Here is a 191,872-nt window from a genome sequence, read left to right on the forward strand (position 1 = left end):
CCTATATAGAAAGCGGGATTGCCAATCAGGCTGATTTGGATGCAGTGAAAGTTACACAGTTAAATATTAAACAGCAGAAGGCGGAACTGACTTCCTCCCGAAACGCATATTTACAAATGTTGTCTTCTATGACGGATACCGACATGTCTGCCGGGCTTGTACGTCCTGATGAATTACCTGTATCGACTGAAATCAATCGGCCGGAACTATTTTTGTTTAATGCGCAGCAGTCTTTATACGAACAGAAAAAAAATGCGATCTCTGCGCGTAATATGCCTAAATTCAGTGCTTTTTTTCAAGGCTTATATGGAAATCCGGGTTTGAACATGTTAAAGAATGATTTTGCATTTAATTATGTAGCCGGAATACGTATGTCTTGGAACTTCGGTTCTTTCTATACAAAGAAAAATGATATCCGCCTTATTGAAACTGATAAGCAAAATATAAGTATCCAGAAAGAGACTTTCTTATACAATACTAAGTTGCAAATATTACAGGAAACCAATGAAATAAAAAAATTGAGAATCTTGATGACAGACGATAGTGAAATTATTTTGTTAAGAAAAAATATTGTCAAAGCGTCCGAAGCCAAAGTAGAAAACGGAACATTAAGTGTCAGTGAGTTGCTTCGTGATATTAATTCGGAAAGTCAGGCTGTACAAAATAAGATACTGCATGAAATTCAGTTGCTCAAGGCTATTTACCAGTTAAAAAATACGACAAACAATTAATTACCTTTAGATATATGAATACTCGCAATTTATTAATAGGTTTTGCAGCGATGTCTTTATTCGTCGCTTGTAAGGGGAACGATAACCAATTCGATGCCACCGGAACTTTTGAAGCTACAGAAGTTATCGTTTCGTCCGAAGCTACCGGACGTATTTTAAGATTGGATATAACCGAAGGAGATATTTTGAAAGCCGGAGTCCCTGTGGGAAATATAGATTCGATGCAGCTCTATTTGAAAAAACTGCAATTACAGACAAACAGTAAGGCCGTAGAAAGCAGAAAGCAAAATATAGCTAAACAGATAGCGGCAACTAAAGAACAGATAGCAGTACAAAAAAGAGAACAAAAACGTTTTGAAAAATTATTGTCCAGCAATGCTGCTAATCGGAAACAACTGGACGATATAGAATCACAAATAGCAATATTGGAAAAACAGCTTGCTGCCCAGATATCCAGCCTTGAAAGTAACAATGCCAGTGTCAGCGGTGAAAGTTCGGCTTTGGATATACAGGTAGCACAAATCGAAGATAATCTGACCAAATGCTATATAAACAGTCCCATTTCGGGAACCGTGTTGACTAAATATGCTGAAGCCGGAGAATTTACCACCAATGGTAAACCATTGTTCAAAGTTGCTGATATGGAGAATATGATTTTACGTGCCTATATTACTGCCGACCAGTTAACCAAATTAAAGCAAGGACAGCAAGTTGCTGTTTTTTCCGATTTCGGAGATAAAGCCAAGAGAGAATATAAAGGATATGTCAATTGGATATCCGATAAAGCGGAATTTACTCCAAAAACCATTCAAACCAGAAATGAGCGTGCCAATCAGGTATATGCTGTTAAAATATTTGTAAAAAATGACGGTTATCTCAAAATCGGCATGTATGGAGAATTGAAATTTTAATTATATGGCTGTTGTTCAGGTAAATCATATTACAAAAAGTTATGGCTCTCAGCGAGCTCTTAGTGATATTTCCTTTGACGTTGGAAAAGGGGAATTGTTCGGTATAATTGGTCCGGATGGAGCTGGAAAAACTACGTTATTCCGAATACTTGCTACTTTGTTGATTGCTGATGAGGGAACGGCCAGTATAGGAGGTTTAGACATTTTGAAAGATTATAAAGAGATACGGAGACGAATAGGATATATGCCGGGACGTTTTTCTTTATATCAGGACATGACCGTAGAAGAAAATCTTAATTTTTTTGCTACGGTTTTCGGGACGACAATACGGGAAAACTATTATCTTATAGAAGATATATATAAGCAAATTGAACCTTTTAAGAATCGTATGGCCGGAAAATTATCGGGGGGTATGAAACAGAAACTGGCACTCAGTTGCGCACTAATACATAAGCCGGAGGTATTGTTTCTGGATGAACCGACAACAGGGGTGGATCCTGTATCCAGAAAAGAATTTTGGGAGATGCTCCGGCGTCTGAAAAAACAAGGTATTTCTATTGTAGTTTCTACTCCGTATATGGATGAAGCTTCGTTGTGTGACCGTATAGCTCTGATACAGGATGGAAAATTTATGGGTATCGACACTCCATCCGGTATGATAGAATCTTATACCGAGTCGTTATGGGCTGTGAGTGCAGACCGTATGTCTTCATTGCTTCATGATTTGAGAAAGGAGGCAAATATAAAAAGTTGTTTTGCTTTCGGACAAGTCCATCATATAACCGTAACGTCCGGTTTTTCACCGGATACATTGGAAGATATTTTAAAAAAAGAAGGATATAGATCCGTTAAAATATCACCCATAAAAGCTACGGTTGAGGATTGTTATATGCAACTCGCCAAAAAAGAATGATATGAAAGAACAAATAGTAATACATGCTGATAAACTCACAAAACGATTCGGAGATTTTATAGCCGTGAATGAAATAAGTTTTGAAGTGCACAAGGGCGAAATATTCGGTTTTCTGGGAGCAAATGGTGCGGGAAAAACTACGGCTATGAGAATGCTTTGCGGGCTGTCCCGGCCTACATCAGGAATCGGATTTGTAGCTGGATATGATATCGGTAAAGAACAGGAATGCGTAAAAAAGAATATCGGGTACATGAGCCAGAAATTTTCATTGTATGAAGATTTGAAAGTATGGGAGAATATCCGGCTTTTTGGGGGGATATATGGAATACCGGAAAAAGAAATTTCTATTAAGACACACGAGTTATTGCATCACTTGGGAATGGAAAATGAACGTAATAATCTGGTGCGCAGTCTGCCTTTAGGATGGAAACAAAAACTGGCTTTTTCCGTAGCTATTCTGCATGAACCCAAAATCGTTTTTTTAGATGAACCTACAGGCGGGGTAGATCCAGCCACCCGCCGCCAGTTCTGGGAAATGTTATATGATGCGACCGATCGGGGAATTACAGTATTTGTGACGACTCATTATATGGACGAAGCTGAATATTGTAACCGGGTATCCATCATGGTAGACGGAAGAATAGAGGCACTGGCGAGTCCGGAAGAACTCAAGAGACAATTCGGAACTGATACGATGGAGGACGTTTTCCATCAGTTAGCCCGTAAAGCAACAAGAGGAGAATAAATCATGAAACAATTTTTATCTTTCGTCCGTAAGGAGTTCTATCATATACTTCGTGATAAACGTACCGTGCTTATATTGTTAGGTATGCCGATTGTTCAGATAATTTTATTCGGATTTGCCATAAGTACCGAAGTAAAAAATGCTAGGATAGCCGTATTGGATTCGTCCAAAGACCTGATGACTTCGCAAATAGTTCAAAAGCTTGGTGCAAGTGAGTACTTTACGATTGTGGATGATTTTCACAGCCCGGAGCAGATAGAACCTGCTTTTCAAAAAGGTGAGATAGATATGGTGGTCGTATTTGAAGATCATTTTATCAAAAATCTGCAACGGACAGGGAGAGCCGATATACAATTGATTACTGATGCATCCGATCCTAATACGGCTACAATGGTGGCTAACTATGCAACGAATATTATCGCTATGTACCAACAGGAGCAGATGATGTTTTCAGGTTCCTCCATACAGATTGTACCACAGTTGAAATTACTATATAACCCAGGCATGAAAGGTGCGTATAATTTTGTCCCTGGTGTTATGGGGCTTATACTAATGCTCATATGTGCCATGATGACATCCATTGCCATCGTACGTGAAAAAGAACGGGGTACTATGGAAATACTATTAGTTTCTCCTTTAAAGCCTATATTTATTATATTGGCTAAGGCTGTTCCTTATTTTACATTGTCTTGTGTGAACTTGTGTACGATACTTCTACTTTCGGTATATGTTTTGGGGGTTCCGGTTGCCGGAAGTATTTTCTGGCTTGCTGTATTATCGCTTATTTTTATTTTAGTATCTCTTTCTTTAGGGTTGCTTATATCGACAATAGTAAAAACACAGGTAGCAGCAATGCTGGCCTCCGGTATGGTTTTGATGATGCCGGTTATGCTGCTGTCGGGTATGATGTTTCCTATAGAGAGTATGCCCTGGCCGCTACAATGGCTGTCCAATATTATTCCTGCCCGTTGGTATATAGTATCGGTAAAGAAAATTATGATAGAAGGATTGGATATCTCATTCGCATACAATGAATTGTTTATATTAAGCGCAATGGCGGTATTATTAATGGCGGTAAGTCTCAGGAAATTTAAAAATAGATTGGAATAATATGATAATCAAATATTTGATAGAAAAAGAATTCAAACAATTTACGAGAAATGTATTTCTTCCTAAATTGGTATTCATCATGCCTTGTGTTATGCTCTTGATCCTTCCTTGGGCTGTAAGTATGGAAGTAAAAAATATCAATCTTGCAATAGTCGATAAGAGCAATAACCAATGGTCTCATCGGTTGGCGGAAAAAATTTCAGCGTCAGAATATTTTATATTAAAATCGGTAAATGATTCTTATGACAATGCATTAAATCAAATCGAAGAAGGAACGGTGGATGTCATACTTGAAATATTACCCGATTTCGAACCTGTTCTGATTAAAGAAGGAGCAGTCCCCATGCAGATATCGGTAAATGCGGTGAATGGAACAAAAGGTTCTTTGGGCGGTTCTTATCTTGTCAACATCATAACGGATTTTGGCAATGAGATTAAGAATGAAATAAAGGCCGACGTATCCAATCCTCTTATCCATGTAATTACACAAAATAAGTTTAATGCGGAATTGAATTATAAGGATTATATGGTTCCGGCCTTAATGGTTATGTTGTTGACTATGCTTTGTGGCTTCTTGCCGGCTCTTAATATTGTGAGTGAGAAAGAAATAGGAACTATAGAGCAGATCAATGTTACACCTGTTACCAAAGCCGTTTTTATTTTGTCAAAACTCATTCCATACTGGATCATCGGTTTTATTGTTCTTACCATAGGAATGATTATTGCCTGGCTTATCTACGGTCTTATACCATTAGGAAATCTGCTGACTATATATGCCGGAGCAATCGTATATGTATTGGTCGTTTCCGGTTTTGGTTTGGTAATATCCAATTATTCCGGAACCATGCAACAAGCTATGTTTGTCATGTTCTTTTTTGTTATGATTCTTTTACTTATGAGCGGTCTTTTTACACCTATAACCAGTATGCCTCACTGGGCGCAGGTGATTACAATATTTAATCCTTTGAAATATTTTATTCAAATTATGCGTTGGGTGTATTTGAAGGGAAGCGGCTTTACCGATCTCATTACACAATTCGGTGCATTATTTTCATTTGCTTTATTTTTTAACGGATGGGCTGTTCTTAGTTATAAGAAAAGTGCCTGATATAATAAAAAGAGACAAAGGTGTGAATATTACACATACCTTTGTCTCTTTTTATATGTAAATATCATACGGGGATAACTCCGATACCGGGTCTGTCGGGTATTTTTACTTGCCCATTTACAATCTTTATACCGTCAAACCGGTCGTTAGAAATAAGCAGGTTTCCGTCCAGATCGGCCCAATCCATTAATGGCGATAATTGTGCGGCGGCTGTAACGGCACATGAAGTTTCGGTCATACAACCTACCATCAACTTCATGTTCAATGCACGTGCCAGAGTTACCATTTTATAAGCTTCATGCATTCCGGTACTTTTCATTAATTTTATATTTATGCCGTCATATACACCGTAAGCTCTTTGTACGTCGGGCAGACGTTGTAAAAATTCATCAGCGATAATAGGCAAAGGGCTACGTTCTTTTATCCAGGCCGTTTCGTCTATTTTTTCTTTTGGCATAGGCTGTTCTACAAACAGACAATTCCGTTCACTCAACCACTGGATCATCTCCAACGCTTTTTCTTTATTATCCCAGCCCTGATTCGCATCCACGCATATGGGGCGATCGGTGACAGAGCGGATTATGTTGACCAGTTCTTTATCATTGTCCAATCCCATCTTTATTTTTATAACATTATAAGGAGAGGCTTCTTCTATTTTCTGCCGTACGATTTCTGCTGTATCTATCCCTATAGTAAATGATGTATCCGGTGCTTTTTCAGGAGTGAGACCCCAAATCTTATACCATGGTTGTTGCATGATTTTGCCCAAGAGGTCATGCAGGGCTATATCTATAGAGGCCTTTGCCGCCCTGTTGTCCGGTGCTGCCGAATCTACATAATCCAGTATTTCTTCCAACCTGAAAGGGTCGGTAAATTGGCTTAAATCCAGGCTACTAAGGAATTTACAGACAGACACTTGTGTTTCGCCCAGATAGGGAGGCATGGACGATTCTCCATAGCCTATAATTCCGTCATATTCGAGTTGAACCAATACATCGGGGGTATGTGTCCGGGAATTCTTTGCCAGATTGAAAGCATGACGTAATTTAAGATCGTAAGGTTCAAAGCTTAGATTCAATTTTCCTGATGATCTTTTTTTCTTTTCCGTACTACAGGCTGTCAGTAGTGTTCCTGATGTTCCGGCTGCTAATATCCCTATACCTGTTGCTTTTAAAAAATTTCTCCGATCCATAATATATTCTTGTTGATGATACAATCATTCTGTTATTTCCGGTCAAAATACCAGTCATGATCTTTTACCTGAATGATTCCCGGTGTATTTAATGCCGTTTTTATTCGCGTTGTGCTTAGAAAAGGTGTAGTAAGGTAGTTTTGAGCAGACGGGTCTACACTATTGATTTTTACATAACCAGAAGAATGGATATATTCTCCGTTACGAAGATACATCGCTACATGAGTTACCCGTCCGTTTTCATTGCCAAAAAAAAGTAAATCACCTAATTGACATTCTTTCCATTTTTCCGGAATATTTTTATTTCCGGCGAGCGCTTGTTGAGATGCATCCCGGGACAGAATAACACCGTTTGCGAAATAATTCGTTTTTACGAATCCCGAACAGTCTACTCCTTTGACAGATGTGCCTCCCCATAGATATGTGACGCCCATCATGGAACGGGCTGTTTTTTCAATTTTATTCATATCTAACGGCTGTGACGCCCATTTGTCAAACTCTTTTGTTTCGCTCCGGTTTATATATCCCTGCCGACCGTCAGGCAATGTCACATATAATTTGTCTCTTGTACTTTTAGGGGTTTGGGATATTTCCAAGATGCATCCCAGAACGATATCCGAGACGGGAGCGGAATTGTATTTGTCTGTTTGCTCCCAAATATGTCCGTGATATCCGGTATAGATATAACGTTCTGATTTTCTCCAGGCTGCCATTTCATCTTGTGTTTTTAAAGAAAGAGAAGATGCAGGAATCCAGCTGATATAAGAGTCTGGAGTTTGTATGCGATACCATCCTCCTTTTTTTTCCAATATTTTTACCGGGGTTCCCATAATGGCCTGAGTGACCATCTCTGAAGCATGAGCAGGTTTTTCCCTTAAATGTGCGCAACAAAGGGTGACAATGCCCCAATTTTTATCACCTAAGCGGTTATCCGGTAATATTTTAATATAACTGCTATAGGGGATATTTTCTTCATTTAGTTTATTTTCCAGAGCGCGCACTGCTTGCGGATTATCAGATTTTCCTTTGAGTATATAATGATCATCTGATACTTTTTCTCCGGATATTTCAAAAACAGCTATCCGTTTATCCGGTGCATATTCTTTTTTTATTTCGTTTATGCTGTTTTCTAAATTTTGGGCCATACTTGTAAAAGAAAAACTTATGAGAGTAAAAAGTAACAATCTGTATAACTTAATGTTTGACATAATTATTTATTTGTTTTATTATATTTTATATCTAAGTGGTAATTCCATAATGGATAAAATAGATTTCCGTTTTTCCATTCTACTTCTCCTGTCTGAAAATCTACTGTTTCACTCCTCAGATGCCGTTTAGGAGGATATAACTCTTTTCCATAGTCACTATTTATCGCGAGGCGGTATGTGTCGATCCCCGTTTTATAGAAATTCCTGATTAAATAATCTTCAGAATCTTGGTTGCCGAATGACATATCTACCGGAACCCAGCCTATTCCTTCAAAATATATTTCTCCCCAATCGTGTAGATTTACCCGGTTGGGATGAAGCATCCAGCCGCTCTGCCATCTGGCAGGGATGCCCTGACTTCTTAACATTGTGATGTATAACAATGTAACCTGTCCGCAATCGCCGTGTTTCATATTTATAACATATTCCGGAATATTGGGAATAGTACTGTATTCCAAAGCTCCCGCCCAGGAAAAATTTTGATCTATCCAGTCATAGATTAATGCAGCCTTCCGAATGGGATTCTTTTCTTGACCGACAATCTCTTTCGCCATTTTGGAAATTCTTTCACTGAATAAAATATGAGGATTACGCTGGCTGGTGTAGGTTCTATATAAGTAACTATTTGTATTATATGGTTTTAAATCGTTCTGCATTTTTTTTGGAAAAAAATATTGAGAATGGGCCATATAGCTGAAATTAATACTGAAAACCGTCGCTGAGTCCTTTATTGCCGTTTTTTCCATATATACTGATCTATGTGGACTATTTGCCGGAGATATCAGATGCTTTTCCGGAATACTTTTCCATAATTTAATTTGGGTTTGCCGTTCTATTTCCTGGGGAAAAGGCAACCAGCAACGAATAGTTTCTCCGTGCGGAACCACATTGGGTTTTACGGTGAGAGTAAAAGTAATATCCATTTCGACAGAATCGGACAAGAGGCCGGACTGGAGAGTTGATTTAATAATATGATCCGTATGTTTTAACCGGAAATCACGGCTATAGGTATCTATATAGGTTTCATCTTGTCTCAGACTATCCAACTCCGGTGCAAGTCGGATTAAATTACTTATAGCTTTGCGAAAATACATTTTTTTTCCATCGATTACACGTGTTTCCAGCCATTTATCTTTTTCCCAGTGAGCTATAAGAGTACTGTCTGCATTTGGTATCTTTTGGAATATCTGTTGTATTCCGTCTGTTTGAGATATGCTAAAATCCCGGCGTATACGTTGAATGATTTGGGACAGGGAATCTATCTGCCATCTGTTTTTTTCCGGATATACTGTTTGAATGGAATCTATATATGCTTGTGCTTTATTTAATTCTCCATTCTGTATCAATGAGTCTGCCCGGTCTTGCCATGATGTTATATTTTTTTGTTTTTGACATCCGGAAAAAAGAATTGAAATTCCCGATAAAAATAGTAGTAAAAAATATCTCATGTATATGAATTTTAAACAAAAATACATTTTTTGTTCGTTAATTCCATACAATTAATAACTTTTTATACAGATAATATTAAATCTATAAACATATTTGTGGTAATTCCCAGAAAAAAGTTTTAGGATGATAATAGAGTAAATAATCCCGAATGATCCGTATCGTATCTTTTTCTATGATTTCATCCGATACAGGAAATTGATTATATATTACGGCATATATTTCCAGGTTTCTTTTCGCTAATGCTTCCAAAGAGAGTATGGTATGATTTATACTGCCCAGCCGTCCGGACGTAACTAATATTACCGGATATTTTTCTTCTGAAATAAAATCAATAGTCAGTTTTTCCCGGGTGATAGGAACCATTAATCCTCCGGCTCCTTCCAGCAATACGCAGTCATATTTTTGTATAAGTTTTTCAGTAGATAGTTTGATCTTTTCCAGATTTATTTTTTCATTATCAATTTCGGCTGCCAGATGCGGAGAGGCCGGATAAGAAAATACGATGGGGTAGGTAAGTCCTTCGATATCTTCTTGAGTAGGAGTTATTCCCATAATTTTACGGTGTAGAACGATGTCTTCGGAATAACCTTTATTGCCGGTTTGAATAAATTTTTGGGTGATAGTCCTGATACCCTCTTTGTTCATTTTCCTTGCCAGCCATCCGGTAGCATAGCTTTTGCCTATATTCGTGTCGATACCGGAAATAAAATAAACCTGTTTCATGATATATTTACTTTTTTCGTCCTGTAATATAGATAGGATGGTATGTAAGCGATACCCCTTTTTTCGTTGTGTATAATTCCCGATAGTCGTATTCAAACCGGGACAATTTGCTCTTATTCCAATGTTCTTGCATAATACCGTTTACTCCTGTCGATTTTAAATGTCGCAGAACATCACGAGGGGATGGAAATACCAATGATATAATCTCTTCTGTAATTTCTACAGAATCAAAATAGCGAGAAAATAGAGAATTCAGATATTCCACATTTTCATATTTTAATCCACAGTTTGTTATTGTTTTTATTTCTTGCAGATTATTAATTCCGAAAGTGCTAAAAGCGATTACACCGCCCGATGCCAGATTTTTTTCTATCTTTCGCAAAAAGGTTTCCAGATCAGTAAACCATTGTATGGCAGAAGATGAAGCTATCAGATCATAAGTTTCAGAGAATACTATTTTTTCAGCATCCCCAGGTATAAATACGAACTTGTTCTGGATGTCGGAAATATAAGGTTCCATCTCTATGCAAAGATCATTTATCATAAAGAAGTCCGGAGAATATTTTTTAGCCAGTTTGCGGGTCAGGAATCCTGTTCCGCAGCCTATTTCCAATATGCGATTTTTTTCGGAAATAGGATAGGGATGTATCAGCTTATTTAAACTATCTGCAATATGCATTTGCACTTTAGCGCCTTTATTGTATGATTCCGCCGTTTTTCCAAAACGGTTAGCTATCAGTTTTTTATCAATGCGATCACTGTATATTTTTCGGAATAAATCGATAAAATGTGCATCATTGGTTTTTATGACATGAGGATGAGTACTCCATGCTCTCTTCTGATTTTCTGCCGGAAATATCATATCACGGGTTCCGATGATTATTTCATCCCATTGATATTCCGGAGGATTAATTTCTTTGACCTGATTTCCAATATTCTCCAGCTCTTTTTTTAGATCATCCAGTTTTCTGTCAGGCAAATGATTTTGAAAAGATTCCAAGACTTCCTTTTGTCCGCACATTCTTCTGTAGAATTTGTGTAAAGTTTGTTCATTGAGAGAATCAAGGGTACCCTGGAATATGGCAGGGGGGATGCCATATTCATCGTCAATAGCCGGGATGGTTCCGTTTATAGCCGTACTTTTTATTATGGGAAGTGCCGTATTTGAAAGAATAACCGAAGAAGCCCATACGCCGAAAGACCATGCATAAACACATATTGTTTGATAGGGCCGGAAAAGGGATTCGTCAAAATCCAGACAGGTATAATCATAGCAGATACAACAATCACATCCTATAGAATTCAGTTCACGGAACGGTTTTTCGTCCATGCCCCAACCGGCAAATATTAGAATTAAATTGGGGCTATCGCAATGTGACACAAAATAATATTTCATATTTTGCAAGTATTTAGATTTATAACTAACCTTTCTATTTGTTCTTCGGTACACGCTGCGTGAAGTGATATGCGCAGTCTTGAAGTTCCTTCCGGTACGGTAGGAGGCCTTACCGGCAATAAATAGAAACCGTGACGTTGTAAATAAAGAGATGCATTGACAGCGCTGTCTGCCGTACCGGTTATAAACGGTATAATATGACTTTTGCTATTACTCTTTAACTTGTCTGTCTTTTCTCTCAACAAACGGCTAATATGTGAGAGGTAAATTCTTTTATCGTTCATATAGACCATTTTGTTAAGAACAAACGATGTCCACTGCAGATTTACCGGTGGCAAAGCAGTCGTAAAAATAAGAGGTCTCATCGTGTTTACCAGGTATGATTTAATTTCCTTGGAACAGATGAGATATGCACCTATAGAAGCTAAGGCTTTTCCGAATGTTCCTACCAGAAAATCTATATCATGCAGATGATCGTATTGTTCACTACAGCCCAAACCTCGTTCACCTCTTACGCCGAATGCATGAGCCTCGTCAACATATAAAAAAACATTTCCATATTGTTTTTTCAATTCTACCAAGCGATTCAGGTCGCATTCGTCCCCGTCCATACTGAAAATACTTTCTGTCACAATAAAAATATGTTCATAGTTACGGTGGTTTTCAGATAATAGTCGTTCCAATTGTTCATAGTTATTATGACGAAAACGAATACACCGGGCTCTGGATAGTCCTATACCGTCCACTATACTGGCATGTACGAGTTTATCTGCCAGAATAAGAGAATGATGATCTGCAACCGCAGGTAATATTCCGCTATTAGCATGATAACCGCTATTGAATACCAATGCGGCTTCCGAATCGAATAATCTTGCCAGTTGTTTTTCCAGATAATCATACTCGCCAGAGTTCCCGGTAAGAAGACGGGATGAGGATGAAGTAAAACTGAACTTTCCGGGTGACACATGCGATAAAAATTCTTCTTTTAACGCTGTATCTCCGGCTAACCCCAGATAATCATTGGAAGACAAGTTCAACATATGTTTACCATCTTTAATAATCTCATATCCGCATTCTTTTACTGTGGGTAAAATGCGCAGATTACCTTTTTCTGTAATGGAAGATAATTGTTTTGAAAAATAAGAATTCGTCATGACTGTAATTTTACTACTTCAAGTAAAGCGGATGTCAATTGGCTTAGTTCCTCCGGTTCAATAATGAAAGGTGGCATAATATACACTAATTTGCCGAATGGTCTTACCCAGACGTTCCGTTCGACGAATTGTTTTTGAATATCAGCCATGTTTACAGCTATTTTCATCTCGATAACACCAATAGAACCGAGAACACGTACATCTGCCACCTGAGGCAATTCACGGGCCGGGGCTAATTCCCTTTTCATTTGCATTTCTATATCGTGTACTTTCTTCTCCCAATCCGATGATAAAAGCAACGATACGGATGCTTTAGCTATCGCACATGCCAGAGGATTACCCATAAAAGTAGGGCCATGCATGAATACACCAGGATCGCCGCTCGAGATAGTATGTGCTATTTTTTCTGTCGTGAGTGTTGCTGCCAAAGTCAGGTATCCTCCTGTAAGTGCTTTTCCGATGCACATGATATCAGGAGTGACACCGGCATGTTCCCAGGCAAATAATTTTCCGGTACGTCCGAAACCGGTCGCTATTTCATCGAAGATCAGCAATACTCCGTATTTTTCACATAAACGTTTTGCTTCTTTCAGATATTGAGGATGATAAAACCACATGCCTCCGGCTCCCTGAACAATGGGTTCCAGTATAAATGCAGCGAAATGCCCTGCATATTTTTCGAATGCAGTTTCCAGTGGTTGAATGTCCGTTTCGTCCCATTCGGAATCAAACCGGCTGGAGGGTGACGGTATAAAATATCGTTTTGGCAAAGCTTCTCCGAAAAGGGAATGCATGCCTGTGACCGGATCGCAAACGGACATAGCATTCCAGGTATCTCCATGATAGCCGGAACGAATAGTGATAAAATTACATTTTTCTTTTTCTCCTTTAGCGTGCCAAAATTGTATCGCCATTTTAAGAGCGACTTCTACCGAGACAGAACCAGAGTCGCAATAAAAAATATGCTGCATGGAAGATGGAACTATTTTCAGCAATAATTCTCCGAGTTCTATGGCTGGGCGATGAGTTAAACCGCCGAACATAATATGAGACATATCTTCCAGTTGGTTCCGGGCTGCGTTATTCAGTACAGGATGGTTGTATCCGTGGATGGCGGCCCACCAAGAAGACATACCGTCTATGAGCCTGTGTCCGTCTTCAAGTTCTATATATACACCTTCTGCCCTCCGGACAGGATAGGTTGGCAATGGATCTATCGTAGATGTGTACGGATGCCATAAGTGTTCCGAATCAAAATTTTCCATTAAGTTATATTTTGCAATAAAAAACCGGCAACACATAAATAGTATGTATTTCCGGTTCGAAATTTGTTATAAACAGATTCAGTTGAAGTATGGAAAACCGATGTGCAATTACTGTTCCATGCTTCTTTCAAAATTACTTCGGAATGAAGTATTATTTTATAGAAAAAATCTTCTGGCCGCTTTTCTTTTTCTTCATTATCTATATATGAAATCTTTTCGGTTGTAAGAGAGGAGGTTTGTTTTTTCAAGGAAATATCAGTGATCCGATAATCCAGCGTACCTATATTTACACACTTTCCCATACTGCAAAAAGCAGCGAATTTATGCCGGCTCCAACGCCGGAAATGTAAAATGACCTGCGATAAGTGTATGTGTGTATTCATAAATAAACGCTTGTGCGAACAAATGTACAAATAATATTTCTATTTACGAATGAATAAAGGTTTTCTTAAAACTTTATCAACCAATTGGCAGTTTCTTGTTATATTTGAACACCGAAAGGTTAAAATGGACAATTCATTTATCCTGAATATAATCTTTTACTCTAAATAAGATGAATAAGATTCTTAAATATAGCATAGTATCTATTTTTAATATGCTTTTAATTTCTTGCAATACAGGCGTTGAAAGTACAAAGAGAATTACTGTTAAAGATGTAATAAAAGAAATCCCGAAAAGTAAAGAAGAAGTCTTTGCAGAAGATTATTTCAGAACGGAAGGTTGTGAAAAATGGCTTCCGGGAAAATTGTTTATATATATTGATGACAAGTTATCGGTCGTATTACATCCTGAAACACCGGAACCATCTGATTCAATGTCTTTAAAAGGTAAAATATTTACATATATTGGCGGCACAGAGGAGACTGTATTCGGTGATAAATATTACTATAATCTTATTTTCGAATGCGATAGAAAGAAATATCGATTTGAAACGGGAAAAACAAAAGAGGAAATAAGTGAAATGAACTATGTTCCCGTCATACCGCCGTTGATCGCTATAGATCAAATCAATATAGTAAAACAATTGTTGGAAAACCGGATTTTATATATTAAAACTCCCATTTGGTATAATGATAATGGAGAAATGATATCCGGAAGAAAGTTGATTCCGGTAAAAATTACGGATGCCGTACCCGGCAATACCGTTTTTCCTGTCAGGATTAATTTTATAGATGAGCAGGGAAATGCCGGAAGTGTGTATATGACTTTGCAAACTTCTTCCCGTACACAATATGTTACGTTTGACAAACTTTTCAGTTTCGATAATCCACGTGTGGCTTATAAAAATATAACGGATCAGGTGTGGGATAATATAACACGTGGAAAAGTAGCCAACGGAATGACGAAGGAGGAGTGTCAGCTATCATTGGGTGTGCCTTCGGAAATAAGAAGGATACCGACATATAGCGGACTTAAAGAGCAATGGAGTTATGGTACAGGTACTTATCTATTCTTTTCCGATGGAGTACTGATTGATTACAGATTATAAATTAAACAATAAATAGAGATATGTTTATTCAGGAAAATTTTTCTATACAAGAGCTTCATACGTTCCATATACCAGTAAAAACGCGCTGGTTCGCTGAATATGAATCCATTGAAGAACTTAAAGTTTTACTTCAAATGGATATTGTCAAAAATAATTTGTTTTTTCATATTGGAGGCGGAAGTAATTTGTTGTTTACAAAAGATTATCCTGGAGTGATAATACACTCGAAAATTCGTTTTATAGAGACTGTTGGAGAGACTTCGGATGAAATTTTTATAGAAGTCGGTTCCGGAATTGTTTGGGACGATTTTGTGGCATGGTGTGTCGATCATGGATATGGAGGTGCCGAGAACCTTTCATATATTCCTGGAGAAGTAGGAGCTAGTGCCATTCAAAATATAGGGGCCTATGGAGCCGAAGTAAAAGATATTATTGAACGGGTGGAAACTGTAGATATTAAAACAGGAAAATCCCGTATTTTTACAATTTCGGAATGTAAATATGGTTATCGTAGTAGTATTTTTAAACAATCTCTAAAAGGAAAATATATTGTAACGTCGGTGGTTTTCAGATTGAATAAGAAACCGGTATTGAATTTGGACTACGGGAATATAAGGGAAGCATTCGAAAATATGCCGGAAAAGAATTTAAGAAGTCTGAGAGAGGCTATTATTTCTATCCGCAAAAAGAAATTACCAGAACCTGATGAATTGGGGAGTGCCGGCAGTTTTTTTATGAATCCGGTTATCTCGTTAGATAAATATGTGGCATTAAAACAAACTTATCCGGATATGCCTTATTATCCGATGGGAAGTGATCGGGTTAAAATACCGGCTGCCTGGCTTATTGACCGCTGCGGATGGAAAGGGAAAACAGTGGGAGGAGCTGCTGTTTATGACAAGCAATGTCTTGTTATCGTAAATAAGAACGAAGCGACTTCCGAAGATGTAATAAAACTGTCTCAAATGATACAAGAATCTGTCTCCGATAAATACGGGATAAGCATACAACCTGAAGTGAATTTTATTTGAATAATAAGAGCAAGAATTATGCGCATTGAATTTTTAGGAACAGGAACATCTACAGGTATACCGGAAGTCGGTTGCAAATGTGAGGTTTGCACATCCGTAAATCCCCATGATAACAGGCTAAGGACGTCGGCGTTAATATCGGTGAGCGGGAAAAATATCCTCATAGATTGCGGTCCTGATTTCAGACAACAAATGCTGAGATCCTCTTTTGAAACTATCGATGCTTTATTGGTTACCCATAGTCATTATGATCATACCGGAGGATTGGATGACCTAAGACCCTTTTGTAAAAACCAGGCGTTTCCTATATACCTTGAATCCTCTGTCGCCCGTGATATCCGGGCTCGTATACCTTATTGTTTTACAGATCAGAAATATCCGGGTATTCCCGATTTGCAGTTGCATGAAATTAAGAATGAGCCTTTTGAAATAGCGGGAATAGAGATAATTCCTATTCGTGCCATGCACTATAAACTGCCTATACTTGGGTATAAAATAGGAAAAATGGCTTATATTACCGATTCTCTTTATCTTCCCGAAGATGAATACAAAAAACTTGTAGATATTGATGTACTTATAGTTAATGCGCTTCGTAAAACCCCTCACATATCTCATCAAACACTGGGGGATGCGTTAAAACTGATAAAAAGAGTTGCTCCAAAACATGCATATCTTATACATATGAGTCATCATATGGGGCTGGAGGAAAAAGTTAAACAAGAATTACCAGCGGGAGTAAGCTTTGCTTATGACGGCCTTCTTGTTGATTGTTGAAAAGATTTTTTGCAAAGAACCAAATCGGTGAACAAACTGTTTTAAAATCGTACGACAAAACTTAACAAGTATGGCTAACGTTATTAAAACAGCAGTGGAAGCGGGTTCTAAAGAAGCAGACCCACGATTTTATATCAAAATTACGTCAGACGGACCCTATCTGGTTTATGGTAACCCTCCTATTGATCAGGAGATTATTGTCCCCAATGATGAAGGAAGTTCCTGGGTATACCGTAGAGGAAAACATTTTGAAAGTTCAGGAGAGCCGACAGCTTTATGCCGTTGCGGTAATTCACGAAATAAACCTTTTTGTGATGGAGCTCACCATCATACTGACTGGGATCCTACCGAAACAAACTCAAAACGTCCTTTACTTGAAGATGCAGAAGAGTTTGAAGGGCCTACTATGGTGCTTACCGATAATGAAGAATATTGTGCCTTTGCCCGTTTTTGCGATGCATATGGTCGTATTTGGAATCTTGTTCAAATGGCTGAAGACCAGGAAACAAGAGACCTTGTTATTCACGAAGCAAATCATTGCCCGGCGGGTCGTCTTATAGCCTGGGATAAAAAAACAGGAAAACCGTATGAACCGGCTTTTGATCCGGCTATCGGAATTATTGAAGATCCCGAAATTAAAGTTAGCGGTCCCATATGGGTAAAAGGGGGTATTCGTATAGAAAGTGCAGATGGAACCAGTTATGAAATTCGTAATAGAGTTACGTTGTGCCGTTGTGGACAATCGTCTAATAAACCCTTTTGTGACGGGACACATGCTTCTATGAAATTTAAAGATGATACTCCTTTAGAAAAAACAGATGTCGAATGGTAAAATAAGGGGATGTATGTTAAGTACATCCCTTTCTTTTGGTTATTAAGTTGTTTTTTATTCCATCATCATTTTTTTAATTTTCCCGTTTTAAAGGACGACCATTATGCGCATTAGCTTTATTGATAGATAATTATTTGATTTTTCAGTGAATATTATTTATAGTCTCCTGTAATTTGAGAAATTCACTTTCGAAGTTAGGAGTAAATATACCTTTTCCGATATTGTTTTCAATTTCTTCGATTGACCAGAATTTTCCGGTTTCTAATTCTTCCGTATCCGGGACAACAGGACCGCTATATATTGTACGGAAAGAATATATCATCTCACGTTCGATTGAAGATTCGAAAATATAAGTGAAGTTTTTAACGGGAACGAATTCCGTTATGCCCAGTTCTTCTCTGGTTTCGCGTTTTAAAGCATCTTCTACGGTTTCACCGTAATCAATATGTCCTCCTACAGCTGTATCCCATTTACCGGGTTGTATGTCTTTATGTGTCGAACGTTTTTGTAAGTATAGTTTTCCTTGTGAATTAAATACATGAAGATGGACTACAGGATGCAATTTTTTACTGCCGTTATGACATTCTTTTCGTGAAGCCTTACCGATGATTTTTCCTTCTTCATTTACCAGAGGAAAATATTCTTCAATAAAATTATCCTTCTGCATTGTTATGATTATAAGTTTTAAGATGGCTGAGAAGTTCTTTCTGAGAAAGATTTTCAATATTGCCGTCGAAATTAATCCGGAAAGTACATCCGTTTTTCCATTCACTGCATCCGAAAGCACTTTTCCCTTTCAGAATATAGCCGTTTCCGCAAACCGGGCAAGGGATATTTGCCGTATCAGATATTTTATCCTGCTTATTTGTTTTTTCTTTTTTCCTGCTTTTGCTTGTTGAAGGAATTTTTTCGGTGTTTTTTTCTTTTTTTATTTTTTCTGTTTCTGGATTTTGAAACGGAATGCTACGGTATGTATTGTCGCTAAGTACATTATGCACTATTTGAGATACCATTTGTTTCAATTCAGTAAGAAAATCTGTAGCGGCGTATTCGTTGCGTTCTATTTTACGTAATTTATTTTCCCAGATTCCTGTTAATTCTGCCGATTTTAATAACTCTTCATGAATAGTTTGTATTAGCTCTATACCTGTTGAAGTCGCTATAAGATTCTTTCGCTCTTTTCGTATGTAATGTCGTTTAAACAATGTTTCAATAATCGCGGCACGCGTAGAAGGACGGCCTATGCCATTCTCTTTTAATGCATCTCTCAATTCATCATCTTCTACTAATTTTCCTGCTGTTTCCATGGCTCTTAATAGAGTTGCTTCGGTATATAATTTAGGCGGTTGAGTCCATTTTTCAGTCAATGCAGGTTCATGAGGTCCGCTTTCTCCTTTTACAAATGCAGGTAATGTACGTTCTTCGTTTTCTTCTTTATTGTTGGAAATATCTTCCTTATCAAACACTACGCGCCATCCTGAATATAATATCTGTTTACCAGTGACTTTAAATTCAACGGAGTTAACCTGTCCCAGTACGGTTGTATTGGCAACCTGACAATCCGGATAAAAAGCGGCAATAAATCGTCTGGCTACCAGATCATATATCTTTGCTTCCTCTTGGGTCAAATTTCCTGCCCGTACGTTAGTCGGGATAATAGCATGGTGATCCGTTACTTTCGAATTATCAAACACCTTTTTACTTTTTGGTATTTTGGTATTTTTTAATGGAGATGTAAGGATTGTATAGTCTTGTAATGCTTCCAGTATGCCGGGAACTTTTGGATAGATGTCATCACTAAGGAAAGTAGTATCTACACGTGGGTATGTGGTTACTTTCTTTTCATATAATGATTGAATAAGCTTGAGCGTATCTTCAGCCGAAAAACCGAATTTTTTATTACATTCTACTTGCAAACTGGTTAAGTCGAATAATCGCGGAGGATATTCTTTTCCCTGTTTAGTGGAAATGTCGGTGACTTCGAAAGGAAAACCTTCAACTTCTTTTAAAAAATTTTCTCCTTCTTCCACGCTCGAGAATCGTCCTTTTGTTACAGAAAAAGTAGTATCTCTATATACGGTTTTCAATTCCCAATAAGGTTGCGGAACGAAATTTTCTATTTCTAACTGCCGGTTTACAATAAGAGCCAGTGTCGGCGTTTGTACCCGTCCGATGGACAGTACCTGACGGTTTTGTCCGTATTTTAATGTATATAGACGCGTTGCGTTCATTCCCAGAAGCCAGTCTCCGATGGCACGTGAAAGTCCGGCGTAATACAAAGAATTAAACTCTTCTTGGTTTTTTAGCCGTTGGAATCCTTCCCGTATGGACTCTTCGGTCAAAGACGATATCCATAAACGATATACCGGGCATTGGCAGGCGGCTTTTTGCATAACCCAGCGTTGGATAAGCTCACCCTCTTGTCCGGCGTCCCCGCAATTTATAATAGCTTCTGCCTGAGACATAAGGGTTTCTATGATTTTAAATTGCTTCTCTATGCCTGGATCAGTTATAAGTTTTATGCCGAAACGGGACGGTATCATGGGGAGGGAGCGTAATGTCCACTGTTTCCATTGAGGCGTATATTCATGAGGTTCTTTAAGAGTACAAAGATGTCCGAATGTCCAGGTTACCTGATATCCGTTTCCTTCGAAGTATCCGTCTTTTTTGGTACGGGCTCCTACAATCTCGGCAATTTCTTTAGCTACGCTGGGCTTTTCGGCAATGCAAACTTTCATTTGTTTTCTCTTTTCACTTATCGGATGGCAAATTTAAGATTAAATTTTTATTCATCATGGATAAAAAAGAAAACTTAATATCATAAGTCTCCATCTATCAAAGGATAGTTTCGGTTTATTTTCTTCAATTTGTCGAGAATAAATTTGTTATGAATATATTGGTTGTAGTTTTTGAACTCATTAGGCGATAATTTTCTGCCTATGAATTTGAGTCGAGGAATGAAAATTCTAGAATTCAATAGTTGGAATGTTATATCTCCGGTATCTCCCCATTTGTTGTAGATTTTTGATTTATAAGAAGTACTTTTGGCTTCTTTCATAGCAATTTGAATATCTTTGTATTTCAGGTTAAATTGATCCATGCGCGTGCTCATATCAGTAATGAAAGGCTTGTCTTGTCCGAATATAGCTAAGATAAGTTTTTTCTCATCTGGTGAAGGGGTAATTCCTTGCTTCTGCATAGCCTCTATAAATTCTCCCGGGTTCCAGCTGGGAATCGATACTAAAGGTTCGCTTTTTTCCAATAAAGAGATAAACAACTTATAATCTTCAGAAGATAATGAGTATATATTATCCAGTGGCATAAGATTCAGGAAAAGATAAAAATCTTGGTCTATTTTCTTATGGCGATTTTGTTGATATTCTGCATATTGCAATAATTTTCTTCCGTATCGGTACAGGATATTTAAGCGTGCCAATTGGTTCATATGCGACGAAATATGGTTCTTGTCTGTCAGCCGGGATAATATTTCGGTTCTGTGTTTCAGCCATTCGTCCTGTTTATATTTGTATGCTTCCGGCTCTAATGTTTGTAGGTCTTTTATCCATGAATTATCTTCGATACCATATAACTGCCTGATTAATTTGAGCTCCTGATTATATTTACCCATATTGCCACCGTATCGGGTGAGTGTATCGGATAAATCGGTTTCTTCCACATAGCGGTAGGGAGTAGTAAGAACATCCATAGATGTTTCTATTTTCAGAAAACCACCCGGTTCTATATAAAAATGAAGATATCCTTTTTGGAAAAATATAGTTTGTTGTATGGGGTAATCCAAAAGAAGTCCGACTGTGAAATTTCCTAAGGAATCTATTATTACCGGAATGTCACGGACTGTATTCGTTATGATATTGTCTTGATGGATAACACCGTTCCCGAATTCCAGACGTGGGTGATAACCTTTTATATACCCTTGAATAAATGCACTGTCTTTTTTGAAAGATGATACGGGTTTATGCTGTTTATTTCTGCTTATATGGCTTGTCTTTTGTCGAGCTTGGAGAGGTATTGGAGTGTTGTCGAGCTTTATACCTATAATCTTAAATGGTACTTCCTTTTTCATTTCCGCCAGATCGACATTCGTAACAGAGGACGGAATAGGAGGGTAGTCTATTTCAACGGAGATTACTCCTGAGTCCGGAAACTGAAAACTCCGTCCGAAATATATACCGTCTATGTCGGTGGGTATCCATATTTTTTTTTTCTGAGGCTCTGTTAGTATGAGGGAATCGATCTGTAAAATAGCATTGGGCCGATGATGTAAAGTTATATGGAAGCGACAGAGATCGTTTCTGCTGTCAATGCTATCAATTTGTATGATCGGAGTATTTCTGGCTTTGAATGCCGGTGTCCTGATAATTTCGGCATTTATTGTGAACAGTATGCATATAGCTGCGCTTAAAGATATAAACGATTTCATAACAGATGTGTGTGTTAACTTGAATAATAACACGTTGGAACAATCTTGGTTCAGTATTATTAAAACAAATTTTGTGTATAAAAAAAGTACTGATTTTTATCAGTACTTTTTTCATGAAACCGGAAAGGATTATTATAATCCTTTTCTTTTAGCTTCATCCCAGAATAAATCCATTTCTGCCAATGTCATATCTTTCAGATTACGTCCTTTCTGTAACGTTTCCTGCTCAAGATAATTGAATCTGCGAATAAATTTTTGATTGGTCCTCTCTAATGCGTTTTCCGGATTTATTTTATATAAACGGGCTGCGTTTATTAAACTGAAAAACAGGTCGCCGAATTCTCCTTCCATTTTATCAGCATCCATTTTATCTATTTCAGTTTTTAATTCGGAGAATTCTTCATGTACTTTATCCCACACTTGGTTACGTTCTTCCCAATCAAAGCCGACATTCCGTGCCTTGTCTTGTATCCGGTAAGCTTTCACGAGTGCCGGAAGAGCAGACGGCACACCTTCCAATACGGTTTTATTTCCTCCTTTTTCTTTTAACTTTAATTGTTCCCAGTTTTGTTCGACCTGTCCGGAACCGGAAACTTCGGCGTTGCCGAATACATGAGGATGCCGATAAATAAGTTTGTCGCACAGAGTATTGCATACGTCTGCAATATCGAATGTTTCTTTTTCCTCGCCTATTTTTGCATAAAAGATGATATGTAGCAGAACGTCACCCAGTTCTTTTTTTATAGCTTCATTATCATTTTTCATGATTGCATCGCATAATTCGAATGTTTCTTCTATCGTATTTGTTCGCAAACTTTCATTGGTCTGCTTTTTGTCCCATGGACATTTAACCCTCAGTTCGTCCAGAATATCCAGCAGACGTCCGAAAGCTTCCATTTTTTCTTCTTTGGAATGTGACATTATTTTCCTTGTTTATATTTTTCCAATCCTTGTTCCAGGAATTTTACAAATTTGCTGACACTTTCATCATAGGTGTATGGAGTTACGAGAGGCTTGCCTTTATTATTCAAAATAATATAATAAGGCTGTGCATTTGCTCCGAATTTGCTTCGTTGTAAATAACTCCATTTTTCACCCAGAGTTTCCAGTATAAGTTTTTTCCCGTTTTCGGTAACTGTTTCAGGTTTTGCCAACCGGCTCCTGTCGTCCACCATCAGCGTAATGAGCACGAAATCATTATCCAGTAGTTGTTTGACTTGCGGAGCTGTCCAGACCGATGCTTCCATTTTACGGCAATTGACACAGCCGTATCCGGAAAAATCCACTAAAACCGGTTTCTTCATTTTGCTTGCATATGCCATTCCTTCATCATAATTGTTGAAGCTGGCATGCACTTCTCCTTCATACAGGTTGAAATCTTGTGTATATAATGGTGGTGTAAATGCACTGATGGATTTTAGAGGTGCTCCCCATAATCCCGGTATCATATAGATGGCAAATGACAATGAGATTAAAGCCATTAAAAAGCGGGGTACGCTTACATTCTTAGTTTCTGAATCGTGAGGGAAGCGGATCTTCCCTAATAAATAAAGTCCCAAAAGAATGAAAATGACGATCCAAAGGGCAAGGAATGTTTCTCTGTCCAGTATATGCCATCCATAAGCCAAGTCGGCAACGGATAAGAATTTTAGAGATAAAGCAAGTTCAAGAAAGCCCAGGACGACCTTAACTGAATTGAGCCATCCTCCCGATTTAGGCATTTGCTTCATCCAAGAAGGGAATATGGCAAATAAAGTAAATGGTATAGAGAGAGCAAAAGCGAAACCAAACATGCCGATGGCAGGACCAGCTTTGGCTCCGATAGTAGCTGCTTGTACCAGCAGAGTTCCTATAATAGGCCCTGTGCAAGAGAATGAAACAAGCGCCAGTGTGAAAGCCATAAAAAACATACTGAACAGTCCGGTAGCTGTTTCTGCTTTTCTGTCGAATTTGTTAGTCCAAGAGGATGGCAGAGTTAATTCGAAAGCTCCGAAGAAGGAGATAGCGAATAATAATAGTAATCCGAAAAATAATATGTTGAATATTGCATTGGTCGAAAGACTGTTTAATGCATTAGCCCCGAATAAAAGGGTAATGATCATTCCTAAAGCCAAATAAATGACAATAATGGAGACTCCATAAATAACAGCATCTGCAATTGATTTGCGTCTGTTTTGTCCTTTTTTCAGGAAAAAGCTTACGGTCAGTGGTATCATAGGCCATACACAAGGGGTAAGCAGGGCTAATAAACCACCTAAAAATCCGCTGATAAAAATGAACCACAGCGAACTGGATTCCGTACCGAGTTGAATATCTCCCAACTCTTTTAACTCCTGAATAACCGGTTCCCATAGATCATTACCGTCTCCGGACTTTTTCAGAGGAATTACAGGAATAATCGCATTGGAATCCTCTTCTTTCGATACGTTGTCGTCCGAAATATTTAATCCGACCTCGAACGGGAATTTTGTAGGAGGAAGGCATGTTGCATCATTGCAGGCCTGATATCTTACATATCCGCTTATTTTATATTTTTCAGGATTCTGTATTTTGATTTGTTGAACAAAAGATGGTGAGCCGGAATACCATCTGAGTTTCATGTCGAACAATTTACTGAATTCTTCATATGCCTTTTGCATGGGGGTTATGCTGCCTTCGAGAACCGCACCTTCAAGAGTATCGAAATTGAAGAGTGTGGAAATGGGTCCACCTTCCGGTATATCCATGGCATATAAATGCCATCCGCCATCCAATTGAGCTGTAAAGACTAATTCTTTAATTGTTTTATCCTGCGTATTTCGGAGCGTAGCATTCCATTTAATAGGTTCAATAATCTGGCTATGACCCGTTAATGCGAAAAAGGATAAGAGTAACGCAAATAACAATTTTAGTTTCATCATCGTTTTTATTTTATATACGCAAAGATATATGTAAAAACAAAAGGGTGAAAATACTTTTAAGTGATTTATATTTATAAAATGGCAATAAAAAATAAATTGTGTAGATGAACGTAGATCATAGAGATGATTATCGATTAAAATTTGTACTTTTGCATAATAAATATTTCTTAGATGATTAATAAGATTATTCCTGAAGATAAAATTCAGAAGACTAAAAAACTGATAGAAAGAAGTGAGAATATAGTTATAACGTGTCATGTTTCTCCCGACGGAGATGCAATAGGAGCATCATTAGGATTATATCACTTTTTGGATTCTCAGGATAAGAATGTAAATATCGTAACTCCTGATTTGCTTCCTTCCAATCTGTTGTTTTTAAAAGGGAGCCGGGATGTAGTCGTTTATACGAGATATCAGGAATTTGCTGAAGAATTAATTGGAAATGCCGATCTGATTTTCTGTCTGGACTATAATACATTGAGCCGGATCGACAGGGTGGCTAAATCTGTTTCCATTTCGTCTGCAAAAAAAATAATGATAGACCATCATTTGGATCCGGAAAATTTTTGTGATATAATTATTTCGCATCCTGAAGTTGCATCTACCAGTGAGCTCGTATTCCGGCTAATTTGCAGGATGGGGATGTTCGAAGAGTTGAATCAATGTGCATCAGAGGCTATATATACAGGAATGATGACCGATACGGGTAATTTTACTTATAATTCCAATAAGCCTGAAATTTATTTTATTATTGCCGAACTTATAAAAAAAGGGATAAATAAGGACCGGATTTATAATAAGGTCTATAATACCAACAGTGTTGATAAATTAAAATTGAACGGTTATGCGATAAGCCAGAAAATGGAAATATTCCCTGAATACAAAGCTGCAGTTATCACTCTTACCCAGGAAGATTTAAAGCATTATGACTATCAGAAAGGAGATAGTGAAGGTTTGGTAAACGTACCGTTAAGTATCGAGGGCGTGATATTTTCAACTTTCTTTAGAGAAGACAAGGATTTCATAAAAGTTTCGATGCGCTCGCAAGGAAAGTTTCCTGTCAATAAAATCGCGTCCGATTATTTTAACGGAGGTGGCCATCTGAATGCAGCAGGTGGTGAATTTTACGGTACAATGGACGAGGCTTTGTGCCGTTTTAAAGAAATATTACCGGTGTATGCTCATTATCTGAATGATTAAATAATTTTATAATTGTAATTTTCTTGACTTTAAGTGAAAATATCTACTTTTGAAGTGAAATAAACAGACAGAAACAAAGATTATATGAAGATGAAAAAAATATTTGTGGGAGCCATTTCTCTTATTGTATTAATACTTTCTTCCATTTCATGCAGCGATGGTAAATCTTATGCTGAATTACGCAAGGAAGAAAAGGATGCGGTAAATGCGTTCTTTGCAGATAAGACCGTTATAAAAAAATTACCGGCTGACTCTGTTTTACAGGGAGCTTCGGGAAATACACCGGCTCCATATTATCAGTTAGATGAAGACGGAGAAGTTTATATGCAAGTAGTTGATACTACCGAGGGATATGCTATGGCGAAATATAAAGATGAAGTATATTTCCGGTTTGAAAGAACTGATTTGAAAGCTTGGGCTGCAGGAGAAAATCCTATATCTGAAGGTAATTTCAATGATCCGTTGTCTCCTTCGTACTTTTCGTTTGGAAACTTTTCATCCAATTCGTCGCTCAAGTGGGGCACAGGATTGCAATTACCTTTATATTTTGTAAAGAAAGGTTCTGTAGTGAATCTGGTGATCAAGTCTAAAGCCGGGCTGACAGATGAAGTATCGGCTGTTAATCCATTCTTGTATAAAGTTCGTTATAATTAATAAACCTCATTATTATTATGTCTTTAATTAAATCTATTTCGGGTATCAGGGGAACCATCGGAGGCAGAGCCGGAGAAGGATTGAACCCATTGGATATTGTGAAATTCACAGCTGCTTATGCTACTTTTATCCGTAAAACTACACTGGTAAATACAAATAAAATTGTAGTAGGCCGGGATGCTCGTATTTCGGGAGAAATGGTTGAAAAAATTGTTATCGGAACCCTTATGGGAATGGGATTTGATGTGGTGAATATCGGTTTGGCAACGACCCCGACAACAGAAATAGCCGTAACCCTGGAAAAGGCCTGTGGCGGTATTATACTGACGGCCAGTCATAATCCTAAACAATGGAATGCTTTGAAATTGCTGAATGAAAAAGGCGAATTCCTAAATGCTGCAGAAGGTCAGGAAGTCCTGTCAATCGCAGCATCTGAAGATTTTGTTTTTGCAGGAGTGGATGATCTGGGCAAAATGACTGAAAACTTTACATATACTCAAAGACATATTGATAGCGTTCTGGCTCTTGATCTGGTAGATACAGATGCAATTAGGAAGGCTGATTTTACAGTGGCGATAGATTGTGTCAATTCTGTGGGAGGTATTGCTATTCCGGCTTTATTAGAAGCTTTAGGAGTAAAGAATGTGATAAAACTTAATTGCGAACCTAACGGACATTTTCCTCATAATCCGGAACCTCTTCCTGAGAATCTTACAGAGATCGCCGATACGATGAAATCCGGTAAAGCAGATGTAGGATTCGTTGTAGATCCTGATGTAGACCGCTTGGCTATTATTTGTGAAAATGGGGATATGTTTGTAGAAGAATACACGTTGGTTGCTGTTGCCGATTATGTATTGAAACATACTCCGGGAAATACAGTCTCAAATTTGAGTTCGTCTCGGGCGTTGCGCGATGTGACACGCTCTTATGGTCAGCAATATAATGCTTCAGCCGTAGGAGAAGTGAATGTCGTTACAAAAATGAAAGAAACAAATGCGGTGATCGGTGGTGAAGGAAATGGGGGAGTGATCTATCCTGCCAGTCATTATGGCCGTGATGCTTTGGTGGGTATAGCTTTGTTTTTGACTCATCTGGCAAAAGAAGGAAAAAAGGTTAGCGAATTACGTGCTACTTATCCTTCTTACAGTATTGCCAAGCAAAAGATAGAACTTACACCGGAGATCGATGTTGACGCTTTGCTTATTGCTGTAAAAGATAAATATTCTCAATATGAAATAACCGATATAGATGGGGTAAAAATAGATTTTCCTGATAGATGGGTACATTTACGTAAATCAAATACCGAGCCTATTATCCGTGTGTATTCCGAAGCTTCTACGCGCGCATTAGCTGAGGAAACCGCTGCCGGAGTCATGGATGTTATCCGTAAAATGGTTAAGAAATAAAATTTATTCTATCGTTGTATTATAAAATAAACGCCGGAAAAAAGTTTCCGGCGTTTATTTTTAATGACTAAATATATTCACTATATTTTTTTAATAAGTTCCATTCCTTTCAGTATTGCTTTTTCATTCATAGGAATCAATTTATGATGGCGTTCGGGAAGTGATTTTTTTAATCCCAACAGGACATTTTCAAGAGTAACCATTGGTTTTACTTTCAATAATCCACCCAGTACAATCATATTAAATGCTTTGCTGTTATTCAATTCTACAGCAGCATCCATTGCGTTAATACAATAAATATCAATGTCCTTTCTTTTAGGCAATGTATGTATACCGTAGCTGTCATAAATAAGTATGCCGCCCGGTTTTATTTTATCTTCAAATTTGTCCAGGGACGGCTGGTTCAATATAATAGCTACGTCGTAAGCATTCAGTACCGGAGAACTTATTTTTTCATCGCTTAGAATAACAGTTACATTTGCGGTTCCTCCCCGTTGTTCGGGGCCGTATGAAGGCATCCATGAAACTTCTTTATCTTCCATTAATCCGGAATATGCCAATATTTTGCCCATGGAAAGGACACCCTGGCCACCGAATCCTGCTATAATTATTTCTTCTTTCATCGTGACTCGTGTTTTAATTATTCGTTTTTAAGATCTCCGAGAGGATATTTTTCAAACATATGTTCTACCATCCATTCGTTAGATTTTGCCGGACTTAATTTCCATCCGGAATTACAGGTAGATACAACTTCCACCAGAGAACTGCCTTTACGGGCCATTGAATTTTCAAAAGCCTGACGTATGGCTTTTTTTGCTTTTCGCACTGCAGCGGCAGTATGCACGCTCTGACGCGTAACATAACATGTGCCATCCAATTGTGCAACGAGGTTCGATATTTTCAGGGGATAACCATTCAGTTCGGTTGTACGTCCATAAGGGGTAGTTGCCGTTACCATACCTTCAAGAGTAGTAGGGGCCATTTGACCTCCGGTCATACCGTATATAGCGTTATTAATGAATATAATGACAATATTTTCTCCTCTGTTGCAAGCATGTATGGTTTCCGCCGTACCTATAGCGGCCAGATCACCGTCTCCCTGGTAAGTGAATACCATTTTTGACGGATTCAGTCTTTTAACTGCCGTAGCAATGGCGGGAGCTCTTCCGTGCGCAGCTTCAATCCAGTCGATATCCAGATAATTATAAGCGAATACGGCACATCCTACAGGGGCTATACCTATTGCTTCTTCTTCCATTCCCATCTCCTCGATCACTTCGGCAATAAGTTTATGTACTACACTATGACTACATCCGGGACAATAGTGCATGGGATTCTCGTTCATTAATCTGGGCTTCTCATAAACCAGATTTTCCGGTTTGATTATTTCTTTTAAATCCATGTCTTAAATTTTTGAATTGGATTGTCATCCGGTCTTACATTAATTTTTCTTTGATAGCTGTTAATACCTCGTCAGGTGTTGGGACTATACCGCCTAAACGACCGAAATGTTCCACTCTAACACGTCCGTTTACAGCTAACTTTACATCTTCGACCATTTGTCCTGCATTCAATTCTACCGAAATTATTCCCTTAACGTGATCGGCATGTTTTGCAATTTCTTTAGATGGGAACGGCCATAAAGTAATAGGGCGCAGAAGACCTATTTTGATACCATCTTCCTGAGCAAGTTCTATGGTCTTTTGACAGATACGTGCCATGGAACCGAATGCTACAATCAGATAATCGGCTCCTTCGCAGTTGATTTCTTCATATCGTACTTCATTTTCAGATATTCGTTTATATGTTTCCTGAAAACGAAGATTATTTATTTCCATTGCAGCAGGATCCAGTTCCAGGGATGTAATAACATTTCTTTTACGATCTTTGGTTTTTCCTAAAGTAGCCCATGGCATTTGCTGGCGTATCTCTGCTTCTGTTCTTCTGGGACGATAGGGAGGAAGTACTACTTTTTCCATCATTTGTCCTATTATGCCGTCTGCCAATATGATAGCAGGATTTCTGTATTTAAATGCCAGATCAAACCCTAAACCTACAAAATCAGCCATTTCCTGAACCGAGGCGGGAGCCAAAGTTATTAAACGGTAATCTCCGTGGCCTCCTCCTTTTACTGTCTGGAAGTAATCGGCCTGGCTCGGTTGTATTGTTCCCAGGCCCGGCCCCCCTCTCATAACATTAACGATAAGACAGGGCAATTCCGACCCGGCAAGATAAGATACGCCCTCTTGTTTTAAACTAACACCGGGACTTGAAGATGATGTCATTACTGCTTTACCGCAGCTGGCACCTCCATATACCATATTAATAGCGGCAACTTCACTCTCGGCCTGTAATACTACCATACCAGTAGATTCCCAAGGCATTAATTCCATTAATGTCTCCATGATTTCCGATTGTGGAGTGATGGGGTAACCGAAATATCCATCGGTACCGTAGCGTATAGCTGCATGAGCTATAGCTTCGTTTCCTTTCATTAATTTAACATCTTCTCTCATATCTTGTCGTTCTGATTTTTTCAAAATTCTTTGTTTTGCTATCATTATAGCTTTACTTTATATACGGTTATACAGCCATCCGGGCAGACTAATCCGCAACTGGCACATCCGATACACGCATCCGGATTTTTCATGTAAGCATAATGGTAACCTTTATTGTTTACTTCTTTGTGATGAAGGGCGAGTACTTCTGCGGGGCAAGCTACTACACAAAGTTCACAGCCTTTGCAACGTTCGTTGTTAACTACTATTGCACCTTTAATCTTTGCCATGTCAAATTGTTCTTTTTATTAATACTGCAAATTTAATTTTTTATTTTAAACTGTGAAGTTAAAAAAACTATTTTGTTACAATTTGTAAGATGATAACTAATTATCGTATAATCAGTTGATTACAAAAAAATAAATAGCAAAAACATCTGTTTTTGCTATTTTGATAAATATGTATATAATTGATATGTAGTGGATTAATTATTATATGCAAATTAACATACTTACAATTTATCATCCTATCTTTATACCTGAAAATCCCATAAATGCCATAGCTAATAATCCGGCCGTAATTAATGCTATGGGTATTCCCGCCATGGCTTTAGGTATTTTTGTCATGCTTAACTGTTCCCGTATTCCGGCAAATAATACGAGAGCCAGAGTAAAACCTAAAGCTGTGGAAATGGCAAAGACGACCGATTCCATTAAATTAAAATTTTTTTGAATAACAAGAATTGCAACCCCCAGTATTGTACAATTTGTCGTGATTAGAGGTAAAAACACTCCTAAAGCCTGATATAGGGCCGGAGATACTTTTTTCATGATAATTTCCAGCATTTGTACCAAAGCGGCAATGACCAGTATGAAAATTATCGTTTGTACAAATGTCAGCCCGAATGGAGTAAGTAGATACGTTTGTATCAGATAAGTGACTATTGTAGAAATCGTCATTACAAATGTTACTGCGGCTCCCATTCCCAACGCGGAATCTATTTTTTTAGAGACTCCCAGGAACGGGCATATTCCTAAAAACTGGGTCAATACAATATTATTGACGAAAATTGCTGTTATGAATATGGATATATATGTTAGCATGACTATTTGGTTTTTAATTTATTAATTATAGCGATAAGGAAACCTAATGCGATAAAGGCTCCCGGTGCCAGTATAAAAATTAAAGATCCGTAATTGTCCGGAAATATGGATATATTGAAAACAGCCCCAGTGCCTAAGAATTCTCTTACGGCCCCAAGTAATGTCAGTGCTCCGGTAAATCCTAATCCTATCCCTAAACCATCGAAAAATGAGTCTGCCGGGGAGTTTTTAGCGGCGAAAGCTTCTGCACGTCCCAATAAGATACAGTTTACTACAATCAAAGGAATAAAGAGTCCCAGACTTTCATACAAAGCAGGGACATAGGCTTTCATACATAGTTCCAGGATACTTACAAAAGCTGCGATAATGGCGACGAAAGCAGGAATTCTTACCTTGTCCGGTATGATATCTTTGACAGAAGATATTACTACGTTCGAACAAATGAGCACGAACATGGTAGATAATCCCATTCCCATTCCGTTTACGGCAGAAGTGGTCGTTCCCAGGGTAGGACACATTCCTAATAACAGTACGAAAGTGGGATTTTCTTTTATGATACCGTTGAGTATTATTTTAATTTTGCTCATGAACCTGCTCCTTTCTTTTGGGTTGAGTATTTGCCGTTGCAGATATAATGCCATCCGTTTTTCCCATATAAGCGTCGTAAGCTTTTTGTACAGCACTTAAAAAAGCTCTGGAGCTTATGGTCGCTGCTGTGATCGCATCTATGTCTCCTCCGTCTTTTTTTACAGATATTTTCGTGGTTGACGGATTCTTTCCTATAATATTTTGGTCCCCTTTTTCTTGGCGGAACCATTGCTCCATTTTAGAGCCCAGACCAGGCGTTTCCGCATGTGACAATACCCGGTAGTTATAAATACTTCCGTCTTTTTTTAATCCGACCATTATAGTAACGGTTCCTCCATATCCGTTGGGTGAATTGCTCTGTAAGGCGGCACCAACTTCCTTATTACCCATTTTGGCCGGAAAAACGGTGATTATGCTTCCGTCATTTAGTGTAATGTCATATTTTTCGGTTACAGGGGAATTATCAAATTCGGGAACTACTTCGGTGATCGCTTTTTCCTGTCGTAATTTCTGCGCGTTTTCTATCGGAGCCTTTGTCAATTTATATACAGTACCTAATGCTCCTCCTACGACGATTCCTATTCCGGTAAGAACGGCTATCATATTAAATAATGTGGATTCAAGTTTAGCCATGTTTTACAACCTCCCCGTATCTTTTAGGTTTTATGTAATTGTTTATTAGAGGGGTGAATGCATTCATAATAAGAATAGCAAACGACATACCTTCGGGATAAGCTCCCCATCTCCGTATCACCATTGTAATGACTCCAATCAAAACAGCATAAACAACCATACCTGTTTTACTCATAGGAGAAGTAACATAATCTGTTGCCATAAATATAGCTCCCAGAAGTAATCCTCCCGATAAAATTTGTAAAACAGGATCTATTGCCAATAAAACAGAAAATATAAATACGGTCATTATAATAATTACAGGTATATACCAGGTGATTATTTTTTTCCAGAGTAAGAACAGAAAGCCTAATAATAAGGCGACCGCTCCGGTTTCACCCAGGCTTCCTCCCATATTTCCCGATAAAAATTCTTTATAATAATTTATGGAATTGACAGGCAAAGGCTGTTTGAAATAATCTATCCACCATAATGAGGCTACAATAAGCAGACATACAGAGGCTATTGTTATTTCTCGTTTTCCAAAATTATTCTTTACCCATAACAAAGCTATTGTAATGCATGCGGCGATGAATAGAGCCATCCATATACTGAGGCTTCCCGTTTGTTCAGCTTGCACCTGTACGATATCCGTATGCTTAAGAAATGAAAGGGGCGTTGCTTCGGTGGTTGCATCCAGGTATTTGAACCTGTTTGTGCCGGGAGCTGGCCAGGTTGTCATTTGCGCCGGGAAAGAGATCAGAAGGAAAACGCGTCCTACTAAAGCCGGATTAAAAATATTATTGCCCAGTCCTCCGAATGGCATTTTACCTATTCCAATGGCAGCTAATGCTCCTATGATAATAATCCAGACCGGTAGATTGGATGGCAGGTTGAATGCAAGTAAAACTCCTGTGAGAATTGCAGAACCATCAGTTATAGAGGGAGAGACTTTTAATAGATATTTTTGGATAAGAAATTCGAAAGTAAGGCAGGCTGCTACCGATGTAGCCGTAACTATAAGAGCTCCTATGCCGAAGTAGTACAATGAGACTGCGAAGGCGGGTATAAGAGCAAACAGAACTCCATACATGCATTTTGATACCGAATTACCACTATGTATGTGAGGAGAAGGTGATATGGTTATTTTCTCATTCATATGACAGATTATTTTTTCGTTCGGTTTCTGATAATAGTGCTAACTTTACATTTCCCTATACGTATATAGTCCAGCAACGGACGGTGGGAAGGGCATGAAAAGCTACAGCAACCGCATTCTATACAATCGGTAATATGTTCCGATTCTGCTTTATCCCAAAGATCGGATTCGGAGCATGTCATAAGCAAATACGGGGATAATCCCATAGGACAGGCCATTACGCATTTGCCACAACGAATGCATGGCGACATCTTTTGCCTTTGTGATTCCAGAGACGGCATGATTAGAATTCCGGATGTTCCTTTCGTTGTGGGTATATCTACAGAAACGGCTGCTTTTCCCATCATAGGTCCGCCCAGTATTATTTTTCCGCTATCGTCGGGTAATCCTCCGGCGGCATCTATCAGCTTCGAAACAGGAGTTCCAATCCTGAATGATATATTTGCCGGAGTCTTCACAGATTTTCCCGTTACAGTAGCTATTCTTTCAAACAAGGGCTTATTTTTTTGAACCGCTTCGTATACGGCAAAAACACTAGCGACATTCTGTACAACTGTTCCGGTGGATATGGGTAATGCTCCACTGGCAACTTGTTTTCCTGTAATAGCTTCGATCAGCTGTTTTTCAGACCCCTGGGGATATCGGACTTTCAAAGGGCATATTTCTATTCCGGGATATTCTTTAGAGAGCTCCGAGAGTAATTTAATAGCATCGGGTTTGTTATTTTCGATTCCTATTGCGGCTTTTTGCACTCTTATGGCTTTCATTAAGATAGATACTCCTACAAGTATTTCTTGTGGCTTGGCCAGCATTAAAGCATGATCGTTGGTTAAATACGGTTCACATTCTACAGCATTGATAATGAGTATATAAGGATTCATTCCAGGAGGAGGTGTTAATTTGACCTGTGTGGGAAATGTTGCGCCTCCCATACCGACAATACCGTTTTCACCTATGCGGGTTATGATTTCTTCTGGTGAAAGTTTACATTCCTTAATTAAAGTTTCACTCCGGTCAATCTTATCTTCCCAGATATCATCTTCCACATCAACAATAACGGCTTGCTTTTTAAATCCTGAACCGTCGGATATTTCTTGTATGGCCGATATAGTACCTGATACGGATGAGTGAATATTTGCCGACACGAAACCGTTTGCTTTGGCTATAAGAGTTCCTACTTTTACTTTATCGCCTTTATTTACTATACATTGCGCAGGAGCACCTATATGTTGAGATAATAAAATTACTGCTTGTTTAGGTACTCCTAAGGAAATTATCGGTTTTCCGGCTGTTAGTTTTGATTCTGGCGGATGAATTCCACCTATCCGAAAATGTTTTAACATATAATTTAAGAATTATCATTACTCGGTTTCGACCGGTCTTTTTTCAATATTCTTTTTTTCAGGAAAATGCACGGTTTGTATAGCTCCCGTAGGACAAACTTCTTCACATTTTCTACATAACTTGCACAGATCATCGTTAATGTAAGCCAGGTTATTTTCAACGGATATGGCATTAAAGTTACATACTTTCATACATTTTCCACATCCGATGCAGGCGGCTATACATGCTTTCCGTGCTGTTCCTCCTTTGTCTTGACTGATACAATTCACATATACGCGACGTGATTTCGGTCCTTTCTTTCTCAATTCTATAATGTCTCTGGGGCAACTTCGGACACAAGCTCCACAAGCTCCGCATATTTCTTCATCGATTTCCGGCAAACCCGTTGTCTTGTTCATGGTTATGGCTCCGAAATCACAAGCTTTCACACAATCTCCCTCTCCCAAGCAACCGAAACGGCATCCGGTATCTCCCGTATATAATGACGCTTTCACCGCACAACTGGACGCACCATCATAGATATTGATAACGGGACGATTGGAACAAGTCCCGTTACAGCGGACGACAGCTATTTTAGGATTCGACAAGATAGCCTCTTTACCCAATATTCCGGCAATTTTTATCATAATGTCTTTCCCGCCGACAGGACAGGAGAGACCTTCCAGGGAACCTGCCTGAGCACAACGTTCTGCAAAGTTGCGACAACCGGCACTGCCGCATCCGCCACAATTGGCTCCCGGAAGTACTCCTTCAACTTCGTCGATACGGGGATCTTCGGCTACTTTAAACTTTTGTGCTACAAAATATAGAATGACTGCGCTGACAGCTCCGATGGCTCCTAATGAAACGATAGTGACGATAATCAGATTCATATTGCAGATATACCTTTAAAATTATGATATTAGGAACGTTTTTTCAATGTAAAAACAAATTGTTTTTTCAGTTTATCTTTTATGAGGTAAAGTACTCCATAATAAAGTAGTAATGCTATTAAAGAAAACATTCCCGAAACAAGCTCGTTATGTGAAATATAATATGATACGGATAGAACAATGATAAGGCATAGAAACGGATAAAGTATTGCTATATTCAATGCTTTATAGGCCATGGAAAGTTCTCCTTCTATCCATACGGTGTCGCCTATATTTAGGTTTTCTGTAACGGGTATATTTATGATTTTTTCTTTCTTTTCCGAGACAGAACAATAATTAGCCGCATGACAACCGGAACAAGCGGAAGCTTGTATGATACTTATTCTTGCAATGTTCTGTGATACACTTTTTACAATTCCTTGATGTTCTATCTTACACTTCATGACCGACTCGAAGTAACAAATCATTTACAAAGGTAGCGAATAATATTATATATTGTAATATATTTTCTTTTTAAATTATTGCATAGTGACAGATAGTTAAGCATGGAAATGTCCTACCGGAAATATTTATCCATCAGTTTGGAAAAATCATTGCTTCGTTTGATTTCTTCCAGCCAAAGATTCATACTATCGAGCAATACAGGACTGTCTTTTCTTAAAGCCCAGGATTGGAATTGAGTAAAACTTATGTCGGTCTGATAGTCTATTTGCGGATATTCTCTGCTCATGGCGGCAGCTATGCTTTCATCACATACCGCAAAATCTATTTCTCCTGTAGCAATCATCATAATAAGTTGTTCCGAGCCATAGGTATGTTCTTCTTGTATATATATCGTATCTCCTATTTCGTGAGCCAGATTGTTAATTCTCAATCTGGCGGGAGAGTTGCTTACGATGTACAGAGTTTTTTTTGCCAGATCAAGTTGGTTTCTTATAGGTGTTTTTCCGTTATTATATTCTTTTTTACGTTGAACAAGCACCTGCTTGTTCAGCAGTAGAGGTTCTGTAAAAGAATATTTTTCTCTGTTTTCTGTAGTTATAGGCAACTGCCGGGCTACGATATCATATGTGTTGTGTTCAAGTCCGTTCAGGCTTTTGCTTAAACTTACTTCCGGATATATTTCCACTTCCCAACCGCTCCTTTTGCTTATGAGCTTTGCCAGTTCATAATCGAATCCGATGACCGTATCGTCTGATATATAATAGGTGAGAGGAGTAAAGTCGGTTACGACACGAAGTATTTTTTCAATATTTATTTCTTTATAATCACGCTGTATCGGATTGCTTAGGGAACAATTCTTTAAGCTGATCATCAATAAAATAACCGATATTAGTAATATAAAATAAATTAATATACGTTTGCTGACCATCATATTGACTCATTTTAATTGGCAAAATCAATAGATAATCCCAATTGGAATATACTTGGGTTAAGAGGGTAGTGAGGCATAGAGAAGTAATTATTGCCTCCGAATATTCCTTTATTGGCGTGAGAAAACAAAACGTAAAAACGGGTTTTCTGGAGTTTCATGTTCACATAAGCATTCATAAACGGATAATTCCCCACTTCAATTTCATCTTGGTTGTGGAAAACCAGAGTGGCCGGTTGAAATGTTTCGCTTTTGTATTTAGTATAATACCTGCAATCGACCCCCAACTGTACATGTAAAACTTTAGCTATGCGAAATAGCAAATACATATTGCTATAGACACTTAATTCCGGCAATGGAATAACGGAACTTTTGGATGATTTCTGATAAGTTATTTCATTATCCAGATTGAAAATACCGAATTTAAAGTCCTGCTTGAGTGTCGCATTGAATACTTGTATGATAGATGATTCCTGACGGGGTAGGGCATCCTTGTCGAAATAGACATAGTTTTGCAGGTTCTCTACTCCGATATTCAGGTGGGTACGCCAGCGTTCTATGTGAAATTCGCCGCCAACGCGAAACCGGCGTATTTTCCCGAAATCATTATCCCAAATGAAATGATTGGATGTATAGTGTTTATAGAAATAAGGAACTTCGGTATTTCTGAAAAATCCGTAAGCCCGGATTTGTACCGTATCTTTGAAAAGAGGGAAACGGCTGCGAATATTTCCGGTTATATCTATATCACCGATTGCAGAGCCTAATAAACCGAACTTAGCGTTTACATTATATGTCAATATCTTACCCTGGCGTTTGGATATTTCTCCTCCCAACCATAATAAGTTGTCGGTATGATGGGGGGGATTCGAGAATTCGGGCAGAGGATCGCATCCGTCGGGAACCACACCCGGAGTTAAAGTGTCACCTATTTGTGTAAATCTTCTTATTTCGTAAGTAGCATATGCGGCCAAACCCATTTTTGCCCATTTGTTAAATCCTTCTAATAGCGAAATTCCAAATGTATTTCTCAAAGACCACCATGAATTTATTTCGTTTGTACCTTGATTGGACAAATATGTATTGGCAAAATATGTCGTATCGTTCGTTATTGAATTGTTAACGAAACGGTGTTTGTTTTCATTATATTCTATTGTATGGATAAAACTGGTGACAGGAATAAATGTTTCGATAATGCTGGTATCTTTTTTAGTCTCTTTATAATATCCAAGATTATAACGTTGTGTGGCATAATATTCTTGTCCACGTATCCGGCTGTATGCATCGGTCAAATTTACCGGTATTGTTTTAGTGTCGATTTTTGTTTGTCCTCCCTGTAATTCTTCAGGGCGTAATATATAGTCGTCGTTAGTGATTCCCCCGTTTACCTGATTGACAAAATTGTATACATTAACGAACGCTTGTAGCTGGTATTTATCGCTTATATAACTGCCGAACAAACGATAAGAAAAATCTTTGCTTGCCTGTTGCTGGTAATGTCCTCGGGAAAGGATATAATCTACTCCTCCTCCGAACTCCAATTGTTTGGTTGCATTTCCTGAAAAGACAGCTTTAAGGTGGTCTATGGCATTTTTCTTGGAGCCTCCGCTCCCATAAGAAAGCAATGTCATAGGTATACGGCTGTTATAAAATGTCCAATTGGATGCCGTATTTATCCATTGAGAGTATGGATCTTTGAAAAAAAATTCCGAAGTAACAGGGCGTTCAAAGAATATTTTAGATTGGCCGGCTCCTCCGAGATTTCCAGTCGTACTATATGCTACCGACCGGGCATTGGGAATATCGGTCTGGTAATAATTGAGCATTAATGTATCCATGGGAGCCGGAACAATATTGCCCAGCGGTTGTGTAATATGCCATGCATAAGGTCCGGGGACACTTTTCTCCTTCTCTGCCTTTAATATCAGAAAAGAACAGATGGTCCATATGATAATAACGACTTTTTTCATGCGACTGCAAAGATATAACTAAATAACCGAAATGAAAGGATGATGGATTCCTTTATTCTTGGTTAAAATCTATTTTATCTTTTTAGTAAAAAGATATATCCGGTTATTTGATTACTATTTCGCAATTATCCAGGCTGCATATTACAGCCAGGGATTCTACATGTATGTTTTTTTTCCTGAGTAATTCGCTTCCTTTCTGAAATTCTTTTTCAATGATGAATCCCATTCCGCTAAGATGTGCACCGGCCTGATGTATAAGTTCTATCATTCCCAGGGCGGCATTACCGTTGGCGAGAAAATCGTCGATGCAGAGAATATAATCCTGAGGCGTGAGATAATCGCTGCTTATGGATATAGGATATTCCCGGTCTTTTGTAAAAGAATGTACGGTAGTGGTAAGCGCATTTATCATAGTTTTAGGCTCTTTTTTCTTTGCGAATACAACCGGAAGTTTCATAATATAACCGACCATAATAGCCGGGGCTATTCCACTTGCTTCAATAGTCATTATTTTATTGATCCGCTCGTGAGAGAATCTTTTGGCAAATTCTTTGGCAATGGCTTCCATCAGTAACGGATCCATTTGGTGGTTTATAAAACTGTCTACTTTTAAAATTCCTCCTTCAAAACATTTGCCGTCTTCCAGGATACGACGTTTTAATAACTCCATAATAATTAGTTGTGCTGGTATAAATATCGTTTAATGCTGCGTTTAGGGGTTTTCTCAAATTCTTCAAAATATACTTTTACCCGGCTTATCTGACTGTACGCCGGAAGTTCTTTATTCAGAGCCTGCCGGTTTTCATCCATCAGCTTTTCTATTTGTTCGGTAGAAATACCTGATTTACAAGCGTTCTCAATATCAGGATATATCAATGCCACCAGTTTACCGTCTTTTTCAACGATCAGAGATTCGTTTACATAGGGCATATTATTAAGTTTATCCTCAATCTCTTCAGGATAGATGTTTTGCCCGGATGGTCCCAGTATCATGTTTTTATTCCTGCCTTTCAGGTGTATAAATCCTTTGGAATCAACCGTACAAAGATCCCCGGTATTCATCCAACCGTCCCGGAATATTGCTTTTGTAGCTTCGTCATTTCGATAGTATCCAGTCATCGTATTGTCTCCTTTTACCCATAATTCTCCTACTATGTTCTCCGGATCGGGTGAATCTACTTTCATTTCCATGCGTTCTACGATTCGCCCGCATGCACCCGGGGGATTTTCGGTCCAAGGAGCGTACGAAATTAGCGGACCACATTCTGTCATACCGTATCCTATTGTAAAAGGAAATTCGATTTTTTTCAAAAAGGCTTCCACTTCTTTGTTTAATCCGGCGCCGCCGATTATCATTTCCTGAAGATTGCCACCGAAAGTCTCGAACAATTTATTTTTTATTTTCAACAATAGTTGCGTATCAATAATGGGGACTTTAAGCAGTACGCGCATAAGCGGTTTTTCCAACAAAGGAAATACTTTCGATTTTATTATCTTTTCAATAATAAGCGGTACTGTGATAATTAACTTAGGTTTAACTTCGGAAAATGCATCCATAATGATTTTAGGAGACGGTACACGTGTAAGAAAATGGAGGTGACATCCTTTCACAAATGGGTGTATGGTTTCGATTACCATTCCATACATATGTGCCATCGGCAACATACAAACAATATTATCTCCCGCTTGAAGAAAATCGAGGTTTTCTATGCAAAACTTGACATTGGACCAAAGACTGCGGTAGGAGAGCATAACACCCTTGGAAAAACCTGTAGAGCCCGATGTATAATTAATAATGGCTAGTTGGTCTGGTTTGTCTTTGTAATAAGATACATTGTCCGGCGTAAAACGGCTGGGATATTTTTTTCCGAATAATTCATTCAATCGGTTCCTTGTCTCTATAAGTTTTTTATTCTTCGACGCGAGGACTGAAAAATCATTGATCAATATAATTCCGTTCAAATTTTTCATGTGAACTTCGTTCAGGTTTTCCCAAACAGCGTCACCAACGAAAAGAAATTTTGCATCCGAATGATTGACGATATGGTGTATGTTGTCTGCTTTAAATTCATGCAGTATAGGAACCGGAACAGCTCCGTATGTGAGTGTTGCAAAGAAAGCTACAGCCCAGTGGGACGAGTTCTTTCCGCAAATCGCAATCTTATCTCCCGTTTTAATACCTGCACTTTCGAGCAAAAGATGGATTTTTTCTATCTTTCGGGCAACGTCTTTAAATTGATATGAAACTCCATTAAAATCGGACAAAGCAACTCTTTCCCAATTTTTTTTAATGGATTCTTCTATATATGCGTTCAGACTGTTAGACATAACTATATATTCTTGATTGTTACTAATAAGAATAACAAAGTTAGATATATTTTGATAAAAAACAATCTGTTTTTATTTTACGATGAGTTTCACCGGTTACTTAGTTTCCCGTGATTTTTTTAATAAGACAATTGACTATCCTGATTGCGTTTTAATGTAAATAAGAAATTCAGTCCGCCATTAGCGCCGTTTTTTACCATTATTTCACCTTTATGAAAAAGAACGGCATTTTTTACGATAGCCAAGCCTAATCCTGTTCCTCCTAATTTACGTGAGCGCCCTTTATCCACTCTATAAAAACGTTCGAATAAACGATTTAAATGTTCCTGGGAAACACCTGTTCCGGTATCGGAAAATGACAGGTAGTAATATTCATCGTCCTTATAATAGCACTCCACTAAGACCTGGCTGCCATCGCCGGCATATGAAATAGCGTTATCGGTCAGATTACGAAATATAGAATATAGCAAAGAATAATTACCGCATATATTTGTTTCTTCAGGAATGCGTGATATAGCAGTCATATGATGTTCGGCCAATTGTGTTGCCGATTCATTGAATATATCGTCGACCAGTTTATCAAGAGATACTACTGCACAGTCGAACAGATCATTAGATTCATCCAGACGGTTAAGCATAGAAATGTCTCTCAACAACCCGGCCAAACGTATTGTCTGAGCATAACATCTTTGCATAAATAAGGATCGTTTTTCTTCTGATAAAAAAGGATTGGATAATATTGTTTCCATATATCCTTGAATGCTGCTTACCGGTGTTTTTAATTCGTGGGCGATATTTTGTGTAAGTTGTTTTTTTAATTGTGTTTCTTTTTCTTGGAAAGTAATGTCATTTATAGCTATTTCAAACGTATGGTCTTGGAAAATAATACATTCGACCTGGAAGGTCTTTCCATTTTTGGTGAGGAATATAGAGTCTGCAATAAACTCTTCGCCAATATGGCGGGCATTGCGGCGTTTGTTAACAAATTCATGTATTTTGTAAAACTCTTTTTCTTCGAAAAAACTTTCTACATTTTTTATGGTAGTATCTGTAATGAGATTGAGATATTGTACAAATAAATTATTAGCCACTATTACTTTTTTGTCTGCAGAAAATATGGCCAGTCCTTCTTTGGAGAATTGTAAATGTTTAAATAGTTTTTCTTTTTCTATGGACAGTTCTTCTTTTGTAGTACGTAGATTATTGTATATGCGTATAAGATTGCGAGTCACGTCCCCTATATCGCTTTTGTCTGGCTGTATTCCCGTATCCAACTGGAAACCTTGTTCTGCCTGTTTAGAAAAATGTTTTAAAATGGAAACGGAATTGCCTAATTTATGACAAAAGTAAAATAGGATTAGAATCGTTATAACAGATGATATAATCAGAAAATAGAAAAATCCGATGTCTACGTTTAATATCGAATCAATATGTATGTCAAAAGGTAGAGAACTCCTTATTATTAAATAGTTATCGTATGATTTTGCAGAATAAAAGAATGATTGATTTAATGAACTTGACCGGCGAAGAGCGTATCCCGAACCTTTTTCTATAGCTTGTATAATTTCAGGACGAGATAAATGTGATTCTTTATTAGATAATTCGCTTTCATGATTATCCATTAGAATTTCTCCCGTTTTAGCGGATAAAATGGTAACTCTTAATTTTTTATCCGTGATGTAATGAACAATAGAATCGAGGCTTTTTTGGGAAAAAGTTATTGTATCGTTGTATATTCTTTTATGAATTAAATCATTATATTCTTGTAATGTCGAGTTCAATAATTCTTTTCTATGTTCTTTCTCCATACTGTATTGAAATATGAGTATGGCCGTTACAAATAGTAAAAAGAGAGCTGCTATCGTTATGAACAACTCTCTGTGAAAAGGCATTTTTTTAAATATATTCATTCTTTATTGAAAAACGATTCAAACTGTTTCGAAACAATAGCCATATCCTAAACGGGTGACAATATATTTTCCATAATCACCTATTTTTTTCCTTAATCTTGTAATATTTACATCAATCGTCCTGTCCAGCACATATACTTCGTCACTCCATACTTTTGATAAAATTTCTTCTCTTGAGAAAACTTGTCCAGGGTAAGAAAGCAATAATTTTAATATCTCGAACTCTTTTTTGGTAAGTGATATTTCTTCTTGTGATATGAATGCTTTTTTCTTTATCGGATCGAGAGTAAGTTTATCAAAAGATAAAATAGCCGGTTCGTTGTCCGGTTCGGAAACCGAACGACGTAATACGGCTTTTACTCTTGCCATAACTTCCCGAATAGAAAAAGGTTTGGATATATAATCGTCTGCTCCTATATTAAATCCAGTAAGTCTGTCATTCTCCGTATCCTTAGCAGTGAGGAATATTATAGGGATTTTGGCCGTTTTTTCATTCTTGCGCAAAATATTAGCAAATTTAAAGCCGCTCATTTCTCCCATCATAACATCAAGTATGATCAGTTTATATTCGCTCAATGTCATTTTTAACGCTTCTTCTGCCGAATTTGCCGAATCTACCTCATATCCTTCTGTTTCGAGATTGAATTTGAGTATTTCACATAAATCTTCTTCATCGTCAACTACGAGAATCTTGTAAATTGTCATGGTTTTGAGTTTTTGAATTAGTTTATGCAAAGATTTTAAAAAGTTATTTCACTTATATTACAAACTACTTTTATTTACATGTCTTGTTTAGGAATACTTATTTAAGCAGTTCTTGTAATAATAAAGGATCATTAGTGGTAATATAATCAACCTTTTTATCTATCAGTTCGAGCATTTGGTCTTTTTTATTTACTGTCCATACATTAATAGTCAATCCGCATGCTTTGGCTTCATCATACCAATGTGGATGTTTCTTCATGCATAAATAAGAAAAATCTATTCCTGTATATCCTTTCTGTTTTAATTCTGCAGGAGAATAATTACAAGATAAATAAGCTACTTTAGCATTTGGGGCAAGTCGTATAAGTTCATCGCCTGTAATAATACTGAATGTGATATATTCTACCTTATCTTCTATGCCTAAATTTTTTACCATATCGACTGTTTTCCTGGCAATCAGCTTTTGTTTTTCCAAACCGGTTTGCTCTTTCAATTCTATAATCAGTTTTGTTTTATCCTGATTTTTTCCTGCACTTAAATAATCTATCAGTAAAGGAATATTTTCACCGTTTTTCAATTTTGACTTACATATTTGTTCAGCGGTGCAATCTTCTACTTTAAGTCCGTCCAAAGTAGTAGGATTATGATTAACAATTAAAACACTGTCTTTTGTCAGCCATACGTCCAATTCCGAACCGTAAACACCGATTTCAACAGCTTTTTTTAAAGAAGTTATAGAATTCTCCGCACTACCTTCACAGTCCCAATACCCTCTATGAGCGATAACATGTGTTTTTGACTGAGCTGAAATACCTGCAACCGAAAGGGTAGTGAATAATAACAAAGGAAAGATTTTTTTCATATAGGTGTGTTTTTAATGTTACTTCAAATATATGGATTTTGTTCCAAAAAGACAATAGATAAATAAAAAAGAAGCGAGTCTCTCGACTAACTTCTTTTTTAAAATTGAATGTTGTTTTTTTACAAATATGCTCAACCTTATGGTATGAACAATTAATCAATTAAAATTTGATTCTACTCTGAAAAGATTGCGACTTAATAAAAGCCTTAACAAACAAAAAAAAGATCTTTTATGTTTGAATAGTACAAAGAAATAAGCCTGAAACAGTATTTACAAATTAATGGTATATTTGACCTTGCTATGGGATGAAATGTAAATATATGGGGTAAATTATTCTATTAAGGGGTGAAATAATTTACAATATAAAATACTTTTGCGCGTTTTTTGATCTAAAAAGAGTATCTTTGACATTTATAAACGCCGCGACATATGAATTTTTGGAATAAACGGGTACCTGGATATAATTATGAAAAAAAGAATCTGATAAAGTTGGTTCTTTTTACAGCTTTGTTTGCTATAATATTCATTAATATATATAAACCGTTCAGTTCTCCTACGTGGTATCGTGTAACCAATTTTATGTTTCTTGTATTTTCTACATTAATTGTACTGACGGGAGTACTGGTTGTTGTCGTCAGTCGTATTGTAATGTATTATTATGCAAAGAAAAAACCGATAACATATGGCGATTATATCTTGTGGGTGTTCTTTGAGATTATATTTATGTCGCTTTTTTATACTGGTTATGCTCTTTCTGTCAATAAGGAAAGAGATGTATTGCAGACTTTGCAGGAGTCCACGATAAATACAGCATTGGTTTTGTTATTACCTTATTCTATTCTTATGCTATATTTTTCCTGGCAGGAAAAGGAGAAACAATTAGAATTAATAGACAAGGTTTCTGCTGAAAAAGGAGAATCGAAAGTAATCGCTTTTTATGATGAAAAAAGGGAGCTCAGACTATCGGTGAAGCGTAGTAATTTGCTGTATCTCGAATCTGCGGATAACTATGTTTGCATCTGGTATCTTAATAAAGATACGATAACCCGGTATATGTTAAGAAGTACATTGAAAGCTGTTGAAGAAGAATTGGCTTCGGATTATATATTGCGATGCCACAGGTCGTATATGGTTAATTTCGATCATGTAAAAGTTCTTAGAAAAGGGAAGGATGGTGTTTTCCTTGAATTAGGAATACCCAATGTTCCAGATATTCCTATTTCTAAAACATATAGCGAGACAGTTACACAAAAATTTATTCAGTTTACCGCATAATCTTATTTCATGTAATACAATTTATTATTAATTCCCGTAAATATTATGAGAAGTTTTTATTTGTACCAGACTTCCCTCGGAAAAATTTGGATAGCAGCGGATGAAAATGCGATATACCGTATTTCTTTTTTTGAAATATGGGATGCTGTAGAGAAAGAAACACCGGCTATACGGGAAGCTTATAACCAAATCTGCGACTATCTTCATGGAGAAAGAAAAACTTTTGATTTGTTGTTAGATCCGCAAGGTACCCCGTTTCAGAAAAGCGTATGGGACGAACTGATGAAAATACCTTATGGAGAGGTTCGTAGTTATAAGCAAATAGCAGAAGCTGTCGGTAATTCTAAAGCATGCCGGGCAGTTGGTATGGCGAATAACAAAAATCCTTTGTTAATTGTTGTTCCTTGTCATCGGGTAATAGGGAGTAACGGGGCACTGGTCGGATATGGAGGCGGATTAAATAATAAAAATTATTTGCTTAAATTAGAAAAAGAACATTCTTAAAAAATATTTTGGGATATTTAGAAGCAAAAAGTCCGGTTTATTATAAAACCGGACTTTTTAGCTATTGCATTGAGCATTTTAATTCTTTAGGTCTTGTCATAGTTTCTTTGTATATATTGCCAAAACGGTCGGTGACCTTAATTTCCAAAGTAGAGGTCGGGCTCGAAGCTGTAACCATGAAAAGATGTGCTGTGTTATTGCTCACAAAATCGGCTGTAGGATCGGCATTTGCATTCAGCCTTTTAGCTTCATAGGAAATTATATGCAAAGGGTCTTTTTTAACAACTCGTGTCACTTTTAGCGGATTACCGTTTTCGGTAACTTCTATATTCCAGTTCATGTCATGTCCCCATATGTTTAATAACACCTGATTTTTTTCATTTTTAATAGCATACTCTCCGGAATATGTCTTCATCTTGGCTTCTGTAGAATTGGGTGCATATTTTTCAGCCGTTACATAACACTCATTTAGATCATAACTTCTAAACTGTTTGTTTTTATTCTCTCCAATGCCTTTATAATACCACTGTATATTATTATTTTCTATCTCAAAAACACCATATCCTCCGGGAGAACCATCTTTACAGATATGATTTCCGGCATATCCGTTCTTGCCGGTCCACCACCATGTTGCGCATACGGCTGCAATATTATGCTCTGTAATAGATTCGGATGCTTCAATTATATAATTAACATGTGTATGTCCTGTCAAAATGTGAACATTTGAGAACTCTTTTAATATTGACAATAATTCGTTTCCACTCGACATCGTAACGTTTGCAACAGGTTTACCTGTGGCAGTAAGCGATGTAGGTATGGCATGAACCTGTACATGCATAGCTACAAAAATAGGAGTTGATTTGTCAGCGATAGTATTCAAATCTTTTTGTAACCAAGACAATTGATCTGCAGAAAGTTTACGGTTATATTTTCTATCACCTATAATTCCTTCGCTGCCGCCTTTATTAATATATTCTACATCGTCCATAACGATATAATGAGCTTTTCCCAAATTGAAAGAATAATAGGTAGGACCTATAATATCTTTAAATTTTTGTTCAGCATCCCAGTCCCCAACCCCATAAGGATTATTATCGTGATTTCCCATTGCATTAAAGATGGGAATATCTATATCTTTGATCAAACTCAGATAATCATTTAATTGGAAGTTATTGGAATACCAGTACAGATCCCACGTCATATCCCCTAAAGTGAGGCCGTAAACTTTAGTTCCGCTATTTCGATATGTATCGATGGTCGTTTTAATATCGGTTTTAAACCCATTAGTGAACTGTGTAATATCGTTATTTCGTTTTGCCAGATGCATATCTGCCAAAGCTAACACTACATGTTTATTGTTATCGATTTGATTCAAAGAAAAATTTATTTGTTCTGTCTGATTACCTCCTTTGAGACGCTCATAAAATAACGGCATATTTCTTCCTTCGGTGGAAACTTCATAATTTCCTGGAACAGAAATGAAGACAAAACCATTCTTTTTGGCGGAGGGTAAATAATATATACCGTTTTTATCGGTTTTAACCACTTCTATACCATCTGAAACTACAACATCGGGCACACCAGTATTATTGCAATATACGACACCTTTAATCGTCATACCTTCCACATCCGGCAGATTCATATTTAGTTTAATAGTAATTGCAGATATACCCAGAAATAATGATTCCGTTCCTCTCTGTAATATAAATTTATATTCTCCCGAGACCATATCTTTAGGAATGGTAAATGAAGCTGCAAATGCTGTAATGTCAAATAGTGGAGCTTTATATTCGGTATTTTCATCTGATGTTAGCTGTAACCGTATAATATCGCCATCCATAAACCCACGTCCTCTTAATGATATATTTTCATTCGCAAATGTCTCTATAAGTGACGGAATATTTATATTCGTAATATCGGGAATATTTGTATTGGGAGTTATGGTGAGGTTTGTTGTACCTAAAAACAAAAACCTGTCACCTCTTAATAATATGATATTATAACTTCCGGATTGGATGCTTTCAGGCAATGTAAAGGTTATGTATCTATTAGTAATTTCAGTTGCATTAATTACGAATGATATTTTACTGTCTGTAGCCGATTTTAGTTCTATAATATCCCCTGTAGAAAAACCTTCTCCTCCGATGGTTATACTACTTTCTGCCAAAATCGTTAATTCCGAAGGAATATTCAAATTCTTGATTTTCAATTCGGAGTCTTCTTTATGTTCTTCATTACAACCGGAAAACATAAATATCCCGGACAGAAATACGAAGAAGAATATAAAATAAAAGAAAGGAGGTGTAAAGGAGATTGATTTAAAATTTCGTTTTGTTTTCATTTTATAAGTATCAGATTTAATTTATTTACAAAGCGAAAATAATAAAAATATATATAAACTAAAACAAATCATTATTTTTTATATAAAAATGATATTGAAAATAGGTTGTTTTTTTATGAAAATGTATTTTTATTTTGAATAGAATGATATGACAAGAAAGTAGGAAATGTTTATTAATATTCTTTATGAATTTATCAGGACAGTTATGCCGGTTCCATCATATTAACTATCCTTGCTTTTCAATGAGATATTTCCAAAATCTTACAGGTAGGTTTTGACGATGCAATTTAGGGTTTCTACGTTCTTTTATTGTAGTGGATTTAAAATAAGCCTTCCATAGCTCCTGAAATAATTTTTCATCATGAGCCATAAGCGCAGTATCCATTTTGCCTGAAGGTAAAACAGGCTTTCCTGTTTCAAAACGGATTTCTGTAACCGCCGACATATCATAATAAAATCCGTAATCTCGTTTCATATCATAGATAATCCATTTTTGACCGGCAAAACGCTCTTTAAAATGTTGTATAGCTATAGGCAATATATTATATAATGGTTCAATTGCAGCAAAATAAGTACAATCAGACGTCTTTTGAAAACGGAGAAACTGAATGACTCTATGTCGTTCCTGGCTTACTTTTTTACTGATATTTGATGCTAATAGAACATCCGGATCTCCAAAGTTTAGCTCTATGGATTTTGAAGCATTGATAGCTTTGCATATATATTTAAATATCAATAAATCGGTATCAGGCAACTCCGATAACCAGTTAGCTGTAATAACAGCTAACCCCGCTTTGGATAATTTCTTTTCCATGCTTTTTAATACACGTTCCGATTTGGATACATCGGTTTCAACACAAATACAACGTTCGTAAAAAATAGGCAACGGTTCTCCGGACCGAAGTAATAAATCGGGAATAACCTTTAAGGAATAAGACTCAAAAATAGCGGTGAGTAATCCTTCAAACGTTTTATCATATGTAAAAATGATCATTTTTCAGTCTCCAAATAAAAAGCTTAATTGCCTGTTATCCCTTTTAGTTTCGTTGGTTTTCGTCAATAATCGTTTGACGTTTTCAGGGTGTATTTCTTGGATGTTCCGTACAGGCAGGTCATGGCATGTAATAAAATATTGGGCTTTTTTCATAACACCTCCCATTTTCTTTAATTGTGTAAAGTTTATACGTCCGTATCTTCTCGAAAATAATATCATTTTTGCCGTTTTAACTCCTATGCCGGGAACCCGGAGCAGCATTTCATAGTCTGCCCGGTTTATGTCTACCGGAAATTTTTCCGGATGACGTAATGCCCAGGATAATTTAGGATCAATTTCAAGATCCAGTTCCGGATAAGTGTCATTAACGATTTCATCAACTCTAAATTGATAGAATCGCAATAACCAGTCTGCCTGATATAATCTGTTTTCTCTGACTAAAGGTGGTTGCTTTAGGGCGGGTAGGCGATTATCATATTCATTTACCGGTACAAATCCCGAATAATAGACTCTTTTCATGGTAGGCCGATCATATAGCATCGCAGAAAGGTTAAGGATATCTTTGTCGCTGTCGGGTGTAGCACCTACAATCATTTGAGTACTTTGTCCGGCAGGAGCAAAACGGGGAGCTTTCCGATATTTTTTCCGTTCCTCATTGCTTTCCAGTACTCCGGTTTGAATATAACGCATGGGAGTAAATATGCTTTGAAAATCTTTTTCAGGAGCTAATGCTTGTAAACTTTTTTCATTAGGAATTTCGATATTTACGCTTAGTCTGTCGGCATACAGACCTGCTTCCTGCACGAGCTCCCGGCTAGCCCCCGGAATGCTTTTTAAGTGGATGTAACCATTATATTTATGTATAAGTCTTAAGTCTTTGACCACTTTTACCAGTCTTTCCATCGTATAGTCGGGATTTCTCACTACTCCTGAGCTAAGGAACAAGCCTTCGATATAGTTACGCCGATAAAACTCAATAGTTAAGTTTACCAATTCAGAAACCGAAAAAGTGGCTCTACGTATATCATTGCTGCGACGATTTATGCAATAGGCACAATCATATTGGCAATAATTGGTCAGCATTATTTTTAATAATGAAATACAACGGCCGTCTTCCGAAAAACTATGACAAATTCCCCAACCGGCAGTATTTCCTATGCCGCCTGATTTATGAGCTCTCGATATGCCGCTAGATGCACAAGATACGTCGTATTTAGCCGATTCGGCCAGAATTTTAAGTTTTTCTATAATTGTATCATTCATAATTTGCAAAGTAAAACAATACCCTCAAGAAAACGTATTAAAAAGAATAATTTAATATCAAAAAATGACTGTTATCTGAAAAACGGTAGAATAATGGATGAATTTAAAATTTTATTCAAAAAATTATTTGATGTAATATGGTTAATAACAAGTTCTTGTAAAAAACATGATGATTATATAATAAGAAATATCCGAAATAATTTGTAAAATAAAAAAAAGACCTTACCTTTGCACTGCTTTTGAAACAAAAAGTAAGATCACAACATCTGGAGAGATGGCAGAGTGGTCGATTGCGGCGGTCTTGAAAACCGTTGAACTGCGAGGTTCCGGGGGTTCGAATCCCTCTCTCTCCGCTGAACGTGCTGGACAGAAATGGTCAGCAAACGGACAAAAAGCTATAAATCAATGATTTGTGGCTTTTTTATTGCCCGAAAGTCCTGCTTCCAAGACTTCAAAAGTACGGGAAAAGACAAAGTGTCGTTACTAAATCGTTACTTATTCCCCTCCGGACAGAAACGGTAACGATTTGTCCACAAATAACTTGATAATGTTAAGTACCTTAAAATGAATCCCCAAAAATGCAGTTCTTAATGAAATGTGCTTTTACCTTATAGCCTGAATGGTCGTAAAAGCTAAGAGCTTAATGTTTGCCATATGGTTCAAATTCAAAGGATGACAGTGTATTCGTGAATTCAGTTTAGGCTTGCACTGTCTATAATGATATACTTATGATTTCGATCTATACCTTGTAATAAAAAGATTGTTACGTATTAAATATATTTGCTTCTGTTTTTAATTTATTTTATATTTGTAAAGTGACGAATATTGTAAATTGTCAATCCATGAAGAACCATTTGGTAAGAATTTTAATCACAGCCTGGTTTGCTTTTTTCTTTGTGCAGACTAGTATATCAAAAGAAGTCGATGCCAACGAAGTAAAGACAGCCATACTGGAAACGCTTCAAGATTCGTCTCTTAACAGGCAACAGAGAATGGAATTGTATATTGATCTGTATGATGTATCTGACAATATGCACAGTAAGCATATGTATATAAATGAAGCGTTGAAGTTAGCTATTCAATTAAATAAGCAAGATTATATTTTTGAGATCCTCGATATTTTTTGTCGTGATTATAAATTTATTCCGGATTCTTTGAGTTATTATCAGGAAATAGGGGAAAAATATCTGCAAGGTCCTTATAAGAAATTTTGTATGGCTTGGCTTAAAGCCTTTCCTTCTGTCTGCAAAATGGACGAGGCTGAAAAACCGGATGAAGCGAATGAGGAAATATCCCGATATAAACATCATAAGAAGAACCTTTCGGATAAATCGCAAGAAGTACTTTGGGAAATGATTCTATGCTCGGCAATGGAATGTATCAATTATTTTTCGCCTTCTGTTTCAAATGCAAAAGAGCGAATTGCTCATTTGAAAAATATTCATCAGTTAGTTGCCAGATTACCTTTTGAAGTCAGATATAAATTTGAATGGTACTATTTGACTCGTATTGAGTTTATTTTTCGTGCCGAAGGAAAGCCTGAGGATATTAGGGAGGCCGTAGCCACCTTGGAAGAATTGGAACAGCTTTATGATCAACAATTTGAGTTGCCTTTTTACAAAAAACGTAACTATATTGGAACTCGAAGTCGTGAAGCGCTGCGCATGGGTGTTTATAGTGAATTATTTTACTTTGCCGATTATATAGGACGGAAAAGGGTAGATGAAATCTATTCTCGGATGAAAGAATTCTATAAGGAAAAGGATCCGGAGAAGAATGAAGACATGTTATTGTTAGCCACTTTTCGCTATAATCTTTATACCAAGCAATATGAGCTTGCCATGCATAACATCAATGAACTATTGGTACGTACGGACACGGCCGATACGAACGGCAGAACGGAATTACTGGCAAAGAAAATCAATTTGGTCACTCAATGGAAACAACATTATAAGGATGGATTCGAGGCTTTTTGGGAATATACCAACTTGATGGAAGAAAATCATATAGAAGAGACCAACAGGCAATTAGCTGAAATGCGATCTTTGTATGATGTAGATAAACTGAAGATAGAAAGAGCTGAACTCCAGACACGCTATCATCGCATAGCTCTTATTGTAGCATTAGTATTATTGTTTATCTTTTTTGTCTGGATAATCTATCAGTACAGATTGATGAAGCGGCTGGAAGCTACTAAACAGGCACTGATTCTCTCCAATAAAAAGGTAGCAGAAGAGAGTGAAAGAGCCAAGGTCAGTGACCGAATGAAGACGGAGTTTCTTCAGTCTATGTGTCATGAAATACGTACCCCGCTCAATGCCATCTGCGGTTTTAGCAGTTTATTGCTAAACGATGATTTGACAGAAGAAGATAAAAAAGATTTTCCTGGTATTATTGAAAAAAATTCAGTCCAGTTGACTGCGTTGTTTGAAAACATCTTGCAAGTTTCGGACTTGAGTAGTTCATTAGAACTTTTTCCTGTAGAACGGACAGATATCTTTTCTCTTTGTGTTACTTTATTAGATACATTCAGGACGAGGGCCGACAATTCCAAGGTTAAATATATATTTGAGAATAAATTAAGCAATTGTTTAGTGAAAACAAACAGCTATTACCTTCAACGCGTTTTAATGCATTTATTAAATAATTCCGAAAAATTCACAACAACGGGACATATTTCCATGTGCCTGGAACAAGTTGATGCTAAGATACGAATTTCTGTGAGCGATACAGGTATAGGTATTCCTGCAGATAAGGCCGAATATATATTCGATCGTTTTACTAAACTGGATGAATTTACATCAGGAACCGGATTAGGTCTTTATTCCTGCCGTCTCATTATGAATAGGCTGGGAGGTTCTATTTTTTTGGATATTTCTTATAAGAAAGGCGCGCGTTTTTGCGTTGATCTTCCGTTAGGACAGGAATATTTGAGCAATTAAAGCCGAGTCTCAAAATCGGAATGCATTTATTTTTTATCCTATTTTTTTTGAGAAATATAATTTCATAATTCGGGGCAGAGTCATATTTTATAGTGAACATTCTGTGGTATTTAGTAGTTGATTATTATAAATGGTATCAATAAAAACGAAAGAATTATGAAGGCAAACAGCTTTAAGATTAAAGAAATCAAAATCAAGTCTTCTAAACCATCGTCGGTGAAGATAGTAAGTGATAAGGAGGTGGCGGCTGAAGTTGTTCGTCTTAATCCCGACAAAAACAGTATGGATGATAACAGAGGGTGAAACTCTTTAGTTGTAATAAAAAAATCCGGTATTAATTCATGAATACCGGATTTTTTTATTTTTCTGCCCATGATAGAATGGTAGGACTTTGTATATGAACTCCAAACTCTTTCGCTTTTTTTAAAATATTGCGTGCCAGTTCCGGTTTATTACTATCGGAAGCGTAACGAAAGTAAGCTTCTGCTGCTCTTACATGGGCTGCGTCAGGTAATGGAAATTCTCTTAATTTAGGTAATCCGAATTCGGAATCATCAAGCTCTTTTCTTTCTTCGGTAGAAAGCCGATCCGATACCCATTCTTTTGTTCTTGCCATAATTTATCTTCTATTTTATTTCTATTATTATAAACAATAACACTTTTATAATGATTCGGCTAATTAGTTTTTTTAACCTATCTCCGTCTGTAAAAGAAAACCGGGATTTGTTGATAGTATAAATCAACATAGGGCAATTATGAGAAATTCGACGGTTCGTTCTGTATCTGACCCGATAAGCGTATGGGTACCATTCCTGATCATGCTATTTATGTATTTTGTTATAGGAGTATTTACTGTTATTAATCAGCAATTTCAGATTCCGCTGAAAGCATCGATGTTACCCGAAAACAGTAATATAAGTAATGCATTGGTTACTTTACTTAATTTTTCATGGTTTCTGGCCTATCCGTTTTCCGACCTGTTCGCTACCCGCTGGCTGGAAAATAGCGGATATCGAAAAACTACGGTATATGCTCTTTTTATATTGGTTGCCGGGTTATTGGTATATGAGGCAGCCGTATGGATGCATACTACACATCCTATGCATATAACTTTTTGGGGTAATTCCATTTCAGTAGGTTTTTTCATTTTTTTAGCCGGTTCATTCGTTGTAGGTACTTCAGCTGCTATACTTCAGGTTGTATTGAATTTGTACCTCACAGTTGTTAGAGTGGGGGGAACAACACCTTTACAGCGTCAAATGATAGGAGGTACGGTTAATTCGGTTGGGATGGCTATTGCTCCTCTGTTGGTTAGTTATATAATTTTTCAACGCACATCATTATTGCAGGTTTCTTCTTCTGAATTTACAATGCCTGTTATGTGGATGACTGCTATTATGGCTCTTATTGCTGTGGTAGTAGGTTATGTAACCATGCCAAATTTACCGGATAGTTTGGGTAAAAAAGATACTGAATTAAAAGAAAAAAGCATCTGGTCTTTCCGAAATTTTAAATGGGGATTCTGGGGACTTTTCATATATGTGGGTATCGAAGTTTCTGTAGGAGCAAACATTAATATGTATGCTATCGAATTGGGCGGGAGCTACATTTCGCAGGCAACACATATGGCTGCATTGTACTGGGGATTATTACTTGCCGGTAGGTTAACAGGGTCTTTTTTAAAAAATATATCTTCGCAGTTACAATTGGTCACTGCTTCTATCGGTGCTATTATCTTTCTGGCATTAGCTATCATTTTTGCTAATCCCTGGATACTTACCGGGGTTGGTTTCTTTCATTCAATTATGTGGCCGGCCATTTTTACTTTGGCTATTAATAATTTAGGCAAATATGTGGCGAAAGCATCCGGTCTATTGACAATGGCTGTAATAGGAGGGGGAGTTATACCGTTTCTGCAAGGAATTTTGGCCGATATTTTTGGAGGAGTCTGGAGGTTTACCTGGATTCTCGTAATTGCAGGTGAATTTTATATTTTATTTTACGGAAAAAGCGGATATAAAAGTACTGAAAAACCGTAAATTTTGAGAGATAAAATAACCGGTCATATATTACATATGGCCGGCTTATCACATAAAAACTATAAAACTTCTTTTATATGCCAGAAATTCGATTGGATCGTGTCCAAAACTTCTTTACTTTTTCCGTTCATGATCAATTTAAACATTGATTGGGCAAATCCGGTCATTTGGTCTATTTCTACTTTCGGAGGCATTGCCAATGCATTCGGATCGGTCATTATATTTACTAATACGGGACCATTTTCACACAAAGCGAGGGATAATCCGGGCAATACGTTGTCAGGATGACCGATTGTCATTCCTTTCATTCCCATTGCTTTGGCAATTTGTTCGAAATCAGGATTATACATATCCGTTTGCCAATCGGGAAGTCCGGCTACTTCCATCTCCAACTTAACCATTCCCAGTGCCCGGTTATTAAATACAATGATTTTTATAGGGAGTTTATATTGTACTATAGTTGCCAGATCTCCTAACAGCATAGATAAACCGCCGTCTCCGCATAATGCAATGACTTGACGATCAGGGTATGAGAATGCAGCTCCTAAAGCTTGTGGCATCGCATTAGCCATGGAACCGTGATTAAATGAACCGAGCATTTTTCTTTTTCCCGTTGCTTCCAGATAACGTGCTCCCCACACACAAGTCATTCCGGTATCTACTGTGAAAATAGCGTCATGAACCGCTAATTTATTGATCACTGACATTACATACTCCGGGTGTATTTTATTTTCTTCGCCTTTGATGTTTACATAAGCAGCCAGATGGTCTTTAACTCGTTTATAACCTTCAAGTTGCCTTTTCAGGAATGTATCATCTTCTTTTGTTTGTATATGAGGAAGTAAAGTTGTTAATGTAGACTTCACATCTCCGCATATTCCCATATCCACTTTTGCCCTTCTGCCTATCCTGTTGGCTTTTATATCTACCTGTACGATAATATTATTGTCGGGCATGAAGGATGCATATGGAAAATCAGTACCCAATAAAAGCAGAATCTCGGCTTCATGCATACTTCTATATCCCGACGGCATTCCTAATAATCCGGTCATGCCTACTTCGTGCGGATTATCATATTGTATTTCCATTTTGCTTTTAAACGAATATGCTACAGGTGCTTTTAATTTCTGAGACAACTCTACTATTTCATCATGAGCATCTTTGCTACCGATGCCACAAAAAATCGTGACACGCTTTGCCTTGTTCAACATATCCGATAACTTTTCCACCCAAACATTTGCCGGTGTTGTTTCTGAAAAAGAATCGTATATGGCTTTGGAAGTATCGCCTGCTACGGCATCTTTTATAGTGAGATCTCCCGGCACTCCTATAACCGATACACCTTTCCTGACAATAGCGGTCTGCATGCCTGCCTGCAACATTCTCGGGAGTTGCTCGGGTGTTGTAGCCATTTGATTATAGTAACTGCAATCATCGAATAATTTAATGATATCGGTTTCCTGAAAATACCGAGTTCCGAATTCATGAGAGGGAATGGCAGACGCTATGGCAATGACCGGTGCGCCGGAGCGGTGTGCATCATATAAACCGTTGATAAGATGAACGTGGCCGGGACCACTGCTTCCGGCACAGCATGCCAGTTCTCCCGAGAGTTGTGCTTCTGCTCCGGCTGCGAATGCACCTACTTCTTCATGACGTACGTGTATCCATTTTATTTTACCTGATTTTCTTACTGCATCGTTTACCTCATTCAGGCTGTCGCCTGTCACGGCGTAGATTCTTTTAACACCGGCTTTAGCCAGCATTTCGACCAATTGTTCCGCTACTTTTTTTGCCATATATGTCTCTGCTTTATATGTTTTGAAATAATAACAGAGTGGACAAAAAAATAGTTTTGATAAATGTAAAAGAAATCTATAAAATTATAACTGTTCGTATAAAGGTATCTCTTTCAGAAAAGAATAACTCATAGCGTTCTTGTCTATATGGCAACAAAAATGGGTGATGCCATTAGACACGATCAGGTATTTTACTTGTAAAACCATATTATACCGTACTATTTGATCAAATGTATGCTGCGAAATAGATATATGAGGCGCCTTATATTCAATAATGACAAGAGGTTTTGCCTGATTATCATAAACAACAGTATCACATCTCCTCTTACGTCCGTTTTGCAACAGGGAGATTTCGTTACCCATAAGGCCTGCCGGGAATTTTTTGTCCTTGATAAGATAATGAACGAAGTGCTGACGAACCCACTCTTCCGGGGTAAGTAATATATAACGATGCCTTAATTCGTCGAAGATAAGTAGTTTACCGTTTCTTTTGCATATTCTGAACGGATAATCCGGTAAATTAAGTTTTGTCATCGATTCGAAAATTTGCTCTTGTATGAATATTTCTGTAATTTTACTCCAAAATTACGAAAATATGAAGACAAAACAAGACATCGTAGAGAATTGGTTACCTCGCTATACCCAACGCCCGGTGAAAGATTTTACGAAACATATATTATTAACGAACTTCTCTAAGTATGTCGAGATTTTCGCCAAACACTTTAATGTTCCTATTCTTGGGGAAAACAGCAATATGCCTAACGCTTCTGCCGAAGGGGTTACTATAATTAATTTCGGAATGGGAAGTGCAAATGCTGCGACAATCATGGATCTTTTAAGCGCAATTTCTCCTAAAGCAGTTTTGTTCCTGGGAAAATGCGGTGGAATAAAAAAAGTAAATAATCTGGGTGATTATATACTTCCTATCGCTGCTATCCGTGGAGAAGGAGCCTCCAACGATTATTTCCCGCCCGAAGTTCCGGCCCTTCCCGCTTTCAGCCTGCAGCGTGCCGTTTCTACTACGGTGCGAAATCATAGTAAAGACTACTGGACCGGTACAGTATATACGACAAACAGACGTGTGTGGGAATATGACGAGCAATTCAAAGATTATTTGCGTAAAATACGTTGTATGGCAGTAGATATGGAAACAGCTACCTTATTTTCGGTGGGATTTGCCAATCAAATACCAGTGGGAGCATTATTATTGGTTTCGGACCAACCTATGATATCGACGGGGGTTAAAACAGAGGAAAGTGATCGTAAAGTCACACAGAATTTTGTAGATGAACATGTCATGATCGGATTCGAGTCATTGAAAATGCTTATAGACAAACGTACCACAGTAAAACATCTGAGATTCGAAGAAGAATAATCTAATGGCTCAAAGAGAATCTAATCAACATATTTCTATTCTTGCTGATATCAGGAAAAAGAATTTCAGACCTGTTTATTTCCTAATGGGAGATGAGTCGTATTATATCGATTTGATATGTGATGAAATAATTAATTGCGCATTAGACGATTCTGAACGCGATTTTAACCAGACCATTCTTTACGGTGCAGATGTGGACGATATAAGTCTCGTAATAAACGCAGCCAAACGTTATCCCATGATGGCGGCCAGGCAACTGGTTATAGTCAAAGAAGCTCAGAATATAAGAAATCTGGACGATTTAGTATTTTATATACAAAAACCGTTAATGAGTACGGTTTTAGTGGTCTGTTATAAAAACACCTCATATAAAGGTAAAAAGTTACGGGCAGAAATAACCAAACAAGGAATACTGTTTGAGTCGAAAAAAATATATGATAATCAATTGCCTGCATTTATAAGTACTTATGTACTTTCAAAAAAGTATACTATAGATACTAAAGCGGTTTCTATGTTAGCCGATTTTGTGGGTACCGACCTGAGCAGGGTAACAGGTGAATTGGACAAGCTGATTATCGGTATGCCAGAAGAACAGAATCGTATTACTCCGGAAATGATAGAACGAAATGTCGGTATCAGTAAGGATTTCAATAATTTCGAATTGCTAGATGCTATTATTAATCGTAATGTTTTTAAGGCTAATCAGATTATTAATTATTTCGAACGAAATCCAAAAAATAATCCTATGATAGTGACCGTAAGTGTATTGTTTAATTTTTTCTCGAATTTGATGCTGACTTATTTTGCTTCCGATAAATCAGATAGCGGTCTTATGCGGGAATTGAATTTGAAAAATATTTATCAGGTTCGTAATTATATAACGGCAATGCGGAATTACAATGCTTTCAAATGTATCGATATTATTGCATACATACGTGAATATGATGCACGTTCAAAGGGAATAGGGGCGACGTCGTCAACCAATGATGCCTCTTTACTCAAAGAACTGATATATAAAATTATGCATTAAATTATTTAAGATGGAACATATAGCCCAAAGTAACAGATATTGTTTGATTGGGAGAAGACGCAAAGACATCTTTTTTACGATTACCATAAAAATCGGCTAAGCCAAAATAATAACGACCTTCCAGTAATATACTATTTTTCCTTACCCTGAATTCTATACCGGCCCCTCCGCTTATACCATAATCCACTCGGTTCTTGATAGGCATCGTGTATATTTCGTTCACTTTGTTTTTTCTGGTAAAATCCGGCAGATTATGGATATCGAAATTCGTGCTATAACTATCTGAAATCATAAATCCTATTTGAGGCCCTAAATTAAAGAAACCTCTCACGTGCCGGTTCCCAAAGAATATATGGGTCATAAAAGGTAACTCGACATAATTTAAAGTATGAGTATAAGAATAGGGATCCTCTTCGAAATTTTCCTTCCAACCACGTTGCACAAAATTTAACTCTACCAGAAAACCAAAATATTTTTCTTCTATATACCGAAAAGATACCCCTCCTTCATATCCTAACAGCATGTTTTGTTTTACTGAGGGCTGAAATGAAACCCTTGAAAAAGATGTACCGAATTTAGCACCGATTTCAAGTTCCGGTTTATAATGACGTTGAGCCTGTGAATGGAATACGGCTGTAAACGTAAAAAGGAATAACAATATGATTATATTTTTTTTCATCAGGCAATCAAAGCATTAATTCTTTATCTTTACGATATTATAGGCAGGTGTAAAGTTCACGAAATAAAATGATTTGTTAATAAATCCACTCCAGTTATTTATCCTTTCAAATTGAAAATCGGTTTGTAATGCTTTCGAATGCATATTATGGGTCTTATTTCCAAAATTATGTCCGTATTTTCTTAATGCTTCAAGAAAATATAACCCTGTGTCAAATCCTAAAACTGCATATAAAGGATAGGCATTAACCATATTTTGATTATACCAGTAATGATATTTCGAATTAAAATCTTTGTAATCATTATCCGTTACATTGGCATAAAAACGAGAAAATATAAACGTATTCAATTTATGGTAATTATTTAATTGCTCATTAGTATATGTAATCCATTCCGGATATCCGAATAAAGAAATATCCATATCGCTATGGTCATTGGAGAAAGTTACAAGAGGAGCCATTATTTTGGATAACATTGTTCTGCTACCGGAAGTCGGCACAAAGATTACGTTGCTGCATTGGTTTAGCATATCATCCAGAGCATTCACCTTTAATTCCGAGTCGAAGTTTAATTCTTTGTAAGTGATTTTTTCTTTATTAAGGTCGTCTTTTAATATTTTAGAAAATTCTTTTGACGAGGAACCTTCTTCTTTGCTATTTAAAAATACGATTTCTTTATTTCTGAATTTTTTGATAAAGCGATTCGATGCTTCTGCATAAAGATATGAATGAGGAATATTTGTCTGGAATATTTTAGCATTATGTGTAACTTCATTGCTTTTCAACGAAAAAGAATTTACGACATTAATATTATGTTTCAGGGCATAATCAGCAATTATTTCTATCTGGGAATCTTGTTCCGGTGCGATAATCATATCAATCGCTGACATTTCTTTTTTATTTAGGATAGAACGTACGGTTGCATCGGAGCCTTCAGAATCGTAAACATATAGATTTACCGACGTCCCCTTCCTTTTCAAACTATCTACAGCCATTAATAAGCCTTGATAATAATCTATGTACAAATTAGATTTACTGTCAGGTTTATTATTAAGCATAAATGGTAAAATAACAGCAACATTTACAGCTTCTTTTTTGTCACATTTATATAATCGATTGTATATTCTATCTATTTCGTCATTTGTCAATGCCTTTTCCGGCACGATGTATTGCACCGTTTTCGGAATATTGATGATCTGGTCTTTCTTGATACTTTTCAAACCGGGATTACAGGCAATAATATCATCCACCGAAATATTAAAATGCCTGGCTATGCTGTATAATGTCTCATTTTTTTGTACTTTATAAGCAGTATATTCTGTCTTTGTAGCTTTTTCGACAGCTTTTTTGATACCCGGAATGATACGTAATACCGTACCTATATTAAAATGGGACGGGGATATACCCGGATTGTTCAATAGAATAGATTCTATTTCAGTATTATATTTTTTTGAAACGGAATATAACGTTTCTCCGGATTCGATAGTATGGAAAATAAATTGTTCGTTAGTATCTGCCTTCGGTTTGTCTTGCGAAGATACAGGTTCAGGCACTTTACCTGTCTGATAGCTTTGAGGTATTTTTAATATGGCTCCTTCTCTTATTCCTTGTTCCGTACCCGGATTGGCATCAGTAATATCTTTTATGGGAATTTGATACATAAGCGCGATGGCATATAAGGTCTCTCCCCGTTTTACAGTGTGATTGAAAAACTTATTGCCGGAATTTACTTCAAAAACTCGTTCTTGATTATTTTTTTCTTGCTGATTAGTTGAAACTTCGTTTCGGGATGTATTTTCAGTAGAATCGTCTATGGGGATTAATATAGTCTGGCTTTGTTTTAAACCGTTTTTAGCTTCAGGATTATATTTAATAATATCGCTTTGCGAAGTTCCGAATTTCCGGAATAGGGCATAAAAACCTTCTGACTTATCTACTGTATAAATATAAAACTCTTTACCGTCCACGTTCTTACGAGGAAGTTTATCTGTTTGACAAAAACCAGATAAAGAAAAGATAGTTATCGCAATAAGGGACAGATATAACCGTACTTTCATAGAATTATGATAATTATATAATTACTCTGATATACATTAAGATTACAAAGGTATAATTTTTTTCGGTTCTCATGTAGGAATGAACTTTTGTAATAATTAAATTTATAATTTTTCATTATGTTTTTTTTGAGATTAATGATTCTTATTTGCCTCTCAAAATCATTATCTTTGTGTTTTATTCAGCCGCAATAAAAAATATGGCATTTCGTTTTAATGGTAAAGATTATCCTCTAATATTAAATAAATTTACATCCAAATGAGAAAATTGATTTTCATCTCTTTTTTGACATTTTTCATTCAGTCCTCAAGGGGAGGTGAAATAATTATACAAGGAGGCATCAAACCCGCATATAAATATACGCCAGAAAGTTCTACCGGTTTGGAAGGGGTGTATGTTATATATGGCACAAATGGAGTATCAATACAATATACTGCCGACACAAACTCTGAAATTACGTGGTATAAATTCGATTACAGGGGAGCGGCTTACGGAACCATTGTGCCAGAAGCTGTTCAGAATGGAAATATATCGATCCTACAGCCTATAGATGCCAATTGCGGATATATGATTGAACAAAACGGTCGTTCTGATTTTTTGTGGATAGTTGATTATTTGTCTTATCCTTTAGAAATGAACAGTCTTTCATTCTCTCCCGAAAAAGGGCAGTGCGATGTTACGCAATTGATTATTGACGGAAAAGGGAATAAAATTACATACTATAGCATAAATGGCGTACCTAAAGAACTGCACAGGGATCTGACATTGACTTATAATACATTGGAATGGAATAATGAAAACACCCAATATGTCAATAAAGAAGTTAGTGAAAACCTGAATTCATTCATGAATAATATTTCGGTGACAGCTCCATTGTGCAATACTGTTTTTTCGTTGAACGGAGATCAAATGCTTAAATATTGGGGTATGCAGCAAACTGTGACATCTCCTGAATATGTTACTGCAGCTGTGGGTGTAACAGCATACGCCAAGCAGGAAACCCGGGACGATAATACGAATGAATGGAACCGCGTACCAGCAGATGGTACATACGGTGGATCCGCTCCGGTGGATATAGATTTTTATGCATATTTTACGGATGCAGTGAGGCATATCGAATGGCAATTTTCCCGTTATCAGGATTTTTCTATTATAGAATACCGTTATAATGATGAAGTATTACATTATACTTTTCGTGACCAAGGCACTATCTATGTTAGGTTGGCCGGAAGCAGTGATGAAGCGGAATGTGAATCTTACAGCGAAACCTTTACAATAAGTATAGGAGAATCAAGACTGGAAGAACCCAATATATTCAGCCCCGGTTCGTCACCGGGTATAAATGATGAATGGAAAGTAGCGTATCAATCGATTACGTCTTTCAAATGTTGGATATTCAATAAGTGGGGAGTTCAGGTATTTTATTTTGATGATCCGTCAAAAGGGTGGGATGGAAAATACAAAGGAAAATATGTGGATCCTGGTGTATATTATTATGTAATTGAAGCGAAAGGAGCCGATGGAGTTTCATACAAGCATAAGGGTGATATAAATATCCTTCGTTCAAAAAATTGATCAAATGAAAATAAAAGCAATATATATAGTCTCAGGTTGTATCTTATTCATTGGAAGTATTTTATTTACTTCTTTCCGTTCTGCTCCCGGAGTAGTTCAGCCCTATCGGGAAACTCCCTCTTTTTCAGTCCCGGAATTCCCTTCACATATTTCTTTTGCCGGTGAAGATGTGGATCTTGAACGTTTTGATATGTATGAACGCTATGACAGAGAACTTACCTCTTTGTGTTACGGACATACGAATACGTTATTAATATTAAAACGAGCCAATCGTTATTTTCCCATCATAGAGCCTATCTTGAAAAAACAAGGAATACCTGAAGATTTTTTATACTTGGTAGCAGTAGAGAGTTTGTTAAATATACGAGCTCTTTCCCCTGTAAAAGCGGCAGGATTATGGCAGCTCATGAGCAAAACCGGACAACAATATGGTCTTGAGGTGAATGATTATGTAGACGAACGCTATAATATAGAAATGGCCACTATTGCCGCATGTAAATATCTGAAAGATGCATATAACAAGTACGGAAGCTGGCTTACGGTCGCCGCCTCTTATAATGCAGGCATGGGCCGCATTTCTTCGGAATTGTCAAAACAAATGGTAGATCATACTTTCGATTTGTGGCTCAATGAAGAAACTTCCCGTTATGTATTTCGTATTTTAGGTATAAAAGAAATATTGTCCCGGCCAGCTGAATATGGCTTCACTTTAAGAAAAAAGCAATTATATCAACCGATTCGTACCCGAAAATTAGAGATAGATACAGCTATCACCGATCTGGCTCAGTTTGCAAAAGAGCAAGGTATTACATATTCTCAGCTAAAAGAGTTTAATTTATGGTTAAGAGGAAGAGAGCTTCCAAATAAAACCGGCAAAAAATATATTATTCAGATTCCGATCGAACAAGACATGTATTATAATGGCAGACGTGAGTACGTTGTTTATCGAAAAAATTGGATTACTGAACAATAACGGATTTTCAATCAGGTATATAAAATGAATAAAGAAGATATAATCTCTGTTTATGGCGCACGTGTGCACAACTTAAAAAATATTGATGTAACAATTCCACGGAATAGTGTAACAGTTATTACCGGATTAAGTGGAAGCGGGAAATCTTCGTTGGCTTTTGATACGATTTTTGCGGAAGGACAACGCCGTTATATCGAGACTTTTTCCGCCTATGCCCGTAACATGTTGGGTAACCTTGAGAGGCCCGATGTGGACAAAATTACGGGATTAAGCCCAGTGATATCTATTGAACAAAAAACCACGAATAAAAATCCGCGTTCTACAGTAGGAACCACTACCGAGATTTTTGATTTTTTACGTTTGTTATTTGCCCGGGCGGGAGAAGCTTATTCCTATCTTTCCGGCGAGAAGATGATTAAATACACCGAAGAACAGATTCTGTCACTTATTATTGAAAGATACAACGGCAAAAAGACATATATCCTGGCACCCCTGGTAAGAAATCGAAAAGGACATTATAAAGAGCTATTTGAACAGATACGTAAAAAAGGCTATTTAACAGTCCGTGTCGACGGAGAGCTAAAGGAGATTACCCATGGTATGAAACTGGACCGTTATAAAAACCATAGCGTAGAACTTGTTGTTGATAAACTTATCATTTCCGAGAAAGACGAACGCCGGTTGAAGGATAGTGTAAAAACGGCTATGAAACAAGGAGACGGGCTCATTATGATATTGGATGCCGACAGTAACGAGTTGAGACATTATAGCCGTCAGTTGATGGACCCGAAAACGGGGCTCTCGTATAGCGAACCGGCTCCTCATAATTTTTCTTTTAATTCACCCCAAGGAGCTTGTCCGGGGTGTAAAGGACTGGGATATGTAAACGTAATCGATAGGGTGAAAATCATTCCCGATTCTGATTTATCCATACATGCAGGGGGAATAGTTCCATTAGGAAAATATAAAAATACACTTATTTTCTGGCAGATTCAGGCAATTCTGGAAAAATACGGCGTCACGATTAAAACTCCTATAAAAGAAGTTCCCGAAGAGGCGTTAGAGGATATATTGAACGGTACGGACGAACGGCTGAATATTAAAAATGATTCTTTAGGTACTTCCAATTATTTCCTCACTTTCGACGGTTTAGTAAAATACATTGAAATTCAGCAACAAAGCGATGCATCTTCTCAGGCGCAGAAGTGGGCCGGACAATTCGTCAAAACAATAACTTGTCCTCAATGCAGAGGTGCCAGACTGAATAAAGAAGCTTTGCATTACCGCATTGATGAAAAGAATATAGCGCAATTAGCCGAAATGGATATTTCAGAACTATATGAATGGGTTAACCAGGTCGAGAAACGGCTAAACAAACAACAATCGCAAATAGCTGTTGAAATCTTGAAAGAGATTAGAGGACGTCTGCATTTTCTGGTAGATGTAGGCTTGGAATATTTAAATCTGAACAGGGCTTCGGCCACTTTGTCAGGAGGAGAAAGCCAAAGAATACGTCTGGCTACTCAAATAGGGTCCCAATTAGTCAATGTTCTATATATACTCGATGAGCCCAGTATAGGATTACACCAGCGGGATAATACGCGCCTCATAGATTCCCTGAAACAATTGAGAGATACAGGAAATTCCATTATAGTGGTTGAACATGATAAGGAAATGATGCTAAAATCCGATTATGTCATCGATATGGGACCTCGTGCCGGCCGCTTAGGGGGCAATGTCGTCTTTTCCGGAACACCAGAAGAAATGTTGAAAACCAATACACTTACCGCCGCTTATTTGAATGGCCGGGCCAAAATTGAAATTCCGGCTGTAAGACGCTCTGGAAACGGTAAGAGAATTTTATTGAAAGGAGCAAAAGGAAATAATCTTAAGAATGTAACAGCTGAATTTCCGTTAGGTAAATTCATATGTGTGACAGGAGTTTCCGGCAGTGGAAAATCAAGCCTTATTAATGGAACCTTACAACCCATTATCAGCCGGCAATTTTATCGTTCTCTGAAAGAACCATTACCTTATGACGATATTGAAGGGCTGGAAAATATTGATAAGATCGTAACGGTTGACCAGTCGCCTTTGGGACGTACTCCTCGTTCGAACCCGGCTACATATACAGGTGTATTTTCTGATATAAGAAATGTGTTCGTAGAATTGCCTGAAGCGAAGATTAGAGGATATAAGCCGGGACGTTTTTCTTTTAATGTGGCAGGAGGCAGGTGTGAAGTGTGTGGCGGGAATGGGTATAAAACGATTGAAATGAATTTTTTACCCGATGTACTGGTCCCTTGTGAAGAATGCCATGGCAAAAGATATAACAGGGAGACTTTGGAAGTCCGTTTCAAAGGAAAGTCTATAGCAGATGTCCTTGATATGACTATTAACCAAGCTGTAGAGTTCTTCGAATCAATACCCGCTATAATCTCTAAAATTAAAGTATTGCAGGATGTAGGCTTGGGATATATAAAGTTAGGACAACCCTCCACAACTTTATCGGGGGGAGAAAGTCAACGGGTAAAATTAGCAACCGAACTGGCAAAAAAAGATACAGGAAAAACATTATATATATTAGATGAACCTACGACTGGTTTACATTTTGAAGATATACGCGTTTTATTGAATGTTCTTAACAAATTGGTGGATAAAGGAAACACAGTACTTGTGATCGAACATAATATGGACGTCATCAAATCTGCCGACTATATTATTGATATGGGACCGGAAGGAGGACGTCATGGAGGAAATCTATTGGCTACAGGAACTCCTGAAGAAATCTGTAAATCGGATACTTTTACTACTAAATATTTAAAAGAAGAACTTAATTTATAAACAGAATTATAGTTCTATTTATTTTGTATGGTTTGTAAATACTTGTTCTAAGCATTTACGAACCATTTATTTTATTGTAGATCAATAACATTCTTGAAAAGAACATCAATATTTAAAGTAAAATCCAGCGAATAGGATTCACAAACCGGAGATATGTTCACAAATATGAGTAAGAAAAACGGTATAAGATAAAAATTTTAGGGACCTGACTTTATGTAAATAAAAAATCATATTAATTAATTATTTAATTTACGAAATTATGATTTATTTATTATTGTAAATTACATAAACAAGCAAATATAATTCACAAAAGTAAATCAATAATCAAATTTACAAAACAAATATTATAAATAGGGTAGAGCTATAGAAAATGTAAACAATGCCAATTTCTACCTATAAATATTTATTATATCTATTATATAAATACATCAATTTATTTAAAACCAGATATTTATAACTTAATTATAAAGCTTTAATTGAACTACAAAACGGAATATATCCGTAAACAACGTCAAATCAAAGTATTTACATTTAATATATTAAATATATTATTATATATCAATGAATTAATATAAATATAAGAAGTGTTTCTTTAATCGATATTCGTCTTGTTAATTTTGTGAATTTACATTTTGCATGTATGAAATTACATTTGTAAATGATAAAATACTTTCTTGTTATTTGATTTTGCAAACAATATTGTTTACATTTGTACTTTGATTTAATTTGCTTATGTAAACTATTAAATCTGTATACAATTGATATGATAAACAGACTAAAAGAATTTATGACTGTAGAAGGTATAACTTCTACTCAATTAGCGGATAACATAGGCGTTAAAAGGCCAAATTTCTCTCAAATACTTACTGGACGCAGCAAAAAAATAAGTACCGAGATAGTTGCCAAATTGCATAAAGTATACCCGGAACTTTCTATGAACTGGCTTATTTCTGGAGAAGGAGAAATGTATATTCAACGACAACAAAAAAATGAAAAAGGAATAATATCTTTATTTGATGAGATTTCAATAAATCGGCCGGATGTACACAAAGAGCATCAATATGGCGAAGAAATGGTAGATAAGAGCGCGATTGAACCTAACAAAAATACTGAAAATGAAAACACTATACCTAATTTAGCCGTGGTTTCAAAAGAAAAAGAAATAAGTAAGAAAGTTGTGAAAATTATGGTTTTTTATTCCGACAATACTTTTGAAACATTTTCACCGGATATTATCTCCCGCTAAAATAAATTTATTTATTCCATGAACTGTTTTATCTTTGCAAAAGCAAATTTATTATTTCATGAAAAAATATATCCTAGATTTTAGGCTGACCGAGAATGTATCTCTACATTCCAATTACTCATTAATGAAATTTATTCCCGTTAAAGGAATATTACCAAATATGTTGCCGGGACAATTTGCGGAAGTCAGAATAGATTGTTCCGCTTCGACTTTTTTACGCAGGCCTATTTCCATTAATTATATTGATACAGAAAAAAAGGAATTATGGCTGCTTGTGCGCAATGCAGGAAAAGGAACACATAATCTTATATCGTCTAAACCCGGGAATATAATTAATATGATTCTTCCTTTAGGAAACAGCTTTTCATTGCCTGAAAAAAAAGAAAAAATATTACTTATTGGCGGAGGTGTAGGGGTTGCTCCTATGCTTTTTTGGGGGAATTACTTAAAAGAACATGGTTATACTCCTAATTTTTTAATCGGTGCGCGTACAGAAAAGGATTTATTAGAACTCGATTTGTTTAAAAAGACGGGAGCCACATATATAACAACAGAAGATGGTTCTAAAGGGGAAAAAGGATTTGTAACCCACCACTCCATATTAAGCAAAACAAAATTTGACCGGATATATTGTTGTGGCCCACAGCCAATGATGATATCTATTGCCAAATATTCAAAATCGAATGGAATAGAATGTGAAGTTTCATTGGAAAATATGATGGCATGTGGTGTCGGAGCGTGCTTGTGTTGTGTTGAAGATACAACAGATGGTCATTTATGTGTGTGCAAAGAAGGTCCGATTTTTAATATCAAAAAGTTGAAATGGGAAATTTAAAAGTAAATATAGGAAATCTGGCTCTGAAAAATCCTGTCATGACGGCCTCTGGCTGTTTTGGTTATGGCGAAGAATTTTCCGATTTTGTAGATCTCGAGAAAATAGGCGGGATCATAGTGAAAGGCACTACTTTACGCCATCGTGAAGGTAATCCTTACCCACGTATGGCTGAAACCCCGTCAGGAATGCTTAATGCTGTGGGATTACAAAATAAGGGAGTAGAATACTTTGCTACGGAAATATATCCGAGAATATGTAAAATAGGGACAGAAATTCTGGTGAATGTTTCGGGTTCTACAATAGAAGATTATGTAAAAGCTACAGAACGCATAGCAGCTTTGGAAGAGATACATGCCATTGAATTAAATATTTCTTGTCCCAATGTCAAACAGGGAGGAATGGCTTTCGGTGTTTCCTGTGCCGGGGCTTCGGAGGTTGTAAAAGCAGTACGAAAAGCGTATCCCAAAACCTTGATAGTTAAATTATCACCCAATGTGACCGATATAACCGAAATAGCCCGTGCCGTGGAAGCAGAAGGAGCTGATGCGGTATCGCTCATCAATACAGTATTGGGAATGGCTGTTGATGCAGAAAAAAGACGCCCCAGGTTGTCTACTGTAACGGGAGGTCTATCGGGCGCTTGTGTAAAACCTATTGCCTTACGTATGGTTTGGCAAACATATCATGCAGTAAAAATACCTGTTATAGGCCTTGGCGGAATCATGAATGCAACTGATGCTATTGAATTTATTTTAGCGGGTGCGACAGCCATTCAAATAGGAACTGCCAATTTTATAGATCCTCAGATCACCATGAAAGTTGTTGATGGTATAAATGAATATTTAAAGAGACATAATATAGAATCAATAAAAGATTTAACCGGTTCTTTACAGATTATATAACAATAGAAAAATAAGAAAGGCGGAGAAATTCCGCCTTTCTTATAATCAAAAGTTGAGTTTATAACATTTCTACCGAACGTTTGATAAATTTGCTGAGAGCTTCTCCTTTAAGCATATTGTTGGATAAAAGAGCTAAGTCTATCAATTGGCTGACCAATGGTATTTTATTTGCAAATTTAGTCAGAAGTTCTTCTTCCTGTTTTTTCAGCCCATCGGCTTTTTCTTCTGCGGATTTCAAGGCTTCTTTATCAGCGATAGCAATTTCTTCATCTTTTTTATCTTTTTGAGTCTCCCGCAGTTTTTCGATTTCTTCATTTACAGCCAATAGTTCTTCTTTTATAGGCTTCAACTCCTTTTCACAAGAAGCTTCGGTTTCTTCAATTACTTTTTTAGAGAGCGGATGGTCTGTATTTATTATCAGGTTATAACTATCCGGCATTTCTCCATAAAAACTCATTCCCGGCTGCATGGCCGACATATCTTTCATACGTCTCATAAACTCGTTCTGTGTAATCATAACGGGCTGTGCCAAGGTTCCGGCAGGCTCGAACATAACCAGAAAATCACTCTTTTCTAAAGACGGTATTTGCGACTTGAATACCACTGTCATCATTTCCCGTTGATCAGGAGTTAAAGAAGGTTGTGATTTATCTTCTTTTCGTACAAGATTTTCCACTACATCACTATCTACACGTACGAACCGGCTCTTTGTCAGTTTCTGCTCCAGCATTCCAATGAAATGAGTGTCCAGCTGTCCATCCATCAGCAATACATCATACCCTTTGGCTTTCGCCATTTCTATATAATTGTACTGTGCTGTACGATCGGTTGCATAAATATAAATAAGAGTTCCGTCTTTATCAGTTTGATTCCCTTCAATCAGTTTTTTATATTCTTCGAGAGTATAATATTTATTATCCGTATCTTTGAATAAGGCAAACTTTTCGGCTTTCTCATAGAATTTTTCATCCGATAGCATACCGTATTCAATGAACAGTTTGATATCGTCCCATTTTTCTTCAAATTCTTTGCGGTTGGTGTTGAATATTTCCTGAAGACGGTCGGCTACTTTCTTCGTGATATATGTCGATATTTTTTTAACATTCGAGTCACTTTGCAAATAAGACCTGGAAACATTCAAAGGAATATCAGGAGAGTCTATAACACCCTGTAAAAGCATTAGAAAATCTGGGACAATACCCTCCACCGAATCTGTTACAAATACCTGATTAGAATATAATTGTATTTTATACCGATTGATGTCGATGTTGTTTTTAATCTTGGGAAAATATAAAATTCCGGTTAACTTAAACGGATAATCTACATTCAAATGAATCCAGAATAAAGGTTCGTCGATACCAGGATATAAATCAGCATAAAACTTTTTATAATCTTCATCAGTCAGTTCCGTTGGTTTTTTCGTCCATGCCGGCTCCATATCATTTATGATAAGATCTTTATCTGTATCTACATATTTTCCGTCTTTCCATTCCTGTTCTTTGCCGAATATAACCGGAACAGGCAGGAAACGGCAATATTTTTTCAGAAGAGTACTTATCCGTTCCTTTTCCAGAAATTCCTTGTTTTCATCATCAATATATAAAATAATATCCGTGCCCCGGTCTTTTTTATCTATTTCCGTCATTTCATATGCAGGAGAACCGTCACAGGTCCACATAACTGCTTGCGCACCCTCTTTATAAGACAGTGTACGGATCTCTACTTTTTTTGATACCATAAATGAAGAATAGAATCCTAAACCAAAATGTCCTATAATAGCATTAGCGTCGTTTTTATATTTGTTTAAAAATTCTTCGGCACCGGAAAAGGCTATCTGATTGATATATTTATCAATCTCTTCTGCTGTCATACCTATACCTCTGTCCGAGATAGTGAGAGTACCGTTTTCTTTGTCAATAGACACAGTGACATTCATCTGGCCTAACTCTCCCTTAAATTCTCCGAAAGAAGATAATGTTTTCAGTTTTTGAGTAGCATCAACGGCATTGGATACTAATTCACGAAGGAATATTTCATGATCGCTATACAAGAATTTCTTGATAATGGGGAAAATATTATCTGTCGTAACCCCGATAGTACCTTTTTGCATAATCTCTTATATTTTTAAATTATTAAATTGTCTTTTTACTTATTCACCGAAAGAAAAACAAAAAAAATGCCAGACCCGAAAGGTCTGACATTTTGACTTATCTTACAGTAACCTTGTCACTATTCGGTAACCGGAGGCAGTATCGACGTCACTATCTTACCGTTTTCCTTCTCATAATCCACAAGAATGGTATCACCTTCCTGTACAGCAGCTCTGATAATCATTTCGGCTAGTTCGTCTTCCAGATATTTTTGGATAGCTCTTTTCAAAGGACGCGCCCCGAATTGTATATCATAACCTTTAGATGCAATAAACGACTTAGCTTCATCGGTAATCGTAAGCTTATACCCCAGAGTTTCCACCCTCTGATAAAAACCGCTTAATTCGAGATCTATAATTTTAAATATCGCATCTTTATTCAATTGATCGAACATGACTATGTCATCTACACGATTCAGAAATTCAGGAGAGAAAGCACGATTTAGTGCCTTCTGTATAACACCCCGTGAGAAATCTTTTTCGCTGGTGGTATTAGTGGAGAATCCTACTCCCTGACCAAAATCCTTTAATTGGCGGGTACCGATATTAGAGGTCATAATTAAAATTGTATTTTTAAAATCGATCCTTCGTCCTAAGCTATCGGTCAAACGTCCTTCATCCATTACCTGAAGCAATAAATTGAATACATCCGGATGTGCCTTTTCTATTTCATCCAATAATACGACAGAATATGGGCGACGTCTTACTTTCTCCGTAAGTTGTCCGCCTTCTTCATATCCAACATAACCCGGAGGTGCTCCGACCAGACGAGATACCGTGAATTTTTCCATATATTCACTCATATCCACACGAATTAAAGCATCTTTTGAATCAAAAAGAAATTCAGCCAATTTTTTAGCTAAATGGGTTTTGCCCACTCCCGTTGGGCCTAAGAACATAAAGGTTCCTATCGGTTTATCAGGATTCTTCAATCCTACACGATTACGCTGAATAGCTTTTACTATTTTATCGACAGCTTCGTCCTGACCGATAATATTCTTTTTCAGTTCATTGCCCATAAGAAGAAGCTTTTTCCCTTCCGCCTGAGCTATCCTTTGTACCGGGACGCCTGTCATCATCGCAACAACTTCCGCAACTTTTTCTTCATCCACAATCTCTCTATGTTCCTGTAATTGTTCTTCCCAGCGATTTTTAGCGGCATTCAACGCACTCTGGTACTCTTTTTCTTTATCACGGAAGCTGGCTGCCAACTCAAAGTTCTGAGACTTCACCGCTTTAATTTTGTCTTCCCGGGTAGTTTCTATTTTAGCCTCCAGTTCCTCTATTTCTTTCGGTACTATAATATTTGATACATGTACGCGTGAACCCGCTTCATCAAGAGCATCAATTGCCTTGTCCGGGAAATTTCGGTCGCTTATATAGCGGTCGGTTAGTTTTACACAAGCTTCCAATGCTTCGGGCGTGTATATAACATTATGATGATCTTCGTATCTTTCCTTTATATTATACAATATCTGCAAAGTTTCTTCAGGAGATGTGGGATCTACCATCACTTTCTGGAAACGTCTTTCAAGTGCTCCGTCTTTTTCAATATTCTTCCTGTATTCATCCAGTGTGGTCGCACCGATACATTGTATCTCTCCTCGTGCCAATGCCGGTTTTAGCATATTGGCTGCATCTAAGGTACCGGTAGCTCCTCCGGCTCCGACAATCGTATGAATTTCATCGATGAATAGAATAATATTCGGGTTTTTCGATAATTCGTTAAGTATAGCTTTAATACGCTCTTCAAACTGTCCCCTGTATTTTGTTCCTGCAACAATCGAAGCCATATCCAGTGATACGACTCTTTTATCGAAAAGTACCCGGGATACTTTCCTTTGAATGATTCTCAGGGCCAGTCCTTCTACTATTGCAGATTTTCCGACTCCCGGTTCTCCGATAAGTACCGGGTTATTCTTTTTGCGCCGGCTAAGTACTTGTGCAAGTCTTTCGATTTCAACCTCTCTGCCCACAACCGGATCTAACCGATTTTCTTCGGCTGCTTTAGTCATATCTGTTCCGAAATTATCCAATACCGGAGTATCATTACCAGTCTTAGCCGTTGTAGCTTGCGCTGCCGATTTCTGCTCTTGTTTATAGCTTTGCTCATCGTCCATTTCTTCATCGTCATCGTCAGTGAATTCAGCGCCCATGCGGGGACGGCCATCTTCCGATTCAAAAAAATCTTCTTTTAAGAACGAATTTACATTTTCATATGTAATATCGTTCATAAGCAGTGTTTTTGCCGCATCCGTATTGGCATCTTTCAAAATTGCCAGCAACAAGTGTTCTGTATCAGTTTCTTTGCTTTTCATCAGACGCGCCTCAAGCATACTCATTTTGAGAACTTTGTCGGTACTTTTACTAATGATAAGTTCCTCTCCCAGTTCCAAATGGTCATTTGAGTTCTTCAATCCCGATTCAATTAATGATTTTATGTCGTTAAGTTTAGCTCCTAATCCGCGAAGAACATTCGTCGCCTTATTTGCTCCGTCTCTTATAATACCCAAAAGCAAATGTTCGGGGCCTATATAAGAGTTTTGCAAACGTTCTGCCTCTTCGCGGCTGAAACTAAGTACATTTTTTACATGTTGAGAGAAATTTCTTTCCATATAATCTTTTTCCTTATTAATTTAAAAACAAATATACGATATTTTTATTGTCGTATTGCCATTTACAATATTATTAAATATTCAGTACAAATATTGTGCCGATTATTTCTAAAATCGCATCTTTTTTCTTTTGACTAAATAACAACTGTGAACAAAAAATGGTTATCTTTGTACGCCACTTAATTTAAAAGTGGAAGTTTTGGCAAGGATAAACAGGAATTTCTCCTGTTTTTAATTTGTCCGAAAACTAATTGAAAAAATAATTAGAAACAGAATAGTAATTTAATGTGTAACCAATCTTTTTTTTAATGGTTGATCAAGATAAAATTATAAAAATAAACATTGAAAACGAAATGAAATCATCGTATATCGATTATTCGATGTCGGTGATTGTTGCTCGTGCTTTACCGGATGTAAGAGATGGATTTAAACCGGTGCATCGTCGTGTTTTATTTGGAATGGAAAAGTTGGGTAATACGTATGACAAACCCACAAAGAAATCGGCTAGAATAGTCGGAGAGGTATTAGGTAAATATCACCCTCATGGAGATTCTTCCGTATATTTAGCCATGGTACGTATGGCACAAGAATGGTCTTTACGTTATCCTTTAGTAGATGGCCAGGGTAATTTCGGTTCGATCGACGGCGATGGTCCGGCTGCAATGCGTTACACTGAAGCCCGCCTTTCTAAAATAGCAGAAGAAATGCTGCGCGACATTGACAAGAATACGGTCGATTTTGTTCCCAATTTTGACAATACACTTAAAGAACCTACTGTATTACCCACCCGTATTCCCAATTTATTGATTAACGGGGCATCCGGTATAGCTGTAGGTATGGCAACCAATATGCCACCTCACAATCTGACAGAAGTCATAGACGGTACGATCGCTTTAATTGACAATAGGGAGATAGAAATATCGGAATTGATGCATTTCATTAAAGCGCCGGATTTTCCTACCGGAGGATATATCTATGGCTATAATGGCGTAAAGGATGCTTATGAAACAGGCCGTGGACGTGTGGTAATGCGTGCGAAAGCCGAAATTGAAAGCGATGAAAATAAAGATACTATTATCGTTACAGAAATACCTTATGGAGTCAATAAGGCTGAAATGATAAAAAATATTGCCGAGCTTGTAGAAGAAAAACGCCTGGATGGTATATCCAATATCAATGATGAATCGGATAAAGATGGCATGCGCATTGTTATTGACGTTAAACGGGATGCAAACGCAAACGTTGTACTCAATAAACTATACAAACTGACCGCATTGCAAACTTCGTTCAGTGTGAACAATATAGCACTAATCAATGGACGTCCTCAAATATTAAATTTAAAGCAAATTTTAGAAGCATTTGTCGACCATCGTCATGAAGTTGTCATTAGGCGCACCCAATATGAACTGGAACAGGCACAAAAGAGAGCTCATATACTGGAAGGCCTTATCATTGCCAGTGATAATATGGACGAAGTTATACAAATTATTCGTTCATCAAAGAATCCGGAAGAAGCTCGTACACGTTTGATCGAACGGTTCGGGCTAAGTGAGGAACAGTCTCAGGCTATTGTCGAGATGCGTTTGCGTCAATTAACTGGACTGGAACAAAATAAATTACATGCAGAATTTAAAGAACTCATGGAGATGATTAAACGTTATAATGAAATCCTTTCCGATGAAAATGTTTGCATGCAAGTAGTAAAAGACGAATTAATAGAAATACGGGATAAATACGGAGACAACCGTAAGAGCGAAATTATATATGCTTCGGAAGAATTCAATGCAGAAGATTTCTATTCAGATGATGAAATGATTATTACAATATCACATCTGGGATATATTAAAAGAACTCCGCTTACTGAATTCAGGGCTCAGAACAGAGGTGGCGTAGGAGCAAAAGGTAGTGATACCAGAGACGAGGATTTTATTGAATATATATATCCTGCTTCTATGCATAATTACATGTTGTTCTTTACCCAAAAAGGACGTTGCTTCTGGCTAAAAGTTTATGAGATACCTGAAGGAACTAAGAATTCGAAAGGTCGTGCTATACAAAACATGTTGAATATAGACTCCGATGATAAAGTAAATGCGTTCATACGTGTAAAACAGTTACAAGAACCTGAGTATAATAATTCCCATTATCTTATGTTCTGTACCAAAAACGGCGTGATCAAGAAAACTAAGCTGGAAGCTTATTCGCGTCCGAGGCAGAATGGAGTGAATGCAATTACAATTCGGGAAGATGATCAGGTTATTCAGGTACGTCTCACTAATGGAGACAGCCAGATTATTATGGCTAACAAACACGGACGTGCAATTCGTTTCCACGAAAGCACCGTAAGAGAAATGGGCCGTAATGCAACAGGTGTAAGAGGAATGACACTGGATGGCAAAGACGATGAAGTCATAGGAATGATTTGCATGAAAGATCTTGATAAAGAAACTATTATGGTCGTTTCAGAACAAGGATATGGAAAGCGTTCCGAGATAGAAGACTATCGAATAACCAATCGTGGCGGTAAAGGTGTAAAAACCTTGAATATCACCGATAAAACAGGTAATCTGGTCGCCATAAAAAATGTTACGGATGAAAATGACCTGGTAATTATTAACAAATCAGGCATAACTCTTCGTATGAAAGTCGCAGATGTAAGAGTTATGGGACGCGCCACTCAAGGGGTGAAACTTATCAATCTTGAAAAAAGAAATGATGAAATAGCATCGGTGTGTAAAGTTTTGTCGGAAAGTGTAAGTGAAGATATGCAAAACGACGAAATAACGGAAGTAGCAGAATAATTTATTAAATTTTTAAATAGACAGACGATGAGAAAAACATTATTATCAGCCGTATTATTACTCTCATGTGTATGTATGTACGGACAAAAAAAATCTGTAAATGCCGCTTTCTCTCAGGCAAAAATGGATACCCCGGACTTTACCGAGGCCAGAAGATTAATCAACGAAGCTCTTGTTAACGAAGAAACCAAAGACGATGCAAAAACGTGGTATGTAGCCGGTTTCATCGAAAACAAATTTTTCGAACTTGAGATGAATAAAAAAATAATAGGGAAGGAGGCTAATGAAGCAGAAATGTATCAGGCACTTGAAAAAAGTACGGATCTTTTTAATAAAGCATTAGCTTTGGACACATTGCCTAATGAAAAAGGTAAAGTGAAACCCCGTTATCTGAAAGATATTCGTAATAATTTCAAAAATAACCTGGATAATTATGCGAATGCCGGTATCTATTATTTCAATGGAAAAGATTTCAAGAAAGCCTATGATATATGGACTGATTATGTGAATATCACAAAAATGCCTATCATGGACAAGCAAGAAATGCCGGCAGATTCTATAGTAGGACAAATACGATATAACGCAGCTATTGCTGCTCTCCAGTCCGGAGATCATCAATTAGCGATAAAAGCCCTCAGCGACGCCCGTAACGGTGGTTATAATGAAAATGACGTATATAAGTTCCTCGTGTATGAATACGAACAAACAAAAGATACGGTAAACTTAATCAACACATTGAAAGAAGGCGACCAACGTTTCAAAAATGAAATGGTAGAAGTTACAGACGAACAAGGTAATGTTTCCATGCAAAAAGAGAATACATATATATTGAAGCTTATAAACCTATATATTTACCGTTCTCAGTTTGACGATGCTATAAAAGCTCTTGATGTTGTGATAGCAGAAAATCCTACAAATGCAGACTATTGGAATGTAAAAGGTAGTTTATATGAAGCTCAGAAGAATATGGATCAGGCTGTAGAATGTTTTCTAAAAGCTATCGAAATCAGTCCTAATATGCCTGAAGCTTTAGGTAACTTAGGCCGTATATACTTTAATCAGGCGATACAGCGTAATAATGAAATCAGCGAATTATCTGATAATGCACAATATACAAAAGCAAAAGATGAAGAAGTTCTTCCATTATTCAAAAAAGCATTACCTTATTATGAAAAAGCTCACAGTTTGAAGCCTAACGAAGATGAATATATGGTGGCACTACGTGGTATCTATTATAATCTCGGAGATGCAGAAAACCTTAAAAAGATAGAAGCCCAAATGGGATATTAAATTATTCTGTTAAAAATAAAAAAGAGCGGTACAGATAGTATCGTTCTTTTTTTATGCCGTAAAAATAAAAGATATAAATTATTTTTCATAGATATATGAACGGAGAGAGTGTTTTTTATATAGTCTCACATTCTACTTAACATAATATTAATTATAGGACAAAAAAATAAAGCAAAAAAGTAAGAATATTAAGGCCAGAAAAAAGATATTCGTTTTGAATAATTATCTTTGTTTAGATAATACGATAATATTAAATATGTACTATTCCAATTCATTTTTTAGATTTATAAAAGAAAATAAGAATGAGGATATTCAAAAGCTCCGTTTGAAAAAATGGAAGTGCAATGACTTTGATATATCATTTGCTATCGATCAAATTGAGATTCGGAAAAAAATAAAATCAAAATTGCCTACTTGGGCGGATGAATCGGAATTAATATTCCCCGGAACATTGAGTTTTGAACAATCATCATCAGAATTAACCGCCAGATATAAACAACTGTTTGTTTCGAAAGAAGATACAGTATGTGACCTTACCGGAGGTCTGGGTATAGATTCATATTATTTCGCCCTTAAAGCCAGATATGTAACATATTTGGAAAGAAATGAGGATTATTGTTCTATTGCAGAGTATAATTTCAAAAAACTATCTGTCGACAATATACAGGTAATTCATAGTGATTGCCGCGATTATCTGAAAAATACATCAGGGCAATTTGATGTTATATATATTGACCCGGCACGTAGAGGCAAGGAAAATAAGCGGCTGTATGCATTACAGGATTGTGAACCCGATATATTGGATATGATGTTTCTTTTACGGACAAAAGGAAAGAAAATAGTAATAAAAGCATCTCCTATGGTTGATATTACTCAGGTGCTTCGTTCTTTAAATTGCCCTGTTGAAACTCACGTATTATCTGTAAAAAATGAATGCAAGGAATTGATATTTTTTATTAATGGAATGAATGAGGGACTTTCGAAGATAACGTGTGCAGATATTAATGGAATAAATGAAACGGTGTTATATAACTTTTCTCCAGAAACAGAAAGGAGACTACCTACTCTATCATATTCTCAAAAAATACAAGCTTATTTGTATGAACCAAACAGTTCCATTATGAAAGCTGGAGCCTATAAATCTATTTCTATAGATTATAATATAGAAAAAATACATCCTAATAGTCATCTGTATACGTCTAATGCGTATGTAAAGAATTTTCCGGGAAGGCAATTCGAGGTTATTGAAACGGCCGATTTTACCGGACATGTATGTAAATATCTAAGACATAAATATCCCAAAGCCAATATATCTACACGAAATTTCTTTTTAAGTCCCGACGAATTGAAAAAAAAATTAAATATTAAAGACGGAGGAGACATTTATATTTTTGCCACCACCAGAATAGATAACAAAAAGATTCTGATTATTTGCAAAAAAGCTCAATAATCAGTGCTTCATGACACGATCCATTTGGCGTTTATCCTCCCGTTCTTTTATGGATTCTCGTTTGTCATACATCTTTTTACCTTTAGCAACGGCAATAATAACTTTAGCAAGCCCTTTATCATTGATAAAAACACGTGTCGGAATTATCGAAAATCCATTATCTTTTATATTTCGTTCTATTTTTTGTAATTCCTTCTTGGTAAGTAATAATTTTCTGTCTCTCCGGGCCTGATGATTATTATATGTACCGTAAAAATATTCTGATATATACATATTTTTAACCCAAAGCTCTCCATTATTTATGAAACAAAATGTATCCGTCAGTCCGGCTTTACCTAAACGTATTGACTTTATTTCTGTTCCTGTCAGTACAATACCGGCTGTAAGAGTATCTAAAATTTCGTAATCGAACGAGGCTCGCTTATTTTTTATATTTATTTGAGGTAATTTCATATATAATTTATTTGTTCAATCCCGGTAATATCATGTACAAAACCATCTGTACTACCATCGGTGATAATAATACTATTATGGAAAATATAATGTAGGAGAAGCCTTTTTCAGCTTTTATGCCAATAAAAGTACCTCCTTTCCAGGCTACATAAATAACATAAAGAGGAGCTAGCTCCAGAAACGAGATTCCAGGTAATATATTCATGAATATAGTAACTACCATAGGAATAGATAACAAATATCCGGTATATTTTTGCGCTCTTTTTATATTATTTTCTATTCCGTAAAATCTGGAAGCACATTCATTTATCAAATAAGCTGCTATGAAGAATCCTATAAAATATTTGACGAATATGATAGTAAAACCCTGCAAAACCTGTTGCAACGTATAGCTGTCGGTTACTAATCTGATGAAAACCGATGCAGATGTAATACCCATTACGGGATATAAAAATCTGTTCAGGAATAAATTATAATCTATGTTTCGTTCATTTATATTATTCCACGCTTTTTCCGGTGTACAAATAAGCTGTAATATGATCTTTATGTTGTTCATCGTGATAATGTCTTTTAAGTTACAAAAATAGTAATAATCCTTCAATATTTCAGACGTATTATTCTAATTTCATAATATAAAAGAAAATGCTTGTATTGTCGGCTCTTTTATAATAATTTTGTAAGATAATTTAGTTCAAGAATAAAAGAATGCCAATAATATCAAAACGCGGAATAATAATGCCCGCCTCCCCTATCCGGAAATTAGTGCCATTGGCAAATAAAGCCAAAGAAAAGGGGACCAGGGTTTATCATCTAAATATAGGACAACCAGATCTGCCCACCCCCGAAAAAGGCCTGGAGGCAATTCGTAATATTGACAGGAAAGTTCTTGAATATAGTCCCAGTGAAGGTATATCCAGCCTTAGAAAAAAACTGGTTGAGTATTATAAAAAATTCAGTATTCATGTTACTGAAGATGATATAATCATCACCACAGGAGGATCGGAAGCTGTATTATTCTCTTTCATGGCCTGTTTGGATCCAGGAGATGAAATAATTGTTCCCGAACCAGCATACGCCAATTATATGGCTTTTGCCATATCTGCCGGAGCCGTGATTAAAACATTGCCGTCTTCCATAGAAGAAGGCTTTGCTCTTCCCTCGATCGAAAAATTCGAAGCTTTAATTACATCCCGTACAAAAGGAATACTTATTTGTAACCCTAATAATCCCACAGGCTATCTGTATACTCAAAAAGAGATGAATCAGATACGAGATTTAGTTAAGAGATATGATTTGTTCCTTTTTTCCGACGAAGTTTACAGAGAATTCTGTTATACAGGAGCCCCTTACATTTCGGCTTTTCATCTCGAAGGAATCGAAGAACAAGTGGTATTGATCGATTCTGTTTCAAAACGGTATAGCGAGTGCGGGATACGTATAGGGGCTCTCATTACTAAGCATAAAGAGCTGAAAAAAAATGTAATGAAATTTTGCCAAGCTCGTTTAAGCCCACCTCTCATAGGGCAACTTATTGCCGAAGCATCTATTGATGCTCCGGATAAATATATGCTCGACACATATAACGAATACGTCGAAAGAAGAAAATTCCTTATTGATGGTTTGAATCGCATTCCAGGTTGTTATTCACCTATACCCATGGGGGCTTTTTACACTGTAGCAAGGCTTCCTGTAGATGATGCCGACAAATTCTGCGAATGGTGTTTGTCAGAATTCGAATACGAAGGTCAGACTATCTTCATGGCACCTGCATCCGGTTTTTACACTACTCCGGGCTTAGGTAAAGATGAAGTTCGCTTGGCTTATGTACTTAAAAAAGAAGATCTGGCGAACGCATTGATTGTTCTGAGAAAAGCATTGGAAAGCTACCCGGGCCGAACTATATGAATTGGGAATTATACATAGCCAAACGCATACATTTCAGCAAAGAAGATAAGAAAAAAGTGTCTCCTCCGGCTATTCGCATAGCTATAGCCGGAGTAGCGATAGGTCTTGCCGTTATGATTCTCGCTGTAGCGATAGTTATAGGTTTTAAAAAAGAAATAAGGAGTAAGGTCATAGGTTTTTCATCCCATATACAAATTACAGCTTTTGATAATAATTTGTCATATGAGACAAGTCCGGTACAATATAATGATAGTTTAAAAGATGTTCTTTATACATATAATGAAATAGAATATGTAGAACCTTATGCTACAAAGCCAGGTATACTTAAAACAGATACGGATTTCTTCGGCATAGCTTTGAAAGGAATAAACAAGGATTACGACTTGACTTTTTTTCGTAATAACCTGATATCTGGTAAAATACCGAATATAGGTCAGGATTCTGTTATTTCAAAAGAAATTCTTGTTTCTAAAATAATAGCCGATAAAATGGGGCTTGCAGTCGGAGATGAAATATTATGTTATTTCATTCAGGATAATGTAAGAGCCCGTAAAATGGTTGTTTCCGGGATATATCAGACTAATTTTACAGAATACGACAAATTATTTATTCTGGGAGACGTACGGCAAATACAACAACTCAATCAATGGACAGAAGACCAGTTCAGTGGTATCGAAATAAGGATAAAAGATTTTTCTAAACTGGATGATATCGCTTATGATTTGTATTCCGATCTTATTATAAAGCCTGATGATTACGGAGAACATTATTATGTAAAATCGGTAAAAGCAATGAATCCTCAATTATTCAGTTGGTTAGATCTGTTGGATATGAATGTATGGATAATACTTATACTCATGTCATTGGTAGCAGGTTTCACAATGATTTCCGGTTTACTTATTATCATTCTGGAACGTACCAATATGATAGGAATATTAAAAGCCTTGGGTGCTGATAATTTTTCCATCCGCAAAATATTTCTTTATGTCTCTGTATTCTTAATAGGGAAAGGATTAATATGGGGAAATATAATAGGCCTCACTCTCTGTTTTATACAATCTTACTTTAAAATCGTAAAACTAGATCCTGAAGCCTATTATATACCTGCAGTACCGATCGAACTAAATGTTTTATATATTTTGTTGCTGAATATTGCCTGTATATTTATTTCTTTGTTGATGCTTGTTGGGCCTTCGTATTTGGTATCTCTGATAAGACCTGCCAAATCAATTAAATACGAGTAATTATATCTTAAAGTTGACTCCTCCCATAAATATGGCACCAGGCATGGGAAATCCTTCGTTTATACTATAAATATGTCCTGTCAGATTTTCTCCTTTGGCAAATACGGTCATTCTAATATTATGCTTTAACTTCCATTGATAGGCCAATCTAGCATTCAGTAACGTAAAATCAACCTCTCTTGGATTTTCTCCAACCGTATACATATCGAAAATAGATTGCACATTCACAGTCGCACTAAATCCTCTCAAGTTGAAAATCACCGCAGCAAATAACTTATGTTTAGGAGCAGCTTGTAATATTTTATTAGAATGCAAATAACTGTAATTCATATCTACATTCCACATAGAAGAAATATTATAAGCAGCCTCTATTTCGTATCCTTTATTCACGAAAGAACCTGTATTTCTATTTTGAGGCCTGCCATCCTCTCTTACTGTTTCAATCATATTTTTGCCGTCAATCCAGAATAATGTAAGAGCTGTGTACAGTTTTCTATCTAAAAAAAATTGACCGGCTGAAATTTCATAATTATACATGTATTCAGGATTTAAGTCAGGATTAGCAGGTTTAAACATATAGAGCTCGCGCAAATTAGGGCTTCGGTAGCCTTTGGAAAACGATGCTTTTAATGTATTTCCTTCTACAGGGTGGTATATGATACCGGCCTGTGGTATCCATTCTCCTCCAAACTGATCGTTATATTCATATCTGACACCTGCATTCAAATATAATTTGTCCCATAGTTTCTGTTGCATAATAACATATCCGGCAATTTCGTCAATCGATTTATTTACTAACGTAGCCTTATTCCCATTTATGCTGTCATTCCACGCTTTTCCTCCCCAGTTTTTGTAATCTATTCCTGCTGTCAAATCATTTCCGGTCCAGAGGTTGAAATTCTGATACAATAATATTCCGGCATTATGATCATCGGAATAAAACAGGTAACTCTGAGGTCTACCTCCATTGGCGGCATATCCGTCATTTATCTTATGATGCCCCCAGTTGTAAAAGGCTCTTAACGCACCGCTTGCTGTCGCTCCTGTATTCTCCATGGAAAAAGACGCCGTCCCCCTTTTCATATCAGCCCAGTTATCGATAAGCGGATTAAAATCTGCTCCGGGATTATACCCTTTGGATTGTGTTAATGCAACATAAGCCGACGTTTTCAAGAATTTATTAATTTCATATTGAAGGTTGAAGAACTCATTCGTGAGATGAAACCGGGAGTTTTTTCTGTGGCCGTCTGTCCTGTCATGATTAACGGTTATAAAGGCTTTAAACTTTCCTTGTTTTATTCCGGAATTTATCATATATTTTTGTGTGCCATAAGATCCGGCCATCATATTAGCTTCGGCAGATACACCTTCCTTATCCTGATTACGTGTTATTATATTGATGACCCCTCCCATAGCATTCGAACCATATAATAAAGAAGCCGGGCCTCTTACTACTTCAACTCGTTCTACTTCGCCAGAAACATATGTATCGGGTAATGCATGCCCGAAAACTCCGGCCCATTGAGGTTGCCCGTCAAAAAGAGTAAGAACTTTATTTCCCTGACCTACTCCACGTATATTTACCATACCTGCAGATCCGGTAGATATTCCGAATCCTGTTATTCCCCGCTGGGTAACAAACAATCCGGGTACTCGTTGGGATAAAATAGGTAATAATGCCGATTCGCTGCTCTCATCAATCACTTTACGGTCAATAACCGAGATGGTTAGAGGAGTATTATTTTTATCTTCCTTATATTTTGTTGCTGTAACTGTTACTTCATCAATTTGTAGCGTATCCCTTACTCCTGCTTTACTTGTGATGTTAAATATATTTACCGAAAAGATAAATAATAAAATAATAAACCTTTTTTGCATGGTGTTTAGCTTTGATATTCAGTATTTTACAAGAATAATTATAAAAAATAACTTTTTCTTATATATAAAAACAAAATGAATTCTATAAAGTTCAAATAATGTTTACAAGATAAAACTATTTTTATTCGATTTCCAGGTCTGAAGCTTCTTTAGGTAAAAATATCCTTAGCAACAGATAACCTACAAGTCCGGAAACAAGAGAACCTAATATAATACCGACTTTTGCATCATTTAGCAAAGTAAGTCCACCCTCTCCCATATTCTGAAAAGATAAATTAGCAATAAACATCGATACAGTAAAACCTATACCTCCTAAAAAAGAAACACCGGCTATTTGTTTCCAATTCGTTCGTTCGGGCATAGGCACTATTTTTGTTTTTACCGCTAAATATGAAAAAGAAAATATACCAAGAAATTTACCAGCAAAAAGACCCAATAATACTGCCAGGCTAATACCCTGAAATACCGAAGAAAATTCTATTCCAGAGAGAGATATCCCTGCATTGGCAAATGCAAATAGCGGAATAATCATATGATTTACAACCGGATGTAATGTATCTTCCAAATCCTGCAAAGGACTTATCACTTTATCTGAAGCAGATTCAATACATTTAAGCCAGTTCATTTGTTGTTTTGACAAAATCCGGGTGTCTTCTTCATTTTCCTGTACAGGAAAATTCTTCATCGTATTACGAATAGTCTGTATAAATTTAGGCGTATCCAGTACGGGTTTAGCAGGTACGCAGAATGCGACCAAAACCCCTGCAATTGTAGGATGTATGCCTGAATTCAGAAACAGAAACCATATAGCAGCGCCAAAAGTAATGTAAAACATTTTACTGTTCACATGTTTATATGCTCCAAAAAGTATGATCAGAAACAGCCCGGCCGCATAAAATAAATAAGTAAGCTCTATATGACTGGAATAAAATATGGCTATAACCAGTATACCTCCGATATCATCGACAACGGCCAGTGTCGTCAGGAATATTTTTAGAGCAATGGGAACTCTGCTTCCAAGCAGAGCAAGTACTCCTAACGAAAACGCAATATCTGTAGCCATAGGAATAGCACTTCCATGTAAATAATTACTGTCATGGCCTATAATCATAAACAATCCCACCGGAATGATCATTCCTCCGATAGCCGCTAATATGGGAAGTAAAGCCTGACGAATGGAAGATAATTCTCCGACTAGTACTTCACGTTTAATTTCGAGACCTATTGAAAAAAAGAATACAGCCATGAGAGCATCATTAATGAATTGCATAACACTCATAGACTGGGCTCCATGGCTAAAGAGGTTAAATGGCCCTATTTGCAATGCTACCGGTTGGTTCCACCATGAGAAATAATAAGTACTAAGCGGAGAATTAGCTACGACAAGAGCCAAGATAGTCGTGATAAAAAGAAGATTACCTCCACTCGTGTAATTCTTTATGGACTTGCGTATCGCAAATAAAGTGTCATTTCCCATAATTATAACCTAATTTAAATTACTAACAAAAAACAGGCCCTTCGGTTTTTTGTTCATTCAAAAAATTGAAAGGTCTGTGTTTTTCTTACGGATAAAATTATTTATGTTAATCGAGTTTTAAAACTGCAAGGAATGCTTTTTGAGGCACTTCTACAGAACCGATCTGTTTCATGCGTTTTTTCCCTTTTTTTTGTTTTTCCAATAATTTTCGTTTACGGCTAATGTCTCCTCCGTAACATTTTGCTGTAACGTCTTTACGGACTGCTTTAACTGTTTCCCGTGCAATTATTTTCGCACCTATAGCAGCTTGAATGGCTATATCAAACTGTTGTCGAGGTATCAATTCTTTTAATTTTTCACACATACGCCGTCCAAAGCTTACCGAATTATCCACATGGGTTAAAGTAGAAAGCGCATCTACTGATTCTCCATTCAGCAAGATATCTAATTTTACCAGTTTCGAAACTCTGAAATCATGTATATGATAGTCAAATGAAGCATACCCTTTCGAAATACTTTTCAGTTTGTCATAAAAATCTATAACGATTTCTCCTAACGGTATATCGTAAGTAAGCTCCACTCTATTCCCGGAAATATATTCCTGCTTAATAAGCTCTCCCCTTTTGCCTAAACAAAGAGACATAATCGGGCCTATATAATCCGCAGCAGTTATGATGGATGCTCTTATATACGGCTCTTCAATATAATCGATCAGGGTCGGGTCTGGCAATCCGGAAGGGTTATGCACTTCTGTCATATTTCCTTTCTTGTCATATACCTTATATGATACGTTGGGAACTGTTGTGATAACATCCATATCGAATTCACGGTCCAGACGTTCTTGTACAATCTCCATATGTAAAAGCCCCAAAAAGCCACATCGGAAACCAAATCCTAAAGCAACCGAAGATTCCGGCTGAAATGTCAGAGAAGCATCATTTAACTGTAATTTTTCCAAAGAAGTTCTCAAATTCTCAAAATCTTCACTCTCGATCGGATATACACCGGCAAAGACCATTGGTTTAACTTCTTCAAAGCCTTCAATGGCACGGGCACAAGGACGGTCTGTATGGGTAATAGTATCTCCGACTTTAACTTCTTTAGAAGTCTTGATGCCCGACATGATATATCCCACATCTCCGGTCTTTAATTCTTTACGCTCAACCATATCGAGCTTTAACACCCCTATTTCATCTGCGACATATTCTTTACCTGTTGCAACGAATTTTACCCGGTCACCTTTTCGTATAATGCCATTACAAACTTTAAAATAAGCGATTATACCACGAAACGAATTAAATACCGAATCGAAAATGAGACATTGCAACGGAGCATCTGGATCTCCTGCCGGAGGAGCAATCCTCTCAATGATCGCTTTAAGAATATCTTCTATTCCTATACCAGTCTTACCACTTGCTCTGATTATATCATCTCTTTTACAACCAAGCAGGTCTACTATCTGGTCTTCCACTTCATCGGGCATCGCACTTTCAAGATCTACTTTATTGATAACCGGAATTATTTCCAGATCATTCTCAATAGCCATATAGAGATTCGAAATTGTTTGCGCCTGAATTCCTTGCGTGGCATCAACTATAAGTAACGCACCTTCACAAGCAGCGATAGAACGGGATACTTCATAAGAAAAATCGACATGCCCCGGAGTATCAATCAAATTAAGTATATACTTTTCATTATTATATATATATTCCATCTGGATAGCATGACTTTTTATAGTAATGCCCCTTTCCCTTTCCAGATCCATATTATCCAAAACCTGATTTTGTAAATCCTTCGGCGCGATGGTTTTAGTATATTCCAGTAAACGGTCAGCCAATGTACTTTTGCCGTGGTCTATATGTGCAATGATACAAAAATTTCGAATATTCTTCATGAATGTTTCAATATATAACTATTGGAATCTAAAAAATGCGTACAAATATACAATTATTTTTTCTTTATATGAAATTTGCATATTTCACTCCTGTATACAAAAAAACCGCTTCTTAAAAGAAGCGGTTTTCAAAAATCATGTCATTTAATTATTTTTTGAAATAGCGATTATAAAGCCCTTCGAAAGCTTTACCATGACGAGCTTCATCTTTTGCCATTTCATGAACAGTATCATGAATTGCATCATAATTCAATTCTTTAGCACGTTTTGCAATACGCAATTTATCTGCACATGCTCCACATTCAGCTTCCATACGGGCTTTCAGATTCTTCTCGGTATTCCATACTACTTCGCCCAACAATTCAGCAAACTTGGCAGCATGTTCTGCTTCTTCCCATGCATAACGTTTATAGGCCTCTGCGATCTCGGGATATCCTTCACGATCGGCCTGACGGCTCATAGCCAAATACATGCCAACCTCTGTACATTCTCCCATAAAATGAGCTTTCAAGCCTTCCATAACTTCTGCATCTTCTACAATGCCATCGCCAATATGATGTTCAGCAACAAAATTCAAAGTAGCATTTTCTTCTACTTCTTTAAATTTAGAACGTGGTTGTTTACATTGAGGACAAAATTCTGGAGCTTCATCACCTTCGTGTACATATCCACATACTGTACAAATAAACTTTTTCATAATCATAAATCTTTAAATAGGTTATACTTTGTGTTTGTCTAATAGTTTACGGCAATCGTCACAATATCCTTTACAATATACTTCCATTTCATCGACCTGTAATCCCTGTATCTGAAACATTTTTTCTATTTCACCCAATTTTATATCTTTTATACAACCGCAATTCCTACATCTGAAATGTGCATGTTCTGTGATATCTCCGTCATACCGGGTATTTTTTTCGTCAATTGTCAGCATTTTAGCCGCTTTTCGCTGAGTTAAAAGATTAAGCGTATTATACACGGTTGTTTTCGACAAAGTAGGCATATCAGGATATAAATCATTATAAATCATATCAACGGTCGGATGCGTGGAATGAGACATCAGATACCCCATAATTGCCATGCGTTGTACCGAGGGCCTTATGTTATGAAATATTAACCTCTCTTGAATTTCCTGTTGATTCATAATTTGTAATGATTACAATATTAATTTGGATACAAAAATAATATTTAGTTTAATAAGACGAACCTTATTAGCATAAATTAACCAAAGATTTTTATTCAGACAAATCGTCCGAAAAATAAGATTTAGGAATGGAACGGCAATTATATCGAGAAGCCATGATCTCCCCATAAGCTCCAGCTGAACGGATGGCTATCAAATCACCTCGTTTTGTTTCCGGTAATTCAATATCTTTTCCAAAACAATCGGAAGATTCACAGATGGGGCCCACAACATCATATATTCTTCCTTTTAAACTCGAAGTTAGATTTTCTATTTTATGGTAAGCCTGATACAGAGCCGGTCTTATTAAATCGGTCATTCCTGCATCCAATATGACAAATGACTTATTTACTCCTTCTTTCACATACAAAACTTTGCTGAAAAGTGTTCCACATTGGCCCACAATTGATCTTCCTAATTCAAAATGCAGAGATTGCTGCTCTTGTAACTCCAAATACTTATTGAAAATTCCGAAATAACGTGTAAAATCGGGAATAGGTTGTCGTTCCGGATTATCATAATTGATTCCAAGTCCTCCCCCAACATTAATAAAATTCAATTTTATTCTTTTTCTTAATAAAGATTGCTGTATATCATTTATTCTTTTACATAACTCTATGTAAGGTTCGGCGTTGAGTATTTGAGATCCGATATGAAAATGAAGTCCTTCCAGACGCACATTCGGCAACCTTTCCGATAATTCGATCATCTTATCAAGAAGTGACAAATCTATCCCGAATTTATTTTCGTTCAGTCCGGTCGTGATATAATGGTGAGTATGGGCATCGATATCCGGATTAACCCGGATAGCGATTCTGGCTGTTTTATTTTTTTCGCCAGCTAAATCGTTTATTACCGAAAGTTCTTCTGCAGACTCTATATTGAAACAAAAAATATCTTTTTCAAGTCCTAAATTTATTTCCCAATCGGCCTTTCCTACACCGGCAAAAACAATTTTATCGGCAGGAAAACCAGATTTCAACGCCGCCTCTATCTCTCCTCCGCTTACGCAGTCGGCGCCCAATCCGCATTTATTAATATATGATAATATATGTGGATTAGCATTTGCTTTTACTGCATAATGAACATGGTAATTGCCATATTCACGTATTTGTTTATTAATCTCAGATAATGTTTGTCCCAAAAGCTCCATATCATAATAATAATATGGTGTCGGTAATTCTCTCAGCCTATCAACCGGAAAAAGATTTTTCATAAAAAATATGCATTATAAAAAAGAGCTATACAATTGATAGTTGAATAGCTCTTTTCTAATTATTTATTTTCAAAAAGATACTTACTCAGCGATTGTAATGCCATTTTTTTATCCTTGGATCTTACCAGGAACGATATGTTATAATTACTGCCGCCATACGATATCATACGGACGGGAACATCTTTCATCGCTTTCATGGCCTCCGATTCAAAACCTACATTACTCCATTCCAAATCACCAACAACACAGATAATAACCATGTCCTCGTCTACCGTAACAGTACCGAATTTTCTTAAGTCATCGAGTATTTCTTGTAAATGTTTCGTATTGTCTATCGTTACTGAAACTCCAACTTCGGACGTAGTTACCATATCAATAGAGGTCTGGTAACTTTCGAATATTTCGAATACCTTTCTTAAAAAACCATATGCCAGTAACATACGGCCCGATTTTATTTTTATTGCCGTGATATTGTCTTTTGCAGCGACAGCTTTGATTTTACGTGGAACAGACTGGTTGAATATAACAGTTCCCGGAGCTTCCGGCTTCATCGTATTCAGCAAACGAACGGGAATATTATTCAGCTTGGCCGGCAGAATGCAGGTAGGATGCAATATTTTAGCACCAAAATATGCCAGTTCAGCAGCTTCTTCAAAATGCAACTGACGTACAGGAGCTGTGTTTTCAACATAACGGGGATCATTATTATGCATGCCGTCTATATCTGTCCAGATTTGTATTTCCTCTGCACGTATGGCCGCTCCCACTAATGAAGCAGAATAATCGCTCCCTCCGCGTTGCAGATTATCGACCTCATTATAAGCATTCCGGCAAATATATCCCTGAGTTATATATATATCGGCATTTTTATTTTTATCTAATAGCTCCTGCAGGTTTTTCTTTATATATGCGGTATCGGGCTCCGAATTTTTATCGGTCTTCATATAATCCAAAGCAGGTAACATGACCGAATTTACTCCGTTTTCCAGCAAATAATAGTTCATCATGGCGGTAGAAATCAATTCTCCCTGAGCTAAAACCACCTTTTCTTCAAACAGAGTGAATAAATCTTTAGTAAAAGTACGGATATAATCGAAATGAGCCCGTACATCTTTTAAAGTTTTCTGTTTATATTCTTCTGTTGCATACAATTCGTCAATAACCTGCATATATTTTTTCTCCAGATTATTAATAGTTTCGTTTGCACCATCGGAATTTTTCTTGTAAAGATAATCCGAGATCTCTACAAGAGTATTGGTCGTGCCGGACATTGCAGACAAAACTACAATTTTAGGAGTACCGTCACAAATCAATTTGGCTACATCTTTTATCCGCCGGGCAGATCCAACGGACGTTCCACCAAACTTTAAAACTTTCATTTGCTATAAATTATAATTTAAACCTTTATTCCAATAAAATGTATTTGCAAAAATACCATTTTTTGTCGGATATCAAATAATAGATTTACCGTTAAATATTATCTAATTCTATTAAATGTTTATCCTCGCATTTGAATGTACGTCCCGGAAACTCTTCAACCATATGCAGATTATGGGTAGTCATAATAACCGCCGTACCCGTTTCACATATTTTGTGAAGAAGCGACACGATTTGTCGTCCTGTTTGAGGGTCAAGATTACCGGTCGGTTCGTCAGCCAGAATTATTTGAGGGGAATTGAGCAATGCTCGGGCGATTACTATACGCTGTTGTTCTCCTCCTGATAATTCATGTGGCATCTTATAAGACTTCTTTTGCATACCAACCTGTTCCAGCACCTGTTTTATACGGTCGTCCATCTGTAGCTTGTCTTTCCAGCCTGTCGCCCGTAGCACGAATGCAAGATTTTCATATGCCGATCTGTCGGTCAACAACTGGAAATCCTGAAACACAATACCTATCTTACGACGTAAAAACGGAATTTCTTTTTGTTTTATATTTTTGATGTCATAATCCAGTACCTGAGCTTCACCCTCCAATAAAGGTATATCGGCATACATCGTTTTAAGCAAACTGCTTTTTCCGCTACCAACCCGGCCAATAAAATAAACAAATTCACCCGTGTACAAGTCAAAATTCACATTTTTGAGAACTACTAATTCCTTCCGGCATATAATAGCATTCTCATAATGAATAAGTAATTGTTTTTCCATATAACGGTTATTTATGTCTTTTTCTGAGTTCACGCGCAAGATCTTCTATTCCGTAGCCCTTGGAAGTAAGTAAAACGATAAGATGATATATTAAATCTGAAGCTTCGTAAATCAGTCTGTCCCCAGTGCCGTTTGTAGCTTCAATAACAGTCTCTACAGCTTCTTCTCCCACTTTTTGTGCCATTCGGTTAATCCCTTTATTGAATAATGATGTAGTATAAGAACCTTCCGGCATTTCTTCATAGCGTTTTGTTATAAAATCCTGAAGATATTTCAGAAACATGATATCTGCTTCATTCTTTTCTTCAAAGCAAGTGTCACTTCCTGTATGGCATACAGGTCCGGTAGGTTTAACTTTAATAAGTAACGTATCTCTGTCACAATCGGATTTGATTGATTCTACTAATAGGAAATTACCGCTTCGTTCTCCTTTCGTCCACAACCGTTTTTTTGTACGGCTGAAAAAAGTTACTTTTCCTGTTTCTTGAGTCGTTGCCAAAGCTTCTTCATTCATAAAACCCAGCATCAACACTTTTCCGGTGACACTATCTTGGATAATAGCGGGGACGAGACCTCCCATCTTATTATAATCTAACTCCATGAATCTTTAATTTTATATTCTTACCGCAATATGTTCTTTTTGTAAATACCTTTTCAATTCGGAAATATTCATTTCTCCAAAATGAAATATACCGGCAGCCAGTGCCGCATCTGCTTTTCCAATCAGAAATGCATCTTTAAAATGTTCGGCTTTTCCTGCCCCCCCCGATGCAATTACCGGTATGGATAACTTTTCGTGCAATATGTTTAATGCGTCCAGCGCATATCCGGTCTTTACCCCATCATGAGTCATACTAGTGAATAAGACCTCTCCTGCACCTCTTTCCTGAGCTTCATAAGCCCACAAATACAACTCTTTGTCTACAGGAATTCTTCCGCCATTCATGTAACATTTCCATATTCCGTCTTCAAAGTTAGCATCTATTGCGACAACACAAACCTGAGAACCGAAATTTTTTGCAATTTCTTCGATTAATCCGGGATTTTTCAATGCAGAAGAATTTACAGATACTTTATCGGCACCAGCACGAAGCAGTCTGTCTACATCTGACAATTCATGAATACCGCCACCGACAGTAAAAGGTATATTAATATGAGCAGCTATCTTTTTAACAAGTTCTACGAATGTTTTACGACCTTCATGCGATGCCGTTATATCCAGATAGACCAACTCATCAGCACCTTGCTCACTATAGGCTTGTCCCAGAATAACAGGATCGCCGGCCTCTCTGAAATTAACAAAATTGACGCCTTTTACAGCTTTACCGTCTTTTATGTCCAAACAAGGGATAATTCGCTTAGCTAACATATCGGTCCATTATAATATATTCCAAATCTTTCAGTTTTATATGACCTTCGTATAAAGCTTTTCCAAAGATAACAGCCGGAATGCCATTTTCTTCCAAAGTTTTTATATCCTGAATGGAAGATATTCCTCCACTGGCGATTAAATAAATATCAGGAACTTTTTCAATCATTTCGTTATACAACGAGAGAGCCGGCCCCTTAAGCATTCCGTCTCGTCCTATATCTGTAGTTATAACCTTGTTTATACCCTTTTTACGATATTCATCAACGTATGGTATTAATTCGATTCCGGTATCTTCTTTCCAACCACTGACAGAAACTTTCCTATCTTTTACATCAGCCCCTAATATTATACGCTCAACTCCGTATTTATCAATCCAACTAGTAAATACCTCTGGCGATTTAACAGCTATGCTTCCTCCTGTTATCATCTGAGCACCAGATTCAAAAGCGATCCGAACATCCGAATCCGATTTTAAACCTCCACCGAAATCAACAATCAATGAAGTATGCCCTGCTATTTTTTCCAGTACGGCATAATTAACTATATGATCGGATTTTGCTCCATCCAGATCGACCAAATGTAACCTTTTTATTCCGTGAGCTTCAAAAGCCTTTGCTACCTCCAACGGATTTTCGTTGTAAGTCGTCTGTCTGGAATAATCACCTTGCGACAGACGTACGCATTTACCTTCGATAATATCAACTGCCGGTATCAACTCTATCATAACGATTATAACGATAAAAAATATTTCATAATATCCTCTCCGGTTCTTCCGCTTTTTTCTATATGAAACTGAGCCGCATAGAAATTATCTTTTTTCAACGCAGCACTGAACGGATGGATATATTCCGTCACTCCTGCCGTATATTTGCACACAGGAACATAGTAACTATGTACATAATAAACGAATTGGTTATTTATACACTGAGGGAACATTTGCTCGTTAATATCTGATATGGTATTCCATCCCATATGAGGAATCTTTTGTTCCGGATTGTCTGAAATAAACTTTCTCACCGGTACATCAAAAATACCCAGACAATCTACATTTCCTTCTTCCGAATGTTTACACATCAACTGCATTCCTATGCAAATACCCAATACGGGTTGTTTAAGATCCCTGATTAATTCGTCGAGCCGATGTTCTTTCAAATACCTCATTGTAGATGCGGCCTCTCCTACTCCCGGAAATATAACTTTATCAGCAGATTTAATGATTTCTTTGTCATCTGTCACAACAGGTTCTATTCCTGCTCGCTTCAAAGAGCATTCTACAGAGTATATATTTCCGGCATTATATTTAATAAGAACAACTCTCATATATAATTATTTTAATATCTCATTTATGAGTTCTGTCATTTGAGCAAACTCCTGCGGATCATAAAGCCGTGTAAGCATTATGATTTTCCCATCCTTATCTATAATAACATTGCGTGTTATTCCTGCATCTTTATCGGCATATAATCCGAAAATATCTGCATTCGGATCCAGTCCTATAGGATAAGTAACTCCTGTAGTTTTTATAAATTTAAGAACGGTTTCTGCCGGTTCGTCCCGGTCGATTCCCAGTAAAGCGAAATTTGGATTATCTTTATGCTTTTGCCATATTTCAGTTTCAATGTGAGGCATTTCTTCCCTGCAAACTCCACACCAGCTGGCCGTAAACTGTAGCATAACCAGCTTCCCTCTCAGTTGGGATAATTTTACCGTATCTCCTGTCGTTGAGAGTACCATTGAAAAATCCGGGGCAGTATCACCGACCTGCACTATGTACCCCCGTGATTCTTCATTTGCTGTAGAAATAACCTGAACAGAATCGGATTCGATAATATCTTTTTCTGATTTTTTATTACCTGAGCATGCTGCAAATACTCCCGCTATCAATAATATAAATATACCTTTTTTCATCTTATTAATCAATTAAATACAACGGTTTTATTTTTGTATGTCAATACTTTTCTTTCAATATGTTTTTCTACAGCTCTTGACAAAACGATCTTTTCAAGGTCTTGTCCTTTATGTATAAGGTTTTCCACTGTATCTTTATGTGATATCCGCACAATATCCTGTTCTATAATAGGACCAGCATCTAAATCCGTTGTTACATAGTGGCTGGTAGCCCCTATTAGCTTCACACCTCTTTCAAAAGCTGCATGATAAGGCTTTGCTCCTATAAATGCAGGCAAAAAAGAATGATGTATATTAATTATTTTATTCGGGTAATGCCGGATAAAGTCGGGAGATACTACTTGCATATATCTAGCCAAAACAATGAAATCAATACCATATTTTTTTAGTAAACATAATTCTTTTGCTTCTTGTTCTGCTTTTGTGTCTTTTGTAATAGAAAAGATTTCATAAGGAATTCCAAAACGACGGGCTACAGATTCAAGATTCGGGTGATTACTAATAATAACAGGAATTTCCACATTCCACTCACCTGCTGTATACCGGGCCAATATATCATACAAGCAATGAGACATTTTAGAAACAAATATAGCCATTTTCGGCCTATAATCAGAAAAATATAATCTGAAATACATATCGTATTTCTGCGCATATAAAGTATTAAAATAATCTTCTATTTTTTCCTGAGGAATATTAAAACGAGTCAAATCCCATTCTACCCGCATGAAAAAAATACCATTTGCTCTGTCGACGTGCTGATCTAAATAAACAATATTACCTCCGTTTACATTAATAAAATCGGTAACGACAGCAATAATTCCCGGCTGGTCAGGGCAATGCATCAATAAAACAGCATGTATGCTATGATTAGTTTCCAGTGACATATTTTCCGTTTTTTTGAACACAAAGATAACAAAATAACAGAAATATTATTCATTTCTTGTCGTGTTTGTTGATTTTAGGTTCATTTTTCCTAACTTTTTGTATAGAATTTACAATATTCATTCAAATGACATTTTCTTTACTGTTTCACAGAAATCAGAATTAAATTATCAAAATAATCATATCTTTGTATCGTAAGAATTAAAATATAAAGAAAAAACCATTTTGATTCTTATAACTAATTATCTGTTTTTCCGGACAGAATAAATGTTTCATAAAAATTATTTGCATGAAAAATTTTTATCACTCTTCTCCCATATTAAAAATACTCATTTACTTATTTATTTTATTAGCTTCTTTTATAGTCGCAGCAGTTTTATTGGGAATAACCGGAATTTTACAGATATCGTCTATCGAATTGATAAGAATAACTGCTATTATTCAAAATATAGTAATTTTCATCCTTCCTGTTCTTTTTGCCTCGGCTATGTTCAGTCCGACTCCTTTTAGTTTTTTACATATCAATAGCGTTCCGGCATTATCATCTATCATAATGACGACATTAATTATGGTAGTTGCTACTCCGTTTATGAACATGGTTATTGAATGGAACCAATCCGTTACATTCCCGGAATCTATGCAAAATATAGAAACTTGGATGCGTAACAGTGAGAACGCAGCTACTGCAATTACAGACCAAATATTAGATGTACATTCCTTGGGAGCGTTATTGCTGACAATATGTTTAGTAGGGATATTGACCGGAATAGGAGAAGAGTTCGTATTCCGTGGAATGCTTCAGCAATTAATCGGAGAATCATTGAATAGCAAACACTTGGCAATATGGATCACAGCATTTATATTTAGCGCAATACATTTTCAGTTCTTCGGTTTTATTCCCCGGTTTATATTAGGTTTATTTTTGGGATATTTATTAATATGGACCGGGAATTTATGGGTCCCTGTTTTCGCTCATGCACTTAATAATAGTACAGCTGTTATTTTTTCGTATCTTAACGGTGGAAAAGCAGGAGAATCATATTGGGATCAATTGGGTACACAAGCAGGAAATTCTATATGGGCAGGCTGGACAAGCGTTACTGTTACAATTGTTTTAATTGTAATATTCCATAAATTGTTAAAAAGAAACAGTCAATTACATTAATCAAATTTTTTCCGGTGAAATATAAAATTACGGCCCAGATATTTTTCCCGGACAATAGGATTTCCGGCTAACTCTTCGGAACTACCCTGAAATAAGATTTTACCTTCAAAAAGCAAATAAGCACGATCGGTAATACTTAATGTTTCCGGTGCATTATGATCGGTAATAAGAATACCTATATTTTTTTCTTTGAGCTTATACACTATATATTGAATATCCTCTACAGCAATTGGATCCACCCCAGCGAAAGGCTCGTCCAACATAATGAATTTAGGGTTTATAGCCAGACACCGCGCAATTTCAGTACGTCGGCGTTCTCCTCCTGATAACTGGTCCCCCAGATTTTTACGGACTTTATCCAATCTGAATTCGGCAATCAGACTCTCCAGTTTTTCTTTCTGATATTCTTTAGTCGTTTTAGTCATTTCAAGGACAGCACGAATATTATCCTCAACAGATAATTTGCGGAAAACGGAAGGTTCCTGTGCCAGATATCCGATGCCATTTTGCGCACGTTTATACACCGGAAATTGCGTAATATCCAAATCGTTCAGAAAAATACGTCCTTCATTCGGGGTTATAAGTCCCGTTGTCATATAAAATGTAGTCGTTTTTCCAGCTCCGTTCGGTCCTAACAATCCTACGATTTCTCCCTGAGTGACATCAATTGAAACATGATTGACAACCGTGCGCTGACGATACTTTTTTACAAGATCTTCGGTTCTTAAAATCATCTTCTCTTCTTCCGGTTCCGATATAAAAACTCTATCTTCTATAACGTCTTCGGTTACGGTCTCGATCTGTTCCATCTTTTTCATTTCCTGATTTAATTACAATAAACGGCAATCCTTGCAAAGATAAATAAAAATAGATTATGCGGGAGATACTTTGACTAAAATAAGACAACGACAGGTCTATTCCATACTATTTTGCATATTAATTGTTCTTTTTTTGTTACTTTTGCACGACTTGGTCAATATAAACATAAAAAAATGATCGTAACAGACGCATTACATAAATTCGGGGATTATTTGTCATTAATGACGAAAGTCTTTACTGTGCCGGATCGCTGGCGTGAATTTTTCAGAAGATACCTCTCCGAAATTTACAAACTGGGAATTGACTCCATACCTATTGTCATTACTATTTCCATCTTCATCGGGGCTGTAATTGCTATACAGATGCAGCTTAATATTATGTCTCCTCTTATTCCTGCATACGCTGTAGGATTAGCAACCCGCGATGTAATTTTACTTGAATTTTCATCATCTATCCTTTGCCTTATTCTAGCCGGAAAAGTAGGTTCCAATATTGCTTCCGAAATAGGTACTATGCAAGTAACAGAACAAATTGATGCCTTGGAAATTATGGGTATCAACTCCGCAAATTTCCTTATACTTCCTAAGATTGTCGCCATGGTTTCTTTTATTCCGGTACTGGTTGTTCTCAGCATGTTCACAGGAATAATAGGAGGTTTTCTTGTCGCTCAATTTACCGATATGTTTCCCGTATCCAGGTATGTATACGGGTTACAATCGTTCTTCAATGAATATTATATCTGGTATTCCATCATAAAAACATTATTCTTTGCATTCGTCATAAGCAGTGTTTCCTCATATTACGGATATAGGGTTAAAGGAGGAGCGTTGGAAGTGGGAAAAGCCAGTACCGATGCTGTCGTAGTAAGTAGCGTAATGATTCTGTTACTGGACGTTTTACTTACAAAATTACTATTACAATGATAGAAGTTAAAAATCTGGTTAAATCCTTTGAAGGAAAGACCATTCTTCACAATATCACGGCTACATTCTACGAAGGAAAAACCAACCTTATCATAGGCCAAAGCGGTTCCGGAAAAACGGTTCTGATGAAATCGATCGTAGGTTTGTTACGTCCTGATTCGGGAGAGATTTTATATGACGGAAGGGATTTTTTGAAAATGAACAGTTCCCAAGTCAAAGAGCTCCGTTCCGAAATAGGTATGTTATTCCAAGGTTCTGCTTTATTCGACTCCGAAACAGTATTGGGAAATGTCATGTTCCCTCTTAAAATGTTTACACGTAAAAGTACGGCAGAACAGATAAAACGTGCCGAATTTTGTCTCGAAAGAGTTAATCTGAAAGGCGTAAACAAATTATTCCCTTCTGAAATAAGTGGTGGTATGCAAAAGCGTGTAGCCATAGCACGCGCCATAGCGTTAAATCCCAAATATCTTTTCTGTGACGAACCTAACTCCGGACTGGATCCTAAGACATCCATACTTATTGATGAGCTCGTAAGTGACATTACAAAAGAATATAATATCACGACAATTATCAATACTCATGATATGAATTCCGTAATCGGTATTGGAGAAAATATTGTATATATCAATAAAGGTCATAAAGATTGGGTAGGTAACAGTAAAAAGATATTTACCACCCATAATGAGTCCCTCAATGACTTCGTATTTGCTTCGAATCTTTTTAAAGAAGTAAAAGAATATATGATACAAGAAGCGCAAAAAGAAAATAAAAAATAATATAGACCGAAGAATTAATCATAACGTCCGGAATTAATTTAATTTTCCGGACGTTTTTATTCTGTCCGGAACCAAACAAAAAACAATTGCCGTATGTTTATCTGGTATTGAATGATAACCTATAAATAAAACAAAAATAATATGGCAAATTTAGATTTAGGCAAATATGGTATAACGGGAGTAAAAGAGATTATATATAATCCTTCCTATGATGAACTTTTCGATGCAGAAACCGCACCCGGTTTACAAGGATATGAAAAAGGTGTTGTAACGAATACCGGTTGTGTTGCTGTTGAAACAGGTAAATTTACCGGTCGTTCTCCTAAAGACAAATATATCGTTAAAGATAAAACAACAGAAAGTACTATATGGTGGGATGGTCAAATAAATCAACCCATGACTCCGGAAGTATGGGACGACCTTGAACAACTGGTCATTAAAGAATTATCAGGTAAAGATAAATTATACGTCGTAGATGCATTTTGCGGAGCGAATGAAAATACACGACTCAAAGTGCGTTTTATTATGGAAGTTGCCTGGCAGGCACATTTCGTAAAAAACATGTTTATTCGTCCTACCGATGAAGAATTAAAAAATTTCGGAGAACCTGATTTCGTTGTCTTGAACGGTTCTAAAACGACTAATCCTAAATGGAAAGAACAAAATCTCCATTCTGAAATATTTGTCGCATTTAATCTTACGAAACGAATGCAAATCATAGGCGGAACCTGGTATGGAGGCGAAATGAAAAAAGGTATGTTCAGTATGATGAACTATTATTTGCCTCTTAAAGGTATAGCATCCATGCACTGCTCGGCAAACGTAGGATTAAACGGTGATGTCGCATTATTTTTCGGTCTTTCCGGTACAGGGAAAACAACCTTGTCTACCGATCCTAAACGTTTACTTATCGGAGACGACGAACACGGTTGGGATGAAAACGGCGTTTTCAATTTTGAAGGCGGGTGTTACGCTAAAGTCATCAATCTAAGCCAAGAAAATGAGCCTGAAATATGGAATGCTATCCGAAGAAATGCATTACTTGAAAACGTAGTAGTAAAAAATGACGGGAGCATTGATTTTACAGACGCATCCTTAACCGAAAATACACGTGTCAGCTATCCTATATATCATATTGATAATATAGTCACCCCGTCAAGAGCAGGACATGCCTCCAGGATCATTTACTTATCGGCCGATGCTTATGGCGTATTACCTCCTGTTTCCATATTGGATGAAAAAAGGGCTCAATATCATTTTATAAGCGGTTATACTTCTAAACTGGCCGGGACGGAACGAGGAATAACAGAACCTGTCCCTTCATTCTCTCCCGCTTTCGGAGAAGCATTCTTAACAGTACATCCGATGTTATATGCCGCTGTACTTGCCAGAAAAATGAAAGATCACAAATGTAAAGCATATTTAGTAAATACCGGATGGAATGGTACATGTAAGCGCATTTCCATAAAAGAAACCAGAGCCATCATAGATGCGATCTTATCAGGCGATATAGAAAAGGCTCCCACAAAGGAAATACCTATTCTCCACTTAACTATTCCTACCGAATTACCCGGCGTAGACAGCAAAATATTAGATCCCAGGGATACTTATAATGATAAGTCTGAATGGGAAAAGAAAGCAAAATCCCTTGCAAAAAAATATAAAGACAATTTTGTAAAATATGCTACAACAACCGAAGCAGAAGCACTGATAGAAGTAGGCCCCGATCCTGACAAATAAAACTAATCTTATAGGGAAGCTATATACAAAATTGTGTAAATAAAAAACTAACAGGATTTAAGTATAACACTTAAATCCTGTTTTTATATGGAAACCCGGGACATTCCGGGAGTCATTTAAATTGAGTGTAAAACTATTCATTTAAGACTTTCTTGAGAAAAATTAAGATGTACATCCTTTATTAACCGATATTTTTAAATAATGATACTCTGAAAAATCTGTCGTAGATTATTATGGATATTGAAAAAATATGTTCTCAAATAGATAGAGATTGAAAAATGTTTTTCAAGCAGTTTTGATTCCTGCTTGGCGTATATTGTTACCACCATAGCCGCGGTAACATATTCAGGAGATATCACCGTTTACTATATACCCTAATATTTAAGCACCTATATAGTAGCTTTTGATTTTTTAGTGGTGATATGAAAAATCATTTATACGCTCATTTCATTAAGAATCTAAAGGGAATATCCATCATTGTTTCTTTCCGAAAAATACAATACAATAAAGGCGTTACCTGAAAAGTAACGCCTTTATTAATTTATTATCTTATTTCCCGGGAAGGACGAAATTACATCATGCCTCCCATTCCACCCATTCCGCCGGCAGGCATGGCAGGTGCAGGATTTTCTTCTTTCTTATCTGCAATCACACATTCGGTAGTTAAGAACATACCTGCAATAGAAGCTGCATTTTCAAGAGCTACACGTGTTACTTTAGTAGGATCTATCACACCCGCTGCAAAGAAATTCTCATATGTGTTGGTACGGGCATTATAACCGAAGTCACCTTTACCGTCTTTCACACGTTGCAGAATAACAGCTCCTTCAACACCGGCATTAGCAGCGATCTGACGCAAAGGCTCTTCTATAGCACGTTTGATAATCTCTATACCTGTCGTTTCATCGTCTGTTTCACCTTCCAATTTATCCAGCGCAGGGATACAACGTATATAAGCGACACCACCACCCGGTACGATACCTTCTGCAATGGCAGCACGAGTTGCGCTCAAAGCATCGTCTACACGATCTTTTTTCTCTTTCATCTCTACTTCTGATGCAGCACCGATATAAAGCACAGCAACACCACCAGCCAACTTAGCCAGGCGTTCCTGTAATTTTTCACGATCATAATCGGAAGTAGTGGTTTCGATCTGGTTCTTGATCTGGGCAACACGGGCAGCGATAGCATCTTTGCTTCCCGAACCATTAACTATTGTTGTATTTTCTTTATCCACCGATACTTTTTCTGCACGTCCCAACATATCGATAGTTGTAGATTCCAGTTTCAAACCTTTTTCTTCTGAAATTACTACACCTCCGGTAAGAACGGCAATATCTTCCAGCATTTCTTTACGACGGTCTCCAAATCCAGGAGCTTTGACAGCACATACTTTCAAAGAACCACGTAAACGGTTAACAACCAAAGTAGCCAAAGCCTCGCTATCTACATCTTCTGCAATGATTAACAAAGGACGTCCGCTTTGTGCGGTAGCTTCAAGAATAGGGAGCATATCTTTAAGAGCGGATATTTTTTTATCATAGATAAGGATATAAGGGCTATCCATATCACACTCCATCTTTTCTGTGTTGGTTACGAAATAAGGAGAGATATACCCACGGTCAAACTGCATACCTTCTACAATATCGACAGTTGTATCGGTTCCTTTTGCTTCTTCAACCGTAATCACGCCTTCTTTTTTCACCTTTTTCATTGCTTCTGCAATAAGTTGACCTATCTCACTATCATTATTGGCAGAAATACGGGCAACAGATTCAATCTTTTCAAAGTCATCACCAACTTCTTCGGCTTGTGCTTTAAGACCTTCTACCACCTTCGCAACAGCTTTATCTATACCACGTTTCAAATCCATGGGGTTAGCGCCAGCAGTTACATTCTTAAGCCCTACGTTAACGATAGACTGAGCAAGAACAGTAGCAGTCGTTGTTCCGTCACCGGCATCATCACCTGTTTTGGAAGCAACCTCTTTTACCAATTGCGCACCCATATTCTGGAATGCATCTTCCAGTTCTATTTCTTTTGCTACAGTAACACCGTCCTTTGTAATGTGAGGAGCACCAAATTTTTTCTCGATAATCACATTACGACCTTTAGGACCTAATGTTACTTTTACTGCGTTAGCCAAAGCATCAACGCCTTTTTTCAGCTCATCGCGAGCCTCCATATTAAATTTAATTTCTTTTGCCATAATCGTATTTTCTTAATAATAATCAACAAAAAATTAGAGAATCGCCAAAATATCTGACTGACGCATGATCAAATATTTCTCACCGTCAAGTTCTATTTCCGTTCCGGCATATTTACCATATAAAACGGTATCACCCGGTTTTACAACCATCTCTTCATCTTTCGTACCGTTACCAACTGCTTTGACTTCACCTTTCAAAGGTTTTTCTTTCGCAGAATCGGGAATAATGATTCCGCCAACTGTTTTTTCTTCTGCAGGAGCAGGCTGTATGAGCACTCTGTCTGCCAATGGTCTAATGTTCATTGTTATTTATATTTTTAGTTACACTTAATAATAATATTATTTCATGATGCTTCTTTGAAAAGCAATCATTAGACATATAGCGAATTTCATGCCAAAACATATTTTAGCCTAAAATCTGCCAAAACGACAGCATAATAAATACGGCATAGTTAAGACACTGACATGTTTTATCCTCTATATTGTAGATATAACAATACTTTTGGCATATTTGTTTGAAAAAATAACATAATAAAAATTTCGGGTATTACTTCTCTCGATGTAATACCCGAAATAAATATGCGTCACGCATATGCGAGCCTGCACGTCCCATGCTTAGGAAGGAATAACCAATAAAGGTGTATCAGCATGGAACAACATTTTATGAGCAATACTCGGATTAAATAACCGAGCAAAAATATTCCTTTTTCTATTTGGCATAGCCAATAAATCAATAGCAGACTCTTTAATTATCTTTTCTACATTATCCAGGAAATTCTCTTCGTTTAGCATTGTATATTGTGCCTGACGTCCTTTATAATGTTTTTCAAAATAATCTTTTATTCCGACTAGTTTTATTTCTGTCCAAGCATCTTTCCTATTAGATAAATGTACAAAATTGATTCCGAATTCATATTCTCCCATCAATCTCATAAAGGTATCCAATGCGATTAAATCCTGCTGGTCGAAATTGGTAAAAAAAGCAACACTTTTAATCCTCTCGATACTAGTATATGGAATATTTTCCGGAACGGCAAAAACAGGAAATTTCCCTGCATCCAGAACTTCAGCCGTTACACTGCCAATGAGATCCAGCTCCTTTTGGTTTTTTCCCCGGGTTCCCATGACTGTAATAATAGGTTTAGCTCTTTTCCCCGTGGAAATTATAACATCTTCGGGGATACCGTCCTGAATTGTAAATGTAAATTTAGCGTAAGGCAATTCATGGTCTTCTATTCTTCGATGTAACATGGCAGAAAAACGGTTAGCTTCCTTGCTCACCATTTCTTGCATTTGTTTATAAGCCTCCAGTTCGCTTATTTCATCTTTAAAAGAATCGGCCATAGGTAATGGAGTATAATAAGAATTGACAGAATGCAATAATATGACCTCGGCATTATGTGAATGGGCAAAGTCGAAGCCTATCTGACAAGCTTTATACGAATAATCGGAAAAGTCCACAGGAATCAAAACCTGGGGACTAACAACTTCTGCCTTTACTTCCGTCTCTTTTCCGAAAATCGGATATTGCTCCAGAATTTCCAATGCATGAGGAAGGTCTTTTTCTTTAATTCTTATTCTTACTCCCGAAGATACGACAGGTTGAACAAGGTTTACATTCTGGATTACTACGGGAATTCCCTCACTCTCCAAAATACCTTTTATAATCTGGGCTTTTTCATATGTATGAATAGCCAGTGTAATCAACTTGTCATCTTCCATATTAAGTAATATATTTATTAATTATTCTACCTTTTTATTTTCTTCTTCCAAAATATTAACTGCCATATCATAAATAGTAGTATTATCCAGTACAACAATTCCTCCATCGGGCCCAGGTTCTATATGTAAACCACAATTCTTTCCAAACTGATAGTTACTACCTCCAAAATAATTGCGAACAGTTTGATCTGTTACATTCAATTCATCTGCAATTCTATGGATTGAACCGTCGGGCAAACTATCTTTGATACGACGCAGTTCATTGAAAGTTATTGTCTTTGTCATAATTTTAATGTTTTTAATGGTTATAAGTTCGCGGTTATTTTTTATACGCAATAAATTTATATTCAAAAATCGACATTTCCAAATTTTATTCTCATATTTTTCAGCAGAAAAAGAAAAAGGCATAATTCTTTTTCTTAATCGAATCATGCCTGACATAAATTCATTTTCTTCTTTACCAAAAACCTATTAAAGGGGCAAAAATAAGTATAAATACGAAAGTCGTCCATACGGCGATACTTATATATTTAGCATTCTTATCTTTTATATAGGGAATCGTTACAGCAGCCTCACCCTCTTTTTTAAACATATAACCCCGCATATACTTATATAGAAACCAAACTCCAACGCCTATAATAATTCCTAACAATGATCCGAACAATATATCTCCGGGGAAATGTACGCCCAGAAACATTCTGGAATAACAATTAAATACAGCCCACAATAGACAAGTAAAAGATAACCACTTATTACGATATAGCAAAATAAGAAAAGTCACGACTCCAAAGCTATTGGCTGCATGGCTGGAAACAAAACCATAACGTCCGCCCCTATATCCATTCACTATTTGTACAAAAGATGAAAAATCCGGATCTTGAACCGGCCTGAACCTGGCAAAAAACGGTTTTATCAAAGACGAAGATATTTGGTCGCATAAGGTGGCAACCAAAACAACCATAACCAGAACAAGGAATGCTTCTGCAAATTTTTTCTTATAAAAAATGGCCCAAAGTATAACCAGTACCAATGGTAACCAGATCAACTTTCCACTATAAATCCACATAACCTTATCCAGATAGGCAGAATGTCCTCCGTTAAAAAACAAAAGAACAGATTTATCTATTTCTATAAGACGTTCAAGCATAAAATGATTATATATAATTAAAAAAATAATTCAAGATCGAAAGTTAAAACATTCCAAAGAGGAAACACATAAACTATTGATCTTGAATAGGTATATTTAAGATTTATATGATTCTCAGCTTACCGGTCGGCATCCATCCCCTATTGCCGTCACTCAATTTTATTTCGGACCATTCACCGACCGTACTTAATACAGAGACTTTCGTCCCCTCATGTAAAATAAACAGATCGGTTCCACTATCCGCAGGAGAACTTTTTACAGTAATAGTAGGCGCAAATATGATAGCTTCTTCCCTATCGGTCAATTTGTCTTTTAAACTAAAAGCAAAATTATTAGCAATGATGGTTACAAGCACCAATATAAGCCCCAGAAAAAAACCTATTTTTTTCAGCACGACGATGCGCGTAAAAAAATAGAGAAATAAACATACTATAATTAGCAAAAAGCTGACGATTCCCACAACGGCCCATGCATTCGAAGAAAGACTGTCGCGAACAGAATGGAACCACATTGTCAGGAAAAAAGTTTCTACCGGCTCGATTTTATCCGTAATATGCGATTTAGCCATATCCAGATTAAAACGGACATCTTCGTCACCGGGAGAAAGCAATAATGCCCTTTCATAATTCAATATAGCTTCGGCATAGTGGTTATCTTTATAATATGCATTTCCCAAATTATAATATAAATCGGCCGATTTACCTTGCTCTTTAAGTGCAGTCTCATATAATTCGATAGCTTTTTTAAAGTCTTCCTGTTCATAGGCCTCATTGGCCTGCGTTACCACATCCTGCGCATAGGTAGTACAAACACAAATTAAAAAAAACAGAATACTATATATTTTTTTCATAATCGATTCATTTTATTTTTTTCGTATTCTCCATTTTGCCAATAGCGTCAACCGTATCGGCATATAATTTATCCATAGCTTCATCGGACTGAGACGGCGCATACTGAGCAAACTCACAAGTATTCAATATATTTATAATATCCCGAATCAATTCTTCTCCCGCACCATAACGATTCAATTCCGCAGATACATTATCTTTTGTCAATTCAGACAATGGCAAACTCAATTTATCGCTTAAGTATCCCCACATTGCTTTCAGTACTTCATCATAAAATTTTTCTTTCTGATGTTCCTTCAAATATTTACCTGCAATCTTTAAACGTTTTGTCGCAACTTTATTGGCTTTTTTCGTTTTCATCAAAGTAATATTAGCATTTGCCGCAGCCTGCTTGCGATTAATAACCATAAATGCCATAAACAACAGGGCCGGAATTATATACCACAACCAATATCCCCAACCGCTTACATAAATATCCGGTTCTTTCTGAAGATTCATCTTATTCAAACGAATATAATGAATATCCTGATTCAACAATTTAACGTCTTCTTTATTAGTAAAGTTAGTTACGGTCGACGAACCCGGCGCTCCTTTTTCTACCATCAGTTTATATGATGGAGTTGTCAGTGTCTCATACTTCTTCGTATTAAGATTAAAATAAGAGAATTCGACTCCTGGAATGGTAAACTCACCGGCAAATCGGGGAATAGTCGTATATTCGATCGTACGTGTACCTGACGAAGCTACAGAGGATGTATTGACATTCACATCTACTTTCGGGTCATAAGTTTCAAAATCCGAAGGAAATTTAATATCGGGATTCTTCAAATATTTAATATTTCCGGAGCCTTTTATAACAAGTTTAATCGTAACAGCTTCATTAGCTCTCACCTTTTCAGAACTTATAGAAGATGAAATAGAGAAACTCCCAACCCCACCCATAAAGGATACTGGTTTTCCAGCAGGCAAGGCCATTACATCTACAGTTGCCACATTAGAAGCGACCGTTTTTTTAACTTCCTGAGGGACACGCATCGCACCGAAAGGTCCGTTTACAAGCTGGTAAACTTGAGCTACTATATCATACTTTCCGGCAGAAACCGTGATCTTACCAGAATGCTGCGGAAAAATAAGGCTCTTCTTCAATACCGCCGTTTTATAATTCAAACCATTATAATTTTCCAATTCGAACGACGCATTCTGAGGTAAAGGTATATCTTGTACTACAAAACCTTCAAAACTGGGAAAACTATAATTTTCTATTTGTATTCCGGCCGCCCGGGTATAAAGTTTAATAGTAGCAAGTATAGCTTCTTGTTCATAGACTTTTGTTTTCGATAATATAGTACGAACGAACACTTGAGAATCGGACATATCCCCGGACGATCTCCGCTCGATACTCTGGTTTCTGCCATAAGGATCGGGGGTTCCCGATGAAGGTGCTTTATCAGGGGGTAAAATTTTAAGAGATAAAGTATTGGATTGCAATGATTTTCCATCCGCCTTTATGGTAGCTGCAGGAATCGTAAAACTCCCTTCTTTATCGGCCCGTAAAGTAATTACATAAGTTTCGGTAGACTGTCTCGACACATTCCCATTTACAATAGACATGCTGCTGCCTCGTGATACGGCATCGTACAAGACCGTACACCCTGAAAACTCAGGTAGCCGGAAATCTTTTCCGCTCGCATTATATAAAGTGAATTCGACTTGAAATTGCTGCCCTTTTATTACCTGACCGGGACCGGAAGCCGAGAATCTCACATCCTCTGCTTTCAGGCTTATCGTCGTTAATAAAAAAACTGTCAAAATGAAAAATATCTTTTTCATATCAATGATTAAATTTTAATTCTTATATTCCGGTAAAGATTAGGCAAAATTACCATTCTTTATCCGTTTTCTTACGCTTTTGCTGCTGCATCAACGCTTTTTTTACTTTCTCCTGAGTATTTCTTTCATCCTGTTGTATGGCCTCCAGAATTTGCTCTGCATTTTCTTTCGACATTTGGGACGATTGCTGCTGTTGTTGTTCCTGTTCCTGTTTATCTTGATTCTGAGGTTCTTTCTGATCCTGATTTTGCTTATCCTGATCTTGTCGGTCTTTATTTTGTTCCTTATTCTGCTGATCCTTATTTTGATCCTGTTTATCTTTATCCTTATCCTGGTTTTGTTGTTGCTCTTGCTGCTGCTTTTGTAAAAGAAGCTGGGCCAAGCGCAAATTGTACCGGGTTTCATTATCTGCAGGATTGCGTCTTAATGCATTCTTATACTCTTTTATACTCTGCTCATAATTCTCTTCCTTTAAAGAAATATTTCCCAGATTATGCCACGCACGGGCAGCTTGTAAAGAATCTTTAGTCGCTTGCACTACTTTCATATATTCATTACGTGCATCTTTCCATTTTTCCTGTTTATAAAGAGAACTTCCCAGATTGTAAGTTCCCGTCATAGAAGATGGATTGGCATCCAATGATTTGCGATATTCTATTTCAGCTTCGGTAAACTTTTGATCGTTATAAAAATTATTCCCTTTGCGTATATCGTTTCTCTCCGCCTTAAAATTTTCTTTTTTACTGGCCGGAGTCAGATTATCCTCTCCGAATACGAATAAAGAACTTACTATACAAAATATCAAAACCGTATATCTCATTTTCAACTTTTATTTTCAAACTAATTCATAATCAAGAAAAAAAGTTCACTTTCTTCAACCAACTGTTCTTTCTGTCCAAAATAAAAACGTCTACTAACAGTAGGATTAGCGCAATCCAAGCAAGCCCTTGGAATTGCTCGTCATACTCCGAATACACCTTGCTCTCGATATCGGCTTTCTTCATTTTCTTTACCTCCTCAGATAAAGCCCGGGTAGCACTGCTTGTATTATCCGCACGCACATATATTCCTTCACCTGCCTTGGCAATCTCCTGTCCCATTGCTTCATTAAGTTTGGTAATAACGACATTTCCTTCATTATCTTTAATAAAATCATTATCGTTATTCCCCTTAGGAATGGGTACGCCTTGTTGAGAACCGATACCAATAACATCTACTTTGATTCCTTTTTTAGCTGCCTCACGGGCTATCCCCACTGCATCGTCTTCATGATTTTCTCCATCCGTAATGACTATGATCGCTTTATCGGCCTCCGTATTAGGACTGAAAGAATTCATTGCAGTAGATATGGCACGTCCTATTGCCGTTCCCTGAGTAGGAACCATTTTCGGATCTATCGTATTCAAAAACATTTTTGCAGATACATAATCCGAAGTAATCGGTAATTGCGTATAAGCATCGCCTGCAAAAACAATAAGTCCGACTTTATCGTTATCCAATTCATCTACCAGTTTCGAAAGCATCATTTTTGCCTTCTCCAACCGATTAGGAGTTATATCCTTCGCCAGCATCGAATTAGAAACATCTAACGCTATCATGATCTCGACACCCTGTTTTTTCACTTTTTCGAGCTTGGAACCAAACTGAGGACGTGCAATAAGAAAAATCAATACGATAAACGCCAGAGACTGTATGGTAAATTTAACAGATGGCTTATACTTAGATACATCAGGCATCAATGAAAATAGTACCGATATCCGTCCGAATTTTTTCAAATTCTTCTTCGTTCTTATACGGGCATATATGAACAACAGCCACAAGACAGGGACTATCAGCAATAAAAATAAATATTCAGGTTGTGCAAATCTAAACATATTCATCAGTTTTTACGGAATATTCCTTAACAACGTGTTACGTAAAACAATCTCCATTCCTAACAGCACAAGTGCTAAAATAGCCCAGGGCATGAAATCTTCTTCTTTACGGCTATATTCTTTTACAGTCAACTTCGTTTTCTCCATCTTATCTATCTCCTCGAAAATATTTTTCAAGACATTTTTATTGGTAGCCCTGAAATATTTTCCGTCAGCAGTAGCTGCTATCTGCTGTAAAGCCGATTCATCTATCTCTACGGGCATATTCTGATATGTTATACCGTAAGGAGTTTGAACCGGATAAGGAGCCAGCCCTTTAGATCCCACTCCTATCGTATAAACTCGTATACCCAATGACTTCGCAATCTGTGCAGCCGTCAACGGAGCTATATCTCCCGCATTATTGGTACCATCGGTCAATAATATAATCGTCTTGGACTTGGCAGGACCATCTTTTATACGATTTATTGCCGTTGCGAGCCCATCGCCTATAGCAGTTCCGTCATCTACCATACCACAATGAACATCCTTCATCAAATTCAGTAAAACAGCGTGGTCGGTCGTCATAGGACACATTGTAAAGCTTTCTCCTGCAAAAATCACAAGACCTATATTATCATTCTCCCGTCCCGATACGAATTGCGCAGCAACATCTTTCGCGGCTTCCACTCTATCGGGTTTAAAATCCCTGGCCATCATACTACCGGATATGTCTAAAGCCAGAACAATATCAACACCCTCCGTTGAGGAATTCTGCCAGTTATCGGTAGACTGCGGTCTGGCAAGTACAATTATAAGACAAGTAATCACTAATAAACGCAAAGCAAACCGTACATGACGTAAATATACTTTATAGCTCTTCGGCATTTTATCAAAAGCCTGAGTCGTAGAAACCTGCAAAGAGGCCTGAGCATTTTTTTGCTTAAGTATATACCAAACTATTACCGGTATCAGTAATAACAGTAAAAATAAATATAGCGGATTCGCAAATACCATTTCTTTATTTTTTTTATATAACAGAAATAATTCTGTTCTCTATAATTATTTCACTTGTGAAACTCCGTCGGAATCTTTACTTTCGGCAGTTTCTTTATTTTCAATTTCAGAAATGACCGGTTCTTCGGGCTTGGTTTCATCAACAAAGTTTACAGCCCTGCGCATAGCCATTTCATTATCATCCGGCAAAGGCCTCATTTTGGCAAATTTTACAAAATCGGCCATTTCCAGAATTTCCTTCAATTGCTGGTTAACCGCTTTTGTCTCGTCATTTCTACGCAACGTATCTATAATCTGGGAAGATGTCATTTCCATAGCATTTACATGAAAACGCTCATCAATATATTCCCTCAATATATCGGTCAGTTTCGTATAATATTCCTTTTCCTGTCCACTCTGCCATAATTTAGATTCTTTCAATGCAGACAATGCAGACAAAGCCCTTTCGTGAGGAGGTAACAAATTTTTCTCATCTATTGCTTCGGGAGCTATTTTATGTTTTTTCCAATATATATATCCAAATACTCCTGCAGCAATAAGAATCAAAATAACGAGTACATACCATATCCATTCCGGAATAAAGTCCCATAAAACGAACTCAGGAGAATCCACCCCTTTAATATCCATTTCTGCGGCAGTAGTATCCACTTCTACAGGAACGACTTTAAGACTTAGCTCATTCGTTTTAAACGTATCTTTACCCAGTATGTATTTGAACGGAGGAATATAATAAAACCCCGAATCAAAAGAAGTTACCAATACATCGTTATTAATCTGAAAACGATTGTTTTTCAGGTCTGTCGTATCGGGCTTCGATATTTTCAAAACTTCTACTCCGGAAACCAAAGTATCGCCAATAACAGGTAACATAACGGTCTGTCCTTTATCCTGAACCATTTCCAAATGGATAACAGTCTGTTCCCCCATCCATATAGCCGTAGAATCCATTCTGGCTTTCACGACCACATTATCGGCCGATAACCCGAAAGATGTTCCCAATACTATAGAAAGGCAAACCGCCTTTAATACCGATTTATAATTCAATGCAACCATTCTCTTCCAATTTTTTATTATCAGCCTCGTCTTTTGAACAAGTTCATGAGTGCAACGACATAATCTTCATCCGTCGCTATAGAAGCGAGGTCTACGCGGCTTTTTCGCAAAGTGTCCTGCATTACGGCCTGGCGGTTCTTCCACCATTGAGCATATGTTTTACGAACTTTCGAAGAAGACGAATCTACCCAATTTTCTGTTTCCCTTTCTGCATCATACATTTTTATGAGCCCTACATCCGGAAGTTCAGTTTCTCGTTTATCATAAACCTGTATAGCAACCAAATCATGTTTACGACCGGCTATAGATAATGCATTACTATAATCGGGCGCAGCAATAAAATCAGATATTAGAAACGCCGTACTTCTTTTTTTAATGGCATTCGTCATATACTCCAGTACGACACCTAAATCCGTTCCTTTATCTTCCGGCTGAAAATCTATCAATTCTCTGATAATGTATAAAATATGCTTTTTCCCTTTTTTAGGAGGAATGAATTTTTCTATTTTATCGGAGAAAAAGATAACTCCAATCTTATCGTTATTCTGTATGGCGGAGAAAGCTATGGTCGCTGCAATTTCAGCAATCATTTCTCTTTTCATCTCACCTATGGCTCCAAAATCACGACTGGACGAAACATCCACAAGGAGTATCACCGTCAGCTCACGTTCTTCTTCAAAAACCTTTATAAAAGGTTTATTATGACGGGCAGTTACATTCCAATCAATATCCCGTACGTCATCCCCATATTGATACTCACGAACTTCCGAAAAAGCCATACCACGTCCTTTAAACGCAGAGTGATACTCCCCTGCAAATATATTACGGGAGAGTCCGCGAGTTTTAATCTCTATTTGACGTACTTTCTTTAACAGTTCGCTTGTTTCCATATATCTACGTTTCTACGAATCAGGGCACCTCTACCTTATTCAGTATCTCGCTGATGATTTCTTCCGAAGTCATATTATTAGCTTCGGCCTCATAACTAAGCCCTATACGGTGACGTAAAACATCATGACATACCGCACGTACATCTTCAGGAATAACATATCCCCTTTGTTTCAGGAATGCATAAGAACGGGCTGCTAAAGCCAGGTTGATTGATGCACGGGGAGAAGCTCCGAAAGATATCATCTCTTTCAAATCCCCTAATCCATGATCCTGCGGATAGCGGGTAGCAAACACTATATCCACTATATAACGCTCTATTTTTTCATCAATATAAACTTTTCGTACGATATCACGGACTTCTACGATTTCATGAGGTTTAATAACAGGAGTTACGACCTGTTTATCTCCGCTGATATTTTGTCTGATGATTTGTTTTTCTTCTTCTTTTTTAGGATATCCGATAATGACTTTAAGCATAAAACGGTCCACCTGTGCTTCGGGAAGCGGATAGGTTCCTTCCTGTTCGATAGGATTCTGGGTAGCCATCACCAAAAACGGGTCGTCCAATTTAAATGTCTGTTCTCCTATCGTTACCTGGCGTTCCTGCATAGCCTCTAATAATGCACTCTGCACCTTGGCCGGAGCACGGTTAATTTCATCAGCCAATACAAAATTGGCGAATATCGGACCTTTTTTTACAAGGAACTGTTCTTTTGCCTGACTGTAAACCATCGTACCCACGACATCGGCAGGAAGTAAATCGGGGGTGAATTGTATACGGCTATATTTCGCATCTATCAAAGATGCCAATGTTTTAATCGCCAATGTTTTTGCCAATCCCGGAACACCCTCCAGTAAAATATGACCATTAGAGAGTAATCCTATCAACAATGAATCTACTAAATGCTTCTGACCCACTATAATCTGATCCATTCCCATCGTAATCGTATTCACAAATGAACTTTTACTGGCTATTAGTTCATTAAGTTCTCGAATATCAACTGTTTGACTCATATTTTTAAATATTATTAATTGTAAATTATTCTATTATTATTATCATATCTTTACTTGCAAAAGTAATGATGATATGTTATGATTTAACATTTAATCTGTTAAAAATGGCTAACATGTTAATTAAAAAAAACTAAGTCGCCAACTCCCTGCAAGATGACGACTTAGATTTCCATTATCTGTTTTTATCAACCAGCTTCATTGCCAACTCTTTAGCTTTGTCTATCGACTCTTTATTTTTCGCATCTATACCATATTTAGAAGCGTCCGGAATGATCAATTTAGTTCCTATGGCTATTACATCAGGATTCTTAATATGAGATTTATTCTCTTCATATATATATACCCAAAAAGCTTTATGTCCATAATGTTTCAAAGCTAATGTCGTGAGAAATATTCCCGGCCTGATTGTTTCTTCGATCACTTTGTCTGAAAGAATCTCCGGCTCCATATTTTTCTTCTCAACATCCGATTCGGATATATCAGGCCGTGTCAACGTATCATTTTCACTCATCGGAGCATTTCCTGTCTCGACCTTCGCCGTCTGATTCAGTCTGGCCACCGCTTTTATCGAATCGGTCGTCATAGTATTAACAACCAATGGGGGGTCATTGTTCTTTTCTATATTTGTTATAGTAAACGTTATAGGTGCAATCTCAAGTTTGATCTCCCGGTCCATACAATATAAGGACACAAACAACCATATCGCTATTCCTAAAAATAACAAACTACATGCCGATAAAAAACCGACCAGATAACCTCTACGGTGTGCTTTCTTTTTCTCTTCTCTCTCACATTCCGCGACAGTCTCTACATCATCCGGAACCACATCTGGTGGAGAAACAATTCCAGCACGAGATGTCTCCTCAATATTTTTAGATTTTTTTTCTATTTCTGCCGACAACTTCTCACTTTTTTCCATATCATTCTCCTCCTGTTGCGGCGATGTGACGACCGAAGAAACTACAGAATTAACTTTTTCTGCAGGAACAGTCTCTTCTTGTTCAGTAACAACGATTTCTTTTACAGAATTTTCCTCAATTTCAATGACAGAGCCGGAAACAAGTCCGGTTTCGTCCATACCCCTTTCATTTCCCAAATCTTCTTCATTATCACGATCGACATTCACATCCGCAAGATTTACATCATCCTCAATAACCTCCACGCTAAAACAGGAAAAAGGAGCGTTTACAGCTTCACGAAGCACCTTATCCGGCACAAAGGATAATTTATAATGCCCGGGAATCTCAAAAGGTTGCCCGGTCTGGACGTTCACACTGGTACGTGCTTCTACCCATATTGGTTTAAAAATACCTAAACCGCTTATTTTTAATTGTTCACCCGTAGATATGACATCCGAAGAAAGCACAAAAAACTCTTTTAGAAAAGCTTCCGATTCTTTTTTCGTAATCGATAACTTTTGTGCAAACAAATCTATCAAATCGGGAAATGATATTTTCGCATTCATTTTTCCGATAGCTCTTTAAGTTTATTCTTTATATTTATACCGGGTTTAAAAGAAAGAACGATTTTGGGAGGAATGAGCATTCTCTTTCCTGTAGCGGGATTTACAGCTATACGTTCCAGCTTTTTGCGGGGTTCAAAGGTCCCGAACCCTTGTATGGAAACAGAATCCATTGATGCACATTTTTCCTTCATAATTTGCATCAAAACCCCCAAATATTTCTCGGTCTCCTTTTTATCTTTACCTGTACGATCCTGCAAATTTTCTATGAAAAGTTTATAATCCACTGGGCAGATGTTTTTACAAAATTCATAAATAATTCGCTATATTACTATTTTTTTCTGAGTCTGCAAAATTAAGAAGATATTAAATAAGCAAATAGAATTATTAACATCGCCAAGCCATGTTTTTAAAAATCCGGTGTAAACTATTAGACAAAAAATTCTTATATTTACAAACCAAGTTCATAAAACTGAAAGTTATGGAGGAAAAACGAAAGTATTTCAAACGCGATATAAGCTGGCTCTCATTCAACTACAGAGTTATGAAAGAAGCTATGAACCATGAACTGCCTTTATACGATAGAATCAAGTTTTTATCCATATATTCATCCAACCAGGAAGAATTTTATAGAGTGCGGGTATCGGAATATCATCAAACTCTGGCCCAGAAAGACGCATCGCCCGAGGAAATAACTGCTGCCACAGCTACTCTTCAGGAAATAAACAAAGAAGTGGGCAGGCAATTAAAAGATTTTAATCATATATTTTTTAACGACATTATTCCTGAATTAAAGAAAGAAAACATCGTCCTATATCAAGGAAAAAATATCTTGGAAAATCATAAGTCCGTTATAAGGAATTATTTCAAAGAAGAAGTTTTTCCTTATCTGCAACCAGTTCTTATTTTAAAAAACGATATAGTTTCTTTTCTAAGGGATAACAGATTATATATAGCAATCAAACTTTATAAAAAAGGTGACAATACTCGGCAACCTTACTATGCCCAGATAAAAATACCTTTTAGCAAAGTACCCCGTTTTATCGAATTACCGCCGCAGGATGAGAAATATTATCTCATTTTCATAGATGATATTATTTCTCTTAACCTGGATATTATTTTTCCCGGATTTATCGTAGATTCACATTATGAAATAAGAGTCTCCCGAAATGCAGACTTTTCAATTGAGACCAAAGACGGTGGTAACCTGGTAGATGAAGTGAGAAAAAGAGTTAAAAAGAGAAAAATAGGAAATGCCAACAGGCTGGTCTATGATGCACGTATGCCGAAAGATATGTTGCAATTTCTCTGCGACGCTTATAATATGCCAGAATCTCAGTGTCTGCCGATGGGGCCTTACCTGACTCTGGAAGATTTATCCAGGCTACCCAACCCTACCGGGAAACGGCTTACCAGTATATCGCCAGCCCCTCTACACATCAAAACTTTCGATAAATCCAAGCAGATGTTCGATGTTATTGATAAACAAGATGTCTTTATACATTTCCCATACCAATCTTTTGACTACCTGACCCGCTTCCTGGACGAAGCAGCCAATAATCCGGATGTAGCCGAAATAAAACTCACGCAATACCGGGTCGCTGAGAATTCTGCCATAATCAATGAACTGATAAAAGCAGCCCGTAACCAAAAAAAAGTTACCGTATATGTAGAAATCAAAGCTCGTTTCGATGAAGAAAATAATATCATAACATCCGAACTCATGCAGGATTCCGGTATACGCGTTGTTTACAGTACCCCAGGACTGAAAGTTCATGCTAAAGCAATTCTGGTCAGACTACGTCCTTCTGCTGAAAACGAAAACTCACGCAATTATGTTTTTCTGAGTACAGGTAACTTTAATGAAGACACAGCCCGTATTTATTCCGATATGGGTATTTTTACTTCAAATGAAAGGATCGCTACCGACTTGAATAATCTTTTCTGCATTTTAGATGGTTCGTTAAGCCACTGCAGATTTGATAACCTGCTGGTCGCCCAATTTAATATGCTTACCGAACTTAAAGCTAAAATAGCATATGAGACAGAACAAGCTAAAATGGGAAAACGAGCGCATATTATCCTTAAAATGAATGGGCTCCAAGACACAGAAATGATCAATGCCCTTTATGATGCAAGCATCGCCGGAGTCAAAATAGACCTTATCGTAAGAGGAATAAATTGTTTAGTCCCCAATCAACCCTACAGCAAAAACATCCGGATTATACGCATCATAGATTCTTATCTGGAACACGCTCGCGTATGGTATTTTTATGGCGGTGGAAAAGAAGAAGTATATATATCATCTGCCGACTGGATGAAGCGGAATCTTAACCGGCGTATAGAGACAGCACTGCCCATTCTCGACTCTCTCATTAAGCGGACCATCATCAACATACTTACTTTACAGTTACAAGATAATACACAAGCTTGTCTGGTAGATGAAAACCTGAATAATAATTATATATGTACATCGGGAGAGAAAATACGCTCTCAGCGCAGAACGTATGACCTAATAGAACAAATATCTTCGGATGACGAAAGGGAACATATTCCTAATTATTTTATCTGTTGAAACCTTGAATTAAACAAAAAGGACGCCTGATAAAGCGTCCTTTTCGTTTTGCAAAAAACTGCTCATTAATAATTCCACTGACAGGCTATCATACGAAGATTATCGTCTCCCATTGTACGAAGATCGGTCAATTGGTTATAACGGCAATTTATATAAACCAGATTGGGACAAAAAGAAACATCGAGCATATTCAACTGATTGTTATTACACAATAACCGCTGCAAATAAGTTCTGTTACTTAAATCTAAAGTTGAAAGATCATTATAGGAACAATCGACAAAATAAAGTTTATCCGTCCCATCCAGATTAAGAGTAGCCAAATTATTATAAGAACAAACCAAATCCATAAGAGCATTACAATTAAGTACTCCTAAAGTCTTCATATTATTATCACTGCATATCAATGAAAACAGAGTAGGCAACTTAGAAATTATCATTGTAGATATTTCATTATTGTCTATATTCAAATTTTGCAAATTCACTGTACCGAACAGATTCAGATCAGTAAGCTTGTTATAACCGCAATACAGATTTTTAAGATTCCGGCAACTATCCACACTCAAAGATTCCAAATGACAGCTCTGGGTATTCAGTGATTCCAGTTGTTCGGCACCATTTACATTTAACTCGACAAACAGATTTCCGGAGCAATTCACAGATTTAAGAACAGGAGCATTAGCTACCGACAAAGAAGTCAGTCTGTTTTTATAACAATCCAGTTTGGTAAGTGCGGTACATCCGTCTATATCCAATTCGGACAATTGATTACGGCTCACATTCAAAGTAGCGAGAATAGTACAATTACTTACATTTACTTGTTTTATTTTGTTACGGGAACAATCCATAGAACGCAAAGCCGTAAATCCGTCTACATCCAGATTTCCGGATAAATCTTTATCCTTCCAATCTATCGACACGACACGACCGTTGCTCCACACGACCCCCGTCCAGGTCTCCGGGGAATTAAGCGATGCAATGCCTAAGCGTTGATAGTTGGCATCGCCCTTGGCGGATGTCTGCTGTAAAAAATTCTGTAATTTCTTTACTTCGTTTTTGTTGGGTTTCTGGGCAAATACGATTAAACTCCCCATTGCCAGAGCGATTAATAATAGAACTCTTTTCATAGTTGTTAATATTTTGTTATACCTATTGATATGATGAAAGCTCTCTTTCACAGGAACTTTACATCCATTAAAACAATAGGTAATAAAAAAAGTTCTTTTTAACCCGGAAAATATAGATTAAGTGAGAAAATCTTAAAAAACGAACTATTTCAAGAATTCAGTTTTATTCCATCGTCTTCTATCATAATAGAATGTTGCTTATACAAGGCTCCGATAGCTTTTTTAAAATTCTTCTTACTGCAACCGAAATAATTGCTTATTTCCTCGGACGACGATTTATCCGAAAGTGGCAGGAAACCGTTATTTCCACGTAAACTAGCCAGTATCTGATCCGATAAAGGTCCTATCTTTTCATAGCCGAAAGGTTGCAGCATAACATCGATCTTTCCATCCTCTCTCACTTGTTTGATATATCCCTTCATTTTATCACCGACCTCTACAGATGAAAATATTTCATTATGATATATCATACCTCCAAAAAGATTGTTTATAACAACTTTAAACCCCAAATCGGTTTGTTTTACGATCAAGATATCCACCTCTTCATTCGGTTCGAACGAGGGTTCCAGATTATCCAAAAATTTATCCAGTTTTGCCGAAGCGGCTATACGTCCGGTAACATGATCCACATAAGCATACACAACATAACTCCGTCCTTGCTGCATGGTCATCTTCTGTTCCCTGAAAGGTACAAGAAGATCTTTAGCTAACCCCCAATCCAAAAAAGCGCCCACTCTATTTACCGAACGAACTTCCAATAAAGCGAATTCCCCCACCTGAATGAACGGATGCTGAGTAGTGGCAATAATACGATCCTCGGAATCAAGATAAATAAACACAGTCAATTCATCTCCTATCTCATAAGATGAAGGTACATATTTTCGCGGTAAAAGTATTTCTCCTTTTTCGCCTCCATCCAAATACAAACCAAATTCCAGATCTTTTACAATACGAAGGGTATTGTATTTACCAAGTTGTATCATATCAAATTTATTTGAAACAAAGATAGAAAATAAAAATAGAAGTAAGAACATAGTAAATAATAAAGCGGGACCAAAAAAGAAATATTACCCCAAAATATAACTACCCATGCAGCAGAATGCGTTTATTATCTTTTAAGAATGTAGCAAAATCAAGCTGTAAAATAAAAATATTTATTCCGAACCGATTGTCAAGCTAAGAATCAAAATCTAAATAATATACTTAAAAGATAAAAATATATATATTTTAAATAGAAAATAAAAGTAAACTACAAAATAGAATACAATATTTTTTATAATTTTGTATTTACATTGATATAATTCAATTTAATATATATAAAAAACAGAAGCGCTATATCTTTGATTTTAATATAATGTGCGAAGCTTAATGAATTTCAAAAGATGGCATAATATTTTTTGCATATATAGCATAAGACTGCCATTTCCATATCTGTTACAGAAGTTTTTCTGAGGCTCTGCACATTGATTAAGACACGATATACAGTTCCACGCTTTATGTATAATTTATTGGTTCTTTCCGGAACTGACAGAACCTCGATCATTATGACCTTGCTACACAAATTTTTCACAACAATCGTTTTCCTGGGATTTATCACATCGTGTTCTAACTCACCCGCCAATAAAAGTGTACTCGAAAAACTTACCACGGATGAAATAGAAGAATTGACAAAAGAAAAAAATGAATGGTTAGCTATGACCCTTGTTATTTCACAAAGAATAGTTGTAGAAGAACTCCCAATTGACAAAAAGGATCAATTGAAAAAACTGACTTATAAGCAATTAAATGACTTCCTAAAATTATTTTCTAAGAAAGATGAGGCTTTAGAAAAAAAATACGGGCAAGAATGGGACAATCAATTTGGAACAAAACTTGAAGAAATGAAAAAGATAGCCCAACGAAAGAAAAACGAGGCCGAGGAGAAACTTTCCAGCACATTTCTTAAAGTAGAATGGATAGGAATTGAGGGGGATGCTTCTTCAAACTGGGTCGATATAAAACTAAAACTGACTCCGTTAAAAGGAAAAATAGATGAAACACTCATATCTTGCGGTATTACATGCAAGGATGGCGAAATTAATTGGTATTATTATGATAATATGGAGCGAAACAGATTAAACGTGAAGAATCCGTTCTCTTCGCCAATTGAAATTGTTATCCCTGTCCATTATAACTCTACGGATGTAAGCCAAGAAGATTTTACCAATCTTTCACCTAAACAAATGCAAGATAAATATCATTTTGAGACCCATGTAGAGACCCTTAAACAAAATGGAAAAATATACCACGAATGGATCAGTAAAGATGACGCATCTTATTATTTACGGTCGCTTTGGGATGCGATATCAAGCGGTGACGAAGAAAAAACGGAATATTATCTTATACTTGCAGCGGAAGAAGAATATGGTATCACAATTATTAAAAAAGAGCAATATATAAATGAAGCGGTTCGCCATTATCATCATGAAAAATATCCTGCTGCCGCATGGTTAGTTTATAACTATACATTCAAAATGAATTAATACAAACTCTTATGAAAAAGTTATCAATCATCATCACAAGTTTATTAGTCATTGGCATTTTAAACACCTATAGCAATGACAGGGCCATTTGCAATGTTAAAGGGAAAGTAAAATCGATAAATCTTAAAACTGCAATTGGCCATACACCGAGGAGTTCCCGATCTTCAGGTGAAACATTTGAAACATTCAAGTTTACAGAAGAAGGGGTATGGGATGAGTTAGCAAATCCTAAACAAGGCGTAAAGTTACAAGCAGAACGAGATATCAAAGGACGTTTAATAAAAGTGGATGCCTCCCAGAACTACGATAAAGGATATATCATGCAGTGGGAATATAACGACGATGGTACCGTGGCAAAATACATTTATCAAGATAACAACGGCTCTCTGACACACTATTATATTTACTCAAACAAGGTCATAGAGTCTGAATTTGTGTCCGGAAAACAAGGTGATGAACATAATGTTCTGCAAATCACATACGATTATCTCGAAACAGACAAATATGGGAATTGGACAAAGCGAAAAGCGACAGTAAAGGACGATATAAGTACAAAAGAGTTTGATGAATCCTGCGAAATTACATATTACGAAAATGCTCCCCAAGTTCCTATAAAACCGCCTTATTTCCACGGCGGTAATCAAAAAGTGCTATCTTTCTATATGTCTGAATACTTGAATTATCCCAAAGATGCACGTAAAGCCGGCAAATCGGGAAAAGTTGTCATAAAATTCACGGTTGAAACGGATGGGAGAATTACCAACCCTGTTGTGGAACGTAGCATTTACCCCAGCTTAGATGCCGAAGCAATACGTTTCGTCAAACTTCTGCCAAAAATGAATCCTGCGATGCAAGGCAACACGCCTGTAAAATCAACATTCAGACTACCAATTAATTTCACACTATGAAAACTACTCACCTACTAGCGACTATTATTATTGTATTATTGTCGGCCTGTTCAGGCGATAACAATAATAACCGCACAATATTTACCCCTATAACCTATTATTTTAACCCGGTAGGTAATGCTGTTTCCGTTGAAAATGGCTCTTCAATGATAGATTATTTACCTGATTTTATAAACTATCCAAATGATTTGGCAAAATATGGACTACGCGGACCGGTTTACTCTGTAGATATAAGCTCAATCCCGGCCAGCAAAGGCGATGGATGGTTTACGATGTACTATGACAAGAACGGTAATCTTGAAATCCAAAAATGGGGCATGAATGAAAATTTTCGATACGGAGAAAGCTACAATTTGGACTATACTGAAACCGGATATCTCCAGGATATGTACAGCACTCGCTCAAACCATCGGAACTCTGACCGGTACGCATATTCCGATGGAAAACTAATATACAGGATAAGAGGCGATTATTACCGAAAATATGATTGGGGAGTCAATAAAAGTGGAGAAACAGTGCCTCGCAAAGTCACTACTTATAAAAGAAATCCACAGTATATTCAAGGCCTTCCGGCTATCGACCTCACTTTTACAAATAGCGAACAAGATTATTCCGACTGGGAAATCGATTCTCTCACATATTGGATTCCATTTCTTTATGGCATGGTAACGGATAAAGCCAAGAGCAAATGCCTATACACCGGTCCTTTGCTTTCAAGCATGGACACTGAATATACGTTAAGAAAAAATATGCATAAATATGACAAACTCTATGGCCATTCCGAATTTCATTATAATGAAAATAATGATTTGTCATCCTATGAGTTTGTTCTTCGTTCAGACCCTAACGATATATCAAAATATATATTAAAAAAAAGCCTCTATTTTTATTATCAATACGATGAATATGGTAATTGGACTGAGCGTAAAATTACAGGTACTGATGATGATACACCTTTTGAACTCAACACTTACCGCGAGATAATCTACTATTCCAAAGAAGATTTGGCTTCAATCAAGCGTGAAGAACAACAGATGATAAATAAGCCATTCAAGGGTTACTGGCAATATGAATTTCACAACGAAATGGATTATGACTATTATGAACTTTATATCAATTTCTACGACAAGGATATTGAGGCTTTTGGCCGAAGTAATACGTTAGGTTTTTTCAGAGTCTCAACTACTTCTCCTATCGTTATCGGCGAGATGACTACCGTTGATGAAATTACTGAAGCCAACATCAAGGGAAATGAGGCCGAAATAAAGTATATTTGTGGACGTACGGATGAAATACGCTCTGCAAAGCTGGTATTTAACCCCAAAGACAAAACTATAACATTTGTAGACGGAGAACTCATCGAAGAAAACACTAAGTTGGACTTCGATCCTAATGAATATCCATCCGACTTCGAATTCAACCGTCTTGAGCCGACAGAGCAAAAAATGTTCTACGTTCGTCGCATACCTATTCTTCAATACTAACAAATCAATAGAACTTTTTATATGCATTAATAATCAAAGATGCGGTTTGGCTGTAATGGTAAACCGCATCTTTGATTCGAGATTCCACTTACCTATTTCTTTTCTTTAATCGGCTGTGTTTCTATCTTTACAACTTTATATCCCAGTTTCTGTAAAGCTGCTTTTAATTGTTCTTCATCAGTCTTATCCGGACGGTAAGTTATAATTACCGTCTGATTATCCAGACTCACTTCCAAATCTTTCACCCCCTTTTCATAAGCCATATTCTTCTCGATCTTTTGCTGGCAGGAATGACAGCTCATCGTAACGGCAAAGCATACTTTCGTTTCATTTTTCGTATCTTTGGCATAGACACCCGAAACGATGACAAAATATAAAGCCAATACAGTCCATAATTTTTTCATTTCCATCTTTATCTATTTTTAAATTAGCAAATTAATATTTAGGTATATTCCAACGTATTCCAACATAAAATTTCGCACCATGCACCGGAGCATATATCATGGATGCATCAAAATGTGCCCCCCAGGGATTGGACGCATCTATAATCGGATTTTTCTGTTTATAATTAGTGAGATTTTCTCCTCCGGCATAAACAGACCATGTTCTGAAATTTTTGGTTACTTGGGCATTCAGCAAAATATATGCTTTGTAATTTTTCTTCCAACGTAGAGACTCGTCTGCAACATTCATATCAGGATCTGGCATTCTCCCGGGTCCATTAACCGCCGCGGTCAAATCAAACTGCCATTTTTTTAATCTTGTCTGATAAGAGGCAGTAGCCATTGCTTTATAACGGCTGGTCAGCGGTTTCTCTCTTAAAACTCCGGAATACGTAGTTTTTACATCGGTAAACCTGAATGCACCGGTAAAAGTGAATCCCCTGAAAAACGGATATGACATTTCTAACTGGGCACTCTGTGCATAAGACCGTCCCTCCAGATTATAGAAACGCACTTCATGAGCTTGTTCAAGATCTGCAACTACTTGTTTTATGAACCGGGTATAATACCAATCCAGATTTACAGACAAATTTTTTCCTCCAATTTCAAGATTAGAAGATAAGTTTGCCCCAAAATTCCAGGCTTCTTCCCAACGATTCAAATCTGGAGATATGACAAACTGGCGGTTACTTGCCAATAAATAACTGTTTTCCACCCATTCGTTCACTGGCCGGTAACCTTTTCCGGCAGAGGCTCTAAAGGTAAGAAACGGCGCAATATCATATTTAAGATGTAAACGTGGAGTAACAAAAAAACCATATATATTATGATAATCTCCCCGCAAACCTAATAATACGACAAATTCATCATTTCTATTATAAGTATATTGCACATAAGCTCCCGGAGTACTCTCGGTCCTTCTCAGCCATGGAAATACACTTTCTTCGTTTATCTTTTCACCATATCGCTCCTTATAACCATCGTAATTGAAACTCAAACCGGAGCTAAAGTGATGTTGCCTGGTAAACTCCGTTTCATATAAAAGACTCGCATACATATTACCATGATTTACGTCATAGATACGATATCCGTATAAAGACCTTTGATCATGTATCGATCCGGAAAGAATAAGTGCAAAACTGGAGTTTTTCAGGGGATCCAATATATAACCGTTTTTCGTATAAATATTACCTCTCCATGTCTCTATATTCACTTTATACAATTCGGCAGACAAATCATCGTTGTGTCCGGACTCACCACTTATCCGATCTTCAAACATTCCATTTAAAACGGTCTGGGATATCCATTTATCAGATTTAAAATACCAACGATTCAACAAATTCACCTGCTCGGTTTTCGGCAAATCTAAAAAGCCGTCGTGATTTGAATCATGCCCCTGCTTATCATTCGAATAATGAACCATAAGCCCGACACCCAGATTTTCCCGGATCATATAATTACCATCTCCGTTAAATTCAATACGCCCGTTATCTGCGGCAAAAAGATTGAGTGTAAGCGGATCAGAATTCTGAGGCTTCTTATATTCAATATTAATTTGTCCGGTCAATGCTTCATAACCGTTTTTTACCGAAGAAGTTCCCTTTGAAACCTGAATACTTTCCATCCAGGGTCCCGGAACATAATTTAATCCGTACAAACCGGCGGCTCCCCTGAAGTGGGGAACTTGTTCCGTAAGCATCTGAACATATGTGCCCGAAAGTCCTAATAAACGTATTTGTCGCGCGCCGGTAACAGCATCGCTATAAGATACATCGACGGAAGGGTTTGTCGTAAAACTTTCGGCCAGATTACAGCAGGCAGCCCGGCCCAGCTCTTCCCGGTTTATTTTCTGAGTCTGTATAGTTTCCACGCGAGAATGTAACAAACCAACCGACCGATGAGTTACCACCACTTCTTCCAGAGCAGCTCCCCCGGACAGTATAATCTCTTCAAATTTACTATTTACTTTTATTTCGATCGTATCGGTATTATACCCGATGTAACTTACAATCAATTTAGTATCGGATGTGGCACGGGGTATGGAAAAACGACCATCTTCACCAGAGACTCCCCCACTACTCTTTCCTATCCAGCGTAGATTGGCTCCGATTATAATTTCGCCGGAATTATCCTTCACTATTCCAGATAATTCACCGGCATATAAAATACATGGACTTAGTATTATGAAAAATACAATTAAGAAATTTCTTAACATAAATTTTAGTACTATTATTTTTTTGATTCAAACATTAATTTATGAGCGGCAATAATTATCACCGACTTTCAAAAATTAAATTCGTTCTCAAATAATCAGTACCGAAATTTTAGAAAGTATGCCTCGTCCTCCTTTAACAACAGGAGAATTATCCGGAAAATCATAAATACAAGGGAGATATGGCAAAATATATTCGAGCAATATATTTACCGGTAAAGTAAATACCATATCGAATGTAATATGCGGAACAGGCGAAGAATTCAGCAAAAACTGAAAAGACTCATAAGCAACAGAAACTAAACAGCAATCATCTTCCTGATACATATAGCAGAAGACGGGATGATCCTCCTGTCCGCTGGCATCGCAGCATCCTTGCTGATGCTTTAGAGAAGTTTCCGACATCAGTACACTCCAAAATCCGTTCTCTTCGCATGTTTCACAACAATAGCTTACCTGACCGATACCTATTGTAGCTACCAATATCACACTCAGAACCAGCGACGTTATTATTTTGAAGAATAAAGATTTTGTTCCAATCATACCGATACAAAAATACTACATTTTTTTTAATGCACATCGTTTTTACCGAAATTAGCATCATTCCTTTCGCAATACCAAAAGAATCGAGTATATTTGTATTAAATAATCAACAATTAAAAATATGCGTAAGCCAAGTATCTATACATCGATTATTGCCTTTATAGCAGTGATGGCGGTTTCTTGCAATACTAAAAATAAAAACGATCAGACGGAGCAAGACAGTATATCCACCGACACGGTACGGTATGGAGAATCCACAGTAGAGATCAATAAACATCTTTTGAATAAACCGGAATATCCGGCTTGCGAATTTACCGCAACTATAAGCTATCCCGAAAAATACAAAAACGATTCTATCCTGAAAATAATACAGAAAAAATTCGTATCATCTTGTTTCGGAGACGAATATGTACAATATTCACCCACCGAAGCACTGAAACAGTTTTCAGATTCTTATATAAAAAAATACGACACGTTAGAAGATGATCTTAAAAAAGGAATCGAAGAAAACAAAGGAAAATACAATGCTGACGACTTTATCTGGCTGAACTATGTGTATTCCGTAAACGCTGCTCCCATTTTTAATAACAATCTATTTACCTGTTATTTTGTACAACAATATGAATATACAGGCGGGGCACACGGAATGACTACAACCACATACGAAGTCATTAACTTGGAGAATGGCAACCCTCTGACACTGGAAGACATATTCAATTCACAAGATTTCGAAAAGGTGAATAAAGTAATCTTATCTCAACTGCTTAAAGACCTCAGGATAACATCTCCTGCCCAACTGGTAGATGCAGGCTTTTTTGACCCAGACGGTATTACGGCAACAGAGAACTTCTATATTGACAATACCGGCGTCGTGTGGTTATATAATCCCTATGAAATAGCCTGCTACGCAGTAGGTTCAGTAAAAATACCCGTTCCTTACAATACGCTAAAACCATATATTAAACCGGACAGCCCGGTCATGAATATGATTGAAAATTGATTTTTATGCAATATATCGAAAAATATTTTCCTAAACTTACTGCCAAACAGAAAGAACAATTCGCTGCTTTAGGCGACCTATACACCGATTGGAATGCTAAGATAAATGTAATATCCCGTAAAGATATAGAGAACCTGTATCTTCATCATATACTACATTCTCTCGCTATTTCCAAAGTAATACAGTTTACCGATCACTCCGATTTGTTGGATGTAGGGACCGGAGGAGGTTTCCCCGGTATTCCTTTAGCCATCATGTTTCCCGAATGTCATTTTCATTTGGTCGACAGAATTGGTAAAAAAATAACGGTAGCAACAGAAGTTGCCAACAGTACAGGACTAACGAATGTTACATTCCGCCATTGCGGAGTAGAAGAAGAAAAAGGTAAATTTGACTTTATAATAAGCCGGGCCGTTATGCCGCTTCCCGATCTGTTGAAACTGGTACGAAAAAACATTAAATCGGAACAAAAGAATGCACTGCCCAACGGACTTATTTGTTTAAAAGGAGGAAATCTTGAAGGAGAAATACAACCTGTAAGAAACAGTGCTATTGTTTTCGATTTGAAAAGCGATTTTTCAGAAGATTTCTTCGAAACTAAAAAGGCCATATATGTGCCTATCAGAATATAATAACCCGATAATTGTTCCATTATGAGAATTCAACGGTTGGAATTTAACATGTTTCCCGTTAACAGTTATATTGTTTGGGACGATAAAACAGGTGAAAGTGCAATTATCGATGCAGGCTGTTATTATCCGAAAGAACAGGAAACTCTTCTGCAATTTATACAGGAAAATAAATTACAGGTGAAATATCTGTTAGCAACTCACTTACATTTAGACCATAATTTCGGAAACCCTTTTACAGCCCGTACTTTCCATGTTCCATTAGAAGCCGCCAGGGAAGATGAATTCCTTTTAGCAAACATGCCGGAACAGGCAAATATGTTCGGTATTTCACTACCCGAATCCCCGATTCCTATCGGAAAATACATTAAGGAAGGAGATACATTTATGCTGGGAAATGAAAGTTTAAATGCATTACACGTACCAGGACACTCACCGGGCAGCATGGTCTTTTATGCACCAGATTCCGGTTTTGTAATATCCGGGGATACCTTATTCATGTCAAGCATAGGACGTGCCGACTTACCCGGCGGTAATTATGAACAACTTGTAAAAGCAATTAACGATAAAATAATGACATTACCATCCGATACGGTAGTCTATCCGGGACATGGTCCGGAAACAAACGTTTATCGCGAAAAAAATTACAATCCGTTTTTGCAGTAAATTATCAGTTCAGAAAATCGGAAAACAAAATCATTCAACAGCAGAAAAAAAGAGAATAAAATACCATAAAAGATATAGGATATTTTCTTTCCTTAATAGTTTTTTATGCCATAGAGCCTATTTAAGTCTATAAGATTTCACAAGGCTCCCGTAATAAAAAAGATATTTCATGAAACAATTCTTCATTGCAATATTGATAATCATATCGTCATCGGGACATGCCATTCAACCAGACAGGCAATATATAAGATATCCTCAAAATATGGGGCTTATTTATAAAGTATTAGACGTAAGAACACCGGACAATTACAAAATAGAGACATGGTATTTTCCTGCACAAAAGATGCCGGATAAAAATTTTGGCAGCAACGAACTCCTGCCTTATAAAATTCAGGATAAGAAGAAACGTCCTACAATAATCATCAGTAACGGAGATTCCGGTAATATGTCTTATTACCAATTAATTTTAGCTATGCACTATACAGCAAGCGGATATAATGTTGTAACTTTCGATTGGAGAGGATTTGGTACAAGCAGTGAATTTCCTATGGATCATAATTACTTTTGTTATACCGAAATGCTCACAGATTATAAGGCAGTAATCACAAGAGTAAGAGAAGAACCCGAAACTGATTCCAATAACATTTATCTTCTCGGCTGGTCAACAGGTGGTTATCTGTCAATGATTACAGCATATAATAATCCATCAATAAAAGGATGTATTTTACGGGGTATCCCCTCTTCTTTTGAAGCTATTATTCCCATCATAAAAAATGAAACAGGAAAGAAAGATGAAAATCTTTTAATACCAAAAGATTTTCCTGTCGGCAGTATGCCCCTTGCTATCGCTCCCCATTTTCACAAAGACATTATGCTCATAGTCGGTTCTGAGGATACCCGGACACCCGTGTCGATGTCTAAAGAAATATTTGATAAATTACCGGCTGACATCATTAAAGAGATATGGATCGCCCATGGAGCCAAACATGGAGGAAAATATGCTCCGGAATTTATGTATCTAAACGATTTTATATCGAACACCACTCAGTTTTTACAAAAATCCCTATCAAATAATTTCTAATCAGAAAGGAAAATCCCCTTTCCGTTCGTCAGGGTATTTTTCATCTAAAGAGATACAAAATAAAAACTACATACTTCGAACATACAGTAAATTAAAGAAAAAATATATATCAATATAACAAATTACCCAAAACATTGTCTTTTCCAATAAATAGAATCGCAATTACAACTGCCTCCAAGTTAAAAAAACGGCTTTATATATTTTCATCGAGATTATCTCTCAAAACTTCCTTTAAATTCTGCAACATATTCTTGGCATTGAGCAAATCATTCCTGTCATCTTCGGGAACCTTTTCCCATATAGACTCATCCATTGTCAAATCATCTATACGGCTTATAAATAGCTCCACCTTATCTTCTTGTTCCAGGTTATAATATATCATTATCAACTTGAACATATATTTTACCTGATATGGTTTTTTTTCAGACAACTGTTCGTAAAAAACAGCAGCATCTTCCCAACGCTCCTGTTTCATCCTCAAATCGGCAATAAGAGCTATGGTTTCTTCGTCATCACCGTCCAGTTCCAACGAACGGGATAAATGCATTTCAGCCAGATCGTCCAGTCCGTCCCGTAATTCCAGTTCTCCTAAAAAAGAAAAAGCTTCAGCATCATTTTCATCCAAACGAATGGTATTATGAAGATATTCTATTGCACTTGTAATATTTCCCATATCATAATAATTCGTAGCCAGCTGATAGCAAATATTAGGATTCGATGGGTCCAATTCCAACGCAAGCAACAAATATTCAACAGCCTCATTGTTCTTTTCAAGTTTCATATAGCATTCCGCTATCAACTCGTATGCTACCGCTTTATCTTTTATAATACCTGCAAATTCCTTAAATTGCTCTATAGCTTCGGGGTAACGCCCAGAATCATAAAAGCAATATCCTTTAAAAGAGATTATCGTCTCATCATTCTCCTTGGTTGTCAGGGCAAAATCACAAGCTTCTATAGATTTATCATATTCTTTCTGCAAAGCATATATCTTAGCCATGCTGAACCAGTCTGCAGGAGAATAAGGATCTTTATCTATAAGCCTGTCATAAATAGCAAGTGCAGCTTCATAATCCAGCCTGTCTTCATGCACTAAAGCAAGTTCTCTTAACAACTCCCTGCTATCCGGTAAAACATCATCTGCATGATTTACAAACCGGACCAACTCGTCAAAACAGCTGTAATCAAGATAAAGATCCAATACTTCAAAGCATAATTCTATAGTCACATCATCACTTCTCAACAAGCTATCCAGTAACTTTTCTCCTTCATGTGATTCCCCGTTAATAAGAAGCAATTCCGCACGTATAAGAATCGCCTCCGTACTTTCACCGGGAACCGTATTAATTACTTTCTCAGCATCTTCCGGTCTGTCAAGACACAGCAAATAGCGGGCTTTTCTCAAACTGAGTTCCGAATTGAAAGGATGCAGGGACAAACCATGTTCTACAACCTGCAAAGCTTCGGATATACGGTTATCCTCCTCATATTGCACCGCAATATCTTCCAGTTCGTCCGTATCGAAATACATACTTTTTCCATCCCTAAGCATCTGCTCATATCGGCCTAATAATTCTGCTTTATCTTTTTTTGACATAACGAGTCGCTCTTATAAAAACCCGAAACTGCCGGAATACCATTCAATAAACGGCTACCGGCAGTTTCTTAGTATATCGGTTTTTCTTATTTATCTTTCAACTTTTCCCAGCTATCTTTCAATGAAACGGTCCGGTTAAATACTAGCCTATCATTCTTCGAATCCTGATCGACACAGAAATATCCAATACGCTGGAACTGATAACGATTTCCTACTTTAGCCGTCTGCGCCAAATAGGGTTCTATCCGGCAATTCGTCACTACTTTTAAAGAATCCGGATTCAATAATTCACGAAAATCCTTATCTTTTTCCTCTGCTGGATTTTCCACATTGAAAAGCCTGTCATACAAACGAACTTCCGCTTCCTGACTATATTCTGCCGAAACCCAATGCAACGTACCTTTTACCTTACGCATACTACCGGGAAGTCCGCTACGTGTGTCCGGATCATATTCACAATATATTTCTTCTACTTCACCATCCGCATTCTTTTTACATCCGGTGCATTTTACAATATAAGCCGATTTTAAACGTACTTCCTGACCCGGTGTCATGCGGAAAAATTTCTTCGGGGGATTTTCCATAAAATCCTCTCGCTCGATATACAGCTCTTTCGTAAAAGGTATTTCATGAGTTCCCGAATCGGGATTTTCCGGATTATTCTCGGCGAACATTTGCTCAGTTTGCCCCTCAGGATAATTCGTTATTATCAACTTCACGGGATTTACTACTGCCGATACCCGGTCGGCCCGTTTATTCAAATCCTCACGAATACTATGTTCCAGTAAAGAAACACTTATAATCCCGTCATATTTTGTATACCCTATCCTGTTAATAAAATTCTTGATTGATTCCGGAGTATATCCGCGACGACGTAAACCACATATAGTCGGCATGCGAGGATCGTCCCATCCAGAAACCAATCCTTCTTTTACCAGCTGCAACAATTTACGCTTGCTCATAACAGTATAAGTAAGATTCAGACGATTGAATTCCAATTGCCGGGGACAATAGGATTCATCTGCCAGTTCTTTTACAAAATATTCATAAAGAGGACGATGAACTTCAAATTCAAGTGTACATATCGAATGGGTAACACCCTCAAAATAATCGGATTGTCCATGTGCGAAATCATACATAGGATAAACATTCCAAGTATTGCCTGTACGGTGGTGAGGATATTTGATTATACGGTACATGATAGGATCACGAAAGTGCATATTGGACGAGGCCATATCTATCTTGGCCCTTAACACCATTGTACCTTCGTCAAATTCACCTTTATTCATTCTCTCGAATAGATCGAGGTTTTCTTCTATGCAGCGGTTCCGGTACGGACTATTCACACCGGGCTGCGTAGGAGTACCTTTCTGTTTAGCGATCTCTTCAGAAGATTGTTCGTCGACATAAGCTTTCCCCTCTTTAATCATCCGAACAGCCAGTTCCCACAATTTGGGGAAATAATCCGAAGCATAATATAACCTGTCTCCCCAATCGAAACCAAGCCAATGAATATCCTCTTTTATCGAATCAATATACTCCACATCTTCTTTGACCGGATTCGTATCGTCAAAACGCAAATTACAGGTCCCTCCGAATTTCTCTGCGATACCAAAATCCATACATACAGCTTTAGCATGTCCAATATGCAAATATCCGTTCGGTTCAGGCGGGAAGCGTGTATTAAGCCGTCCCCCGTTCTTCCCGGCCTTAAGATCGGCCTCAACAGCCTGTTCTATAAAATTCAAGCTTTTCTTTTCTTCGAAATCTTCTTTATTTTCTACCTGTGTCATATATGTATTCTATATTGTATAGTACGTACTATTTGAATTTACAAAGATAGCTATAAAATCGAAAATTATCCTATATGCATTCAATTTTTATATAGAATGAATGACGTTATTAAGCCATTCAACAAAATAATACGTATGTTTGTATTTACTATATCATTTAAACGAAATATTATGGCCAGAACCTTCGATATTCAATTACCTCATTATCCCAGGGGGTATCATCTGATAACACAGGAAATTATATCCCGGCTGCCCCGATTACCGGAACACGGCTTATTACTGGCATTTATCAAACATACTTCCGCGGCATTAACCCTTAACGAAAATGCAGACCCCGATGTCAGACATGATTTTACGACATTCTTTGACAAAATCGTACCGGACGGCATGACCGGATTCCGGCATACACTGGAAGGTCCCGATGATATGAGCGCTCATATAAAGGCATCCTTGCTGGGTGCTTCTGTTATGATTCCTATAAAAGACTATAAATTAAACCTGGGAACATGGCAAGGAATCTACCTCTGTGAATTCCGGGATGGCGGAGACAAAAGAAAAATAAGCATTACCATCCTATAAAAAACGGATAGCATAAAATAATATACTATCCGTTTTCATAAACCGGAATTCGTTTCAGATCCATCCCATATCGTTATAATACCGCATAAGTCTTTCAACAGCATACTGTAGATCCAAATGTAACTGATGGTTCATTTCATGTATACGTATCCGGCCATGGGGATTCATCTTCTCCAATAAATATTCCGAAAAAAGCTCTTTATTCTTTTTTTCTCCCAACTTATTATTAAATCCGACAGTGATACTATCGGCATGTTTTACTACCGTACCGAGCAATACATGGCTTTCCTGTGACGGTCCGGCTTCTTGCTTAATGGCCACAACTTCATAATGGGTTCCGTCATCTATTGTCGCCGTACATGGCGGTACTACCGACTTAAACATTTCTCTTACCTCTTTATAGGCTTCATTTACTACTTCCATATCAATAATTATTTATATTTACGAACGTTTTCCACTCATTCCCAATAATAAAAAGAATATATTTATAAAATCGAGATAGAGTGTAAGTGCTCCCATCACACCTATCTTCATATAATTATTATCCAAACTGCCACTCATCTCTCCTATTTGTTTTAATCTTTGCGTATCATAAGCAGTAAGACCTACAAAAATTAATACTCCTAAAAAAGAGATTACCCAGTAAACAGTACTATTGAACCAAATCATATTCACTACAAAAGCTATCAACAACCCGATTAGCCCCATACTCAGCAAATTTCCCATACGAGTCAGGTCACTTTTTGTAAAATATCCATAAACACTCATAATACCGAACATGAGGGCTGCGATAAATAAAGCGTATCCCACCGAAGCCGCCGTATAAACAGCCACGACCGACGATACGACAACACCATTCAAAACCGAATAGAACAAGAACATGGAAATCGCAGTCGTCACGCTCATTTTCATGATATTGAACGAGAGGACGAATACAACTATCAACTCTGCTATAATAATACCGAAAAATAATCCTGAACTTTGAGTTATATATGCCAGCCAATTCTTATTGGAAAAAACAACCCAGGCAACAAGAGAGGTCATTACCAACCCTAAAAACATCCATCGGTACACCCATATCATAAATTTTCTTTGATCCGCGGCCTGTGTACGGTCCGCAGTTGTTCCCATGCTATAATAATCTTTCTCCATAGACTTTTTCTTTTTGCCTTAAATACATTCCCGGTCCTATTTTTGTTCACCAGATTCAGCTTGTTTTACATCCGGTTTCTTTTTATTATCTTTGCACGTTATTTTAAAATTTGATTACCTGTGATATATCCGCAGAATTTCGAACAAAAAATAGGTTTTGACAAAGTCCGTCAATTAGTCAAGGAAAAATGTCTGAGTTCCCTGGGTACAGAACGTACCGATGAAATGAGCTTCCTGTTTGATTATGATTCCATTAAAAAATTATTATATCAAACAAACGAATTCGTCCGCATCCTGGATGAAGATGACGAATTTCCCGTAAACTATTTCTTTGATGTACGTCCGGCACTCAAACGTATACGGGTGGAAGGTACATATTTGACGGAGCAAGAACTATTCGACCTGAGACGTTCTTTAGAGACGATACAAGCCATTGTCCGTTTCTTCAAAAACAACAAAGAGGGAGATGAAGAACCCATATATCCATATCTATCCGAATTAGCCGGAGATGTGGCTGTATTTCCTCAACTGATATCGCGTATTGACAGTATCCTTGATAAATTCGGACGAGTAAAAGATAATGCATCTGCCGAACTGGCACACATACGCAATAGCATATCTTCTACCTTATCCGGCATTTCCCGCAATTTGAATTCTATTCTACGGGTAGCTCAAAGTGAAGGTTTTGTAGATAAGGATGTAACACCTACTATGCGAGACGGACGCTTGGTCATCCCTGTTGCCCCATCATTCAAGCGAAAAATCAAAGGAATAGTCCATGATGAATCGGCCAGCGGTAAAACGGTGTTTATTGAACCTGCCGAAGTCGTAGAGGCGAATAATCGTGTACGTGAACTGGAAAGTGAGGAACGAAGGGAAATTATCCGTATACTTTCCGACTTTGCCGGGCTTCTCCGTCCGGAAGCCGATAAGATTATCTGTTCTTATGAGTTTATGGCCGAAATAGACTTTATCCGTGCCAAAGCATTATTTGCAAAAGAAACGAACAGCACATTACCCGTTTTTGAGAATTGCAGGCAGATAGACTGGTTTCACGCTATTCATCCTTTGTTATTCTTGTCCCTGCAAAAACAACAAAAGCAGGTAATACCTCTGGATATATCACTGGATGACAAGAACCGCATTTTACTGATATCAGGGCCTAATGCCGGAGGCAAATCTGTATGTCTAAAAACAGTCGGGTTACTCCAATACATGCTACAAAGCGGACTTCTTATCCCTGTATATGATAATTCACGCACCGGTATTTTCAGAGATATATTTATTGATATCGGGGACGAACAGTCCATTGAAAACGATCTGAGTACTTATAGTTCTCATCTTACGAACATGAAATATTTCGTTCGTAATTGTAATGATTCCTCCATTCTGCTTATCGACGAATTCGGAGGAGGAACGGAACCACAGATAGGAGGAGCTATAGCAGAAGCCCTGCTCGACCGGTTCAACAGGCGAAAATCGTACGGCGTAATCACTACGCATTATCATAACCTGAAACATTTCGCGGAAGATACGGACGGTATCATTAACGGTGCAATGTTATATGACCGGCATTTAATGCAACCATTATTCAAACTATCTATCGGAAATCCAGGTAGTTCTTTCGCCATAGAGATTGCCCGGAAAATAGGGCTTCCGGAAGATGTAATATCGGATGCCTCTCAAAAAGTAGGTTCCGATTATATCGACATGGACAAATATTTACAGGATATTGTAAGGGATAAACGCTACTGGGAAAGTAAACGGCAGGGTATACGGCAAAAAGAAAAGAAGCTGGAGGAGATAACAGAACGTTACGAAAATGATATAAAAGCTCTGGAAAAACAAAGAAAAGAGTGGATATTGCAAGCTAAATCTCAGGCAGAACATATTTTGTCCGAAGCGAACGCCCGCATAGAAAATACCATCCGGCAGATAAAAGAAGCACAGGCCGAAAAAGAAAAAACACGGGAAATACGCCGTCAACTGGACGAATTCAAAAACTCGGTGGGGAGTGAACAGATCATTACTACTGATGATAAAATAACGCGTAAAATACAAAAAATAAAGGAGCGGGAAGAAAAAAAGAAACAGCAGAGTAAACACAAAGAGAAAAAAATATTCAAACCCGAAGTTATTGAAATTGGTGATGCCGTAAGGTTAAAAGGACAAACATCCGTTGGTGAAGTTATAGCCGTCGATGACAAAGAGGTGCAGGTTGCTTTCGGAATGATCAAATCCACCGTAAAAGCAGAGAGACTTGAAAAAGTAAGCCGCAACCAGATAAAACGGGAAAATAATACCAAAGCGACTTTTGTTAGTTCTCAAACTACCGAACACATGAGAGAAAAACAACTTAATTTCAGGCAAGAACTGGATGTAAGAGGAATGAGGGCGGACGAAGCATTGCAAGCCGTTACTTACTTTATTGACGATGCTATCCAGGTGAATAGCTCCCGTGTACGTATTTTACACGGAACAGGAACAGGAGCTTTAAGGCAGGCAATACGCCAGTATCTGCACACTCTCCCTGGAATAAGATCTTTCCGCGACGAACATGTACAATTCGGCGGGGCCGGAATAACAATTGTGGAATTAGACTGATATTATCCATATTACTAAAAAAATTCCGGTTGTCATTCCGGAATTTTTTTCATTCATATATCCGGTTCACAGACACTTAAGGAATACCATTCTAAAATTCACTTAGAGAACTAAAACATAATCTAAATTCCAGCCAGAAATACGGCAATCATAAATATTTATCTATGATATGCTTGTCATGAGAGTCCATTTTAAAAAAATTACGGACTATAACATACGCATCCATTTTACCGGCATCATACGGTTTTAAAAAAGCATTTATTTCGTCTTTTGAAAGAGAATCCGACAACCACCGTTCTTCTTCACCAACCGGAATAATTACAGGCATTCGTTCCTGTGTATTATGTATATATGACGTTAAAGAATTGGCAGTCGTAGTTATAATAGAAAACGTATGCAAGAGATCTCCGGTCTTCGGATCTTCCCAAATATCATATATTCCAGCCATTGAAAATATATCCTCGTCCTTGAGAAATATATAATAAGGAATTTTACTATTCCCTTCATGACGCCACTCAAAATATCCGGTAGAAGGAATCAGGCAACGATGGCGTTTCACAGGTTCACGAAAAGAAGGTTTTTCATATAATGTCTCCGCTTTGGCATTATAAGTCATCTTCCGTATTTCTTCGGCATCATTCCTCGTTTTTGTCCAGAAAGGGATTAATCCCCATTTAAACACTTGTATATTTTTATCTCCGGTAACGACAGGATAATCTGGATTGGTAAAAGCAGTGACATGGTAATTCTCCGTTATTTGCTCCTCATCCGAATCGGGCATAGCAAAGGAACGTTTATATCGTTCAGCCAGTTCTCTGGCTTTTTTATTCATAGAATTATGAAAGCACATATAATCTTTATTTAAGAAAATAACAAGTATCAGTAAGACCCGGTTTAATTCCGGCCTTTTATTTTTTTTTAAATACGGAATAATCTTTAACTACCCGATAAAATTACACTTTATTCAGGTCGAATACAATAAATATCTTTCGAACTGGCTATAAATTTTATAAGCAAAAATAAAACTTCCTGATAATTTTTTATCTGAATAAAAGATTCTCAATAAATTTGTAAACAAGATAATAACTATCTATATGAAAAAATTTAAACTTCCCTTGTTAGCTCAAGTCATTATTGCCATTTTAGCCGGAATTTTTTTCGGACAATTTATTCCTGTTTCTTTGGCTCGTATCTTCGTTACATTTAATAGTCTTTTCGGTAATTTCCTGACCTTTATCATTCCTCTTATTATTATCGGATTAGTTACTCCGGCTATAGCGGAACTGGGAAAAGGAGCCGGACGACTTCTTTTAATAACCGCTGTCATAGCATATGGTTCTACCCTGTTCTCCGGTTTCTTCACTTATTTCAACTGCGATTTTATATTTCCCAAAATATTACCGGAAAACACAGACCTCAATTCATCGTGGGGAACAGGAGACACATTATTAACTCCATTCTTTTCCATAGATATGCCGGCTGCCGTTCCGGTTATGACAGCATTGCTATTATCTTTTTGTATCGGCCTGGGGCTATCGCTTATAAAAGGAAATACACTGAGACAAGCCTGTTTTGATTTCAGGGATATAATCACTATCCTTATTGCCAAAGTGATTATTCCCCTATTGCCTTTACATATATTCGGCATTTTCCTGAATATGACGGTCAGCAGTTCGGTATTACCCATTATCTTGTTATTCCTGCGGGTTATAATAGTTATCTTTATACTCCATATAGCTTTACTTTTTATACAATTCCTCATGGCGGGCCTTATAGGAAAAAAGAATCCGTTCGGGTTACTAAAAAATATGCTGCCCGCATACGCCACCGCGCTGGGTACACAATCATCCGCTGCAACTATTCCTGTCACCTTGGCACAAACAAGAAAGAACGGAGTCAGTGAGAACATTGCAACATTTGTCATACCGTTATGTGCTACAATCCATTTATCAGGCAGTACGATGAAAATAGTAGCCTGTTCCATGGCCATCATGATTATGAGCGGAATGCCCATAGATATATTCAATTACAGTGGTTTTATTATGATGCTGGGAATAACCATGATAGCTGCCCCGGGTGTGCCGGGAGGAGCTATCATGGCGGCATTGGGGCTCTTAGAAAGCATGCTGGGTTTCGGAGAAACGACACAAGCACTTATGATCGCATTATATATTGCGATGGATAGTTTCGGAACAGCCTGCAACGTTACCGGTGACGGAGCTATCGCAGTTATCGTGGATAAAATAGCCAGAAAATAAATTATCAAAAAAACACAACCTTTTTCATATAGTTCTACTTTTTCAGTATAACCCTATATCCAAAAATTCCGGAAGACGAATAAATCTTTATAAAATATAAGCCATCGATAAAACCAGACATATCAATCTCATAAGGTTCTAATATATGTTTTCTCATCATTAAATGCCCTTCCATATTAAAGACTTCAACATCGCTTACAATCATATCATTTTTAACCGCAATATACACAATTGAATTCGTTGGATTAGGATAAATTTTTATATCAGGATCCATTTCTATTTTCGGTGTTAAACTCGCAAGGCTAAATAAACTTGCCGGAGGAGCTAAAGATTTATCGGAACACGGTACAATTTCCGCACGAAATGACACTCCTTTTTTAATATGTGTACCTGGGCCTAAAATGATTTGTTTATAGGCTTCCAGATGATAATCTCCAGAATTCAATATAAGGGAATCGACATCAATCGTCCCCAGTCCTACCTCTTTTAATACATTATTCTTTAGATTATCTTTTTCCACCAAATAACAAGGAGATAAAGAAGAACCTTTATAAGAACCATCACAATCTGCAACAATTATTACTTCAGAATCGACTTTCCCTTCACCATTTACATTAAAACCAGTACCAGAAGTTGGAGCAATCCGTACACAATTTTTACCATAGTCCCATCTATTATATCTACCCGGGTAAGCTTTTATTTTTATCGTATGAACTCCTGGAGTAGTTAGCTTAAATCCACGAAAACCTTTAGGTGTATAATATGTGCCCGGAACTATATCAGAATATTTAAATGTAGTCTTATATTTCTCTTCTTTTAAGAGTATTTTATCCATCATAAATTGTAAAGCCCCTACACCTTCTTGTGGATAATAATTATAATTATATGCTGGAGAACAATATACATAGTAATCATAACAGCCCTGCTTAATATATGAATGATCTTCAGTCACCATATCTATTTTTTCTTTAATCCAGACTGTATCTCCAAGAGCAAATTTTTTTCTATTTTGGTATAATTCGCTCGTAACTTTAAAACACTCAGACGGTATTTTATAATCAATATCAAGAACAGTCCAATTTTGTGTTTTTTTAATTACCGGATTTTCATATCCATTGGATTCCATATAAACTTCTAATGTAAATAAATACGATCCCTCTTGCGTAAGTGAAAACCTCTGATCGAGCAAATTAAAAAATGAAACAGAAGCTGTACGACTATCCAAAACTTTCGAATACTTTGTATAACAATAAACAGAAGCAGTATCATCTTCAAAATAATAATGCCCTCTAATCCAATCGTCAGGAAATTTATTTACTTTAAATTTCCACATTATATTCTCTCCTGCAACAGGTAAATTAGAAACTGCAGCTGATATTGTTAAATTATCATAAGTCCTCAATCTGTAATCATCTCCGCTATCATAATCACCAAAGTTCCTGCCAGAGATTGTAAACGTTAACTGCATTCTATCATCAGGAATTGAAGGATCTACAGGATCAGTATATACATATGACTCACTATCATTTATAAATAAATAATTAGTCATAAAAGGCAGATCTTTAGCTGTAGAAAGTTTACTATACAAAGTCTGAAATAAGTCTTTATTGGAATTACAATTTACAGGAGTTTTATATCCGCCACGACATATCCCTATTACTTTATGATTATAATTAAATAAAGGTGAACCTGATGATCCCTCTTCTGCTTTAAAGCCTGCAGTAGAAAGCACTTCCCAATGATCATTTCCACTTATAAAGTTTCCATCATTCCATCCAACTGATTTGGCTGCTTTTTCACTCAAAAATACCTTCTTAACATCACCTTTAGGATGATGAATCCCTACTAAAGGGCGCAAAGAATTGCCTGGTTCGATAAACAGTTCGGTAAAATCGTATCCGGCAAAAGCTACATCGTACTTAGATATATCTTTCACCGTATTATTTAATTCCAAAAGAAGAATATCATTATTGCTGTAAGATAAATTATCTTTTCTTGATAAAATACTTGCTCCTAATGCCGATTTTGTCGTACTTTTGCTAATATCCGAACCGTCACTGTTGCAAGAGGTCGCTTCATGCCTGAAAAGAAAAAGCCAATTCTTTACATCCGATAATGTTCCGTTTTCATGCTCATAACAATGATTTGCCGTAAAAAGAAACGGTTTTTTATTAAATACGTAATTATTCCCATCATTCACCAATACTCCGGAACATACTCCCCAATAATCGGAATAGGAATGATCTCTTTCTAATATCAATACCGTCGATTTAACTTCAATATCAAATTTATTATCTTTCAAGCACGATGTATTAATATGGCATTGTGCAGAACCTTCGGAACTAAAAGGGCCTTTATATTCAATAAAACAATCACTAAATATATAGACTACTTTATTAATATATAACTGTGCTTTTTCCATATTGACCGGAGCCGTATATTCAACATATACACTATTACCATTTATATTTTGAGTTAAAAAGGTACTATCTATTCTATTATTCTCATCAGTAAACGATCCTAAAACCATAGATCTATCTTCATTATATATAAATAAGCTCCCTCCCTTGGGAATACAAAATTTACTGAAGATCAATTGATAACCCTTTGCTTTTTCAGATTCAAGTTTTAACAACCATAATTTTTTTCCGTCATTAATTTCATATTCTTGCGCTAAATCAAAAAAGTCAATATCAACAACTACTTCTTTTCCATAATAAAACTGATTATAACAACCGCTACACGAGTTTTTTATATCGTCTAATTCTTTTTTAATGTCATTAAGATCAAGATCTTTTATCTTATAAGACTCAACATATTTTTTCTCGGACTTAATGCCTTTAAGCGATAATGAAGCGAAAAATGAATAAGGTTTTCCGCCATAACTAACTTGAGCCATTATATGACCCGGCAAAAGACAAATAAATAAAATTAATAAATAGAATACTGATCTATTCATCATTGAAGCATAGTGTGATTTCATAGTAATATGTGATAAATTATTTTTTGTAAACATAACCAATATTTTAATAAATACAAAAAATATGACTTAATTAATTTATCAATCAATATTTAAATTAATAAAATTATTATATATAAAATTTATATAATCTATAGATTTTAAAATATCAAAATAATAAAGGTAAAATATTTTGGAGCCATTTTTCTATACACTTATTTTAGAGCCTGTAATTGGTTTGTAGATATACTATTCTTTAGGTTAAACCATTCGCTAAAATTGTTTTTCCTATGAAAAACAATTGCATATAGAAATAAATTACGTATTTTTGCATCGTAAAACATTTGAGATGCGCAATTAAATGTGTCGAGTGAGAGGTAAAAACAGTTAGCCTCCGCCGATGCACATTTTATTTGTGTATCTCGTTCAAATGTTTTACACCCTAAAGAACGGCGGAGGCTCTATATATTTATTTGATTAAAAACTATGTGATGAGATTAAATTCACACATGAGACATTTATGTCATTATTCGTCGTTTAGTATAACATTACACCATATACGAAAGTTTATCCATAACCATCATTATAGGAAACGATATCCCGGAATTTTAAAAAATACATTTGCAGACAAGTCTATAATTCATATGATTGAATTTTATAATGAGGAAAAAATGCATTCTCTTATTCATTTCGATCATCATTCCTGTATAATATATGAAACAGAATTTATTCATCAAGTAATTTCATCACTACCTGAAGAAGAGCAAAAAATAATCATACTTTTTCTCAATGGATATATTACTGAAGATATAGCTGATTTGTTGAAACTTCCCAACCACATTATTCAATTTAAACTTTACAGAATTCATAAGCAATTTAAGAATAAATATCGCCCGCAAAAATCAAAATAGGCGTAATAACATTTTATAATATTAAAATTCGTATACCCCGCAAGAATTATTGAAATTGTAGTTTGGTTCTGATTCCTCTACAAAATCAGAACCAAACTACAGCTTTTGAAATAGTTTTTCCTTAGGTCCCTGAAACAAAAGTCAATAAAAGCTATAAAATAAAGGCGTCAGCTTTTAACTGACGCCTTTTAATAAATCGAGGTTCCTAGCAGATTCGAACTGCTGTAGACGGTTTTGCAGACCGGTGCCTAACCACTCGGCCAAGGAACCATTCTTTGGTTGTGATTGCGAGTGCAAAGGTAATGTATTTTTTTAATTCCGCAATACTATTTCGTACTTTTTTCTTTTGGAATTATATATTCCTGTTTCCTTTCTTTGCAGGGAATATTACAACCCGAACAACAAGAACAAAGACCTTTATGTGACTTAGGTTTGCGTATCAATAAGATAACGCGCCGAACCACATAGGCGGCGACCAAAACACCTATAATTATAATTATTATATTCTGTATATAAGGCGTCATCTTAACTTCTCCATAAAATAAGTGGTTTTATTATCTATGTCATCAACAGTTATAACGTCACGTCCTCTATATTGTTTGAAGTATCTCAGCAAGGTAATATCCCCAGTACAGGAAAGAATATGAAACATCAGCAGTACAATACAAGACAGCCTTAACCATAAAGGCAGCGGAAATAAAATCAACAAACCTAACATTATACCCAACATATACAAAGGAGCTAATGCTACCCGACGAAATTTAACATAATCTGCCGGAAAATCATGCGCAGCCGCATAGAACACAAATCGTTTCCATTGAGCTCCAAATCTTACATCGGCAGCACCTTCATTCTTATAAACGATCCAATGCACAATCTCATGTGTGGGTATAAGAAAAATAATGCCGCACACAATAACTAACAAAAACAAAGCAAAGTCTATCCACACAGAAGGATTATTTATTGATAGTCCCAGCATATACCCCAAAGCTGCTGCTGAAATTATTATCAATAAAAAAGAAAAGAATATATTAAATACCTTATAAGGCTTATCTCTCATTGTATAATTCATCATAAATTCTTTGATGTTATCAAAAGGAAGCTCTTCTATTATTTCATACCCTACTTCCTTATATTTACCGCCAATACTTTTATTTTCCATTTCCTTTATTTATATAAATAACAAACACAATCTATAAACGATAAATGCAGCACCCCAGGCTATTCCTGTATTATATAATACCGAAAAGGCACCCCATTTCCAACTGCCGGATTCCTGTATAATTGCAGCAACTGTGGCCAGACAAGGGAAATACAATAACACAAATACCATAAAGCTTAATGCAATAGCAGGAGTAAAATCCGGTTTTCCCGTATGAGGATTAGGTGCTGTAAGTTTCTGTGATAAATTAGCCGTATTATCCGGATCGTTTTCGGAATACAATACACCAATAGTACTTACGATAAGTTCTTTAGCAGCGGTTCCCGAAACGAGGGCTATACTTACCTTCCAGTTAAACCCGAGCGGCTCAACCACCGGAGCGATAAAGCTTCCCACACGTCCCAGATAAGATTCCTGTTGTTGTGTTGCAATTTCTTTTTCTGTCAGTTCCCGTTCTCCGGCAGCTTCATGGCGCGGATAATAGCTCAGGAACCAAACGATAATGGATGCAACCAATATAAGTCCTCCCATCTTTCTCAGATATTGTTCTGCTTTTCCCCACATATGCCTTAATGTCGCTTTTACCGTAGGCATACGGTAAGGGGGCAATTCCATTACAAATGGTGTTTCATCACGTTTAAAATGAAACTTACGCAATAATTTAGCCGAGACAACAGCTATAAGAATACCTAAAAGATACAATCCCAAAAATACAACGCTGGCTCGTTTCGGGAAAAATGTGCCTACCAATAATATATAAATAGGCAGACGTGCACTACAGGACATGAACGGATTGATAAGCATCGTAATCAAGCGGCTGCTGCGGCTTTCAATCGTACGGGTCGCCATGATAGCAGGAACATTACATCCGAATCCCATGATTAAAGGTATGAAGGATTTTCCGTGCAAACCGATGCGGTGCATAATCCTGTCCATAATAAAAGCGGCACGTGCCATATAGCCAGAATCTTCCATAAACGATATAAAAAAATAGAGAATAAGAATATTGGGCAAAAAAACGATTACACCTCCTACTCCACCTAAAACGCCATCTACCAGCAAGTCCTTAAGCGAACCATCAGGCATAAAAGTCTGCACAAGACCTGATAACCAGGACACCCCCGATTCTATCCAGTCCATCGGATATGCTCCCAGTTTAAATGTCGCTTCGAACATCAACCACATCAAAAATATAAAAATAGGAAAGCCGAACAACCGGTTGGTAACGAAAGCATCTATAATACGGGTAGTTTTCGCTTCTTCCTTATCACCCGGCTCGAAAGTCTCACGCAATGCGCCGGAAACGAATCCGTATTTCTCATTTGCTATCGCCGTCTCGATATCCTCTTTCAAAGTCGATTCTATTCGTTTTACTTCTTTATCCCGTATGAATTTCCAATTCTCATAATCTTCCGACGGTTTAAGCATTTCTTTTACCTCACTATCACCTTCCATCAGCTTTATTGCCAGATAACGAGGAGAGAATTGTTTTGATATCCTGGCATCGGATTTAAGGCTTTCTTTCAACACACTTATACCGGATTCTATCGTATTACCCAAATTAACGTGTACATGGCGTACCGTGGCATCCCGGCCTTCATAAACATTTATAATCGTATCGAAAAGGTTATCCACCCCTTTACCCGTTCGTGACACCGTAGGTATGATAGGAATACCGATCATGCTTCCCAGATGTTTATAATCCAGCTTACTTCCGCTTTGTTCCAACTCATCATACATATTCAATGCTATCACCATACGGTAATCCATGTCTATGAGTTCCGTTGTCAGATATAAGTTCCGTTCCAGATTGGATGCAACGACCACATTCACAATGACATCGGGAGTTTCATCTTTCAAATACCGGCGTACATACAACTCTTCAGGTGAATAAGCCGACAACGAATAAGTTCCAGGCAGATCAAATATATTGAATTTATAATCTTTATAATAAAAATATCCTTTCTTGGCATCAACTGTCACTCCACTATAATTACCAACATGCTCATGAGCACCCGAAGCCACATTAAACAACGAAGTTTTACCACAATTGGGATTCCCCACCAATGCTATATTAATCGTCCTGCTGCGTGAAGTAACAGCCTTTTCTATCAGATCGTTTTCATCTACAGAATAAGGCCGGTTCTCCGGCAATGTTTCTTCAGCTTCTTCAGCAGTCATTACTTCGATCATGGAGGCTTCACTCCTGCGAAGCGAAACTTCATAATCCATAATTTTATATTTTATAGGGTCTTTCAGCGGAGCATTAAGTTCGACCGTAACGGTCTTGCCTTTTACAAATCCCATCTCAATTACCCGCTTACGAAAAGCACCATGTCCCAGCACCTTTATTATAACCGCTCTGTCGCCTGTCTGCAAATCGGATAAACGCATAATCTAACTCTTATAGTAATGTATTTTTTTGCAAAGATGGTTATTTATTCTGATTCAACATAAAACAGCCACTATTATTATTTATACTGGATATAAATAATAATATTTATTAACATATTAAATATTAATAATAAAGGCGTTTCGTTCTGAAACGCCTTTATATGATTATCAGTTTTTTATCATCTTTGGTTTACCGCACCTTCCATGTAATTCACAAACGCCTGATTGACCAGTCTGTTTCCTCCCGGAGTAGGATAATCCCCGGAAAAATACCAGTCGCCAGGATGTCGCGGTATAGCTTTATGTAATCCCTCTAATGTTTGATATATTATATCCACCCGGGCTTTCGTCCCGGCCGGTTTCAGCATTTGTGCTATTTTCAAAGAAATTTCTTCCTGTGTAAAAGGCGCATATAAATCTTTAACATAATTAACAATATCTTCTTTCGGCTTACACTCCTGTGCTTTAGACTTCCGATAAACTTCATTCAATAACGATGCCATATCTTTCTCCTGCAGTAATTCCACTATAGCCCGGAAAGCGATGAATTCCCCCATACGGGACATGTCAATACCGTAACAATCAGGAAACCGCACCTGAGGAGAAGATGATACTATAATTATCTTTTTAGGATGTAATCGGTCCAATATCTTGATAATACTCTGTCTTAATGTCGTTCCTCTTACAATACTATCATCAATGACCACCAGATTGTCTATTCCCGGCCTTACCGTCCCATAAGTAATATCATATACATGAGCAGCCAGATCATCCCGTGTATCACCTTCAGCAATGAATGTCCGCAATTTGATGTCCTTTATAGCCACCTTTTCCGACCGCACCTTCATGTTCAAAATCCGTTCCAACTGTTCATCCGTAACAGAATCGCCCAGTTCTTTCAGCATTTTCTTTTTTTCCTGTACAAGATACTCGTCCAACCCTTCCAGCATACCATAGAAAGCCACCTCGGCCGTATTTGGTATAAAAGAAAATACCGTGTGCTCCAGATCATAACCTATGCTTTTCAATATAGCCGGAACTAAAAGACGCCCCAATTCCTTCCGCTCTTTATAAATATCGGCATCACTTCCTCTGGAAAAATAGATACGCTCGAAAGAACATGCACTATAATTAAGAGGTGATTGTATCTGCGACAATTTTATTTCGCCCTGTTTCGTCACGATAAGGCTTTCACCGGGCTTCAATTCATTCACACTCTCTATAGGAACATTCATAGTCGTTTGAATGACAGGACGCTCCGATGCTACGACAACAATTTCCTCATCGGTATAATAAAACGCCGGCCTTATTCCTCTCGGATCCCGGTAAGAAAAAGCATCTCCGCTCCCCGTAATACCACAAATCACATATCCGCCGTCCCATATCGAAGAGGGTTTCTTCAGCATCCTGGCAATATCTATATTGTCTTCTATTTTCTTTGTCAGTTCCACGCTTCGATATCCGTCTGATTTATATTGATCATATAAACGCTGGTTTTCCATATCCAGAGCATGACCGATCTGTTCCAATATGATAAAGGTATCGGCATAATTACGGGGATGCTGTCCCTCACTGATTATATTGTTAAAAATTTCATCAACATTAGTCATATTGAAATTTCCGCACAACAATAAATTACGGGAACGCCAGTTATTTCTGCGAAGAAACGGGTGTACATAAGAAAGACCGGATTTTCCGGTCGTACTGTATCTCAAATGTCCCATATATACTTCTCCGGCAAACGGCAGAAATCTTGCTATCCATTCACAATCTTCTTCTGCATGAAGAACATTCTCTATCTGTTTTTTTACATTACCGAATATCTCCTGTATGGCACCGGTTCCTATGGCTCTTTCCCTATAAATATATTCCCCGGCCGGTTCTGCATTCAATTTTACGCAAGCAAGTCCCGCTCCCTCCTGCCCCCGATTATGCTGCTTTTCCATTAAAAGATAAAGTTTATTTAAACCGTACAGGCAAGAACCGTACTTCTCCTGATAATACGAAAGCGGTTTTAACAACCTTATCATTGCGATACCACATTCGTGCTTAAGAATCTCTGTCATACGCTGGGTTTTTATAATCTTAAAACTCTACAAAAATAACGGATATTTTTATATCATAATTCATAATGTTTTTCTTTTTTCTTTGCTATACAAAGTTTAGAAAACTCAACTGCAGAAATCGTTTATACATACAACAGCTCTCTTTACATATATTCACTTTATCTGATGCAGAATTTCATATATGTTCACAGCATTAAAAGCTCCCTTTTATAAAAGGCACTTCACAAAGATATATTAATAAACACCTAATAACCATTCATTCGTATCAATATAAATTTATACAAAAGACGTATGCATTCTCATTATCTATATATACTATAAAATACCAAAGCGTAACGAAATCAGTTGAATTTATTCGTTACGCTCTTGTCCTTCCACTTTCTTATTTATATACTTTATCTGATAAACAACAATTCCCGGTATTTTGGTAATGGCCACATTTCATTATCAACCATCAATTCCAGTTTGTCGATATGATACCTTATTTCGTCCATTAAAGGAGCGACTGTATCATGATAGGCTATAGCTTTTTCGCGTTCCGATTCTATCTTATTGGCAACTTTACGGGCATCCACCATTTTTTGAACCTTTTCTTTTATCGCAATTAGATGTTTGGCTATTTTTTCTATTACTTCCATATCCTGATTTGCGATAATTTCACTCTTCTCGGCCGGAAACAAACTTTTAATTTTAAATACATTGTCCAGCAAAAGGGATTGATAACGGGTAGCAACAGGAACAATATGATTAATAGCCAGGTCACCCAGTACCCGGGCCTCTATTTGTATCTTTTTCGTATATATTTCCCATTTTACCTCATTACGGGCTTCCAGTTCCAAACGGGTAAAGACATTCACATCGGCAAACATTTTCACACTGTCGTCACTCAGATAACGGTCAAAAATCAAAGGAACGCTCGTCTCACAATCAAGACCTCTTTTTGCAGCTTCTTCTTTCCATTCTTCACTATAGCCGTTCCCGTCGAAGCAAATATTTTTAGAACCATTGATCAGGTCCTTCAGTACCATTAGAATAGCATCAACCTGCTTATGTCCTGACTTGATTCTATCGTCCACTTCTTTTTTAAAATCCTGTAACTGGCTGGCTACTGCAGCGTTCAATGCGATCATAGCCGATGCACAATTAGCAGAAGAACCTACAGCCCTGAATTCAAAGCGATTTCCGGTAAACGCAAATGGAGATGTGCGATTGCGGTCCGTATTATCTATCAAAATTTCCGGTATCTGTGCTACATCGAGCTTGAGACCGAGTTTACCTGCCATATTCAGTGCATCTTCGGAAAAGCTCTCAGCCAGTTTACTTAATATCTCGCTTATCTGTTTTCCCATAAAAATAGATATAATGGCGGGAGGAGCTTCATTCGCTCCCAAACGATGAGCATTCGTAGCCGAAGAGATGCTGGCTTTTAATAAACCGTTATGTTTATGGACGGCTGCCATGACATTAACGACAAAAGTAATGAACTGAAGATTCTCCTCCGGAGTTTTTCCCGGTGCAAATAACAAAACACCTGTATCCGTACCTAAAGACCAGTTATTATGCTTTCCCGAACCGTTCACTCCTTTAAACGGTTTTTCATGCAATAATACCCGGAAGTTATGACGACGTGCTACTTCTTTCATAACAGACATTAACAACAAATTATGATCATTCGCCAGATTCGCTTCTTCAAAAATCGGCGCCAGCTCGAATTGATTAGGTGCAACTTCGTTATGTCTAGTTTTAGCCGGGATTCCCAATTTATGGCATTCGATTTCAAGATCACGCATAAAAGCTTCCACACGGGAAGGAATTGCCCCGAAATAATGGTCCTCCAACTGCTGGTTCTTCGCACTGTCGTGTCCCATAAGCGTACGTCCGGTCAATAACAAATCAGGACGGGCTGCATATAATGATTCATCTACCAAAAAATATTCTTGTTCCCAGCCCAGATAAGCGAACACCTTTTTTACATCAGGATCAAAATATCTGCAAACTGCAGCCGCGGCCTTGCCTACGCTGTTCAGTGCTTTCAGTAAAGGAGTTTTATAATCGAGCGACTCTCCTGTATAAGATATAAATATTGTAGGTATACATAATGTCTTATCCACAATAAAAGCAGGGGAAGAAATATCCCAAGCCGAATATCCTCTGGCTTCAAAAGTATTGCGTATACCCCCATTCGGAAAACTGGATGCATCAGGTTCCTGCTGGATGAGCAATTTTCCGCTAAAGGTTTCCACAATTCCTCCCTTTCCATCGTGTTCAATAAAGGTATCATGTTTCTCAGCCGTACCATCGGTCAACGGATGAAACCAATGAGTATAATGAGTCGCTCCCATTTCCAACGCCCATTTTTTCATTCCGGCAGCTACGCTGTCTGCCAGATCCCGACTTAAAGGCGTGCCGTTATCGATAGCATTTACAAGAGCGTCATACGTTTTCTTAGGTAGATATTTAAACATTTTCTCCCGGTTGAAAACATTCCTGCTATAATATTCGGACGGCCTTTCCAGAGGTTCATCCACAATTACAGCTTTCCGGTTGTAAGCCTCTTTTACAGCTTTAAATCTCAAAGTTGACATAATACCTAATAATTAGTTGTTAATTGTATGTTGTTAATTATCTTCTTTTATCATTTTAAAATTCGGGACCCAAGCCAGACAGATTCTCATATCATCCAATCCTTAAAACGCTCTACTGCTTCTAACGAATCTTCATATTTTCCGAAGGCTGTCAATCTCAAATATCCTTCTCCCGAGGGGCCGAAACCAACTCCCGGAGTACCTACAATGTGACGTTCAAAAAGTAGTCTGTCAAAAAACTTCCACGAAGATAATCCATCGGGCGATTTTATCCAAATATATGGTGCATTAACACCTCCAAATACTTCCAGACCTATCTCCCGAAGATTTTCGGTTAGCACACGGGCATTTCTCATATAATATTTTATCATATTGCGAACCTGTATTTTACCTATCGGAGAATAAACCGATTCGGCAGCTCGTTGCACCATATAAGCCGTCCCGTTGAACTTTGTACACTGCCGGCGATTCCATAGATGATTAAGTGAAACAAGCTCACCCTTTAAACTCCGGCACTTCAGCTCTTCGGGAATAACCGTAAAACCACATCTTAATCCGGTAAAACCCGCTGTTTTAGAGAAACTGCGAAATTCTATTGCGATTTCTTTCGCACCTTTTATTTCATATATGCTATGAGGTACATCATCATCGGAAATATAAGCCTCATATGCTGCATCGAACAAAATAAGGATTTCATTTTCCAATGCATAATTCACCCATTTTTTCAGTTCTTTACGGGATAACGCCATACCCGTGGGATTATTCGGATAGCATAAATATATCACATCAGGTCTTTCTTCCGGTAATTCGGGAACAAACCGATTCTCGGCGGTGCAAGGTATATAAATGATATTGCTCCAATGTCCCGTAGAAGAAAAAGAACCTGCCCTTCCTCCCATTATATTCGTATCAATATAAACCGGATATACAGGATCGGTCACAGCAATACGGTTGTCCCGACTCAAAATATCTCCTATATTTCCTATATCACTTTTAGCTCCGTCACTAATAAATATTTCACCCGGATCTAAAATAACCCCTCTGGGTTCATAGTCATTTTTAACAATTGTCTCCCTGAGAAAATTATATCCCTGTTCAGGTCCGTAGCCCCGAAACGTTGATATATCTGCCATTTCATCCACAGACGTATGTAACGCTGATATAACTGATGTAGGCAACGGCAGAGACACATCCCCTACACCGAGTCTGATAATTTTCGATCCGGGATGAAGAAGATTAAAAGCATTCACCTTTTTCGCGATATCCGAAAAAAGGTAATCCTCCGATAAATTCAAAAAGTTCTCATTAATTAATGCCATTCGTTTCCTCTTTATTCTAAATAATACTCGCCTTCAAATACAGTTACAGCATCTCCCGTCATATAAACATGATTATTATCGTCGTTCCATTCCACTTCAAGATCTCCGCCCGATAATTTTAAAACGGCTTTTCTATCCGTATAGCCGTTCATAACAGCGGCGACAAGACTGGCACACGCTCCCGTACCACATGCTAATGTTTCTCCGCTCCCTCTTTCCCAAACTCTCATACGCAAACAATCCCGAGCGATAACTTTCACAAACTCGACATTTGTCCGCTCCGGAAACAATGGATGATGTTCCAGCACATTTCCTAACTTATGCAGATCATATCGTTCCAAATCATCCAAGAATATTACGGCATGTGGATTTCCCATAGATATACAAGACATTTTAACAAGCATTCCTTCTATATTTACCGGTTCTGACAAAACTGTTTTAGCGGAATATCTTACCGGAATATTTTCCGGTGAAAACACAGGAACTCCCATATCGACTCTTACACGTTCTACATGATTATCTTTTACATATAATGTCAAATATTTTATTCCAGCCTTTGTTTCCAGAGAAATATAAGTTTTGTCGGTAAGCCCTTTGTCATATACATATTTGCCTATACAACGGGATGCATTCCCGCACATTTCTGCCTCGGAGCCATCAGCATTAAATATCCTCATACGAAAATCACACCCTTCAGACGGCAATATGACAACAAGCCCATCCGATCCTACTCCAAAATGACGATTACTTATTTTTTTTGCCAGCTCCTCCGGACACTCCGGAACAAACTCCAGTCCATTTATATAGACATAATCATTACCTGCACCCTGCATTTTAGTGAACTTCATAATAAAATATCTTTTTGCTCTTCTTAATTTCAATAAAGCGTCTTTTTGTTTTATTTTTACCGCAAATATAAACAATACGATATTTATTAAAACTGTTTTCTTGTTTAATTAATCTATAAAATTATATTTTTATATAAATAAAAAACAATTCAGATACAGTATATATATGCACAGTACATGCAGAACCTTTCATGAAAAACTTTTTTTGAAAAGATTATCGTACAATATGAGGTAATAAGGTATATTTTTTATTAACTTTGCATGGTTTTTACGATAGAAACCACCCAAATAGTCAATTTTACAAACTCACAACATATAATTCTATCGTATATGCAAAGAATCAAAAAGGCTTCTTTAATTCTGGACGATGGTACCGTATTGCTCGGAAAATCTTTCGGCTATGAAAAATCAGTAGCGGGAGAAGTTGTTTTCAACACTGCCATGATGGGCTATCCGGAAAGCCTCACCGACCCTTCCTATTCAGGACAATTACTCGTAACAACCTATCCCATTATCGGGAATTACGGTGTGCCTCCCCGACAAGAAAAAGAGTCGTTATCAAACTTTTACGAATCGGAAAAGATACATGCCGAAGCCATTATCGTTTCCGATTATTCTTTTGAATACAGTCACTGGAACGCAGACCGCAGTCTGGCTGACTGGCTGAAAGAAGAAAAAATAGTGGGTATATACGATATCGACACCCGGGAACTTACCAAAATTTTACGGGAACATGGTTCCATGAAAGGAAAAATAACTATCGAAGACGGAGAAGATATTGATTTTGTAGATCCTAATCTTATTAACCTGGTAGAGAAAGTAAGCTGTAAAGAAGTAATCCGGTACGGAAACGGCAAGAAACAAGTGGTATTGGTAGATTGCGGAGTCAAGCACAATATCATCCGATGCCTGTTAAAACATGATACGACAGTCATACGCGTTCCTTGGGATTACAATTTCAATACGCTGGAATATGACGGTTTATTTATATCCAATGGTCCCGGCAATCCAGACATGTGTACCGTCACAGTCAATCATATACGCGAAACTATGAACGGAAACAAACCCATATTCGGAATATGTATGGGTAATCAACTTCTGGCTAAAGCAGGAGGAGCAAAAACCTATAAGCTTAAATACGGACATCGAAGCCATAACCAGCCTGTACGCCAAGTCGGAACGAACCGTTGTTTTATTACCTCTCAGAATCATGGATATGCTGTAGATAACAGCACATTAGGAACAGACTGGGAGCCTCTATTCATTAACATGAACGATGGTACTAACGAAGGGATACGGCATAAAACCAAACCTTATTTTTCCGCACAATTTCATCCGGAAGCCGCCAGCGGACCTACGGATACGGAATTTTTGTTCGAAGATTTTATCAAATTACTATAAACCGTAAAATATAAGTAAGAAATGAATCAGTCAGACAAAACAATAAAAAAAGTATTATTGTTAGGCTCCGGTGCTCTAAAAATCGGAGAAGCCGGTGAATTTGATTACTCCGGTTCCCAAGCTCTTAAAGCTCTTAAAGAAGAGGGCATCTTTACGGTTTTAATCAATCCGAATATCGCTACGGTACAAACATCGGAAGGCGTTGCGGACAAAATATACTTTCTGCCTGTTACTCCATATTTTGTAGAACGTGTTATACAGAAAGAAAAACCGGACGGAATTTTACTGGCTTTCGGTGGACAAACCGCACTGAATTGCGGTGTAAGTCTCTACCAGTCCGGAATCTTAGAAAAATATAACCTAAAAGTACTCGGAACTCCGGTACAAGCCATTATGGACACTGAAGACCGGGAACTATTCGTTAAAAAACTGGACGAGATAGATGTTAAAACCATTAAAAGTGTAGCGGTAAATTCTATTCCCGACGCTAAAAAAGCAGCAGCCGAACTGGGTTATCCTATCATTATCCGGGCAGCTTATGCATTAGGGGGATTAGGCAGCGGATTCTGTGATAACGAAGAAGAACTGGTCACAATGGCCGAGAAAGCATTATCTTTCTCCCCCCAGATACTGGTAGAAAAATCATTAAAGGGTTGGAAAGAAATCGAGTACGAAGTCGTAAGAGACCGTTTCGACAATTGTATTACCGTATGTAATATGGAGAACTTTGACCCTCTCGGTATCCATACCGGAGAAAGTATTGTCGTAGCACCTTCCCAGACTTTGACCAACAGCGAATATCATAAATTGCGCGAGCTCGCAATACGAATTATCCGCCACATCGGTATCATAGGAGAATGTAACGTACAATACGCTTTTGATCCCAAATCGGAAGATTACCGGGTTATAGAAGTAAATGCACGATTAAGCCGTTCCTCCGCTCTTGCTTCCAAAGCAACAGGATATCCTCTTGCTTTCGTAGCGGCTAAGCTGGGATTGGGATATGGGCTGTTCGACCTTAAGAATTCCGTAACGAAAGATACATCCGCATTTTTCGAACCGGCACTTGACTATATTGTTTGTAAAATACCTCGCTGGGATCTGGGTAAATTCCAAGGTGTAGACCGCGAATTGGGTTCAAGCATGAAATCCGTAGGGGAAGTAATGGCAATAGGCCGGACTTTTGAAGAGGCAATCCAGAAAGGCCTCCGCATGATAGGGCAAGGCATGCACGGATTCGTAGCCAACAAAGAACTCGTGATAAACGACATAGATAAAGCACTAAGGGAACCGACCGACAAGCGCATTTTCGTAATTTCCAAAGCGTTCAGAAAAGGATATACGGTAGACCAGATCCATGAACTTACAAAAATCGACAAGTGGTTCCTGCAACGGTTACATAATATCATCGTTACTGTCAATCAACTGGAAGAATACTCCGATCTGGATAAAATTCCGTCGGACTTGTTGATTCAGGCCAAGAAACAGGGATTCTCGGATTTTCAGATAGCACGTTCGGTTCTCAAAGAAAGAATGGATAATGATACGGAAAACTCCATACTTAAATTACGAAATATACGCAAAAAATACGGCATTGTTCCCTGTGTAAAACAGATAGATACTTTGGCGGCCGAATATCCGGCTCAAACCAATTACCTGTATCTTACATATAACGGTAAATCCAATGACGTAAAATATCTGGGAGACCGCCGTTCCGTCGTCGTATTAGGTTCCGGCGCCTACCGGATAGGAAGTTCGGTAGAATTCGACTGGTGTAGCGTAAACGCCCTGAATACCATACGGAAAGAAGGCTGGCGTTCGGTCATGATTAACTATAACCCCGAAACCGTTTCTACCGATTATGACATGTGCGACCGACTTTACTTCGACGAACTTACGTTCGAAAGAGTAATGGACATACTGGAACTGGAAAACCCGCACGGAGTTATATTATCTACCGGAGGGCAAATACCTAATAACCTGGCGACACGCCTAGACGAACAAAAAGTAAGTATTCTGGGAACTACCGCGACAAGTATCGACAATGCAGAAGACAGACATAAATTCTCATCCATGCTGGACCGGCTGGGTATCGATCAGCCGCGCTGGAGAGAACTGACTTCTTTATCGGATATATATGAGTTTGTCGAAGAAGTAGGATATCCTGTCTTAGTAAGACCTTCGTATGTTCTATCGGGAGCCGCCATGAACGTATGTTCCAATAACACGGAACTGGAACAATTCCTGCAACTGGCAGCGAATGTGTCAAAAAAACATCCTGTAGTAGTTAGCGAGTTTATCCAGAATGCCAAAGAAATAGAAATGGATGCAGTCGCCAAAGACGGGGAAGTGTTATTATATGCCATATCGGAACATATCGAATTCGCCGGAGTCCATTCAGGAGATGCTACTATCCAATTCCCCCCGCAAAAACTTTATGTCGAAACTATGCGTAGGATAAAGAAGGTGGCCGGACAGATAGCCCAAGAGCTTAATATTTCCGGTCCGTTCAACATACAATTTCTGGCAAAAAACAACGATATAAAGGTTATCGAATGTAATCTCCGAGCATCCAGAAGTTTCCCGTTCGTTTCCAAAGTTTTAAAAATTAACTTTATAGAGCTGGCAACTAAAGTCATGATGGGATTGCCGGTGGAAAAACCGCATAAGAATGAGTTCGACCTTGACTATGTAGGTATTAAAGCGTCTCAATTCTCATTCTCCCGCCTGCAAAAAGCAGACCCCGTATTAGGTGTCGATATGGCTTCTACCGGAGAAGTCGGTTGTTTGGGTTATGATACTTACGAGGCCATTCTGAAAGCTATGTTATCGGTAGGTTATAAAATACCGGAAAAAAATATACTTCTTTCGACAGGTACGGCAAAACAAAAAGCCGATATGTTGGATGCTGCCATGATGTTGCATAAAAAAGGCTACAATCTCTTTGCTACAGGCGGTACTCACCAATTCCTCAACGATAACGGAATACCCGCTACTAAAGTATATTGGCCCAACGAGGAGGATAAAACGCCACAGGCTCTGGAAATGCTTCACAATAAACAAATAGATCTGGTAGTAAATATTCCGAAAAATCTAACGCAAATGGAATTAAGCAACGGTTATAAGATACGACGGGCTGCTATCGATTTTAATATACCGTTACTGACCAACGCACGCCTTGCTTCGGCATTTATTGGTGCTTTTTGCAGTATGGATATAGAAGACATACAAATAAAAAGCTGGGATGAATATAAATAACTACAACTAACCAGATTATAAAAACAAGCGGTCCGGAATTTCCGGACCGCTTGTTTTTATATTATTCGATAATATCTCCTGTTTGCGCACCGACAAAGAGAATAAGGTCATTCGGAGCGATTTTTATTTGCAATCCTCTCACTCCTGCGCTAATATATATATAATCAAATGCTAAACACGTCTCCTGAATATATACCGGATAAGACTTTTTCATAGCTATAGGAGAACAACCTCCCCTGATATAGCCTGTAACGGGCAGCAATTCTTTCATCGCGATCATTTCGGCATTCTTATTCAAAGACAACTTAGCTGCCTTTTTCAGATCAACTTCTTTGTCACCCGGGATTACACAAACAAAAATACCATGCTTGTCTCCTCTTAATACCAAAGTCTTAAAAACCTGTGCTATATTTTCTCCCAACTGTTCAGCCACATGTGTTGCGGCCAAATTATTCTCATCCACTTCATAAGGGATAAGCGCATAAGAAATTTTCTGTTTATCCAGCAACCTGGCCGCATTCGTTTTATTTATCTTCATAACGAATCTCTTTTTCGTTACAAATTTATAAATAAAATACGTTTACCTTATCCTAAATAATATTGTTTTACAACTTCCTCATCATCATTAAGTTCATAAATAAGAGGTTTGCCGGTAGGGATTTCTTCATTTATTATTTCTTCCGGGCTTAGTTTTCTCAACTGCATAACCAGCGCTCTCAAACTATTGCCATGTGCAGCGATAAGAATAGTTTTCTTTTTTTTAATTTCAGGCAAAATAAGAGTTTGCCAGCAAGGCAATACTCTTTTCACCGTATCTTCGAGAGACTCTCCATGGGGAAGCTTATCAATAGGTACATTCGCATACATAGGATCATGAGCCGGAAAGCGAGGATCATCATCTGTAACCAAAGGCGGCCGTACATCATAACTCCGTCTCCATGTTTTTACCTGATCCAAGCCATACTGGTTCGCTACATCCGTTTTATTAAGACCTTGCAAAGCGCCATAATGCCGTTCGTTCAAACGCCAATCCTTTATAGTAGGAGTCCACAAAATATCCATTTCATCCGCGACAAGAAAGCGAGTTACAATAGCACGCTTCAATAATGAAGTAAAACTTATATCGGGTATGATATTAAAACTTCTCAATAACTCACCCGCTCTTCTCGCCTCTTCCCGTCCTTGTTCAGATAATTCAACATCGGTCCAACCGGTAAATCTATTTTCCTGATTCCACAGACTTTGTCCATGTCTCAATAAAATCAATTTATTCATATTCTTTACTTTATTATCTATTCATATTTAAACCGGAAAATAGGAGAAACCGCATTATTCTGCAAAACATCTCCTTTCATCGTGGCAATAACATGACTAATATTAATAATAGGCAACGGAAAATGGCTAAATACAGTTTTATCGGTACGTAACGTAAGCATTCCCCTTAAAGATCCCACTCCAACTCCCAACATAATACTTAATAGTTCCGAAGAAACAGAAACTTTCTGATGTTGAGCCTGGACATATTGGCTTAAATTACAGACCCAATATAACAAGGCTATTTTATAATTTAGCAATTCTTCAGGGAAACCATCTTCCAAAACAACATATTGAACTCCCGTTACTAACTCAAGCAAATTCTCATGTAAATCGGGATATACGCTCACCGATAGATTTACGTGTACCGGTTCTCCTTTGTACTTCATCATTTTGCGGGGGGTAGCCCGGTATCTATATTCCAATTCATGTATATTATCCAACCGTAATTGCATCGATACTTTTTCCATATAATCGTCTTTATACACAAAAACACTTCTACAAGCCAATTGTTTGCAAATCAAAAATCATAATAAGACGATAAACGGTTTGTCCTATTCTACTACATAAATTATTATTATCTGTATAAAACCATTTTTCTCCGGCATCACACGTACTTTATTTGAAAATTTACAATCATTCCATAACCATAAATCGAAAAACCGGATACTATACAAATATGATCGTATTCCTGCTCCTATTATTAAACTTTATATCTGGTATCTATTTCTGATTTTTTATTTATCACAAAATTTACATGGAATTTATATATTTTATATATACAATTTTTGGAGTTATAATTTGTTTTTTAATTATAATATATATAGCTTCGTAAAATATTAATTACATTTTAATACTTTGCTTATTATGAAAAAAATTACTCTTTTAATGTTCCTTTCCTGTATGGTATTTGTTTATGGAGAGGAAGTACAAACACAGCTTCCGTGGGGAGCAACCTATAGTTATATCCAATTTACCTGTTATGGTGAATTTAATCGTTACATGTATCATTACATGTATTTGTCTTCAGAAGAAGATAGTATCGGAGTCAATAACCTGCGGTATCACAAAGTCTATTACAAGCGCCAATCTCCTTCCAATATTGAAAAAGGTACTCCCTGTTACGCCATTCGCCAGGAAGGAGATAAAGTTTATGTATTAGGCGATCCTTGGGATAATATATCGGATAACCCGGGAGGAGCACCTGATATTCCTATGTTCCAAGATTATTATTATAATTATAATGAAGAAGATATTTGTAACGGAGAGTATCTTTTGTATGATTTCGGACTTAATGTAGGAGATACGATTCCCCATAATATTATGTATTCAAGAATCAATGAAATAAAAGAAACATCCAATTCAAATATAAATTACCGGTTATTTATTAATGATTTTTATAATGATGATTTTTTATCCGGTATTGGTAAAACGAAGATTTGGTTTTTTAAGCCGATAACTCCTTATTGTACCTGTATCTGCGATGAAATGGATCTAAAGATGGAGTTAAACGGTGTTGTTTCCAAAGAAGGCAATTTACTTTATATCAGCAATACTCCTGATTATACCGATCCACTCATCTCACGGTTTAATAGTGTGGGATCTCAAAGAGATGATGCAGGAGAAATTACTATCGCACAATCATTAGCTAAGCAATTACTGGTTTCTTTCCCTGTCCTAAACCAAAGATCACAATTGAATATTTATGACATGCAGGGACAATTAAGACTGTCCGAGGGTATTCAGACTGCAGAATCTTCCATAGTACTGGATATAGAAAAATTACAGGAAGGGAGTTATATTCTGCAAATGAACCTGAATAATAAATGGGTCAGTAAACAGTTTATTATTAAATAATATATTGTTATTCAATAAATAATTGGATATTAAAGCTTTCAAAAACAAAAAACAGGCTGTTTGATAATAATCGAAACAGCCTGTTTTCTTAATATATCTGGAGTTTAATCATTCATCGACAATAAAAACTCTTCATTGGAAGATGTACGTTCCATTCTGTCTCTCATAAATTCCATTGCTTCGATAGAGTTCATATCGGACAAATAACGGCGTAATATCCACATGCGGTTCAGAGTGTCTTTATCAAGCAAGAGATCATCACGACGCGTACTGGAAGCTGTAATATCCACAGCAGGAAAAATACGTTTATTTGATAACTTACGATCCAGTTGAAGTTCCATATTACCGGTTCCTTTAAATTCTTCAAAGATCACATCATCCATTTTAGAACCTGTTTCGGTCAATGCGGTTGCAATAATAGTCAGGCTACCTCCTCCTTCAATATTTCGGGCAGCACCAAAAAAACGTTTCGGCTTATGAAGGGCATTTGCGTCCACCCCACCGGATAATACCTTACCCGATGCCGGAGATACCGTATTATACGCACGCGCCAGACGAGTAATGGAGTCTAATAAAATTACAACATCATGTCCGCATTCCACCATCCTTTTCGCCTTTTCAAGAACGATACTGGCCACTTTTACATGACGCTCGGCAGGCTCGTCAAAAGTAGAAGATATAACTTCGGCTTTCACACTGCGAGCCATATCTGTAACTTCCTCCGGTCGTTCATCGATAAGGAGTATAATCATAAAGACTTCAGGATGATTTTCCGATATAGCATTGGCTATATCCTTCAATAAGACAGTCTTACCAGTCTTAGGAGGCGCAACGATAAGCCCACGCTGCCCTTTCCCTATTGGCGAGAACATATCCACCACACGAGTAGAAAGGTTACAATATTTTCCGCTTGTCAAATCAAATTTCGAATCGGGGAAAAGAGGAGTCAAATGATCGAAAGGTACCCGGTCACGGACATATTCAGGCGTACGCCCGTTTATTTTTTCTACTTTTACCAGAGGAAAATATTTTTCTCCCTCTTTGGGAGGACGTATAGGTCCTTCTACAACATCACCGGTTTTAAGACCGAATAATTTTATTTGTGATTGTGACACATAAATATCATCCGGTGAAGTGAGATAATTATAATCTGATGATCGTAAGAAACCGTATCCATCGGGCATCATTTCCAATACCCCCATTCCGGTAAGTATACCCTCGAACTCAAAAGGCTTCTCGACTTGCTTGGGTTCAGGCTGCTGTATTTTTTCAACTGTTTGAGACGAAGATTGAACCTGGGGTTGTGGACGTTCTGAGTTTACAGAAGGATTATTTTTTTGGTTTCTGTCTCTGGGCACGAAACGCTGACGCTCGCTCCTTGGGAAAAAAGACTGTAAACTAAGCGATGGTGCTGTACTCGGTGGTTGGGCAGAAGGATTAGAAATCTGTGCTTTCGGAGCCGACTGAAGGTTTTCTTCCTGAGGCTTCATCTCCGTTACCTTCTTTTCATTTTCCACAGTGATTTGAACAGGTTCTTTAATAGGAGTTTGAGGTTGTACCTGCGTTTTAACAGGTATATTATTCTTCGCAATACGTTTCCGTTTTTTCGTGTCTTGATCCTCCGCTACTATTTCTTCCGTAGCTTTCGGTTCTTCCCCATCCTCCTTAACTGAAATCTCGAGTGCTTCAAATAATTCTTCCACAGGTTCTTTTAACGCAGGATGAGAAATACGCGGTTTCTTAATCTCTTTTTCATTTTCCTTTACGGATTTTTCACCGTCGTCACTCTCTGATGTTTCGTTCTGCTTTTTAGATGTTACCGTTTTTTTCTTACCGGCAATCTTTTCCGGAATTTCATCTGTAACCGGAACATTTTCATTCTTTATTTCCTGTTGTTTTTCATCCTTCTTTTTCGCAGTTTTAGAAGTTGTCTTCTTTTTCTTTCCCTCACCGGATTGTGAAGCTACCTGAAGACTAGCCAGATTTATTGCTTGCTGATCGAGTATCTTATATACCAAATCTTCTTTTTCTAAAGAATCTGTTTTCTTAAGGCCCATTTCTTCCGCTATAACTTTCAAGTCGGATAAAAGTTTAGCATTTAATTCTAAAATATTATACATGAATTTTGATATGTAAATAATGCTATTAAACTATTTGCAATACACTGTCTGTACAAATTCACTGTAGAGACGGATATTGAAAAAGTAAATCAATTGGATTATTCTGAAAATAGGTATTCGTACACATGTATCTGTGCTATCGTTTACGTTGCAAATATACACTTGTTTTAGTTAGTAGAACAATAACTATTAAAATTATGTTTATCTATTAACTATTTTTTACATTCTACTTCCAAAATTAGTTTTGTTTTATCCGTTATCCTAAAAACATCGGAACTTCTTTCCCCTATCAGCCATAGAATATTTTCGCCAGAACAAAGTAATAATGCAGATTCTTTTTCTAATAAAGAGAACTTACGGTCTGTAAAAAAATCACTTATCTTTTTCCTGCGTCCATTCATACCGAACGGCATAAAAGAATCTCCTGTCTCCCATTTTCTTACGGTCAATGGATAAGATAATAAATCCGCATCGAAATAAGCATAGTTTTTATTTTTCTTAATAATGAAGTCCTTGTTAGTTATATACTTCATGTATAACTTCACCGGACCATTCCATTCGGCCATATCCCTGGTTATAGATTGCCCATCATTACATCTCTTCTCTTGTCCGTGCGGAGCAATAATCAAACGATTCCGGTCTGTTACCAGACGATATGAATCTGATAAAAAAATCCTGCCTGATATACCAGATACGTTTTCCAGAATAGAATCTACCTGACTGATGTTAAAACCATAATTTTTAAGGATCTCGAACAATAAGGTACGAGGCGAAGGCTGAGACATTAATTTTTCGGTATCTATAAAACATAAACCTTTATCCACAGTTACCACCTCATCTTTTTGTTCGTCTATAGCTGAGCGATACACTTTAGAAACCTCCTCCAGATTTTCCATCGTCCTGCTTAAAACGTCCTTTACAGCCGGATTTATTTCCTGCAAAAAAGGAATTAAATGCAATCTGATTCTATTTCGCAGATAAGTATCTTCTCTATTCGTACTATCGGTCACGTAATCGATCCCGTATTTTTTCAAATATACTTCTATTTCATTCCTGGAAAGACCTAACAACGGTCTTACTATATTTCCGTTCCGGGCATTAATCCCCGTAATACCTGCAATCCCCGTTCCTCTGATAAGATTAAGAAACAAGGTCTCTATAGAGTCATCTTTGTGATGGGCAACGGCAATAGCTTGCGCCTTGTATTTTTCCCGGATTTTCTCAAACCAGTCATAACGTAATTCCCTGCACGCCATTTCGACCGATATTTTATGTTCCTTCACATATCTTTCGGTATCAAAAGCTATCTCATCAAATACCACATTCTCAGCTATAGAACGCTCCAACGCAAAATTTCTGTCCCTGACCGACTCCTCTCCTCTCAATTGAAAATTGCAATGGCACGCAATACAAGTATATCCAAGCTTGTTTAAAATATGCAACAATGCAACCGAATCGGCTCCCCCGCTCAATCCTACGACAACAGGGATATCCATATTCAATTGTAAATTTTTCCGGATAAATTCTCCTACACGTTTTTCAATACTGTCAATGTCCATCTGCTTTTCTTTCAACTTTACAAATTTAAAGAAAAAATGCGAAGAGGGCAAAAGGAATACGATCACATAAAAATATTTATGCAAATGAGAAGATAAAGCCGTCATATTTATTAAATTTGCATCTGAATTTACTAAACGTAAGCGCAATGATAGAAAAAATAAACCAGCTCAAAACCGAGATAGAAGAATTAAAAGTTTCAAAATCAGAAGATTTAGAAGCTCTCCGCATCAAATATCTCAGTAAAAAAGGAGAGGTTTCCCGACTTTTCAATGATTTTAGAAATGTTGCAGCCGACCAAAAAAAAGAAGTTGGAAAACTTTTAAACGAATTAAAAGAAAAAGCAACGGCCCGCATCAACGAATTGAAAAATGAATTTGAAAATAAAAATCAGGACGTTGTAAATATAGATTTGACACGTACATCATATCCCATCAAATTAGGAACACGCCACCCTATTTCACTGGTTAAAAATGAAATTTGCGAAATATTCGCACGTTTAGGATTTTCCATCGCAGAAGGTCCTGAGATAGAAGATGACTGGCATGTATTTTCGGCTCTTAATTTTGCAGAAGATCATCCGGCTCGGGATATGCAGGATACGTTCTTTATCCAGCGAAATCCGGATATTTTATTAAGAACACACACTTCGTCGGTACAAACACGGGTTATGGAGCACGCACAACCTCCTATCCGTATTATATGCCCGGGAAGAGTATATCGCAACGAGGCTATATCTTACCGGGCTCACTGCTTTTTCCATCAGGTAGAAGCCCTTTATATTGACAAAAACGTATCATTTGCCGACCTGAAACAAGCATTACTCTACTTTGCAAAAGAGATGTTCGGCAACGATACCAAGATACGCCTCCGTCCATCATATTTCCCGTTTACCGAACCTTCGGCAGAAATGGATATTTCATGTAATTTGTGTGGCGGAAAAGGCTGTGCATTTTGTAAACATACGGGATGGGTGGAAATTCTGGGATGTGGAATGGTAGATCCTAACGTACTGGAGGCTTGCGGCATAGATAGTAAAATATATAGCGGATATGCTTTAGGTATGGGTATAGAACGTGTTACTAACCTGAAATATCAGGTAAAAGACCTGAGAATGTTCTCTGAGAACGACGTAAGATTCCTCGAAGAATTCGAATCGGCTCGCTAATAAGCTCGGAAACATTTTACAAGATATTTAAGGAGCTTAAAAAATAAGCTCCTTTTTTATAAAAACAAGAATGGACAAACTATTATATGTGATATTAGGAGGGGCTATAGGATCGGGATTCAGATATGGAGTATCTGTATGGATGCAATCGTTCTCCATATCTTTTCCATTCGCTATTCTCACTGTAAATGTTACCGGTTCCTTTTTCATAGGACTGTGTGGGGCCATAACAGAGATATTCCATGTCCCGTTATATGTAAAACTATTTTTATTTACAGGAATTTTCGGTGGGTTTACAACATTTTCCACATATACGCTGGACACATTACTGATCATAAAAGCGGGAGATTATAAAATGGCTCTTATAAACATATTAGCCAACAATATTTTAGGAATTATCGCCGTATTTTGCGGATTTTTCATCGGGAAATACGGTATAAACTTAATAAAAGCATGAAAACAAGTGAGCGTTACAAAGGGATAATAGAATGGTTCGAAAAAAATATGCCTGTTGCAGAAACAGAACTTCAATATAAAGACCCGTTCCAACTGTTGATCGCTGTCATCTTATCGGCTCAATGTACGGATAAGAGAATAAATATGATCACACCGGCTTTGTTTGAAGCATTTCCTACTCCGGAAGCTTTAGCGGCAAGTACTCCGGAAGAAGTTTTTAAATACATAAAAAGCGTTTCCTATCCCAATAATAAAGCAAAACACTTGGTAGGTATGGCTCGCTGCTTACTTGAAGAATTCGGAGGTATAGTACCTTCGGACGTTAATGAATTACAGAAATTACCCGGAGTGGGACGGAAGACAGCCAATGTCATAGCTTCTGTCGTATATAATAAAGAAGCTATGGCCGTAGATACGCATGTTTTCAGAGTATCCAACCGCATAGGACTTACCAATAATTCAAAGACACCATTGGAAACGGAAAAAACTCTGGTAAAAAATATCCCCGGGCCTTTACTCCCCATTGCACACCATTGGCTCATCTTACATGGGCGCTATGTGTGTACGGCACGCAAACCGAACTGTCTTGAATGCGGCATTCGGGAATTTTGTAAATTTTACAACAAACAGTATATCAATTCCGAGGAATAAAACACTCCAGCAATTTAACCGAAGAATCGGTCTTTATCACCAACCAGTCAAGAGAAGCCGGAATCAAAACAGTTTCCCCCTGTGAGATGCTGAGCTTATATCCGTTATTATCTTCTATTTCGGCTCTTCCTTCCATACAAATATAAATGACAAAAGAATCTTTCGAGGCAATATCGCATTTCATTTCTCCTGTAATATCCAGCAAATTAGTAGAAAAATAGGGACAAACTACTAATTTGACCGGAATATTTTCTTTAGGTTGGTAAACAGTTCTCAAATCATCATACAAATTATAATCTATGGCATCCTTAGCCAGTTGGGTATGTAATTCGCGTGTATTACCGTTGTTATCTTTACGACCATAATCGTAAATACGATAGGTAATATCAGACGTTTGTTGTATTTCTGCAATCAATAATCCCTTTCCTATGGCATGAATACGTCCTGCTGGCAGGAAAAATACATCACCGCTTTTCACCGGATGAAACTGTAATACATCCATTATCGTATTATCCTCTACCCTTTTCACATACTCTTCAGGAGTAATTCGAGTCGAAAAACCCGAATATAACCCTGAACCCGGTTCTGCATTTATAACATACCACATTTCGGTCTTACCAAACGAATCATGTCTTACTTTGGCCAATTTATCATCGGGATGTACCTGTATGGATAAATCATCCTTCGCATCAATAAACTTGATAAGCAAAGGAAAGTTTTTCCCAAAACGGTCATACACGTGACGCCCCATAAAACCGCTCCCTCCTTCTTCTATTAGTTCAGTAAGCGTCTTACCTTTTTCTATACCGTTCGCAACAACCGATACGTGATTTTTTACCTGTGAAATTTCCCAGCTTTCACCCACATTTTCTTGGTTAACAACTTTATTTTTAAATTTTCCTATTTGGTTACCTCCCCAAATAACACTCTTAAAGATATCTTTAAATTTTAATGGGTACATGTTCATAATATTAATTTTGGGTTTTATCATATATCAAAAGCACTTTTTCAATTCCTTTATTTAAACCGGCAAGATAATAATATACAGGAGCACTTTCCTGGTTATAATTATTTATTGCAGTGACAGCAAAGCTCCGGTAAATTAACGACGGAATATACAAAAACGTCTCATGAGAATTTCTAATCGCCACAATGTTCTCCGGTTTACGAATATCTACCGAATCATTACATGAAGCATAAACCACATACTTTCTCGCCGATTTCACACGCTCCCACTCCAATTCAATCCCTCCGGCACTTTCAATGGCATTAAGATGAAAAGGAAATACATCCGAAGCCGAAGGCAATATTCCCATCGGCGGAACCAAAGCAGGCATATCATATAAATCATACTTCAGTAAAGATTGTATTTGCTTGATATTTTGCATAATATGTTTCAGGCGGAAATGAGCCTGCCCTTTCGTACCAGCTATTCGGGAAAAACGTATCTGATTATCTATTTGGGATAAAGGCCAGTTTCCTTCCCTCTTGTCCAAACGATACGTACCCAACCCGGGTATTATTCCTCCCTTATAACAATTTGCCGCCCAATCATAAAGGAACGGATAAAAATTATGGTCGGCACTATACATCATAGGTACTATAAAATCCTGTTTACCCTCACGTAACCAGCATTGTGGATCTTGATATACATATTCACAATTCCATCCGTTTGCTGGAAATCCCGGTAACGACCGGGCACGTCCCAAAGGCGAACTACTTACTCTTACAGCGGGAGAAATCGCTTTGATTGTATCATAAACCGATGATACAATACGATTTATATTTTCAGTACGCCACTTGATTAAAGATTGCCCTTCATCTGCCCATTTATGATAGGAATCTTTATCAGGGAACTTTGACGCATTTTCAGGATATCTGATATAATCCAGATGAATACCATCTACATCATATTTTGTCACAATCTCTTTGGCGATAGACGACAAATACACTGCAGTTTGCGGATTACCCGGGTCAAGAAAATAATTATTCCCCATCCGTTTACATAAATCCGGATAAACGGAAGCGACGGAAGCACCTTTCAATAAACGGACCTGTTTAACCGTACCCACTGGAATACATACCATCCAGGCATGAAACTCCAGTCCTCTTTCATGGCAAGCTTTAACTGCAAAATCAACCGGATCATAAGGCAATAGACCGCCGGCTTCCCCAGTAATTACAGAAGCACATGGTTCTATTGATGACGGATAAATAACTTCTCCCCTGAGCCGGACCTGGAAAAAAACCATATTGAAGTTCATAGAACGTATAAAGTCCAGCATTCCGCACAACTCTTTCTTTTGCTTCTCTACCTCTACTTTATTCCGTGCTACACGGGAAGGCCAGTCGAGTCCCCAGTTAGTAGTCAGCCATACAGCCCTTACCTCATATTTAGGAGAAGCTTGTAATATAAATACAGAAAAGATTAAGATATATAAAAACAGTAAACGCTTAATCATTTAATCATATGTTATCCAAAAAATTATTGACGAAGATACTTCAATTATTCGGAAAACGAATATATTTTAAGCTTAAAACTCCACATATCAAGGCAATCTTTCAGAGACCCTGAAAAATAATAATTCAACCCCCTTTTATTTACAAAAAATAGTACCTTTGTGCCATAAATTGAAAATATGAACAGCACTTTTGCAACCATACTTGAGATAGTGGGTACATTAGCTTTCGCGATCAGCGGAATACGCTTGGCATCCGCCAAACGGTTCGACTGGTTCGGAGCTTACGCTGTAGGATTGGTTACTGCTATCGGAGGTGGAACAACGAGAGATTTACTCCTTAATGCCACTCCGTTCTGGATGATTAATGGCAGTTATCTGGCTGTTACGGCAATAGCTCTTGTATTTGTTGCTGTATTCCGGCGTTATCTCGTACACCTGGAAAATACATTCTTTATATTCGACACCATAGGTTTGGCACTTTTTGTCGTAGTCGGAGTACAAAAAACTATTATGTTCGGTTTTCCTTATTGGGTAGCCATTGTTATGGGAACCATAACAGGATCGGTAGGTAGTATCATCAGAGATATTCTTATAAATGAAGAGCCATTGCTTTTCAGAAAAGATATATATGCCCTGGCTTGTGTCGCCGGCGGACTTGTTTTCTGGTTGTCGGAAGCATTGGGAATGGACAATATTATCACACAATCATTATGCGGCTGCAGTGTTATTATCGTGCGTTTACTGGCAGTCAAATATCATTGGTCTCTGCCATCACTCAAGGTGGACGACAATGAACGTTAATCATTTCCTGAATATGAAAGAAAATTTATCACAAAAAATAGATAAAAAAACCGTTTTTCAATTCATTCGTTTTGCAATAGTGGGCCTTATTAACACTTCGGTTACACTGGTCGTTATCTTTATCCTACAAGAATTATTGCATATACCATACACTACAGCTAATTTCGTAGGTTATATAGCCGGCGTTGTCAATAGCTTCTTTTGGAGCAAACTGTGGGTTTTTAAGAAAAATAATGGTAACTTTATGCGCGAAGTATTATTTTTCTTTATAGCATTTGTTATATGTTATACCATACAATATATCTGCTTATTGATCATGGTAGAAAAATTGGAATTGAATAAACTGGTGGCTCAGCTATTGGGTATGATTGTATATACCGTTGCCAATTTTATATTAAACAGATGCATTACATTTAAAAAATAATTATCAGCATGAACGTAAGCGTTGTCATTCCCTGCTATAATGAAGAAGATGTCCTTCCTGAATCTTATCGGCGTTTTACCCAGGTAATGAGTTCTACTTCCTATGAATACGAGCTTTTATTCGTAAACGACGGGAGCAAAGACCGTACAGAATCTCTCTTACTCTCGTTTGCCGAACAGGATAAGCATGTAAAAGTTCTTTCATTCTCCAGAAATTTCGGACACCAGAATGCGGTAACTGCCGGACTTCAACATTGTTCGGGAGACATTACCGTGATTATCGACGCGGATCTGCAAGATCCTCCCGAAGTAATTCCGCAAATGATAGAAACATATCTGAGAGAAAAAAGCAACGTCGTGTACGCCGTACGTAATAAAAGAGAAGGCGAATCTTTCGGCAAACTGTTAACAGCTAAAGTATATTACCGGATGCTCAACTATCTATCAGATTATACTTTTCCTGTAGATACCGGAGATTTCAGGTTGATTGACCGGAAAGTTCTAGATACATTCAAACGGTTTCCAGAAAAACATAAATACCTGAGAGGGCTTTTCAGCTGGATGGGATTTAAGCAGACCCCATTCTATTATGATCGTCATGAAAGAGCCGCAGGAAAGACAAAATATTCCATTCGCAAAATGTTTGCTTTGGCTTCAATAGGAATATTCGGATTTTCAAAGAAACCGTTAAAACTAGCCATTTCTTTGGGAACCTTATCCATATTTATAGCTATCATCATAGCATTATGGATATTCTATAATATATTTTTCTGTGCCGGTTCTGTAGTACCCGGTTGGGCTTCGACCATAATCACAATATTATTTTTGGGAGGTATCCAGTTATTTACCATAGGAATATTAGGTGAATATATAGGAAACATATTTGATGAAACCAAAAACAGACCCGAATATATTATTGATAAAATGATAAATTTCGATACAGATAAGTAATTTCAAAACTGGCAGTGAAGAAAAAAATATATAAGTTGATATAATACCAGCAGATTAATTATTATTTCGGATCTGATTAAAAAGTAAAACTATGAAGATTAGTTCTAAAGCCTTGCTTTTTCTTCTGTTAGCGTTTATTTGCATTTTAACCCTTATCCCATTTCTCGGGCTGACGGACTTCCACACAAAAGGAGAACCCCGAGAAGCTATTGTAGCCGTATCGATGCTACAAACCGACAACTGGATACTACCCATAAATAATGGTGAAGACATAGCTTACAAGCCTCCTTTTTTTCACTGGTGCATCGCCGCATTATCACTTCCTTGGGGAGAAGTAACAGAATATACATCTCGGCTTCCATCTGCTCTTGCTGCAATTATAATGACATTAGCATGCTTTCTTTTTTTCTCCAAACGTACACGGAACGATCTGGCATTCCTTTCTTCGCTACTGTTGATGTCTTCGTTCGAAATACACCGTGCTGCAATGGCCAGCCGGGTAGATATGGTGTTGACACTATTTATAGTACTTGCGCTTTTCCAATTATATAAATGGACAGAAAAAGGACTACGTGGTTTTCCGCTCTGGGCGACCGTTTTCATGGGACTAGCCACCCTGACAAAAGGCCCCGTAGGAATAATATTACCCTGTCTTGTAATTGGTGTTTATTTATTGATACGCAAATTTCCTTTCTGGAAAATCACATATAAATTAATATTAACAGCGATAATCTCATTTATACTACCATTTTTATGGTACTATGCAGCCTATCAACAGGGAGGCCAAACATTTATGAATTTGGTAATGGAAGAAAATTTCGGACGTTTTATGGGTAAAATGTCATACGAATCTCATGAAGAACCTGTAATTTACTATATATACACAACATTAGCCGGTTTCCTTCCCTGGTCTTTACTGGTAATCATTTCTCTCTTTACTTATAAATATCATTTGCCTCACGGAAAAATATCCGGCTGGTGGACAAAAGTAAAAAATAAAATCACTGGAATGAATAATGTGAGGTTATTCAGTTTACTTTCTTTCATATTGATTCTTTTATTCTATTGCATACCCAAAAGTAAACGCACGGTTTATATTATGCCCGTTTATCCTTTCCTGGCATATTTTCTTGCAGAATACATGATTTTCCTTCTAAAGAATAAACAAAAAGTATGGCGTATTTTCAGCATTATTCTGGTAAGTTTAACCGCCTTATTACTGTTCTTATTTATTTCTTTAAAATTCGGATGGCTTACACCGTTATTTGCAGGAACATCTTTATCATACTACATACAGGCATTTAATACTCCGTGGGATTTTCTAAGCATTTCTGCCATAATCATCATGATTATGTTACTATATGAAATGTATAAAAGTAAAAGAGACTTGTCTCTTAACAACCGGTATCTTTATGCGACAGTTGCATTATTTTTCGGTATACAATTAACATTAGATTCTACAATACTACCTTCGGCTCTGAATGCAAAATCCATGAGACCTTTTGCTCAGGAAATTAAAAATATAATTCCCGAAGGTAAAATTTATGCTTATGTTTCTACACCAATGCTGCGTTTTTATATTATCAACTTCTATAATGACAACCGGGTTGCATCGTTCGAACATGAAAAACCCCAAAAAGGTTACCTTGTCGTAGGCGAAAATGATTATAACGGCCACATTACTTCAACGTATCCGGATTATCAATTTAAACAAATATTGAAAAGCAACCGGAAAGGGAACGATGTAAAAGACATTATTTATCTATATAAATTTGAGAAAAATACAGAAAACAAATAAATTATAATCTCATAATCAACAATAAAGGAGACCCGTAAGGCCTCCTTTATTGTTATGACATATTCAGTCTTTACACGCTATTAATTCAATTTCAACCAAGACATCCTTAGGCAATTGCCTGACTGCTATGCATGAACGGGCCGGATGATTGGTAAAATACTCAGAATAAATCGTATTGAAAGCAGCAAAATCTTCCATATTCTTCAAGAAACAAGTCGTTTTTATCACATGGCCGAATGACATCCCAGCAGCTTGTAATATGGCAGATAAATTCTGCATAACTTGAATTGTCTGCCCCTTTATATTTGTCGCATCAACATTCCCGGTAACAGGATCTATAGGAATTTGTCCTGATGTATATAACATATTACCGCACAAAATAGCCTGCGAATACGGACCTATAGATTCAGGAGCCTGTTGGATATAAATCTTCTGTAACATAAGCTTATATTTAAACATTAATCAATTATACAAATCTACATAAAAAAAGGTTCCGACTAAATTTGGAATACTCATAAATATACCTAAAAATAACACTTATCTTCTCTTTTTTAGAAAAAACCGGACATCTTTTTACATAAATAATATGAACATATCTTTTTTCATTCTGTTATCATAAAGTAGGATTCTGACTGCAAAAGAAAAAAATGTCTTAATGAAGACAAGTGAAATTAAAATCCCCGGACTATATGAGCAAAATAAAAATAAAGGATGTATTTATAATTTTTGGCGAAGAGTACAAAAAAGCCCGCAAACTCATAGACGAAAATATAAGCAAAGCCGAAATACTTGAAAAAACAGGCTGCACTGTGGCAGTGAATAGAGCTAATCTTGAAATAAACGAAGGTGAATTTTTTGTTATTATGGGATTATCAGGCAGCGGAAAATCTACTCTCTTAAGATGTATCAACCGGCTCATACGTCCTACCTACGGAGAAGTACTGATAGACGGTAAGAATATAACACGATTAAAAGATAAAGAATTACTCGAAATACGGCGAAAAAAACTTTCCATGGTATTTCAGCATTTCGGTTTACTTCCCCATCGCAGTGTACTTAGCAATGTGGCTTTTGGACTCGAGCTACAAGGCATTTCTTCAAAGAAACGAATGAAAAAAGCACAAGAAAGCATAGAGCTGGTAGGACTGAAAGGTTATGAAGAACAAAAGGTAAGTGAACTATCGGGGGGTATGCAACAACGGGTAGGATTGGCAAGAGCACTTGCTAATAATCCCGAAGTTTTATTGATGGATGAAGCTTTTTCTGCTCTTGACCCGCTCATCAGAGAGCAGATGCAGGATGAACTTCTGGCCTTGCAAAACAAAATGAAGAAAACAATAGTATTCATTACACACGATCTCGATGAAGCAATTAAACTGGGAGACAGAATAGCCATAATGAAAGACGGTGAAGTAGTACAAATTGGAACTCCCGAAGAAATACTGACAAATCCGGCTAATAATTACGTAACTAAATTTACCGAAAATGTCGACCGAAGCAGAGTGGTGACTGCCGGCTCTATCATGATAAAAAAACCGGTAACCATAAGAGCTGATCGCGAAGGGCCTGAAGCTGTAATACGAAAAATGAGAGAGAAGAATCTGTTCGTATTACCAGTTATAGACTCTAACCACCAACTTCTGGGAGAAATAAGATTAAAAGATGTGATGAAACTGAGAAAAGAAGGAAAAAAAGACCTCAAGTCCATTATTATATGCAACATACCATCGGTACTCGAATGCGCTACCGTAGAAGACATGCTACCCTTATTACCTCAAATACGGCAGGTTATTCCGGTTGTCAGTGAGAACAATCAATTACTGGGTGTAGTATCACCATCTTCCGTCATTATTGAAATGACAGGTAAAGATAAAGGAGAGATCAAACAAATCGTACAAAATGCTATAGACTTATGATAAAAATAGATATAGGAAAATATATTGAAATAGCTATAAACTGGCTCACAGACCATTGGACTCCATTCTTCGATGCCATCGACAACGGTGTAGGAAACTTTATAGATGCTTTGCAACAAGGTTTAGCCTGGATCCCGTTTTACATAATTATTATTGCCATTGCTGCACTAGCATGGTTCAAAGCCGGTAAAGGAATAGGCATATTTACTTTATTAGGATTACTGCTTATCTATGCCATGGGATTCTGGGATTCTACAATGGTAACTTTAGCCCTCGTACTCTCATCTACCATCATAGCACTTATATTAGGCATTCCCTTGGGAATATGGTGTGCTGAAAATAAAAAAACCGAAAAAATAGTTCATCCCATACTGGACCTGATGCAAACAATGCCTGCCTTCGTATATCTTATACCGGCCGTACTGTTTTTCGGACTGGGAAATGTACCCGGTGCATTTGCGACTGTTATATTTGCAATGCCTCCTGTCGTACGGCTAACGACTTTAGGTGTTAAGCAAGTACCCCAAGACATAATCGAAGCAAGTCGGTCATTCGGAGCAACAAAAAGACAAATGTTATTTAAGGTACAACTGCCACTGGCTTTGCCAACTATTATGACAGGCATAAACCAAACTATCATGATGTCCTTATCAATGGTAGTAATCGCAGCAATGATTTCTGCCGGAGGATTAGGTGAAATAGTTTTAAAAGGAATTACGCAGATGAAAATAGGCCTGGGATTTGAAGGAGGGCTGGCTGTCGTTATCCTGGCTATCATTCTCGACCGTATTACACAAGGCTTTGTATCACGTAAATAAAAAAACATGAAATACTTGATATACATAAACATTCTTTTAATTATAACAGTAACAGCTGGTTGTTCCGCAAAAGAAAAAAATTCTAAAGAAATATCCATTGCATACCCTAACTGGTCCGAAGGGATCGCCTTAAGTTACCTGGCAAAAAATATTTTAGAAGAACAAGGATATAAAGTAACCATGCAAAATGCAGACATTGCTCCTATTTTCGTTTCCATGGCTCGTGGAAAAACCGACGTTTTTATGGACACTTGGTTACCGGTAACCCATAAAGATTATATGAATCAATATGGAGAAAAATTGGACATAATAGGAAAATCATATAATAATGCACGCATCGGTTTGGTCGTACCCACCTATGTTAGCATAAATTCTATCGAAGAACTTAACAAAAATCATAATCAGTTTTCAGGAGAAATTATCGGCATTGATGCTGGAGCCGGTATCATGAAATCGACCATTCAAGCTATTGCCGATTATCCTCTGGATATTGAACTGAGATCTTCCAGCGGAACCGCCATGACAGCTTTGCTGAAAAAAGCAACTGATGCAAAAAAATGGATTGTAATTACCGGATGGCAGCCTCATTGGATGTTCTCCGTATTCGATCTAAAATTCTTGGACGATCCTAAAAAATCATTCGGAGAGGCCGAAAGTATATTTACTATCTCAAGAAAAGGATTTTTTGCAGATGATCCTTTCGCCGGTAATTTCTTTTCTAACCTAAAACTAAACGACGAGCAATTAAGCTCATTACTCAACTATTTCAATACCATCTCTGATGAAACGGAAGCCGCAAATAAATGGATAGACGAAAACAGAGAACTCGTTGATTCGTGGATATCCGGTAAACAATAAAATATTTTGTAAATAACAAAAAGATCAACGGATTTTCCTGGTTTGAAAATGGTATTGCCAAATGAAAGAAATACCTTTTAACCTCGAAATAGCATTGAAAAGCAAAAAGACCGAATACAAAAAAAGCATTAGCCCCCAGGAGAAAACCCGTTTAGCTCGAAAGAAACGTAGAAAGTCGTAATGCACAATTGAACAAAAAATAATAACTATATCAGATATTAATATGAATTTAGAAGAAGTTTTAAATTACCGCCGTTCAGTACGAGTGTTTGATAAAGAAAAACAAATAGATCCGGAAAAAGTAAAACATTGCCTGGAACTGGCAACATTAGCTCCCAATAGTTCAAATATGCAATTATGGGAATTTTATCAAATTATAAAACCCGAATTATTAGCAAAGATATCAAAGGCCTGCCTCGACCAAACTGCTACAGCTACAGCCTCAGAAATCGTCGTTTTTGTTACACGTCAGGATTTATATAAAAAAAGAGCAAAGTTTGTACTTGAATTTGAAAGAGAGAATATTAAACGAAACAGTCCGAAAGAACGCCAAGAAAAACGTATTAAAGACAGAGAGCTCTACTATGGAAAGTTGATGCCGTTTATTTATGCCAGATTTTTCGGTTTACTAGGCTTTTTAAGAATTATATTGGCAAAAATTATCGGACTTTTCCGCCCTATTATTCGGGAAGTATCCGAAAATGATATGCGTGTCGTAGTACATAAGTCTTGCGCACTTGCCGCACAAACATTTATGATTGCTATGGCAAACGAAGGATATGATACTTGTCCTCTGGAAGGTTTTGACAGTAAACAAATTAAAAAGCTATTAAAACTACCTCATCGTTCCGGAGTGAATATGGTAATAGCCTGTGGCATCCGAGACGGAAATAAAGGAATCTGGGGCGAACGGGGGAGAGTTCCATTCAGTGAAGTTTATCATAGAATCTAATTGCTTCAAATGTAAACATTCCCTAATCATATATTCAAAAACACATATAACATATCCTCGGCATATACAAATAAATATACTACTAAAAATCAGATAACCTAACGCTGTTTTTTCCTTGTCTTCATAGGACTCAACAGTATCATAGCTAACAATAGTATTCCAACAAAAAAACCAATGCCGAAAATAGAATACACTATTCTATTTTCCAGCTTATTTATTTTAAAATATCTAGGCTCTGTATACAGGATCTTCCCTCTTCCGAAAGTCTTATACCTCGGTAACTCATATTTTTTTATAAATTCATAATATTCTTCATTGATAAGTTTATAACGCTCTAAAAATAAGCTTTCGTTCTCTCCGTCCAACATATAAGGATAGCCTTCACTAAAAACATGTTTACGTAAAGGAAGATAATATATCATTCCTGTAAACATGTCTTCATATTTTTTCTTACTTAACATACTAATAAATGGATATAAATCAAATTTATCTTCACCGAAGGGGGAGTCACGAAAACCGAAAGCATATGCAGAATCACCCATTTGTTCGAATGCAACATCCCATTTCCCATTTTGTATAGGAGGAGCAACCTCTATAGAAAAATAATTCAAGGTTATATTATTAATTAAGACATTCGCTATTTTACCAGGGAAAGTTCTATTTAAATAAGCTCCACAATTATCATTCAAATAGTCATCAAGCAGGAAAGCATGTCTGAAATTCATAATAATCAAAGACTTATTTGCCTTTTTGGATTTGATAGTATTTATAATATTCGTGGCCATTATACTATCATACATTTTTTCAGCATATGGATTTACCAAAATATCCGAACTGGTAAAACACACATTTATACGAACACTGTCCTTTTGATTTAAATAATAAACCCTTTTTAAAAAGTCAAACCAACTTGTACGATTCCAAAGAGGATGCAGAGTCTGATTTTTCATTAAAAAGCCGGACAATGCTTTTTCCATAAGTGAATCATTAGAATATGTTGTAGAAGTATAAGCTTGGTAATCTTTTATTCGATCTGCACGTCCTTGTTCTGTAAAAATAGTTCCTATATCAGAAAAACGTTCGTCTTTTATAATATTATAAATCATATCCCATTGCGTATATTCATTATGAAATCTCTCGCAAAGAATGACATGATCATATTTTTTGAACAAGTCAAATATATAATCATTAATATCCTGCCGGTTATGTTGTAAATATTGGGTATATTTAGTTACAGCGGACGAAGAAGGACGAGGAGCATAATATTCTATTTCAGCAGATTTGGCTAAATCCGGATTAGTTAAATAGGTATTAGCTATTCTGGAAAAGAAACCAAGAACCAATATTATCATATATAAAATCAATAACTTATAACGTTCTTTTTTACTAATAAAAGAAACAGATCTAATGATTTTAATTTTAAATATCTTTTTACGAAAAAACAAAAGTAAAAATAAAATTATAAGAAATATAAAAAATAAAATAATATAAAAAAGAGAATATGAATGAAATATATTGTTCGCATTTAACACATATGGCAATAAATTATATAGGAATAAACTGATAACCAATAAAAAACCTGGAATACTAGTAAAAACATCTCTCAAAGCAAACCTTACAAATTTATTTTTATTTTCTATCGAGGATTTTAATCTAATACCCAAAAATTTTTGACCTAATGTACACATCCAAAAGAAATGGCATATAACCTCATAGATCATCCAAACAGACAACCACCCCCACAAGAACGGAAGATAAAAAAATCCGGATATACAAAAACTCAATATACAGAAAAGATAAAGACTAAAAGATAAGTCTATTATAATTCCTAAAATCCTCTGAATAGCAAATGTGATTTTTTTCATTATGTATTTACTATATGCACTATTATTTATTTTACAACTTATCAGGGTAGATTCTAATATTCAATAAATTTTTAAGCAATATACAATTAATAATTTATAGGTATGACTTACTATTACCATACAAGCCATAACATTAACACAAAATAAAGCCGTTTAACAAATCATATTATTTACGGTCTGATATTAAAAAGACACCGGTTATAATAATATAACGATGTCTTTTTTCTCTATATAAACATTTTAATCACAAAATAGGTACTTCCATCAGCAAAAGTTTAGCTTTCTTCAATACTTTAATCTGTATTTGCTTTGTTTCATAAAGACCGATACCATCCCGCCGGGAAAGAATCGCATCCCCTATCGCTATTTCACCTTCCAAAACAAATAAATATATACCCGTATTATCTTTATGTAACGTATAATCTATAATTTTACCGGCATCAAAATCTCCCATAGAGAACCAGGCATCCTGGTCTATCGAGGCTGGTGCATCACCATCAGGAGATATAAACAAAGCCCACTGATTAGGAAGCAAAAGTTCCCGTATATCATAATCATTATATTTGGGCCGATTATTTTTGTGTTTCGGTATTACCCATATCTGTAAAAACTCTACAGGCTCCGTCTGACTATGATTTTTTTCACTATGAAGTATGCCTGTTCCGGCACTCATAACCTGAATCTCCCCCACTGTTATTACCTTTTGATTACTTTCACTATCGCCATGCCTTAAATGTCCCTTTAAAGGTATCGACACTATTTCCATATTCTCGTGAGGATGAGTATCGAATCCCGTACCCGGAGCTACTTTGTCATCATTAAGTACGCGTAATGCGCCAAAACTCATCCGATGAGGATTATAATAATTGGCAAAACTAAATGTATGATGCGTATCAAGCCATCCGTGATTAGCATGTCCCCGGCTTTCAGCCTTATCTATAATAGATTTCATAACACTACAATATTTTATTGTTATTAATTAAAAACATCTGCATGGAAGGAAAGTTCTGTTCTTCCTTATCGAAAACGCTCAAATCAATCCCATAAAGAAATTATTAGTAAATTTGCACATCAAAATACATAAATATGATAACACCCAAATTAGATATTCATACGCATAGCATAGTAAGCGGACATGCATTCAGTACCCTGCAGGAAATGGCTAAAACAGCATCGGAAAAAGGACTGGAACTATTAGGTGTCACCGAACACGCTCCAAGTATACCGGGTACTTGCAGTCTAATCTACTTCAGAAATTTACACGTTGTCCCTCGAAAAATGTACGGAATAGAGCTTTTACTAGGTTCTGAATTGAATATTACAGATTATAAAGGATCCATAGATATGGATGAAAATCATTTAAAAATGCTTGATGTAAGAATTGCAGGAATTCATTCTTTATGTTATACTCCGGGTAGCATAGAACAAAACACACAAGCAATCATTGGAGCAATAAGTAATTCTTATATAGATATAATAAGTCACCCAGGCAATGGAACAGTTCCATTACTATATGAACCTATCGTACTTGCTGCAAAAAAATACGGAACTCTTCTTGAAATAAATAACAGTTCGCTAAATCCCTTACGACATAAAGAATGCGCGAAATATAACAATTTGCAAATATTACATCTATGTAAAAATATGAAGTTCCTGTTATACTAGGCAGTGACGCACATATATCTTTTGATATAGCCCGATATGACTTTATACCCGAACTGCTACAAATGTCAGAGTTTCCAGACAAACTTATTATCAATGATAAAATAGATACTTTCAGAAAAATTATTCATCGCAACAGAAAATATCAATAACTCAACGTCCATTTAGTCAGCAATCTGATATCATTAAAGAACATATATATCCTACGAATAACCCCGGGATTAACCTCCGGCAAATAAACCATGTGCCTATCTTTCTTCAGACAAAGAAGAAATACACGTCCGTTTTTAAGAAATATCTTAAAACATCCGTTCTTTCTCTCCGCATTCAAATAAATGATATCATCATAAGCAATACGATCTCCTGAGCCATCTTCAAACTCCATATAATCATCCAAATATGTAATATGATGCTGCATTTTATAAGGACGGAGCTTCTCCATAATCTTAAATTTACTTATCGGCGATGCATGTTTTACAAAATATTTTATCATCCAATCACTTAACTTATCCCGAAATGTTATATCGCGTAAAAAATATATCTCTCTATATAAATAAGTATATATATTTTCATGCGTTTTATTTATTATCGTAAAAAGCTGCACCTCATTATTATTTGAAGTAGTAGAAAAGACTAAACGAATTTTAGGCGATAATTCCAAAAACAAAAAATTATCAGACCGAGCAATAGAATCAACAAAAGCATAAGGAATATATCTTTTACTAAAAGAAGAAGTCGAAATAAAAGTAAAACCATTTTTTTTAAATTCGAAATGATGCAGATATTTATATGGCATTAATGCATCAGAAATAGAGATTCTATACTTTTCCGATTTTATTCCTTTTTGATATAAACAAATCGAGTTTGTCATTTATTCGATTTTAGCACTGATTATTAATAAATTATTTTATATCACAAAATTATATTAGAATTCTGTTTTTTACTACCACTTTTTAGCTCAAAATATACACCAATTGGTCCAAAGTTCACTATAAAATTCACATTAAATGATTTATTAAAGTTAATACAAAATATCAGCACATAACCTAAAAACAAAATAATACACTGATAATAAATATATTATAAAAACAAATAAACAAACAAATGATATAATATACGTTAAATAAATAAACTCCATTGAACAATTCAGCTCAACACAACATACCTCTAATAAAAAGAATCATGACAGATTGAATATTTTAAAAATCATATTTATGAATCGGAAAGAATGCGAACTTTATCATTGCGAATATAAAAACATTTTGGAAAAAGAATTTAATTATTTGCAATATGAAAAAGGAAGAGAAGTTATATTCCCCTCCGATAAAACACAACACATTATGGCCTTTGTTCTTAAAGGAGAAATGACAATAACCTACGAAAAACAACCATCTGTAGAAGCTTATTCTCCCCAAGTATTCGTAGTGCCGAAGAGATCTACAATAAAAATAAAGGTAAGTGAAAAAACGGACTCATTAATATTTTACATGCGTTTTACCGAATTAAATGGCTTTTGTGATAAATTTAACATAAAAGATATAATTCAGGACCCCGATTTCTTATGGATGTTCAAGACATTAGAAATGAAAGAACCACTTTCAAAATATATTGATTACCTCTCTTATATAACCAAAAACGAATTCTGCCAATATTTTAATAACACACATAAAAAAGTTATCGGAAGCATCTTTTTTTCATTCTATACCCATGATGAATTATTACAATTATTTTATCCCATTAATGCCAAAGAAGAATATTTCAAACTGTTGGTCTTAAAAAATTACTCACATGTTAAAAACTTACGTGATTTTGCAGAAAAAACAGGATGCAGCCTTTCTACCTTTAAAAGAAGATTCTCCGAGAGTTTCGGAATGCCCGCACATCGTTGGTTACAAATACGTAAATCCAGTGCAATAAAAGAAGATTTAAAAAACCACACCACAAACTTTCAAGAAATATCCGAAAGATACGGCTTCCCCTCACAAAAACACTTGTATAATTTCTGTGTCAGGCATTTAGGAGGCAGTCCCAGTTCAATAAGAAACGGAACCGAAAATACCAACTAATAGTAAAAAATTCATAACTTTAAAAAGAATTTAAAAGAACACCTTATAAGATTTTGATTATTAAACTTTTTTCCATAAGTTTGTTCTATAATTTAGTTGCCTTACAAGGCAAAATAATATTCTTTAACAAATAAAACCATCCCTTTAAGAAGGGTATACTTTGGTTATTTTTAAATTACAAATCACTACAAACTCACTAACTATGAACAATATAAATACCGAATTCGGAAAAATCACTACTTACTTATACCATTATGCCCTATATTTGACACAAAACAAAGAAGCAGCAGAAGATTTGGTACAAGATACCGCTCTTAACGCTGTCAGCAATCAGGAAAAATTTGAAAACGGAACAAATTTTAAAGCATGGACATCTAAGATCATGCATAACATATTTGTAAATGACTATAGAAAAAAAGCTGTCAGAAGAGCTGTTATATGTGAAGCTGATTCCTTACAAGTTGCATCTACCGACTCAGGACCCGGAGAAAACTTAGATATTCAAATCATTAATAATGCTATTAAAAATTTACCTCTAAAACAACGTTCCATTTGTAAATTATTGATCACAGGTTCCAAATACGAGGATATCGCCATAACCATGAATATGCCTTTAGGATCTGTAAAAAGCCAAATATTCCTTATTCGTAAGAAATTAAATCACCAATTACGAGAATTAAGAGATTAATACAGCATACACTATAAAATAAGCCGGAATTACTTACAATTCCGGCTTATTTTTACTACCCACTTGAAATAATAACGATTATTTCCCTTACCGCATGTTTATATTCAAACATCGGGGATTCCCGGGGCTTCGAGGGACTGACGGTAACGTAACCGGGTTGACTGGGAAGGGGCTGTACGGGATTGTGGGGAGAGGTAATTCTTCAGGGATGAAGTGGTATGGATAATAGTATGGTAGTGGTATGGGTGTGAGTGTGGTATGGGTGTGGGTATTGGGTATTGATCTGATGTTCTTGGTCTGTACATATAAAACAGGAGCCTGATCTTCCGGGGGTCATCTCCCCCTTCCGACAAGGCTCCTTTATGTGGCGGCTACCTACTCTCCCACTTTGCGCAGTACCATCGGCGTGACGAGGCTTAACTTCTCTGTTCGGTATGGGAAGAGGTGGG

The 191,872-nt window shown here is 37.0% G+C and carries 162 protein-coding genes, 2 tRNA genes, 1 rRNA gene and 2 pseudogenes (1 of these 167 running past the window's edge); 64 read left to right on the forward strand and 103 right to left on the reverse strand.

All coding sequences use genetic code 11. The annotated features are described in order from the left end of the window. The 6 genes in view from OCV73_RS03925 to OCV73_RS03950 are tightly spaced (at most 14 nt apart) and all read left to right on the forward strand, a layout consistent with a single transcriptional unit that may run on beyond the window. On the forward strand, positions 1-731 hold the 3' portion of the coding sequence (locus tag OCV73_RS03925) for a TolC family protein (protein WP_147549242.1). Its footprint begins 517 nt before the window's first position; only the last 731 of its 1,248 coding nucleotides appear in the window; the start codon falls outside the window, past its left edge; it ends in the stop codon at positions 729-731. 14 nt (positions 732-745) lie between these two features. After that, the gene (locus OCV73_RS03930; protein WP_147549244.1) at positions 746-1,642 is read left to right on the forward strand and encodes an HlyD family secretion protein; all 897 of its coding nucleotides are present in this window, start codon (positions 746-748) and stop codon (positions 1,640-1,642) included. A 4-nt stretch (positions 1,643-1,646) separates the two neighbouring features. Next, positions 1,647-2,555: an ABC transporter ATP-binding protein gene (locus OCV73_RS03935; protein ID WP_147549246.1), complete on the forward strand. Its 909-nt coding sequence runs from the start codon at positions 1,647-1,649 to the stop codon at positions 2,553-2,555. A gap of 1 nt (position 2,556) precedes the next feature. Next, positions 2,557-3,300 (forward strand): ABC transporter ATP-binding protein, encoded by a 744-nt coding sequence (locus tag OCV73_RS03940; protein WP_147549248.1) that lies wholly within the window; start codon positions 2,557-2,559, stop codon positions 3,298-3,300. Positions 3,301-3,303: 3 nt separating this feature from the next. Then, positions 3,304-4,410 (forward strand): ABC transporter permease, encoded by a 1,107-nt coding sequence (locus OCV73_RS03945; protein WP_147549250.1) that lies wholly within the window; start codon positions 3,304-3,306, stop codon positions 4,408-4,410. A gap of 4 nt (positions 4,411-4,414) precedes the next feature. Next, on the forward strand, positions 4,415-5,518 hold the full coding sequence (locus OCV73_RS03950) for an ABC transporter permease (protein WP_147549662.1): 1,104 nt from the start codon (positions 4,415-4,417) through the stop codon (positions 5,516-5,518). Between the two features lie 64 nt (positions 5,519-5,582). Here OCV73_RS03950 and OCV73_RS03955 read toward each other — a convergent pair whose 3' ends face one another. The 7 genes and pseudogenes from OCV73_RS03955 to bioA all read right to left on the reverse strand — a co-directional run. Further along, positions 5,583-6,713, reverse strand: coding sequence for an enolase C-terminal domain-like protein (locus tag OCV73_RS03955; RefSeq protein ID WP_394802946.1), 1,131 nt, complete (start codon positions 6,711-6,713; stop codon positions 5,583-5,585). Between the two features lie 29 nt (positions 6,714-6,742). Then, positions 6,743-7,855, reverse strand: a complete 1,113-nt coding sequence (locus OCV73_RS03960) for a C40 family peptidase (RefSeq protein ID WP_243764643.1) — start codon at positions 7,853-7,855, stop codon at positions 6,743-6,745. A 65-nt stretch (positions 7,856-7,920) separates the two neighbouring features. Then, positions 7,921-9,366, reverse strand: coding sequence for a transglutaminase-like domain-containing protein (locus tag OCV73_RS03965; protein WP_167551201.1), 1,446 nt, complete (start codon positions 9,364-9,366; stop codon positions 7,921-7,923). A gap of 82 nt (positions 9,367-9,448) precedes the next feature. After that, positions 9,449-10,090 (reverse strand): dethiobiotin synthase, encoded by a 642-nt coding sequence (gene bioD, locus OCV73_RS03970; RefSeq protein WP_147549258.1) that lies wholly within the window; start codon positions 10,088-10,090, stop codon positions 9,449-9,451. A 7-nt stretch (positions 10,091-10,097) separates the two neighbouring features. Continuing rightward, entirely contained in the window at positions 10,098-11,486 is a 1,389-nt protein-coding gene (gene bioC / locus OCV73_RS03975) for a malonyl-ACP O-methyltransferase BioC (RefSeq protein ID WP_147549260.1), read from the reverse strand. Next, positions 11,483-12,640, reverse strand: a complete 1,158-nt coding sequence (locus OCV73_RS03980) for an 8-amino-7-oxononanoate synthase (protein ID WP_147549262.1) — start codon at positions 12,638-12,640, stop codon at positions 11,483-11,485. The genes bioC and OCV73_RS03980 overlap by 4 nt, the downstream gene beginning before the upstream one ends. Beyond that, a pseudogene (gene bioA / locus OCV73_RS03985) lies at positions 12,637-13,896 on the reverse strand (adenosylmethionine--8-amino-7-oxononanoate transaminase); the annotation flags it as partial. The pseudogene bioA and the gene OCV73_RS03980, both read right to left, overlap by 4 nt. Positions 13,897-14,458: 562 nt before the next feature. Between bioA and OCV73_RS03990 the strand changes: the two are divergent. The 4 genes from OCV73_RS03990 (at position 14,459) to OCV73_RS04005 (ending at position 18,031) form a co-directional block, all read left to right on the forward strand. Continuing rightward, the gene (locus tag OCV73_RS03990; protein ID WP_147549266.1) at positions 14,459-15,394 is read left to right on the forward strand and encodes a hypothetical protein; all 936 of its coding nucleotides are present in this window, start codon (positions 14,459-14,461) and stop codon (positions 15,392-15,394) included. Between the two features lie 20 nt (positions 15,395-15,414). Beyond that, on the forward strand, positions 15,415-16,425 hold the full coding sequence (gene murB / locus OCV73_RS03995) for a UDP-N-acetylmuramate dehydrogenase (protein WP_147549268.1): 1,011 nt from the start codon (positions 15,415-15,417) through the stop codon (positions 16,423-16,425). An 18-nt stretch (positions 16,426-16,443) separates the two neighbouring features. After that, positions 16,444-17,199, forward strand: a complete 756-nt coding sequence (locus OCV73_RS04000) for an MBL fold metallo-hydrolase (protein WP_147549270.1) — start codon at positions 16,444-16,446, stop codon at positions 17,197-17,199. Between the two features lie 70 nt (positions 17,200-17,269). Continuing rightward, positions 17,270-18,031 (forward strand): CDGSH iron-sulfur domain-containing protein, encoded by a 762-nt coding sequence (locus OCV73_RS04005; protein ID WP_147549272.1) that lies wholly within the window; start codon positions 17,270-17,272, stop codon positions 18,029-18,031. 142 nt (positions 18,032-18,173) lie between these two features. Here OCV73_RS04005 and OCV73_RS04010 read toward each other — a convergent pair whose 3' ends face one another. The 5 genes from OCV73_RS04010 to OCV73_RS04030 form a co-directional block, all read right to left on the reverse strand. Continuing rightward, a complete protein-coding gene (locus OCV73_RS04010) occupies positions 18,174-18,698 on the reverse strand; it encodes an NUDIX hydrolase (RefSeq protein ID WP_147549274.1) in 525 nt (174 codons plus the stop codon). Further along, the gene (locus OCV73_RS04015; protein WP_147549276.1) at positions 18,685-20,769 is read right to left on the reverse strand and encodes a DNA topoisomerase 3; all 2,085 of its coding nucleotides are present in this window, start codon (positions 20,767-20,769) and stop codon (positions 18,685-18,687) included. Before OCV73_RS04015 ends, OCV73_RS04010 begins: the two co-directional genes overlap by 14 nt. 80 nt (positions 20,770-20,849) lie before the next feature. After that, entirely contained in the window at positions 20,850-22,472 is a 1,623-nt protein-coding gene (locus OCV73_RS04020) for a hypothetical protein (RefSeq protein WP_147549278.1), read from the reverse strand. A gap of 132 nt (positions 22,473-22,604) precedes the next feature. Further along, on the reverse strand, positions 22,605-23,393 hold the full coding sequence (mazG, locus tag OCV73_RS04025; RefSeq protein ID WP_176897582.1) for a nucleoside triphosphate pyrophosphohydrolase: 789 nt from the start codon (positions 23,391-23,393) through the stop codon (positions 22,605-22,607). Further along, a complete protein-coding gene (locus tag OCV73_RS04030) occupies positions 23,393-25,369 on the reverse strand; it encodes a protein-disulfide reductase DsbD family protein (RefSeq protein WP_147549668.1) in 1,977 nt (658 codons plus the stop codon). Before OCV73_RS04030 ends, mazG begins: the two co-directional genes overlap by 1 nt. A 174-nt stretch (positions 25,370-25,543) precedes the next feature. Here OCV73_RS04030 and OCV73_RS04035 point away from each other — a divergent pair, with 174 nt between their 5' ends. From OCV73_RS04035 to glmM, 3 genes are all read left to right on the forward strand, one after another. Then, entirely contained in the window at positions 25,544-26,572 is a 1,029-nt protein-coding gene (locus OCV73_RS04035) for a DHH family phosphoesterase (RefSeq protein WP_147549280.1), read from the forward strand. A gap of 90 nt (positions 26,573-26,662) precedes the next feature. Further along, positions 26,663-27,226 (forward strand): DUF4827 family protein, encoded by a 564-nt coding sequence (locus OCV73_RS04040; RefSeq protein WP_167551202.1) that lies wholly within the window; start codon positions 26,663-26,665, stop codon positions 27,224-27,226. A gap of 17 nt (positions 27,227-27,243) precedes the next feature. Continuing rightward, positions 27,244-28,635 carry a phosphoglucosamine mutase gene (gene glmM / locus OCV73_RS04045; protein WP_147549285.1) on the forward strand — a complete coding sequence of 464 codons (1,392 nt, stop codon included), beginning with the start codon at positions 27,244-27,246 and terminating at the stop codon, positions 28,633-28,635. An 80-nt stretch (positions 28,636-28,715) separates the two neighbouring features. Here the strand turns inward: glmM and OCV73_RS04050 are convergent, their stop codons facing one another. The 18 genes from OCV73_RS04050 to OCV73_RS04135 form a co-directional block, all read right to left on the reverse strand. Continuing rightward, positions 28,716-29,258, reverse strand: a complete 543-nt coding sequence (locus OCV73_RS04050) for a 2-oxoacid:acceptor oxidoreductase family protein (RefSeq protein ID WP_147549286.1) — start codon at positions 29,256-29,258, stop codon at positions 28,716-28,718. A gap of 17 nt (positions 29,259-29,275) precedes the next feature. After that, the gene (locus OCV73_RS04055; RefSeq protein WP_147549287.1) at positions 29,276-30,037 is read right to left on the reverse strand and encodes a thiamine pyrophosphate-dependent enzyme; all 762 of its coding nucleotides are present in this window, start codon (positions 30,035-30,037) and stop codon (positions 29,276-29,278) included. Positions 30,038-30,071: 34 nt separating this feature from the next. Beyond that, entirely contained in the window at positions 30,072-31,151 is a 1,080-nt protein-coding gene (locus OCV73_RS04060; RefSeq protein ID WP_147549670.1) for a 3-methyl-2-oxobutanoate dehydrogenase subunit VorB, read from the reverse strand. Positions 31,152-31,195: 44 nt separating this feature from the next. After that, positions 31,196-31,423 (reverse strand): 4Fe-4S dicluster domain-containing protein, encoded by a 228-nt coding sequence (locus OCV73_RS04065; protein WP_147549288.1) that lies wholly within the window; start codon positions 31,421-31,423, stop codon positions 31,196-31,198. A gap of 231 nt (positions 31,424-31,654) precedes the next feature. Then, positions 31,655-32,236, reverse strand: a complete 582-nt coding sequence (gene rsxA, locus OCV73_RS04070; RefSeq protein WP_147549290.1) for an electron transport complex subunit RsxA — start codon at positions 32,234-32,236, stop codon at positions 31,655-31,657. A 2-nt stretch (positions 32,237-32,238) separates the two neighbouring features. Beyond that, entirely contained in the window at positions 32,239-32,823 is a 585-nt protein-coding gene (rsxE, locus tag OCV73_RS04075) for an electron transport complex subunit RsxE (RefSeq protein ID WP_147549292.1), read from the reverse strand. Then, positions 32,810-33,457 carry an RnfABCDGE type electron transport complex subunit G gene (locus OCV73_RS04080; protein WP_147549294.1) on the reverse strand — a complete coding sequence of 216 codons (648 nt, stop codon included), beginning with the start codon at positions 33,455-33,457 and terminating at the stop codon, positions 32,810-32,812. Before OCV73_RS04080 ends, rsxE begins: the two co-directional genes overlap by 14 nt. Further along, the gene (locus OCV73_RS04085; RefSeq protein WP_147549296.1) at positions 33,450-34,595 is read right to left on the reverse strand and encodes an RnfABCDGE type electron transport complex subunit D; all 1,146 of its coding nucleotides are present in this window, start codon (positions 34,593-34,595) and stop codon (positions 33,450-33,452) included. The genes OCV73_RS04080 and OCV73_RS04085 overlap by 8 nt, the downstream gene beginning before the upstream one ends. 8 nt (positions 34,596-34,603) lie before the next feature. Further along, positions 34,604-35,938 carry an electron transport complex subunit RsxC gene (rsxC, locus tag OCV73_RS04090; protein WP_147549298.1) on the reverse strand — a complete coding sequence of 445 codons (1,335 nt, stop codon included), beginning with the start codon at positions 35,936-35,938 and terminating at the stop codon, positions 34,604-34,606. A gap of 18 nt (positions 35,939-35,956) precedes the next feature. Next, entirely contained in the window at positions 35,957-36,811 is an 855-nt protein-coding gene (locus OCV73_RS04095) for a Fe-S cluster domain-containing protein (RefSeq protein WP_147549300.1), read from the reverse strand. Positions 36,812-36,840: 29 nt separating this feature from the next. After that, a complete protein-coding gene (locus OCV73_RS04100) occupies positions 36,841-37,254 on the reverse strand; it encodes a SoxR reducing system RseC family protein (RefSeq protein WP_167551203.1) in 414 nt (137 codons plus the stop codon). A 113-nt stretch (positions 37,255-37,367) separates the two neighbouring features. Then, positions 37,368-38,186 (reverse strand): transporter substrate-binding domain-containing protein, encoded by an 819-nt coding sequence (locus OCV73_RS04105; protein WP_262512867.1) that lies wholly within the window; start codon positions 38,184-38,186, stop codon positions 37,368-37,370. A gap of 11 nt (positions 38,187-38,197) precedes the next feature. After that, positions 38,198-40,153, reverse strand: a complete 1,956-nt coding sequence (locus OCV73_RS04110) for a putative porin (RefSeq protein WP_147549304.1) — start codon at positions 40,151-40,153, stop codon at positions 38,198-38,200. Positions 40,154-40,256: 103 nt separating this feature from the next. Then, positions 40,257-40,823, reverse strand: coding sequence for a xanthine phosphoribosyltransferase (gene xpt / locus OCV73_RS04115; RefSeq protein ID WP_147549306.1), 567 nt, complete (start codon positions 40,821-40,823; stop codon positions 40,257-40,259). A 5-nt stretch (positions 40,824-40,828) separates the two neighbouring features. Further along, positions 40,829-42,481, reverse strand: a complete 1,653-nt coding sequence (locus OCV73_RS04120) for an AMP-binding protein (protein WP_147549308.1) — start codon at positions 42,479-42,481, stop codon at positions 40,829-40,831. 119 nt (positions 42,482-42,600) lie between these two features. After that, positions 42,601-44,391: a sensor histidine kinase gene (locus OCV73_RS04125; protein WP_147549310.1), complete on the reverse strand. Its 1,791-nt coding sequence runs from the start codon at positions 44,389-44,391 to the stop codon at positions 42,601-42,603. An 18-nt stretch (positions 44,392-44,409) separates the two neighbouring features. Further along, positions 44,410-45,096, reverse strand: a complete 687-nt coding sequence (locus tag OCV73_RS04130) for a response regulator transcription factor (RefSeq protein WP_147549312.1) — start codon at positions 45,094-45,096, stop codon at positions 44,410-44,412. Positions 45,097-45,193: 97 nt separating this feature from the next. Further along, entirely contained in the window at positions 45,194-45,958 is a 765-nt protein-coding gene (locus OCV73_RS04135; RefSeq protein ID WP_147549314.1) for a glycerophosphodiester phosphodiesterase, read from the reverse strand. A 429-nt stretch (positions 45,959-46,387) separates the two neighbouring features. Between OCV73_RS04135 and OCV73_RS04140 the strand changes: the two genes are divergently transcribed. Further along, positions 46,388-47,233 (forward strand): LytR/AlgR family response regulator transcription factor, encoded by an 846-nt coding sequence (locus tag OCV73_RS04140; protein ID WP_147549316.1) that lies wholly within the window; start codon positions 46,388-46,390, stop codon positions 47,231-47,233. A gap of 45 nt (positions 47,234-47,278) precedes the next feature. Next, entirely contained in the window at positions 47,279-47,737 is a 459-nt protein-coding gene (locus tag OCV73_RS04145; protein WP_147549318.1) for a methylated-DNA--[protein]-cysteine S-methyltransferase, read from the forward strand. 61 nt (positions 47,738-47,798) lie between these two features. Here OCV73_RS04145 and OCV73_RS04150 read toward each other — a convergent pair whose 3' ends face one another. The 3 genes from OCV73_RS04150 to OCV73_RS04160 form a co-directional block, all read right to left on the reverse strand. Then, positions 47,799-50,078, reverse strand: coding sequence for a calcineurin-like phosphoesterase C-terminal domain-containing protein (locus OCV73_RS04150; RefSeq protein ID WP_147549320.1), 2,280 nt, complete (start codon positions 50,076-50,078; stop codon positions 47,799-47,801). A gap of 226 nt (positions 50,079-50,304) precedes the next feature. Next, complete coding sequence (locus tag OCV73_RS04155) at positions 50,305-51,072, reverse strand: TIGR03915 family putative DNA repair protein (RefSeq protein ID WP_147549322.1); 768 nt, start codon at positions 51,070-51,072, stop codon at positions 50,305-50,307. Positions 51,073-51,075: 3 nt separating this feature from the next. Beyond that, complete coding sequence (locus tag OCV73_RS04160; RefSeq protein WP_147549324.1) at positions 51,076-52,335, reverse strand: putative DNA modification/repair radical SAM protein; 1,260 nt, start codon at positions 52,333-52,335, stop codon at positions 51,076-51,078. Between the two features lie 268 nt (positions 52,336-52,603). Between OCV73_RS04160 and OCV73_RS04165 the strand changes: the two genes are divergently transcribed. From OCV73_RS04165 to OCV73_RS04175, 3 genes are all read left to right on the forward strand, one after another. Then, positions 52,604-52,688: transfer RNA gene (locus OCV73_RS04165), tRNA-Ser, on the forward strand. A 489-nt stretch (positions 52,689-53,177) separates the two neighbouring features. After that, positions 53,178-55,277, forward strand: a complete 2,100-nt coding sequence (locus OCV73_RS04170; RefSeq protein ID WP_147549326.1) for a sensor histidine kinase — start codon at positions 53,178-53,180, stop codon at positions 55,275-55,277. Between the two features lie 156 nt (positions 55,278-55,433). Further along, positions 55,434-55,580, forward strand: coding sequence for a hypothetical protein (locus OCV73_RS04175; protein WP_167551204.1), 147 nt, complete (start codon positions 55,434-55,436; stop codon positions 55,578-55,580). Positions 55,581-55,635: 55 nt separating this feature from the next. Here OCV73_RS04175 and OCV73_RS04180 read toward each other — a convergent pair whose 3' ends face one another. Beyond that, positions 55,636-55,893 carry a DUF6582 domain-containing protein gene (locus OCV73_RS04180; RefSeq protein ID WP_147549328.1) on the reverse strand — a complete coding sequence of 86 codons (258 nt, stop codon included), beginning with the start codon at positions 55,891-55,893 and terminating at the stop codon, positions 55,636-55,638. Positions 55,894-56,032: 139 nt separating this feature from the next. Here OCV73_RS04180 and OCV73_RS04185 point away from each other — a divergent pair, with 139 nt between their 5' ends. Further along, the gene (locus tag OCV73_RS04185; RefSeq protein ID WP_147549330.1) at positions 56,033-57,316 is read left to right on the forward strand and encodes an MFS transporter; all 1,284 of its coding nucleotides are present in this window, start codon (positions 56,033-56,035) and stop codon (positions 57,314-57,316) included. A gap of 59 nt (positions 57,317-57,375) precedes the next feature. Here OCV73_RS04185 and OCV73_RS04190 read toward each other — a convergent pair whose 3' ends face one another. Then, entirely contained in the window at positions 57,376-59,115 is a 1,740-nt protein-coding gene (locus OCV73_RS04190; RefSeq protein ID WP_147549332.1) for a thiamine pyrophosphate-dependent enzyme, read from the reverse strand. Positions 59,116-59,199: 84 nt separating this feature from the next. Continuing rightward, positions 59,200-59,649, reverse strand: coding sequence for a type I restriction enzyme HsdR N-terminal domain-containing protein (locus OCV73_RS04195; protein WP_147549334.1), 450 nt, complete (start codon positions 59,647-59,649; stop codon positions 59,200-59,202). 61 nt (positions 59,650-59,710) lie between these two features. On the opposite strand from OCV73_RS04195, the gene OCV73_RS04200 reads away from it, so the two are divergent. Beyond that, positions 59,711-60,490 (forward strand): AMP nucleosidase, encoded by a 780-nt coding sequence (locus tag OCV73_RS04200; protein WP_147549336.1) that lies wholly within the window; start codon positions 59,711-59,713, stop codon positions 60,488-60,490. A 4-nt stretch (positions 60,491-60,494) separates the two neighbouring features. Further along, positions 60,495-61,520: a DNA polymerase III subunit delta gene (gene holA, locus OCV73_RS04205; protein ID WP_147549338.1), complete on the forward strand. Its 1,026-nt coding sequence runs from the start codon at positions 60,495-60,497 to the stop codon at positions 61,518-61,520. 1 nt (position 61,521) lies between these two features. On the opposite strand, the gene OCV73_RS04210 is transcribed toward holA, so the two are convergent. Together OCV73_RS04210 and OCV73_RS04215 are read right to left on the reverse strand one after the other, a co-directional pair. Then, complete coding sequence (locus OCV73_RS04210; RefSeq protein ID WP_147549340.1) at positions 61,522-62,199, reverse strand: porin family protein; 678 nt, start codon at positions 62,197-62,199, stop codon at positions 61,522-61,524. Between the two features lie 15 nt (positions 62,200-62,214). Next, complete coding sequence (locus OCV73_RS04215) at positions 62,215-64,254, reverse strand: LysM peptidoglycan-binding domain-containing protein (protein WP_147549342.1); 2,040 nt, start codon at positions 64,252-64,254, stop codon at positions 62,215-62,217. A gap of 256 nt (positions 64,255-64,510) precedes the next feature. Between OCV73_RS04215 and OCV73_RS04220 the strand changes: the two genes are divergently transcribed. From OCV73_RS04220 to OCV73_RS04245, 6 genes are all read left to right on the forward strand, one after another. After that, complete coding sequence (locus tag OCV73_RS04220) at positions 64,511-65,827, forward strand: T9SS type B sorting domain-containing protein (protein ID WP_147549345.1); 1,317 nt, start codon at positions 64,511-64,513, stop codon at positions 65,825-65,827. A 4-nt stretch (positions 65,828-65,831) separates the two neighbouring features. Next, positions 65,832-66,800, forward strand: a complete 969-nt coding sequence (locus tag OCV73_RS04225) for a lytic transglycosylase domain-containing protein (protein ID WP_147549347.1) — start codon at positions 65,832-65,834, stop codon at positions 66,798-66,800. A gap of 24 nt (positions 66,801-66,824) precedes the next feature. Continuing rightward, a complete protein-coding gene (gene uvrA, locus OCV73_RS04230; protein WP_147549349.1) occupies positions 66,825-69,644 on the forward strand; it encodes an excinuclease ABC subunit UvrA in 2,820 nt (939 codons plus the stop codon). 763 nt (positions 69,645-70,407) lie between these two features. Continuing rightward, entirely contained in the window at positions 70,408-70,890 is a 483-nt protein-coding gene (locus tag OCV73_RS04235) for a helix-turn-helix domain-containing protein (RefSeq protein WP_394802943.1), read from the forward strand. A gap of 58 nt (positions 70,891-70,948) precedes the next feature. Continuing rightward, a complete protein-coding gene (locus OCV73_RS04240) occupies positions 70,949-71,725 on the forward strand; it encodes a dihydroorotate dehydrogenase electron transfer subunit (protein ID WP_147549355.1) in 777 nt (258 codons plus the stop codon). Then, positions 71,713-72,627 carry a dihydroorotate dehydrogenase gene (locus OCV73_RS04245; protein WP_147549358.1) on the forward strand — a complete coding sequence of 305 codons (915 nt, stop codon included), beginning with the start codon at positions 71,713-71,715 and terminating at the stop codon, positions 72,625-72,627. Before OCV73_RS04240 ends, OCV73_RS04245 begins: the two co-directional genes overlap by 13 nt. 58 nt (positions 72,628-72,685) lie before the next feature. On the opposite strand, the gene htpG is transcribed toward OCV73_RS04245, so the two are convergent. Continuing rightward, a complete protein-coding gene (htpG, locus tag OCV73_RS04250) occupies positions 72,686-74,737 on the reverse strand; it encodes a molecular chaperone HtpG (RefSeq protein WP_147549361.1) in 2,052 nt (683 codons plus the stop codon). A gap of 119 nt (positions 74,738-74,856) precedes the next feature. Then, complete coding sequence (locus OCV73_RS04255) at positions 74,857-77,391, reverse strand: ATP-dependent Clp protease ATP-binding subunit (protein ID WP_147549363.1); 2,535 nt, start codon at positions 77,389-77,391, stop codon at positions 74,857-74,859. A 308-nt stretch (positions 77,392-77,699) separates the two neighbouring features. On the opposite strand from OCV73_RS04255, the gene gyrA reads away from it, so the two are divergent. From gyrA to OCV73_RS04270, 3 genes are all read left to right on the forward strand, one after another. Beyond that, positions 77,700-80,192, forward strand: a complete 2,493-nt coding sequence (gene gyrA, locus OCV73_RS04260; RefSeq protein WP_147549366.1) for a DNA gyrase subunit A — start codon at positions 77,700-77,702, stop codon at positions 80,190-80,192. A 27-nt stretch (positions 80,193-80,219) separates the two neighbouring features. Further along, on the forward strand, positions 80,220-81,482 hold the full coding sequence (locus tag OCV73_RS04265; protein ID WP_243764645.1) for a tetratricopeptide repeat protein: 1,263 nt from the start codon (positions 80,220-80,222) through the stop codon (positions 81,480-81,482). A 325-nt stretch (positions 81,483-81,807) separates the two neighbouring features. After that, a complete protein-coding gene (locus tag OCV73_RS04270; RefSeq protein ID WP_167551205.1) occupies positions 81,808-82,932 on the forward strand; it encodes a class I SAM-dependent methyltransferase in 1,125 nt (374 codons plus the stop codon). Here the strand turns inward: OCV73_RS04270 and smpB are convergent, their stop codons facing one another. Both smpB and OCV73_RS04280 read right to left on the reverse strand, forming a co-directional pair. Beyond that, complete coding sequence (gene smpB, locus OCV73_RS04275; RefSeq protein ID WP_147549374.1) at positions 82,933-83,385, reverse strand: SsrA-binding protein; 453 nt, start codon at positions 83,383-83,385, stop codon at positions 82,933-82,935. It lies immediately after the preceding gene. A 7-nt stretch (positions 83,386-83,392) separates the two neighbouring features. Beyond that, positions 83,393-83,941: a hypothetical protein gene (locus tag OCV73_RS04280; RefSeq protein ID WP_147549377.1), complete on the reverse strand. Its 549-nt coding sequence runs from the start codon at positions 83,939-83,941 to the stop codon at positions 83,393-83,395. A 149-nt stretch (positions 83,942-84,090) separates the two neighbouring features. Between OCV73_RS04280 and OCV73_RS04285 the strand changes: the two genes are divergently transcribed. Beyond that, positions 84,091-85,290: a pyridoxal phosphate-dependent aminotransferase gene (locus OCV73_RS04285; protein ID WP_147549380.1), complete on the forward strand. Its 1,200-nt coding sequence runs from the start codon at positions 84,091-84,093 to the stop codon at positions 85,288-85,290. Continuing rightward, entirely contained in the window at positions 85,287-86,534 is a 1,248-nt protein-coding gene (locus tag OCV73_RS04290; protein ID WP_147549382.1) for an ABC transporter permease, read from the forward strand. The genes OCV73_RS04285 and OCV73_RS04290 overlap by 4 nt, the downstream gene beginning before the upstream one ends. Here the strand turns inward: OCV73_RS04290 and OCV73_RS04295 are convergent, their stop codons facing one another. From OCV73_RS04295 to purU, 14 genes are all read right to left on the reverse strand, one after another. After that, positions 86,535-88,412 carry a TonB-dependent receptor plug domain-containing protein gene (locus OCV73_RS04295; protein ID WP_147549385.1) on the reverse strand — a complete coding sequence of 626 codons (1,878 nt, stop codon included), beginning with the start codon at positions 88,410-88,412 and terminating at the stop codon, positions 86,535-86,537. Between the two features lie 121 nt (positions 88,413-88,533). Then, a complete protein-coding gene (nhaA, locus tag OCV73_RS04300) occupies positions 88,534-89,889 on the reverse strand; it encodes a Na+/H+ antiporter NhaA (RefSeq protein ID WP_147549387.1) in 1,356 nt (451 codons plus the stop codon). 106 nt (positions 89,890-89,995) lie between these two features. Next, positions 89,996-91,783, reverse strand: a complete 1,788-nt coding sequence (gene lepA / locus OCV73_RS04305) for a translation elongation factor 4 (protein WP_147549390.1) — start codon at positions 91,781-91,783, stop codon at positions 89,996-89,998. A gap of 148 nt (positions 91,784-91,931) precedes the next feature. After that, the gene (locus OCV73_RS04310; protein ID WP_147549393.1) at positions 91,932-92,480 is read right to left on the reverse strand and encodes an NADH peroxidase; all 549 of its coding nucleotides are present in this window, start codon (positions 92,478-92,480) and stop codon (positions 91,932-91,934) included. Between the two features lie 21 nt (positions 92,481-92,501). Beyond that, the gene (locus tag OCV73_RS04315; RefSeq protein WP_147549395.1) at positions 92,502-92,927 is read right to left on the reverse strand and encodes a Fur family transcriptional regulator; all 426 of its coding nucleotides are present in this window, start codon (positions 92,925-92,927) and stop codon (positions 92,502-92,504) included. 91 nt (positions 92,928-93,018) lie between these two features. Beyond that, positions 93,019-94,182 carry a diaminopimelate decarboxylase gene (lysA, locus tag OCV73_RS04320; RefSeq protein WP_147549398.1) on the reverse strand — a complete coding sequence of 388 codons (1,164 nt, stop codon included), beginning with the start codon at positions 94,180-94,182 and terminating at the stop codon, positions 93,019-93,021. Positions 94,183-94,241: 59 nt separating this feature from the next. Beyond that, entirely contained in the window at positions 94,242-95,561 is a 1,320-nt protein-coding gene (locus OCV73_RS04325; protein WP_147549401.1) for an aspartate kinase, read from the reverse strand. A gap of 91 nt (positions 95,562-95,652) precedes the next feature. After that, positions 95,653-96,333: a cell division ATP-binding protein FtsE gene (locus OCV73_RS04330; RefSeq protein ID WP_147549403.1), complete on the reverse strand. Its 681-nt coding sequence runs from the start codon at positions 96,331-96,333 to the stop codon at positions 95,653-95,655. A 7-nt stretch (positions 96,334-96,340) separates the two neighbouring features. Then, positions 96,341-96,934 carry a bifunctional phosphoribosyl-AMP cyclohydrolase/phosphoribosyl-ATP diphosphatase HisIE gene (hisIE, locus tag OCV73_RS04335; RefSeq protein ID WP_147549406.1) on the reverse strand — a complete coding sequence of 198 codons (594 nt, stop codon included), beginning with the start codon at positions 96,932-96,934 and terminating at the stop codon, positions 96,341-96,343. 12 nt (positions 96,935-96,946) lie between these two features. After that, complete coding sequence (gene hisF, locus OCV73_RS04340; RefSeq protein WP_147549409.1) at positions 96,947-97,702, reverse strand: imidazole glycerol phosphate synthase subunit HisF; 756 nt, start codon at positions 97,700-97,702, stop codon at positions 96,947-96,949. After that, a complete protein-coding gene (gene hisA / locus OCV73_RS04345; protein WP_147549411.1) occupies positions 97,692-98,429 on the reverse strand; it encodes a 1-(5-phosphoribosyl)-5-[(5-phosphoribosylamino)methylideneamino]imidazole-4-carboxamide isomerase in 738 nt (245 codons plus the stop codon). Before hisA ends, hisF begins: the two co-directional genes overlap by 11 nt. A gap of 5 nt (positions 98,430-98,434) precedes the next feature. Continuing rightward, positions 98,435-99,025, reverse strand: coding sequence for an imidazole glycerol phosphate synthase subunit HisH (hisH, locus tag OCV73_RS04350; RefSeq protein WP_147549414.1), 591 nt, complete (start codon positions 99,023-99,025; stop codon positions 98,435-98,437). A 6-nt stretch (positions 99,026-99,031) separates the two neighbouring features. Continuing rightward, positions 99,032-99,613: a TlpA family protein disulfide reductase gene (locus OCV73_RS04355; RefSeq protein WP_147549417.1), complete on the reverse strand. Its 582-nt coding sequence runs from the start codon at positions 99,611-99,613 to the stop codon at positions 99,032-99,034. Positions 99,614-99,621: 8 nt separating this feature from the next. Beyond that, positions 99,622-100,497 (reverse strand): formyltetrahydrofolate deformylase, encoded by an 876-nt coding sequence (gene purU / locus OCV73_RS04360; protein WP_147549419.1) that lies wholly within the window; start codon positions 100,495-100,497, stop codon positions 99,622-99,624. A gap of 287 nt (positions 100,498-100,784) precedes the next feature. Here purU and OCV73_RS04365 point away from each other — a divergent pair, with 287 nt between their 5' ends. Next, entirely contained in the window at positions 100,785-101,660 is an 876-nt protein-coding gene (locus tag OCV73_RS04365; RefSeq protein ID WP_147549422.1) for a CPBP family intramembrane glutamic endopeptidase, read from the forward strand. On the opposite strand, the gene lptB is transcribed toward OCV73_RS04365, so the two are convergent. Then, positions 101,657-102,394 (reverse strand): LPS export ABC transporter ATP-binding protein, encoded by a 738-nt coding sequence (lptB, locus tag OCV73_RS04370; protein ID WP_147549679.1) that lies wholly within the window; start codon positions 102,392-102,394, stop codon positions 101,657-101,659. The two genes, OCV73_RS04365 and lptB, sit on opposite strands and share 4 nt — an antisense overlap. 258 nt (positions 102,395-102,652) lie before the next feature. On the opposite strand from lptB, the gene OCV73_RS04375 reads away from it, so the two are divergent. The 3 genes from OCV73_RS04375 to pckA all read left to right on the forward strand — a co-directional run bounded on the left by OCV73_RS04375 (position 102,653) and on the right by pckA (position 105,921). Then, positions 102,653-103,402, forward strand: coding sequence for an MlaE family ABC transporter permease (locus OCV73_RS04375; protein WP_147549426.1), 750 nt, complete (start codon positions 102,653-102,655; stop codon positions 103,400-103,402). Then, positions 103,399-104,181: an ABC transporter ATP-binding protein gene (locus OCV73_RS04380; protein ID WP_147549429.1), complete on the forward strand. Its 783-nt coding sequence runs from the start codon at positions 103,399-103,401 to the stop codon at positions 104,179-104,181. The genes OCV73_RS04375 and OCV73_RS04380 overlap by 4 nt, the downstream gene beginning before the upstream one ends. A gap of 141 nt (positions 104,182-104,322) precedes the next feature. Further along, positions 104,323-105,921 carry a phosphoenolpyruvate carboxykinase (ATP) gene (gene pckA, locus OCV73_RS04385; protein WP_147549431.1) on the forward strand — a complete coding sequence of 533 codons (1,599 nt, stop codon included), beginning with the start codon at positions 104,323-104,325 and terminating at the stop codon, positions 105,919-105,921. Between the two features lie 571 nt (positions 105,922-106,492). Here the strand turns inward: pckA and groL are convergent. The 15 genes from groL to OCV73_RS04460 form a co-directional block, all read right to left on the reverse strand. After that, positions 106,493-108,130, reverse strand: coding sequence for a chaperonin GroEL (gene groL, locus OCV73_RS04390; protein ID WP_147549434.1), 1,638 nt, complete (start codon positions 108,128-108,130; stop codon positions 106,493-106,495). A gap of 33 nt (positions 108,131-108,163) precedes the next feature. Further along, positions 108,164-108,433, reverse strand: coding sequence for a co-chaperone GroES (locus OCV73_RS04395; RefSeq protein WP_147549436.1), 270 nt, complete (start codon positions 108,431-108,433; stop codon positions 108,164-108,166). A 312-nt stretch (positions 108,434-108,745) separates the two neighbouring features. After that, entirely contained in the window at positions 108,746-109,852 is a 1,107-nt protein-coding gene (locus tag OCV73_RS04400; protein WP_147549439.1) for a universal stress protein, read from the reverse strand. A gap of 21 nt (positions 109,853-109,873) precedes the next feature. Further along, positions 109,874-110,137 carry a DNA-binding protein gene (locus OCV73_RS04405; RefSeq protein ID WP_147549682.1) on the reverse strand — a complete coding sequence of 88 codons (264 nt, stop codon included), beginning with the start codon at positions 110,135-110,137 and terminating at the stop codon, positions 109,874-109,876. A gap of 172 nt (positions 110,138-110,309) precedes the next feature. After that, positions 110,310-110,999, reverse strand: coding sequence for a phosphatase PAP2 family protein (locus OCV73_RS04410; RefSeq protein WP_147549442.1), 690 nt, complete (start codon positions 110,997-110,999; stop codon positions 110,310-110,312). A gap of 103 nt (positions 111,000-111,102) precedes the next feature. Continuing rightward, complete coding sequence (locus tag OCV73_RS04415) at positions 111,103-111,849, reverse strand: tetratricopeptide repeat protein (protein ID WP_147549445.1); 747 nt, start codon at positions 111,847-111,849, stop codon at positions 111,103-111,105. Between the two features lie 7 nt (positions 111,850-111,856). After that, a complete protein-coding gene (locus OCV73_RS04420; protein ID WP_147549448.1) occupies positions 111,857-113,677 on the reverse strand; it encodes a BatD family protein in 1,821 nt (606 codons plus the stop codon). A gap of 49 nt (positions 113,678-113,726) precedes the next feature. Next, positions 113,727-114,497, reverse strand: coding sequence for a tetratricopeptide repeat protein (locus OCV73_RS04425; protein ID WP_147549451.1), 771 nt, complete (start codon positions 114,495-114,497; stop codon positions 113,727-113,729). A 31-nt stretch (positions 114,498-114,528) separates the two neighbouring features. Then, positions 114,529-115,551: a vWA domain-containing protein gene (locus OCV73_RS04430; RefSeq protein ID WP_147549455.1), complete on the reverse strand. Its 1,023-nt coding sequence runs from the start codon at positions 115,549-115,551 to the stop codon at positions 114,529-114,531. A gap of 12 nt (positions 115,552-115,563) precedes the next feature. Beyond that, positions 115,564-116,547, reverse strand: coding sequence for a vWA domain-containing protein (locus tag OCV73_RS04435; RefSeq protein ID WP_147549458.1), 984 nt, complete (start codon positions 116,545-116,547; stop codon positions 115,564-115,566). 45 nt (positions 116,548-116,592) lie between these two features. After that, complete coding sequence (locus OCV73_RS04440) at positions 116,593-117,600, reverse strand: cell wall anchor protein (protein ID WP_147549461.1); 1,008 nt, start codon at positions 117,598-117,600, stop codon at positions 116,593-116,595. 20 nt (positions 117,601-117,620) lie between these two features. Continuing rightward, positions 117,621-118,490, reverse strand: a complete 870-nt coding sequence (locus OCV73_RS04445; protein WP_147549464.1) for a DUF58 domain-containing protein — start codon at positions 118,488-118,490, stop codon at positions 117,621-117,623. Positions 118,491-118,509: 19 nt separating this feature from the next. Next, on the reverse strand, positions 118,510-119,505 hold the full coding sequence (locus tag OCV73_RS04450) for an AAA family ATPase (protein WP_147549467.1): 996 nt from the start codon (positions 119,503-119,505) through the stop codon (positions 118,510-118,512). Positions 119,506-119,677: 172 nt separating this feature from the next. Continuing rightward, positions 119,678-120,970 (reverse strand): HU family DNA-binding protein, encoded by a 1,293-nt coding sequence (locus tag OCV73_RS04455; protein WP_147549471.1) that lies wholly within the window; start codon positions 120,968-120,970, stop codon positions 119,678-119,680. Beyond that, positions 120,967-121,254 carry an HU family DNA-binding protein gene (locus OCV73_RS04460; protein WP_147549474.1) on the reverse strand — a complete coding sequence of 96 codons (288 nt, stop codon included), beginning with the start codon at positions 121,252-121,254 and terminating at the stop codon, positions 120,967-120,969. The genes OCV73_RS04455 and OCV73_RS04460 overlap by 4 nt, the downstream gene beginning before the upstream one ends. A gap of 194 nt (positions 121,255-121,448) precedes the next feature. Between OCV73_RS04460 and ppk1 the strand changes: the two genes are divergently transcribed. Further along, a complete protein-coding gene (ppk1, locus tag OCV73_RS04465; protein ID WP_147549477.1) occupies positions 121,449-123,542 on the forward strand; it encodes a polyphosphate kinase 1 in 2,094 nt (697 codons plus the stop codon). Between the two features lie 65 nt (positions 123,543-123,607). Here the strand turns inward: ppk1 and OCV73_RS04470 are convergent, their stop codons facing one another. Together OCV73_RS04470 and OCV73_RS04475 are read right to left on the reverse strand one after the other, a co-directional pair. Next, complete coding sequence (locus OCV73_RS04470) at positions 123,608-124,666, reverse strand: leucine-rich repeat domain-containing protein (RefSeq protein ID WP_147549480.1); 1,059 nt, start codon at positions 124,664-124,666, stop codon at positions 123,608-123,610. A gap of 149 nt (positions 124,667-124,815) precedes the next feature. Beyond that, positions 124,816-125,649 carry a CvfB family protein gene (locus OCV73_RS04475; protein ID WP_147549483.1) on the reverse strand — a complete coding sequence of 278 codons (834 nt, stop codon included), beginning with the start codon at positions 125,647-125,649 and terminating at the stop codon, positions 124,816-124,818. Positions 125,650-126,162: 513 nt separating this feature from the next. Here OCV73_RS04475 and OCV73_RS04480 point away from each other — a divergent pair. From OCV73_RS04480 to OCV73_RS04490, 3 genes are read left to right on the forward strand one after another with little or no spacing between them, the layout of a single operon-like run. Next, a complete protein-coding gene (locus OCV73_RS04480; RefSeq protein WP_147549486.1) occupies positions 126,163-127,188 on the forward strand; it encodes a hypothetical protein in 1,026 nt (341 codons plus the stop codon). A gap of 11 nt (positions 127,189-127,199) precedes the next feature. Further along, positions 127,200-128,096, forward strand: coding sequence for an energy transducer TonB (locus OCV73_RS04485; protein WP_147549488.1), 897 nt, complete (start codon positions 127,200-127,202; stop codon positions 128,094-128,096). Continuing rightward, positions 128,093-129,580, forward strand: coding sequence for a hypothetical protein (locus tag OCV73_RS04490; RefSeq protein WP_147549492.1), 1,488 nt, complete (start codon positions 128,093-128,095; stop codon positions 129,578-129,580). Before OCV73_RS04485 ends, OCV73_RS04490 begins: the two co-directional genes overlap by 4 nt. A gap of 92 nt (positions 129,581-129,672) precedes the next feature. On the opposite strand, the gene OCV73_RS04495 is transcribed toward OCV73_RS04490, so the two are convergent. From OCV73_RS04495 to OCV73_RS04505, 3 genes are all read right to left on the reverse strand, one after another. After that, positions 129,673-129,990, reverse strand: coding sequence for a heavy-metal-associated domain-containing protein (locus tag OCV73_RS04495; RefSeq protein WP_262512870.1), 318 nt, complete (start codon positions 129,988-129,990; stop codon positions 129,673-129,675). Between the two features lie 25 nt (positions 129,991-130,015). Continuing rightward, entirely contained in the window at positions 130,016-132,238 is a 2,223-nt protein-coding gene (locus tag OCV73_RS04500) for a TonB-dependent receptor (RefSeq protein ID WP_147549495.1), read from the reverse strand. Between the two features lie 87 nt (positions 132,239-132,325). Next, positions 132,326-132,778 (reverse strand): hypothetical protein, encoded by a 453-nt coding sequence (locus OCV73_RS04505; RefSeq protein WP_147549497.1) that lies wholly within the window; start codon positions 132,776-132,778, stop codon positions 132,326-132,328. A gap of 121 nt (positions 132,779-132,899) precedes the next feature. Here OCV73_RS04505 and OCV73_RS04510 point away from each other — a divergent pair, with 121 nt between their 5' ends. The 4 genes from OCV73_RS04510 to OCV73_RS04525 all read left to right on the forward strand — a co-directional run bounded on the left by OCV73_RS04510 (position 132,900) and on the right by OCV73_RS04525 (position 136,154). Then, the gene (locus OCV73_RS04510; protein ID WP_147549500.1) at positions 132,900-133,778 is read left to right on the forward strand and encodes a DUF3298 and DUF4163 domain-containing protein; all 879 of its coding nucleotides are present in this window, start codon (positions 132,900-132,902) and stop codon (positions 133,776-133,778) included. A gap of 5 nt (positions 133,779-133,783) precedes the next feature. Then, positions 133,784-134,410 (forward strand): 16S rRNA (guanine(527)-N(7))-methyltransferase RsmG, encoded by a 627-nt coding sequence (gene rsmG / locus OCV73_RS04515; protein ID WP_147549502.1) that lies wholly within the window; start codon positions 133,784-133,786, stop codon positions 134,408-134,410. 21 nt (positions 134,411-134,431) lie between these two features. Next, positions 134,432-135,073 carry an MBL fold metallo-hydrolase gene (locus OCV73_RS04520; protein WP_147549505.1) on the forward strand — a complete coding sequence of 214 codons (642 nt, stop codon included), beginning with the start codon at positions 134,432-134,434 and terminating at the stop codon, positions 135,071-135,073. 169 nt (positions 135,074-135,242) lie between these two features. Next, positions 135,243-136,154: an alpha/beta hydrolase family protein gene (locus OCV73_RS04525; RefSeq protein WP_147549508.1), complete on the forward strand. Its 912-nt coding sequence runs from the start codon at positions 135,243-135,245 to the stop codon at positions 136,152-136,154. A 193-nt stretch (positions 136,155-136,347) separates the two neighbouring features. Here OCV73_RS04525 and OCV73_RS04530 read toward each other — a convergent pair whose 3' ends face one another. After that, positions 136,348-137,751 carry a tetratricopeptide repeat protein gene (locus OCV73_RS04530; RefSeq protein ID WP_147549510.1) on the reverse strand — a complete coding sequence of 468 codons (1,404 nt, stop codon included), beginning with the start codon at positions 137,749-137,751 and terminating at the stop codon, positions 136,348-136,350. 86 nt (positions 137,752-137,837) lie between these two features. After that, on the reverse strand, positions 137,838-139,544 hold the full coding sequence (locus OCV73_RS04535) for a glutamine--tRNA ligase/YqeY domain fusion protein (RefSeq protein WP_147549513.1): 1,707 nt from the start codon (positions 139,542-139,544) through the stop codon (positions 137,838-137,840). Positions 139,545-139,715: 171 nt separating this feature from the next. Between OCV73_RS04535 and OCV73_RS04540 the strand changes: the two genes are divergently transcribed. After that, entirely contained in the window at positions 139,716-140,123 is a 408-nt protein-coding gene (locus tag OCV73_RS04540; protein ID WP_147549516.1) for a secondary thiamine-phosphate synthase enzyme YjbQ, read from the forward strand. Positions 140,124-140,177: 54 nt separating this feature from the next. On the opposite strand, the gene OCV73_RS04545 is transcribed toward OCV73_RS04540, so the two are convergent. Both OCV73_RS04545 and OCV73_RS04550 read right to left on the reverse strand, forming a co-directional pair. Next, the gene (locus OCV73_RS04545) at positions 140,178-140,546 is read right to left on the reverse strand and encodes a hypothetical protein (RefSeq protein WP_147549519.1); all 369 of its coding nucleotides are present in this window, start codon (positions 140,544-140,546) and stop codon (positions 140,178-140,180) included. 18 nt (positions 140,547-140,564) lie between these two features. Beyond that, complete coding sequence (locus OCV73_RS04550; RefSeq protein WP_147549522.1) at positions 140,565-141,275, reverse strand: Bax inhibitor-1/YccA family protein; 711 nt, start codon at positions 141,273-141,275, stop codon at positions 140,565-140,567. A gap of 120 nt (positions 141,276-141,395) precedes the next feature. Here OCV73_RS04550 and OCV73_RS04555 point away from each other — a divergent pair, with 120 nt between their 5' ends. Further along, positions 141,396-143,879 (forward strand): endonuclease MutS2, encoded by a 2,484-nt coding sequence (locus OCV73_RS04555; protein WP_147549525.1) that lies wholly within the window; start codon positions 141,396-141,398, stop codon positions 143,877-143,879. A 148-nt stretch (positions 143,880-144,027) separates the two neighbouring features. Here the strand turns inward: OCV73_RS04555 and OCV73_RS04560 are convergent, their stop codons facing one another. Beyond that, complete coding sequence (locus OCV73_RS04560) at positions 144,028-144,729, reverse strand: SOS response-associated peptidase (protein ID WP_147549528.1); 702 nt, start codon at positions 144,727-144,729, stop codon at positions 144,028-144,030. Between the two features lie 244 nt (positions 144,730-144,973). On the opposite strand from OCV73_RS04560, the gene OCV73_RS04565 reads away from it, so the two are divergent. Beyond that, positions 144,974-146,137, forward strand: a complete 1,164-nt coding sequence (locus OCV73_RS04565) for a dicarboxylate/amino acid:cation symporter (RefSeq protein ID WP_147549531.1) — start codon at positions 144,974-144,976, stop codon at positions 146,135-146,137. Between the two features lie 34 nt (positions 146,138-146,171). Here the strand turns inward: OCV73_RS04565 and OCV73_RS04570 are convergent, their stop codons facing one another. The 8 genes from OCV73_RS04570 to dapF all read right to left on the reverse strand — a co-directional run bounded on the left by OCV73_RS04570 (position 146,172) and on the right by dapF (position 160,381). Next, positions 146,172-149,153 carry a T9SS type A sorting domain-containing protein gene (locus tag OCV73_RS04570; protein ID WP_147549534.1) on the reverse strand — a complete coding sequence of 994 codons (2,982 nt, stop codon included), beginning with the start codon at positions 149,151-149,153 and terminating at the stop codon, positions 146,172-146,174. A 1,053-nt stretch (positions 149,154-150,206) separates the two neighbouring features. Continuing rightward, a tRNA-Cys gene (locus OCV73_RS04575) sits at positions 150,207-150,277 on the reverse strand. 250 nt (positions 150,278-150,527) lie between these two features. Beyond that, positions 150,528-151,169: a metalloprotease family protein gene (locus tag OCV73_RS04580; RefSeq protein ID WP_147549537.1), complete on the reverse strand. Its 642-nt coding sequence runs from the start codon at positions 151,167-151,169 to the stop codon at positions 150,528-150,530. A 9-nt stretch (positions 151,170-151,178) separates the two neighbouring features. After that, a complete protein-coding gene (feoB, locus tag OCV73_RS04585; RefSeq protein WP_147549540.1) occupies positions 151,179-153,563 on the reverse strand; it encodes a ferrous iron transport protein B in 2,385 nt (794 codons plus the stop codon). 179 nt (positions 153,564-153,742) lie between these two features. After that, positions 153,743-155,629, reverse strand: a complete 1,887-nt coding sequence (locus OCV73_RS04590; RefSeq protein WP_147549543.1) for an amidophosphoribosyltransferase — start codon at positions 155,627-155,629, stop codon at positions 153,743-153,745. 395 nt (positions 155,630-156,024) lie between these two features. Further along, positions 156,025-158,214, reverse strand: coding sequence for a glutamine synthetase III family protein (locus OCV73_RS04595; protein ID WP_147549546.1), 2,190 nt, complete (start codon positions 158,212-158,214; stop codon positions 156,025-156,027). An 86-nt stretch (positions 158,215-158,300) separates the two neighbouring features. Beyond that, positions 158,301-159,533, reverse strand: a complete 1,233-nt coding sequence (locus OCV73_RS04600) for an LL-diaminopimelate aminotransferase (protein WP_147549549.1) — start codon at positions 159,531-159,533, stop codon at positions 158,301-158,303. An 11-nt stretch (positions 159,534-159,544) separates the two neighbouring features. Beyond that, positions 159,545-160,381, reverse strand: a complete 837-nt coding sequence (gene dapF, locus OCV73_RS04605; RefSeq protein WP_147549552.1) for a diaminopimelate epimerase — start codon at positions 160,379-160,381, stop codon at positions 159,545-159,547. Between the two features lie 330 nt (positions 160,382-160,711). Here dapF and carA point away from each other — a divergent pair, with 330 nt between their 5' ends. After that, a complete protein-coding gene (gene carA / locus OCV73_RS04610; protein WP_147549555.1) occupies positions 160,712-161,782 on the forward strand; it encodes a glutamine-hydrolyzing carbamoyl-phosphate synthase small subunit in 1,071 nt (356 codons plus the stop codon). Between the two features lie 21 nt (positions 161,783-161,803). After that, positions 161,804-165,040 (forward strand): carbamoyl-phosphate synthase (glutamine-hydrolyzing) large subunit, encoded by a 3,237-nt coding sequence (carB, locus tag OCV73_RS04615; protein ID WP_147549557.1) that lies wholly within the window; start codon positions 161,804-161,806, stop codon positions 165,038-165,040. A 61-nt stretch (positions 165,041-165,101) separates the two neighbouring features. On the opposite strand, the gene ybaK is transcribed toward carB, so the two are convergent. From ybaK to OCV73_RS04630, 3 genes are read right to left on the reverse strand one after another with little or no spacing between them, the layout of a single operon-like run. After that, positions 165,102-165,578 (reverse strand): Cys-tRNA(Pro) deacylase, encoded by a 477-nt coding sequence (gene ybaK, locus OCV73_RS04620; protein WP_147549561.1) that lies wholly within the window; start codon positions 165,576-165,578, stop codon positions 165,102-165,104. Positions 165,579-165,625: 47 nt separating this feature from the next. Then, positions 165,626-166,315 carry a 2,3-diphosphoglycerate-dependent phosphoglycerate mutase gene (gene gpmA, locus OCV73_RS04625; protein WP_147549564.1) on the reverse strand — a complete coding sequence of 230 codons (690 nt, stop codon included), beginning with the start codon at positions 166,313-166,315 and terminating at the stop codon, positions 165,626-165,628. Between the two features lie 17 nt (positions 166,316-166,332). After that, complete coding sequence (locus OCV73_RS04630; protein ID WP_147549567.1) at positions 166,333-166,824, reverse strand: hypothetical protein; 492 nt, start codon at positions 166,822-166,824, stop codon at positions 166,333-166,335. 397 nt (positions 166,825-167,221) lie between these two features. Between OCV73_RS04630 and OCV73_RS04635 the strand changes: the two genes are divergently transcribed. Further along, the gene (locus tag OCV73_RS04635; RefSeq protein ID WP_147549570.1) at positions 167,222-168,211 is read left to right on the forward strand and encodes a T9SS type A sorting domain-containing protein; all 990 of its coding nucleotides are present in this window, start codon (positions 167,222-167,224) and stop codon (positions 168,209-168,211) included. Positions 168,212-168,315: 104 nt separating this feature from the next. Here the strand turns inward: OCV73_RS04635 and rho are convergent, their stop codons facing one another. Both rho and tilS read right to left on the reverse strand, forming a co-directional pair. Continuing rightward, positions 168,316-170,331, reverse strand: coding sequence for a transcription termination factor Rho (gene rho, locus OCV73_RS04640; protein WP_147549574.1), 2,016 nt, complete (start codon positions 170,329-170,331; stop codon positions 168,316-168,318). Positions 170,332-170,543: 212 nt separating this feature from the next. Then, positions 170,544-171,890 carry a tRNA lysidine(34) synthetase TilS gene (gene tilS / locus OCV73_RS04645; protein ID WP_147549689.1) on the reverse strand — a complete coding sequence of 449 codons (1,347 nt, stop codon included), beginning with the start codon at positions 171,888-171,890 and terminating at the stop codon, positions 170,544-170,546. A 146-nt stretch (positions 171,891-172,036) separates the two neighbouring features. Here tilS and pheS point away from each other — a divergent pair, with 146 nt between their 5' ends. The 3 genes from pheS to nth all read left to right on the forward strand — a co-directional run bounded on the left by pheS (position 172,037) and on the right by nth (position 174,163). Beyond that, positions 172,037-173,056 (forward strand): phenylalanine--tRNA ligase subunit alpha, encoded by a 1,020-nt coding sequence (gene pheS / locus OCV73_RS04650; protein ID WP_147549577.1) that lies wholly within the window; start codon positions 172,037-172,039, stop codon positions 173,054-173,056. Between the two features lie 70 nt (positions 173,057-173,126). Next, positions 173,127-173,513, forward strand: coding sequence for a fluoride efflux transporter CrcB (crcB, locus tag OCV73_RS04655; RefSeq protein WP_147549580.1), 387 nt, complete (start codon positions 173,127-173,129; stop codon positions 173,511-173,513). Then, complete coding sequence (gene nth, locus OCV73_RS04660; protein ID WP_147549583.1) at positions 173,510-174,163, forward strand: endonuclease III; 654 nt, start codon at positions 173,510-173,512, stop codon at positions 174,161-174,163. Before crcB ends, nth begins: the two co-directional genes overlap by 4 nt. Here the strand turns inward: nth and OCV73_RS04665 are convergent. Further along, entirely contained in the window at positions 174,147-175,124 is a 978-nt protein-coding gene (locus OCV73_RS04665; protein ID WP_176897719.1) for a type I phosphomannose isomerase catalytic subunit, read from the reverse strand. The genes nth and OCV73_RS04665 overlap by 17 nt on opposite strands. A gap of 10 nt (positions 175,125-175,134) precedes the next feature. Then, a complete protein-coding gene (locus tag OCV73_RS04670; protein WP_147549586.1) occupies positions 175,135-176,625 on the reverse strand; it encodes a glycoside hydrolase family 10 protein in 1,491 nt (496 codons plus the stop codon). A gap of 177 nt (positions 176,626-176,802) precedes the next feature. Between OCV73_RS04670 and OCV73_RS04675 the strand changes: the two genes are divergently transcribed. The 4 genes from OCV73_RS04675 to OCV73_RS04690 all read left to right on the forward strand — a co-directional run bounded on the left by OCV73_RS04675 (position 176,803) and on the right by OCV73_RS04690 (position 180,598). After that, positions 176,803-177,426, forward strand: coding sequence for a trimeric intracellular cation channel family protein (locus OCV73_RS04675; RefSeq protein WP_147549589.1), 624 nt, complete (start codon positions 176,803-176,805; stop codon positions 177,424-177,426). A 13-nt stretch (positions 177,427-177,439) separates the two neighbouring features. Next, positions 177,440-177,850 (forward strand): GtrA family protein, encoded by a 411-nt coding sequence (locus OCV73_RS04680; protein ID WP_167551206.1) that lies wholly within the window; start codon positions 177,440-177,442, stop codon positions 177,848-177,850. 8 nt (positions 177,851-177,858) lie between these two features. Next, complete coding sequence (locus tag OCV73_RS04685; protein WP_147549595.1) at positions 177,859-178,800, forward strand: glycosyltransferase family 2 protein; 942 nt, start codon at positions 177,859-177,861, stop codon at positions 178,798-178,800. A 91-nt stretch (positions 178,801-178,891) separates the two neighbouring features. Continuing rightward, positions 178,892-180,598 (forward strand): ArnT family glycosyltransferase, encoded by a 1,707-nt coding sequence (locus OCV73_RS04690; RefSeq protein WP_147549598.1) that lies wholly within the window; start codon positions 178,892-178,894, stop codon positions 180,596-180,598. A gap of 63 nt (positions 180,599-180,661) precedes the next feature. On the opposite strand, the gene OCV73_RS04695 is transcribed toward OCV73_RS04690, so the two are convergent. Next, positions 180,662-181,039, reverse strand: coding sequence for a RidA family protein (locus OCV73_RS04695; protein ID WP_147549602.1), 378 nt, complete (start codon positions 181,037-181,039; stop codon positions 180,662-180,664). A gap of 248 nt (positions 181,040-181,287) precedes the next feature. On the opposite strand from OCV73_RS04695, the gene OCV73_RS04700 reads away from it, so the two are divergent. The 4 genes from OCV73_RS04700 to OCV73_RS04715 all read left to right on the forward strand — a co-directional run bounded on the left by OCV73_RS04700 (position 181,288) and on the right by OCV73_RS04715 (position 185,142). Further along, complete coding sequence (locus tag OCV73_RS04700) at positions 181,288-182,514, forward strand: quaternary amine ABC transporter ATP-binding protein (RefSeq protein WP_147549605.1); 1,227 nt, start codon at positions 181,288-181,290, stop codon at positions 182,512-182,514. Further along, positions 182,511-183,332, forward strand: a complete 822-nt coding sequence (locus tag OCV73_RS04705; RefSeq protein ID WP_147549608.1) for an ABC transporter permease — start codon at positions 182,511-182,513, stop codon at positions 183,330-183,332. The genes OCV73_RS04700 and OCV73_RS04705 overlap by 4 nt, the downstream gene beginning before the upstream one ends. A gap of 6 nt (positions 183,333-183,338) precedes the next feature. After that, the gene (locus tag OCV73_RS04710; RefSeq protein WP_147549611.1) at positions 183,339-184,190 is read left to right on the forward strand and encodes a glycine betaine ABC transporter substrate-binding protein; all 852 of its coding nucleotides are present in this window, start codon (positions 183,339-183,341) and stop codon (positions 184,188-184,190) included. Positions 184,191-184,413: 223 nt separating this feature from the next. Beyond that, positions 184,414-185,142 carry a nitroreductase family protein gene (locus OCV73_RS04715; protein WP_147549614.1) on the forward strand — a complete coding sequence of 243 codons (729 nt, stop codon included), beginning with the start codon at positions 184,414-184,416 and terminating at the stop codon, positions 185,140-185,142. Between the two features lie 98 nt (positions 185,143-185,240). Here the strand turns inward: OCV73_RS04715 and OCV73_RS04720 are convergent, their stop codons facing one another. Then, positions 185,241-187,007: an RDD family protein gene (locus tag OCV73_RS04720; RefSeq protein ID WP_147549617.1), complete on the reverse strand. Its 1,767-nt coding sequence runs from the start codon at positions 187,005-187,007 to the stop codon at positions 185,241-185,243. 244 nt (positions 187,008-187,251) lie between these two features. Further along, positions 187,252-187,959, reverse strand: coding sequence for a pirin family protein (locus OCV73_RS04725; RefSeq protein ID WP_147549620.1), 708 nt, complete (start codon positions 187,957-187,959; stop codon positions 187,252-187,254). A gap of 137 nt (positions 187,960-188,096) precedes the next feature. Here OCV73_RS04725 and OCV73_RS04730 point away from each other — a divergent pair. Continuing rightward, a pseudogene (locus OCV73_RS04730) lies at positions 188,097-188,821 on the forward strand (phosphatase). Here OCV73_RS04730 and OCV73_RS04735 read toward each other — a convergent pair. After that, positions 188,815-189,111: a hypothetical protein gene (locus OCV73_RS04735; RefSeq protein ID WP_147549623.1), complete on the reverse strand. Its 297-nt coding sequence runs from the start codon at positions 189,109-189,111 to the stop codon at positions 188,815-188,817. The pseudogene OCV73_RS04730 and the gene OCV73_RS04735 sit on opposite strands and share 7 nt — an antisense overlap. Before the next feature lie 772 nt (positions 189,112-189,883). Here OCV73_RS04735 and OCV73_RS04740 point away from each other — a divergent pair. Both OCV73_RS04740 and OCV73_RS04745 read left to right on the forward strand, forming a co-directional pair. Further along, a complete protein-coding gene (locus OCV73_RS04740) occupies positions 189,884-190,735 on the forward strand; it encodes a helix-turn-helix transcriptional regulator (protein WP_147549626.1) in 852 nt (283 codons plus the stop codon). Positions 190,736-190,937: 202 nt separating this feature from the next. Further along, the gene (locus tag OCV73_RS04745) at positions 190,938-191,423 is read left to right on the forward strand and encodes an RNA polymerase sigma factor (protein WP_147549629.1); all 486 of its coding nucleotides are present in this window, start codon (positions 190,938-190,940) and stop codon (positions 191,421-191,423) included. 104 nt (positions 191,424-191,527) lie between these two features. Here OCV73_RS04745 and OCV73_RS04750 read toward each other — a convergent pair whose 3' ends face one another. Next, positions 191,528-191,728 carry a hypothetical protein gene (locus tag OCV73_RS04750; RefSeq protein ID WP_147549632.1) on the reverse strand — a complete coding sequence of 67 codons (201 nt, stop codon included), beginning with the start codon at positions 191,726-191,728 and terminating at the stop codon, positions 191,528-191,530. 57 nt (positions 191,729-191,785) lie between these two features. Beyond that, positions 191,786-191,872, reverse strand: a 5S ribosomal RNA gene (gene rrf, locus OCV73_RS04755); the annotation flags it as partial.

Source organism: Barnesiella propionica (genome assembly GCF_025567045.1).
GTDB classification, from domain to species: Bacteria; Bacteroidota; Bacteroidia; order Bacteroidales; family Barnesiellaceae; genus Barnesiella_B; species Barnesiella_B propionica.

Bases quoted from the DNA above. Each gene is read 5' to 3' on its own strand.
- hisA (WP_147549411.1), bottom strand. From the start codon at position 98,429: ATGATAGAGTTGATACCGGCAGTTGATATTATCGAAGGTAAATGCGTA.
- OCV73_RS04720 (WP_147549617.1), bottom strand. From the start codon at position 187,007: ATGAAAAAAATCACATTTGCTATTCAGAGGATTTTAGGAATTATAATA.
- OCV73_RS04690 (WP_147549598.1), top strand. From the start codon at position 178,892: ATGAAGATTAGTTCTAAAGCCTTGCTTTTTCTTCTGTTAGCGTTTATT.
- ybaK (WP_147549561.1), bottom strand. From the start codon at position 165,578: ATGAAGATAAATAAAACGAATGCGGCCAGGTTGCTGGATAAACAGAAA.
- OCV73_RS04130 (WP_147549312.1), bottom strand. From the start codon at position 45,096: ATGACAATTTACAAGATTCTCGTAGTTGACGATGAAGAAGATTTATGT.
- bioD (WP_147549258.1), bottom strand. From the start codon at position 10,090: ATGAAACAGGTTTATTTTATTTCCGGTATCGACACGAATATAGGCAAA.
- OCV73_RS04375 (WP_147549426.1), top strand. From the start codon at position 102,653: ATGATCGTAACAGACGCATTACATAAATTCGGGGATTATTTGTCATTA.
- lptB (WP_147549679.1), bottom strand. From the start codon at position 102,394: ATGATTTTAAGAACCGAAGATCTTGTAAAAAAGTATCGTCAGCGCACG.
- OCV73_RS03945 (WP_147549250.1), top strand. From the start codon at position 3,304: ATGAAACAATTTTTATCTTTCGTCCGTAAGGAGTTCTATCATATACTT.
- groL (WP_147549434.1), bottom strand. From the start codon at position 108,130: ATGGCAAAAGAAATTAAATTTAATATGGAGGCTCGCGATGAGCTGAAA.
- rsxE (WP_147549292.1), bottom strand. From the start codon at position 32,823: ATGAGCAAAATTAAAATAATACTCAACGGTATCATAAAAGAAAATCCC.
- hisF (WP_147549409.1), bottom strand. From the start codon at position 97,702: ATGTTAGCTAAGCGAATTATCCCTTGTTTGGACATAAAAGACGGTAAA.
- nth (WP_147549583.1), top strand. From the start codon at position 173,510: ATGAAAACAAGTGAGCGTTACAAAGGGATAATAGAATGGTTCGAAAAA.
- OCV73_RS04285 (WP_147549380.1), top strand. From the start codon at position 84,091: ATGCCAATAATATCAAAACGCGGAATAATAATGCCCGCCTCCCCTATC.
- OCV73_RS03965 (WP_167551201.1), bottom strand. From the start codon at position 9,366: ATGAGATATTTTTTACTACTATTTTTATCGGGAATTTCAATTCTTTTT.
- OCV73_RS03960 (WP_243764643.1), bottom strand. From the start codon at position 7,855: ATGGCCCAAAATTTAGAAAACAGCATAAACGAAATAAAAAAAGAATAT.
- OCV73_RS04355 (WP_147549417.1), bottom strand. From the start codon at position 99,613: ATGAAAAAAGGTATATTTATATTATTGATAGCGGGAGTATTTGCAGCA.
- OCV73_RS04510 (WP_147549500.1), top strand. From the start codon at position 132,900: ATGCGTAAGCCAAGTATCTATACATCGATTATTGCCTTTATAGCAGTG.
- holA (WP_147549338.1), top strand. From the start codon at position 60,495: ATGGCTCAAAGAGAATCTAATCAACATATTTCTATTCTTGCTGATATC.
- OCV73_RS04325 (WP_147549401.1), bottom strand. From the start codon at position 95,561: ATGAAAGTTTTAAAGTTTGGTGGAACGTCCGTTGGATCTGCCCGGCGG.
- feoB (WP_147549540.1), bottom strand. From the start codon at position 153,563: ATGCGTTTATCCGATTTGCAGACAGGCGACAGAGCGGTTATAATAAAG.
- crcB (WP_147549580.1), top strand. From the start codon at position 173,127: ATGGACAAACTATTATATGTGATATTAGGAGGGGCTATAGGATCGGGA.
- lysA (WP_147549398.1), bottom strand. From the start codon at position 94,182: ATGAAAAATCTTTTTCCGGTTGATAGGCTGAGAGAATTACCGACACCA.
- OCV73_RS04150 (WP_147549320.1), bottom strand. From the start codon at position 50,078: ATGAAAACAAAACGAAATTTTAAATCAATCTCCTTTACACCTCCTTTC.
- OCV73_RS04220 (WP_147549345.1), top strand. From the start codon at position 64,511: ATGAGAAAATTGATTTTCATCTCTTTTTTGACATTTTTCATTCAGTCC.
- OCV73_RS04395 (WP_147549436.1), bottom strand. From the start codon at position 108,433: ATGAACATTAGACCATTGGCAGACAGAGTGCTCATACAGCCTGCTCCT.
- OCV73_RS04470 (WP_147549480.1), bottom strand. From the start codon at position 124,666: ATGAAAAGAGTTCTATTATTAATCGCTCTGGCAATGGGGAGTTTAATC.
- OCV73_RS04565 (WP_147549531.1), top strand. From the start codon at position 144,974: ATGAAAAAATTTAAACTTCCCTTGTTAGCTCAAGTCATTATTGCCATT.
- OCV73_RS04695 (WP_147549602.1), bottom strand. From the start codon at position 181,039: ATGTTACAGAAGATTTATATCCAACAGGCTCCTGAATCTATAGGTCCG.
- OCV73_RS04185 (WP_147549330.1), top strand. From the start codon at position 56,033: ATGAGAAATTCGACGGTTCGTTCTGTATCTGACCCGATAAGCGTATGG.
- carA (WP_147549555.1), top strand. From the start codon at position 160,712: ATGCAAAGAATCAAAAAGGCTTCTTTAATTCTGGACGATGGTACCGTA.
- OCV73_RS04520 (WP_147549505.1), top strand. From the start codon at position 134,432: ATGAGAATTCAACGGTTGGAATTTAACATGTTTCCCGTTAACAGTTAT.
- OCV73_RS03940 (WP_147549248.1), top strand. From the start codon at position 2,557: ATGAAAGAACAAATAGTAATACATGCTGATAAACTCACAAAACGATTC.
- OCV73_RS03990 (WP_147549266.1), top strand. From the start codon at position 14,459: ATGAATAAGATTCTTAAATATAGCATAGTATCTATTTTTAATATGCTT.
- OCV73_RS03935 (WP_147549246.1), top strand. From the start codon at position 1,647: ATGGCTGTTGTTCAGGTAAATCATATTACAAAAAGTTATGGCTCTCAG.
- nhaA (WP_147549387.1), bottom strand. From the start codon at position 89,889: ATGGGAAATGACACTTTATTTGCGATACGCAAGTCCATAAAGAATTAC.
- OCV73_RS04495 (WP_262512870.1), bottom strand. From the start codon at position 129,990: ATGGAAATGAAAAAATTATGGACTGTATTGGCTTTATATTTTGTCATC.
- OCV73_RS04530 (WP_147549510.1), bottom strand. From the start codon at position 137,751: ATGTCAAAAAAAGATAAAGCAGAATTATTAGGCCGATATGAGCAGATG.
- OCV73_RS04225 (WP_147549347.1), top strand. From the start codon at position 65,832: ATGAAAATAAAAGCAATATATATAGTCTCAGGTTGTATCTTATTCATT.
- hisIE (WP_147549406.1), bottom strand. From the start codon at position 96,934: ATGGAGTTAGATTATAATAAGATGGGAGGTCTCGTCCCCGCTATTATC.
- OCV73_RS04010 (WP_147549274.1), bottom strand. From the start codon at position 18,698: ATGCAGAAGGATAATTTTATTGAAGAATATTTTCCTCTGGTAAATGAA.
- dapF (WP_147549552.1), bottom strand. From the start codon at position 160,381: ATGAAGTTCACTAAAATGCAGGGTGCAGGTAATGATTATGTCTATATA.
- OCV73_RS04050 (WP_147549286.1), bottom strand. From the start codon at position 29,258: ATGAAAGAAGAAATAATTATAGCAGGATTCGGTGGCCAGGGTGTCCTT.
- murB (WP_147549268.1), top strand. From the start codon at position 15,415: ATGTTTATTCAGGAAAATTTTTCTATACAAGAGCTTCATACGTTCCAT.
- OCV73_RS04110 (WP_147549304.1), bottom strand. From the start codon at position 40,153: ATGAAAAAAGTCGTTATTATCATATGGACCATCTGTTCTTTTCTGATA.
- OCV73_RS04140 (WP_147549316.1), top strand. From the start codon at position 46,388: ATGAATTTTTGGAATAAACGGGTACCTGGATATAATTATGAAAAAAAG.
- OCV73_RS04710 (WP_147549611.1), top strand. From the start codon at position 183,339: ATGAAATACTTGATATACATAAACATTCTTTTAATTATAACAGTAACA.
- OCV73_RS04665 (WP_176897719.1), bottom strand. From the start codon at position 175,124: ATGTACCCATTAAAATTTAAAGATATCTTTAAGAGTGTTATTTGGGGA.
- OCV73_RS04505 (WP_147549497.1), bottom strand. From the start codon at position 132,778: ATGATTGGAACAAAATCTTTATTCTTCAAAATAATAACGTCGCTGGTT.
- OCV73_RS04195 (WP_147549334.1), bottom strand. From the start codon at position 59,649: ATGACAAAACTTAATTTACCGGATTATCCGTTCAGAATATGCAAAAGA.
- OCV73_RS04560 (WP_147549528.1), bottom strand. From the start codon at position 144,729: ATGTGCTTTCATAATTCTATGAATAAAAAAGCCAGAGAACTGGCTGAA.
- OCV73_RS04535 (WP_147549513.1), bottom strand. From the start codon at position 139,544: ATGACACAGGTAGAAAATAAAGAAGATTTCGAAGAAAAGAAAAGCTTG.
- OCV73_RS04000 (WP_147549270.1), top strand. From the start codon at position 16,444: ATGCGCATTGAATTTTTAGGAACAGGAACATCTACAGGTATACCGGAA.
- htpG (WP_147549361.1), bottom strand. From the start codon at position 74,737: ATGCAAAAAGGTACTATCGGGGTTACGACAGATAATATTTTCCCCATT.
- OCV73_RS04590 (WP_147549543.1), bottom strand. From the start codon at position 155,629: ATGACAGAGATTCTTAAGCACGAATGTGGTATCGCAATGATAAGGTTG.
- carB (WP_147549557.1), top strand. From the start codon at position 161,804: ATGAATCAGTCAGACAAAACAATAAAAAAAGTATTATTGTTAGGCTCC.
- OCV73_RS04295 (WP_147549385.1), bottom strand. From the start codon at position 88,412: ATGCAAAAAAGGTTTATTATTTTATTATTTATCTTTTCGGTAAATATA.
- OCV73_RS04180 (WP_147549328.1), bottom strand. From the start codon at position 55,893: ATGGCAAGAACAAAAGAATGGGTATCGGATCGGCTTTCTACCGAAGAA.
- pckA (WP_147549431.1), top strand. From the start codon at position 104,323: ATGGCAAATTTAGATTTAGGCAAATATGGTATAACGGGAGTAAAAGAG.
- OCV73_RS04145 (WP_147549318.1), top strand. From the start codon at position 47,279: ATGAGAAGTTTTTATTTGTACCAGACTTCCCTCGGAAAAATTTGGATA.
- ppk1 (WP_147549477.1), top strand. From the start codon at position 121,449: ATGGAGGAAAAACGAAAGTATTTCAAACGCGATATAAGCTGGCTCTCA.
- OCV73_RS04420 (WP_147549448.1), bottom strand. From the start codon at position 113,677: ATGAAAAAGATATTTTTCATTTTGACAGTTTTTTTATTAACGACGATA.
- OCV73_RS04120 (WP_147549308.1), bottom strand. From the start codon at position 42,481: ATGTCTAACAGTCTGAACGCATATATAGAAGAATCCATTAAAAAAAAT.
- OCV73_RS04500 (WP_147549495.1), bottom strand. From the start codon at position 132,238: ATGTTAAGAAATTTCTTAATTGTATTTTTCATAATACTAAGTCCATGT.
- OCV73_RS04490 (WP_147549492.1), top strand. From the start codon at position 128,093: ATGAAAACTACTCACCTACTAGCGACTATTATTATTGTATTATTGTCG.
- OCV73_RS04670 (WP_147549586.1), bottom strand. From the start codon at position 176,625: ATGATTAAGCGTTTACTGTTTTTATATATCTTAATCTTTTCTGTATTT.
- OCV73_RS04280 (WP_147549377.1), bottom strand. From the start codon at position 83,941: ATGAACAACATAAAGATCATATTACAGCTTATTTGTACACCGGAAAAA.
- OCV73_RS04750 (WP_147549632.1), bottom strand. From the start codon at position 191,728: ATGTACAGACCAAGAACATCAGATCAATACCCAATACCCACACCCATA.
- OCV73_RS04200 (WP_147549336.1), top strand. From the start codon at position 59,711: ATGAAGACAAAACAAGACATCGTAGAGAATTGGTTACCTCGCTATACC.
- OCV73_RS04545 (WP_147549519.1), bottom strand. From the start codon at position 140,546: ATGGAAGTAGTAAATGAAGCCTATAAAGAGGTAAGAGAAATGTTTAAG.
- OCV73_RS04405 (WP_147549682.1), bottom strand. From the start codon at position 110,137: ATGACAAAGACAATAACTTTCAATGAACTGCGTCGTATCAAAGATAGT.
- OCV73_RS04400 (WP_147549439.1), bottom strand. From the start codon at position 109,852: ATGGAAGATGACAAGTTGATTACACTGGCTATTCATACATATGAAAAA.
- mazG (WP_176897582.1), bottom strand. From the start codon at position 23,393: ATGTCACATTCCAAAGAAGAAAAAATGGAAGCTTTCGGACGTCTGCTG.
- OCV73_RS04125 (WP_147549310.1), bottom strand. From the start codon at position 44,391: ATGAATATATTTAAAAAAATGCCTTTTCACAGAGAGTTGTTCATAACG.
- rsxC (WP_147549298.1), bottom strand. From the start codon at position 35,938: ATGTTAAAACATTTTCGGATAGGTGGAATTCATCCGCCAGAATCAAAA.
- OCV73_RS04190 (WP_147549332.1), bottom strand. From the start codon at position 59,115: ATGGCAAAAAAAGTAGCGGAACAATTGGTCGAAATGCTGGCTAAAGCC.
- OCV73_RS04100 (WP_167551203.1), bottom strand. From the start codon at position 37,254: ATGAAGTGTAAGATAGAACATCAAGGAATTGTAAAAAGTGTATCACAG.
- OCV73_RS04175 (WP_167551204.1), top strand. From the start codon at position 55,434: ATGAAGGCAAACAGCTTTAAGATTAAAGAAATCAAAATCAAGTCTTCT.
- OCV73_RS04740 (WP_147549626.1), top strand. From the start codon at position 189,884: ATGAATCGGAAAGAATGCGAACTTTATCATTGCGAATATAAAAACATT.
- OCV73_RS04705 (WP_147549608.1), top strand. From the start codon at position 182,511: ATGATAAAAATAGATATAGGAAAATATATTGAAATAGCTATAAACTGG.
- OCV73_RS04055 (WP_147549287.1), bottom strand. From the start codon at position 30,037: ATGGATTTAAAAGAAATAATCAAACCGGAAAATCTGGTTTATGAGAAG.
- OCV73_RS04415 (WP_147549445.1), bottom strand. From the start codon at position 111,849: ATGAAAAAAATATATAGTATTCTGTTTTTTTTAATTTGTGTTTGTACT.
- OCV73_RS04600 (WP_147549549.1), bottom strand. From the start codon at position 159,533: ATGGCATTAATTAATGAGAACTTTTTGAATTTATCGGAGGATTACCTT.
- OCV73_RS04330 (WP_147549403.1), bottom strand. From the start codon at position 96,333: ATGGAAAAACAATTACTTATTCATTATGAGAATGCTATTATATGCCGG.
- OCV73_RS04015 (WP_147549276.1), bottom strand. From the start codon at position 20,769: ATGAAAGTTTGCATTGCCGAAAAGCCCAGCGTAGCTAAAGAAATTGCC.
- OCV73_RS04450 (WP_147549467.1), bottom strand. From the start codon at position 119,505: ATGAGTCAAACAGTTGATATTCGAGAACTTAATGAACTAATAGCCAGT.
- OCV73_RS04005 (WP_147549272.1), top strand. From the start codon at position 17,270: ATGGCTAACGTTATTAAAACAGCAGTGGAAGCGGGTTCTAAAGAAGCA.
- xpt (WP_147549306.1), bottom strand. From the start codon at position 40,823: ATGGAGTTATTAAAACGTCGTATCCTGGAAGACGGCAAATGTTTTGAA.
- OCV73_RS04675 (WP_147549589.1), top strand. From the start codon at position 176,803: ATGAACAGCACTTTTGCAACCATACTTGAGATAGTGGGTACATTAGCT.
- OCV73_RS04410 (WP_147549442.1), bottom strand. From the start codon at position 110,999: ATGCTTGAACGTCTTATAGAAATAGATAAATCTGTTCTTTTGTTTTTT.
- OCV73_RS04365 (WP_147549422.1), top strand. From the start codon at position 100,785: ATGAAAAATTTTTATCACTCTTCTCCCATATTAAAAATACTCATTTAC.
- OCV73_RS03930 (WP_147549244.1), top strand. From the start codon at position 746: ATGAATACTCGCAATTTATTAATAGGTTTTGCAGCGATGTCTTTATTC.
- pheS (WP_147549577.1), top strand. From the start codon at position 172,037: ATGATAGAAAAAATAAACCAGCTCAAAACCGAGATAGAAGAATTAAAA.
- tilS (WP_147549689.1), bottom strand. From the start codon at position 171,890: ATGGACATTGACAGTATTGAAAAACGTGTAGGAGAATTTATCCGGAAA.
- hisH (WP_147549414.1), bottom strand. From the start codon at position 99,025: ATGAGAGTTGTTCTTATTAAATATAATGCCGGAAATATATACTCTGTA.
- OCV73_RS04635 (WP_147549570.1), top strand. From the start codon at position 167,222: ATGAAAAAAATTACTCTTTTAATGTTCCTTTCCTGTATGGTATTTGTT.
- purU (WP_147549419.1), bottom strand. From the start codon at position 100,497: ATGTCACTGGAAACTAATCATAGCATACATGCTGTTTTATTGATGCAT.
- rsmG (WP_147549502.1), top strand. From the start codon at position 133,784: ATGCAATATATCGAAAAATATTTTCCTAAACTTACTGCCAAACAGAAA.
- OCV73_RS04480 (WP_147549486.1), top strand. From the start codon at position 126,163: ATGTATAATTTATTGGTTCTTTCCGGAACTGACAGAACCTCGATCATT.
- OCV73_RS03980 (WP_147549262.1), bottom strand. From the start codon at position 12,640: ATGACGAATTCTTATTTTTCAAAACAATTATCTTCCATTACAGAAAAA.
- OCV73_RS04240 (WP_147549355.1), top strand. From the start codon at position 70,949: ATGAAAAAATATATCCTAGATTTTAGGCTGACCGAGAATGTATCTCTA.
- OCV73_RS04380 (WP_147549429.1), top strand. From the start codon at position 103,399: ATGATAGAAGTTAAAAATCTGGTTAAATCCTTTGAAGGAAAGACCATT.
- OCV73_RS04725 (WP_147549620.1), bottom strand. From the start codon at position 187,959: ATGAAATCTATTATAGATAAGGCTGAAAGCCGGGGACATGCTAATCAC.
- OCV73_RS04215 (WP_147549342.1), bottom strand. From the start codon at position 64,254: ATGAAAGTACGGTTATATCTGTCCCTTATTGCGATAACTATCTTTTCT.
- OCV73_RS04700 (WP_147549605.1), top strand. From the start codon at position 181,288: ATGAGCAAAATAAAAATAAAGGATGTATTTATAATTTTTGGCGAAGAG.
- gyrA (WP_147549366.1), top strand. From the start codon at position 77,700: ATGGTTGATCAAGATAAAATTATAAAAATAAACATTGAAAACGAAATG.
- OCV73_RS04595 (WP_147549546.1), bottom strand. From the start codon at position 158,214: ATGTCAACTTTGAGATTTAAAGCTGTAAAAGAGGCTTACAACCGGAAA.
- OCV73_RS04040 (WP_167551202.1), top strand. From the start codon at position 26,663: ATGAAAAAAATATTTGTGGGAGCCATTTCTCTTATTGTATTAATACTT.
- OCV73_RS04455 (WP_147549471.1), bottom strand. From the start codon at position 120,970: ATGAATGCGAAAATATCATTTCCCGATTTGATAGATTTGTTTGCACAA.
- OCV73_RS04745 (WP_147549629.1), top strand. From the start codon at position 190,938: ATGAACAATATAAATACCGAATTCGGAAAAATCACTACTTACTTATAC.
- lepA (WP_147549390.1), bottom strand. From the start codon at position 91,783: ATGAAGAATATTCGAAATTTTTGTATCATTGCACATATAGACCACGGC.
- OCV73_RS04105 (WP_262512867.1), bottom strand. From the start codon at position 38,186: ATGATGGTCAGCAAACGTATATTAATTTATTTTATATTACTAATATCG.
- OCV73_RS04550 (WP_147549522.1), bottom strand. From the start codon at position 141,275: ATGGAGAAAGATTATTATAGCATGGGAACAACTGCGGACCGTACACAG.
- OCV73_RS04290 (WP_147549382.1), top strand. From the start codon at position 85,287: ATGAATTGGGAATTATACATAGCCAAACGCATACATTTCAGCAAAGAA.
- OCV73_RS04020 (WP_147549278.1), bottom strand. From the start codon at position 22,472: ATGAAATCGTTTATATCTTTAAGCGCAGCTATATGCATACTGTTCACA.
- OCV73_RS04735 (WP_147549623.1), bottom strand. From the start codon at position 189,111: ATGGAGAAGCTCCGTCCTTATAAAATGCAGCATCATATTACATATTTG.
- rho (WP_147549574.1), bottom strand. From the start codon at position 170,331: ATGTATAATATTTTAGAATTAAATGCTAAACTTTTATCCGACTTGAAA.
- OCV73_RS04210 (WP_147549340.1), bottom strand. From the start codon at position 62,199: ATGAAAAAAAATATAATCATATTGTTATTCCTTTTTACGTTTACAGCC.
- uvrA (WP_147549349.1), top strand. From the start codon at position 66,825: ATGAATAAAGAAGATATAATCTCTGTTTATGGCGCACGTGTGCACAAC.
- OCV73_RS04525 (WP_147549508.1), top strand. From the start codon at position 135,243: ATGAAACAATTCTTCATTGCAATATTGATAATCATATCGTCATCGGGA.
- glmM (WP_147549285.1), top strand. From the start codon at position 27,244: ATGTCTTTAATTAAATCTATTTCGGGTATCAGGGGAACCATCGGAGGC.
- OCV73_RS04435 (WP_147549458.1), bottom strand. From the start codon at position 116,547: ATGGTATTTGCGAATCCGCTATATTTATTTTTACTGTTATTACTGATA.
- OCV73_RS04430 (WP_147549455.1), bottom strand. From the start codon at position 115,551: ATGTTTAGATTTGCACAACCTGAATATTTATTTTTATTGCTGATAGTC.
- OCV73_RS04160 (WP_147549324.1), bottom strand. From the start codon at position 52,335: ATGAATGATACAATTATAGAAAAACTTAAAATTCTGGCCGAATCGGCT.
- OCV73_RS04030 (WP_147549668.1), bottom strand. From the start codon at position 25,369: ATGAAACTAAAATTGTTATTTGCGTTACTCTTATCCTTTTTCGCATTA.
- OCV73_RS04080 (WP_147549294.1), bottom strand. From the start codon at position 33,457: ATGGCTAAACTTGAATCCACATTATTTAATATGATAGCCGTTCTTACC.
- OCV73_RS04085 (WP_147549296.1), bottom strand. From the start codon at position 34,595: ATGAATGAGAAAATAACCATATCACCTTCTCCTCACATACATAGTGGT.
- bioC (WP_147549260.1), bottom strand. From the start codon at position 11,486: ATGAAATATTATTTTGTGTCACATTGCGATAGCCCCAATTTAATTCTA.
- OCV73_RS04570 (WP_147549534.1), bottom strand. From the start codon at position 149,153: ATGTTTACAAAAAATAATTTATCACATATTACTATGAAATCACACTAT.
- OCV73_RS04315 (WP_147549395.1), bottom strand. From the start codon at position 92,927: ATGAATCAACAGGAAATTCAAGAGAGGTTAATATTTCATAACATAAGG.
- OCV73_RS04060 (WP_147549670.1), bottom strand. From the start codon at position 31,151: ATGAGAGAAGATGTTAAATTAATGAAAGGAAACGAAGCTATAGCTCAT.
- OCV73_RS04265 (WP_243764645.1), top strand. From the start codon at position 80,220: ATGAGAAAAACATTATTATCAGCCGTATTATTACTCTCATGTGTATGT.
- OCV73_RS04135 (WP_147549314.1), bottom strand. From the start codon at position 45,958: ATGAAAAAAATCTTTCCTTTGTTATTATTCACTACCCTTTCGGTTGCA.
- OCV73_RS04155 (WP_147549322.1), bottom strand. From the start codon at position 51,072: ATGATCATTTTTACATATGATAAAACGTTTGAAGGATTACTCACCGCT.
- OCV73_RS04685 (WP_147549595.1), top strand. From the start codon at position 177,859: ATGAACGTAAGCGTTGTCATTCCCTGCTATAATGAAGAAGATGTCCTT.
- OCV73_RS04580 (WP_147549537.1), bottom strand. From the start codon at position 151,169: ATGGAAAATAAAAGTATTGGCGGTAAATATAAGGAAGTAGGGTATGAA.
- OCV73_RS04485 (WP_147549488.1), top strand. From the start codon at position 127,200: ATGAAAAAGTTATCAATCATCATCACAAGTTTATTAGTCATTGGCATT.
- OCV73_RS04445 (WP_147549464.1), bottom strand. From the start codon at position 118,490: ATGGAAACAAGCGAACTGTTAAAGAAAGTACGTCAAATAGAGATTAAA.
- OCV73_RS04310 (WP_147549393.1), bottom strand. From the start codon at position 92,480: ATGAAAAAGTTTATTTGTACAGTATGTGGATATGTACACGAAGGTGAT.
- OCV73_RS04255 (WP_147549363.1), bottom strand. From the start codon at position 77,391: ATGGAAAGAAATTTCTCTCAACATGTAAAAAATGTACTTAGTTTCAGC.
- OCV73_RS04235 (WP_394802943.1), top strand. From the start codon at position 70,408: ATGATAAACAGACTAAAAGAATTTATGACTGTAGAAGGTATAACTTCT.
- OCV73_RS04630 (WP_147549567.1), bottom strand. From the start codon at position 166,824: ATGGAAAAAGTATCGATGCAATTACGGTTGGATAATATACATGAATTG.
- OCV73_RS04425 (WP_147549451.1), bottom strand. From the start codon at position 114,497: ATGAGATATACGGTTTTGATATTTTGTATAGTAAGTTCTTTATTCGTA.
- gpmA (WP_147549564.1), bottom strand. From the start codon at position 166,315: ATGAATAAATTGATTTTATTGAGACATGGACAAAGTCTGTGGAATCAG.
- OCV73_RS04440 (WP_147549461.1), bottom strand. From the start codon at position 117,600: ATGGTTGCATTGAATTATAAATCGGTATTAAAGGCGGTTTGCCTTTCT.
- OCV73_RS04170 (WP_147549326.1), top strand. From the start codon at position 53,178: ATGAAGAACCATTTGGTAAGAATTTTAATCACAGCCTGGTTTGCTTTT.
- OCV73_RS04540 (WP_147549516.1), top strand. From the start codon at position 139,716: ATGGCCAGAACCTTCGATATTCAATTACCTCATTATCCCAGGGGGTAT.
- smpB (WP_147549374.1), bottom strand. From the start codon at position 83,385: ATGAAATTACCTCAAATAAATATAAAAAATAAGCGAGCCTCGTTCGAT.
- OCV73_RS04065 (WP_147549288.1), bottom strand. From the start codon at position 31,423: ATGGCAAAGATTAAAGGTGCAATAGTAGTTAACAACGAACGTTGCAAA.
- OCV73_RS04715 (WP_147549614.1), top strand. From the start codon at position 184,414: ATGAATTTAGAAGAAGTTTTAAATTACCGCCGTTCAGTACGAGTGTTT.
- rsxA (WP_147549290.1), bottom strand. From the start codon at position 32,236: ATGCTAACATATATATCCATATTCATAACAGCAATTTTCGTCAATAAT.
- OCV73_RS04095 (WP_147549300.1), bottom strand. From the start codon at position 36,811: ATGAATCTGATTATCGTCACTATCGTTTCATTAGGAGCCATCGGAGCT.
- OCV73_RS04680 (WP_167551206.1), top strand. From the start codon at position 177,440: ATGAAAGAAAATTTATCACAAAAAATAGATAAAAAAACCGTTTTTCAA.
- OCV73_RS04245 (WP_147549358.1), top strand. From the start codon at position 71,713: ATGGGAAATTTAAAAGTAAATATAGGAAATCTGGCTCTGAAAAATCCT.
- OCV73_RS04475 (WP_147549483.1), bottom strand. From the start codon at position 125,649: ATGATACAACTTGGTAAATACAATACCCTTCGTATTGTAAAAGATCTG.
- OCV73_RS04035 (WP_147549280.1), top strand. From the start codon at position 25,544: ATGATTAATAAGATTATTCCTGAAGATAAAATTCAGAAGACTAAAAAA.